Raw genomic sequence first — 230,686 nt, 5'->3', positions numbered from 1 at the left:
GGGATAGCCTCCAGGGGCGGCGTGGAGAATACGTGCAGTATATGGAAAAAAGTGGAGTTATAATTTACTCCTCTATTCCCGCATGCCTCCAAAAAGCCTTTTTACATACTCTCGTTCCCTGCTTATGTCATTGTTCTGATATGTGGCCTTGAATTCCTGCGAATAAGCGAGCATTTAAGAGTAAATTGAATTAAACTGAGGGAGTTTAAGTAGATAAAAAGGATAAAGGGGATAACATAATGCTAACAGAAAAAGTTCATATTGCCGTGCCAACAGCTTTTTTTGAAGATCAATCTTTAAATATTCAAGGGACAATAAGCCATATAAGAGACCTGTATAAACAAGGAGTAAAATCTGTTCTTGTCTCTGGAACTACTGGAGAACAGCATAGTCTAAACCTCCAAGAGAAAATTGAAATAATAAACGGTTTAGAACTGGAAGAAGAACTCATTAGTAATATGGAAATTATATTTGGTGTGGCTTCAATTAGACAGAAAGAGGCAGAGGAATTAGCTGAAAAGATTCGTCACACAAAAATATCAGGTATCATGCTTGGGTATCCACCGTATGTTATACCGACACAAGAAGAAGCATTCGTTTATACAAAGAGGATTATGCACCTTAGTAATAAACCTACAATTTTATATAACAATCCAAAAAGAACTGGATTTGACTTATCAGAGAAGAGTATTATTCAATTAAGTAAGCTAGACTTAGTGGTTGGAATAAAAGATGCTGGCAATAAAGAAAAAGTTGAACGAATAAAAAACGGTATGCATAGAAATGATTTATATTTTTATGCTGGTGGAGAAGTGGATTTAGAAGAAAAAGTATTACATGGATATGATCGCCTTTCTTCCATTGCTGGGAATGTTTCCCCGCCAGAAATTAGTCAATGGTTTCAAAAAATGCTTATGAAGCAAAAAGTAAGTAAACAAGAAAGCGAAAAAATAGAAAATATTATGGAACAAGTTTATCAAGGAAATGCTATTGTGAATCTGAAAAAAATCATTAATCATAAGGGTATTCCAATGGGGATTTGCAGGAGTCCAATAGGAAATATTTAACGATTAAAGATCGAAAAGGACTTCATCAACTTTTTGATGTAATCAGGAAAGGCGATACAGTTGTAGTGGAGAGCATCTCTCGTTTAGGCGTAAAACATTGGATATCCTCAATATTATTCAACAGTTAGAAGAGATGGGGGTGCAATTCATTTCTTTAAAAGAAAATATGGATACAAGAACCTCTACGGGCAAAGCCATGTTCCAAATGATGTGCGTCATTGCTGAATTAGAAAGAAACCTTATTGCTGAAAGAGTAAAGGAAGGACTCGAAGCAAGTAAAAGGCGTGGAAAAACATTAGGTAGACCCAAGTTGGATAAAGAAAAGCTTACTGTTGCGCTACGGATGTATGATAGTAAAGAATATTCTATAAAGGAGATAGTTTCGGCAACTGGAATATCTCAAGGCTCCTTATATAGAGCAGTCAATAGAAGGAAGCTTGAAGAAATTAAAAAATAGGGCGCATTTTATTATTTCTCCAAGCTTACTTTGCGGTCTACAGCAGGAACCCTGTCACTAAGCCTATAAGTTGACATAGCATGCTCTTGGATATGCTTATGAATGGCATCAGGTACTTCTTGAAGTGAATTTAGTGTCAAAAAAGCACTAGTATGCTCAACATTAACTTCAACAACGTTATATTGCCATTCTGTTTCAGCTGGAATATATATTGCTTGGATATTCTTTTCAAGTGCTGGGACAATATCAGTTCTTAATGAATTTCCAACCATCCATGTTACTTTTGGATCAGCTTTAATTGTTTTTAAAATATCCGATAGAGCTGTTGTATCTTTATGTTCCGAAATAAAAATACGATGTTCAAAATATGTAGCGAGTTCTAACTGGGCAATTTTCTTACTTTGATTAGCCTGATCCCCACCTGTGTGTAAATATAATTCATGTCCCTCTTCTTTTAAACGTTGTAGTGTTTCATTCATATGTGGAATTGGTTCAACGGGAATTTCAAATACCTTAAACCCCAACTCTCTTAAATATTGGATTTCGTCTTTTTTCTTTTCCTTACCTGTTAAGTCACAAAAATATTTATAAGTACCAACAAATGACTCGGGAAACCGTTCTGACTTTAAACCGTGCTGACTAATCGCCTTTACATCAATTTGAAGTTGTTTCTGTTTAATTTCTTCCTTGGTTATAGAGTCAAACCATGTGATCATTTGATCAGCGAACTCACCTATTACTCGGTTAAAATATCTATTACAGTATGATAATGTATCGTCAAGGTTAAATAAAATGTTTTGTTTTTGCATTTTTTACTCCTTTCCAAGTATTTTATACTCTAACTATTGTCCCTCAATGTCTAAGTTAATATTACTTGAAGAGGATCAGATATAAATTGATATAACAAACGACATAATAAATAGCTACAATGTCGTTTATTACTTATTCCTTTCTTTTTTTAATCCGACCTATCCCAAGTTGTTTTGCTTCCTCACGTAAAGCTTTCAATAGGCTGAAGGTCATTAAAGCGATAATGATTGAAAATGGTAATGCAGCTATAATCATCATATTTTGTAATGCTTGAAGACCGCCCGAGTATAGAAGCACGATTGCGATTGTAGAGAGCAACTCCAAATAAAGATTCCTCTGCAGATAGACTTGATCTTTGAGCAACACCATTATGTTCAAGTGCAATAGCTGAACCTCCGAAAGCTCTATTCTGAAACCTAGTTTTTCGAAAAACTAGAGGTGTCACAGTTGGTTGAGAACCTAATAATCGTCTCAGGGACAACTCAAAGCAAGTCGATTTGAGAAAATTCAAAATTTTGTATTGAAAATTCAACCAAAATATTATATTATAACCATAACGTTTTATAATATGAATTAGTGTTTTATATTATAAAACAAATTGTTGGTTAAATTTACGAAATCAAAAATGTAAGCGATATAATGCTTGGTTTTTAAACAAATACACATTTTATCAATTGGTGTTCCTTAAAAGGTGCGATCACAAAATCTAGAATAACAATATTAGTAGTAATTCTAGTAATATAAATATGATATATAATTGTGTTAAATCGTTTATTTACCAAAAAAGGAATGAGAAATGTGCCAATTATCCAATCAGTGGAACGAGCTTTACGAATTCTAGAACTTTTTGATGACCGCGAATACGAATTAAGCATTACAGAGATTAGTAAACGAATGAATCTCCATAAAAGTACAATTCATTCATTACTAAAAACATTACAGGCCCATTGTTACATTAAGCAAAATAAAGAGAATGGAAAATATTCCTTAGGCCTTAAATTGTTTGAACGAGGGTATTATGTTATTGAAAATATGGACCTTCGTACAAATGCAAGAAAATTTTTAGAATTATTATCATTTCAAACAAAGAACACTGTTCATTTAGTTTTATTAGATGGCCAGGAAGGCGTATATATTGATAAAGTAGAAGGCCATGGTGTTACTGTTTTTTATTCGAAAATTGGGCGTCGTGTTCCATTACACACAAGTGCAGTTGGAAAAGCTTTAGTTGCTTTTAAAGATGATAGTGAAATTGAGAATATCTTGACTAATTATCAATTTACGAAAAGAACAGACAAAACGATAATGAATAAAGAAGAGTTTTTGAGTGAGCTACAGAGTGTACGTAATAAAGGATTTGCTGTTGACAATGAAGAAAATGAAACTGGGATCTTTTGTTTGGCAGTTCCAATAATGGATCATACAGATAAGGTCATTGCTGCAATTAGTATGTCTCTGTCTTCTGCTAAGGTTAAAGATGAAATAATAGATGAGTATAAAACTTTATTAAAAGAAACAGGTGAGCAAATATCTGTTTCACTAGGCTATGGATATAAAAGGATATGATTAAATGGGCTTTAGCCTATTTTTATCTATATAACAAAACTGAGTTTTATAATATAAAACAGGAGGGTTTTTAATGAGAATAATACGTTATAAGAAGAAAGAAGCCAAACATCAATTAGCACTAGTTAATAAAGAGAGTTTTGTTTTTGACTTACCATACCCTGATTTTATGTCTTTTGTTAACGAAGCAGAGAAACAAGGAAAGACAGTATTAGCATTAGCTAAAGAGTTTACTGCTAATGAGCCAGTTGAAAAATATGAAAATATGATTCTTACAACACCACTTGATGCACCAGAAGTATGGGCATCTGGGGTTACATACGAAAAAAGTCGTGATGCTAGAAATTATGAAGCAACAGAAGGAAAACTGGATGCTACTACATTTTATGATAAAGTGTATGATGCTGAGCGTCCGGAAATTTTCTTTAAATCAACAGCTGCACGTACAGTTGGTCCGGGACAAGAAGTTTATCTTCGTTCAGATTCAAATTGGCAAATTCCCGAGCCAGAATTAGGATTAGTTATTAATAAAGACGGAAAAATTTTAGGCTATACAGCTGGGAACGATATGAGTTGCCGTGATATTGAAGGTGAAAATCCTCTTTACCTTCCACAAGCAAAAGTTTGGAAAAATTCATGTTCAATTGGACCAGCAATTTTACTAGCGGATGCTGTAGAGGATCCATATGAATTAACCATTACTTGCCGTATTTTCCGTAATAATGAAAAAGTGTTTGATGGAATGGCGAGTGTAAATCAATTAAAAAGAAAGCTAGATGAATTAGTTTCATACCTAGTTCTTGATAACGAGATCTTTGATGGCACAGTACTGTTAACTGGAACTTGTGTAGTTCCTCCAAATGAATTCACATTAAATGACGGGGATACAATTGAAATTGAAATTTCAGGAGTTGGTATTCTTATAAATCCGGTTAAACAACAAGCCAAAAAAGAAACAGTTTTATACTAAGTTGAATTTATACGTCACCTTGAGTTTCAATAAATTAATTTTAAAAATAGGGAGTGGATTTTAGTGAGTCATACGAAAACAGTAGCACAAACATTTTCAAATTTTATTAATAATGAATGGAAACAATCTTCTGATCATGATGTGATTGCGAGCTATAATCCCGCAAATAAAGAAGAGATTGTAGGTAATGTACAAAAATCATCAAAGGCTGATTTAGACGAAGCTGTAAATGCAGCACACAATGCCAAAAAAGGGTGGCGTAAGTTGGGTCAAGTTGCTCGTGGGCAATTGTTATATAAAGTAGCAGATCTTCTAGAGGAAAGCCTTGAGGATATCGCAGAAACCATGACGCGTGAAATGGGTAAAACATTACCAGAAGCAAAAGGTGAAACAGCAAGAGGAGTTGCTATTCTCCGTTATTATGCAGGGGAAGGAATGCGCTCAGATGGGGATACAATTCCGTCAACAGAACCTGATGCACTAATGTTTACGAGAAGAACTCCTCTAGGTGTTGTTGGTGTTATTACACCATGGAACTTCCCAGTAGCTATTCCTATTTGGAAAATTGCACCAGCATTAGTGTATGGAAATACCGTTGTGTTTAAACCAGCTACAGAGGCTGCAGTAACTGCTGCTAAGGTTGTTGAATGCTTTGCAAAAGCCGGTTTTCCAAAGGGGGTTCTTAATTTCATTACAGGTTCTGGGGCAGTTATTGGTCAAGGACTTATCGATCATCCATTACTTAACGGCATTACGTTTACTGGTTCTGAAGGTGTTGGTAAAAATGTTGCAAGGTCAGCAACAGAAAGAGGTATTAAATACCAACTTGAAATGGGTGGTAAAAACCCAGTAATCGTAGCAAGAGATGCCGATTTAAATTTAGCTGTTGATGCCGTATTAAGCGGAGGTTTAAAGTCTACTGGACAAAAATGTACGGCAACAAGTCGTGTTATTGTTGAGGCAGATATTTATGATCAATTTAAAGAGCTACTGCTTAAGAAAATTGATGAAATTACAATTGGTGATGGGTTGAAAGATGGTATTTGGATGGGACCTTGTGCAAGTGAGGGACAATTCAACACTGTATGCAGCTATATTGAAAAAGGTAAGCAAGAAGGCGCATCTCTTATTTATGGCGGTGAAGTGTTAACTGATGACGAATATAAAAATGGTTTCTTTGTTCGTCCAGCAGTCTTTGAAAATGTAAACTCTGACATGATTATTGCGCAAGAAGAAATTTTTGGACCTGTATTAGCTTTACTTAAAGTAGATTCGTTAGAAAACGCAATTGATGTTGCAAATGATTCAAAATACGGATTAAGTGCTTCAATCTTCACAAGAAATATTAGTTCCTTCTTAAGTTTTATTGATGATATGGAGGCAGGTCTTGTTCGTGTAAATGCTGAAAGTGCTGGTGTTGAGCTACAAGCTCCTTTTGGAGGAATGAAGGCTTCAAGTACAGGATCTCGTGAACAAGGTGAAGCAGCAAAAGAATTCTACACTTCAATTAAGACAGTTTTTGTAAAGGGTTCTTAAAGCTTATATTGTAATCTATCAAATGCCTTCTTAAGCCTCGGGTTGATTCATGGTCTGAGGCTACTTTTTTAAAATTTGGATATGTTAAAAGGGTTCATGTTTTTGAACTCCTTAAACGATCTGCTGTTTCTTGTAATATATTAAAATAGGGTATAAATTAGCAATATTCGTAATTTCAATTTCAATTGATGATCTATATAATTTTGTTAAAGCGTTTTCATATAAAAGTTTGTTTTGAAATAAGGAATAAACTTAATTGAATTTCTCTCTAAAAGGGTGGGGCGCATGAAAGTCATAAGTTGTGAAGAACCAAAGCGATTTACAGAAAAAGAAGAAGAGATACCGAAGATTAAGCAAGGAGAAGTGCTTATTAAGGTTAAAAGGATAGGAATATGTGGAACAGATATTCATGCCTATTATGGTAATCAACCATTCTTTACATATCCAAGAGTGTTAGGACACGAATTATCTGGTGAAATTGTAGAAGTTGGTATGAATGATATGGAATTAAAAGCCGGTGATTCAGTTGCGGTAATTCCTTTTTTAGAATGTGGAAAATGTATTGCTTGTCGTCAAGGAAAAACGAATTGTTGTACAAATATGAAAGTATTCGGAGTCCATATTGACGGTGGTATGAAAGAGTATATCAAATTACCTATTGATCATGTGTTAAAAGTAAATGGTATTAGTTTTGATCAAGCTGCTATGATTGAACCTTTAAGTATTGGAGCACATGCTGTAAGGCGTGCAAAACTTGAGGACAATCAATTTGCTCTGATTATTGGTGGTGGCCCAATTGGATTAGGTGTAATGAAATTTGCAAAGCTTGCTGGTGCAAAAGTGATTGCAATGGATATTCATGAAGAGCGATTGCAATTTTGTAAAGAATGGGCACATGCTGATTTTACGGTTAATGCACTTAAAGATCCAATTGAAGAAATATCAAAGATTACAAATGGAGATTTTCCAGAAGTTGTTTTTGATGCTACAGGTAATAAGTCATCAATGATGAATGCCTTTGATTATGTTAGTCATGGAGGACAACTAGTTTATGTTGGTCTCGTAAAGGATGATATCACATTTAATGATCCTGAATTTCATAAAAGAGAAATGAGTTTACTTGGAAGTCGAAATGCAACACGAGAAGACTTCAAGTACGTTATTTCATGCGTCAAAAATGGAGATATCGATGTAAATCCGATCATTACAAAACGTTTTAAGTTAGATGATATCGGAACTGATTTTGAGGAAGTTACAAATCCAGCAAACAATATTATAAAAGCTATTATTGAAGTGTAACCAAATGGAGAATTAAATACTTGGAAAAAAGTACTTGATGTTAATGTTACAGGTGTATTCCTTGTAGTTTAAAAAAAAGAAAAAATCCCGAAAGTGTCGATTGACTTTCGGGGAAACTCTTTCATTCTAAATAGATGACTAGTTCATACTTCTTGTTATTATCTTTAAATCAAATTCAAAAAATGGATTAGTGCAATATATTTAATCTGCTTTTCGATAGAATTGTTTTGCTCTTGTAAAATTAAGATTAATAGCTTCTTTTATCTTCTCATCATCATGATCTTTAATCGCTAATACAAGTTTTATTCTCCATTCAATACTATTTTCCCAGGCACCAGGGATATTAAGTATCTTTAACATTGATTCATGGCGAAGATGTACAATTGTTTGCATTAATTTGTTATATATTTTATTTTTGCTACAAAATCCCATGTGTAAATCGAATTCATCAAGTAATTGTTGGAAATCTACAATGTTCTTCTCTTTAACGGACAAACTTTTCAATTCAATTAACGTTTTTTCTAGGACAATTATATCATCATCAGTCATGTGTTTAGATGCTTCAAGAAAAACCTCGGATTCAATTAATTTTCGAGCAGCATATATTTCATCTAGATTGTCTATTTCATTATAATACATCCAGCCAATGGTCTCAGCAGGAATAGGAGATTCACTCTTATTTACATAGCTGCCTTCACCGGGTTTAATTGTTATTAATCCAATTAGGGCAAGGGCGCGTAAAGATTCTCGAATTCTCCCTCGATTCACTCCAAATTCTTGAGCTAATAAACGTTCATTAGGCAGTTTATCACCAGGATTTAACTCATTTGATGTGATCCAGGAAGCAATCTGTTCCATGACTTGTTCAGTAACAGTGATTTTTTTTATTGGATTTATCTTAACCATTATAGAGCCACCTTTTCAATAGACTGGTATTACCAATATACCATTTGATTTATTTTAATAAAAACTTAATACAAAAGAAAGGGATAATTTTAAATATTTTATTAAATTTTAAAAAGTTTGAAAATTCCGTTGAAAAGCCACAATTATGATGATATCATTATTTTTAAGCGTGGTACTACCAGACAGATAAAAAATGAAAGCGTTATATTTTTTTAAGGATCAACCCTTTTAGAGAGGAACAACCTGTTATAATATTATCGCTGATTTGGTACTACCACACCACCTATCCTATATCAAACGGTTTTAAATCAGTAATCTTACAAATATAAAGATATTAAAATGTTCAAAAATCAAATAATATCGATTGAATAAAGGGGAAATGATTATTTTGAAGGAAGAAAACTATCGGACAATTGTTATGAGGCCTGAAGACAGTGTAGCTGTTGCATTAGAAGAGATACCAGCTGAAACCAAATTAACAGTTACGTTACCAGATAAGAAAACTAAGGAAATCATAGTAAAGGAAACTATACTATTTGGGCATAAATTTGCCATTATACCCATAACAGGTGGATCTTATATTATGAAATATGGGGAAGTTATTGGGAAAGCATTAAGAGATATAGAGGAAGGCGAACATGTTCATGTTCACAACTTAGAAGGTGTGAGAGGAAGAGGTGACAAAATTGTTGGAAACTAACAATGAAGGTAAATTTTTAGGATATAGACGACACGATGGAAAAGTAGGGGTAAGAAATCATGTGCTAATATTACCAACAATAACTTGCGCTACACAGGCGGCAAAACAAATTACTGAACTTGTACATGGAACAGTATCTTTTATCCATCAACATGGTTGTGCTCAAGTCGGAGTAGATTATGAACAAACTTTCCGTACATATGTAGGATTAGGAACTAACCCAAATGTTTATGGTGTCATAGTTTTAGGATTAGGCTGTGAAACACACCAAGCTAGGAGTGTCGCAAGTGAAATTGCTAAAACAGGTAAACGTGTTGAAACAGTATCAATTCAAGATTATGGTGGTACTTTATCGGCTATTGCTGAAGGTGCAAAAGCAGCTACTAAACTAGTACAGGAAGCTTCCGCTCAAATGAGAGAATGGTGTGATTTTAGTGAATTAATTATTGGAACAGAATGTGGCGGCTCTGATGCATGCTCAGGATTATCAGCAAATCCTGCAGTTGGTGTAGTGAGCGATATGATTGTAGAAAAGGGAGGAACTGCAATCTTAGCTGAAACGACTGAATTAATAGGAGCAGAACATTTACTTGCTAAACGTGCAAAGAATGAAAGAGTTGCTAAACGTGCATATGAAATTATTAAAGCGATGGAAAACCGATCAATTCTAATGGGTGTTGATATAAGAACAGGAAATCCAAGTCCTGGAAACATAAAAGGTGGATTGAGCTCATTAGAAGAGAAATCTTTAGGGGCTGCAAACAAGGCTGGAAAAAGTCAATTAAATGAGATCATAGATTACGCTGAAGCTCCAACGGAAAAAGGGTTGGTTTGGATGGATACGCCTGGTCATGATATCGAACAATTAACGGGTATGGTTGCTGGTGGTGCTCAAGTTGTTTTGTTTACAAGTGGAAGAGGAACACCTACTGGTTCACCGATTGCTCCAGTTATTAAAATATCTACGAATACACCAATGTTTGAAAGAATGTCAGAAAATATGGATCTTGATGCTGGTTCTATCATTGATGGCAAAGAAACAGTAGAAGATGTTGGAAAGAGAATTTTTGACGAAATCGGAATGGTTTGCTCAGGCAAGCTTACAAAAGCCGAAATACTTAAACAACATGATTTTGGAATCTGGAGAATTGGCCCAACATTTTAATAGTAGATTTACTGGGGACGAAGGTGTATAAGTAAATGAAAACGCTTAATCCGTCTCCTTTAATAAAAAAAGTCTAAAGAAAAGGGGTATGGAAATGAAAAAATCATTATTAGCAGTTTTAATGGTATTTTTATTGATGATTGCAAATGCATGTTCTTCAGGTACAACTTCAGGAAAATCGAGTTCTTCCTCATCAAGTGATGGAGATACTAAAAAAGAAAAAATTGAAATTAATGTTGCATATGGTAACCAACCAGGTGAGCCAATTGATCAACAAGCAAATAAGTGGAAGGAATTAGCTGCTGAAGCAAGTGATGGGCAAATCGTATTAAATCTTTATCCAAGTTCGCAACTAGGTGCTGAAAAGGATGTTGTAGAACAGGCAAAAATGGGTAATAACGTCATTGTTATGGCTGGTTATGACTTTTTAATGGATTATGTTCCAGATGCAGGTATTCTTACAGCTCCATACTTAACTGAAAATTTAGATGACTTAGTATACTTAACAACTACTGATTGGTTTGCAGGTTTAACAGATAAATTAAGAGAACAAGATATTGAAATTGTAAACGGTAACACAGCATATGGTGTTCGTCATTTAATGACAAATGAAAAAGTAACAACCCCAGAGGAGTTAGCTGGATTAAAGATTCGTGTACCTAATAACCAAATGTCCATTAAAACATTTGAGGCTTTAGGCGCAACGGCAACACCAACTCCACTTGGTGATTTATATACTTCATTACAACAAGGTTTAATTGATGGTGCTGAAAACCCACTTCCTGTTTTACAAGGTGTAAAAGCACAAGAAATCTCTAAACATTTATCTTTAACTGGTCACCAAAAATTCATTACATCTTGGATTGCAGGAACAGGCTTTATCGAATCATTACCAGCTGATGTAGTAGAAATCTTAAAAGAAACTGGAAATGAAGCTGCAGAATATGGACGTACTGTATTAGAAGAACAAACAGATAATGTGTTAGAAGAATTTAAAAACGAGGGTGTAGAAGTTCATGAAATAGATATTGCACCTTTTAAAGCAAAAGTAGGTAGCGTGTATGAAGCGTTTCCAGATTGGACTCCAGGTTTATATGAGGAAATCCAAAAGTTACTTGAAAATAAACAATAATCATATTGAGTGGGATTTTCTTAAATAGGAAATCCTACTTTCTTAAATCAAATTAATAGTTTATGAGAAAGCTAAAATTGTTCAGTAAAAGGGGAAAATTATGATTAAAAAGATATTTGATCCCATTGATGATATTATTGCAACACTCGCACTCGCTGTTATTATCTCTCTTACTGTTATAAATGTTTTTTTACGGTTTGTCTTAAATAGTCCTGTTGCATGGGCTGAAGAAATTTCAGTAGGACTATTTATTTGGCTTGTTTTTGTTGGGATGAGTTCGGCCATGAAACGTGATAACCATATTGGAGTCGATTATTTTGTAAATAAAATGCCACGTCCTCTAAAAATTTCCGCCATCATTATTAGGGCCCTCGCCATTTATGCAGCCCTTATCTATGTATTAATCTATCTTGGAAGCAGTTTAACAGCACAAGCTCACAGTAAGGTCACACCAATATTAGCAATTAGCTACCAATATATTGATATTGCTGTACCAATTGGGGGGGTTCTAACAGCTATTCATTTTACCCGATTACTCATTCAAAGTCTAAAAGCTGAGCTAAAAAAAGAAGGGGGAGAATAAAGTGGCTTTAATTGTCGTACTATCTGTTCTTCTAATTTTGTTCTTACTAAACGTACCAATAGCTTTTGCACTAATAGTGAGTACCGCGGTATATTTCTTTTTTATTGATAATTTTTCAAGTTCTATTTTGATACAACGCATGGTCGGGGGAATTGAATCTGTTCCTCTTTTAGCGATTATTTTCTTTATTACTGCGGGTATTTTAATGAATTACACCGGAATTACAACTAGAATGTTAAGATTTGCTCAAATTTTAACGAGTCGATTACCAGGTTCATTAGCACAGGTAAATGTAGTTTTAAGTACGCTTATGGGTGGATTATCCGGCTCAAATATAGCAGATGCTGCCATGCAATCAAAGATCTTAGTTCCTGAAATGGTAAAAAAGGGATATAGTCGTTCATTTGCAACTGTTTTAACAGCTGCAACCTCATTAATAACACCGATTATCCCACCAGGAATTGCCTTAATTATGTATGGGTATGTTGGTAATATTTCAATTGGTTCATTATTTATGGCAGGAGTTTTACCAGGAATTGTTTTATGTATCATTTTCATGATCTATGTTCATTTTTATTCAAAAAAACATAAACTTGAAACGGACAATAAAGAACATTTTACAGCGAAAGACCTATTACTATCTTTTAAAGATGCTTTTTTTGCCCTATTGTTACCAGTTATTATTATCGGAGGAATTCGATTAGGGATATTTAGTGCAACAGAGGCAGGAGCGATTGCTGTATTTTATGCGTTATTCCTAGGTTTAGTCATCTATCGTGAAATGAAACTAAAACAACTGGTACGTGCACTTGTCGATACGGTTTATACTTCAGCTTCCATTATCATTATTATAGCTGCGGGCTCTGCTTTTGCTTGGGTCTTAACGTTAGAGCAAGTACCACAAAAAATGACAGCGTTAATGGTGACAAATGTATCATCACCAATTCTGTTTTTCCTAGTTGTTATTGTTTTTCTATTAGTAGTGGGGATGTTTATTGAAGGAAATGTATCGATTATTATCCTAACCCCGTTATTCATGCCGATGCTTGCGCAATACGGAATTGATCCAGTACATTTTGGTATTTTCTTTATCATTTGTATTAGTATAGGAACAATGACACCACCACTTGGTACGATCATGTTCACTACGTGTTCGATTACTGGAACTAAAATTGAAGATTTTATTAAAAGCAGTATACCTTTCTTAATTATTTTAATCATCGCAGCATTGTTAATTGCGTTTGTTCCTAGTATTTCTCTTTGGCTACCAACTACTTTTAAATAATAAGATAAAAGAGGTGTTACTGTGGATTCATTTAAAGGTCAAGTTATATGGATTACTGGAAGCAGCACAGGTATCGGAAGAGCTGCAGCTTTAGAATTTTCTGAAAACGGAGCAGATGTTATTGTTCATGCAAACCATAACATTGATAAGGCACAATATCTGTATATCTCGTAACGAAAGCAGTGCTTCCTCTTATGAAAAAGCATGGAAAAGGTAGAATTATTAATATTACTTCTATCGCGGCAAAAAATGGAGGGGGAGTAGGTAGTATTGCATATGCAGCATCAAAAGGTGGAGTAAGCACATTAACAAAAGGTTTAGCTAAAGATTTAATTGAATATAATATTTTGGTTAATGCAATTGCTCCGGGAGTAATTTCAACCCCATTCCATGACAAGTATTCTACATTAGAACAAAGGGCAAAAATGGTGGAACAGATTCCAATGGGAAGAGAAGGAACCCCTGAAGAGACTGTAGGTTCTATTTTATTTTTAGCATCAAAACATGCTAATTATATAACTGGAGAAATAATAGAGGTTAATGGCGGACAGTTAATGAGCTAGTTTGACGATTAAAGGGCGCTTTAACAAAATTTTGTACATAATGGCAGTTCCTACCTTACGATAAATAAAGAGGACGCTTGGATAAATCCTTGCGTTCTCTTTATTTATGAAAATATTATTCATTAAAGTACACTCCCCAATCCCCTTTATTTAAAAAACTCTTAATCTGTATATCTAAAATTTAAATAAATAGGCTTTTTTACCAGTAACAATACCCACCAAATTTACATAATTTGTTGAAGAAGTATTTATCTACGATAAACTCAGTTTGAATTTACATGTTCGTTTCCTGTCACTGGTTTCCAGGTAAGTATATTTAGGAGGTTTTAATGAATGAATGACTTTCAACATGATCTCCAGAAGTTAAATCTCGGAGATTATCAAGCTACTCAGGCCGTACCTTATGACCCAAACCAATACTATAATGATGATGAAAGGCTTTACTTTGGTATCGGAAGTATTCTTCGCTGTTTTAGCTGCTTTAGTTGTTACAGCTGTTACAGCTGTTACAGTTGTTTTAGCTGTTTCAACTGCCATAATTGCAGCGGTCGCTGTGGTGGTGGAGGTCGTTGTGGCGGTGGCCGTTGCGGTGGTGGAGGCCGTTGTAGTGACGGTAATCGTTGTGGCGGCGGAGGTCGCTGCGGAGGCAGATAGAATAAGTTTCGTAAAGAATTACGGCAAGCCTCTACATTTAGGTGTAGAGGCTATTCTCATTAAAAATAAACATAAGGGACAATTTACAGTACATAAGATGTTAGTAATGTATATTGAAACACATTGGTAGCTACGGCTAAGGAGGATCGATATGACGAATTTGTACCCTTCTATGCGTCTGAAGGTGAAAAGGGACACGTTTTTTCTCCCTGAAGCCAACAGCGGTGTATATTTTCGGAATAATGTAAGTTCGTTTCGTATGGAAGGCAGTATGATAGATAAGTGGGTTGAAAAATTGATACCGATGTTCAATGGAGAACACACCTTGGAGAGTTTGACAAACGGATTACCGGGCCAATATCGTGATCGAGTGTACGAAATTGCGGAAACATTGTATCAAAATGGATTTGTGAAAGATGTAAGTCGAGACCAGCCATATCAATTGACTGAACAGGTTCTAAAAAAGTATGCTTCACAAATTGAATTTGTTGATAGTTTTGTAGAGTCCGCCGCCTTTCGATTTCAGACTTATCGTCAGGCAAAAGCAATGGCAATTGGTTCAGGAGCTATGTTTGTTTCATTGGTCTCAGCATTACTTGATTCCGGGTTACCAAAGTTTCAAATATTAATCACAGATAGGAATCAGACGAATATACAGCGGCTGCAGGATCTCGTAGCACATGCCCGAACAACAGATCCGGAGGTGGAGGTAGAGGAGATCTCACTAACTTCTTGGAAGGAGATTGTGGAGCCGTTTGATTATATTTTGTATGTGTCACAAGAGGGAAATGTAGAGGAGCTAAAACTTCTACATAGGATTTGTAGAGAAAAAAAGAAGGTGTTTATCCCCGCTTTGTGTTTACAACAGATTGGAATGGCGGGTCCTTTCGTTTTACCAAGCTCAGAGAATTGTTGGGAATCTGCATGGCGCCGACTGCATCGATCGGAACTTTATAAAAAAAATCAAATTTCTAAATTTTCTACCACAGCCGGTGCTATGCTGGCCAATCTAATTGTATTTGAATTGTTTAAAAACATTACCGGAGTGACGGAAAGGGAACAGAATAATCAATACTTTTTACTGGATTTAGAAACGTTGGAAGGAAACTGGAATAATTTCATTCCACATCCATTTGTGACTGGACATCCATTAGTTAGACTGGTAGACGATTATGATGCACGAATAAAACGAGAATCGGAAAGACAAGAAACGGGCAAATTACTTCTTTTTTTCAACAAGTTAACATCAGAGGCAACAGGGATTTTTCATACTTGGGATGAGGGAGATTTGCTTCAACTTCCGTTAGCTCAGTGCCGAGTCCAACCGATCGACCCATTGTCTGATGGACCTGCTGAGTTGTTGAAATGTATGATCTGTTCAGGACTGACGCACGAGGAGGCTAGAAGGGAAGCTGGTTTATCTGGAATTGAAGCATATGGAAATCGAATAACTACCTTACTCGATCTGCCATCACAAGTTCAAGTTGGAGCAGGTGAAACATTTACCGAAAGTGTATGCCGAGGACTACAGAAGTATTTAGTACAGGTGATGAAAATAAAACAGCCAAACAAAACGGTTACTCTATCTCGAGTCCAGTTGAGTACGGTAGAAGATGAAAGATGCAGATATTATTTAAAGGCATTATCTACGATCCAGAGTGACCCAATTATTGGATTAGGAGAGGAAGTATCTGGCTTTCCTGTCGTATGGATTGGTACGAAAAATGGATGGTATGGAAGTGTAGATATTAATATAACATTTGCGTTAAGAAAAGCATTGCAACTGGCTCTTTTTAACCTGCAAAACCATGAAGATCCCTTAACGTCCCAAGGCTTAGTTGTATCATCAGTGCTACTTGAGGAAAAAGCACCACAACTAATAAATATTCCTGATTGTGATGATCAGAAACATTCTGTGCTTTTGCAATCTGCTAAGGAAGTATTGGATCGGAACGGAAAGCAACTAGTCATTTTTGAACTTGAACCAGAACCAATTTTAAAAGAAGGTTTAGCAGGGATATTTGGAGTTGTGGTTCGAGAGGAGGAATGAAGGTGAGTGCTGTTTTGTTGGTTGTTGGTGAGGGCTTGTTAGCAGACCTTTTTTGTACAGAACTGTCCTCAGAATATCTGATTGTTCGCCAGACTCATTTTGATTCAGTCGAATCAGAAACCATTGATTTGGCATTGGTCCTGCAAGATGAATGGAATCCTTCTATTCATCAAATCGCAGAAGACGTGTTTCGAGCAAGCAACACCCCTTGGCTGCGAAGCTTTGTTTCATTTGGAGAAGGTATTATTGGGCCTTTGGTTCAACCTGGAATTCCAGGTTGCTCTCAATGTGCTGATCTACGACGCGTCCTAACAGGAAGTCATCGTAAAGAGATGTGGCAGATGCAGAAAAATTTAGAGGCCTCTGGAAAAACACAACAGGAAGCATGGACATCACGTACAGGGTTTTCACAGATGGTTCAACTCCTTAAAGCAGAGGTTCAGATGCTAATACAAGGGAAACAAACTCTATCAGAGAAAAGACTCGGTTTCATCAACCTAAAAACATTGAAGATTTCATGGCATTCCTTCCTGCCTGTCCCTCTATGTACTGTATGTAGTTCTATACCTGACGATTCACCGGATTTAGCCCGAATTTCCCTTCAAAAAAGTCCGAAAGTCAGCATGGAAAGTTACCGAACTCGTTCATTAGATGATCTGAAAAACGTGTTAGGTAAAGACTATCTTGATTCTCGATCTGGCCTGCTTAATGATAAGATGTATAACCTCGTGCCTCCATTTGCTGATGTAAGTGTAAATTTACCTTTGTTTGAGGGGGATGAAGGAACTGCCGGCCGTACAAATTCCTACGCGGTAAGTGAATTAACGGCCATTTTAGAAGGATTAGAACGATACTGCGGTCTAAAGCCCCGCGGCAAACGATCAGTGGTATATGATTGTTACCATAATATAAAAGATCAAGCCTTAAATCCTCAATTGGTTGGTGTACATGAAGAAGAACAATATCAACACCCGGGCTTTCCCTTTGATAAATTTGATCCTGATCGTCCCATGAAATGGGTATGGGGCTATTCTTTTTTACAGGAGCGACCAATTCTCGTTCCAGAGTTACTTGCCTATTATAGTTTGGGTTGCGGGTCAAGGGGCTTTGTCTATGAAACTTCAAACGGATGCGCACTAGGAGGAAGTTTAGAAGAGGCCATTTTTTACGGCATTATGGAAGTGGTCGAGCGTGATTCGTTTCTTATGACCTGGTATGCAAAATTGTCTTTACCACGTCTTGACCCATACTCTGCTGAAGATGAAGAACTATTGTTGATGATTGACCGGATGAGAGTAGTTGGAGGATATGACCTTTATTTATATAACTCTACAATGGAACATGGAATCCCAAGCATTGTAGCATTGGCAAAAAACAGAAAGCAAAAAGGGTTGAATCTAATCTGTGCAGCAGGGGCTCATTTGGATCCGGTGCGGGCTGTGAAAACCGCTGTTCATGAGCTGGCTGGCATGATGTTAACACTTGATGAGAAATATGAAGCAAACAAAGAGGAATATGTGCGAATGTTACATGATTCCACCTTCGTACAACAGATGGATGACCATGGCATGTTGTATGGCTTACCACAAGCAGAAGAGCGCCTAAATTTTTTACTTAACAATAACTCTCCGATTAAATCGTTTAACGAGGAATTCAAGTGGAGATCGAACCATGTTGACCTTACCGATGATCTTCAAGACATACTACAAGCGTTACGGAACGTAAACTTGGATGTCATTGTCATTGATCAAACGACACCGGAAATCAAACGAAACGGATTACATTGTGTAAAAGTGCTGATTCCTGGGATGGTGCCAATGACCTTTGGACATCATCTAAAGCGCGTATCAGGTTTAGAAAGGATATTACGTGTCCCTCTGGAACTGGGTTATACGACAGAATCACTGATACGTGAAAAACTTAATCCACTTCCACACCCGTTTCCATAAAAAGGGAGGCTGGAAGGATGATTCTTGATGAGTTTCTGCACAATTTACATTTTGATATTGATCAGGCAAGCATTCCAAACTGGGAAGTGGACTGGGGAGATGGCCCTCTTGCATACAAGCTTTACTATGACTTACCCGAAATACCACTTTCTTTGGATATACCACTAACTCTGGAAGGTCAGGAAGTTCCTGATAAGCCAAATCTTCGCAAAATCGGTTACTTTCTTTGGCTTGTGTATGGAATAACCCAATTTAGTCAATATGTTATCCCGATGGATTCTTCCGAGAATCAACTTCAAATCATGCATTCCTTAAGAAGGTTTGCCCCTTCGGGAGGAGCGTTGTATCCAAACGAATTATACGTATATTTAAAAATTGACGATTTACCTGAAGGGATTTATCATTTCGATGCCTCACACCACCGCTTAGTCTTATTGCGTGAAGGTCATTTTGATGATTATCTTACCGATGCGCTTGGATACCGTTGTGATCTTACATCTTGCTTTGGGACCGTTTTTGTATCAACGATGTTTTGGAAAAACTTTTTCAAGTACAATAACTTTTCTTACCGGCTACAAGGGTTAGATGCAGGTGTCCTGATTGGGCAGTTATTAGAAGTAGCAAAACGTTTTGGCTTTGCATCAGGGGTGTACTATCAATTCCTTGATCGTGCGATTAACCATCTTCTTGGGCTTACGGAACAAGAAGAAAGCGTATATTCAGTTATCCCGCTATCTGTAGAACCAACCATGTGGTCAGGGAACCGTCATGGTGTGAATAGCTTAGCTACTGACTTGTTACAAGAAATACCTCCTATTCAGCCTAAACATTACGTTCGATCAAAGAAAATGAAAGAGTTTCCGATGTTACTAAAAATGAATGAAGCTTCCATGCTCGACTCTTCACCTTTTCGATGGATCGAGGAGAAGGAGATGAGAACTGTAGAGGGTATGGTTGTGCCTTTGCCCCCGGTTAAAAGAGTTTCATATGATTTCATGTCTACTTGTCGAAAGCGATTTTCACCTGACATGGATTTTATTTTGGGAAAAGTAAGTCTACAACAACTTGCTTACCTTCTTTATGAGGCAACAGAATCTTTCCGTTACAGAAATGACATAGAGGAAACACTTATATATGAGCCACGTGTTTCAATATTTGTTTGTTTGTATAATATTGAAGGAATCCCTAATGGTGCTTATTATTATGACAATAGGGAGCATGCATTGCGCCAGCTGAATCCAGGAGACCACCGGCTCCAACTGCAATCTGGAATGTCTTCAGGTAATGTAAATTTACAGCAAGTACCTATCACTCTGCATGTTGTCGGTGACAAGGATTACGATAAAGATTCACTTGGCTACAGAGGATATCGAATTCAACAAATGGAAGCGGGAATGCTAGTCCAAAGATTATTATTAGCAGCATCAGCCCTTGATATGGGTGGTCACCCACTCCTCGGTTTCGATGTAAACCAAAGTGATCAAATTTACAACTTGGATTCACTAGGAAAAACAAGCTTAATTCAAATCCCAATGGGCCCTTATCGACAACGACCTTGGCTGATAGGAAGACTTTATACTTAATAGAATCAAGACCTCAGTCGAAGAAAAATGACAGGAAAAGCGAAATTTGCAACGTTTCTTACAAAATTGTAAGGAACGTTTTTTATTTAGGCTGTTTTCGCAAACTTTGTTGCTTTTAAAATAGTATGGGGTTGGTTGATTGGCGCTCCAGGATGCTCGCTTTCCGTGGGGCGGGCGATGAGCCTCCTCAGCGCGAAGCACCTGCGGGGTCTCATCTGTCCCGCTACTCCCACAGGAGTCTCGCATATCCGTTCCAATCACCCTAATCAGTTTTGTTCAAAAACAACAATCTTTTAGAAAAGAGCCTTTATTTAAAATATAATCGTACAAAATCTTTTTTAGAGATCTTTACCTGGAATCTACACAAACGGAAGATAAGAATGGCACTGGTGACTCACCGAATGACAATGTTCGTAATTAACAATAGTTTAAACTACGGCCAAGGATCCTTGTCTGTTTTTTGTTTCGATATGTTGCTAATGGTTAAGGAATCAATCAACTTCTCATTTTGAATAGAATAATATGATCTCTTCAACTAAGATATAGAAAGGATACGATTATCTGTATTTAAAATCAAAGCAATTATCCTTCCTAAAAGGTATTTGTATTCTGAAGAAATATTCTTCTGTTCAAAAGACTTGTCAGTAAACATTTAAAGAACGGAATTTACGATGTTTTCTTATTTTATATAAGTTAACATTCATGTTAAAATAAGAAAATTGATTATAATAATGAAACAATACAATAATTCGATTGGTGTGGTTAAACATGCGGAGAAGGAAACTAACGATCATTCTTGCTAGTTTGCTAGTAGTGTGCTTTAGCCTATATTTCTTTCATTCTTATTCTTATCAAACAAAACAGCTAAATGAAGAAATATCTGCTATGAATGGAGCGGCAGATTCTGATGAAATGACAGATCAATCTAAAACTGAAGATGAGAAAATTCCTGAAAAAAAGGTAAAGGTTGAAGATGTTTCTATTGATATAGCAGAAAAAGAAGAGAAAGAAGTCGTAAATGGCGAGAATGATAAACGTAACACAATATCTGAAGGTATAAAGGAAAAGGTTAGGGGAGTCGTAGAAGGGGTTATCAAATTATTCGAGAAGGATCTTAATATCGTGGCAATCGGTGATTCTCTCACTCAAGGTGTAGGAGACGAAACAGAAAATGGCGGTTATGTCGGGATTTTAAATAACACGTTTCAAGATAATAACATCAATGTTACCATCGAAAACTATGGTAAAAGAGGAAACCGGACAGACCAATTATTAAAACGTCTAGAAAAGAAAGAGATTGAAACATCCATTCAAGAGGCTGATATTGTTTTCATCACAATTGGCGCCAACGACATTATGAAAATTGTTCGAAACAATTTTACGAACCTTAATATAGAGCTTTTTAATCAAGAAAAACCAGAATATCTTGAGAGATTAAGAGTAATTTTTACTAAGATCAATGAATTAAATCCAGACACAAAAATTTATTTGATTGGTTTTTATAATCCATTCGATCGTTATTTTGCTGATGTTGAAGAATTTCAAACGATTGTTGACGATTGGAATGAATCGAGTAAATTCGTTACTGAAGAATTTGAAAATGTAAATTATATTCCCACTTCTGATTTATTTATTGATTCCGACATAGAGTTATTAGCTAATGATTATTTCCACCCAAACGCTACAGGATATAAACTTATGGCAAAGCGGATCTTAGAGAACATGGAAGAAGTGAGTGTCGAGCAAGAGGTCATGAACGAGGATGGAGAATAAAGACTTTTTTACTATTTTTTATAATGAAATTAAAACAGAACACCTGTGAAAGTGAAGAGTTACTAAAAGATGGCTTTAAAGGTTTGAATGAAGCTATAGAAAAAGCTGAAAATATAGCAAAAAAGCAGTTAGTAGTTATCTAACTGCTTTTTTTGCTATATTTATTTTCTACTGCTTTGAAAGAAGGAAAAAAATTTATAACCTTAATATATGGTGAAGAGGTGACCAACGTCACTCCCCACAAACCGCTTTTAATTCTATATGCTCTTGGACAAAATTTAAGTTGTTTGTATTGGTAGCTACAGCCTATAATTATTGTAGATGCTAGTCTTAAAAAGGGGAGTTTTATGAGTGGAAAAAACGGTACATGGAAGAATGTAAAACTGAGTTTTAATAATTGGCTCGATCGTAGAATCATTAAACCCGCAATAGAAGACTTCGGAACACAAGTGTATACAGCAAGGAATCGAATAAAATTTGTAGTGAAATTACTGTTTATTACACTTGCAGTTTTAGTTATTTTTTCGATGTTTATCTCCATAGGGATATATATGTGGAATAACTGGAGTGAATGGCAATCACAAGACTCTACTACATCAAAGGAAACACAAAGTGTTTCAACAAAGGAACTTGAAAATACTAAAGCGGAAGAAAAAATGAAAAAAAATGAAATTACTACGACCACCACTGATACAAAAACAATTATTACTGAAACGAATGGTACTACAAAAGAAGAGAATATTACTAAAAACGAAACGATTACAAAGCCAGTTACCGAAACAGAGCCTAAAATAGAGGCCCCATCACCTACAACTATTACGGATTTGGTTATAAAGACCTTTGAGAAAAATTCACTATTTAAAATAATATTTTCACACTTGTTAATTCTTTTTATTATTTTTATAGTTTTTCAAATTCTCCTTGCCATGATGGGTGAATTAAGGAGATTCAAAGTAGGTAACATAGAAGTTGAGTCGAAAGCATCAGGGACAGCCGTCTTACAAACAATCAATCAAATGACAACAAAATTTGACATTCTCATTTTTTGGTTGAACAGTTCTAGTTTGGAAGAGTTTAATTCATACTTGGTCGATAAATCCACGCAAAAAGAATACATAGAAGTCATTTTAGGACTTATGAAATCTGATTACTTCAAAGAATGGGGGATCACTTTCGATTATGATGTATTTCCGAGAAAACAATTAAAGAGAAGGAAATATCCAATGCATATAAGAAGATCAGTGGATATTTTGGACAGGGATCCAATGGGAATCGCTATTAATAAAGATGACACCGCTAGATTATTTGAAATGAATTACTTAGTGTATAAGGTAAAAGTAGCTGAGGTTAATAGTGTAGGAGAATCGATTCCAGAAGAATATGTGATAGTATTGAATAGTCATAAGCACCAGTTTGACGAAAATGATGTTCAACTTTTAGATGGAATGTGCAGTTTGATACAGATTGTGTATGCACGAAACTATATCGCAGGAGAATTAATTTTATCTCAAGAAACGGCGATTACATTACAAGAACAATTTGATTCTGTGAATGATATGCAGACAAAGGTACAAAAATATGAGACATATCGTGGAGAAATGTATTAAAATGATAGTAGGGAAAGGAGGATTTCGAAATGCCGATAGAAATGGAAGATAGTAAACCAATGGGTATCGTAAGGAATTCTAGTCAATTAACAGCCGAACAAAGAAAAAAAAGATTAGCTAGCTCAGTTAAGAGAGCGGAATCATTGTTAAATAGACAACCAATTTCCCAAGAACTACCTAAGTCTAGAAAAGGCGTTGTCGTAACAAGTAAAAGTCCTCTGGTACGGAAATTTTTCGGTGGATAAATTTTAAAATAGCCCTGTTCAAACTTCCAAGGGCTATTTTTTTATGCCCAAATGTCTAGAAAGAATATCTTGCACTAAAGGTTGGTTGGCTACTATTTCAGAAGCACGACAGACTCTTCGTTTATATCCAGGATAGTGAATCCCTTTTGGTTCTTGTTGCATTTCATTCATGATTTTCTTTGCCATTTTAAGACCGGCTCCCCGTTTTATTCGGTTTATTTGCATGTACTATACTACCTCTTTTCATTATACGTTAGTACAAGTCTATGCCATCTTAATTATAAAAATACCTGCAAACAGAAAAATTTGGAAATGAGTATGACTTGATCGAATTACCAAATATTCAATACTTTTAGCAATGTATAAAGGGAAATAAAAGTGAAACAGTTATTTTATACCATTTGAATTTTATGACTTAAAAGACGGTGTATTTGTAGAACTTGATAAACCCTCAGGAACCTTAATTCAGTTATTTGATAGCTTCGGCTCAATGTTGAGTGATGCACTTGAAACAACCCTTTTGTAATGAAAAAGTATTTGAAGGCATTAAAGGAAGATACCGGACATTACATTAAGTTTATACACTGACTAACGGTATCTTTAGAACAAAACGAGTTCATTTTAAAAATTTTAAAACACTCACGAATGTTGTTAAATCAACGTTTGTGAGTGTTGTTTTTGTTTGGGATATTATCCATTTCTTTTCAATACCTTATTCTTGTTATTAATAGTCTTCAAACTCTTCAAACTCTTCAAGTTCTTCAAGTTCTTCAAGTTCCTCATCAACCAACACATAAGGAGAAAAATTCTCTTGAATAAATCGTGCACAAGCTAAACCAATCATTTGAGAAGGTATTGAAGTGTTGCCGTCTGGTAATATTGGAGAGATTGATAGATCTGCGACTTTCAGGTTTTTAGTACCAAAAACATTTAGATACCCATCAACAACGCCATCTTGAATCCTCTTTGCCATCCTACATTGTCCGCCGAAGTGTTGGATATTTCGATACGTAGCTTTAACATATTTAGCAATCTCAGCTCTTTTTTCTGCATTATTTTTTATCATAAAGATTTTTTCATCAGGATAAACTAACTTATAAATACCTTCAGGATCAAGTTCTTGAGCCTTTTTCATAATTTTGTAAATTTCAATATACTGATCGATCATGAATTCTAAGTCATTCGAATCTTGCAATGGATTGAGGTTAACGGATGGATAAACTTCTGGATCGCTGTGAGCGGCCAAAATCGTTCCTCTGCTTCTTGGATTATTGTCAAAAGGACCAATACTCATCACATTCGTCTTTTTATTTGGATCAAATGCCCAGTTGTTAACAAAGATAACTGGTGGTGGAAGAAAAGAAGGTGTTATGCTGCTATATAGTTGAAGACGTCGTCCTCCTGTTTCACCTTCTCCTTTATGGGCACCTAGTGGGAATGGGAGATCAGGGTCAGCATCTCTCAAATCTAGAAGTCGACTAGTTTCTACTTCAACTCCCACTCCGGCAGTAAATTGAGCTTGAAAGTTGTGTCCAACATTAGGATTCTCTATTAAAGTAGATACACCAATTCTGGCTAAATCCATCGAATTTCCGATTCCCGAACGTTGTAGAATAACCGACGAAAAATTACCCGCAGAAACAATGATTCCTTTTCTTGCAAAAGCTTTTTCTGATACCCCGTTCCTAACAAACTTAACACCTACAGCAATGTTAACGCCTCTTTTTCGTTTAAATAGAATTTTATTGACTGTTGTTTTTGCTAAAATGACAAGCTTTCTCCTTCCAACTCCAAACTCATCTGGGTGGAATTCATTTCCTTGTATAACAATATTTTCATTTAGATAGCCTGTTGCTGTTGATGATCGGACAAATTTTCCGCCCACCTTTTTGTTCATAGCCTGTGATTTATAAAATGTGCAATTTCTTATGCCTGTATTATAATCTTCGACAATCGGTATACCTAAAACAGTTGATGTTGCTTTAGCTAAAGTAATTGTAAGTCCATTTTTAGGAATGATTTGTTGTCTAACAAAAATCGGACCATTTGTTCCTCGTTGTTCCGGTTCTTGTGTCTTTCCTGTATAAGTTTCATTTTTTTTGAATAAAGAACTAATGTTATCATATTCCCATTGAGGGCCAACGAGTTCTCCCCACTGATCATAAAGTTCACGACTTCCCCTTACTGCATACATGGCATTATGTTCAGAGCTTCCACCAATTGCTCGACCACTCGAGATCCTTAGTTGGCTATTAATATTAGGTTCTATTGTTGACATTATATTAAAGGAGTGTCTGTTATCGGTAGCTAACAGACCTGAGTTTGGGTTAGAAGCACTGCTTAGCTCGTTCCTCATATTTGTTCCTGCTTCAAGTACAAGCAGGGAAGTTTTTTTGTCATCTGTTAATTCTTTGGCAATTACCCCGCCAGCTGTTCCAGCACCAATGACGATATAATCAAAGTATTTTTTATCTTCTTTTTTTGGCATGCTTTCATTCCTTTCATTATCAGATTCAGAATGAGTAAATCCCATATTTTAACCATAAATCCTTTCTCACTTTATGCATACAACAGCCTATTTAGAATAATGATGTTCAAAATTCACTTAATCCAGGGCTTGGTTATATTTGATATGGTATTCGATTCACTAGTATAGATATTATAGTCGCACTAGAGAGAGGAAGTTTAGTCTTGGATCCTTTATTCGCGCAATATAATTCGAAGAAAAATGCTGGTTTTTTTAACTGGTGCTTCATTAATTAAGTAAAGAAATGATCTTTCCCGACAGGCCTTTTAATGGAAGCAAAATTATAGGAGTAATTAAAACGGGCTATCGGCTGGTTCTTTAAAAAGAGCATTGATGAAAAACTAACTAAGTAATCGTCTTTCTTAATTGACTAAACACTGTGCAGCAGAGATTATTGTTTTTTGGAGGAATATGTAAAAGGATGTACTTAAAGAAGCAGGTTAGCTGTACAAGTTATAAATTTAATGGTTTAAAGTTAAAAAGCATTTCTTTGAATAAGGAATGCTTTTTATTCTTGGTAAAAAAACTAACAATAATAAAGTTATCTAAATTAATAAAAATTTATTGCAAAACAATAAAATATATATTAAAATCAAAATCAGAATAAATAAGTGAGGTGCTTATTATGGTCAGCCTGGAGATATTTTATAATACAAAAGTGACGAAGACAGTTAAACATTGTGGAGGAAACTTAATATAACAATTATTAGGGGAGGTAAAACCATGGACATTAACAATTTGATTATTGAAAATATTGCTAAACCTCATGAGCTGGAGAGAATGTATAGAAAAGACCCCAAAGCTTTTAAAAAGTCATTCTCACACGCATGGGAACAAAATCCTGATTCTCAGGTACTTGGCGTTTGGTATGAAAGATTGCATTTCAAGGAGAGGGCAAATACAGAAAAATCTTCCTTGCTTCAAAAAGATTTTTTATTCATGGGCACTTTAGCCATTCTGGCCGGGATAATCACCAGGATCATTTTCCATTTTGTCGAACAGGAAGCAATTGCTCCAATTAACCTGGCTTTTGGTATAATTCCCTTTATTGCTGCCTATTTTGTTTACAATAATACTCCGAAAAAAAGAGTTATTTATTCTCTTGTAGCGTTGTTCCTAATTTCCGGGTTTTATCTTAATATGCTGCCATTAAATGATGAAGACAGTATTATCCTTGCTTATTTACACCTTCCTATATTCTTATGGGTATTGGTAGGGCTTGCATTTACAGGAAATGAATATTCAAAAAGCAGTACAAGATTAGCCTATATTAAATTTAATTTGGAATATTGTATTCTCTACGCCAGCATGGCAGTTAGCGGAATGGTGCTAGCAGCATTAACCATGCAGTTATTTAACTTTGTTGGTTTGGATATAGAAGACTTCTATTTTAGTAATGTCGTTTTATTTGGTGCTGCTGCTCTCGCTATTGTAGCTGCATACCTGGTATCAATGAATCTTAAACTTGCTAAGAATATTACACCATATATAGCTAAAATTTTTAGTCCTCTTGTCCTGGTCACATTGTTGGTCTATCTAATAACGGTTATATGGGTAGGAAAAAATCCATTCTTGGACCGCAATTTCCTGATAGCCTTCAACGGAATACTCCTTGGTGTATTGGCCGTTACCATATTTTCCATTTCGGAAAGCGACTCAGACGAGAAAAAGAACATTTCAGATTATATAAATTTTGCCTTAATTGTTCTTGCGCTTATCATTGACAGTGTGGCTTTGTCAGCCATCGTGTTCAGACTTTCTTCTTATGGGATTACGCCTAATAGACTTGCTGTTTTAGGAATAAACATACTTATCTGGGCAAATCTAATTTGGATTATGCTCTCCTATATGCGTTTTCTACAAAACAAATCCGGACCTTCAACTATCCAAGATGCAGTAACTAAGTATTTGCCGGTCTACGGACTTTGGGCAGCTTTCGTTACATTTACTTTTCCTATAATTTTTAATTAGAAAGGCTCTGTTAATGTAACGAACACCTAATCTTCTAAACTTTTGCACTTCGAATTATTCCCGATGAATGGCATACGCGATTAGGTCATGATTTCGGGTATAAAATGACGGAATCGGACGAGGCAATACACAATCCGTTTCTTTTGTTCTATGAGCATAGATGTCAGCCGTTATTCTTATAGTGGAATGCCCTAACCTGACACTTACGGTTTTAAGGTCTATTCCCTGTGACAATAGGAAAGTGGCTGACGTGTGACGAAGGTCATGTGGTCGAATATATCTGAGTTTATTTCTTTATAAAAATCGCATCCATTTTGTCCTTGGATAAGATTTAAAGTATGGAAGTCCAAATTCGTTAGCAAAGACAAAGAAGTAGTTACTACCTTGCCTTTCGTCTTGTAGCAATTCTTTCTCTCTAAATCGCGTACTTGGTATCTTTTAAAGAGTGGAATCAAATTTGGAGGTAATGCAATTTCACGAATAGACCCCATTGTCTTCGGATCTTTTAGTAAGAATCCCCCATCTTTTAAGTGTAGCAAGGAGTGAGTTACATAAATGATTTCCTTTTCTAAGTCTATATCTTCCCATTGTAATCCTTGAAGCTCTCCTCGTCTTAAACCGCAAGGAATCGCAACACTAAAGTATAACCCGAATTTGGAGTAGAAAACTTTTTGGTTCTGCTTCTTAACCACTTCACTCATCGTTCGAATCCCCATTTGGATTTCCTCATCAGTTTAAGTGCACTTCATGCGAAAAATGGTGCTTTGCTTGGTCAGATTCCCCGGTCCTAATTGGGTACTTATAGAACAGTTCTAATCATATTCTTATAAAAGAAATCTATATGAAGGAGTAAAAGAAGGAGGTTGCGCTAGTTGAAAAAAGTTACAGTTAGATTACGGCCCATTGTACATAAGTAATACAGAGTAACAAACATTTAGTGATTTGTTTTAATCTTCTGTTATTAGTCAAAATTGTGGAAGTTTCTTGATATTTGAGAGCCGTAAAATTATCCATTACCTTGAAGCTTTAAATGAGATAAAGTCGAACCTCGTCTTTTAATGTAAAAAATTAGGGGTTATAATATAATTTACGCAATAGTAATATAACGAGTAAATAAAATATAGGTCGATTAATTCAAAGGTGGTAAAAATGAAACAAAAATTAGTTCAATTAAAAGATAGGTTAAATGACCTGAGTAAACGAAACAGATCAATTCGAATGCTAAAGTTATACGATAAATGGGCGTTTGATTTAAGTTCAATTGATAAGCTAGATCAGAAAACAAATGCGAATACTGTAGTTGAAAGAGTGATAGACCAAAAAGGAAATGTTGTTCTGGTAAAACAAGATGTAAATAATAATGAATCATTAGTGCAATCTGGTAAGTTAACTTCTCTATACCGTAATATTAAGGGAATTGAAGAAGAGACAGGGTTGTATGATTTATATGTTGGTTACCCCTTTGTATCTGGCTGCATGTTAGATGGAACATATATTCGATCTCCTTTATTTTTATATCCAGTAAAACTTGAACGAGAACGAGTGAATGGTACTCAGTGGAAATTGTATGTAGAAGAAGGGGAGCCTCAGTTAAATCGAACACTTATTTTAGCCTTTAAAAAATTTAGTGGATTAGATATTGACGATAAAATATTTGATGAAGCTGAAGAGCAAGCAAAATCGATAAACTTCTTAAAATTGATCACTTGGTTAAAGGAATATTCGTTTAATATTCTCTGGAATAACCAACCAGAACTTGAAAAGTTTATTGATTACAAGCAGGATACGATACCAGAATTCCAAAAGGGTCAATTTCAACTAGATAATATGGCCATCTTGGGAAATTATCCGCAAGGAAACTCTGCTTTATTAAAGGATTATGAGGATTTAATTACGGAAACGGAAAATGGCAATGGTGATTTAGGCATTATTGCTGAACTATTACAAGCTGGAGAAAGCTTTAATCCATCAGAATCTGAGCAAGATAACTCGAGTCATGAGGATATAAAGCCAGAGAAAGAGAAGTTCTTTGTTCTTGATACAGATGCATCACAGGAGGAAATTATTAATGAGGTAGATAGAAATCGTGGTTTAGTTGTTCACGGGCCACCAGGTACAGGTAAATCACAGGTCATAGTAAATTTAATCGCGAATTCTATCGCTCAAGATAAAAAAGTGCTATTAGTATGTCAAAAAAGAGCTGCACTTGATGTTGTTTATCAACGATTAGAATCATTAGGATTATCTTCACACGTTGCCTTGTTGCATGATGAAAAAAATGACCGAAAACCATTATATAAAAAGCTGCATACCTTACTGGAAGATGATAGATCAATTCAGGACTATGAAAACGATCTCATTCAACTTTCTAATAAAATTGAAGAGTATGAATCTAAGCTAAACGCAATTGCTAAGGGACTATATGAAGTACAATCGCATGGATATAAGGCCTACGACTTATATGGTTTAGGAAAGCCGATCTCTGAAATTGATGTCATTTTGGAATTAAAGGAAGTACTCCATTCACTTACCAAAGATAATCTTGATGAAGTACTAATGAAAATATTTTCTTATGGTAACTATTACAGACGATTTGGTGGAGAAAACTATCCATTAAAGGACAGGCAGTCATTCGCAAAACTAGAGCTGAAAGACCGACTGACAATCGTAGAAATAGTAAAAAACGTGATTGAAAAAGCAGAGACGAGCATTGAATATTTAAATAAATTTGATCAAGAAGACATCACCCCAGAATACACATGGCTTATCAATGATAAATTAGAGAAAATCTACGAAGATTTGAATCCCGATGAAAAACGATCATTGCAAAAACTCCGATTATGGTGGTGGACATCTTTTACTGGCAAGACAATCGTCGAGGAACTTTTAAACGGGGAGAAATTTAAAGGCGTTTCTTCAAAAGAATGGCCACGAGTAAGGGAAAGCTTAAAACTTTTATTTGATTTATCCCAAGTATCAGAGAAAATGTCAAATGAAATGAAATCTTTACAGCCTTATTTTTCAGATGAATTAGTGAAAAAATATTATGAGAGAATCTCTAAAGGGGATATTCCTTTAAAGGAATTTGAACAAAAGCACGAATACATTATCCAGGACTTTGAAGATTTACGTAATATGGATCGTGAATACGATGCCAATTTACCAAATATAAAAAAGATGATCGATATGCTGAAAGATAAAACTGGTGATCATATTCATAAACAATTATCAGACGAGTGGGTAGATATCGTTAAGCAATCCACTTTTATCCATTGGATTGATGATATTGAATCAAAGCATCCAATGCTAACAAAGATTGGTACGGAAGAAATCGAAAAAGTACGGGAACATTTTAAGGGATTATTATTACAGAAGAGAGATCTTGCAGTCAAAGTGCTTATCAACCGTTTACTAAAGAAATTAAATCAAGTGAAACAGACAAACAGTAAAGCAATGAAGGAATTAAAGCATCAGGTTGGTAAAAAGAGAATGATTTGGCCAGTAAGAAAACTAGTTAGAGAGTTTTCACTAAATGGACTTCTTGACGTAATGCCAATCTGGTTGACTTCTCCAGAAACTGTCTCAGCTATATATCCTTTAGAAAAAGAACTCTTTGATATCGTGATATTTGATGAAGCATCACAATGTACAGTTGAAAATGGGCTTCCAGCTGTTTATCGTGGAGCGAAAATTGTCGTTGCCGGAGATGAAAAGCAATTACCACCTTCAAGCCTTTTTAAAGGTGCAATACAAGAGGATGAAGATGATGTTGAAGTTGATGATTTCAATGAATCAGAAAGTCTTTTGAACTTAGGAAAGCGAACATTACCTGAAAAAATGCTGCAATGGCATTACAGATCTAAATCAGAGGAGTTAATAAATTTCTCAAATCATGCCTATTACAATGGAAATATACAAATCGCACCTAATGTCGAACCCTTACGGAAGCCAGCTGCGATTCAATGGCATAAAGTTGATGGACTTTGGGTTAATCAGAGTAATGAGGTTGAAGCGAAAGCAGTAGTTGATTTACTCAAAAATACCATAATCAAAAATCCATCAAAAACAGTTGGTATCATCACCTTTAATGCAAAGCAACAAGATAAAATTCAAGACATAATTGATGCTCAAGTAGAAGCTGATCAAGAGTTTGGTGTATTGTATCAACAGATTATGAGTAGGGACTTGGATGAAAGAGTATTTGTTAAAAATATTGAAAATGTCCAAGGGGACGAAAGAGATATCATTATTTTTTCAATTGCATATGCAAAAAATAATGAAGGAAGAGTCTATAATCGATTTGGTACGCTAGGCCAACAAGGTGGAGAAAATCGTTTAAATGTTGCTGTTACTAGATCAAAAGAGGAAATTCATGTAGTAACAAGTATCGAACCCAATGAACTTAGCGTAGGTTCAACAAAAAATGATGGACCGAAATTTTTAAAGAGTTATATGGAATATGCAAAAGCTGTTTCACAAGTTAAAAAAGAAGAAATCGAAGCTGTTCTATCTAACCTGAACGAAAAACAAAATACAAAAAAACAAACTGGTCCATTACTATTTGATTCGCCATTCGAAGAACAGGTATACAATGCGTTAACAAACTTAGGGTATAAGGTTGATACACAAGTTGGAATGTCTGGATATCGAATCGATCAAGCAATCGTACACCCTAATCATCCTGAGAAGTATATTCTTGGAATTGAATGTGATGGCGCTATGTACCATAGTTCACCTTCAGCTAAAGAAAGGGACGTATATCGACAAAGATTTTTGGAAACCAAAGGGTGGAAGATCACTCGAATTTGGAGTCGGAATTGGTGGAAGAACTCAAGTGCGGAAATTGAAAAGATTGATCAATTAGTAAAAAAATTAGTTAGAGAAGAGAGTATTAAGAAGGAAGTTATGGCTTAGTTTAAAAATAATTTTAGGTATACCGATATTGGTATACCTATTTTTGTATGAATGGAAACATAATCCTTGCGTTGACATGAACAAATTAATCCAAATAACAAGATGATACCGTAGCAGCCTAAACACACTAAAAAAACAGTAAACCAATAACGCGGTTCTTGTCCTTGGAAGAACTTTAAGCGCAAGAACCGTCCTCATTCTTCACCCAAGCTTTTAAAGTTATAAAAAGGGAGTTAGTTAATATTATGCATCTAACTCTCTACTATATGGAAATGATGGCTGAGCCCCACTTTTGGTAACTGAATAAGCTGCTACTGTTTGGGCGAAGTGAATTGATTCAGTAATGGTTTTCCCCTCTGCAATAGAAACCCCAAAAGCGGCGTTAAAAGCATCTCCTGCTCCTGTGGTATCTACAGCATTTACTTTAAGCGCATCAAGTTGGATAATTTCCTCAGCATGGTTGTTGAATACAACTCCATTTTCTCCTAATGTTACAATGATATGTTTAACACCTATTCCTTTTAACGTATTAATTATTTCCTCATTTGTTCCAAAATCTCTACCTAATATTTGTTTGCTTTCTGTCTCATTAGGTGTTAGGTAGTCTATATGTTCTAATAATGTAGCATTAAGTTCAATTGCTGGAGCTGGGTTTAGTATAATAGGTATCTTATATTTCTTTGCTATTTTAACAGATTCAATAACAGACTCAACTGGAACTTCTAATTGAAGGAGTAATACGTGAGCCTTTTTAATTACTTGTTCTGCTTTACGTATTAGTTTAGGAGAAAGGTTACTATTAGAACCTTGAGATAAGATTATCGAATTCTCTCCCTGTTGGTTAACAGTTATGAATGCAACTCCAGTATTTTTATTTGGTACGGCATGTATATAATCAGTTCCAATACCTTCATTTTCAAAAATACTCTGAAGTTCTTTACCATATAGATCATCACCTACACAGCCAATGATATCAACATTCGCACCAAGTCTTTTTGCTGCAACTGCCTGGTTAGCACCTTTACCTCCAGGAATTCTTCGAAAATCATTACCTATGATTGTCTCACCATTCTTAGGAAACCTTTTAGTGAAAATGACGAGATCCATGTTGATGCTACCAACAACAACAACGTTTATGTCACTCATTTTCTCACCTTTTCCCTCAGACTGGTTTGTCTTATTATTAATTCAGGCTTCATCAATTCTTTAACAAAATCAACTGTTTCAGAGCTATTATTTATCGTTTTTAATAGAATTTGTGCGGCCTTTATTCCTATGTCATATATAGGTTGTTTCACAGTAGTAAGTTTTGGATTCAAATACTTTATAAATGGAATGTCATCGTAGCCAACAATACCTATTTGTGATTTGTTTTTTGATAACACCTCTAATACACCTAGGGCCATTAGGTCATTCGCGACGAAGACAGCATCTGGTGGATTAGAATGAGCTAGTAAACGTAACATTGCATTATAACCACTTTCTTCGTGAAAATCACCTATCTGTACTAAGGTGGGATCGTATAGTATCCCAAATTCCTTTAGAGAATCTAAATACCCTTTATATCTGTCCTCAGCAGTAGAACTATCTAAAGGTCCTCGAATATGTGCAATCCTTGAGAAACCTTGCTCAATTAAATGGTTAGTAGCAATATTTCCTCCAAAACGATTATCGGTTCTCACCGAGTTTACGGGTAAGGAATCAGTATTTACATCAATCATCACGAGGGGAAGATTTTGTTCAGTAAATTCTTGGATATGGTTCCTCTTTATTTCACCTGCAATGATAATACCATCGACAGATTTTTGCTTTAAGGTCTTAAAATGTTTACTTAGTTTTAAAATATCGTTATCAGAATTACAAACTATTATAGAATATTTTTCCTCTTGTAATGTATCTTCGACAGCTCGAGCTATAGCAGGGAAGAAAGGGTTAGATATATCAGGTATTATAAGTCCAATGGTTTTGGTGTCACCATTCACAAGACTCCTTGCAGCCTGATTAGGAGAAAAATTAAGCTTCTCTATGGCTGCTTTTACTTTTTCCTCCGTTTCCTTATTAACATAACCACTATTATTAATCACTCTAGATACTGTAGAAATTGAAATGCCGCATAGTTTTGCTACATCTTTCATAGTAGCCATCGTTATACCCTCCTTTTAAGAAAAATATGGAAGCCTTTTCATATACTTCAGAAATATGTTTTTAATTTCAATTAAATTCGTATTAATAATTAAAAAATATTGTTGCATAAACTATGGTTACGCTTACATATATTCTTGGTAGGTATTAATATCTAGCGAAAAGAGGGGGGCGGAATTCTTTTAGTGCAAAGCTTTTCAATCAAATTTTCTTAATTGTACAAACATATATCAGTAAGTAAGCTCTTGAAAGGAGGCGTGAAGATGATTGTTGCTTTAGGATGCGACCATGCAGGTTTTCCGCTAAAAGCTGAAGTTATTGATCATTTGAAATCACTTGGAATAACCGTTATAGACTATGGGTGTCATTCAATAGAAGAAGTGGATTTTCCTGATATTACAAGATCTGTCTGTCAATCAATTAAAAGTGGTGAGGCAGAGAGAGGGATAATGGTTTGTGGCACAGGGGTAGGCGCTAGCATTGCAGCAAACAAGTTTGTAGGAATAAGGGCTGCAGTATGCCATGATATTCATTCTGCCCATCAAAGTGTAGAACATGATGATGTAAATGTCATGTGTATTGGAGCTAAAATTGTAGGTCCTTGGTTAGCAAAGGATTTAATTAATGCTTTTTTTAAGGCAGAATTCAGTACAGAGGATCATTTTAGAAGGAGAGTTGGTAAGTTGCATCAATTAGAATTAGAGATTGCTAGAGAATTACAAAATAAACTTAGTCCTAGCTAGAAATTTCTTCTTTAATAGCTTGATACTAAACCAAAACATCCGGGGGGATTGTAATGAAGAAGAGGTCTAGTCGTCTATTCCTAATGATGGTAGTTTCAGTACTTTTCTTATTTAGTGTTATTGCGTGTTCGAACAAACAATCAAATGGAGATAAAGACAGTACAGACAATGGCAATTCAAATAGTAAAGAAAAAGTTGAAATAACTTTTTGGCACAACTGGGAAACTGGACCATCTGGAGAATCAATTGAAAAATCTGTACAAAAATTTAACGAAACTCATCCGGATATTGTTGTTAAACCAGTCTATGTAGCTCCAGATGGAGGGGATTCTGTTAGTTCAAAACTAGTTACTGCAGTTGCAGGTGGGAACCCACCAGATGTAATGCTTGCAAGTAGATATGGAATAGCTGAATATAAAGAAGCTCTTGAGCCAATTGGAGAGTTAGCAGCGAAAGATGGTATAACAGAAGATAATTTTTATAAATGGGCCTGGGGGGAAGCATCTTATGAAGGTGAGTTATTAGCACTTCCATATGATGGAACGGCAAGAGCTTTATTTTATAATAAGGAACATTTTAGGGAGGCTGGATTAGATCCTGAGAATCCACCAACTACTATTGAAGAATTAGAGATTGCAGCTGAAAAGTTAACGAAGAAAGAAAATGGAAAATATACTAGATTTGGTTTTATCCCTTGGTTTGGTGAAGGATGGCTATATTCATGGGGTTGGGCATTTGGTGGTGAGTTTGTTGATAACGATAATATCGTTACGGCAAACGATCCTAAAATTGTCGATGCTCTTAAATGGGAAACAGACTTTGCTGAAAAGTTTGGAATTAAAGACGTAACGAGCTTTGTTAGCTCTGCGGGTACTAACGCTACGAATCCTTTCTTTACAGGTCAATTATCCATGATGGTCACTGGAAACTGGATGCTCAGCCAAATTGAAGAATATGCTCCAGATTTAGATTATGGCGTTACTTATATCCCTACACCTTCTGGAGAGGACTTCAATACGTTTGTAGGAGGTAGGGTGCTCCTAATTCCTAAAGGCGTGAAAAATCTAGATGCTTCTTGGGAATTTGTTAAATGGATGTGTGCTACCGAAGAAGGTCAAAGTTTTAAAAAGATTACTGGTGAATTTGCAGCAATGCCAGAGGTAAATGAAAAGTTATATGCTGATGATCCAAGTCAAGATATCTTCCTTGAGGTATTACCGAATGGTAAATATAGACCAGTAGTGTTAGCAGGAAATATGATGTGGGATGAGTTGGCAAAGGCACCTGATTTAGTAATGAATAAGCAAGGTACTCCTCAAGAGATATTAGATGGAATAACAGAAAAAATTAATAAAGAAATAGAAAATAAGAAAGCACAATTAGAATAACTGAATAAAGGAGAAGGATATACTATTCTTCTCCTATTAAATAGGAAGGGAGGGGTTGTTATTGTCTAATCTTACAGAGGTTACTAATGTTAAAGCGAAAGCCAGTAAAAAAACGACTAGTATGGAAACTAGAATACGGCGAGCAGGCATTTTATTTGCTCTTCCATGGATTATTGGTTTATTAGCATTCTATGCATACCCTCTATTTAGCTCTATGTATTATAGTCTTACAAATTACAATGTCATTAGTCCATCTCAGTGGATTGGATTCGAAAATTACATCACACTTTTTAACGACGATCTATTTTGGAAAGGGCTCAAGAATACACTAGCTTATGCATTGATGCAAGTTCCGTTAGCCATTATGTTTGGGGTAACACTTGCAATGCTACTTAATTTGCCGGTATTCGGTCAGGGCTTTCTAAGGACAGTATTCTTTCTCCCGTCCTTATTACCTGTAATAGCTACTACAATATTATGGCAATGGTTATTAAATCCTCAATTCGGATTGGTTAATGCATTTCTTGAAAAAATTGGTATAACAGGGCCTGGGTGGTTAGGGGATACAACTTGGTCTAAACCGTCATTGGTCATTATGACGCTATGGGTATTAGGAAACTCTATCTTAATCTATTTAGCCGGACTTCAGGATATTTCCAAAGATTATTATGAGGCAGCAGACATTGATGGAGCTAATTGGTTGCAAAAAACATTCCATATTACGATTCCGTTATTAACACCAGTTATATTCTTTAATATGATCATGGGAGTTATTCATGCTCTGCAAGAATTCACATTACCTTATGCGCTTACCTATGGGACGGGGAACCCGGCAGAATCCCTTCTATTTTATTCGATGTACCTTTATAATAACGCCTTTTTGTATATGAAGATGGGCTATGCGTCTGCAATGGCTTGGATTTTGTTTGTAGTTGTAATGCTTATTACGGTGGTCCTACTAAAATCATCTGGTAAATGGGTATTTTACCAAGGTGACGATTGAGGTGATGAAGTGAAGACCAACTTGGTAAAAAGAATAGCTATCCCCATTCTTTTATTATTGGCGGCAGTAGGTTTTGCTCTCCCATTTATCTGGATGGTATCCACATCATTAAAAGCAGCAGACCAACTCTTCGTTCACCCTCCAGTTTGGATACCTAACCCAGTTAATTGGGAGAACTATGTGCATGCTGTGACTGAGATTGCATTTTTTACACAATTTAAGAATTCTCTGATCATCGCTACGATTTCTACTGTTGGCGTCATCATATCTTGTCCATTAGTTGGATATACATTTGCAAGATTAAAGTGGAAGGGGAGAGACACTTTATTTCTTATCACACTAGCAGTTATGATGATTCCTTTCCCTGTAACGATGGTTCCCTTATTTATTGTATGGTCAAAGCTTGGACTTGTTGGAACATTTATGCCTCTGATAATTCCAGCATTCTTCGGTGTTCCTTTCTATATTTTTCTTATGAGGCAGTTTTTTAAACAATTACCTAGGGATTTAGAAGATGCAGCAAGAATAGATGGCTGTTCAGAATTTGGTATATATTTACGTATCATGTTGCCGCTATGCCAACCGGCGGTTTTAACTATTGCTTTATTTCAATTCATGGCATCATGGAATGACTTTTTAGGTCCACTTATTTACTTGAACGATGAAACAAAATATACATTACAACTAGGTTTACAACAATTTAGAACAGCTCAAGATACGGCATGGGGCCCATTGATGGCAGCCTCAGTATTAGTTGCTTTACCAATCATATTTCTTTATTTTATCGTTCAAAAAAGGTTCATACAGGGCATCACCTTTGGCGGTGTCAAAGGTTAATAACATAATAGATTAGGATAATAAGAAGGGTGGATATTAAATGACTTCAAATGTAACGTTAAGAGACAAATTTCTAGGATGTATTGCAGGTGCACATATTGGTTCAGCAATGGGAGCTGCTGTTGAAGGCTGGTCATATCAAAAAATAGAGGAAACCTACGGAACTGTCGACCGACCATTATCATACGAACATTATAACAATGGGTGGAAGAGAGAGCCGGGTACGACTGAGGATGGCATTGAAAGACAAAAATTAATGATCACAGCTATCATTGAAAAACAAGACCGAGTAAATGCGGAAGATGTTAAAAACATGTGGATTAGAGATATAAAACCAATCTCAATCGGAATGGTCTCAGAACCTTTCGAAGCAACATTGTTAGCTATGGCGAAGAGTGGAATTCCTGCAAGAGATTTAGGGAAATATTGTGATTATGCAGGTTTAAACAGCTTTGCTCGTTCATGTCATCCAATAGGCTTAATAAATGCTGGAGATGTAAAAGGAGCTAAAGAGGATGTATTAGAGGTTGGTCAACTCTACCAGACTTCAAATAGCAGAGGCCTCAAATGGGCGACGGTAACAGCTTTATCAATTGCGGCAGCAACAACACCAAATGCTACTGTTGATAGTGTCATTGGAGCAATATATGATAACTGTGATCAAGACCTTGTTGTAAAAGAAATCGACAAAGGACTTAAACATACAGCAAATTGTACAGATTTTAGAGAATTACGCGTAGCTTTTGATGATATTTATAGCGGAAAAGGAACACCATATGCATTTGCTTCAGCAAATGAAGTTGTAACAAAAGGTATTAGTATCTTTAGAATGGTAAAAGGGAATTTAAAAGAAGCTATGATATCTGGTGTTAATTTGGGTAGAGATATTGATTGTATTACTGCAGTAGCTTCAGGGATTTCAGGCTCTCTGACTGGAGTTTCTTCTTTGCCAGAAGAATGGATTAAGCAAACGGACTATGCGACTAGTGTAAATATCTACACGAACTCGCAAAGAACAATTAAAGAAACGGCAGATGGATTATTTGATGCGTATCAGGCGAGACTTGCAAGAATGCAAAATTTTATTAAAGAAATGGCGAGTGTCTAACTAAGAGAATTTCAATAAAATTCAAGTGCAGTCAGTGTTCTTAGTAATTTGCACGTTTTCACTAACATGTCAGAATACTTAGGATACGATTGGCTAATCCGGTATTAACAATAAACCTAATTTATTAAGATCTCTTCGAGTATGTAGAGATCTTTTTATTTAATTTTTCACAACAAAGTAATAATCATAAAAATAGTAGGGAGAAAAGCGATACTTATGAGTGATAAAAAGTTTCATAGTACTACTCTCACTGTTTCCAAAGGAATGCATACTTTTTCATCATTATTTTTTAATTCCAAATGATTAATGAACAAGTCTAAACATGTTCCTTCGAGGAGTGTCGGTACGACCTTGACCACCGGTTTCTGAGTAAGAATAAAAAATTATTTTATCAACGTTTCTTACACACATAGTAAGGAACGTTTTTTAGTGTGCCAGGTATATTCTAGGGATTGAATGTGATGGTGTTATGTACCATAGTTCACGTTCAGCAAAAGAAAGGGACGTATACAGACAAAAATTTGTAGAAACAAAAGTATGGAAGAGCAATTTTTGTATGATAGGAAACTTCTTTCTAAGGTAAATATTCCTTTTTCCATTAATGAAATCGTTTAATTTATGTACTAAATATGGGCCACTGCAATATTTTGATCAAGTGCTTGATGTAGTGGTTAATTATTGGGGGTTAAAAGACTTACGACCTATTGCACCTCGAACTGAAAAAAGAATTGAAATTTTAGAGTATCACACAAGATTGAAAAAACACGAGATCGATTTAGTCGTTTTCAAGGGAAAACTGATCTACATTAATTAGTAGAGGTTTCAGAATATACGCGGGGAAATTAACCTTCCACTTATCGGCAATCCGACACGATTCCTATTGTTTTTGCTTTTTTTGATTTTTAAAGAAAAAGTAGTTGACGATGGAAATAAAATTATGATATTATTAAAAATTTGATAAAAAATGACATATATGATAAACTTAAGAAGGTTACCATATATGGAGGTGGATTATTTGTTTCAAATTGGCGATAACATTGTTTATCCAATGCACGGAGCAGGTATAATTAAAGCCATAGAAGAAAAGGAAATCTCAGGAGAAAAACAACAGTATTATGTCATAAAAATGTTAATCAGTAATATGCAAGTCATGATTCCTACGGTTAAAATATTGAGTTCAAGTATACGCCCAGTCACTGACATAATTGTATTAAAACACATCATACACACTTTTCAGCATGGAGAAACAGATAGATTACTGCCGTGGAAACAAAGGTATAAAGTGAATTCGGACAAAATAAAATCGGGGAAAATAAAAGAAGGTGCTGAAGTTGTACGTGATTTAATGCGTATGAAGAAAGAAAAAGCACTTAATACAAGCGAAAAAAAAATGTTGGATAACGCACATGAATTTTTGATTAGTGAACTGGGATTAATTAAAGGGATCACTGAAAATCAAATAAAAAGTTTCTGTTAAGGTTAATTGTAGATAATGTATGACATCTCCCGAAAATATCCTGAATTTTTTGGGAATATGATTATTATTAAAAGTAAATCTTTTCAAAGACATTCAACTTCTTCAACTCACCCATAGAGAGCATTAACCTCTTTTGTTATTTCTACAATCTAATCCATTTTTATTATTTAAATTTTTTTTACGAACATTTGAAGTTTCATCAAATAACTCGATAAAATAGTCACTTGATTTTTGCAATCCTGATTCACACTGGCACGGACAAGGAGCCGTAAGGATGAAAGAGAGGTAGGGCTTTCATTGTTTTAGGTATACAATATATTATCTAAGTCATTATTTCTAGAAGAAAAAACAATCAATCTCACACCATCTTTAAGAAATTTTTACATCTACTGTGACAGTGAATAGTAATTGTTTATCTTCTTACGTAAAAGGATAAACGAATTGGTAACATCATATGGTCAACTACAAAAATGGTTTCCAGACCTGGAAACCATTTTTAATTTTATTTACATAACAATAGTAAAACTACTGGTGATGGTTTAAATCCTTGGATGAAGGGCAACACGTACAATTTGATGTTGTAAAAGGAGACAACGTGGCTCTCAAGCAGAAAACGTATCTAAAAATTAAATTGATCTCCTACCTCTTTGTCACTTTCTTTTACTTCAATGGTTTCCCCGAATAATTTAAATTTCACTTCAGCGATAAATTTTTATTAGCCGAAAGTAATTCCCCACTTCGATAAGTGGGGAATATTTTAATCCGAGTTAATTCTATTCGTTTATTGAAAAATACATTTTGGCTGGTTAAATTCATCTTTTTACAATAAATGGTGGTACAGTTAACCTGTCCCCTTGTCCCCCTATAATTATGTTGCCGTGTTGGGGCTTCTTAATAAAAGATCTGATATAAAGTATGATCGTGCTTATGGCAGAACATTGCCTGCCGCACGATAGATTCCATACCATTCTTCGCGCGAAAGATGAACTTCGCTTGCCCTACAGCAGTCTTTTAATCTGCTCTCGTTCATCGTACCGATAACTGGTTGCATATTCGCGGGATGGCGCAATAGCCACGCGATCGCAATCGTAGTGTTGCTAACTTCATATTTGTCAGCGACTTCATTAATCTTTTGATTCAATTCCGGAAACTTGTCATTTCCAAGGAATACTCCTTCAAAGAATCCATATTGAAAAGGAGACCAGGGCTGAATCGTGATATCGTTTAGTCTGCAGTAATCTAGTATGCTACCATCTCTATTAATAGCAGAATCATTCTCCATGTTCACATTAAAACCATTTGAAATCATGTTTGCATTCGTAATACTTAATTGGAGCTGGTTTGCCACAATTGTTTGTTTGACTGATTTTTTAAGGAGTTCAATTTGTGTTGGATTTTGGTTGGAAACACCGAAATGCCGCACTTTACCTGAACTCTCAAGAGTATCAAAAGCCTCTGCTACTTCTTCAGGCTCTACTAATGTATCTGGACGGTGTAGAAGAAGAACATCTAGGTAATCTGTATTCAATCGTTTAAGAATTCCGTCTACAGATTCTAAAATATGTTCTTTTGAAAAATCGAACATTCCTTGTCGTATACCACACTTTGATTGCAGGAAGATTTTTTCACGGATATTATCGTTCATGTGGATCGCATCAGTGAAAATCTCTTCACACTCTCCGGCACCGTATATATCAGCATGGTCGAAGAAATTTGCACCTAAATCCAGCGCTGTTTGGACAAAGTGCTCAGCCTTGTTTTTTTCTAGTGAATTAATACGCATGCAGCCGACTGAAATGACCGGCACTTCTAATGTGCTGTTTCCAAGTTTTATTGTTCTCATGATTATATTCTCCTTATTTTTGTAATAGAGTACTTTGATTAGCGTCGGATACATACCGAGATAGGGGAGTCCTTACCTTTCATACTCTTTACATCATGATTCGTTGAGTCGTTCAGCAGTTCCTGGTGTTTAAGTAAACGTTGGAGCTACAGCGTTTACATTGATACTTTGAGAAGACCCTTCTAACGCTAGCACACGTGTTAACTGGTTTACTCCGCCTTTTGTAGCGCAATAAACAGCATGATCTTTAATTCCAACATACTAGCTTGCAAGCTTATATTGATCATTCTTCCGTATCCTTGCTTAAGTTAATTTAATAAAAGTTCATGCGTGGTGATAGATAGTATGAATTGTTCTAAATTTATTATAGTAAAATCGGTAAAATATTTAAAGTACTGAAGTTTTTTAAAGATACTTACAATAACTTTACTTACTATACAAAATGATAGATTTACAAATGAATAATTATTAATAATAATAATGCTCATCAATCAACTTAGTTATTGGACATCGTCCAAATCTGTTCCTAGAGTTTTCAACTTTAATAACAAATAAGTTAAAAAAACAACAGCTTGGTGTTGTAAATGTCAGAGCTTTTATAGGGAATTTATATAGTTACCTAAAGTAAAGTAGGTTACTTTTCTTATATGTAGTTAAAAACATTTTACTACTTTAAATGTTTAATTGTTCTATGTAAAATAAAAGAAAATATTCTATAAATATTTTTATAAAAAGTTTTTTCCTTAATCTTTAGTTGATAGGATCACTAATAATCCTACTATCTAAAGATTTGGTTTTTCAGTATGAAAAGTTTAACCGGTTTAGCTTTAAAATCATAACCGTGGTACTTTGAAACCTAGAAAATCTCAGGTCGATGGTTAAGAGAGTCAGCGACTTAAGATTACGCTTGGAAAAGAAAGAAAGCGCTTAAAAAACTAAATCTCTGAGGAATTTATAATGAGTATCCAACAGACACAGATCTCACAGTGTTAAATAATGGAGTGCATATGCCAAAGCTTGGTCTTGGTGTTTGGCAAGTAGAATCAGTTAACACAAAATAAAGTAAGGAGGATAATGAAATGAAAAAAATTGGCTTTATCGGATTAGGTACAATGGGCCTTCCAATGGCAGGACATTTATTAAACAACGATTATGAAGTTATTGCGTATAATCGCACGAGAAATAAAGCCGACTCCCTTGAAAAACAAGGAGCAATTATTGCATCTTCACCTGAAGAAGTTGCTAAAAAAAGCGAAATTGTTTTCACTATGCTAACTGCGGATCAGGCAGTTGAAGAAGTTATTTTAGGTGAAAAAGGCATTATTAAAGGAGCACATGCCGACTTAATTGTTGTCGATAGCAGTACAATATCGCCAAATACAAGTAAAAAAGTAGCAGAGAACCTTTTAAACGAGGGCATTGAAATGTTAGATGCACCTGTTACTGGTAGTGAACCTCAAGCAATTGAAGGTATTTTAACTTTTATGGTTGGTGGAAAGAAAGAAATTTATGAAAAATGTGAGCCTCTATTTTATGTGATGGGGAAACAAGCTTACTATATGGGGGAAAATGGATTAGGTTCATATACGAAACTAGCTAATAATACGATGGGTGCTATTAATCTATTATCCTTTTCAGAAGCCATAACAATGGCAGCAAAATCTGGGGTTGATCCTGAGCTATTTATAAAAGTCGTCAGCGGCGGTGGTGCTAGAAGCGGGATGATGGATAATAAAGGCCCGAAAGTATTAAATAGAGATTTCTCACCTCATTTTATGACTGATCTTATTTATAAAGATCTAGGATTAGCAGCTGATGTTGCTAAAGAACTTGAACTACCTACCCCTGTTTTATCCTTAGTAAAAGAAATGTTTCAAATGGCAAGAGCTAAAGGATATGGGGGCGAAGATATGAGTGCAGTAATAAAATTGTATGAAGAATTAGCAGGAATCGAAGTAAAAAAGAATTAAAGCCTTGTAAAAGGAATGATCTCTACTAATCGTTAAAAACTCTACAACCGGTAATTATCTGTTGTTCTCAGTCTTATCTCAAGAAATATAATCATTTTTTAGTAATTCATTTTTTTCTCTAGGATCAATATTTGCAAAATAAACAAAATTCATGACAGGAGTGTTTCAAAATGAAATATCGTCGTTTAGGTAATAGTGGGTTAAAAGTTAGTGAAATTGGACTTGGTAGCTGGCTAACATATGGAGAAACGATAGGGAACCAAAACGCTATTGATTGTATTCATCAGGCTTATGAGCTTGGTATTAATTTTTTTGATACCGCAAACGCATACAATCGAGGCGAAGCTGAAAAAGTGGTTGGTGAAGCCCTTAAATCTTATTCTAGAGAAAGTTATGTGCTTGCAACAAAAGTGTTTTTTCCTATGGGAGATGGTCCGAATGATCGAGGCCTTTCACGAAAGCACATCATGGAGCAATGCAATGCAAGCTTAAAACGATTAGGTGTTGATTATCTTGATCTTTATCAATGTCATCGATTTGATGAAGAAACACCAACAGAAGAAACATTACGTGCATTGGATGATTTAGTTCAGCAAGGAAAAATCTTATATTACGGTGTTAGTGAATGGACAGCAGCACAGATTACGGATGCTGTACATATAACAAAAGAAAAAAATCTACGACCACTCGTTTCAAATCAACCAATCTATAACATGCTTGTACGCTATATCGAAAAAGAAGTTTTACCGGTTTCTGAAAAAGAAGGGATTGGACAAGTTGTCTTTTCACCTTTAGCCCAAGGAATTCTTACAGGTAAATATAAACCAAGTCAAGTGATCCCTTCCAACACTCGTGCAGCCAATGACAACATCAATCGTTGGATTAAAAGCTACTTAAATGATGATGTTTTAGAACGAGTTGCCCGCTTGGAAGGAATTGCAAATGATTTAGGAATTAAATTATCCCAATTAGCCGTTGCCTGGATCTTAAGACAGCCTGGTGTTAGCTCGGCAATTGTCGGAGCAAGCCGCCCGGAACAGGTAACTGAAAATGTGAAAGCCTCTGAAGTTGAGCTTTCTAATGATGTATTAACTGAAATTGAATCTATTTTAAAAGAAATTGATGGATTTGTACCTATTTGGTAAAAGGGTGAACGAACTGGCATTCATTCCAGTTTGTGCCATCTTTTTGAAATAAAATTAGGTTTTACATTAACTATTATAATAGGAGTGATGAATCAATGGAATATCGTTATCTAGGGAAAACGGGTTTACAAGTAAGTGAGCTTTGTCTTGGAACGATGACATTAGGTCGTGAAACGAGTGAAAAAGATAGTTTCAGCATTTTAGACCGTTATGTTGAAGAAGGCGGAAACTTTATTGATACTGCCGATGTCTATACTCGTGGTGTTTCTGAAGAAATCGTCGGTAAGTGGTTAAAGGACCAAAATCGTGATGACTATGTTGTTGCAACAAAGGTTCGTTTCCCTATGGGTGAAGGACCGAATGATGTTGGTCTGAGCAGAAAACATATTATCTCCGGTGTTAAAGAAAGCCTACGACGCCTTGGAACCGATTATATCGATCTTTATCAGGTTCACGCATGGGATCCTCGAACCCCTTTAGAAGAAACGTTAAGCACGTTAAATGATCTTGTTCGTGAAGGCCTTGTACGTTACATTGGAGCAAGTAACTTTAAAGGCTGGCAACTTCAAAAAGCAATAGATTTAAGTAAACAAAAAGGTTGGGAACAGTTTGTTTGCCTACAACCTCAATACAATTTGCTATGTCGGGCTACCGAATACGAATTAATTGATGTTTGTGAAAATGAAGGATTGGGGGTCATCCCATGGAGTCCGCTTCGCGGAGGTTGGTTAAGCGGGAAGTTTACACGTGACATGGTTAAGCCTCCAGAAAATTCTCGTATATCTGTTGCTGAAGAAAAAGGTTATAGTGAGACATGGGATAAGTATAATAACGATTTTACATGGAATTTGTTAGATACGTTATATAGTGTTGCAGAAGAAGCGGGTAAGACTCCGGCTCAGGCAGCAATCAACTGGCTTCTAAACAGTCGAGGGGTTACGGCCCCAATTATCGGTGCACGTACAATGGAACAGCTTGAAGCTAACTTAGGTTCTGCTGGATGGTCTTTAACAAATGATCAACTAGAACGTTTAAATAAAGCGAGTGAATTGTTTGTTAGCTATCCTTATGATATCGATGCAATAAATCAGCGCACTAAAGGCAGAGAGTAAAGGGACGAGGGATAGGTTTGATCTGCCCCAAAAAAATTAGACATTTATATTAAGGCTAATACTGGGCATGAGTTCGATATTCAACTGGACTCATGCCATTTAATTGTGTAATTCCTTCTTCTTTTTGTAGTGTACTTTGATATTATGTCATTTTGTAATGCCAACCCTGATCTGAATGAAGAATAGGGTTGTCTTCTTCTTTTAGGTGTTTAATTGCCATATCTAACATTCTGTGATTACAGGTATGGCAGTTATGGCGTTAAGAATTTATATCGTGTACGATTTGATGGAGAAGAGCTGTTTAAGCAGCTCTTTTTCTTAGTACATTAAATACTTCAGAAACAACCCCTGTCATTTTTTTGGATAAGAGTATGTTTCTGTTCGATTGTTTTTATCTCTTACTTTTATTGTGATAAATGGCATAACTGGCTTCTACTTAATAGATGGAACGCTGAATGACGGGAAACTGTCATGTTCCTGTGGAGTGATTGGCTTTTTTCCTTTCAAGGTTTAATGATTTTAATAGTGTTGCAAATTTAGTATTGTCCATAATGTCTTTTAAAGACAAAAAGTATCCCACCCTTTAGCGTTGGAGAGAAATAGGGTCAGTGTATGCGATTTGCTACTGAGTCAAGCATAAATAAGTGGTATCATAATAATATGAGGAGGGCTATGCGAATGGATACGATAATTTTTGACGTCGATGATACACTATATGATCAAGCACAATCTTTTCATAAAACGGTAAGGAAGCTGTTTCAAGAGCCATTTTCAAACGAAGAAATTGATCAATTATATAAAGCTAGTCGAAAGTATAGTGAGATTTTATTTGATCAAAGTGAAGCGGGGGAATTATCAAAATTTGAATGGCAGACAGGACGAATTATAGCTGCATGTAAGGACTTTAATATTCCTATGGATACTGAAAAAGCAGCTATTTTTCATGAAATGTATGTTGCCGAACAAAAAAACATTAGATTGTTTCCGGAAGTTGAAGAACTACTAAATGCACTTTACAAAGAAGGAAAACAGCTTGGGATTCTTACCAATGGTGAGGAAAAACATCAAGCAATGAAAATAAAGCAGCTCGGCCTTACTCACTGGATTCCTGTAGAAAGGACCTTTATTTCTGGAACGATTGGTCATGCAAAACCGAAAAGAGAAGTGTTTGATTTTATTGAAGAGAAAATGGATCTTGACCAAACCAAAACGGTTTATATTGGGGACAATTTTGAAAAAGATATTATCGGGGCAAAACAAGCAGGCTGGCAGGCGGTCTGGATGAATCATCGAAAGAAAAATTTACCACCCAATGCTACCTATAAACCAGATAAAGAAGTACATAGTGCCAAAGAATTATTGGATTTATTTGTAAAATAGACACTAAAAAGTCAGGTGCTTTACCTGACTTTTAATTTCCCATATTTTACTAGGTAATAAATCCATTATTTCAACCTCAGATTTTTGTAAGACTTCAAGCAATAACTCAAACAGCTTAACCCCATCGATTAATTTAAGATCAAGTCCCTAAGCAAATTGTTTCGTAACACAATCTACATAAACGAAAACACCAAGATCGCTAATAGAGGCAATAAGATAATGAAATAACCAATAGGATTACCAAAGTTAAGGGACCAACCAACACCAAACCGTTTTTCAACAAAGATGGATGGATCTTGTCTATTAAAATAAATGAGACCACCTTTCCAATCGGAATCATCGTCGAAATCAGCAATATTTTCTTCAGTGTCAACAACATTATGTTTATCTGAACGACCTACTTTTATGGCAAAAGTTATTGTACCGACTAAGACCACAATAAGGAAAATGATCGGTGTTGCCAACATCGTGGCTCCTGCAAATAATTCAGGGTGGATCGTTTGTAATTGAAAGAAGCTAAACATTACGGTGAGTAAGAAACTGACTAATAACATCAACCAGCTTGAATACTTACGTAATGTTAACTGCCTCATACGAGAGGCACTTGTACTAGTTGCACTTAATTTAATCCCAGATTTTTTCGTCCCAACATGGATACCTAAGAACATCAATTGCATCATTAAAAGTGTCAAGGGCATTAAAATTGCTGAAACTGGCGTTTTTTCAGTAAAAGCATCAGCTTCACCATCGATACCCCAGTGAGTTGGAATTTGTTGTGGTAGAAGGTCGTATTGTAGTACGGTATATCCAATCACCCCAAACGTAATGATGATTGGTAATAAATAGATAGACCAAGGAAGCATTTCATCCTGAGAACGTACTGATAAATCTGTGATTTTAACTTGTTTTAGATTTTCTGCCCAATTACTTTTCGTCTTTACTTGAAGGGTTTTCGCATGAAAGTAAAAATAGAGAGAAAGGCTTAACAGAATGATTCCAAACTGAATAAGCGTACCAACAAGCACAGTTTGTTCTTCGGTAGGGGAATTAAATAATGCCCAAAGAAGATAACCAGCTAAGGCAACAAAGGAAAAGAGGGAAACTAGCAATGTATATTTCTTTTTAAAGGATTTTAACGTTTCGTTATTTACATACATTTCAGGGACCGTGATTCCAAAGATTACTGTTCGTTTCACTAAGTAGGGTACTGCAGTTTGGATCCCCGCCAAAATAATCGCGATCATAAGAAAAATGGCTAACGTCATCTTGATTCCTCTTTTTTTGCTATTCTTTAAAGCTCTTGATAATTGAACTGACAAGGTCTTGGATTTGCTCCTCCGTCATACCGACAACAAGCGACTCAGCGATTAGTGGTTTAAAGATATTTCTTAGATTTTTAAGAGTGGTTTCACTAAAATCTAGGGGAGAAGAGATTATAGCTCCGGATTTTGGAGCGATTTTAATCATGCCTTTTTGTTCTAGTTGGTGATAGCTTTTATTCACTGTGTGCATATTGACACCAAGGTCTGCAGCAAAAGCTCTTACAGAAGGCAGAGCTTCGCCAGGAAGAAGAGAACCCCTAGCGATGGCTTCCACAATTTGATTAGTAATTTGCAAGTAAATTGGAATATCGGAGTCGGGTTCGATAATAATATACAAATTTTTACCCTCCAATCTGTTATATATATATTATAACACATCTGTTCTACCTTATCTATAACAAAGTATGGAAGGGAGAGGGCATACTTTTATTACAGTAGTAAGTTGCAATTGCAATTGATTATGAATACGATTTGTATGTGTTTTCAGTAACAAGAACTTTTAGATTTCCTGCAACATATTTGAGTAAAAATAAATAGTAAAATATTAAAAAGCTAGAACTTTGGTAGGGATTGTTGTATATAAGGGGGAAGTTTATAAAGTTCTTAAAAGTATTTGTAGAATAATTGGGTATTTAAAGTTTATTCTTTTTTGCAGGGATCTGGATTTGTACTCTTGAAGGTAATAATGATGACAATAATGTAAACAAGTATTTACTTAGAAATTAGTAGAGAGCACATATATGTATGAACCGATTTTACACAAGATATTTTTTGTGCCTAGTGGACTTATGTAAGGATCCTTACTTAACTTAAAGAGTTTTATTTTTACGTATTTGTATTATTTACTATTGATATTTAAAAAACAAATGAAATGGGCTGATTGAATAGTAACTCTTTATTACGTAGTGGACACATACTGCGCAATAAATATGATGATTATTAGGTGACTTTGTGAAACAATGTACTTAAGCTAAACCAGCTAATAGTTTGTCAATATTTTTCATTAAAAACTTAAAATATCTCATGTTATACTAAAAATATGCATGCCAAATAACCCTCCATTAGTCTAATTTTGGAAGGTTTTGTGTTATTTAGTTAGATTTAAGTTCTAAGCTATATCTTGGAAAGTAGTTTTGTTCTTTAAAAGGGCAAATATCCAATGTAAAAGCTTATTTACGCATGCTATTACGGCTACTTTAAAAGGCTTTCCTTCATCACGTTTCTTGTCGTAAAACTCTCGCATTCTCTTGTTTCGTGGGATGATTTCATCAGTTGTTTTCTTTTTACGACAGTCACGAATGGCACAACGAACTGCCATATATAAGGCGTGACGAAGCCTACTGGAACCTCTTTTGGTGATTCGGTTTTTGGTGGCTGTAAACTTACCAGATTCGAATACACTAGGATCAACTCCAGCGAAAGCTACGAGCTTTTTAGGATCAGTAAATCGATCTATCTCTCCAATTTCTGAAATGATTGTTGCCGCGATCTTTTCTCCTATACCAGGGATAGATTTGATAATATTATATTCTTCAACACCTTTAGCGAGGGCATCTATCTCGGACTCTAACTTGGATAGGTGCTCTTTGTATTGAAGAATGATATTGATATACATACCTAGACTTAAAATATGGCTTTGATAAACGGTCTTTTCAAACGGATTTCGATTTGCTGCAGCCTTGAGCTGAGTAGCTTTTTCTTTAGCCCATCGATGGGAACGACTTTTACATAACTCAGCGATTTTGTCGGCAATTGTTTCTTCACTTGCCTCTAAAATATCTTCAGATGAGGGAAACTCTGAAAGAGTTAATAGTGATACTACCGAATATAAGTCACCAAAAACACCTCTGTACTCAGGGAAGACCTGGTCCAGAATCGCTTGAAATTGTAGCTTTGTTTGAATCAATACACCAGTAATATTTTCGTGCTGTCTTGTAAGATTCCGAAGGTTTAATAGCTGCACACCACGCTTCTTATACGGCTCTAAATCCTCCTTATAAAACAGCTCGCAGAGATGGTAAGCATCTATCGCATCTGTCTTTACTTTCCGAAGACTTGAACTTTTAGCCTTATAAGAAATCAATGGATTAATGATTATCATTAAATACCCACGGTCCTCTAAGTATTGAACAACAGAGGAATGATAATGTCCTGTCGCTTCTAGAACAATAGGTGGTCTCTTACCAGTTTCTCTCTTAACCACCTCCAGAAACTCTACAAGTAAATCAAGACCTTCTATAGTATGAGAAACTTTAAAATTCTTACTGTATGGTTTGCCTTTATCTAAAAATGCCTGAACTTGACTTTCCCCTTTTGAAACATCCAGACCAATGACTGGATTCATTCTAAAATCTCCTCCTAAACTAGTAATTTGCCAGTAACCCCTAATCCTCCATGCAGTATCACAGCTTCGCTTGTTATACGAGATCTAAGTCCCAACCAGCCTCAATCATGTTTCTACAAGTAGGGGGCGAACTGTTTAGCTGACGGGGTCAAAGCCCCACGGGCAGTTACGTTCTACCCTGGCTACTGATATAATAAGACCAAAATAAATAAGGTCAACCAGAAATATTTAGCATTCTGGTTAACCTTATAATACGAACGGGCAGTTTACTTTTAGAAGGAGTACTTTAACCAACCCTAGAATAAATAACAAATTGAATTTTTAATGTAGTCTAACGGGTGCTTGGGAATAAGATGATTGTCACTGCGGCGGTTTTTTTCTTATCCACTAAAGTGCAGTTTAACGCAGCCTCAGGATTAAACTTATGTTCATTTTGGATTTTAGTCTAATCTCAGTATAAAGAACGCTAACCGAAATGATTAACGTTCTATACATGATGGATGAGAACATGCAGGTGGCGGAGATCTGGTGATCACAGTATTCGATTCAAAAAAACGATCTCTGATTATGCGAAAGCACAGACGCTTTTAAAGTAAGACTGAACGATACGATTACCAGGGTCAGTCACAGTGTTTTAATATAGAGTTGGAGTCGGAGGAGAACAATGGAAGTTAACAATATCTCTTAAAGCAACCGAATAATTATTCCATCTTCCGCCGAAAAACCTATATCCATAAACTCTTGATTCCCCGACAGTCGTCAAATAAAACCAGAAATTGTCTCCGTTTCTAAGCCACAAGTACGTAAAACGATACAAACAATTTTGAAGACCCAAGGGACTCAGGGCAGATGGCATTTGTCGTGTATATACCATAATTCGAGGTTCACTCCTTATTGAAATTAGACTTATATCCAAGTTTATGTTCAGGGTCAAAGATTGGATTGGATGTATGCCTAGTAGCCCACCTAAATTCAAATATGATTGAAGTAGCTTATATGAAATTGTTTAAGGATAGGCAACTATTTTTATTGAGAACGGTATCTCTAATCCAAAGGAAATTATGAACAGTTTAAATAAGCCCTGGAGTTGTTCAACTAACAGGTGCAATACTTCAATAATGAATGCTTTTATTCATCAAGCTACATAGCAGGATTGTTGAACAAGAAAATCAAATAAGGTAATTGTAATGTTTGATGAACAATGTAAAAAACGGGGGATTCTATTGAGAAAAACCAAAATACTTGCTTGGACTGAAGACTGGGGAAAATCATACAGTCAAGAAGAGAAAATATTGAAAGAAGTATTTATAGATGAAATAGTTGATATTTTTCATATTGGAAGTACCTCTATACCAACAATAGGTTACGCGAAGCCGATAATAGATATTTTAATTGTTGTAAAGGATATTGAAAACGTTGATTTATACAACAATGAAATGCTGGAATTGGGATATGAACCGAAAGGTGAGAATGGAATTGTTGGAAGAAGATATTTTCCAAAAGGAAAAGATAATAGAACACATCATCTACATATCTTTCAAGTCGGAAGTGAACACATAAAAACCCATATAGATTTTAAAGAATACTTGCTAAAGAACCCTGTGGAAGCTAAAAAGTATGGAGAATTGAAAATCAACTTAGCAAAACAGTTTCCTAACGAGCATCATAATTATCAAGATGGAAAGCAGCAGTTAGTAAATGAAATAGCAGATAAAGCGAAAAAATGGGCATCACGGAGAAGATTTTCTTCTTAAAGTAACGGTTTCTTAAGTTGAATTGTAGGGTTGCTGCGGCAGCCTTTTTCTTATTCGACTAACTGGCAGTTTAGTGGAAGAAGGAAACTTATATAAAGGTATCGAATTTACAAGCGGACTGGAGATTATACAAAATTTATATAAGGGAGTAATTCCAATGAAGGAAAAAATATTGAAGTACATAGACAGTAATTTTCCTAACCTAACCAGTGAAGTGCATCTAAGGTTTGAACTAGGTGAGCCATATGAAAACGGAACTATTGAAAGAATAAATCAAGTTGTTACAAGAGTTACCACTTTATTTGAAGAAGTGTTCAAGCCTGATGATTTTATTTATGTTTATATTAAAGATTGGGAAGTAAAAGAGGATATTATGTTTGGAAATACCACTCCAGGATACGTGTATGATTTATTAAGTAACCTAAATACAGAAGAGGAAACTTTGTTCGATATTGATGAGGATTATGATGATATAACGGGTCAAACAATAGAAATAAAGAATGAATACAAAGTGAAAGTTGTATACTCACAATTAAAGTCTATTACCTACAAGGATATACTTGAAGGAATAGGAAATTATGAGTAGGGAAGAGAACCTTCTATTGGACAATCTGTTTACTTTATTAGCACCGAAAAAGACATAATATTTCATATGTACGATGATAGAGGTTGTTCAATACTTTCTAAAGAAGTTGAGCAATTGGTACATTTGTATCAAAAATATAATAATTGGTTGGTTGATTATTGGCGTGATTATATTGATAGCATTTTCAAGAAATCATAATCTTTTTTATTAAGCTACCATGAAAATTAACTTCTGTAATAAAGTGAAAAAGGCAATACTGAAGAAGACGCAGCTCATTCGTTTTTTTAAAAAATAGGAGAGCGCCAATTTCATTGATCTATGGTAATAAATTGGACTGGATTAAGAAGCTTTAGGTTCTTCGAGCGTAACGGTGTATCCTAAACTTTCGAGTCGTCTCAGCGAATGTCTAACAATTGATTGTTGTCTCTGCTTATCAAAGTAGTCTTCTCCTAAGTCTACATACATTTCTTTTCGGGTTAAGAGATAATAAGAGATACGTAACATTGCGTGAGCGACTACAATACCAGCACGTTTCTTGCCTTTTCGTGATGCTGTACGCCTATACAGTGCTCCAAGATAGTTTTTGGATCCTCTTACTGAATGAGCTGCTTCGGTTAACGCCGATCTTAAATACTTATTTCCTTTTTTAGTTTTGGCGGATTTTCTTTTTCCGGCACTTTCGTTTTGCCCAGGAACTAATCCTGCCCAAGAACACATATGGGCTGCAGTAGGGAATTGTTTTTTTACATCAGTCCCAATTTCAGACAGGATTTGCTCAGCCATTCTGGTCGCTATACCAGGAATAGAATCCAAGCGTGCCACATCTTCATGATTAGAACTGACTCTTTCTGCAACCTCCTTATCAAGCATTTCGATTTGCTCAGTCAGAAAATCAATATGACCTAAAATGGTTTTTAACATGAGACGTTGATGTGAATTGATATAGCCTCTTAGGGCGAGTTCCAGCTCTTCTTTCTTCTTTTTCATAGTGCGTCGTGCAAAGTTTGCTAGTTTTTCAGGATCCTCCTCACCATCAGCTATGGCATCGAGCATATCACGAGCCGAAACACCCAGAACGTCGGAAACAACAGATCCCAATTTAATGTTTGCACCTTCTAACACCTTCTGGATTCTGTTATGTTGTCTGGCTCGCTCTTCAATAATACTTCGGCGATAGCGAACTAGCTCACGCAGTTCACGTTGATTTCGATCTGGAATATAACTTGCTTTGAGTAGTCCGTGGCGAAGAAGCTTGGCAATCCATTCTGCATCTTTCACATCTGTTTTGCGTCCTGGAACTGCCTTCATATGTTGGACATTCACCACTAGAAACTCAATATCCTCAGCCTCTAGTAAATTCACAATAGGTTTCCAATAAACACTTGTGCTTTCCATGGCGACATGGGTACAGTTATGTTGTTTAATCCAGTCAACCAACTGTAATAGAAATACAGTTTTAGTAGAAAACGTTTGAATCTCCTTTCCTTCAGGTGTCATAATACAGGCAGTAATATTGTCCTTATGGACATCCATACCGCATGCTCTTTCAATGACTACATCCATTGAAAACATCCTTTCTACGGCGATCACTATAATTAGAGGCTGGTGCAACAACCAGAATAGGATTAATCTACCATGTGTGCTTCCCGTAAGGGAGCGACAGTCAGTGGTGCACCGTGGTCGGTGGAGTCAGACTAACGGATGGGCTCTAACGCACCAGGTTCAGCGACCTTCCTCTCCCAGCCGTAGAATCAGTATTGACGGTTAGGGACCATTTTCATTCTCTGTGGTGAAGCGCTGATTTTTGCGCTTCATGGATGGCTAACGGGGCAGATTAGTTGAATAAGAATAGAGATAACGAGATGAAATTTTATCACAAATTGTTGTCAATATTTAACGAATACTTTTTTGTTTAAAAGTCTTGCTGACAGGGTAATTAAAATTGAATTTCGCATCAAGGCGAAGGTGATAATAAATGGAATTTTTACAAATGGCGAGAAGAAGAAAGCGGTACAATGTAATAATCAAGGGGAATTATCAGGAAGAACAGGCTGTCATAATAACATATTCTACTAAGGAAATGAAAAGCTTAGTACGGAAACTATATAAGCACATAATTATTGATGAAAAGGGGTTACCTTCAAGAGAAATTTTTATCGAGACAACAGAACTAATATAAAATAGACTGTGTCTTTTTTTTGCCCTATTAATAAACTTATGAAAAATGAAAATAACCAATCTCTTGTTTCAGAGGTATTTAACCAATAGAAAAGCCGTGGCTTCAATCCTCCAACCATTTTTATTATAACACTAAAAAGTTTATTGTTTATGGGGATAAGTACAAAGTGGAAGGTATTTATTCAACTAACGAGGCAGTATAAAATTGGAAGGATTTACCTAAGGTATACAGAATATATATTTAACGGCTTTAAGATGAGAGGATGCTAAAAAAGTTTATGAGGAATATAGAAGATACGCTAATATTTAACCTTGTTGTAATTTGCCTATTCTTATTTGTGTTGATATGGTTGTTTGTTATTCATTCCCCTATAGAAATTGCTTCTATAATTAAAGGGTTTAATTCCAGCCTTCAATGGTCAAAGAAGTTGGTTGGACTGTATGCAATATATCTTATTGAATTTTATATCATTATCCTATTTTGGAGCTTAGTACTCTCAAGCATCAATAAAGTTGTAAAAACTATTTATACAGAGTTAACAGTACGGTTTATTAGAAAAAAAAGGATACTTATAAAGTTAATACGATTTTATTATGGTTTTAATAAGATTTATCATTACCTTGAAAAGGGAACATTTCGAACTAGATATAGATATTATAGGGCTGACTACAATCTTATTCACTATCTTACGGCTCCCACATTAACTGAGAGGATAAAATCTTTTTCCCTTTTTCCTTTCTTGTTTTTTAAATCTATTGGTTCGATATTAGCAGTTGCATTGACAATTTTTACATTGTATTATTCTTACATACTTGATGGTATAGAAACAATAAATCACCAATGGTACAATTTATTTTTTTCACTTTGGAATAACGTTTTTCCGAAATTATCCGCATTTGTTGTATTTATTTTAATAATTTTTTTATGGTACTTTGTGAGTAGTTATGGTGTTACAAAAAGGGCAATCGCTCAGGCAAATAAAAAGCAATTAGAAGAAGTTGTTAAATTATTTAGAGAACTTGAAAAACCAGTTATTGATATCGTTATTGAAGGGTCAAAGAATTTAGAATATGCTTTGAATTGTTATGATTCAATTTATGAGTTTTGGACATTAAAAAAATTTAACACACTTCCTACAGAATACCAAAAATTGTTTACAAGTTTAGGAATAGGCGACTATGATGATGATTATTTATTTAGTGATATTACAGCATTAAATGATTTGATTAAAATTCTGAAAGTAATGAATAATTCGGAGAATAGGATGTTTGCTTTATGGTTTGCAAATTATCGATTTGAGTTAATAGAATTTAGAAGTATAACCAGTAGATCAGTTAATGAATTAGAATATTATGAGAGATTGCTGTTTACAAAAAAAGGGTTTGATAAAATGCCTGATGTAAAATACTATCAACACTTTATGAAAATAGACGAGGAAAGTATAAGAAAAGAGCTTGCTAATAATCAGGAAAGGTTGAATATGTATATTATTAAAGGGTTAGAACTTATATACGCCTTTAATAGATATATTGAAGCAATTCATAAAATACTTCATATGGATTCAGACAAAATAGGAAGGGTAATTAGACAATTAACTGGTAAGGAATAAATAAAAAACTATTTATAACAATGTAATTTATTTTGTTTTACAAGGGGAAAATGTGAACTATTGTACTTAAAGTAACGGGTGCTTTACTTCAATAAGGGGTAGAGCATTTTTTCTTCTTCCACTAACGACGCAGGTTAGTGTAAGAAGTGATGTGAAAATAGATATGTTGAAAATTGAAGGAGATAAACAAAAAGGGTCTTAGCTAGTAATTAGCTAAGACCCCTTTTCATTTGACGTATTGTATAGGTTGTTCATTCATACATTTTCCTATTCCAGGGAATATTATTCTTTGACGTAGTAAATTAGGAGGTTGTTTTGTGGAATATGCCGATAAAGAATTAAATCCAATGAATGTGATGAAACCACTAAAATTAAATCCAAAAATATCAGATGAGACCCAACCTTTAACGACTTTTGAAATGGGGAAACTTTGGGCTACCTATATGGGAAACAGTATGTCAATTCAAATCTTAAGTTATTTTCTTCAACATTGTGATGATGAAGATATTAGGTTGCTATTGGAAAATGGTTTAGCCTTATCAAAGGATTTCATAAAGAGGATAGAAGGATTTTTTAAAAAAGAGAATTTCCCTATGCCTATGGGATTTACTAAAGATGATGTAAATCTGGGTGCTCCCCGTTTATACGCAGATGAATTTTACGTTCATTATTTAAAATATGCTGCTAAGGCAGGTATGAGCCTTTACGCAGTAGCAGTTCCATTGGTAATGAGGGAGGATATAAGGGAGTTTTTTATTTATTGTAATCAATGTGCTACCGTCCTTTTAGGGCAAATTAATAATGTTTTAATGGGAAAAAAATTCATTGCAACACCTCCTATCATTCCAATACCAGAAGGAATTGATAAAATTGATAAACAAACTTACTTAAATGGATTTTTTGGAAATGTTCGACCATTACAGGCGTTAGAAATCATTCATCTATATGATAACATTGAGAATAACACAACAAGTAAGGCATTATTATTGGGATTTTGTCAGATAGTTCAAGATGAAAAGATAAAGGTTTTGTTTAAAAGAGGTTTAGATATGACTGATAAAGCTGTAAAGCAGTATAAGGAAAAAATGCACATTGAACACATTCAATCACCATCGTACCTAGACCATTTGGTTACAACATCTACATATCCTCCTTTTTCCGATAAAATAATGCTGTTTCATAAAGTGGACATGTTCGCAATGAAGGTAAGGTCATTCGGAAACTCATTGGCAGTAACTGCAAGAAGAGATATAGATATGTTGTATGTAAGAACTCTTATTAACATAGGCCTATTTGTTGAAGATGGTATGAATATTTTAATTAATAAAGGTTGGTTGGAATCACCTCCAAAAGCGTATGACAGAGTTTAAGTATACAATTGGAACAGCTTGAACAACTTCCAATTGAAAGCTGGTCGAAAAAGAATTTTGAAAAGGAATAGAATAATGTGGTGAACGGTAAAGAAGCGTTGTTATGGAGTATTGCACTCCCAGGATTCGGTCAATTTCTAAATGGTAAACCAATAAAAGGTATCGTGTTTGTGTTTTTAGAATTTCTAATTAATGTTCAAGGTAATTTCAATAAAGTGATTATATTCAGTTTTCATGGAGAAATTGAAAAAGCGATTTTACATGCCGATTATCAATGGTTGATGTTTTACCCTTGTTTGTATTTCTATGCGATGTGGGATGCCTGGAAAGATGCAGGAGGAGGAAAAGAAAGGTATTCTTTTCTTCCCTTTGTGTTTGCTGCTTATTTCGTTACAGTTGGTTGTATTTATTCTTCAAACTTTACGATATTTGGAATATTATTTGGACCTGTTTGGCTTCCGATGCTGTGTGTGATTCCAGGAATGATTGTTGGTTTGTTTTTGAAATTTTTCATAAAAAGTCAGTATGACCAAAGAGTACAAAATTAAACCAAGGAGAGTTGTGAAAGTACACTTTCTTATTGTGCAACGGGTGCGTTACTTCAAGAAGGGAAATGAAGAGATCTTGAGAAATAAGTTCAAATTAAGGAGGAGAAAATATGTAAGTAGAAATACAATACAAAACAGTAAAAATAAATAACATTAATATCTATTTTCTAAAAAATAAACTTCGTTTAAAATCCTTATTTTATGAAAAAATAGTTCCTCTTTGGACTAAATAAATAACCATCTTAGTTACACTCAACATTCGGGCAAGATTGTCGAACAACAATAATCTTGATTTCTCGAAGGGCTGTACGAAAATACCCTTATGATTTATGAGATAATGATGGCAACATTTTTTCTATTTTGTCTTTAAAAGGTGTAGTATGTCCAAGGCTAATAATATGCTCGCAATTTTATGGTTGCTAAAAACGAATGACTGCCAAACAATTGGGAATGAACTTGAGATCCATATTCTCAAAGTGTCTACCGCTATATTGATGCGTTATGTGCCTGCAGCGATCCGGCTAAATCTTTCATTCGAAAAAATGCTCTAAAAAATGGAGAAGCCTACTAAATGAACTAACTAAAACTTTTTCATTTACAAAGATTCATTTTACATAAATATAACTGCATCTATAGAGATGGGGGAAGGGTTAAGAATGATTAGGAAATCAGTTTCCTAGTCATTTTTTTCGATGAATATTCTTAAAGGTATTTCCCATCTTAACATTGAAATTAATATACACGGTATTCCAAATTTGATAAGGAGGTGCTAAATAATATGGTAGTAATAACTGATTTTAAACAATTTCTAAAAATCAAAAGTTCGTGGATTCTCCTAGTAGGTATGTTTTTGTATGGCATTGGGACGGGAATATTGGCCCCGATGAACGCAGTCTACATGCGTAATGGAATAGGTTTATCAAAATTCGAGATCGCTTCAATTTTTTCCATTTCGTTATTGCTAAACATGATTACAACCATTGGGATAGGTATTATCAGTGACAAAATCAAGCGGAAGAAACCTCTACCAATTTTCGCCTGCATTCTTTGTATGACAGGACTACTTATTTATATAAATGCGTCAACCTATATGGTAACGCTTATTGGTATGGTTTTTGCTGTTGCACCTTCAGGACTCATAATGGGCCAGTTTTTTGCAATGGCTCGTAATCATTTTATGACCCTTGCTCCTTATATTTATGAAATGGCTCAAATCTGGCTTCGTGCTACGTTAAGTGTAGGTTTTTTTACTGGATTGCTAATAGGAGCGAATTTATTTATATTCGGTGATTTCAAAAGTGTTCTTTGGGGGAATTTTTTAGGATACGCTACATTATTTGTTGTTCTTTTATTTTACAAAGAGCATGAGGCACCAGCACCCTTATCTAGTGATAAAAGTGAATCATTCTCTCTTGTTATGCTATTTGCTCTACTTTTGCTTGCATGTGCCGACGCATTAAGGGGGCTTTATTTGCCTCTCGTTGTTGTACAATTGTTTGAAGAACCTCAGTTAATGTCCTACTTGTGGAGTGTTCAGGCCGTTTTTGAATTAATGTTTATGACGGCTGCAGGATATTGGGCAAACAAATTCGGGAGTAAAATTGTCATCATTATCAGCAGTTTATGTGCTCTAACGACTTATTTAGTGTACTCTATAAATCCGCCACTTTGGGTATTTTTTCTCGTACAGCCCCTATATTCCTTTTTCGTCTCTGTTTTGTATGGGGTTGCAATGGGGTATGTACAGCGTATGTTTAATACACGCATTGGATTTGGATCAAGTTTATACGTTTTCTTATCCCAGACAGCTGCTTTGATTGGCTATTTGCTACCATTTCTAATGTCCGGCTACCAACCTCGTATTTTCATCATTCCAAGTATACTGGTTAGTACCGCATTTCTTTTAATGGTCGTACATCTAATCATTAATCGGTCAAAGGAAAAAATAACCCTCATTCAGTCGGTGCACGAGGATAACAATTATTCATAATTGTATATATACTGATTTAAAGGATTGGAAAGAATAAGATATATAAGGATTTGGAGTAACGAATACTCATATGGGACTTTTTTGGATTTGTATATAGAAAAAGAAGATAAAAGCTATTTTATATAATCACAATACAATCTCCATTCCAAAGTTGAAGAAGAAAATTGATTTTAAGGTCCTTGCTCCTCAAGGAATACCGACCGATTGGACTCTGAACATCACAAAACATACCCTTGGAATGAGAAAGAATATATAACGGATTTCAGGCTCCATTATATGGAGAAAAATAATAAACGTTTAATGTTTGGAATTGGCGAAAAGAAAGCTTTTGGTCATTCGGAAAATATGGTGAATGATAAGGCAGTAAATATAAATGGCTATAAGGGGTATTTTTCAGCATTTAAAGCTTCAAAAAATAACGAAAATCCTGTTGGTGGAATTTTGCGTTGGGTTCAAAAAGATCCTTACTTAGAAATGGATAGTTTAACACTGACAGAAGAACAGATGATTAATATAGCTAAATGATCGAATAGGAATGAATTTAAGATATTGTTTAACTAACGGGTGCGTTTCTTTAAAAAGGAATGCTCTTTTCGTATCCAATTAAAAGGAAGTAAATGTTATTATTATATTAAAGATGGTTGCTCTTCTATTATAGATGGAGAAAGCTTTAATACGATATATACTACAATATTAACTTTGGAGACACACCACTGCAATAAGACTTATAACGAAATTAAGTTCTTGATATATCCCGTCAAGGACATATTATGAAACAGTGCTTTAATAAAGGAGTTGTCTAAAATGGATGAAAAAAAAGATATAGAAATAAAACGCTCTTCAAAAGTAGAAAACATTCTAGCTCAGATCAATAGTAAAACTAAGCTAGGCGACTTACGAAAAATCGCGAAGGACATTAAAAAAGATCACGAACTAGCTATGGAACTTTGGTCAACCGAAGAGTTTTTGCCCAGACTATTAGCAATCTTAATTATGGACAAAAAACTTCTTTCACAAGATGTGCTAAATAAGCTTGATAAGGATATGCAGACTCACACTTTTGATGAGCGAAATAACTTAATGGATTGGTTAATGGCTAATCAGCTCACCAAAGACAAGAAAAAAATTGCATTGATGGAGTCATGGGAAAATAGTCCTTCTGCTCTTCAAAGGCGAGCTTTCTGGTATTATCAAGGGCGATTGAGATGGACTGGACAAACACCGCCTGATAACACCGCATACTTGCTATCTGCATTAGAAGCTAATATTACGCAGGAAGAACCGGAAGTTCAATGGGCTATGAATTTCACCGCAGGCTGGATAGGCGTTTATGATGAAAAGAATCGTGTACGTTGTATTAAACTTGGTGAGAAAACGGGTCTTTACAAAGATGAAATAGTAGCAAAAGGATGTACTCCCAGCTATTTGCCGGAGTTCATTACAATTGAAGTTAACAAACGACATAATAAATAGATATCTCTGAAAAATTTATTAGGGTTTAATGCAAAAAATAAAGGAATTCAAAGCCTCAATATGAAAATTGTAATAGGCTTGGACCGAAAAATAAAGAAAACAACTCGTGCTGAATTGGTCGCGATTCAGGAGCTCTTAGGACATAGTTCACCAGTTACGACACTTAGATATGCAAAGATTACTCATGAGCGAAAGCGAGAGCAGCATAAAAAGTATTTGATTCAATAAGTTGTTGTTCATTTGACGATTATTGCGCAATAAACAACTTCTGTTTTAGAGGACTTAGTGAAGAATTTCACTAAAATTAACGGGTGTCAGTCCTCTTAATTAAGTCCATAAAAGTCTTCCCTAGAATAAATTCCTTATGTTCCCCTGGAATGTCTAAAGAATCAACCCAACTTCTTTTATCCGAGTAATCGTACTCATTAAACTTTTTCATTCCATATGGTCCATCGCAGCCATACAATACTTTGCGATACCCAAGTGCCTGAACTACATTTCTTACGATAGAGGAGGTAAGGTAATCACTTGATGTGTCCACGTAAACATTGGGTTTTTCCTTTGCATATTGCCACAGGCTTTTCCAAAAAGGAAGTCCTGCATGAGCATAAATAACTTTGAGATTGGGATATTTGTCAGGTAAGTATTTGTAGGAATTTGGTTCTGAAGATAGATGAATAATCATTGGGATGTCTCTGTTTTGGCATAAGGCTCCAACGGAATCGAGTTCTTTAATACTATACTTATGCATAAATGGATGGGCTTTTACTCCAATAAAACCAGTTAGGTTAAGGTATGTCTCTAACGTCTCTACAGATTCTGGAACAGTTGGGTTAACGGCAGCCCAGCCTAGAAAACGATCAGGATAGCGTTTTATCGCATTTGCTACAATGTCATTATTTGGCTCGGTAAGTATCTTAAAGCTTCCATTTACTTTAAAGTAACCATCTTTAACTAATCCGTCATAAATCTTAAAGCCTATTTTGGGGAAATTCATGATAAAAAAGCGGAATAAGCGGTGTAGGTTATCCTGGTATGTACTTTCTTTTTCATACATGGTTTCATTAAAAGGTGGAATTAATGCGGTTTTCTCAACATTGTTTTTATCCATCTCTTCAATCATTTTTTCTAGCGCTAACATCGTTTCATCAACATGGAAATGGCAATCAATAATCATTTGTAATCTCAGTCGTCCTTTCCTATTAAGATTAAAAATTCAAAAATTTAAATATTTAGAATTATATAAATCCTATCACATTCCTACTCAAGTTACCACAAACCGGATCAGGTCTAATAAGAAAATTTTCGTTTAATGCGTAGTACAAGAATACTTGTAACCAAGATAATAATGAACTAAGGCGATCATTATAAAAGTGGTCGCCTTTCGTATTTGACACATACTGCGAATTAAGCATACTTCTAATTTAGAGGACTTTGTGAAGATTTTCACTTAAAGTATAGGGTCGTTTAGTAGAAGAAGGGGTATCATTTAAAGGGTAATATCGTTTTTACATCAATTGCAAGATAAATTGTGAATAGTGTACTTAATGAAAGAAGAGCAGCTACTGATCTAAGCAGGATAAGTGGCTGTTTTATTGAAGTAACGAGCTGAGTTCGTTGAGATGAATAAGAAGGGGATAGAATTAATGGACATTAGTAAAGAACTAAAGAATCCCAAATTTGAAACAATTGAGATAAAATAGCCAAACCTATGTGGAAGAAATACTGGATGGTAAATACTCTCCTGATGGATACACACTTGGTTGGAATGCTGGAAAGGTCTCAAACCAAGAAATATTCCATTGTCATTTTCACGTTATACCAAGATACAATGATGAGCCATTAGCAGGTAAGGGTGTTTGTTATTGGTTAAAACAGCCTGATAATAAAAGGGGAAAGTTAAAGATACAAACATAATCTTCTTGTGCTAACGGGGGGATTATGTTTAACAAGAAAAATGAAAAACAACAGATCTATTTGTTGCGCAGTACAAATATACTGGTAACTATATAAAAGTTTTAAGGCGATCACTTTTTTAGTGATCGTTTTTCGTATTTGACGTATACTGCGCAATAAAGAACTCCTAATTTAGATGCTTTATGAAAGAAAATATTTTAGCCAATCGGGGTGGTATACAAAAAGGTACGCTTTAATGAGCGCACCTTTGTTTTTACGAATTGTATATTTCTCTGTTTATATTTACAATATCCTTATGTGATAATTCCCCTTGCTTTTTTTCTGCAAAGAGCTCTGCAAACCGTTCCATCACCTTGTCTCGTAGTAATGGTGCTTTTTCTTTATTTGCCTTTTTCAACGCTTCCTTAAGATCATTTTTTGTTAGCTCTGTGCAGTAAGCAGGAGTTCCTGGCTGTTGTCTCCAAGAGTCAGTTAAAGAACCATTATCTACTGCGTCGAAGCCTAGATCGGATACTATGTCCATGACTACTTGTTTTTGTGATTGGTTATTACCAGCAACTGCCATTGTGATTCGTCCACTAGAATCCTCGGATTTTCCTTCATGTTCTAAAGTGTAGGCTAATAAGTTGTTGAAAGCTTTTATGATAGGTCTGCCAAATTGATTTGAAACCCAAACACTTTCAACCATCCCGTTCTCTATTTCTTCAATTTTACCGTCTCTAAAAGGATAATAATTTGAAGTATCTACAATAATTACTTCCTCCCCGACTTGATCGATAATGTTCCGAATGCTTGGCAGTGCCTTTATAGGGAGAGATATTATAAGAACTTCAATATTTTTAATTGCATCCTCTACAAGTACAGCTGTTCCAGCAAACTCTTTTCCTTCTAAACGTTCAATTCCTCGTGCATCTGCAATTTTGACATCATGTCCATTCTTAACTAATTTTTTAGAAATGATTGACCCAATTGGTCCTGCACCGATAATTCCAAATCTCATGATTGTTCCTCCTAAAGAATTTGTATATAAAAGAATTACTCTTGCTAAAGTTACATAATCAAATGTTTATCAAACGGTAAATATATATTCAATCGATAGTAAAAACGTATTGAGTATTTCTGTTACATATACTAGAATAAAATCATTTCCCATCTTTTTAAAGTAGGCAATAAAAAATGACGTAGTACATTTTTTTGTACTTAACAGTAGAAAGCAGGTGAAGTAGGTGTCTAGGATATGTAAGGATGGATTTGATAAAGAGTGTATAAAGGAACAAAGAGAATTTTATGGCATTGCCTATACCCAAAATATCCTCTCCGGACGTTGGAAATATGTAATTCTATGGTATTTAAAGACCAAAGAGCGTCGCTATAGTGAAATTAAAGCCTTTTTATGGGATATTTCACAAGGTTCTCTTACAAAGCAACTTCGAGAACTGGAAACAGATGGTTTAATTAATCGCAAAGTTTTTCCAGAGGTTCCTCCTCGTGTTGAGTATTCACTAACCTCAAAAGGGGAAGAATTAATCCCTATTATTGATTTGATGGAAGAGTTCGGGAAGAAGTTTGGGGAGCACGCAGACTAACCAAAGCTCTCACATTCATCGGTTACCAGTTACCCCTAATTCAAAACTAAATGGTTTAAGGTCGAGGCTGTCATTGCGGCAGCTTTTTTTTATAACCAAGCTATTAGGTACAAAAAAATGTACTATGGCAACTTTTATTGCCCTCTTTTAAAAATTGAGAATTGGTTTTATTCTAGAGTCTGTAACAAAATTACTCCATACAACAAGTTGATAGGCCAAACGGTGTAATTTACAGTATCCGGACATTTCAGTGTTTAACAGATGATGTGGATGCATAGATCCATCCTTTTGTCGTAGGTTCTAGATAAATTCAGCCTGATAAAATGAGAGTAGGTTTCTTAAGTTAGATGGACAACTAAATTTTAACTGTGATAAAGTTAGCTTGCTAAGTAAAATTCAGTAGTGGAGGGCATATCTATGAACGATAAGGTTGGATGCGATATTCGTGAGTCATTAGATAAAGTATCATCCAAAATGCGCAGAGACTATAGCGAAAATCTAAGAGAACTTAATCTTCATGTAGGTCAGGATAGATTACTCGCTCGTTTGTGGTTAGGTGATGGAATAACACAAATGCAACTATGTGAACATTTAAAATGCGAACCGCCTACGGTAACAAATATGGTTAAATCGCTGGAGCTAAATGGATTCATATATCGAAAACGTGATGAACAAGATGCAAGGGTAATGCGAATTTATCTAACGGACAAAGGAAAAAAATTAGAGGAACCAGTTGATCTCAAATGGAAACAGCAGCAAGCAAAATTACTCCATTCAATCTCACCGGAAGAACTCTTAATCTTAAGAGAACTAATGAAGCGCATGGAGAGAAACTTGTTCTAAGTTTTCTCTATGTTGATAGTTAGCATGCTAACTATTTGTTTAACAACCTAAATATAAATAGTTTCTATATCGTAAAAAGGTTATAAAATCCACTAAATTAGTTAGCAAGCTAAATATTTTCTGACTTTCAAATCTACTGTAATATACTACGGCTCATTTGTTACTTGGAGCTATTTTAAAATAAAGGAGAAGAGATACATGGAAAAAAGAAAAGAGCTTCAACTAGCATTACAAATGGTTTCTGGATACGGAGCTGAATTCAGCGCTTGGAGAATGCCTGGTACCGACCCAGCAGCCTACACAAATACGGATAGTTATGTAGAGCGAGCTAAAATAGCTGAAAAAGGAAAATTTCAAATGATCTTTATCGCCGATACCCCAGCATTAACCGTCGACTTAGGTTCTCAGACTCCTATGTTCCCAATGGATCCTATGTTAGCACTAATGGCTGTAGCTAGAGAAACGAAACATATTGGTCTTGTTGCTACACTATCAACGACATTTAATTATCCATACAACATAGCACGTCAATTCAAAGCACTCGATGTTATAAGTAATGGACGTGTAGGCTGGAATGCGGTCACCACATCCGAGCCATTAGCGGCAGCAAATTTTGGCACTCAAGTTGCCAATCGCAAAGAAAGATATGACAAGGCTCATGAAAGTATACAAATTGTTCAAGCATTATGGGGGAGTTGGGAACAAGACGCGTGGACGTTAGATGCAGAAGGAGGAAAATTTGCCGACATGGACAAAATTCAGCCTATAAATCTTCAAGGGCAATATTATGCATCTCGTGGTCCTTTGCCTATACCGCCCTCTGAGCAAGGTCAGCCAGTTATTTTCCAGGCAGGAGGAGGGCAGGAAGGGTTGGAATTAGCGGGGAGGTACGCTTCTGGTGTCTATGCTAACCCTTATGACATTGAGTCTGCTCGTGAACATAGGCAAGCGCTCCAACAAAGTGCAGCTCATTTTGGCCGAAATCCCGATGATATCAAGATGTATGCAGGTTTTATGTTTTCCATAGGTTCAACTGAAGAAGAAGCTTTAGAACGGCGAAGACAGCTTATGAGTTTTAATCCTGAAGAGATTCCAAGTAGGGTAAGATACCTTGGTTCCATGGTTGGTTTACCACTATCGGTGCACTCGGTAGATATTGATCAACCTTTAGCAACTGACATGTTGAAAAAGGCATATGCCAACCCAATGGATCCACGCTCCCACAGAGCTTTAGAGCTGCTGAAAAAAAGGCTATCCATTCGAGACGTTCTTGCCCACGGAGTCATTAACTATCATCCAGTAGTTGCCGGCACCCCTATACAAGTTGCCGACTTCCTGGAAGAATGGTTTTTGGCTGGTGCATGTGATGGCTTCTCGGTTGTTCCGGATATAGCCTATGATGGAGTTGCTGATTTTGTGGAGCTGGTTGTCCCAATTTTGCAGGACCGCGGTTTGTTCCACAGGGAATATGAAGGAAAAACACTGCGCGAGAATATGGGAGTTCCTTACCAATACTGAAGGCTGAAAGATAACAATAATTAATAGAGGAGAGGATTCAAATGAATAATACCCTTGAATTGCTTCATAATCATACATCCATTCGTTCTTTTACAAATCAACCACTGACAGAGGAACAACGAGATGCAATCTTTAAGGCAGCTAATCAAACTTCATCATTTAGTCTACTACAAGTGGTTTCTATCATTAGAATTACAGATCCAGAACTACGAAAAAAAGTGATGCAACTCTCTGTAAATCAACCTTATATTGAAGAAGCAGCAGAGTTTTGGATTTTTTGTGCAGATTTTAACAGAAATAATGAAATTGCACCCAAGGTAAACCTTGACTATATTGAATACCTTTTAATAGGTACATTCGATGCTGGGCTAATGGCTCAAAATGCTTTAACTGCAGCAGAATCAATGGGACTCGGTGGTGTCTATATCGGTGGAGTAAGAGCTAATATTACAGAATTAACCGAGGTATTAAATTTACCAAAGTTTGTGATTCCTTTAGTAGGGCTATGCATAGGACATCCTGCTGGAGAGAAGCCTGGACTAAAACCACGTTTACCTCAATCGATGGTCATGTTTGATAATCAGTATCAACCACTAGATGAAGAAAAATTAGCAACTTATGACGAACAGATGCGTGAATATTACCAAAATCGTCCTGTTAAAGCGCCTTTCACAGTTAAGAAAGTAAAGGGATGGAAAGATCACATTGAGGATCATCTTGATAGAAGCAGACTACCCTTTATGCTTGAGTATTTAAACAAACAAGGATTTGCTAAAAAATAATCTGATATTACTTAAAATTGATTTACGAGGAGATATAAAATGAAGAATCAATACAATACGCGTGCCATTATGGCATCGCTGCTTATCTGCGGTTTCGTCGGCATGTTCAGCGAAACTGCCCTCAATATTGCAATGACTAATCTAATGGAAGTTTTCCAAATTTCGGCAGCAACCGCACAGTGGTTAACAACTGGGTTCTTGTTGACTCTAGGCATTTTAATGCCAATGAGCGGGTTGTTGCTGCAGATGTTTACGACAAGGCAGATGTTCACAGGTTCTCTCATCAGCCTAATCGTTGGTACGTTGATTGCTGCGCTTGCGTTCAATTTTGAAATGTTAATGTTCGCACGAGTTTTACAGGCTGTAGGCATGGGCTTGTTGCTCCCACTCTTGTTCAATACCATTCTTGTCATCTATCCACCTGAGAAGCGGGGGGCGGCAATGGGGTTTGTCGGACTTGTTATCATGTTTGCGCCAGCAACCGGTCCTACCATAGGTGGTCTATTAATAGAGTATTTTACATGGCATTATATCTTCTGGTTCTCGTTACCATTCCTGATTATTGGGTTGTTGATAGGACTGAAGTACTTGGAAAATGTCACCGATGTAACGAAGCCCCGGGTAGATCTGCTGTCTGTCGCACTGTCAACAATTGGCTTTGGAGGAGTTGTCTTCGGTTTCAGTAAAGCAGGCGAAGGATCTGAAGGATGGGGCAGTTTAGTTGTGCTCACTTCAATCATTGTTGGGCTTGTCGCGCTGATGCTATTCGTACTGCGCCAAATCTTAATGAATGATCCGATGATGAACCTTAGCGTTTTCAAGTATCCGATGTATGTCGTTGGGCTGCTTCTGGTACTGTCATGTATGATGATTATTATGTCGAGTATGATTATTCTGCCGATGTTTCTGCAAACGGGTGCAGGGTTGTCTGTGTTCACTGCGGGACTCATGCTTTTGCCGGGCAGCGCTTTGAACGGTATCCTCTCCCCGCGAATGGGGCATTTGTTCGATAAATATGGGCCAAAATGGCTCGTAATTCCCGGACTCGTGATCGTTTCAATCATGTTATGGTTCTTTACTACACTATCTCCTGCTTCTTCAGTGGCATTTATCGTGGTATTGCATATCGGTCTCATGGTTGGGATAGGCATGGTATGGATGCCAGCTCAAACGAACGGGCTAAATCAATTGCCGCCGGAGTTATACCCGCATGGCACGGCAGTCTTAAACACACTGCAGCAGGTGGCAGGCGCGATTGGAATTGCTGTAGCAGTTAGCACCCTTACGGGTGGTATGGAGAAATACTTGCACGGCTCCTCAGATCCGACTAGGCTGAACGAAATAGCAAAAGCGATGACAGCAGGATCACAAAACGTGTTTTGGTTTACGATGATCATAGCATTAATTGGCTTGATTATAGCATTCTTCATTCGCCGCGTAATCAATCACGAGGAGCGATATTCGGCACATTGATGTTTTCATGAATAACAACAGGGTTACTTAGTAAAATAATATATAAGTTGACCCTGTGTATTTAATTACGAAACCTTAGTGACATAGATGAAATTCTATGTCTTTTTCCATAATATAATCCTTTTATTTGACAAAGTGTTGTTAATGGAAAGCAGCGCTATTGCACAGTACAAGGATACTGGTTACGATATATACATTTTAACAGCGATCACTTTGTAGTGATCGTTTTTTGTATTTGACACATACTGTGCAACATAGACTTTATTATCAGGTGACTTTATAAAAAAATAGATAAAAAACTAACGGACAGGGCCCGCCGAAACTACATTGCAATTGCACTTGATTATAGACGTTTAACATTAAGTGAATTACCAATAATATTACTAAAAAATAATGTATATTTATGGTAAAACGTCTTTATATATTATAGCTAATAGAGTAGAGATTCTAATCTATTTAAAGCCTTAATAGGAAATACGTTGGAGTGAGTAGATGAATAAGTTTATAGATTATTATCGTGTAATAGGTGTATCTAAAAGTGTATCTTGATCGGAGAAGTATATAATCTATAAAAGTTAGTAGAGGAAAAGACAAATGTAAGCAATTACAATTAATTTATTTGAAATACTAGTGTTTTAAATTAAAAGATGATAAATGGATAATTATGGTGTAAAATGTATTTGTAATTTACTAATCCTTGGAGTGATTTCATGTTAAAAAATCTATTTAAGAAGAAAACAGATCTAGTCAAAATATCCTCACCTAATATTGATGAAGTCGGCGAAATTGAAATTGAAGAAGAACGAGTTGCTGATTTAAAAGATGAAGCAGAAAAACTGAATGCTGAAGATATAAATCAACACGAAGAGCATTTTTCAGAGGAAAAGTTTTGGACTAAGGTTCAAAAATTTTCTAAAAGAGCTGGAACTTCTGTAGTCTACGCGGTTCTATTACTTTATTACACACTTCAAAAGCCAGATGTACCATTAAAAGTTAAAGCAACCATTGTTGGGGCTTTAGGTTACTTTATTTTACCTCTAGATATTATACCCGACTTAGCAGTTGGTGTAGGATATGCTGATGACTTAAGTGTTTTAATATTCGCTTTAGTTCAAGTAGCTTTATATGTGGATGATGAAATTAAAATGCTAGCCAAAAATAAACTAAAAGATTTATTTGGCGAGAATGTAGATACAACTGAGATTGATAATAAACTAGGTAGATAATGATATTATGAGTCTGTTTCCAAGGTACTAGGAAACAGACTTTATTTTCTTGGATTTGTAGTAAGAACTTTAACGTTTTATTGGAGTTTAAATATACAGGATAATCTTGGAATAGAGAAAGCAAAAGGAGGTGCAAAGGACGTTTTGAAAGTATTGGATACAAAATCATTTATACATACAATGAAAGATCGATCACAAGGATATAAAAATCTAAGAGAGCAGCTTGAACAGGTAAAACGAAAATGCAATGACATCGTCAATCTAGATGACCAGTTCCAAGGCAAGGGAGCTGATGCCATCAAGAACTTTTACCAAGCCCAAATCGATGTTATAGAAGCCTGGCTCCGTCTTACAGATCGACACATCGTTTTTTTTAATGGAATTCAAGGAAGTACAGAAGATAAAGACCTATCGGGAAATACAGTAGTCCACCTTCCATTTCTTGAAGATGAACTGGCGCATCACATAAGAAACCAAAAGGATATGGTCGCAAGTCAGCAGGATGAGCTACAAAGGATATTTAATGGAATTGATGACCTCATACCCCTTAATCCCTATTCAACTAATAGCTTTGAGGACCATATTGAAAAAGCAGATAAAGACCGAAAAGACACCATTGATGCTGTCTATCAACTTGATCAAGATTTAACATCAGAATACAAGTTATCAGAAGGCGATGAGCAATACGTCATCACTCTTTTTCAGCAATTAATTGAAGCATCTCGTCAAGGTAACACGATCTCGCCGATTCATTTCAATTCAGCAGCCTATAAAGCAAGTGATGTGTATCAATTAAAAGCACAGGCTGAACAACAAACAATAAATTATCTAGCCTACAAAAAGAACCAAGAAGAGGTCCGAAAGAAACAAGCAGAAATAGAAGCTGAGATCGAAGCTAGAGAAAGGGAAAAAGCAGAATTTGCAAAATTAAACCCGATTGAAAAAACGGTACATAGCTTCAAAGAAATCGGGAACGACTTTTGGGATGGCCTAGAAGCACGGAACGCAAAGAAATTTGATTCAGTCTACGACTTTGGAAATTATCTAACTATAGGATCATTTGACACAGCTAAAACTATGTATCAAGGGATGGAAGACAGAGCCCATGTCGCAATGAATTCCCCCTATGACTTTGTCAATTACATAAGCATGGGAACTCTTGACCTAGGAAATGGAGCAATAAACCCAGAAGAAAGCTTTTCAAAAGAGCACTGGTTAAGTAGTATAGGGTTAGCTAGTATTCTAGCAGGTGGAGCGAAGCCGATTGTGCGTGCGCCAAAAACACCGAGTTTACAAGATAGGAATCTTGTTCTTGAGAAGACAATTGATAAAGCACATGAACTAACTACGAAGACAAAATCACAAGTGAATTATGTTGTTGGTGAGGTAAGAGGCGGGATTTATGTATTGTTGAATGAAATGAATGATCATAACAATTTGGCTTACAGTTTAATTGGTGAAGGCACAAAGATCCCGTTTAAAGTGATGGATACTGAAGCGGTTAAGAAGGTTTTTGATAGGGTTTTGTCAAAGTTTTCTTTTAGTGGTGTTGGTATTAGTGATGGTAAATATACAACAGGTACAATGAAACATATTTATCATGGAGAGATTAATAGACATGGAAAAGCTGTAGGTTATCATCATGAGAGTATGATGGGCGGTAAGATTATTCCTGGAAGTGAATCTATACCTGATAAAAACGGAGTTTATAAAGCGAAGGTTGAAATTAATGGAATTAGGAAGAAAGCAACTTCAAGTTTCTTTCCTAAAGAATGGGATCGTGTTCAAGTGCTAGTAGCAATTGAGGATGCCTTTAATAATAAAAAACAAATTGGTCCAAATAAATACTTGGGCATCTCTTCAACTGGAATTAAAATAGAAATGTATCTAAACAAGGATGGAACGATTGCAACAGCATATCCCTTATATAAAAAATAAACTTATAGGAGAAAAAGAGTTTATGAAATATTTTTTTCAATTTAAGAAGGATCCATTTGATGTATATAGAATAATATTACCGGAAGAAATTTGTCTTTTTTCAGATTTTATCGAAGATATTACTACTGAAACAGAGGCAGAAGAGTATATTGATGATATTGAAAATGTCTTAAATGGTTCTTATGAAGACTTTGAAATTCAACTAAATGCAACAAGCGTTCTTATAAAAAAAGATGAGACAGAGATTGAACACTTTTTTAGAAATGAAGAACCATATATTCAAAAAATAGAAACTAAAGAATTTAAAGAACTCTTATTAGTTTGGAAAAATAAAATTAAAGAAAGTGTTGAAAATTGAAGTTTTTATCCTTTTCATCATAGTTTCTTACACTTCAGATATTTATGGGAAATGATATTTGAAATGTAGGTAAGATTAAAGTCCATTTTTATAGTATATGTCCTCTGGGACTCTACTAAAACGTAACAAGGAACACAATTAGTTGCTATATACATGATGAACTGCAACTCAATAGTTTAAAGAAAGGCAGATGATTCATCTGTCTTTTTTGTGTCTTTGTATGTTTTAATTTATGACGAGTACTTGATTAATGAATTAACTGTAAATAACAAACATTTTCAGCCCAATTGAAATATCACTCCAAAGCTTACTGGTGGAGTTAGCGCCATAAATAGGAAATAATTAGGAGGGTTTATATGGCGGAAATTTTTGGTTCAAATCATAATCTTTCATTAGAACAAATAGTACAATTCGAAAGTGAAAATGATGTTAAATTAACAGAGCTTTATAAGAAGTTTTTACTAAAATGGAATGGAGGAAAAGTAAAACCTAATTTATTTAAAATATCGGATGAACAAGGTCCAAGTGTATTAAATGTGTTTTATGGAATCGGTGATATGTACGATAATTTAACAGACTTTATAGATATAATGAATGAAAGATTACCAAGTGAATTTATTCCAATTGCAGATGATCCAGCTGGTAATACTGTATGCTTAGGAACAAAAGATACTTATTACGATAATATTTATTTTTGGGATCATGAGCAAGAATCAGAAAACCCTGATGATATGAGTAATATGTATTTTCTAGCAAATGATATCAATGAATTTTTGGGTGATTTATTTTATGAGGATGAAGAATAAAACAATTGCGAGTTGAGGTGTATATGACATACTTGAATTATTAATTCTAAAAAGCAAATTAGCAAGCATAGATGAACTCTAAAAATAAAGATGTTAACCTTATGGGTGTTAGTTTAATAAACTATCACTCTTTTTTGTATATAGAAAGTGAGAGTAATACGGGATATGTCCAAAATCGGATGAAAATACAGGGGATCATCTCATGAAGATTTAACTACAATGCAGGAAGTTAATAAAGAAATCCGTAGGAGATTTCATTACAAGGGTGGAATAGGGTGATATTTTTGACTACTAAAGAAGCAATGGAAAAATATTTTCAGATCAGGAAAGACGTAGCTGATGAAGGTTTAGATTTTTTATTTAAAACACCAGTAACTAATGAAGATGATAATTCAATTATTTATGAAGGTGAAGTTGATGAGGACGAATATATCTCATGGATGCCTGTAGAAATGAATGTTTCTATAGATTTTAAAAAATTAGAAGAGGAATTTGAAATAACCTTGCATAGTTCAATAATAGATTATTTTAACTCGTATTGGTTTACTGACTTAGATGGATTTTTCAAAAAACATTATATTAAATTAGAACCTGTTCTACCGAATACTGAAATAAATTCCGTCAGAGAGTCAATAGAGGGATATAAATTAAATCATGGGGATAGGTTAAAGAATATACCTATTGGAATTGAGGGGAATGGGTTGTTGGTAGTTATTGAGAACAGTAGTGGAAGAGTTCACTTAGAAGATTTTGAAAAAGGTTCTTTCGATGTTGTTGCTGAAAATATACAGGAATTAATTGTAAACTTAAGATTAAAAATGTAATATTTTAATTAGGAAATACTTTCAAATTTCTTTTTTCTGTATACTACACATTTTCTGACATTCGAATCATCTACCAATGGAGGGGGGATTAGACTTAGTGAACAAAATAATAGTTTAGGAAAAATGTGTGATAGATTCATATATATGGGATATACCGGAAATGGATATCCAGTGTATATTAATGAATCAACTTCAGAGGTCGTATATATTGATTATGATAATGAAAACAATGTTGCACAAATAAATTCTACAATAGTAACGTTTGCGGAGTCCTTGCTTGTCTATGTAGAATTTATAAAAAAGATAAAAGCTAATAATGGGAGAAGAGCATATCTCGAAAAAAACGCATCTAAAGAATTGTTAGATTGGGTTTCCAAAAGCCTTCTCCAAATTGATGCTATATCTTTAACTCAAGGTGGGTTCTGGGAAGAGGAACTTAGTAGCTTTAGTGAATAAAATACACTAAGTGAAATAGTGCTACAACTAACCCACCCTTGAGCATAACCAGCGCGATAGGGTGAGTTATTGCCCCAACAACGCTGACCCTTTGAGGGGAACCTAGTTATTGCATGACTGTTTGGTGTTCGAGCACCGAACAGTCTTTTTTAGTTTATGCTTTTCCGATAATTAGTACAACCAAAGATTTCTTAGTTGAAAAGTCTGGTGAGTATCATAAGATCCTGATCCTAGCGATCTACTACCTTTACGCTAACTTCATCAGCTACTGGAGTTAATAACAGAATATAGAAACCAAATGTGTTTAAGTAGACGGTGCTTTCATGCGTCGTTCTATGATACGTGGGCAAAAAGAAAAAGAAAATAAAAAGAAAAACAACAACAAAAAGAAAAAGCTTTTAACCCTAATAGTGAGAATAATCCAGAAATAGATGATCAATCGTAAAACTAAAAATCAAAAAATGTTAAAGAGATAATAGCTTTCTTCTGGAGTGGCTGATCAAAATACAAACGTTTCTTACACATTGTAAGAGACGTTTTTTATTTTGAAATTGAGAACATCATCCAAATCATTTTTAACTAAACAAGAAATTAATTGTCACACAGAATGGTATTGTCACAAAAAATTCACATTTTTACACGCTACTTTTCCCCTCACTTTTCCCTATATAGAGTATGAAAAGAATATTCAGAAGAAAGGGTAGTGATTGTAAATGGCAAAATATCGTATGGTGCGTAATGACTTTTGGACAAACCCGATTGCTTTAGAAGAGATGACCCCGGAGGATAAGTATTTTTACCTTTATCTACTTACGAATCCAAATACGACTCAAATTGGAATTTATAAAATTACGAAGAAACAAATGGCGTTTGATTTGGGTTATTCAATTGAGAGTGTTCAATCATTAATGGAACGATTCATCCGGCATCACAAGTTGATCCGTTACAATCCTGAAACAAGAGAACTCGCCATTAAAAACTGGGGGAGATATAACTTGCACAAGGGCGGGAAACCTGTTATGGATTGCATTAATTCTGAATTAAAAGAAGTCGAGGATCTCTCGCTTATTTCATATGTTGGCGAAGCCATTAATAAAGAGGAAATCCGTAGTCTATATGAATCTTTTTCTAAACACGATATAGAGAAGGAAATTAGCCAACAAATTGAAGATGATACATATCCAGATACTGAATGTGATGAAGTTGATGATACATTCTTACCTTCTGATACAATACCTGACCAAAAAGAGAAAGCTTATAGCTCCGATATAGAGAATAATCCAGACATCGAGGAACAACCACAACATCAAAAAACAAAAGATGTGACAGAAATTGTTGAGTTTTGGGACAGCAATGGATTTGGTTTTTCCAACATGAATGCGAAGGAGCAGCTGTTATCTTGGTTAGATGAATCTAGCTTTTTACAGCCAAAAGATGTGGTGTTAAAAGCCTTGGCTATAGCCTGTGCGAATAACAAGCGAAAGCTAAACTATGTCATTGGGATTCTGAAAAACTGGGAAAATGAATCTTTACTGACCACCCAAGAAATTGACTCTTATCAGGAGAACGAAAACCATGTGCATAAGCATAAGCAATCAACTGAATCATTACCTAGTGGGCGAGCGATTCCAAGTGGATTTGAACTTGATTTAACAGCAGGTGAAGACTGATGTGTATTGCTGAAAAAGCATTCTTAGGAAGCCTGATGAAGGCCGAGTATCTACTCAAGGATACCGTCATCCAACCTGAACAGCTGGAACGTATACAGCATCGAGAATTAATGCGAAGAATGCTGGAGCTAAAAGAAGCAGGTAAGAATGTTGATTTAATCACAATGACAACCTTACCTGATCTCAAATCATTTGGCGGAATGTCTTACCTTTCGGAGCTGTTAGCATTTGCAGATGTTGAGAAATTTGAAGGAATCGAGAAGATCATTCTTGATCTCTGGAAGGAACGGGAAAAGAGAAACATTTTAACCATTGCAGCCAACAATGATTGGGAGATTGCTAAGGTTGTTGCCGAATTGGATAAAATTAACCAAACCAAGATGGATGATCATACCTCCTTACAACAAGCGTTGACAGATATCTATGAGGCACCATGGGAGGATCAAATCATGGTAACTAGTGCAACAACCGGTATTAAGCAGCTCGACGAGGTGACAGGAGGCTTTCAGGATGGGGAAGTGACGATTGTGGCGGCAAGACCATCAATGGGGAAAACCGATGTCATGCTTCATTTTGCAAAAATGTCGGGTTGGACGGGCTTTCTGCCACTCGTCTTTTCCTTGGAAATGCCTGAAAAGTCGCTAACCACTCGATTAATTGCTTCGACAGGGGGCTTTAACCGTACAAAAATGCGGGATCCGAAAAGAATGCTAAATGAACGCCAAAAGAATAAATGGTCGGACGTGATTGGTGAACTCAATGAAACTCATATGCAAATTTTCGATGGTGCCGGACAAACGATTGCTGAGATGAGAGCGAAAACGAGAAAATTGATGAATCAATTTCCAAACAAAAAACCTATCATTCTTATCGATTACTTAACACTCATCCATTCAAGTGAATCTTACGGAGGCAATGCCCATTTACAAGTAACTGAAATATCCAAATCGATCAAAACGATGGCGAAAGATTTTAATTGTCCAGTCATTTGTCTAGCACAGCTAAATCGATCGGTGGAATCAAGAGCCAACAAACGGCCGATGATGTCTGATATTCGAGAATCAGGAAGTGTTGAACAAGACGCCGATGTCATTTTGTTCTTGTACCGTGAAGCTTATTATGACAAGGAAACCCAGAATCATTCCCTTGAAATCATTGTTTCGAAAAACAGAAATGGCCCAGTTGGAACCATCGCCGTAGACTACAACGAGTATACAGGAAAGATTGAGGAGCAAAAGGAACAGAGGCTTATCCAACAATAACTTTAAGAACGAAGACGTAAGGCGATAAAGCGAGACTTCTATCAGTGGGGTTTTTTTCATCACTCCCCACTGAATGGTAACGAAACTTATCGGACCTTTACGCGCAGTTATCCCTTAAACTTCTTCTTTGCTTCTCTTGAGTCCAGAGGTGGGGGGCTAGCTGCCCGTTAAGAATCTTATAAAAATTCTCAGATCGAGGTGATAGTACGTGATTGTAAAAGATCTTTACTTGGAATCTATACGCTTAGAAGAATCCCCATTGGCCCATTACATCAACCATTTACTAACAGAACAGAAAATATCATTGGATGACAACATATCCAAAATAGACCTTGATCAAGCAGATCATCAGGAAGTAGCGGAAATGATTGAAAACAATGTCTTAAGCTTTCAAAAGATTGGCATCTACTCACTGAAGATGAACCAGAATAAATTTGTGTTTATCTTTGCTCAAAGCCAGCAACAGGCAAGCCAATATTATACCGAAACATTTCGGCAAACCCCATTGTCCTGTCACGAATATTTCCTCGATTTCGAGCTTTCAAGAGGAAATGAAGTGATTTCATTTCGGGACATGAGGAAGGAATTAGAGATCTTTCCAGCGATAGCGGGGTATTTTATGGGACGGTGAGAAAATGAGAGAAGGGGACTCTGTATAAAATCGTGGAAAAACAATCATCATAAACTCTATTGCCCTGTTTCATAACCAATAGATATTACTTTTCGTTACACAACTTTTCATTTTATTTATTCATGGTTATTTATGATTACTTATTATATAAATGTGAGGTTTCTAAATCATGTACAACATTCAAGAAAACAAAGCCATAAAAGTTGATGCAGTCACTTTTTCAGAACTACAAATGCTGGAAAACGATATTGAAGAATTATTAAGATGCAATATCGACATGGTATGTGATGAAGAAGAATCAATGTTAATTGTAGGTCGACAGGTTAGAAATGCCCACCATGGAAGAAGTGATCTCACTGCAGTCGATAACAACGGGAATATCGTTCTAATTGAAATCAAAAGAGACCGTAAAGATATCGAATCACGTAAAGAAGCATTTGAATTTCAAGCGATACGATATGCAGCCAGTTATGCAACTATTGAAGATCCTGAATCTTGTAAACAAAATCTATGCACCTTATATAGAAAAATACCGTACTGAATTCGAAAATGAATCTTTGACAAGTAAAATTAGGAAATCGAAAGCTAACAGAGTTTTTACATGTAAATGGAGCCGAAGCTAATTTTAATAAGAACCAAAAGGTTATCTTAGTTGCCTCTGAATTCGATGAACAAACCCTTTCCGCAGTCGCATGGTTAAATAGTAATGGCGTTAATATAAGTTGTTATAAACAATATTGTCACTCCTTAATACGTAGTAGACTCATACTGTGCAGTAAAGTTCTTCATTTTTAATGGACTTTTTGAAAGAATGTACTTAAGCTAACTGAACAGGTGAGTTCAATAAAAAATGATTTCCTGTAAACAAAATAGGTTGAATTATAGATCTATTGACGTTTTTCACTCTGTTTTTAATCCCTTTTTCTTGTGTCCAAATCAGCATGAGTATTCATCGAACACAAATACATGAAAACACCAGAAATTGCCTAAACTAGCCAAGAATAATACTTGATTGTTTTCATATGGGGAGGTAATGGTTCCTTGCGGAATTTCATAAAACAAAAAAACAATTCAATACATGATTTGTTTAAAGAGGTTTCTAAATCTGATGATTTTTACCAATTTTCCACTAAAAGCGTCAATGAGTCACCCATATATTTTTCCTATTATAAGAGCCTTATTGATGAAAAAAAAATTCATCATCATCTCCTTCCATATATTCAATCTGCAGAGAAAGTATTTACAGAACTTACGGATGTAATGAATGCCATACCTATAGAAGATCGAGAAATCACTTCCGATGCTAAAGTATTCATAAACAAACTGACAAAAGGCTACATTTTTATTTATTTAACGAAAACTCCTGAGAATGGTATTTTGGTTAATCTTTCGAATGGAACGAAGGGTTATAGAGATTTTAATGATGCTGAAAATGAATATAGTGTAATCGGACCAAATGTGGGCTTTGTCGAAGATCTTGATACAAACCTCAGCCTATTGAGAAGGCAAATTACATCCGACGATCTTGTTTTTAAAGAATTTACTAAAGGATCTCTTTCAAATACTCGGGTTATGATTGGATATATTGATGGAATTGCAAATCCACAGCACATTCAAACAATGAAACAACGTATTGAGGATTTAGATATGGATGTTATATTCGATAGTTCAGTTCTAGATCAGATTATTTCTGATAACTCAAATACACCTTTTCCGCTATTTATGTCTACAGAACGTTTGGATCGTACAAAGTTTATGCTTTTAAGTGGACAAGTAATCGTTATTAGTGACGGTTCACCTTATGTTATCGCAGGACCTACCAGTATATTTAACTTTTTTATATCACCAGAGGATTATTACTCACCGTGGCCAGTAGGGTCTTTCTTTCGATTAATACGATTTATAGGTGTCCTTTTTTCAATTTTTGCAACACCATTATATGTCGCAGTATTAACACACCATTATGCAATCATTCCGGAAGATCTGTTAACTCCGTTAATCATGTCAAGGGCAAATGTCCCGTTTCCTCCTTTACTGGAAGCTTTATTTTTAGAAATTACAATAGAACTCTTGAGAGAAGCAGGAGCCAGACTTCCGACAAAAGTAGGCCAAACTCTGGGAATTGTTGGAGGTATTGTAATTGGGCAAGCTGCTGTTGAAGCTGCACTTACAAGTAACATTTTATTAATCATCGTAGCTCTTTCAGCACTTGCTTCTTTTACTACTCCTACTTTCAAGATGTCTAATACGATTCGGATATTAAGATTCCCACTTATTCTCTTAGCTGCAATTTGGGGAGGTTTTGGGGTAACCCTGGGTCTTACTTTTATCCTGTGCCATCTAATAAGGTTAAAATCTCTTGGCACACCCTATTTGGCACCTCTATACCCATTCAGGTACAGAGATCTAAACGATAGTTTTATTCGGTCTTCTTTAAGTGTCACGACTAAACGGTATACCTTCTTTAGACCTCTAAAGTTGCATAGGTACAATGTCAAAAAGCATAAAGACATCGAGGATGACTATAATAACGAATAACTTATTTCTTTTTCAAGAGGTTGTGGGCCATGATGAAAATTTTAAAAATCCTATGTGTCCTGTTGTTAATAGTAGGATGCTCTAGGAATAAAATAGTCGAGGATTTAAAAATAATTGAATCATTAGGCTATGATCTTGAAGATGATAAAATAAAAGGGAGCGCCTCTTTCCATGTTCATTATGAAAAACCAGCAGAGGCACCAGTAAAGCTTCTTACAGCAAAATCCGAAACTGTAAATGGAATATTTACGACGTTTACGCAACAAGTACCACACCCTGTTGCAATTGGAAAAACAAGAACAATATTAATGGGAGAACCTTTTGCAAAAGAAGGCATTAAAGATTTAATTGGTACGCTTGTCAGAGATCCAATCATAGAAAGCAATGCAAAAATGGCAATATCAAAGCAGGAGGCTGCTGAAGTCCTTAATCTTTCTATGAGATTTCCACCCTTTTATCTCTCTGATGTAATTGAACAAAATATAACATACGGGAATACGCCACAAACGAACATTCATACAGTATTAAAACAATACTATGGTGCTGGGCAAGATGTTTACTTGCCGGTCTTAACCATTTATGAATCTGAGAAGATAATGGTTGATGGTTTAGGAATTTTTAAGGGTGACAAATTGATGATGCTCCTTCAGGATAGGGAAGCGTTCCTCTTTAAGATCATTAAAGACAAAAATATTAGTGGTACTTATGAATTCATCAGCGAACAGAAAGAGAAAATCTTTCTAAAAATTATGTATGGAAAACGAAAAGTCTCCATTAAAAATACTCATCAAAAGCCACAGGTGAAAATTAAACTTGATTTGTTTGCTCATATTAAAGATTACCCAAGGTCTCTTGATCTTTCTAAAAAGAAAGATGTAGATAAATTATCTAAAAAGATCGAAAAAGAATTAAGCACAAAAATTGAAAAATTATTGGAAGAGTTTAAAGAGGAACAAGTAGATCCTGTGGGATTTGGAGATTTAGTTAGAAGTGAAAAACGGGATTGGACTCAAGATAGCTTTAATGATCAATACCCAAATTTAGAATTTGAAATTGAAACGAAGATAAACTTTCTCCAGACGGGAGTGAATGGATAGTGGAGCAAAATAATAAAGAAAACTATTTAGTTTCTACTTTTTTTGTTTTCTTTTTGATACACTCCTCTCAAACAGGAATTGGTCTTCTGAGCTTTCAGAATACGATTATTGAAAATGCTGGACATGATTCATGGATCTCAGTTATTATCACTGGTCTAAGCCTTCATATTATATTATGGATGATACTAAAAATGGTTAGTAACCCTACCAAAGACTTGTTAAAAATACATCAAATTTCGTTTGGTGAAAAAACCGGGAATTTTTTATCGATTATTGTAATTGGATACTTTTTACTTTTGGCTCTTACCGTTTTTCGTACTTATATCGAAGTTATACAGGTATGGGTATTCCCAATGATCAAAACTTGGGAGCTTAGCCTAGGGTTAGCATGTCTAATCATTTATATCATTACCGGAGGATTCCGAACATTGACGGGATTAAGCTTCCTAGGAGTGGTTCTACCTTCTATTCTTCTGTTAACGTTATATTTTCCTTTACAATATGCTAATTTTAGAAACCTAATGCCGGTTTTTAACCATTCAATTCTGGAAATAGCTCAATCCTCTAAAGCATCTTCCCTTATATTTATTGGGTTTGAGTCCTTGTTGATTTACTTCCCATTTATTAAGCACCCTTCTAAATCTGCAAAATGGGCACATGGAGCATTAGCATTTACAACTTTCATATATCTATTAGCTACATTAATAACCTTCGTTTATTTTAGCCAAGGTCAACTTAAGCATACATTATGGCCGACATTAGCCATGATTAAGATTGTTGAAATTCCTTTTATCATGCGAATTGAATTTATTTTTATCTTTACTTGGCTTTTGGTTATACTTCCAACCGTCTGTATTCCAATCTGGTGTTGTACGAGGATCTTAAAGAAAATAACGAAAATTAAACCAAGGAAATCATTATATCCGATTGTGCTATTCATATTACTTTGTAGCATCTTTATTGATGACCGTCTGAAAGTAGATGCACTAAGGAAATTCACCTCAGAGGTAGGTTTCTATTTTATATATAGCTACATTCCAATCTTATTTATCATTTATTCCCTACGTAAAAGCAAATTTAAAAGCTCTGAGTATTAAGTTCAATGAAAACTTAGAAAATAGCTACTTTGAAGAATCTGGTGTTTAAGTAATTTAAAAGTTTTTTCTATGTTTACTTTTCGACTTTAGTTATCTTACTGCTATTTATGCAGTTAGTACTAATTGGAGCAATGTTTCTATTAAGCGGAATTCAATATGATCCAGTACCAAACATGGTAAGTTCTCCATTAAAATAATATTGAAAGAAAGAATATTCATGCCATACGTAAATATTAAAATGACAAAAGAAGATGCTACTCCCCCAAAAAACGTGAGCTTATAAAAGGCAACACAAGTCTTTATACATAGATGAGTTTTTATTTATATAAATAGGCAATGTTTTTTTGAACTAAATAACAGTTAAATATGTATGGAATAACAGTTATATTGAGAGGGAAAATTAATAATAAATAGCGAAGAAAATTAATAACCATTTTCTTCTGAGCTTTCCTCCAGTATTTAAGATGTCAAATAAACATAATGGTGGAAAACTTAAATAACATATTGCAAAAAATATCATACAAATTTAATTATGTTGAAAATCTACAACTTGTAGGGGGTTATTAATAATGAATACTACTGAAAAGGCTACATTTGCTGGTGGATGTTTTTGGTGCATGGTTTCACCTTTCGAAGAGTTACCGGGTATAATAGACGTTATATCGGGATATACGGGAGGTCATAAAGAAAATCCAACATATGAAGAAGTATGTTCAAATCAAACTGGACATTATGAGGCAGTACAGATAACATACGATCCAGAAAAATTTCCATATCAAAAATTATTGCAATTGTACTGGCAACAAATAGATCCAACTGATCCGGATGGACAATTTAACGACAGAGGGAGCTCTTATAAAACAGCCATATTTTATCACACTGAAAGTCAAAAAGCACTGGCGGAAATGTCCAAAAAGGAATTAGAAAACAGTAATAAATTTATGAAACCAATCGTTACTGAAATAAAACCTGCTACAGTATTTTATCCAGCTGAAGAGAAACATCAAAAATATCACAAGAAAAACCCTTTTCATTACAACCTTTACAAAGAGGGGTCTGGCAGAAATTCATTTATTAGAGACAATTGGAGGGGCGGATATGGAGAAGTGATCAATAAACTAACCCCTCTTCAATATAACGTTACTCAAAAAAATGCCACAGAGCCCGCTTTTAATAATGAATTTTGGGATAATAAAGAGGATGGAATTTATGTAGATATAATTTCTGGTGAACCATTGTATAGTTCTTTAGATAAGTATGACTCAGGTTGTGGTTGGCCAAGTTTTACCAGACCTATTAAGATAAGTGAAATTAAAGAAGAAGTTGACACATCTTACGGAATGAGACGTACAGAGGTTAGAAGTACTAAATCTGACTCTCATTTAGGACACGTTTTCGAAGATGGACCCGAAGAACATGGTGGATTAAGGTATTGTATAAATTCCGCTGCATTAAAGTTTATTCCAAAAAATAAATTAGAGGAAGAGGGCTATGGGGAATATTCACATTTATTCACTTGAAAATTCTATAAGGATATCTTGGCCAAGCTAACATTACATAGGAAAATATAGTTGATTGTAAAACATTCTAAACACCCTCTTATTTGGTATACCCATAGAAGGGTGTTTAATATTATGGGGAAATTTAAGCTTCAAAGTATTTGGCCATTATCAATTGTAAAAACTTGGCCTGTGACAGATTTTTGAGTCAATTGAATAATAAAGGGATAACTTGTCAGCGTTGGCTATCATGTCTGTAAATGTATTTAAAGCATTTATTTTTTGTTGTTCTATTTCATTCAATTCTGAAAAAGAAATACCGTCTTTACTTATTTTTCCCCAACCGTTAAGGACATCGTAATCTATTATTGGAAAGTCTTCTTCATATAGATTTATTTCTCTAATCTCGTCATTTGTATGAGAATGGCAGTAAGCTTGCAGAAAAGCTTGCCCTACTCTATGACTAACTGAATTTTCAACTGATTATGGATTAGCAGTAATGTATAGAACTTTCGCCATGTTAAACCAAATTCTCCCCTTTTGTTAAATTAAAGGAAATGTCAAATTAATGATTAATTTAACATTTCCTTTCCTTGGTTAAGTGTTCTTTATTTAGTAGGTAATCTTGAAGCTTCTTTAAATGCTTTTTGTAATACTTCATTTGGTTCTAGTAAAGCTGTCCCTTTTTTTTGCAGAGAACATAATTCGGTAATACTCGAAAGGGTCTTTATTTTTCATTAGATGAAGCAAATAACTAATCTGTTACTCCATTTCGAAAGGCGCTTTGATGAATAATGATCACAGAAATAATCAATCTTTTTTCAAAACACGCTTTTTCTATTTGCTCTTTTATCGAGGTGTATAGAGTTACTTTAATCAAACTTTATTTCAAAGCAACATACTGATTCATGAATAATCAAGAATTTTTTTGACAAACTAAAAAAAGAAATTGGATCTTTAGGGAGGATAAAATGAACGTAAATGAATTAGGTTTCCTTTGGTACTTACAATCAAGTTCAAACATGATCAATTTATTATTAAAATATCTTAGTGAAACTTCTGAGGATACTGACTTAAGGAATATTTTAAATGAAATATATAAAATCTCTACATATCAAGAACAAGAGGCTACTCAATTATTGTCTGACGAAGGTTATAAAAATACACCGTTCTTCAGGGAAAATGATATATATAGTTCAACAACAAAGCTATTTTCAGACCAATTAATTATAGAAATCTTAAAGCATATAACGAGTAATGGATTGCGAGAACTTGCTTCTCAATATGTTGAATTAACAGATTATAAAGTAAAAAATTTTTATAAAAACCTACTCAATGATGTAATTCAATTAGATTTTTCTTTATTAAAATTGCTTAATGATAAAGATTTATTACAAAATAATTCCTTCTCTTACAAAAAAGCAGATGAAAGGGATGGGAAACTATTCAAAGTTGCATCAACTCAACAACGGCCACTTAATGCGGTAGAATTGGCAAATATGTTCAGTTCCCTTCAATGTAACAATGTTGGAGTTGCTCTTTGTATCGGTTTTTCTGAAGTCGTAGAGGATATGGACACAAAGAAATTTATACTAGATGGGAAAAAGTTAGCATTTTATCAATCAGCCACATTATCAGATATCTATAGAGAAAATGGAATTCCAACTACAACTGGACTAGAGGCTCACGTTAATAAAGTAAAGGAATCACCTTTTTCAGATAAATTAATGGCAAACTTAATAATGTTCCTAAATTCAGTAAGTATAAGCAATTTACAAAATGCAGTGGTATCCAGTTATAAAAAGGATCATATAGATTCTTTAAAGGAACTAATCAAAATGGTTGAAGACTACTCAGAGAAAGGGCTGAAGTTATTAATAAGGAAAAATTGGTTTAATGAACCACCTGTGTCTAATTGGTCACATAAATAGAAACGGTGGCAGGTGCAAATTAAGTAATGGTAACTTCTCGGCACATACTGGTTAGGGATTGTAACAATCAGAAAAATGGTATTATAAGTATGTATAAGATATACAACAAATGATTAAAGGCAGCTCCTATTAGTGAACGAGAGAATTCTAAGATGGTAAGAAACGTCTTGATATCACAGAAAAAATTTTTTCCGCGAAATGATATTACTTGTTAAAACTTCTTTTCTGCGACCTAAATCTATTTGCCTTTTCATACTAAATAACATTCGTGAAATTTTTTTCACTACCATAATGAAAAAATCTCCAACATAATGCTGGGGATTTTTAAGGTTATTTTTTAAACTTATCAGGATACTGATTCTCCACTCCTATAGAGATAGTATCTGCCATGACAATTATATGTGAAACCCCTTCATCAATTGAAACGATTCTTGTGTTCCAATCTTTTGCTAAGCTTCCAGATAAATCATTTGTCACTAATTTCAGATGCATATACATCAATTTTTTCAGATCTTCATTTTTCAGAAAGGGGTTGGCATTGCTAAGGAAAGTTGCTATTTCATCAGCATTTCTATACCATTCTTTGTTTAGCTGCGTCTACAATCTTCCCCACAATAACAATATACTCCTTATGTAAATCTGTCAGTTTGTTCCCAGCTTTTTCTCCGTATAATGGCTTAATAGCATTACCAATATCCTTCTGATTTTTCAAAAGCCTATTTAGTACCTGTTTCTGATCCTACGCGCCTGCTGTTGTTGCACTTGTTATATAGTTACTTGTCCACAATACATGATCAATCCATAGTCTAATGAATTTATTTTCGAACAGTACCTTGGATTGGTTAATAGATTGTACCTGCGGTTTAGTGAAGGTGCTGGTTGTTCCAGGCAACATGTGCAAAGGACAATTTGAAAGTATTGGATACAAAATCATTTATACATACAATAAAAGATCGATCACAAGAATATAAAAATCTAAGTGAGCAGCTTGAACAGGTAAAACGAAAATGCAATGACATCGTTAATCTAGATGATCAGTTCAAAGGCAAGGGAGCTGATGCCATCAAGAACTTTTACCAAGCCCAAATCGATGTTATAGAAGCCTGGCTCCGCCTTACAGATCGACACATCGCATTTTTAAATGGAATTCAAGGAAGTACAGAAGAGAAGAATCTATCGGGCAATACAGTAGTCCACCTTCCATTTCTTGAAGATGAACTCGTGCATCACATAAGAAACCAAAAAGAAATGGTCACTATCCAACAGGATGAACTGCAAAGGATATTTAACAGGATTGATGACCTCATTTCCCTTAACGCCTTTTCAACAAATAGCTTCGATGACTATATTGAAAAACAGATAAAGACCGAAAAGACACCATTGAAGCTGTCAATCAGCTTGACCATGATTTAACATCAGAATACAAGTTATCAGAAGGTGATGAGCAATACGTCATCACTCTTTTTCAGAAATTAATTGAGGCATCTCGTCAAGGTAACACAATCTCACCGATTCATTTCAATTCAGCAGCCTATAAAGCAAGTGATGTATATCAATTAAAAGCACAGGCTGAACAAGAAACAATCAATTATTTAGCATACAAAAAGAACCAAGAAGAGGTCCGAAAACAACAAGCAGAAATAGAAGCTGAGATCGAAGCTAGAGAAAGGGAACAAGCAGAATTTGCAAAATTAAACCCAATTGAAAAATCGATACATAGCTTCATAGAAATGGGAAACGACTTTTGGGATGGCTTAGAAGCTCGGAACGAAAAGAAATTTGATTCCATATACGACTTCGGAAATTACCTAACTATAGGATCATTTGATACAGCTAAATCAATGTATCAAGGGATGGAAGACAGAGCCCATGTCGCGATGAATTCCCCGTATGATTTTGTGAATTACATAAGCATGGGAACACTTGACCTAGGAAATGGAGCGATAAATCCAGAAGAAAGCTTTTCAAAGGAGCATTGGTTGAGTAGTATAGGGTTAGCTAGTATTCTAGCAGGTGGAGCGAAGCCGATAGTTCGTGGACCGAAAACACCGAGTTTACAAGATAGGAATCTTGTTCTTGATAAGACAATTGATAAAGCTCATGAACTTACTATGAAGACAAAATCACATGTTAATTACGTCATTGGTGAAGTAAGAGGCGGCATTCACGTATTGTTGAATGAAATGAATGATCATAACAATTTGGCTTATAGTTTAAATGGTGAGTGTATAAAGATCCCGTTTAATGTGTTGGATACTGAAGCGGTTAAGAAGGTTTTGGATGGGGTTTTGTCGAGGTTTTCTTTGAGTGGTGGTAAGGGTACTGTTGAAGATGTTAAGGGAGTTAGTGGGGCTGTAGATGATATTATTAAAGACGGAAGTCACATAATTAAGGGTGGAAAATTAAAACCCAATATTAAATATCAAGCAGGCGAATATGATTATTTATATAAAACAGATGAATCAGGAAGACTAACCGAATTTAATGCAGATGACTTAAAATTAACAGAACGTGATAATAGATTACCGCATAAGTCCAATACACCAGGAAAAGAACCAGGAGACCATGCGGGGCACTTAGCTGCAGATAGATTTGGAGGCTCTCCAGATTTAGATAATCTTGTTTCTCAATCAAGTAGCGTTAATTTGAGTAAATATAAAAAGTTAGAAAATCATTGGGCTAAAGCAATAGAAGAAGGAAAAGATGTTTCAGTTAATGTTCAAGTTAAATACGAAGAAAATAGTTTAAGACCGAGCAGTTTTGATATAGAATATGAAATAGATGGTCGTATGAGGTTCACAAGTATAGAGAACTAGGGGTGATTATATGAGGGTATTTGAGGATTATTTTTCAGAATTACAAACAGACATGGTGGCTATTTGTTTAGAGTATGTCGAAAATAAAGCAGATGAAATTTTTATTTATTGTTCATATGAACCCGAAATGTATGTTTTTGATTTTTTCTATAGAATTAACGGAAAGATTGTCCACAAACATCAATTAAATGATGCTACAAAAGAATTAGATAGTCAACAAAATCAAGTTTACGATGTTTCAAGAGAAAGACTGAAGGCTGCACTAAGAATTGGTAATCAAAATTTAAAGCTTATCCATAAAAAATGTGAAGAGTTCAATAAAGAAATGCCTACAGAAATGAAATTGTATTATAATGTAAAACAAAATAATTTAAAAGGAAAATATAAATATGATTTAGTTTATACGAATGATAACGAACTATTACCTGATGATATTTTTGATTCATGGTTCGAAGAAGTAAAATAACTAAATTGTAAAATCAGACCTTTATTGGCAATATGCCTTTCAAGGTTTTTTGATATCTAAAGTTAATAGAATTAGCAAATTATATTAATCAAGAACTCATAATGGTAAGTTGCATCGGCATAATAAATAATAAAATCACACATACTACTCGCTATCGTTTAGAGACAAAAAATAACCCACCCTTTAGCATACAAGCGCGATAGGGTGAGTTATTTGCCAACATCGCCGATCCCCTTTGAAGGGAACCTAGCTATTGTGTGACTGTTTGGTGTTCTGGCACCGAACAGTCTTTTTTGTTTATGCTTTTATACTATTATAATAACCAAAGATTCAATGATTGAAAAGCAAAAAAAAGAAACTCCAGCTAAATATTAAATTGAATTTATTGATTCCCTTTTTAAAGGAGTATAAAGATAGATAACCGAAGAGAAAATGAATGAAAGGGGAAAAAGAGACCATTGGTACTAAAGCAATCAAGCTATTGTTTAAAATTCGTGGAAAAACAATCATCATAACTCTATTGCCCTGTTTCGTACCCAATAGATATTACTTTTCATTACACAACTTTTCATTTTATTTATTCATGGTTATTTAAGATTTCTTATTATATAAATGTGAGGTTTCTATATCATGTACAACATTCAAGAAAACAAAGCCATAAAAGTTGATGCAGTCACTTTTTCAGAACTAAAAATGCTGGAAAACGATATTGAAGAATTATTAAGATGCAATATCGACATGGTATGTGATGAAGAAGAATCAATGTTAATTGTAGGTCGACAGGTTAGAAATACCCACTATGGAAGAAGTGATCTCACTGCAGTCGATAACAACGGGAATATCGTTCTAATTGAAATCAAAAGAGACCGTAAAGATATCGAATCACGTAAAGAAGCATTTGAATTTCAAGCGATACGATATGCAGCCAGTTATGCAACTATTGAAGATCCTGAAGATCTTGTAAACAAAATTTATGCACCTTATATAGAAAAATACCGTACTGAATTCGAAAATGAATCTTTGACAAGTACGGAATTAGGAAATCGAAAGCTAACAGAGTTTTTACATGTAAATGGAGCCGAAGCTAATTTTAATAAGAACCAAAAGGTTATCTTAGTGGCCTCTGAATTCGATGAACAAACCCTTTCCGCAGTTGCATGGTTAAATAGTAATGGTGTTAATATAAGTTGCTATAAACTAATTCCTTATAAAATAAATGGTAATGTTTATATAAACGTCGAAAAGGTATTACCGTTAAATGACTACAATGATTATTATGTTGATTTCTTAGAGAAAACTACTGCATTAAAGAAAACAGGAAAAAAACTATCACGCAGAAACCTACCAAAGATTGATACGATGATTGAGTGGGGTGTGGTCAAAGCTGGAGACACCATCCTTGCAAAAGACCGTAGTGAAGAGGCAACGCTATTAAAAAATGGTAATGTACTTGCTAACGATGTTGAATTATCCATGCAAAAATGGTTAAAAGAACTGTACGGTTGGTCCAGCATTCAAACGTATGTTTTTGCAATACATAAAGATAGTGGGAAGTCATTATCTAAAATTCGTGAAGATTATATGAATGCAATAATGGAAAATAGTGAGTAATTATATACATTTTTACTTTATGAGGTTCGACCCCGACCAGCGGTAACTTTAGATGAAAACGATTTAATTATAAAAAGATAAAATACTCACAAATGTTGGTATATCAATGTTGGTGAGTGTTTTTTTGTTTGGGAGAAAAAAGCTGAAAAAGTTAGGGTTTTAATTCATTTTATACAATTTTCACACAAGAAAATACCTTAAACACAACAGAATTTCATGAAATTTCTCAGAACCAAAAAACTAAGGAGTTCGTAGAAAAGTATAAAAAAAGAGCTTATATTGAAGGGGAAAATGCAGAGCTCAAAAGGTTATGGTCTATCTCGAGTTAGGGAGTATGACCTATTAGGTGTGTCTAAGCAATCAAAATTAGCTGTAATAGCAGTCAATATTAAAAGAATTGCAGCTTTAGTATCGTAATAAATAGGAGAAAACTGCAAAGGTTTTCCCCCTTTAGTGATAGAATTCATTAGATTTAAGTTTTGAACCTAAATTGCCCTTAACTAAAATTGACTAATTATAAACGGTACTTTTTCACCAGTTTCGAACTTTCCCACACTTCTCAAATACTTTAACGCTTCACACTTTAACAGAGTGGGGGTCAGAACCCACCACCTGCGGCTTTGTTGTTAACCCTTTATAAGCAACCGCTCCCCCAATCGCACCGATAATCGGTCCAATCACATAAACGGGAAACTGTGCCCAGCTAATATTACCACCTGCTAAACTATTAATCACATAGGGACCAAATGTTCGAGCGGGGTTAAACGAAGCTCCAGTTGCCCCAGCTGTTAACATGATAAGTCCTCCTACCGTCAATCCAATCACAAGCCCTGCCCAGTTTACCGGGGCGTCCGAATCAACAGCAATCCCCATAATCACAAACATAAGTACAAATGCTGCGATCGCTTCCACAACCATCCCCTGTACATAGCCTGTACTTGAACCAAGTGATGTTGCACCTAACCCTCCAAGGTGAAGACCATCCATTCCAAGAACAGCAACAATCGCCATTGCACCGATGATACCGCCAACACACTGAGCGATGAGGTACGCGGGAACCTCTTTCCAAGCAAAGTGACCGGTGACTGCTAAACCAATTGTAACGGCAGGATTTATATGACAACCAGAGATTCTTCCAATTGTAAAAATCATCGCCATGACCACAATCGCAAAGGCAACACTTATCACACCGATATCCGCAAGCGTCGTCGCCGCATTATTACTTGCTGTAATGACGCCATTAAACGCCGCTGTTCCAGCACCAATGAGTACGAGTAAGGCAGTTCCAATACTTTCAGCCACACATCGTTTGAACAGAACTGGGGGTTCCATGACAGACCTCCTCTATTTTACAAGTCCATGAGGGTCAATTACATACTTTCTCGCTGCACCTTGATCAAACTCTTGGTACCCTCTTGGCGCATCTTCTAAAGAAATAACGGTTGCATTTACGGCTTTCGCAATTTGTGCTCTTCCACTTAAAATCGCTGCCATTAAGTCACGGTGGTATTTCATCACAGGAGTTTGCCCGGTTACAAAGGTATGTGCTTTTGCCCAACCAAGGCCAAGACGCACCTTTAATGTCCCGATTCGTGCATCTTCATCAATTCCACCAGGATCCCCTGTTACATAAAGCCCTGGAATACCAAGTCTCCCGCCAGCACGTGTTACGGTCATAATTGAATTAAGTACGGTTGCCGGCGCTTCCCCTGCATTTGCTCCATGTCCTGACGCTTCAAATCCCACGCAGTCAACGGCGCAGTCAACTTCAGGAACCCCTAAAATTTGTTCAATTTGCTCACCAAGATCCGGATATTCACGAAGGTTTACGGTTTCACATCCAAAGCTTTTTGCTTGTTGAAGCCGCTCCCCATTCAGGTCACCGACAATGACAACAGCTGCACCGAGTAATTGGGCTGAGTGCGCTGCTGCTAACCCAACTGGACCTGCTCCAGCAATATAAACCGTCGAACCTGGTTTGACCCCAGCACTGACTGCACCGTGATAACCTGTTGGGAAAATATCTGAGAGCATTGTCAAATCTTTTATTTTTTCCATTGCCTGATCCTTATCTGGGAATTTTAATAATTGGAAATCAGCATACGGAACCATAACATATTCAGACTGACCTCCGACCCATCCGCCCATATCAACATAGCCATACGCTGAACCCGGACGATCAGGATTTACATTTTCACAAATATGAGTGTCACGCTCTTTACAACTACGACAGCGTCCACAAGCAATATTAAATGGCACAGATACAAGATCGCCTTTTTTAATGAACTCAACATCACTTCCAACTTCAATGACTTCACCTGTAATTTCATGTCCAAGAACAAGTCCAGTTGGAGCGGTCGTTCTTCCGCGCACCATATGTTGATCGCTTCCACAAATGTTCGTTGTGACAACTTTTAAAATCACACCATGATTACATTTACGACCAACATTCAGTGGATTAACACCTGGGCCATCTCTTAATACTAAATCGGGATAACCTATGTCCTGGATTTCCACCTTACCTGGTTTCATATACGCGACTGCTCTGTTTCCACTCATTTTGCAATTCCCCCTTAAGATAAATGTTAGGTTGTTCACCTTACATCTTGCAAGAAGTGTGCCAAGATTTAAACTTTTGTTTAAAGCCCTTATTATGATGAGTGGTTATTAAACCTGCTTATTTTCTGAACAACAACTGTCCTATTTTAGGACAGTTGTTCATTTAAACTTGGAAATATTTGTCCAAGTAGTATAATAGACTTAGAGTAAACGTTACTATTTAAAGGGGGACAAGCAAATGCCACTCGAGAACCTTGTCGAGCGGGTTGATATAATCGACCGTTCTTGGAAGCGCTGTCAACACTTTGGACTTTCACCCTCCGACCCTATGGATGACTCAATTTTAACTGGTAGTGCCTTACAGGAGGTATTAACTGAAAATCAGTCGATGATTCGGCACGCAACATTAATTTTAGAAAACCTTTATCCTGCCATACACTCCCAAGGACTCGTCACGGTGATTGTTGATCGGAATGGAACCATTATTCACAAAGTAGGCCATCTGGATAGTAATGAGGCAATCGATTATTTGCCAGTTGGTTCCAATTGGTCTGAAAAAAGAAAAGGCACCAATGCAATGGGACTCGCTATCTACGAAAAGAAACCAATCATTACGCACGCTGAGCACCATTTCTACGTGAAAAATCACTTTCTTACCTGTGCAGCAAGCCCCATTTATTCTCCAACTGGAGAGTTAATTGGTGCGATTAATATTAGTGCAAAAAAAGAGATGTATCACCCTTTTACGATTTCCTTAACAACGATGATGGCCGAAAATATACAGACCCGGCTACTTCTTGACAAGACTAAGCAAGAAAAGGTGTTAGCATTAAAAGAACTTGAGCTAACATCAAACTTATCAACCGTTCCGCTTCTTACCCTTGACCGTGAAAATACGATTATTCGTGCCAATCAATCAGCCCGTTTTATCTTAGGAGAAGATTGTATCGGGGATGAGTTTCATGTCGCAAAAGGTTATTCGGTTGAGGTCATCTCTGATCAATCACAAAAAGTTTACAGCTCCGTTGTCTCTTTAAACAAAGCGAACAAGAAGGACGAGACGGCAAAAAAACTATACAGCACCTCAGATATCATTGGCTCTTGTCCAAAAATAGAAAAGGTTCGAAACATGATAAAAAAGGCGGCTGTTTTTGATTACCCTGTCATTATTTACGGGAAAAGTGGAACAGGAAAGGAACTTATTGCACAATCATTACATAGCCATGGCTCACGTTTCGGGAAACCATTTGTCGCTGTGAATTGTAGCGCGATCCCAGAAAATCTTATCGAAAGTGAGTTATTTGGCTACGAAAAGGGGGCATTTACAGGGGCGAATCACAAAGGATCTCCAGGCAAATTTGAAGCAGCAAACGGCGGAACTATCTTTCTCGACGAAATTGGCGATATGTCCTTAAAGGCCCAAGCGGCTTTACTCCGTGTCTTACAAGAAAGTATTGTTACACGAGTCGGCGGTGTCAAAGTCATCCCGATTAACACAAGGGTTATCGCGGCTACAAACAAAAACTTACGTGAAGAAATTAAAGCAGGACGCTTTCGAGAGGACTTGTACTACCGGCTTAAAGGGATTTTTATTACCCTCCCGCCGCTGAAAGACAGAACCGACATCCTTGAATTAACCGAGCATTTCATTAATACATTAGACCATTCATCAGTCTCGTTATCGGATGAAGCAAAGCAAAAAATCCTCGCCTATCATTGGCCAGGAAACATCAGAGAACTTAAAAGTGTCCTCATCCAAGCCTCCTTTTTGGCCGTAGGAAACGAGATTAAGGCGGATGATTTACACTTTGAAGATGTGTATGAACAGCAAACTCAGCAATTAGCAATTGTAGAAAAAAAGCCGTCTTCACTCGGACAGACGGAAAAAGAGGCCATCACCCAAGCACTAACATCTGCTGGATGGAATATAAGCAAAGCTGCGAGGATATTGAAGATTAGTCGCAATACGCTGTATCTTAAAATGAGGAAGTATGGGTTGTGAAGCGTCCCTTTACTTCCGGAAATTGAAAAAATTGGTTAGAGAAGAGAATATTAAGAAGGAAGTTAGCGTCTAATTCAAAAATATATTTATTCAAGGTATACCGATAATGGTGTACCTTTTTTAATATGATTTCAATAATTTACTTGAAAGGAATTAAACATGTAGTTTTTTAAATTTAATCTTTTTTTATATATAGAGGATGAATTTCTAAGTTACTTCACAAAATAGGAATTTTGTACGGTAGGAAATATCTTTCTTTGGTGAATATTCCTGATTTCATTAATGAAATCGTTTAATTTATGTACTAAATTTACAATCTATGATATTGGTAAATAGTAGAAAAAATGCATCCTAATATTTATTACATAAAAATGTATCAATACTTCATTGGTGCAACATAGGAAGTAGAAAACATGGAGGTGAAGAATACAATTGTGAAGGTACTAGCTTCTAAACCATTTATACATACAATGAAAATTAGACTACAAGAATACAATCATTTAAGACAGCAGCTTGAACAGGTAAAAAGGAAATGCAATGACATCGTAAATCTAGATGATCAGTTCAAAGGTAAGGGAGCTGATGCCATCAAGGGATTTTACCGTGCGCAAATCGATGTTGTAGAAGCATGGCTCCGTCTTATAGATCGACACATTGCTTTTTTAAACGGAATTGAGGGAAGTACTGACGAGAAGGATCTATCGGGAAATACAGTAGTCCACCTTCCATTTCTTGAAGATGAACTGGCGCATCACATAAGAAACCATAAGGAAATGGTCGCAAGTCAACAAGATGAGCTGCAAAAGATATTTAATCGGATTGATGACCTCATACCCCTTAACGCCTTTTCAACAAATAGCTTCGATGACAATATTGAAAAAGCTGATAAAGACCGAAAAGACACCATTGATGCTGTCAATCAACTTGATCAAGATTTAACATCAGAATATAAGTTATCAGAAGGTGAAGAGCAATACGTCATCACTCTTTTTCAGCAATTAATTGAGGCATCTCGTCAAGGTAACATGATCTCGCCGATTCATTTCAATTCAGCAGCCTATAAAGCAAGTGACGTGTATCAATTAAAAGCACAGGCTGAACAAGAAACAATCAATTATTTAGCATACAAAAAGAACCAAGAAGAGGTCCGAAAACAACAAGCAGAAATCGAAGCTGAGATCGAAACTAGAGAAAGGGAAAAAGCAGAATTTGCAAAATTAAACCCGATTGAAAAATCGATACATAGTTTCAAAGAAATCGGAAACGACTTTTGGGATGGCCTAGAAGCTCGGAACGAAAAGAAATTTGATTCCATATACGACTTTGGACATTACCTAACTATAGGATCTTTTGACACAGCTAAAACAATGTATCAAGGCATGGAAGACAGAGCACATGTCGCAATGAATTCCCCCTATGACTTTGTCAATTACATAAGCATGGGAACTCTTGATCTTGGAAATGGTGCGATAAACCCAGAAGAAAGCTTTTCAAAAGAGCATTGGTTAAGTAGTATAGGATTAGCTAGTATTCTAGTAGGTGGAGCGAAGCCGATTGTGCGTGCGTCTAAGACACCGAGTTTACAGGATCGGAACTTGGTTCTTGAGAAGACGATTGATAAAGCTCATAAACTAACTTCAAAGACAAAATCACATATGAATTATGTTGTTGGTGAGGTAAGAGGCGGCATTCACGTTTTGTTGAATGAAATGAATGATAATAACAATTTGGCTTACAGTTTAAATGGTGAAGGTACAAAGATCCCGTTTAAAGTGATGGATACTGAAGCGGTTAAGAAGGTTTTAGAACGGGTTTTATCGAAGTTTACTTGGAGTGGTGTAAATAAGGGTACGGGTAAATATCAAGTTGGAGCATATAAGGATATTAAAGGAGTAGAAGGACTTGATGCCCATCATGCAGGGCAGAAAGCAGCAATGAAGAAATTAGTAGATAATTATGATCCAAATACTGCTCCTGCTATAAATGTTCCAAAGGTCGGTCATACCATAAAAGGCCCTAATGGTATAGTTTCAAGAAGTACCAAAGGAATAGAGAATCCTAGACAGTTATTGGCAAGGGATATTATTGAACTTAGAAGAGTCTATGATGACATATCAAATTCTGCATTAAAAGGGGTCCTACCAACAAAACGCGGAAAACATACGCTAAGCAAATTTCGACATAAAAAAGGCCTATTTTTCCTACGCTAAGGAATCATCGGCTTTTTTATTTTAATGTATCTTCCCGTTGATTTCTTTAATTTGTCCTGCAACTCCTACATCTAGGGCGAACGAAATGTCAGGATTGATGGTATTCACCAATGTTTCAGCTCCTCTGAGAAATGAAATACAAAAATACACAAATATAAAAAGGTTATTGACACAAAAAAATAAAAGTATTAAAATTATCTCATATTCAAGATATTTAAATTTGAGACATTTTATTTTGAATTTACTTGTTGGGAGGTGGTTATATGGAAGGAAAATGTACAAACCAGCCCTATTTAATATTAATGCAAACAACCAAAGCAATCCAGGAGCGAATAAGAATGGAAATGATTAAAAACAATCTAAACCTTACAGAATTTTCCGTATTAGAGGTGCTTTATCTTAAGGGGAAACAAACCATTCAGCAGATTGGTAATAGCATCCTAATTTCTAGTGGTTCCATGACTTATGTTATAGATAAATTAGAACAGAAGGGTTTATTAAACCGAAATGCATGCCCTGATGACCGACGAGTAATACATGTGATGTTAACAGAAGATGGAATTTATTTAATGAAAAAAATCATGCCTAACCATCGAGATTTGGTTAATTACATATTTGGATCTCTAAATGATGATGAGTCACAAATAATGGTCAAACTTTTGGAAAAAGTAAGTAAAAAAGTGGAAACATAATTTTTTCGGAAAAATATCTCGAATTAAAGATAAATAAAATATTAGGAGGATTTAAAGATGATAAATATTGGTTTATTAATAATTAGGTTGGTAATTGGTGTATTATTTGTAGGTCACGGTGCACAGAAATTATTTGGTTGGTTCGGTGGTCATGGATTAAAAGGTACTGGAGGTTGGATGGAATCTCTTGGTATTAAACCAGGCGTGGCAATGGCTCTCCTTGCAGGATTAGCAGAATTAATTGGAGGGATGTTATTTGCTCTAGGGCTTCTAACACCCTTTGCTGGTATTATGATTGCAGCAACAATGGTAATGGCGATTGTAAAGGTGCATGGTCCTAATGGATTATGGTCAACACAAAATGGCTATGAGTATAACCTGACCTTGTTAGTGGTAGCCATCGGTATAGCTTTAATAGGTCCTGGTCAATACGCTTTAGATGCTTTTTTATTCTAAAATATCTCGAAATAGAGATTCTTTAATTAAAGGTTATGTTTAGGAATGGCTGATTTTATACAGTTGGTAAAAGATAGGAGGTCAGCAAGTAACTTTATTCCAGATCAATCTTTTAAAACAGAAGAACTAAATGAAATATATGAGTTGGTTAAACTTGAGACCATCAGCTTTTAATCTTCAACATACAAATTATTTTAAAGGTTATTGCCCCAACTATAAAAGAGAAATTAAGGAAGGCTATAAATGGGCAATATAAAGTATCCAATGCTTCAGCAGATATCCTAGTACTAGGTGATAAAAAGGCATTTCATTAGGCTTCAGAAATCTATGAAGGTTTGAAGATGTTATGGTTGTGAATAAACAGGAGTATGATCATGGGGTCAAGATACTGTTTCACTTAAATTTATTAAAAAGGAGTGAAAATTAAATGACTAAAAAAACAATAGGGATTCACCACATCACAGCAATTGTAGGTCATCCACAAGAGAATGTAGATTTTTATGCAGGTGTATTAGGATTGCGTTTAGTTAAACAAACTGTAAATTTTGATGACCCAGGTACTTATCACCTATATTTCGGAAATGAAGGAGGAAAACCAGGAACAATTATTACTTTTTTCCCTTGGAGTGATGCGTATCAAGGAAAAATCGGCGATGGTCAAGTAGGGGTCACTTCATATGTTGTTCCTATTGGAGCCATGGAGTTTTGGGAAAATAGATTAGAAAGGTTCAATATTCCTTTCACAAAAATAGAACGCTTTGGAGAGCAATATTTAGAATTTGATGATCCCCATGGACTTCATTTAGAGATTGTTGAAAGAGAAGAAGGGGAAGTGAATACTTGGCATTTTGGCGAAGTCACACCTGATGTAGCAATTAAAGGGTTTGGTGGAGCAACACTATTATCAAAACAGCCAGAAAAAACAGCTGAACTGTTAGAAAAAGTAATGGGGCTTGAGCAAGTCGGAAAAGAAGGAGATTTTGTTCGTTTTCGTTCTTCTAGTGATATAGGAAATGTAATTGACTTAAAATTAACACCCATTGGCAGTGGGCAAATGGGTGTAGGTACAGTACACCATATTGCGTGGCGGGCTAGTGATGACCAAGATCAACTTGATTGGAAAAAGTATGTTGAGGGTTTTGGATATGGTGTTACTCCTGTTCAGGACAGAAACTATTTTAATGCTATTTACTTTAGAGAGGATGGGGAAATACTATTTGAAATTGCAACGGATACTCCAGGATTCGCTCACGATGAATCCCAAGAGACGATGGGAGAAAAATTGATGTTACCTGAACAATATGAACCCCATAGAGATAAGATTGAACAAGTTGTACTTCCCTTTGAAGTTAGAGAGTTAGATTAACTTTACGAAAGGAATGATTTCTTTGCTTTCGATTGACCCAACCACAAATACCGAAAGAGAAAATTATAAATTTCTAATAGGTAGCATAATACCAAGACCTATTGCTTTTGTCACAACAGTTTCAAAGGATGGCGTTTTAAATGGTGCACCATTTAGCTACTTTAATATCGTATCATCAAATCCCCCGATGATTTCATTATCAATTCAACGGTCAGAGGGAAGACAAAAGGATACAACGAGAAACATCATCGATTCAAAGGAATTTGTTATTCATATAGTTGATGAACAAAATGTTGAAAAAATAAATAAAACAGCTGCTACCCTTCCTCCTAATCAAAGTGAAATAGAGTTAGGGAAATTAACTCCAGTTAAAAGTGAGAAAATTTCAGTACCGGGTGTAAAAGAAGCCAAAATTCGAATGGAATGTATCTTAGAACATTCTTTAGAATTGGGAGGTTTGGATTCACCTGGTTGTGATCTTATCATCGGAAAAGTTGTTCAATTTCATATTGAAAATGATCTTTATAAAAATGGAAGAATTGATCCAAAGGGCTTAGCTGCTGTGAGTAGATTAGCTGGTACAAATTATGCGAAAATAGGTGAGATTTTTTCCATAGAGCGACCAAATTAATTGCTTGAACAAAACGAATTAAAAGAATGGAGAAGATAAGAGTGCAAAAAACAACAGGTATCCATCATATAACAGCGATGGTTAACGATGCCCAAAGAAATATTGACTTTTATGCGGGCGTACTTGGGTTAAGACTTGTAAAAAAGACGATAAATTTTGATCGTCCAGAAGTGTATCATCTCTATTTTGGTAATGAAACTGGTCAATCAGGAACTGTTATTACTTTTTTTCCATGGGCTAAGCAGTTAAAAGGTCGAATTGGAACAGGTCAGGTCGGAGTCATTAGCTTTATTATTCCAGTAGGATCAATTAATTTCTGGGAACAACGTTTACAAAAATTCGGTATTGAATTTAGTTCATCCGAACGCTTTGGTGAAAAAAATATAAAATTTAACGATCCTGATGGGCTCCAGCTTGAAATTATAGAACGAAATGAAGGACCAATAAATAATTGGAACTTTGGGAGAATTCAAGCAGAGAATGCGATTAAAGGTTTTGGTGGAGCTACTTTAATTTCAGCACAACCTAATAAAACTGCGAATGTTCTAGAAAATATATTGGGACTCGAATGCATTAGTGATGAAGAAGGATTTCTTAGATTTAGATCTGAAGGGAATCTTGGAAATATCATTGATATTAAGCTAACTCCTTCGGTTCGTGGGCTTATGGGAGCTGGAACTGTTCACCATATAGCATGGAGGGCAAAGGATGAACAAGATCTTCTAAGATGGAGATCGCTTCTTCAAGACAAGGGATATTATCCGACTGAAATTCGTGACCGAAACTATTTCAAAGCAGTGTATTTCCATGAAGAAGGAGGTATACTTTTCGAAATAGCCACCGACCCACCAGGCTTTTCAGTTGATGAACCTGTCGCTAAACTTGGAAATAAACTCATGTTACCATCTTGGCTAGAGTCAAAGCGAGTAGAATTAGAAGAAACCTTACCTAGTGTGGAAGTTCGTGTTCTGGAGGGAGATAAATGATGAAACATATTTTTAATAAGGGAAAAGATCTAACTAAACCAACGTTACTATTACTTCATGGTACTGGCGGAAATGAATTAGACCTGTTACCTCTTGCTGGAAGAATTGATGTTGAGGCTTCAGTGTTAAGCGTCAGAGGGAATGTATTGGAAAATGGAATGCCTCGATTCTTTCGAAGATTAGCTGAAGGTGTGTTCGATGAAGAAGACCTTATTTTCCGTACTAAGGAATTAAATGAGTTTCTTGATGAAGCAGCAGAAAAGTATGGTTTTAACCGAGATAATATTATTGCCATTGGTTATTCAAATGGTGCTAATATAGCTTCAAGTTTATTATTTCACTACCAACATGCATTAAAGGGTGCGATTCTTCATCATCCAATGGTACCGAGAAAAGGAGTTGATCTTCCTGATTTGTCAGGGAAGTCTGTGTTTATTGCAGCTGGGACAAATGATCCAATCTGCTCACCAATGGAATCTTCTGAACTGCAATCGTTATTAGAAAAAGCAAATGCAGATGTAGAACTTCATTGGGAAAATAGAGGCCATCAATTGACAGTAGAAGAAGTTGAAGCTGCGGCACAGTGGTATCGTAATTTGTAATAAAATATTAAAATGAAAATTTTTTTGGAGGTTAAGTTATGTTTAAAAACGAATTAGGTGCACTTATTTTACGTGTAACATTAGGAACATTATTTTTTATCCATGGGTTAGTAAAATTCAAAGGTGGGATTGAAAATATTGTAGGGTGGTTTGATAGTATTGGTTTGCCAGGATTTATGGCATACGGAGTTGCTTTGTTTGAGATGATTGGTGGTATTGCATTAATCGTAGGATTGGCAACAAGACTTATCTCTGCTTTGTTTGGACTGTTAATGCTTGGAGCAACACTAAAAGTAAAACTTTCAGTTGGCTTATTAGGTAATGGTCAAATGGCAGGATATGAATTAGATTTAGCCTTATTGGCAATGGCAGTTTATCTTGTAATCAATGGAAGTAAGGCATTTTCAGTGGGTCATTTGATTTTTAGTAAGGACCAAAACGTTACAAAACCAATTTAAAAAATTAGAAGAAAAATTCGAATTAGATGAACATTAAAATATGAATTTATAAAAAGTTTATTATATATTTTATCTTGAACTAATAATATTTTGAATTAAGAATTATGATTTCGTATCAAACTCAGTTTTTATCATATTATAAAAATATGAAAAAATAACTATTTACTTAATTCCATAGTAACCCTTCTACTAAGAACATTAAGGCTCACTTATGTATTCTACTGTACATTTTTAGGGCATTATATTCGGGGATACTTTGGAAGGGGTGGTTTTTATAGACTGAGGATTAAACAATAAAGATTTAGGCGGTGTTAACAATGGGTATTTTAAGTAAATTATTTGGAAACTCAACAAAAAAGGAGACTGAAAAAATGACAAACGTAAAATTAGCAGTAATTTATTACAGCATGGGTGGAACTAACTATCAATTAGCAAAATGGGCTGAAGAAGGTGCGAAAGAAGTTGGGGCGGAGGTAAAAGTATTAAAAGTTCCTGAACTTGCTCCACAATCGGCTATCGAAGGGAATCCAGTTTGGAAAGCTCATGTAGAAGCAACAAAAGATGTGCCAGAGGTAAAATTAGATGACCTGGAATGGGCAGATGCAATTATTTTCAGTGTACCAACTCGATTTGGTAATATGCCATCACAAATGAAACAATTCCTAGATACAACTGGTGGTCTTTGGTTTAATGGAAAACTTGCTAATAAAGTGGTAAGTGCAATGACTTCTGCACAAAATGCTCATGGTGGTCAGGAAGCAACTATTCTATCACTTTATACAACAATGTACCATTGGGGTGCAATTGTAGCCACTCCTGGCTATACAGATCCTGTAATCTTTGGAGCAGGTGGAAACCCTTATGGAACAAGCGTTACCGTTAATCAGGATGGAAAAATGATTGAAGATGTGGAAGCTGCTGTTAAACATCAAGCAAAACGTACTGTTACAGTAGCTGAATGGGTGAAAAAAGGGAATCAGTAAAATATTATTATTTAGAGCTAATCAAGTTATGTTGGTTAGCTCTTTTTTAAGCTGTTAATAAAAAATTTGATTTGCGAGTTAATTCAATAATCGAGAATGATAGTAAGAATATATATTACTTCCTTTGAGGTGCCTTCAGATAAAACGGATATTTTATGCTTGCAGTATGATTAAGGTGGTAAATCAGTCATAGACAAAAGTGCAACCGTACATATATTCGATTGGAATATATGATGATCGAATCTTGAAAAGAGAAAAGGATAATACTTATTGGAATTGGGAATTTTAAAGGTATCAAATATTCCTTGAGAAGGATGGTACCTTTATGGAAAAAAAATTGTTAAACCTACTTAATGTATTGTGCATAGTTTCCTTACCATTTTTGTTTAGAGGCTCAAAGATGAGAGAAAATTTACTTATTTTTTTCTCAAAAGGAGTTCTTGCAACTCTTATTGATGCTTATGTTGTTGGAACCCAAAGAGTTGCCTATCCAGTTCGTCCTTTTCCAAAAATCTTTAAAACAAATATTATTTATGATGTTTTATTCTTTCCGATTTTAAGTGTCATCTGGGTCAAAATTACATATAACGATAATTTTGGCAAACTGCTCTTGAAAAGTTTAATCTTTAGTGTTCCAATGAGTTTGGGTCAATGGTATTTTGAAAAAAATTCTAGATTATTCAAATGGAAAAAATGGTCACCACTCCATACCTTTGGAAGTGTAAATCTCACCTTATTTACAATTAGAGGTTTTGTTGGATTATTAAAGAAATTAGATAAATTAAAGCAAAATCAAAATCAAAATATAACCAATAATTAAAGGTTGATATTATGATAAAAAAAACAGATAAGTTAGAAGCAATACTTTGGAGCATTGCTTTACCTGGTTTTGGACAACTTTTAAATGGGCACCTATTAAAGGGAATTATCTTTATTATTTTAGAATTCACTATTAATATAATGAGCTCATTTAATCAAGCCATTATGTATAGTTTCTTAGGGAAGATAACTGAGGCTTATGGAGTGGTTAATTACCAATGGCTTATGTTTTATCCTTGTGTATATATGTATGCTATGTATGATGCTTATAAATTTGCAGAAGGAGAAAATCCAAGGTTATCGTTTGTTCCATTTGCTTTTGGAGCTTATTTTGTCACAGTAGGTCTTATGTACTCACCAAATATATTTTTCGGTATATCATTCGGTCCCATTTGGCTACCAATGTTGTCTTTAATACCAGGATTGGCAATAGGGTTTTTTATACGTTATTTGCTGTTGAAATTCAAAGTCCAATAACCATGAAGGGTTGTTATCCTCGTGAATTAATGTTAGGTATCATTTTAGCTTTAAACCTCTTTTTTTCCATAAGTTTAGTTTGTACAGTACGTTCAAGAACAATAGTAAATGATTCACTATTTAATAGCATATTGTTTAAGTATTATTATTTGTGGAATGGGATAAAAAACTAATCCTAATTAAATTCAAGAGAGCAATCGATAATGTTCGATTGGCTCTTTTTTAGTAACAAATAAGAAATGTACAGTTAATCAGGGTATTAATTTTGAAACTTAAAAAGTGACATTTTATTGGTAGTTATTCCTATAATTCGTAACTCCTAACGATAAGCCAATAAGAATTTTTGTTATTTGGAATTCCCTCGTCCATTAAGAAAAGTCTTTGCAAAAATTTATAGTAAAGAGCTAGTAGTTATAATAGGATAAAGCTTCCCATCAACAGCAAAAGAAACCCTTCCTGTTTCTTCAGAAACAACCAGAACAAGAGCATCACTTTTTTCTGATAAACCCAATGCCGCACGGTGACGAGTCCCTAGTTTTTTTTCACTTACAACTCTATTAGACAAAGGTAAAACGTTTGCTGCAGACAATATTTGATTAGTACGAACTAAAACAGCACCATCGTGAAGGGGATTTCCAGGGTAAAAAATTGATTCCAATAATGAATGTGTCAATGTTGCACCAATAGGAGTACCAGGTCGGATTAAAGAATCCAGTTGATTATTACGCTCAATTACAATTAATGCACCATGTCTTTGATTGGAAAGATGTTGGATACAAGTAGATAAATCTAAATATTTGTCAGTAAATGGAGATAGATAACAATTTAAATAAAAAGACGCAGCTACAGTTTCTATTTGTTCAAATCTTTCCTTGATGTCCTCAAGATTTCCTAAAAGACAATAGTTTTCATTTTCTAATGATTCTATGCCATTGTTAATTTCAGCCGAAACATTTTGTAGACCTTCTATTAATTGGTGTTTAAGTGGTGAAAAGTCGCAATCTGTTTCATTCATGCAAATTAAACCCCATTTCAATTAAAAAATAAGGGTGAGATATGTTCTATCATCACCCAGATAGACTTTAAATTATTTCACCTTAAATTCTTCTAACAATAATTCTTCTGTTTGAGGCATGGTTAACCCTAAATGCCAGCACCCCATGCCTGCTAAGTTATATTCCTTAACAAGTCGAAATTTTTTCAAAAGACTACGGGGATCTTCAAACCAAACTTCATGTAACGTACCGTACTTATCGGTATAACGAAACCATGGTGCAGCAGCATTTTCATCGTAATGAATTTGGCTTTCATACCCTATATATAGGTCTATTGCATGTTGAGTTGAGTAGGCTTTTCCAGCCCTTTTATTTCCAGAAATAGTCCAATCATATGCGTATTGTGGGATACCAAGCATAAGTTTTGATCGTGGTACTACTGATGTTGCATAATTTAGGGTTTCCTTTACTTTATCTATAGGAGCAATCGGACCCGATGGCCCACCAGGCCAATGCCAATCATATGTCATTAAAAACATCTTATCTAGGTATTTGCCAAGTGTACTATAATCATATGCTGTTGAGTGGGATGGTAATTGATCTCCCTGTTTTGGAGGGACTGCCATCAATACTTCCATCCCTGAAGAATGTAGTTTTTTAGCTAATTCTTTTATAAATTTATTTAGGTTAGAACGATCTTTATGTCTTACCTGTTCAAAATCTATTACTACTCCTTTATAATCATTACTGTGTAAGAGTGAATGAATATTATTTATAAAATTTTTTCTTCGCCAAGAGTTACTTATTAAATGATGGGTTAAATCAGGGTCAAAACCTTTTTCGCTTAAATTTGAAAGTGTTGCGTAAGGGGGTAAATTTTGTTTCCAGGCGAGTTTATGTGCATCATTTTCTTCTAGCCCAATTATATTTCCTTCGTAATCTGGTTTATACTCAAAAACAAATATACTTGATAGAGTGTTGCTATAATTACTTAGAATCCAAGCATTTGTATTTTTATCCTTAGGAACAAAATAAGTTCCAGTCCAAATTTTCTTTTGCTTGGAGTGAGGAATGTTTAGCTTTTGTCCTGGTACAATTCCTTTGCTTTTTAGTTGATTATTGCTTATTATTTGTTCCTCACTGATGGAATGACGATAAGCAATTTCCCACAAGCTCTCGCCTGGTTGAACATAATAATTTGAACCTGGAATGACAAGAGCTTGTCCTAATACAAGTTGAGCATTTTTAGCTAAACCATTTAGCTTGGCTATTTCATCTCTATTTAGTTCGTATTGTTTAGATATCTTATCGAGACTATCACCAGATTTCACTTCAAATATTACTTGTGCTTGAGTTAAAGTAGGCGCAAATAGAACAATAGTAATGGTTATTAACATAAACAAAATTTTTTTATTCATATACATTCCTCCTGAAGAAGTTTCTTATGAAAAATAGTATATGTAGTTATATTAATGTTAGACAGTTATTTCATTACCGTATTTTACCATTGTAACTATTGTCTGATATTTTGTTTAAGCTCTGTTTAAAAGAAGCATTTATGAATTTATCAAACTATCACTTTGCATTTGTTGGTAGGACCCCTAGATGTAATGGTGTATTATATACGGTACAAAAGCTTAATTTTCTAAGCTTTTTCTCTTCTTAAAAAAGTTGATGATGTTCAACAAGAAAAATAATGTTGGAATGTAACAGTATAAAAAAATTAAGCCTGTAGTTGTTAGGCATGAATTAATGTTCTCAATACTAATTTCACTTTTTAAATTAATAACAATAACAAAAACTATGGCACTTGATATCCATAAAGATGTTTTAGGTTTAAGGTTTATTGTTGTCCTTAAAATTCTTGTTCCAGCCCACAAAAAGACACAACAAGGAGGTAAGATGACTAAAAGCCATGCAAATATATAAATGTATTCAAATCTTTCAATGAAAGGCAACCGGATTATTTTTGATAAAATCAGGGTTGGCCATACTGTATGTTCCAACTGTCGAATATTAAAATATACAAACGACACAATTGTAATAATAAAATATAGAACGGTTGTATAGGCGATTGAAATATGAGCCCATTTCTGGGAATCATGATTATTTTTAATAAAAGGAAAATAGATTAACAATAATTCGGGTCCCAAGTAATTGGTGATTGTTTGATTTGCTGAAACGATATAATCACCTAAGCTATGGTTCAAAAGGGGAAGTAAATTATTCCAGTTTGCATATTTTAATGGAAAATAAAGGGTCACAAGTAAAACACTAGGTAGCACTACTCCCCAAAAACACATGCCCGTAACCACTCTGAATCCACCTGAAACAATATATGTAGAAGCCAACACAATAATTAGTGATAACTCCCATAGATGGACATATGGAAAAACCCAAACTTGTAAAATTTCTACGTACGAACGTACTATTGTTGAAACCGTTAAAATTATATATCCATAAAAACAAAGATTGAAAATGTTGCCAATCCATTTTCCAAACAGCTGTTGATGTAAGGATAAAATATCTCCATTGTTTGATTTCTTTAACAGAAAATACATCAACCAAATAATGAGATGAAAACTGAAACCAACTAATAATACGGAAACCCATGCATCTTGATCTGCACCTATTACTATTTTACTTTGAAAACTCAGCATGCCTACACCAGTCTGTGCGCCGTGGATAAGAAAAAATAAAAAAAAGGGAGAAACAGTTAGACTTTCCTTTACTTGTTTACTCATAATAAACCACCAAAATGTCTACTCTCCAATCCCTGATTGATGTAGTTGAATGCTAAGATTAATATCGAATGTTACCTTTGGATATACGGTTTCATAAAATTCTTCTTCATTCCATTTTTTCCTGTGTGCCCTGACCAAATCCCCAACACCTAAAGGATCGACCTCATGATCTTGGAATTTTAACAAAAGTTTTGAAAGATCATTATTCATTTGCTTTTCTAACTGCCTAGTTAATAATTTATAGTTTTCCTTTCTTCTCAAATCTAACCAACCTGGATAATCTTTAACCATTCCATGTAATGTTATGTTATATGTTACCTTTGGCTCGGTTTCAAGTTTTGATACAGATTCAATCTTTTCTCCATAAATGCTTGTTAATACAGCTAGATCCTCTTGTTGTTCTTTACTTACCTTAAAATCCATATCCCCATTCATCGATCTTGCTTGTAATATTTTATAGAGAAGCATCTCTTTTTGATCTAAGACGAGTGACAAACGATCTTTTTTAAAAACAGCATATCCATCAACTTCAACTTTCCCATGTTCATTTAGATTTATAAAAGGAACAGATACATCTCTTCCTTCTCCATAATAATCAAACAAAAATATTTGCAGATTAGAAACTGGTACATTTCCTGATTTAAAGTTATGTTCGATCAAATTAGGAAGGTAGTCATTTCCCTCTTTTGTAAGATTGTTTAAAATTTTTTCAGTTGGCGCTTCTGAAACAGCAATGATCAAGTTGCTACCGATCAAAGGGTCTCTACAAATTGTTTTGACAAAATGCGAGATACTATCCTTCGCCAAATTTCTACTAAATATCAATAGTTGTAACTTACCGATCTCAATAGGCTTTGGAGATTGATTGTTAATATCTTTGAGAATCAATTTCGTATTTTTTTCATGTCCTTGCAATGAATAAATTTTCCCTTGTTTTTGTTCTGTATAGTCGGAATACAGAGCTGTTCCAATATAATCTTGATCTTCTTTGTCGAATCCTATAATTGAAAGCATGTGTATATCATCAACAATTTTCCCACGATTACAACCTGACAAAACAAATATGAGTAGAGAAAGGCTGCAGAATATACAACAAATGATTTTGCGCTTTTGGCTACTCATTATTAAGATCCTCCTTGTCTTGATTCGGTGTATATCGTCTTAGTGAAAGTGGTTTTAAAAATTTACTTCGAGTTGTTGTATATTGGTATGACGAACGAATAAAACTGTCTCGAAAATTCTTTATTCTAAAAGGGTAAAGAGGAACCAAATATGGAGTTCCTAAAGATTTTAACTTTAATAAATGACCTAAAAGAAGAATAAATCCAATAACGATTCCAAAGCCACCCCAAAAAGCTGAAACTACTATGAATGGAAAACGTAATAGACGGACGGTATTAGCCATTTTAAAGATAGGTGTTGTAAAAGAGGCGAGTGCCGATAACGCAACAATTATCAGCAGTATATTACTTGTTAACGCTGCTTCTACGGCTGCCTGTCCAATAACAATACCTCCCACAATACCTAACGTCTGTCCAATCTTGGTTGGTAAGCGTGCCCCAGCTTCACGCAGCAATTCAATCGTAATTTCTAAAAAAATGACCTCCAATACGGGTGGAAACGGAACATTTGCTCTGGAGCTGATAATAGGTCCAAGTAAATCTCCTGGTATAACTTCATAATGATATGTTAATACGGCAACATATAACGGAGTGGCAAAGATTGAGAAAATCACACCAATAATGCGTATAATTCGAAAGAAAGATCCCACTACCCAGGGTAGATAATAATCTTCTGGTGAAATAAAAAAATCCATTAACGTTGACGGTCCAGTAACGACATAAGGGGAACCATTCGTTAAAATAGCAACTTGTCCGTTTATAACCGCATAAGTAACACGGTCAATTCGCTCTGTAGATAAAAAAATGGGAAAAGGTGTATTTGAGTTATCTGAAATCATTTGATCAATTTGAGAGCTATCAAAAATCACATCGAAATCTATTTTCTTTAGCCGTTGGCGTACGGTTTGGATGTGTTGTGGATTGGTAATTCCATCTAAATAGGCGATAACCACCTTTGTTTTAGACATAGACCCCATTATAATTTCTTCAAAAACTAAATCAGGGATGGCAATTTGCTTTCTCAATAAATGTATGTTGATATCAATGTTTTCTACAAATCCGATTTTTGGCCCGACAACACTAAATTCATTTTCTGTGTCATTGTTCTGGCGGTAGCCAAGATTACCGTTTTCAACATTTACAGTAAGAAAGTTATTGTCTAATTCCTTTAACTGGATAATTACATATCCCTTCATAAGCCTTTTTTCAACATCTGAAGTATTACTTGTAACATTTATATCATCAAATGGTATTATATTTTTTATATCATTTAAATGTTTAATTATTTCAACGTTCTTTTGAATGGCCGGGAGGAGGAGTCGATTGATTTTCTCTGCATCTACCATGGATTTATAATAACTGATTAGAATTTTATCCTGATTTTCAATAGGAGAAAATTGATGAAAATCGCTAGACTTTCTAGCTTGTTGAAAGATAACACTAATTGATTTTGGTTCAGATGGGTTATTAGAATTCTTTTTTTTTAGAAGTCCTTTTAAAAATGGCACAGACATATCCTCACTTATTTATGAATCATGTTGATAAAGTTATTATGTACATATAAAAAGGTGGTATGCATTATAACCTTGCTAAAGGGGTTATTGACTATCTTGTCCCGTTCGTTCAATAAGATAGTTCCATAAACGACCGTTTTTGGTTATAAAAAGGGTACATCTCAAAAAGACTCAAAAACTACCTAAATATATAACCAAAAATATAACCAAAATCAAAACACCAATATATCTATCTCTTCCCCCTTTTTGGTATAGTTGAGGTAATAAAAAGGGGGGATTTTTGTTGAAATTTGGATATGCACGCGTGAGTACACAAGATCAATCATTATCATTACAACTCGATGCATTAGCTCACTACGGAGTGGATCAGATTTTTGAAGAAAAAGAATCAGGTAAAAAGAAAAATCGACCTCAATTAGATGAACTACTTAAAGGTTTACGTAAAGATGACACGGTCATTGTTTATAAATTAGATCGTATCAGTCGAAGTACCAAACATCTAATTGAGCTTATGGAATATTTCGAATCAAAGGAAATTCATTTTGTTTCCATACAAGACAAGATAGATACCACAACTGCTATGGGACGGTTCTTTTTCAGAATGTTAGCCAGCATAGCAGAATTAGAACGAGATATTATCAGTGAACGAACGAAAGATGGATTAACGGCTGCTAGAGCAAGGGGAAGAAACGGAGGCAGACCGAAGGTAGATTTAAAGAATATAGAACTTGCTATAAAAATGTATGAAAGCAAAGATTACTCTTTATCTCAAATTAAGACGGCCACAGGGATTGGAGCGACAACCTTATATCGTTATCTAGAAAAGAAAAAGATATCTAGCAAGGAGTTATAGCATGAGAGGGAAAGAATTACTAACAGAAGATCAAAGAACGGAATTTGTACGAATTCCAGCTGATATGAGCGAAAGTGAACTAGAAACTTATTATACTTTTCCCCAATATGACCTTGAAATTATTAAACGACACAGAAGAGATCATAATCGTTTAGGCTTTGCTGTTCAATTATGTGTTCTACGCTATCCTGGATGGTCCCTTTCAGATGTTGGACCTATTCCAGATTACATAATCGAATACATAGCTAGACAAATAAATGTTAATCCTAATTCATTTTCTTTATATGCCCAACGAGAGCCAACTAAACATGAACATATGGAAGAAATCCGTCAAGTTTATGGTTATCAAAATTTTTCCCTAGGGAACTATCGTAAGGTAGCTCAGTTTCTGTTGAGTCATGCCCTTCAAAATGGAAATTCAATGTATCTTCTTCGTACAGCACAAGAAGAACTACGGAATCAGAAAATTATTCTCCCTGGCATGACTACTATAGAAAGGCTTGTTTGGGAAACTCGTCAACGAGCAGAGGAAAGGATTTTTAAATCATTAACTTGTACTCTTTCTAAATGGCAAAAACAAAAGTTAGATAACCTTATAGATCCCTTTGTAGACAATAGAAAAACCCCCTTATCATGGCTTAGAGAACTTCCCGGCCAATCTTCACCTGAAGCCTTTTTAAAAGTAATAAAGCGCTTAGAATATATTCGAGATTTAAAATTAGAAATAAATTCAGAGCAAATCCATCCCAATCGTTTACTTCAATTATCTCGTATTGGAGCAAGGTATGAACCACACTCATTTCGAAGGTTTAAAGAAAAAAAGAAATATGCAATTCTTGTTGCCTATCTAGTAACACTAAGCCAAGATCTAATTGACCAAGCAATTGAAATTCATGATCGACAAATGATGATCTTGCAATCAAAAGGGCGTAAAACACAAGAGGAAATGCAAAAAGAAAATGGAAGAGCAGTGAATGAAAAAGTCATACATTTTGCAGATATTGGTGCAGCACTTATCCAAGCACGAAATGAAGGGCTTGATCCATTTAATGCTATTGAAATGATTATGCCGTGGGATAAAATTGTTTCTTCTGTCGAAGAAGCTCAAAAATTAGCCCGACCGATGGATTACGATTATCTAGATTTGTTAGAAAATCGGTTTTCTTATCTAAGAAAATATACTCCTACTTTTCTTAAATCTTTTGAATTTCGTTCTACACAAGGTACAGAGCCATTATTGCAAGCCTTAAAGACGCTAAATGAAATGAATGAATCTGGTAAAAGAAAAATTCCAAATGATGCCCCGGTAGATTTTATTCCTAAACGTTGGAAGAACCATGTTTATGGTGATGATGGAATAATTAACCGACACTATTATGAGATGGCTGCACTAACAGAGTTGAAAAATCATATTCGTTCAGGCGACATATCCGTAGTCGGTAGTAGACTCCATAAAGATTTTGAAGAGTATCTTGTTCCTAAAGAAGAGTGGACAACAACTCGTCTTACGGAAACTAAACTAGCCGTTCGTTCATCGGCAGATGAATATCTTGAGGAAAGAAGAACGTCACTAGCTCAACGCCTTACATGGGTTTCAAATAATCTTGATTCTCTAGAAGGAGTAAATATCGAAAAGGCTAAGATCCGAGTGGACCGTTTGGAGAAGAATACACCCGAAGAAGCGAGAGCTTTTAGCCTGTCTTTATATAATATGTTGCCGAGAATAAAGCTCACTGATCTTTTAATAGAGGTAGCACACTGGACAGGGTTTGACGAAATGTTGATACATGCCTCAACCAATCGCCCACCAAAGGGAGAGGAAAAAGCAGTTCTCATGGCTGCTCTTATGGCGATGGGAACTAACATAGGACTTACTAAAATGGCAGAAGCGACACCAGGAGTTACCTATCATCAAATGGCTAATGCAGCGCAATGGCGTTTATTCGATGATGCTATAAGTCGTGCACAAGCGACATTAGTAAATTTTCAACATAAGCTTAAACTAGCTTCCTATTGGGGAGATGGAAGTACCTCTTCCTCTGATGGAATGCGCGTACAGGTTGGTGTTTCATCGTTACATGCCGATGCCAATCCACACTATGGGTCTGGAAAAGGGGCAACCATTTATCGATTTACCAGTGATCAATTTTCAAGTTTTTATACGAAAGTCATTAATACCAATGCTCGTGATGCAGTACACGTTATCGATGGATTACTTCATCATGAGACTGATTTAAATATTGAAGAGCATTTTACAGATACAGCTGGCTACGCCGACTCAGTATTTGGATTGAGTCATTTACTAGGATTTCGTTTTGCACCAAGGCTACGTGATTTAGCTGACTCTAAGCTATTCACCATCCAAATGCCAAATGAGTTCCCAAAACTAGAAAATATACTCCGTGGTCGTATTAATACTAAAATTATTCAAGAGAATTTTGATGACGTATTGCGTGTAGCTCATTCTATTCGAGAAGGAAAAGTGTCTGGTTCACTTATTATGGGGAAATTAGGGTCATATGCGAGACAAAATAAACTTGCAATTACTTTGCGAGAAATGGGGAGAATCGAAAAGACCATTTTTATTTTGGATTACATATCTAACGAAACACTACGCCGTCGAATTCAACGAGGACTAAATAAGGGGGAAGCCATGAATGGGTTAGCAAGAGCCTTATTCTTTGGAAAACGAGGTGAGTTAAGAGAACGAGGAATACAAGACCAACTACAACGTGCAAGTGCTTTAAATATTCTAATAAACGCTATTAGCGTATGGAATACCGTTTATCTTACAGAAGCAACAAAATTATTGAAGGAAAAAGGGGAATTTGAGAGAAGATTTACTTAAACATATTTCTCCGTTAGGATGGGAACACATTAATTTTCTTGGTGAATACAACTTTGATGCAAGTAAAGTAACAAGTTTACATTCACTACGCCCTCTTGTTCAATAATACTAAAAGCCGATGATTCCTTAGCGTAGGAAATACCGGCTTTCTTCATGTCGAAATTTGCTTAGCGTATGTTTTCCGCGTTTTGTTGGTAGGACCCCTAAAAGACCTTATTGAATTAAACAAAAAAATGTATCCAGAAATGAGGAAATAAAATGAATGAAATTTTTGTTAAATCACTTTATGAGTCCATAGTTAAAGAGAACCTTCAACTATACAAAAACTTGTATGAAACAACGAATGTTACTCCTAAAACAGATGATTATTGGAAAAAAGCTATTGGTTTTTACGATAGTTTAACTGACGAAAATAAAGATACATTTATGAGGATAATTGAACAAACCATGATTGATACTATTTCAAACATGCTAGGAGTAATTGATGGAAGTTCAACTTTAAAAGATTGTTCGCTAGAACCTAAATTACTGCTTGATTCTATTGATACAGAAGGAGAACTGCAAGATACGTTTTTAGAATTCATAGAAGAAAGAGATAGCAACAGCTAATTTGAATTTTTATTACAGAGGTTTTTATAAAGAGCACAAAAATATTTAAATAGTTTAAATGAATTCTATTACCTTGAATGGCTAAATGCCTTTCAAGGTTTTTTACTTGAATTTATATTAAATCTGCTGATATTTTAGTGAGACAATAAGAAAATGATTTAGACTCTGATTCTGTATATGTATAACTTGATAAACCCTCATGAACCTTAATTCAGTAATTTGATAGCATCGACTCTATGTTGAGTGATTCACTTGAAACAACCCTGATGTAATGCCAGAGTTTTTGAAGGCATGAAAGGAAGATACCGGACAATATATAATATTAAACATAAGTTTCGACACTGACCAACGGTACCATTACATAATGTTAGGTTAAGTTTAATAAAGATTAATCACTCACAAGTGTTGATACATCAACGTTTGTGAGTTTTTTGTTTTTGTGGTAATAAAGTTGAAAACGGTAAGATTTGAATCTGTTTCACACAAATTTCACACAAGAATTTGGCTAAGGTTTGATCTTTATGGCTTGAGATATGATTGCTTTTCTAAACCCTGAACAATTAAAGATACAAAACATTACTTTGTATTATTATAAGAAAACACGCCAGATTGTGGAGAAACAATGGAGAGAAATGGAGTCTTCCAGCAGGAGCAAATTGAAGTTGGGGAAGTACCTACAGAAGCAGTTGTTCGTGAAGTTTGGGAAGAGACAGGACTTATTGTTATTCCTAATAGTTATTAGGGGTACATAGCGGTAAAGATTTTCGTTATGAATATCCTAATGATCATAAAGTTGAATATAATGCCTATGTTTTTGATTGTGAAATCAAAAGTGGTGACCTAAACCCAATTGATAGTGAATAAGATCGGTTCAGCTTTTAGGGAGTCACTAATAGACTTTGGGTGGGCTAGTGAGGTCTTTGACACAACCTAACGTCAAATCAGCATTTTTTTTGGAAGTGATTAAAAGAACTACTTAGGATGGATCTTTGGTAGTGAAAGAAACAAAGATTACACAAAGTATTTTGAATAGAAAAGAGAAATTCAATAATCCTATTTACCAAAATTACGGACATATTAAAGTATTCTCCTTGTCGGTTCAAAGTGAAGAAGCAGGCCAGAAACGCTTTAGACATTGATAACCTATTTAAATTATATATGTCTTTTTAAATGAGGCTTAACTCACAGGAGTTAGATGCTTTTTCCAAATGAATGAGAATAGGTTTTCTCACATCATTCCTTATTAAACTCAAAAAAATTATCAGAAAATTTTAAATAAACCGTTGACCTATGACATCATATGATGTACTATAACCTTAGAGATGATGTTATATGACATCATAAAAACTTAGGGAGTTAGATGATAACTAAAAAATTCACTACCAAACTAAGTTAAAATTTGAAGGGAGAGTTAAATTTATGAAACAAGAACATGTGGAACAAATTCAAAACGTTATCGAGGCTGTGAAAGGAAAGGATATTAACAACATTTTCTTTGTTGCATGTGGCGGTTCTATGGCAGCGCTTTCATTAGGGGATTATTTTGTTACAAAAGATACTGACATGCCAAGCTTTGTCTATACTTCAAATGAATTTATTCATCGTGCACCAAAAGCATTGGGTGAAAACAGCCTAGTGATACTGAGATCTCATTCTGGTACAACACCAGAAACAGTTGGAGCTGCTACATATGCTAGAGAACAAGGTGCCTTAACTGTTGCCATTTCAATGGATGTTGAATCTCCTCTTTGTCAAGAATCAGAATATACTGTACATTACAATTACAAAGATGGATCTGATGCAATTGATGGGGAAATAGGGGTATACTACACCTTACTCTTTCAGTTACTTAATCAACTTACTGGGGAAGAGAAATATCTCCGTGGTGTGGAACAATTATCTAAGCTAGGTCAGTTAATTGAAAGCAACCAAGCAAAGCATAAGGATGTAGCTGACGAATTTGGAAAGAAGTATAAGCGTGATAAGGTTATTTACACAATGGCAAGTGGAGCATATATCCATCATGCTTATTCATTCACAAGTTGTTTGTTGATGGAAATGCTTTGGATCAACTCAAACGCTATTCATTCAGGAGAATATTTCCATGGACCATTTGAAGTAACTGATTTTGATGTCCCATTTTTAATAGTAGTTGGAGAGGGATCAAGTACACCACTTGATCAACGTGCTCTTAATTTTGTAACAAAATATAGCGAAAAAGTTGAGGTTGTTAACGTTAAAGAGTTTGATTATAGTGGAGTAGACGAAGACCTTAAAGAGTATTTTGGTACAGCACTGGCGGGACCTGTATTACGCTTATACGCTGATGGTTTAGCTGAACATACTGGACATCCATTATCAGTAAGAAGATATATGTGGAAAATGGAGTATTAATATTCTAAAAGTTGGTTACGAGGGGGAAATAATTAAATGAAAAAGTTATTATGCTTTTTAGTTATTATTTTAGTTAGCTCTATGTTTTTAGCAGCATGTTCTTCCTCCAATGAAAGCAATGGCAAAGCATCTGATGGTGATCAAGTAGTGATTGATTTCTTTCATAGATGGCCGAATGAACCTAGAAAATCATTTTATGATGAAAAAATTGCAGAATTTGAAAAGCTGCATCCTAATGTAAAAATTAATGTTGATGCTGTTTTAAATGATTCTTATAAAGAAAAGATTAGAGTACTGGTTTCAAATGATGATCTTCCTGATGTTTTCACCTCATGGTCAGACACTTTTGCCGAAAATCTAGTAAGTTCCGGACGTATTATGGAGCTAAATGATATCATGGCGGAGGATACAGAATGGTCAGGTAATATTATCGAGTCACAATATGCTGGATTTACGTTTGATGATGTTACGTATGGAATACCGTTTACTGTTGACGGTAAAGCTTTCTTTTATAACAAACAAATATTTGAAGAAAATAATATAGCGGTACCAGGGTCATATGGTGAACTTATCAATGCGTTAGATCAACTGAAGGAAGCAGGCTATGAAACACCATTAGTAGAAGGTTTAACAAATGGTTGGGCAATCTCTCATTACATGGGAACTATTTTTGATAGAGTCATAAACTATGATGTACTTCTTAAAGACTATAACATTGAGACTGGTGAATTTACAGATCCAGGATATATTCGTGGTCTAGAAACTTTTAAAGAGTTAACCACTTACATGGGTGATGTTTCGACGGCTATTGATCATGAAACAGCTCGAAACATGTTTGCTGCTGGTGAAGTTCCAGTATTATATATGCAATTTGCAGAGGTTAAATATGTACAAGATGCTGGCAATGTGGAGTTTGGGTTCTTTAATTTCCCGGCAGTTGAAGATGGAGAAGGAAGACCTAAATCACTTACCGGTGCACCAGAAGGATGGATGTTAAGTAACAATGCTCCACCTGAAGCCGTAGAGTTTTTAAAATTCCTGACTTCAGAGGAAACTGCTAAAGCATTTACGAAAGCAGATGGTCAGTTGAACGCTATCAAGGGCGGTGTATCGGAAGAAACCTCCAATCCAGAAAGTCTAGAAGCCTATCAAATTATTCTAGATGCATCAGATGCGACCCCTTGGTTTGATAATGCGGTTGATGTATCAATTGCTGATATTTTTATGCGAGGTGGTCAAGAATTAGCAACCGGTCAAACGACACCAGAAGAGATTATGGCAAAAGTACAGGAAGCAGCTGCTAAATTACGTAACCAATAAAAAGATAGAAATTGCCCTAACTAAGATATTAAAAGGTTAGGGCAATTCTTCAAAAGAAGGGTGGGGGATTTGTAATGAAGTTAAAAAAGGGGAATATAACACCAATCTTATTCATGTTACCAACCATTTTATTTTTAGGACTATTTATTTACATACCACTTATTCAAAACTTCTATAATAGTTTTTTTGAATTTAGTGTATTTTCTCAATCGAAAGAGTTTGTTGGTTTGAGTAAAATTAAAGAATTATTTGTTGATGAGGTAGCCATCATTGCATTAAACAACAATGTCAAATATGCCATCATTTCCGTTTTACTGCAAGTGTTCTTTGCTTTAGTGCTAGCTGCTATTTTAGAGGATAAATTCTTTAGACGCTTCGCTCCAGCTTTACGAGTTATTTATTTTATGCCAGTCATGATTTCAATCTCTGTTATTGCCTTATTATTTGGATTTGTCTATAATCCCCAAATTGGGTTATTAAATAGTTTCCTAGAGCTCCTTGGAATAGAACAGTTGGCCAAGCCTTGGTTAGGTAATTCAACAACTGCAATATATAGTGTTATCGCAATGTCACAATGGCAAAGTATTGGGCTAATTACGATGTTATTTATCGTTTCGATTCAGAAAATTCCGAAAGAGTTATATGAAGCTGCAGAGATAGATGGTGCTGGAAAAATACGAAGATTCTTTAGTGTAACGGTGCCACAAGTAAAAGAAGCTACGTTTGTTAACTTATTAGTTACTGTGACTGGATCTATTCTAGTATTTAATGAACCTTACATTCTTACAAATGGTGGTCCAGGAAATAGTTCCATGACATTAGCGGTTCACATGTATCAAACAGGTTTCATTAAAGATGACATGGGTTATGCATCAACATTAGCATCTCTTATCTTCTTACTATCTGCTGTATTTGCGCTTATACAAATCAAAGTATCGAAAACAGGGAAGGAGGATTGAAATACATGATAAAAACTAATTTGAAGAAGTCAACTTTCCCTAGTACCATTCCTACAAATAAAATGAAACTCCCAGTTCAGACACGAATCACCAAAAATATCGTATTGCTCGGTTTGCTTAGCTTTGCCGTTATCATACTATATCCACTATTTTGGATGTTTATTTCATCATTTAAAAGTTATCAGGAAATCTACAGTAATGTTTGGGCTTTACCAACGGAATGGAAGTTTGAAAACTATTCCCTAGCATGGTCGAAAGGGATTTCGAGCTATTTTTTCAACAGTGTGTATGTAACCGCTTCAACGATTGTCTTAACCGTCATAATAGGATCGATGGCTGCGTTCGTATTATCTAGGTATAAAAATCGATGGATTGACGCTGCACTCTTATTTACTATTGGTGGGTTAATGATGAATCCACAAGTTGCTTTAATCCCTTTATTTGAAATTTTAACAATAACAAACTTATTAGATACACATTGGGCACTCATTTTGACCTATGTAGCCTATCGATTACCTTTAACGATTATATTGATTCGGGCTTTCTTTTTAACAGTACCTAAAGAGTTATCTGAATCAGCATTGATGGATGGTTGTACTGAATTTGGTATTTATTGGCGTATTTATTTACCAATATCATTACCTATTGTCATTACATCTGTTATTTTAACCGCATATTTCGCATGGAATGAATTCTTATTCGCGACCGTTTTCATTAATTCTAGTGAATTAAAAACGATCCCATCAGGATTAATGGTCTTTCGAGATGCTCTTCGTACAGACTGGGGAGTATTGCTATCAGGAATGGTTATTGCAACAGTACCAATGATTGTTCTACTTATATTCTTACAAAAATATTTGGTTAGAGGTCTTGCAGAAGGATCTGTGAAAGGATGATTACTTATGAAACTAATAACAATTGGTGATAACGTAGTTGACTGCTATTTGGATCAAGATAAATATTATCCTGGAGGTAATTGTGTCAATGTAGCAGTAAATGCCAAACGTAATGGGGCTAGTGAAGTTTCGTATATTGGGATATTTGGGAACGATGAGCCTGCTGATCATATCAAGTATGTACTTAGTCAAGAAGGGATCGATTATCGCTTTTCACGCGACGTATCTGGTATTACTGGACAGCCGCAAGTTACATTAACAGAAGATAATGACCGTGTATTTGTAGGAGGGCCTAAAAATACCGTACAGCATAAATTTAAAATTCAGCTCGTTCAAGAAGAGCTGGATTATATAAAAATCTTTGATTTAAGCCATGTGAGCTGTTTTTCCTCCATGGAAAGTGAACTAGCAAAATTGTCACAAGTGTCAAAAGTTTCGTATGACTTTTCAAATAGGAAGGACCTTCCTTATATTGAATCGATTGCTCCGTATATTTCTTATGCTTTTTTCTCAGCTGCTGAGCTTTCAGATGAAGATTTTGAACGTTTCATTAGAGATATAAGTTCTTTTCAGTTTGAAATCATTGGGTTGACTAGAGGAGGAAGACCAGCGATCTTTATCAAAAATGGAGAGATTTATGAGCAGAAGTTAAAGAAAATTGATGTGGTTGACACAATGGGTGCAGGTGACAGCTTAATCGCAGGCTTTTTAACTTCTTATATGAGTGGTGATGACATAGAAGTTGCGATTGCGAAAGGAACAAGGTCCGCTGAAAAGACTTGCCAAGAATACGGTGGATTCGGTTACCCAAAAGAAATGCAAAAAGTTTAACTAGCTTAAAGGTTCATGTATAATTAATGGTAACGTTAAAAATATAGGAGCGTACTTAATGAGTAACCGCGATCAAATTCAAAATTATTTATATGAAGAAATCATGACCGGAATTAAACAATATATTGAATCGAACCAGCTAAATCAAGGTGATCAAATTCCTACTGAAGCTGAATTATGTGAAATTTTTCAAGCTAGTAGAATATCCATACGTCGTGCAATAAAAGAATTAGTAGACGAAGGTGTTCTTCAAATTATTCGGGGAAAAGGTACATTTGTGAATATATTTCGTAAAGAAATTCACCTTTTACATATTCAGGGATACACCGAAGGCTTGACGACAAAGAGTGAATTTATTACAAAAGATATTATTTCAATGGAGAAAATAAAAGGGACACCCCATATTAATAATAAATTTAATAATAAATTTGATGAGTACATTGAACTAGTAAGAAAAGTCTATCGAAATAAACAAATTTTAAGTTTGGATTATGCATACTTTCCAACAGTACTTTATCCCTCAATAGAAAACAAAATTACATCAGACAGTTCAACCTTTAAGATTATTAACGACGAGTATGGAATAAATTTCAAAAAAGTTTGTAAGGATCTTGAATTTGTACATCCAACAGAAGAGGTACAAAAGCATTTAGAGGTTAATAGAATGACACCAATTATATTAGTAGATAAAATTATTTATAATGAAGAATTAACCCCTGTCCATTATTCAAACTACCATTTAATTGCAGATCGGGTGAAGTTACGACTAGAAACGGATTACTAAATGGAGGGTTAAAATTTACGTAGAGGAATTGAATTCATGTATAAAGCGGTTGTTTTTGACTTTGATGGTTTGATTTTTGATACCGAATCAGTTCATACAACGATTTATCAAGAAATGTTTGATTTATATAATTTAGAATTTCCATTTAAGGAATGGATACAAAATATTGGAACAAAATCCAATTTTACGATATACGATCTTTTGGAAAAGGAAATAGAACAAATTGATCGAGCGCAGCTCAAAAAAATAAATAAAGAAAAGTTGGAAACAAGGTTGAATACATTAAAGGTACGACCAGGTGTGGAAAATTACCTCAAGGAAGCACAAGCCATGAACTTAAAAATTGGTCTTGCTTCAAGCTCTGATTATAAATGGGTTTCAAACCATTTAAATCGGTTAGGTTTAATACATTATTTTGAGTGTATCATGACTTCTAACGATGTTGTTGAAGTGAAACCCAACCCAGAGCTTTACCTGTTAGCAGCTAACGAGCTAGGTGTTGAACCTGAATCCTGTATTGCTTTCGAAGATTCCGCTAATGGTTCACTCGCCGCAAAGCGAGCAGGTTTAACCTGTGTGATTGTTCCGAATGACACCACTAAGCATTTAACATTTCCTGAAGTTGATTATCGACTATCTTCTATGACAGATTGTGCCTTGTCAGATCTTCTTGGAAAATTAACTTACCAAAAGTCTTAGTTAATAGAGTTAACATTCTATCGTTTGATTTGAAACTATTGATATTTATTAAGTTATTGTTTAGTAGTTGACTACATCTGTATATGCTTTATAAGAAAGAGGCGTGTGAACTTTATTCCATGCTTCTTTTTTAATGGAGGATTTTAACGCCTTTTAAAATAGGTTAGTTTTTCCAAGTTATTGCATTGAATAGATAGTAAAGTAAAAGTCCCTACAAGTTCCAAGGAATAGCATTCAAATTTTTAAAGAAATGTTCTATAACTATAGAATAAATCGTTATTTGAATATTAAATAATAAGTGGAATTTCCAATCTGAAGAAAGTCCCCGATAAGAACCAGGTACTAAAAAAAGAAAGAACTTTACTACTAAAAACCTCAATAAAATTTGGAACCTCATTTAGATACATCACTCTGAACCGTATCATGCGGAAAATACACCAGTACCTCTCATTTATAAATTATTTTACACAAATTTTTCACAAGCGTATTGGTAGACCTTATAGATTCAGTGTTTATGAAGCTATTTCGACCCCGACCACCGGTATCGTATAGGGAGTAACATTAGCAGAGTGTCCAATTTTTAGCAGGAACTCTGCTAAGCACTTAATCTTACATCAGACTGAATATGGAACCTTTGGATTGTACACTACAACTCAACCACACTTCCTACAATTTATCCTTTAATTAATTTCCAGATATTTTCCAATAATTGAACAGTAACTAATGTATAAAAATATGTTTTTCTACTTTAGAGCGAATTTCATAATTTTTAAATTGACCTCAATAATTAAAACTTATATTTTAAAATTTATATTTGTAATTTAATTGATTTATATTTAAATCAATAAAAAGGGATAATTACATAATATTTACTTTTCTTTAATATAGATTTAATTCGCATGTGGTCTAATAGTCATAGTGATAATTGCTCATAAAAATTAGTTACACTTTTTAGGAGGGAAAATTAAAATGACTATTGGTAAACGATTAAATGAGGTTAGAGTAAGTAAAGGTCTAACAATAAAACAAGTTGAAATTGAATTAAATCTAAGTAGTCTTCATTGGCTGGAACAAGGAAAGTATAAATCCTTTAAATGTGAACATTTAATCACTTTATCAAATTATTATCAAGTTTCTCCTCTCTATCTATTAGATTTAGATGAAAGTATTTATAACATAGAACCCAAATGGATTGTGTTAATTCAAAAATTAAAAGAAAATAAATTAACTCCTAGAGATGTAATGATTAGTGTTGAACGGTATAAAAAAGTATCAATAAGTAATTAAAAATTTATAAGATTTGTTTTGTTTAAAAGAATGGACATATTATTCACATGAAAATAAACCATTTTTCACAATATTAATTCACCCAAATATTTGATAAAGTAAAAGAAAACATTTATTAACGAGGTAAACAAAATGTCATGCATTTTTTGTTATATGAACGAAATCATCTTTGAAAACAACTTAGCACAAGCCTTTTTTGACAAATATCCTGTGACAAAAGGGCACCTGCTAATCATCCCTAAACGTCATGTTGAAAACTATTTTGATTTAACATCAGAAGAAAAACAAGCAATTGATGACTTGCTTTTTAAAGGGAAGAAATTATTAGACCAACAATTAAAGCCTGATGGCTACAATATTGGCATAAATAATGGGGAAGCAGCAGGTCAAACGATCTTCCATGTCCATGTACATTTAATCCCACGATATAGAGGGGATATGAAGGAACCACGTGGTGGTGTAAGAGGAGTAATACCAGAAAAAAGAATGTATTAAAGGAGATGCAAAATGCCAGTTTACAATAAGCTTGTTCGAGACAAAATACCAGAAATCATTGAGAAAACAGGAAAGAAGTATATGACAAAAATCTTATCTAATGAAGAATACATAAAAGAATTACAAACCAAAGGCTTTGAAGAACTAACGGAATATGTTGAAGCAAAGGATAAAGAAAGCTCACTTGAAGAGCTAGCGGATGTTCTTGAGATTATCCACGCGTTAGCAGAGTATCACGGCTCTTCAATCAATCAAATCGAAGAAATTAGGAAAAAGAAAGCTGTTGAGCGTGGAGGTTTTAAAGAAAAAATTTATCTTGTCGAGGTTGATGATGAGTAAGGTTGAATTAATAACGAGCCAGCTAGTTAGTCATATGGTAGAAAAAATAGAAAAGGCTTCAACCATTTGTATTTTAACCTCATTTGTTATGAAATCAGGGGTTGAATTGTTACGCGAGCCATTAAAGTGTGCAGCTGAACGAGGTGCTGATATAAAGTTTTGTACAGGTGACTATCTATATATTACCCAGCCGGAAGCGTTAGAAGTATTGAATACCATTCATGAGAAAATTGAAATTCGCCTATGGAACAACAACGGAATCTCCTTCCATCCAAAGGCGTATTTATTCCATCTTGAAAAGGAAGGGCACCTTGTAATAGGATCTTCGAATCTTTCACGATCAGCGTTAACAAGTGGTGTTGAATGGAATGTTGCCATTCAGAACAGCCCTGATGTGTTTAAAGATGCCCTAGATCAGTTTACAAAGCTTATGTATCATGAGCAAACGATTTCAATTAATGAAGAAAGCATTAAAGGCTACTTTGAAAAACATGAGAAATATCATCAAAAGCATCCAAATCTCGAGAAAAACTGGACAAAGCTAGAAGAGATTGAATTAATGCTCCCTAGTACCGAACCTGAACAGAACGTGTCTGTTATTCTAGAAAATCGAGAGAGCTATGGAGAGATCAAGCCTCGTTTCGCGCAAATTGATGCATTGGAAGAACTAGAGAATACAATAGAGGAAGGATATAAGTCTGCTCTTGTTGTGATGGCAACGGGGTTGGGTAAAACATTTTTAGCAGGATTTTTTGCAGAGCGGTTCAAGTGTATTTTATTTATAGCCCATCGCGAGGAAATTCTATTCCAAGCCAAAAAGTCTTTTTCATCGATAATGAAAAATCGATCGTTTGGGATTTATAACGGGAAGCAGAAAGAGGCAGATGTCGACTGTGTCTTTGCTTCCATTTATACATTAAGTCTTGAACAGCATTTAAACATCTTTCAACCTTCTGATTTTGATTTGATCATAATTGATGAATTCCATCATGCGGCAGCAAAGTCTTATCAACGAGTACTGCACTTTTTCAAACCTGAATTTTTATTAGGGATCACAGCAACACCTGAAAGAAATGACAATAAAGATGTTTATTCAATTTGTGATGGAAATGTTGCCTATCGAATTGATTTTTTAGATGCGATTAAGCAAGAGTGGTTAGCACCATTTCATTATTATGGTGTATACGATGAAACAGACTACAGTCAAATCTCATGGTTAGGTACTCATTATGATGAGGAAGAATTATTACAAGTACAAGTAAAGGATGAAATGGCTCATAACATTTTAACAGCCTGGGAGAAGCATAAAAAAAAAGAACGATTGTATTCTGCTCGTCCATTAGACAGGCTATCTTCTTATCAAACTATTTTAATCAAAATGGTTACCAAACCATCAGCCTGACTTCAAAACAAACAGAGTATCGAAGAGAAGACGTGATCACATTACTCGATCAAGGTAAAATAGATGCGATTTTCACTGTTGATTTGTTCAATGAAGGGGTCGATATCCCAGCCGTTGATACACTCCTTTTTGTAAGACCAACTGAATCATTAACAGTTTTCACTCAACAAATTGGTCGTGGTCTTCGCTTACATCAAGGAAAAGAACACTGTGTCATCATTGATTTAATCGGAAACTACAGAAATGCGGATATTAAATTGAATTTATTTGATACGGAGAAAAAGGAAGGAAAAACAAATAAAACAATTGTACCAACTGTACCAAATAGCTGTGTCATTAATCTAGAACTTAATGTCATTAACCTTCTAAAGGAAATGACAAAAAAGCGCCAGCCAAGGAAAGAGAAACTACTCCAATCATATTTTGATTTAAAGCAAGAGATTGGCCGAATACCAACCTACCTTGAACTCCATTTAAATGGACAAGCGGATTCGATTCAATATCGCCAGGAGTTTAAATCATACATAGGCTTTCTTGATTGGACTGAAGAACTATCAGAAATTGAAAAAACAATATTTTCAAAACATAAAGAATGGGTCAATGAAGTCGAGAAAACGGGAATGGCAAAAAGCTATAAAATGGTCGTGCTATTAGCCATGCTGCAACGAGGGCAATCGGAATGGTATAAACCGATCACCCCACAGGAGGTTGCACCGTTTTTCCATTCCTACTTAACAGAAAAAGAATATCGTAAACGGATCGATTTTTCTGATAAAGAAACGAAAAAACTATGGGATTACAATGTAGAAAAGGTCAGTAGCCTTATCATTAAAATGCCTATGACAAAGTGGAGTGGAAGCCCTAAGGGCCTGATTACCTTTGAAAATAATCAATTTACTCCAAACTTACAAATTGAAGAAGATGATGAAGACATCTTGTTTAACTGGATGAAGGAGATATGTGAGTATAGGCTGCATTATCATTTTGAGAGGAAGGGGAATAAATAGTAAAAATAAAAAAATGAAAAATAATCTTTTTGTAGCCTTGTGCACTTTTATAACGATAAAATAGCATAATACGTTCGTATAATATATATTGCAATTAAATATTTGGACAGTCTCTAAAATACGTTAAAGTGTTGAGAGACTATCCAATGGAGCGGAGTTCAAAAGAGATGTCAATGAAAAGAAAGAAAAAGAACGGGAGAAAACAAAATAAAGTTGAACACTTTGGCACATCCTCATTTCATTGTAAGTTATGTGCTATCAACTTCGAAGTATCATGGCTAGATATTTTTTCTATACAAGATGTAACACATGGATTTGTTGGATTCCAGTTACAAGATGAATATATTTCCTGTCCTAAATGTGGAGGGAATGCTAACGAAGACAGTGCGGATGAACAACAATTATATATAAATAACCAAGATTTTATAAGTGATGACAACCTTCCATTTTAAGGGACTTTGCAGAGTGGAAAATGGAAATTGTTATTTTCCCGAAATAATAGTTACAATCTGTATTAAGTGATGAGTTTTCTGCTAATTAAAAAATAGAATAAAAACGGCCATTTTTCTATTATTCTTAATCATATCCTTTGTTGGAAGATAACTAGAAACTACCTTATGAATTACGAAAGTTCTGGTCAGTAAACTAACTTTTTGTTCTTATTTACTTTGTTAATGGTATATTTTCACTAAATTGCAGCTCAACCTTACTTCAGGTTTTGATTAAAAATAATTGAGGGGAGAAACGGAATATATGAAACTTATCCTATTAATAGATAGAGACTCCGTACTTGCAGGGGATGATTGTGAGTCTCATAAAAAATCAGTCACGATCAAAGAAGATACACCAGTAAACGTATTAATTGAGAAATTAATTAAAAACAAAGAGTATGTTCTAGCATCAATTTATGGTGGAAATGTCCTTTGGAACGTAGAAATGAAAGGATTATGTATTGCACAAGTCATTCAAACAGAAAACAATGACTTTCAAGTGTTTGGTGTGGAACACCTCATCTCGGAATATTGTAAAGAGGATAGTGTTGGAATCAAATTTCGTTATTTTAGGTATCAAGGGAAACATACATTTACTGAAATCGAGAAGCAAAGTTCTGTTCATTATCTTTGGTCACCAATCTATTATTATGCAGGGACTGATTACGCAAAAGAGAATCAAGTCTATTTTGGAAAATGGGGTATGGAGTAGAATGTTATTTGAAGCTTACTTTGCCTTTAGTCAAAAGATTGTACGAATAATCGTACTATTTTGGAGGAAATGATCAATATGTTAAAAATTCGTAACGTTAAAATGGAAGATTTACCTGAACTTGTTGTAATAGAAAATAGTTGCTTTACAATAGAAGAGGCTGCGACAAAAGAAGGATTCGAAAAGCGGATTCACCTTATTCCTGATAGTTTTTTTGTAGCTGAAGAGGATGGAGTGATCATTGGATTAGTCAATGGACCTGTCATAGAAACTGCCTATATTACAGATGATTTATTCAATTATATCAAGGCAAATCCAGCATCTGGCGGTCATCAAAGTATTCTTGGTTTAGCAGTTGCACCACAATTTCAGAAACAAGGTGTGGCATCAGCGTTGCTTGAACATCTTGAAAAAGAAGCCAATACAAACAAACGGGAAACAATAACACTAACTTGTAAAGAAAACTTAATTTCCTTTTATGAAAATCAAGGATACATCAATTGCGGTGTTTCAAATTCTAAACATGGTGGAGTCGTTTGGTACAATATGAGTAAAAAATTGAAGTAAATGTTTTAAAGGAAATATGATAGTAAAATTGATTAAAAGTAGTATAATTTCAAGTGAATTGCAAAAGTAAAATCGTAATACCCATCTATAGGATTCACTAAATTAAAAGATTAGCTTATTAACTAAGGAGTTAAATAGATGAAAGAAAAAAATAAAGATCTCGATTTTTTACATGAAGTAGCTAAAAAGATTTCAGAAAGATCAAAACAAGGTTCTCCGATTTTACCAGACGAAGTTTTTGATTTATTTGAAGTGACATTAGAAACTATTACTGATGTTCGAACGATTGAAATGCCTATTTTTATGCCATTCGTTATTGAAAAGGAAGATGATTTTTATACAGCTAGATGCCACGTCTATCGTGCATGTAGAGGAATAGGGTTTACAGAAGAAGAAGCAATTGAAAAATTAAAGGAAGATATAGATCTCTATAATAAATCATATATTAAAACAGAAAAAAAAATGCAAATGGAAGAAATAATGAATAAAATTTTTCCAAAAGATCGTTTCTAGATGTGGTGAAATAGAATAATCACATGTAATTAAAGTAATAAGCTACGACGTATCGTGGTTTATTTTTTTTGTCTTGCTGTAATTTCTTTATTAAAAGCATTTTAAGTTTTTTATGTAACGCATGTATTGAACAATTCTTCATATCCATGATTATTAAATAAGCTCGAATAATAATAAATAGAAAATAAAATATGAAATAAATAAACAACTAGAAAATAAAGTAGACATCCCTATAGGTCAGGAGGATTGTAAATGGAAGCTCGAATTTAAAAAAAAGACACATAACACATTAACAAAAAAATCAGAGAATCTCTAATAAGTTACTGAAGAATATGGAGAGAGGTGAAGAAAACATCACTTTACATAGGGTGGGGGAGGGAGAAGAAGTATCCATGTAATGACGGCATACTAGATGGAGTTTCAGATGTGTGTAGGTCCACTTTTCTGAAGGGGAAGTAGAATTTAGTATTCGATTGATTGGTAATTCGTGTTATATAGGGTTTTACAGTTTTTAAAATTGCACAGGTATTGAACTAAAAAATAATAACCGTAATGTATTTATTAAAGTGATCCATTGTTTAAGATTAAGTTAAAATTAACAAAAATTGTTTAATAAACTATTACACTAATGATATATTAATAAACGTTAAAATACTCTTTAAAGGAGAATTTTTGATGAACAATACGAGAATGAAAACAATTGAGTTAGAGCTTGTAGCGGAGGTGTGGACGTGACAGGTACGGTAGAGAGGCAGGTCTCAAGATTGTTGAAGTTGCGTAAAATCTGCGGTTATGGTGCAGCCATAGCAGTAACGCCTTATCTACTGATCAAAATCGTATGGACTTTCGGACTCTTCCTTCCAACCGAGCAAATGGGTGATGCCAGCTGGCGAATGATAAACGCAGTTACCGCGGTTCTCGCTGCGATTGGTATCCTTCTTGCAATGGCGTTCTGCAGACCGTGGGGAGAGCGATTACCCGCGTGGATGGTTGCTCTGCCGGTTTGGGTTGGTACCGGGTTACTCGTACCCATGCTCTTGATAGCACCGATTCTAGGACCTGCAGCTATGATCCGGGATCAAGAGGCAGGTGCCGCCGACTTCTGGGTATTCGAGCAAATTTTCGTCATGATCTCGCTTTTCGGGATCGGCATCTTCCTGCCGATTGCATTGGCGGGGTATGCAAAGGCACGTTGGCCAGAGGCGCTGAGTGGAACAACCGACTACAAGGAGTTGCCGGGCAACACTAGACAACTGCAGATCATCTTGGCTAGAATCGTCGCTGCCGGCTGCATCCTACTCGGTGTAATCAAGGTGTTTTGGGCGGTTGGCGGCACTTTCGGCATCGACACGGCAACAATGGATGAACGCGATCTGTGGTGGCACCTCCTATCATTGAGTACAGGTGTGTGGTCCCTTACTGGTGCGTGGGGAATACTGGTGATAGCATCCCGACGTGGGTCGAGGTGGTTTCTGCCCCCAATGGCAGCGGCATGGATTTCCTCGGGAATGCTGTTCTCCAACAACCTATATTCTGCCTTATCTTCAGTTCGACTCGATGCGCCACCCTCCCCAGAATACCCATTGGCATGGTTGTTAACCACAGAGGCCGGCATCGTCTTAGGTGTGATAATGGGGATGATTATCCTGCTGGTGCTGCACGAACGCCGTCGAGCCCTTCGAGATGAGTCCGAGCGAAGTTAATTACACAGTAAATTGTCTTTTAAGCTGTCTAAATGCTTAGTTATAAACGAATCAGTGGTACCATTACTTTGAAAAAAATTATCCGAGTTTCTTGCGTCCTTTTAGAGATATGTTTTTGCCCCTTTTGTTGACCAGACGAGTTTTCACGTAATGTATATCTCGCTAGTATCGTACCTTCTTTTGGCAACTCACGAATATCCACTACCGATACTGAAAATTCAGTCACAAAAAATAGCTTCGTTCCCAACTTGATAAAAACTCATGCTCTCTGCTCGTCTTTTTGCCTTTTAGTCTCGTTGGCCGAACTAATTAGGATAAGTCTTTAATCTTTAACCAAGTCTGATAGTATGTACCTATTCCTGTACCGCGGGATTCTATAAACCATTTTTCAATCTCAGATGTTCTTATTCTTTTAGACATAAAAACACCCCTTTGGCTAAAAATAACAAAGGGGTAAAACATCACAACTTTGTTCAAAACATCTCATCGCTATTATAAACATCGTGACTTTATTTCAATGACAGTTGGTCATTTTGATATTTATCGTTTCAAAATTGAACTTATACAACAATGGATCTTTTACGTTAAGAAATCCTATCCCAAAAAAGGCATACATTCCAAGAATAAAAGTGATCAGTTACTAATCACGCCCCGATTGAGTCATACTCTTTCCCATATACACTATCTTTACTTTCTCCCTGTCTTATACTAAACGACCACAATCTCACTTATAATCCAGCAACAACACCCAAACCTCGACAAAAATCCCTAGCCTCTTAAAAAAAATGACGACAAAAACTAATAGAAAAACAATGTATTGAATATTGACCAAATCCAGCAATTGATGTAACATCATAATAGGTTATATTACATTATATACAATTATACTAAAAGCTAAAAAGGAAAGATGGGGTGATTATATAATAGATCAGTTGAATACTAGAAATAGATCTTTCCTATTCAATTTTTAAGAATCTGAACAAGGGGGAGTCAGATGAAGATTGCCGCAGTTGGTTTTAATTGTGTTGATATTTATGAAAATTTACAAAGATTATACCCTACCGGTAATGGTATCGATTTTGTCATTCATATGAGTCGTTTTGGACTTCAAACCTCTGTCGTTAGCGTTGTCGGGGATGATGAGTACGGTCAATTAATGATCGATACATTAAAAAAAGAGGGAATTGAACTATCACATCTACGTGAAGAAGCAGGGAATACAGCTGTTATTAAGATGCAGCTAAACGGAAATGACCGTGTGCATGGCGAACTTCTTGAAGGAGTCATGAAAGATTTTTCCCTTACAAGTGATGATATCGAATTTCTCAAAGAGTTTGATTATGTTCATACAGATCTATTCGGAAAGGTCATCGATTTGCTTCCTACAATCAGAAGCAATGGCAGCAAAGTAATATTTGACTTCTCTACCTATCATCATAAACCAGAAATCAAAACGATTCTACCTCATGTAAACTATGCATTTTTCTCCTATGATCAGCATGATGAATACATCGAGGAATTTATGAAAAAAGCCAAAAGTCACGGTCCTAAAATTGTAACCGTTACCATCGGTGAAAATGGAAGTCTTTCCTATGATGGAACAACTTTTTATAAGGAAGCAGCAATCGAGGTGGATGTTGTCAACACGGTTGGCGCCGGGGATTCATTTATCGCAGGATTCATGTTTGGAGTGGTCAATGGTTTTAGTGTGCAAGACTGTTTGAAAAATGGTGCAAAAACAGCAGCTGGAGTTATCGCTAAGTTTGAGCCATATTAGGATAATCAAGTTGCAATGATTGTTGGAGTTAGCTTAATAGATTGAAAGGTGGAATTCATATGGTCATAGATGTACATACACATCCCATTTTTTTCGAGGGAATCTGTGATGACGAGGAAACTCTCGCATTTCGGAAGGAGCAGTTTGGGATTTTTAAGCAGTCTCCACAGTCAATCGAGCAAATTTTAGTGGGGATGGATTATGGAGGGATTGATAAATCCGTTTTGCTGCCTGAGGATATTTCAACAATTGCTGGTGGTCATGTTGTTTCAAATGAGGAGATAAAGAAGCTTGTGGACATGGTTCCTGATCGATTTATCGGGTTTGCTAGTGTTGATCCACATCGCCCAGATGCACTTGATGTCCTAGATTATGCATTTAAGGATCTTGGGTTAATGGGGTTAAAGCTGCACCCGTCTAAACAGGCGTTTTATCCGAATGATGAACGATTAAAACCAATTTATGAGAAATGTGTAGAGTACAATAAGCCGATTATGTTTCATGCTGGGATGAGCTGGGAGCCGAATGCGTTAGCAAAGTATTCACAGCCAATACATTTCGAGGAAGTTGCCTTGCATCATCCGGAATTAAGAATTTGCTTAGCCCATTTTGGTTGGCCTTGGATCAATGAAACGATCATGTTAATGCTGAAATATCCTAATGTATATACGGATACGTCCATGCTGTATATGGATACGGCGAAGGATTTTTATGAACAGATTTTCACGAAAAATATGGGACCTTTATGGATTGATCGAAATCTTAAGGATCAGGTCATGTTCGGTTCGAATACACCAAGATTCCGAGCGAATCGCTTAAAGCCAGCACTTGAGAGCTTACCTATGAGAAGGTCAACATTGGATAAAATCTTAGGCACTAACGCTGAAAAATTCTTAGGGCTGAAAGGATAGATGATCAGATGGTGAAATTGACAAATATCGTTTTACTTACTCAGTCAGAGTTTCAGTTAATTAAAATTACGGAAACGGTTCGAGAATTTGTTGCTGAATCTGGGATTCAAAACGGATTGGTCGCGGTGATCACAGCACATACGACAACAGGAATTATGGTGAACGAAGGTCTGGATTGCTTGGAAATTGATATTGAGGAAACACTTGAAAGGCTGATCCCAAAGCATGAACCATATGCGCATGCGCATTTTCTACCATCGTATGGAGCCACAGGAAGTAATGCACCAGGTCATTTGAAGTCGATGTTATCAGGAAATAGCTGTATGTTACCGATCCAGGATGGAAAAATGATTTCTGGCCATGCCCAAGATATTTATTTAGCAGAGTTTGATGGACCGCAAAGTCGAAAGGTCTATATCCAGGTTATTGGGGAGTAAGCATTCATTAGTTATTTGGTGAGGGGAAATTTATAGCACTATAATACGTTATATAATGTTCTAAACTATTCAATAACATAAAATTCATTTGAAAGGGGGGATTGTTTACTAGAGTACTTTTTTAGAATTTTTTGCTGAAGTGTTTAGTTAACTAAGATCTGAATAAGGATTTCAAGGGGGTAATGAAATGAAACGTTGTTGGGGGATCATGTTAAATGTTTTATTGATATTATCATTAATCGTAGGCTGTTCATCCAATTCTACTTCCTCAGATGATGGTTCGTCAGAGGATGGAAAGGTAACATTAACATTTTTACACAGATGGCCAAATGAACCATACAAAACGTTTTATAACGATGTGATTGCTCAGTTTGAAAAAGAAAATCCCAATATTAAAATCGAACAAGTGACAGCCTTAAATGATGATTACAGACAGAAAATCAACGTCATCTTAGGGAATGACAATCCACCAGACATTTTCTTTACCTGGGTAGGAGAATATGGAGATAAGTTCATTAGAGAAAATATTGCCTTAGACATTACAAAATATTATGAAGAAGATAAAGAATGGTCAGAACAGTTAATGGCAACAAAGCCATTTACTTATGAAGGTAAAAATTATGGTGTGCCTCTGTATACAGATTCAAAGGTCTTTTACTACAACAAAGAAATGTTTGCCAAACACAATTTAACACCACCAGAGACTTGGACTGAGTTTATGGATCTATTAAAAACGTTAAAAGAGAAAAAAGAAACACCGATTTTATTAGGAAATAAATTCCCGTGGGCAGGTGGACATTATATTACATCTCTGAATCAACGAATGGTGAAGCCTGAAACTTTAGCAAAAGATAATACGTTTGGAGAAAGTGAGTTCACCGATCCGATGTATATAGAGGCATTAAAGAAGTTAGACGAACTCCAACCATATTTTAATGAAAATACAAACTCTTTGGGGCATGAGGAAGCGAGAAACTTCTTCTTAAATGGAGAATCTGCGATGATTTTCCTAGAAACATTTGAGGCACCTTTTATTGAGGAAGCTGAGTTTGAGTGGGATACCTTTAAATTCCCGACTGTTGAAGGTGGGGAAGGAACACAATCAGGAATCATCGGTGCACCGGAAGGATTTATGGTTTCACAAGCATCTAAACATCCAGATGAAGCAATGAAATTCTTGAAATTCCTTACTTCAAAAGAAATTGGCGAAAAACTGATGACAGAAGCAGGTATGCCAAGTGCGGTAATAGGCGCTGTAAATGAAAATACAGCAACTGACATGGAGATTAAGCTAACGAATATGATTGCCGAAACAGATGATATTTTAAACTGGTTAGACAACTCTGTTGATTCTAGAGTCGCAAAGCCTTATATAGAAGGTGTTCAACAAATGCATGCGGGAACGGCAACTCCTGAACAGGTAATGGAGCAAGTACAAGCCGCAGCTAAATCCATAAAGAAATAAGAATCAAAAGCGCAAGCGCCCGCTTAGCGACGTATGGACTGGACTGAGCCGTAGGAGATAAAGGAAACACGAAGAGCACAAGCGATTCGATGTTGACTTATCATACAGAGGTGAGGGAAGTCCACTTCTGCTTTAGTGCTGGAGCTGGATGCAAAGCGCTCATACTAAGTACAAGAAATATACATTTTCCTAAGAAGGAAACAAAACCGTGTTGACTAGCTTAAACCCTAGTCAACACATACCTTAAATCTATTTGTAAAGGGATGTCATATATGATCCAAAAACGATTTTTTCAGTATTTGTATTTAGCCCCGGCGTTTCTTTTACTCCTTCTATTTGTCTATTACCCGATTGTAAAAAATTTTTGGTTAAGCTTTTTTGAGTGGAGTCCATTTTCACCAGAAAAAGAGTTTATCGATATCGCAAATTATACTCGTCTTTTTCAAGATCCTATTTTTTATACGGCATTAAAGAATAACTTAGTATTTGTTGGAACATCCGTTGTTTTCCAGGTTATTGGTGGGTTAATCTTAGCTGCAATCCTTGAGGACATCATTTTCAGGAGATTTTCGACCTTCCTAAGAACCGTCTACTTTCTTCCTGTGTTAATATCAATGGCTGTTATCGGGATTCTCTTTCAGTATATTTATAATCCTGAGATTGGTTTGCTCAATGCCTTTTTAACGCTAATCGGACTAGAGTCTCTCGCTACGGGCTGGTTAGGAAACCATGAAACCGCGATGTATGCTGTGATTGCTGTTTCACAATGGCAAAATATTGGCTGGGCAGCGATGCTTTATATTCTAGCTTTACAAAAGATTCCTCAAGAGCTATATGAAGCTGCAACGATTGATGGTGCGAACAGAGTCCAACGCTTTCTAAATGTAACAGTGCCACAGTCGAAGGAAATGATCTTCGTTATGTCTGTGTACACAATAACTGGATCATTCTTAGTGTTTAATGAAGTATTTGTTCTAACCGTCGGCGGTCCGGCAAATGCCACCCAAGTATTTAGTACGTATTTATATCAAAAGGCGTTTATTGATAGTGAGTTAGGCTACGCATCGGCTATTGCAAATGTCATGTTAATGATTACGTTAGTTTTTTACTTATTCCAAGCAAAACTATTTAAAACAGGGGAGGAGTGAGGAAATGAGTAACCTTCAAAACCAATCGACTGACCTACAATTGAATGCAACCATTCTTCCTGAAAAGAAAAGATCAAAACTTAATGGAACAACGATTGGAGCCTTCTTCGTCTCCATCCTTTTGTTCCTCTACTTTGTCGCAATTGCATACCCGTTATTTTGGATGATTATTAATTCATTCAAAGACACAAAGTCAATTTTTACTAGCAGTTGGGCAATGCCAGAAAAGTGGCTTATTTCAAATTATGTGGAAGCATGGAACATCGGAGTGTCCACATACTTCTTAAATAGTGTGATTGTGACCACATTAACATGTCTATTTACCGTATTATGTGGAGCGCTTTGTGCTTATGCGTTAGCTAGATTTCAATTAAAAGGGGAAAAGTTTTTTCTATTGTTTGTATCTGCAGGGTTAATGTTTGCTCCACAGGTTGCGCTTATTCCACTTTATGAATTAACGCAAAATCTAGGAATCTATGATACGTACTGGGCACTTGTATTACCTTTTGTCGCCTATCGGTTACCGTTATCCATTCTGATTATTCGCGCATTTTTTCTATCGATTCCAAAGGAGCTTGAAGAAGCTGCGCGGATCGATGGCTGTAATAGCTTTCAAATATTCTATAAAATTTTCTTACCAATTAGTAAGCCTGTTATCTTTACAACCATAATTTTAGCTGCTTACTTCGCATGGAATGAAATCTTGTTCTCCGTTCTCTTCATTCAAAGCGAATCTCTTAAACCGATCACAGCTGGTTTATTAGTATTCAGAGATGCATTAAGAACTGATTGGGGAGTGTTAATGGCAGGACTTGTGATGTCAGCCATTCCACTTATCATCCTGTTTATTTTCACACAAAAGTATTTTATCAGAGGATTAGCCGCAGGAAGTATAAAGGGTTAACGACAAAGAGAGCAGAATAACGCTCTCTTTGTCAAAAAAAATTCTGAAAGTGGTTGACTGAATTGTTGAAAAGGGATACATTATACATAACGTATTATAATGTATTATAACGAATTTTGTTTTTATCTCCTTACTTAGAAAGTGAGGAAAATGATAAATAAAAAATGGGAGTGAGAGAAATGTTGAATTTTAATCAAGAGAAATACTTACAGGTGACAAGAGGGGCAGTAGCACTTAGAAGTGAGATCGAAGAAATTGTTGAGAAAGTGAGTCAACAAGAGTACAAGAATATTTTTTTACTAGGATCTGGTGGAGCTGTTGCGACTTTTTATCCGTTTGAATATATGATCAAGTCAACATCATCAATCCCTGTTTATGCTGAAATTGCCGCTGAATTTGTTGTGATGAACAATCAACAATTTAACGAAAAGTCACTAGTCATCCTATCCTCACTTTCTGGTACGACAGAGGAAACAGTTGCTGCTGCAAAGTATTGTAAGGAAAAAGGCGCGACAACAATTGGAATCACAGGTGAATACCATAAGCCTTTAGCTGATACAGTTGATTATCCAATCGTGAATTATGCGGAAAATGACTTCGCGGGTGATTCAAATCAATTAATTCTCTCGTTCTTAATTTTTAATCTCATGCATAAAAAAGGTGACTTTCCAAAATATGAAGCATTCGCGGAACAACTAGAAGCACTTCCAGAACTATTACTGGGTGTAAAAGAGGAAGCTGATTCAAAAGCATGTGAGTTTGCTGAAACGTATAAAGATGAGCCATATCATATTTTAGTCGGAGCAGGAAATACGATGGGACGTGCCTATTCCTATGCCATGTGTGTACTTGAAGAAATGCAATGGATTAAAACAAAATCAATTCATGCCGCTGAATTTTTCCATGGAACATTAGAAATTGTGGAAGAAGACACAAGTATGATTTTACTTAAAGGCGAAGACGAAACACGCCCTCTAATGGAACGAGTTGAACGATTTGCTGAGAAGTATACGAAAAAACTAACAGTGTTTGATACTCAAGATTACGAGTTAAAGGGGATTGTTCCTGAGTTTCGAAAATACTTATCACCGATTGTGACCTCAACTGTTCTTCAACGTGTGAGCGTTCATTTAGAAGAGAAACGGAATCATTCGTTAGAAACGAGAAGATATTATCGTAAAGTAGCTTATTAATCGGTATTTATGAGGAGGTAAAGACTCTACTAACCGATTTGGTATAGTAGAGTCTTATCCAATGTTGAGTTTTTCTTAGAAAAATGTTTACTTTTTATCGCAAACTACACTATGATAAATTCAATTAATAGATAGAGATAAGTTGAAGGGTGGGGGCAGGATGAAGTTACTTGCTGTAGGTGACAATGTCGTTGATTATTATGAAGATCGTGAAGAAATGTTTCCAGGTGGTAATGCCTTAAATGTTGCGGTGTTTTGGAAACAAAACGGTGGTGAGGATGTATCTTATATAGGGATCGTCGGCAATGATGAAGAGGGTGATCACATTATTGATTCGTTAAAAAATGAAGATATTAATGTATCACGTGTAAGGAGAGCCATTGGTCCATCAGGAGTTGCTGTCGTCACATTAGACGAAAATGGGGACCGGAAGTTTGTTGGTTCAAATAAGGGTGGTGTTCAATCGCTTCTTAAACTTACATTTTCTGAATCTGAACTTGATTACATAAGTAGTCATTCACTGCTCCATACTAGCGTATTTAGCCGGTTGGAAAGTGAACTACCCTTGCTAAAAAAATATATTAATCTATCATTTGATTTTTCAACTACGTATGATGATGAATATTTAGCCCAAGTATGCCCTTATCTTACATTTGGTATTTTCTCTGGCGGTGATTTAACGAGAAAAGAATGTGAGGTACTAATAAATAGGGCTCACAATTTGGGTACACGTAATGTTCTTGTCACGAGAGGGGAAGAAGGGGCATTATTCTCTGATACACATAATTTATATGAACAAGGGATTGTCGAGACAGAGGTAGTTGATACATTAGGAGCAGGCGATACTTTTGTTGCAATCTTTTTGAAGGAATATTTAGTAAAGCCTTATGCAAAACAAGCGATGGCGATTGCTGCAGTTGTTGCGGCAGAAACATGTAAACGCTACGGTGCGTTTGGATACGGTAAAAAGAAGACGATCAGAGATGTTCCACTTTTTAAATAAGCAATTTAAAGATTACTTCTACTAGAATGAATATGAGATTGTGAGAGTAGAAGGGGCCTTAGAATAAGTAGTTCCGATGCTATTGAAAAAGTCAAAAATAACAGTGCAAATTAACTATGAAAACGCTTGGATTCCTGAACCCAAGCGTTTTCGTTTTGCCTACAGGGACATGAAAAGAGTGAACCAACAAGAGTTTATGCTCAATTAAGTGGGAAAGTAAGGCACTAATTCTATAGTCAATAATTTTAAAGATAGATATTATAAGGAAAGTTTTAAAAAGAGCGCAGTTTTCGAGCGCTCTTTTTGAAATGAGGCCATATTGTTGAGGTACCACTTTTAGGAAATTATGATAAAATTAGTGTGGGTATGTGATTAGAAGGTCAACTGATTTACTGGGAGGAATTCTTATGAATTTGTATAAAGACAAAGGAAATAGCTTATCCCAAAAAATAACTTTACTATTCCTTGAAACAATTATTTTAATGATAGCCGGGTGGTTTTTATTTTTTCAGGGTGGACAACAATTACATAAATGGATTGGGTGGAGGTTTTCAGAAGGTAATAATATACGAAATACTATCTTATTTATTTTGTTTTTAATTGTATATGGGCGTATGTATGTTACAATATTTTATCTATTAAAAAGAAAAATGCCATGGGGGGAAGCCTTTACTATCCCTTTAGCTTTTTCGTTATATTATATTGGTTTTTCACTTTTATCTCTAACAACTAATAAAGCTCTAACATTACTAGATATAATATATATTTTTCTATTTTTATTTGGTTCATTTCTTAACACCTATTCTGAACTGCAACGGAATAAATGGAAAAAGAACACTGATAATAAAGGGAAATTATACACCAATGGGTTATTTAAATACTCCATGCATATAAATTACTTTGGAGATCTAGTTTGGGTAACAGCTTTGGCCTTATTTACCAGAACACCTTGGGCGTTGAGCATACCGATAATTTTGTTCTGCTTGTTTGCTTTTTATAACATACCCATTTTAGATAAGTACTTATCAGAAAAATATGGAAGTCAATTTGACAAATATAGAAAGGTTACCAAAAAATTTATTCCATTTATTTACTGAATAATATTTCCCTAGAACTCTTACAGCAGAAGATGCACCCCTAAAAGGAGGTGGTTAAAATGATGGCTTTATTGATAGCTATCTGTGTTATTTCGTATGGTTATATCGTGTTTAAATTGATTGAAACTAAAATACTTAAATATTTATTGACGGCACAAGGCTGTGGAGTGTAAAACAGGTTTATCCGGGAAGTTAGCCTTACCTTAATAGTTATCTTATTTGTTTAATTTTTGATATTTATTAATAAGTATATCTAGTTCCTTACTACATTTTAAAGCCTCATTGGATATTATACCAAACTTATCAACGATCAAATGGAGTTCTTCACGTTTATATTCAATTACTAAAAGTAATTTATTTTTCTTATCCATAATTTCATCCTCAAAAGATTTATCCACGTTTTGATAAAACGATAGTCGAATATTATATCTATAGAACATTAACTCAAGAATATTCAACTCTTGAAAAGGTCTTACTTAGTATCATTAAGTAGTGGAAACCAAATAAGTATAGACATATTATTTAGAAAGCCTACAGTTATCATTGAAAACTCTTTTTAAATAATACTAATACTATATTTGGAAATTGTATAGTAAATTTAAGAAGTTATTTTCCATAAATGGAATTTAAAATAGTGCAAATGTAATTGTTTAATAACCTAAAGAGTTCTCTTTTTTGAAATATGGTATCTTTAATATATTAAAAAAAGGGTTGTTTTTTTATTAATAAATTTTCCGAGTTCAACAAGGAGATTGAAGAATGAATAAAGTTCCATTTTATATTTTAGAATCAAAGCAATATTGTAGCTCAAAAGGCATGAATACAAATGATATACCTTTTCCGAAATTATGTTTAATGAAAGATGTCCATATTCAAAGAGTTTCGGAATATCAAGAGTTTCTAACTGTATCAAGACATTTCATAAAAAAATTACTCTTTTTTATGAAGAACACGCCCACATTGGTAGTAATCTCAGATGATAAGGGATACGTCCTTGAAATGTATGGCGATCAAACCATCCAAAGCATGGTTCATTCCTTAGGTATCCAAGAAGGAGTTTTATTTGATGAATCAGGAGTAGGGACTAATTCCATTTCCTTAGCATTGAAGCATAAAGAGCCTATTCAACTAATTGGAACCGATCATTATCATGATTGTTTACATTCAACTACTTGTATGACAGTCCCTTTTTATTTTGAGGACCTAGAAAGAAGATCAGGTACTGTCTCAATTATGAGTACAATTGATTACGCAAGCTCTTTTCATTTAGGTTTGTTATCTTCTGCTGTGGACTCTATTGAGAGGGAGCTGAAAATTAGAAAACAAAATAGGCGTTTAAATATATTACATCAAGTAATGGTTGATTCTACACAAAATGGGATTGTTATCATAGATACAAAAGGAATCATAACTGAATTTAACCAGGCTGGTGAGTATATAACAGGTTTTGATAAAGACATGGTAATCGGCTCGCATATAGACATTTTGAAACCAATCAGTTCCTATGTAAATAAAATATTAAAAAATGGTAGCAAATATAAAAATTTAGAAGTAACATTTTACTCTTTAATTGAAGGCAAAGAGAAAACTAGCTTATTTGACGCTTTACCAATTTATGATGAAAATAACAGTTTACTAGGTGCTTTTGTCCAATTTAGGGATATTTCTGACCGAATTGAACTTGAAAAACAAGTAATAGCAACAGAGAAACTTTCGCTAATTGGTAAACTCGGAGCCGGTTTAGCGCACGAAATTCGAAATCCCCTTACTTCTGTTATAGGATTTATTCAATTATTAAAAAAAGAGGTTGGGAAAAAACACACAGAAAAACACTTTAAGATAATCTTAGATGAACTCGAAAGAATCAAACGCTTAGTGAATCAATTGATGATGATGGCAAAACCAAGTACTAATGAAAGAACAGAATGCAATATAGTGGAGCTTACAAAAGAAACCATTTATCTAATGAATAGTCAAGCCACTCAACATAACGTAACAGTCGATTTTCAAACAGGTTTAAAAGAAAATTTACATATATTGATTGATGAATCACAGATTAAACAAGTGCTCATTAATATCATAAAAAATGCAATCGAAGCCATTGATAATGGTGGCAACATAAACGTCTCTCTTGCTCAAGTTAGTCATTTAAATGATTATTACATTGAAATTGAAGTAAAAGATGATGGTAATGGGTTGACTGAAGAGCAATTGAAGAAACTTTTTACCCCATTTTATTCTTCGAAAGAAAAAGGGCTGGGTCTTGGATTATCTATTTGCAAACAAATTATTGAATCTCATAAAGGTAAAATGGAGGTATCCTCGTTTATAAATGAGGGCACCACTTTTAAGATTAAACTACCGAGATAACTTAACTTGTCCAGTCTTGAGGATTGAAGGAGATTATATAGTCCAGGAACGAATTCTTATTGTCCTAGACTATATATGTAAAAAAATTGTTATTGAGCTGCCTTTACAAAAGAGTACCCTATAGATAGACATTAGTCTTCAAATTTGATTAACGAAAGGGGTGCAATCCTTCGACAAGTAGTTGTTTTTATAGTAGTGATAGTTCCTTTATACCATGGGTTGAATTTATTCTATAAATGATAATAGAAAGTGATGAGTTTGCAGCGATTCCATCTATTTATTATTAAATAAGGATATTAATAGTAGAGTCTGTAATTGTTACAGAAAATATGAAATTATTGATATTAATAGTTTCATTAACAAAGTTAAGATCAGGAGTGAAATGAAAGTGGGTTGTTTTGGATCTATCTTTAGGTTTATGTTTTTTGTACTATGTACTCTTGTCATTGTTTGGTTCGGAGGTTTGTCAATTGTGACCTTCTTCTCTGCTTTGTTTGGAGAAAGCTGGATTATTTTCTGGAAGGTATTTGCAGTCTGGATTGCAGCAAATTACGGAATTGGCTGGCTGTTTGAAGTTCGCTGGAAAAATGATGATACGGCGGGGGAAGGCTGCTTTGCAACTTTTATTTATTTCACTAGTATACTTATTTTTAGGGGAATCAATAAAATTGGAATGATATTTAATAAAAGATAAACAGTCTTTCTAGTTCCCAAAACGACAATACCTATTTTATATGTAATAAAAGAAGGAGATAGCTCAAGTCAATAATCTATGGATTGGGTTGAGTGGATTAAGAATCAGTATAGAGAGTTAAACATCAATCTCTGCAGTGCAGCGACGAATTTTTTCTGCATGGATGGCTACCGGGTGCATGACTTCAAGAAGGGAAAATTCAACCAGTTGCCAATTTAGTGAACCTATTGAATTTAATGTTCTAGAATGGATATTTAAATACTTATGCTAATGAGTGCGTTGATCCAAGAAGGATTAACGCTTTTTTTGTTAAGTGCAAGAAGGATTATCTATATTTAATCCCCAACAAGGGTAAATTAACCTAAAGAATTGTAAGAGGTGCTTTATGAAACAATTTGTTTTTGTGATTTTATAGTCTCTTTATTAGTTTAGTCCTTTTTCTTCAAATTTAAATGCTATTACTATGCCTTGTAGCATGGTTTGAATTCAATTGATAAAGAACTAAAAAATGCAACAGGATTAGCTTTTGGAAAGAGTATATTTTCCATTACAATTATCTTGTTGTTTTTTGATTGATTAGGTATTATTACATAGGAAATATGTATCTGTTTCTAGTGTTTAAAAAGCATTCTCAAATAAATAAAAAGTAAAATTGTATTATTCTCTTTATGAGGTGTAAAAGTGGAAAATTTTATTGATTCTTTGTCAGAATTTGTATTTTGGTATCCGTTAATTATGTCCGTGCTTTGGATTGCTGGTTCAAGTCTTTTCTTTAAATTTCGTGAAAAGGAAGAATTTATAGACTTTGAAAATATTGACTGGCCATTGATTAGCATTTTGGTACCATGCTATAACGAGGAAGAAACGATTGAAGAAACGATCCAGCATTTGTCTGGAATATCCTATCCAAAAAAAGAAATTATCGCAGTAAATGATGGAAGTACAGATGATACCTTTAAAATCCTTCGACGACTGGCTAAGCAGCATCAAGATCTCAAAATCATTGATTGCCAGGAGAATAGAGGCAAGGCAAATGCTTTAATAATTGCTTGTCATGCATCAAAAGCAGAGTACCTTATCTGCGTAGATTCTGATGCATTATTAGATCAATATGCAGCACATTACCTTATATATCATTTCCTACATAAGGGAGAAAGGTTAGGAGCGGTAACAGGTAATCCAAGAATCCGTAATCGTGATACATTGCTTAGTCGATTACAGATTGTTGAATACGCGTCAATTATAGGAGCGATTAAAAGAACACAAAGAATACTAGGTAAAATCATGACCGTTTCAGGAGTAGTTGTAGCATTTCGAAAAAAGGCTCTAATTGATGTTGGATTATGGGACAGAGATATGATCACAGAAGATATATCTGTCTCTTGGAAATTACAACAGCGTTTCTGGGATATTCGCTATGAGCCACGTGCATTGTGTTGGATGCTTGTTCCTGAAACGATAAGAGGTATTTGGAAACAAAGAATTAGATGGGCTCAAGGTGGACAAGAGGTTATGATGAGAAATTGGCGGATTTTGTTAGACAGCCGCCAAAGAAGAATTTGGCCTGTATACCTAGAACAATGGGTTAGTCTGATTTGGTCCTTTTCATGGGTATTTGTTACATTATTCTATTTGTTTTCTGCAACTACGATTCAGCAGTTTTTTATATGGATAACATTTTCGTCCTTTTCCCTTGTTTTTATGAGTCTTATCCAACTTTGGTCATCGATAAGAGTCGACTCAAAGTATGACAATATTACAAAGTATTACCTATGGGCTGCGTGGTACCCTGCTATTTACTGGATATTAAACGCTTTTATAGTCATGTTTGCTCTTCCAAAAGCGATTAAATCTAGATTGAAAGGGGGGTATGCAACATGGTCAAGTCCAGACAGAGGCAACAGAAAAGTGAGTTAATTATCCATACAAAAATTAATTGGTTAAGGGAATTGGTGATATCAATATTTTCAATTGTTGTCTGGTTTTATTGTTTAGGTGTTATTATCTTTTTTATTAGTGCTTTAATTGATTACAATGATCGCTATATCAGTCTTATAAAAACGTCTTTTAAAATGACTAACAGTGATATTCGTTCTTTTCTTTTTATTGTCTTCATTATATGGATTGTTTTTTATCTAGGGCTTTGGAGTTGGAAGCTGTACAATAAAAAAAGGTTTGGATCTTTAAATAGAAGAGTCTACCCTGAACATTCTACAAAAGAAGATCTTTTAAGCCTTAAGTTAATAAGCGAAAAAGATTTTGACTCTTTACACGAATCAAATGTCATTATATTTGAGAAAAATCCTATAAAAGATCTATATATAAGGTGAATTTTATGAAAAAATATATTTCTGGTTTTTGTATAGTATTAATCATTATTTTAGCTAGTTATTTATTATTTAGTAATATTAAATTTTCTAAACCAGCTATGAGTTTCCCCGAAGAACTTGATACAAACGGATGTTTGGGCTTAAATTACCATCGTATACGTGAAGACACGCTACTGAACAAATCCATTGAATTCTTAACAGGATCTGATGAATTAACAATGTATAACGTGTATGAAGATGACTTCAACAAACAAATGAAGCATTTGAAAGAACAAGGGGCTAAATTTCTCAACCCTGATGAGATCCGAGAAGCTCAAGAGGATGGGAAATTCCCTGAAAAGTGTGTTTGGATTTCTTTTGATGATATTGACATTTCTGTTTATCGCAATGCATTCCCCATTTTGAAGGAATATGAAATTCCCTTTACATTATTCGTTATCGCAGGACAAGTTGGAAATGAATTTGGCAACTTAAACCTCTCTTCATGGAAGCAACTGAAGGAAATGGTTGATAGTGATTTAGCAACTGTTGGTTCTATACGTATGATATGCATAAATTAGTAGATGAGGAGCCAATCTTTTTTAAGGAAGAAATGCAAAAAAAATTCGAAAAGGATCTTCACTTAAGTAAAAAAACAATCGAAAAGAAATTAAACGTAAAAGTGAAGGATTTCGCTTATCCATACGGAAATGGTAGAGACGATTTAGCAGACTTGATTCACCGAAATGGATTTGAAAGTGCCTATATTCTTGCGCCTAGATCGATAACGGCTGATAACGATAAATACTGGATTAACCGTATACTTGTGAATGATGAAGTTTTTGAAAACATTGTGGATAAATGGATTGATTAATTATTGAAATAAACTAAGCAAGGATATTAATACTTAATAAAAAGAGGAAAAATTCTAATTGAACTAAATGGTACGATTATTCAATTAGGATAGTCGGTTCTTGTGAAGGACGCAGATTGGTAGAAGAATCATTGTGAGAGTACAAGGTATAATTTACGATTTTAGGAGAAGACAGCATGGAAAATGAAATATTAAAAATTTTTGATGATGATAGAAATCAAATAGGCATTGCTACTCGTGAAGATGTACATAGATTTGGATATTGGCATGAAGCGTTTCACTGTTGGTTTATTAGTAAAGAACGAGATACATATTATCTGTATTTGCAACTTCGTAGTGCTACAAAAAAAGACTATCCAAATCTTTTGGATATTACAGCTGCTGGGCATTTACTTGCTAATGAAACAGTTCAAGATGGTGTAAGAGAGGTTAAGGAAGAAGTTGGGATTTATATTTCCTTTCATGAATTAATACCTTTGGGAATAATTGATTACTGTGTAACAAAAGAAGATTTTATTGATAAGGAATTAGCAAACGTATTTTTATATAAAAGTGAAAAATCCTTTGATGACTTTACTCTTCAAGAAGAAGAAGTTGCAGGGATTGTTAAAGTTGAATTTAATCATTTTGTAGAACTATGGTCTGGTGAAAGAGAAACAATTAAAATAAGGGGATTTAAAATAAACAAAGATGGAAATAAAATTTTAATTGATGAGAATGTAGGAAGAAAAAAATTTGTACCTCATCAAACGGAATTTTATAAGACTGTTATTCAAAAAATGAAAGAAAAGCTTTGATAGACCTATTCTACTTAACAATACCAAAGAAGATCCATCTCAATCGTTATAAAAGATGGAGATAGCTCAAATCAATAATCTATGTATTGGTTTGTCTGGATGAAGAATCAGTATAGAGAGTTCAATATATTTTCATTCTCTGTAGTGCAGTGACGAATTTTTGCTGCATGGATGGCCACCTGGTGCATTACTTCAACAAGAGGTAATGCACTTTTTTATTGAACTACAGAATGAGTTTAGTTGAACGAACAGGATTTGTTTAATGATTTATAGAAAGTCATATTAAGAATCAGTAAAGACAGTTCAACTTGTTTTCATACTCTGTGGTACAGCAACGAATTTTTATTGCATGGACGGCTAAGGAGCAGTACATCCAGAAGGGGTTATGCCAATTTAACAGGTAGTGGAACAAAGTAAAAGCTTACAAGGGGGAAAATGATGAATTTAAAGCAATTCGAACATTATATCAAAAGACTCTTTTATGAAGAGTTATTGGAAGTACTTAATGAAGATTACGGTTTTACTAATAAGTCTAATGACTCGATTTCTACTATTGGGTATGCTACTAATTTATCTATCGAAACAATTGAGAAAGCTGCTGAGAACAATATTGATTTAATGATTACTCATCACGATGCCTGGGATTTTATTTATGGATTAAAAGAGGAATGCCTAAAGAAATTAAAAGAATACAATATCAGTCACTTCTGGATACACGGTCCATTAGACTTTATCGAATTTGGCACTTGTACTTCTCTTATGAATGTTATTGGTATTGATAACATTATTAAATACTCGGTCTATGATCATGGCGATGTGCCTGGAGTAGGAGTATTTAGTGAACCTATTGAATTTAATGTTCTTGTCCAAAAAATGAGAGATAAGTTAGAGGAGCCGGTTAGATTCTGGAGAAATAACGATAAGATGGTAAAGAAAGTAGGAGTATTAACTGGTGCAGGACATTCTACAAACCATATAAAAATAGCTCTTGAAGAGGGATGTGATACTTATATAACTGGAGAAGTAACTTTATATACTATTCAATATGCTAAATTTGTAGGGATTAACCTTTTAGTTGGCAGTCATACTTTCACAGAAATTTTTGGTGTAGAAAGTTTAGCAAATAAAATCCAAGAATTAAACAAGGATATTAAAATTATAAAGTTAAAGGAAGATCATTTCGAACTGAACCAGCAATAAAATGGAGAATAGATATTTAATTTCTAAAGTGTTAAGAAAAATTACCGTTCTTATGTAAAATATAGGTAATACCTTTTTCGCTTAATTAGGAGGAAACAATGGATATAAGACTTTTGAAACCTTTAGATGCCGAGAATTATCGGAATATTAGATTAGAAGCTTTACAAAACAATCCTGAGTCATTCGGTTCAAGTTACGAGGAGGAAAAAGAAATTCCCTTAGAGACATATAAGAGTCGATTTCAATCGGATGAATCTTTTACTTTTGGGGCATTTGAAAATGAAAAACTTGTTGGTGTAGTTACTTTGGTTAAAGAAAATAAGCTCAAACTAAAACATAAAGCCAATATCTTCGCCATGTACGTTTCACCTAAAAAACGTGGTATTGGAATCGGAAAGTGTTTAATGGTAGAAGTAATTAATAAGGCAAAAGATTTGAAAGGAATTGAGCAGATTTATTTATCTGTGGTGACAACAAATGAGTCAGCAAAAAAACTCTATTCTTTTTTGGGTTTTGAGGTTTTTGGTAGTGAAAAAAGAGCATTGAAATTTGAGAATACATATTTAGATGAAGAGCATATGGTTTTGTTTCTTTAAAAGCAATTGTTATTTAGGGGGCGGGTGCATTTTGAATTAAGAATTACACTTTTTCTTTATATTAGGACCATTTAATGAAACAACACACTTTAAAAAGAAACTGGGATTTGTGTAAAAGTATAGATGATATTCTGAAGGATTGTACTTAAACGAACTGAGCAGATGAGTGCAACAAAATAAATTTGTACTCTTCCTAATATAATTATAGCATTTAAAAAATGGTTAATATAGACTTTTTATTCTCATTTTCTACTGCTAAAATCAATAGGACATTAATGGTTAGGAGAGATGTAAATGAGTTCTTTGGTTCTCGGTTTTCAGGAAATGGAAAAATCTCAGCTATTGCTCGTTGGCGGAAAAGGGTTAAATATAGGGGAATTATCAAAAATCCAAGGATTACAAGTACCAGAAGGATTTTGTATTACAACTGTAGGGTATCAAAAAGCCATCGAACAAAATGAAACGTTTCAAGCTTTGTTGGAACAACTAACAATGCTAAAAGTAGAGGATCGAGATCAAATTAGTGACATCAGCAGGAAGATTAGACAAATCATTATGGAAGTAGAAATTCCTTCCGATGTTGCAGGCGCAGTTGCTCATTATCTCTCCCTGTTTGGCGATGAACATGCATATGCAGTGCGTTCTAGTGCGACTGCTGAAGATTTACCACATGCCTCTTTTGCTGGTCAACAAGACACCTATTTAAATATCATCGGAAAAGATGCAATCTTGCAGCATATCAGCAAATGTTGGGCTTCCCTATTTACGGATCGTGCGGTAATTTACCGTATGCAAAACGGATTTGACCAAAGCCAAGTGTACATATCCGTTATCATTCAACGGATGGTTTTCCCACAGGCATCAGGGATTTTATTTACCGCTGATCCAATTACTTCTAACCGAAAGCTACTATCAATCGATGCCAGTTTTGGACTTGGAGAAGCACTGGTCTCAGGCTTAGTCTCTCCCGATTGTTATAAAGTAAGGGAAGAGGAGATCACAGATAAGATAATTGCAACCAAGAAATTGGCTATCTATGGACGAAAAGAAGGCGGAACAGAGACAAAGCAGATCGATCCTGATCAGCAAAAGACACAAACACTTACTGACCAACAGATTTTAAAACTAGCACACATCGGAAGAAATATCGAAGCTTATTTCGGCCAGCCACAAGATATCGAATGGTGTTTAGTAGATGATACATTTTATATCGTCCAGAGTCGTCCAATCACCACTTTATACCCCATCCCTGAAGCGGAGACCCAAGAAAATCACGTCTATGTATCTGTAGGTCATCAACAAATGATGACTGACTCCATGAAACCATTGGGATTGTCTTTTTTCCTGTTAACGACTCCTGCACCGATGCGTAAAGCTGGTGGAAGGTTGTTTGTTGATGTCACACAGCAACTGGCTTCACCTGTCAGTAGAAACATTTTATTAAATGCTATGGGACAACACGATCCGCTCATGAAAGACGCACTTATGAACATCATTGAGCGTGGAGATTTTATAAAATCGTTACCAAATGATATTAAAGCACCGAGTACCAGCAGAGGCAATACCGATATGTTGGAACAAATTGAAAACAAACCATCAAGCGTTTCTGATTTGATTAATCGTAGCCAAACATCCATTGAAGAGTTAAAACAAAACATTCAAACGAAAAGACGATCAGATTTATTTGATTTTATTCTAGAAGATATACAGGAATTAAAGAAGATTTTATTTGACCCACAAAGTACAGCTGTATTTACGGCTGCTATAAATGCTTCATCATGGATCAATGAAAAAATGAACGAGTGGTTAGGTGAAAAAAACGCGGCGGACACGCTTTCTCAATCTGTACCAAATAATATTACGTCGGAAATGGGTCTAGCACTATTGGATGTCGCAGATGTGATTCGTCCTTATCCAGAAGTAATTGATTATTTACAACATGTAAAAGATGATAACTTTTTGGATGAACTAGTTAATTTTGATGGTGGACAGGAAGCTAGAAACGCTTTCAATGCTTTTCTCAACAAATACGGAATGCGATGTGCCGGAGAAATCGATATCACGAAAACTCGTTGGAGTGAAAAGCCTATTACTCTTGTTCCCATGGTTCTCGGTAACATTAAAAACTTTGAGCCAAATGCTGGAAAGAGGAAATTTGAACAAGGGCTGCGTGTTGCTTTGAATAAAGAACAAGAGTTATTAGATCGATTGAAGCAATTACCGGATGGTGATCAAAAAGCTAAAGAAACAAAACGAATGATCGACCTAATCCGGAATTTTATCGGCTATCGTGAATATCCAAAATATGGCATGATTAATCGCTATTACGTTTATAAGCAGGCTTTACTGAAAGAAGCCGAACAACTCGTACAAACGGGCGTTTTCCATGAAAAAGAAGATATATACTATCTTACTTTTGAAGAACTTCACGGAGTCGTACGCACCAATAAACTGGATTACCAGATCATCAGCAAACGAAAAGACGAGTACAAATTTTATGAAAAACTAACTCCTCCACGTGTTATCACGTCTGATGGTGAAATCATTGTAGGTGAATACAAACGAGAAAATCTCCCAGCCGAAGCGATTATAGGTCTACCTGTTTCTTCCGGAGTTATCGAGGGACGCGCTCGTGTGATCTTAAACATGGAAGATGCTGATCTAGAAGATGGAGATATATTAGTCACCTTATTCACTGACCCTAGCTGGACACCATTGTTTGTATCCATTAAAGGCTTAGTCACTGAAGTTGGTGGACTGATGACCCATGGAGCAGTGATCGCACGTGAATATGGCTTACCAGCAGTTGTTGGAGTGGAAAATGCTACCAAACTGATAATAGATGGGCAACGAATTCGCGTACATGGAACAGAGGGGTATATCGAAATATTGTAATTGCCGAATACGTCCAATAATTAATAGCAACGCTCCCATATTGTCAGAGCGTGTCTCACTGTCCCTATCTTATAGAAATTATACTATGGTTTGCACCAGATTCCGACAAAACTTACGCTAATACAATTAATTCAAATGTTATATAAAGCGACGCAAAACATACCTTTGCGTCGCTTTATTTGAACCATTGATAAAGGATTACTACTTTGATGGGGGATAAGTAAAATGTACATAAAAACCAAAAGGTTATTGATTCGTAAATTTGAGTTTAAAGATTGGCAAGGTGTATATGAATATACATCAGATCATAATGTGATGAGATATATACCAGAAGGAGTTTTTACTGAAGAAGATGCAAAAGAGTTTGTAAATAAAAATATGGGTGATACTGCTGAAAAATTTCCTGTCGTATTAATCGATGGAAATATTCTTATCGGGCATATTGTTTTTTACAAATATTTTGGTGAACATACTTATGAGATTGGATGGGTATTTAATCCCAAATATTATAATAAAGGATATGCTTCTGAAGCAGCCAAAGCTATTTTAGAATTTGGTTTTGAAAAAATAAAATTACATAGGATTATCGCTACATGTCAACCACAAAATATTCCATCATATCGAGTAATGGAGAAGATTGGAATGAGAAGAGAAGGATATTTTAAAAAATGTATTCCGAAGGGTAATGAATGGTGGGATGAGTATTATTACGCTATTTTGGAAGAAGAGTGGAAATGAACCAAAATGACAAGCTTCCCGAATGTACTTGATGAGCAGGACTAGAGGTTTTTAAGTTTCCTAGGCTTTTGAAAAAAGCAAATCCAAACTAGGTTTCTAGCGAAATAATGATAGTATTTATTAAGAAATGGAGGTTTGTTAAATGAATGTTTCAATTGAAGAATTAACAGGAGAGTATGTACGAATTGTACCAATGGAAAGGAGTCATATACAAGGTTTATATGAAATCGGGAACGATAAAACCATTTGGACTCATCTACCAAAAACCATACAAACATTAAATGATATGGAGTCATTTGTAGAAGAAGCATTAGACAAAAAAGAAGTTGGAATAGAGTTTCCATTTGTAATTTTACTTCGTGAAAACAACAAAATAATTGGGACTACAAGATTTCTTGAAATCTCTAATATAAACAAAAGTTTAGAAATTGGATGGACTTGGTTAACTCCATCTGTATGGGGGACAACTATTAACACGGAATGCAAATACTTATTACTAAACTATTGTTTTGAAACCTTGAAGACTATTCGTGTTCAATTCAAAACCGATGAACAAAACATTAGGTCACAAAGAGCAATAGAACGAATAGGAGGGGTAAAAGAAGGGGTTTTGAGAAATCATATGATTAAAAAAGATGGAACTTTCCGTAATTCAGTATTTTATAGCGTTATCGAAAGTGAATGGACATCAATAAAACATAAATTAGATATTACTTTACATAGTAGTAAAAAATCAATTACTTAATTATTGACCTAACGTTTGCTTTACTTCAAAAAGAGGTAGAGCATTTTTTTATTTTTAATGGTTTGGTTTCTCTTGACCATCATCACGCAACCCTACAGTTACATGTGCTTGACAAGCAACCGTAGGGTTGCTTATACTCAATATATGAATAGGGACAAAGACGTTATATTCAAAGCACTTGGCGACTCGACTCGGAGGCTTATATTAGACGAACTATCCGAACGCAACGAGCTGACGTTGTATGAACTTACGGTACGTCTCATTATGAAGCACGATCTTTCTATTTCGCGACAAGCTATAGCTAAACATCTTTCTGTATTGGAAGATGCAGGACTCGTAATATCAAAACGAAGGGGAAAATATCGAGTAATTATATTCAACAACGAACCACTTAAAAATTTGCTGAAAGGATGGATAGAGTAAATTTGACTAATGTGTTCGTTATATTGCTTGTAGAGAAATTGTTAGCACAGCACCATGCATCACAACTATCGAAGGAGGAAAAAACAGTATGAAAATCATTGTTACCAGTATATTCGTAGAAGACCAAGATAAGGCACTAGAATTTTATTCAGAAACGCTGGGATTTGTAAAAAAGCATGACGTTCCCACAGGAGAATTTAGGTGGATAACGCTAGTTTCTCCCGAGGAACAAAAAGGTACCGAGCTATTACTTGAACCGAATAACCACCCAGCCGCTAAAGAGTATCAAGAGAAGTTATTTGCTGAAGGCATCCCAGTAACAATGTTTGGGGTTGCAGATATTCACGCAGAGTATAAACGATTAATAGATAAAGGCGTGAAGTTTACTATGGAACCGACAAAAATGGGCGATCTCACAATAGCTGTCTTCGACGATACATGCGGCAACCTTATTCAAATCATGCAGGAGTAACTTCATGACGAAGTATCCTAGTTCTAACGACTCTATTGCTATGTATTAAATTCGGTGAAGTGTTTTTTATCAAAAGTTAAACCACTTTATGTTAACCCTGTCCTAATTTTAGGACGGGGTTATGCATTTTTAAGGTCTAAAAATAACTGAGATTTTTATCATTCGACAAGAAATGTAACATTGTGAATAAGTTCACTTAAACAACCAAGACTTCAGTTGAACAACAAAATTAAAAATTAATCCTAACTAAGGCTGGATCAAATATAGATCCAGTCTTTTTGTTTCAATAGTTCTTTATTCTCTTTCATAGAAGAAAGGCAATTCTGCTTTTTTACATAGATATAAAAGAAGTAAATAAAAATAAAAATGGGTTTGACACAACATCTACTTTGTAATACTATATAGTAGTACTATGTATTACTAAGTAGAATATTAGGAGGAAATATGAAGGATTTAACTGAAATGCTTAAAGGTGTTCTTGAAGGGGTGGTGCTTCAAAAGATCCGTGCTGGAGAAACATACGGCTATGAAATAACTAAGTACCTAAACGATTTAGGCTTTGACGATATTGTAGAAGGAACAGTCTATACCATTCTTGTTCGAATTGAAAAAAAAGGACTAGTCGAGATTGAGAAGAAAAAGTCAGAGCTCGGGCCTGCGAGAAAATTCTATACTTTAAATACAAAAGGCGAACAAGAATTAGAAAATTTTTGGAAGAGATGGACATTTTTAGAAAATAAAATGAATGAGATAAAGGAGCAAAGTAATGATTAAAAAGATGATTCAAGAAAAACGGGAATATCGTGACTATAAAAAAAGGGTGGATAATTTACCAGAAGAATACAGAAAGGCAATGAAAGCAATTGAAAACTACATGTGGAACTATGCTAAAGGATCAGGAATGCTGGAGCTATTAAAAAATATTTTAGATATGTTTGAGAATAGTGCAAGTGATGGTCTAAGTGTACGAGATGTAGTCGGAGATGATATTGCCGAATTTGCCGACTCATTACTAGCAGAATTTCCAGAAGAAACATGGATGGATAAAATGAGAAAAAAATTAAGGGATTCTATTGAGTAAAGGGGAGAGAACCATGAATTCAACAGTCCTTAACATCAAAAATGTGAAAAAGAGTTTTAAAGAGAATGAGGTTCTAAAAAATGTAAATATCACTGTTAAAACAGGTTCCATATACGCTTTATTAGGAGCGAATGGAGCGGGGAAAAGTACTTTATTAAGAATTGTAACCGGGTTATTAAATAGTGATGGTGGGAAAGTGACAATCCAAGACATAGATGTTGCTAACAATCCGGTAGTGGCACAAAAGTTATTTAGCTTTAGTTCCCAGAATACTACGGTTGACGGAGTACTCACTGGATACGAAAACCTTCATCTAATTGCTAAATTACGTCATGAACGCTATCCAAGAAAAATTGCTGAAACTCTGTTAGATAAATTTGATCTGACAGAAGCGAAAAATAAAGCTGCCTCCACTTATTCAGGAGGAATGCGTCGCCGTCTTGACTTAGCCATGAGTTTAGTTGGGGATCCAGAAATTATATTTTTGGATGAACCCACTACTGGATTAGACCCGAAAAGCAGGCAGGAGCTTTGGAATACGATTAAAGAAATGAAGTCTCAAGGGAAAACCATCTTTTTAACGACTCAATATTTAGAGGAAGCAGATTATTTAGCTGACCAGATCGGTTTTTTACGTGAAGGTGAAATTGTTGCCAATGGTACTCCAGATGAAATGAAACGTTTGGCAGGAGCAGATAAATTACTTCTAGTATTTAATAATCATCAAGATACTGAAAGGGCTTTAAATCTTTTGGAATCTTATTCCCCAATCAATAGAGCAGATTGTGAGATTTCCATAGATTTAGATGAAGAAATAAAAACGACCTTGGACGTATTGAATGCACTAACAACTGAAAAAATTGAACTCAAGACATTCAAAATGATTACTCCAACCCTAGATGATGTATTCATGACACTTACGAAAGGATGAAAATTATGAACGTTTTACAAAATTTAAGTGACACATTAACGCTTGCAAATCGGATCATTAAACATAACATACGTAGTATCGACACTCTTATTACCGTTGTTGCGATGCCTGTTATGATGTTATTGGGGATGGTTTTTATATTTGGTGGAGCCATCCAAATTCCAGGCGTTACTGAGGAAGAGTATATTAACTATATCCTTCCTGGAATCCTTTTAATGACGATTGCCACTGGCTCTGCGTACACTTCGTTACGAATTAATTTGGATAAAACTTCAGGGATGTTCAATCGGTTTAAGTCAATGCCTATCGCAAAGTCATCCGTATTGGGTGGTCAGGTTGTTGCGTCAGTTATCTTTATGTTAGTTTCAATTCTTGTTGTTTTGATAGTAGGATTTATAGCTGGATTTAGAAGTGATGCAACATTTTTGGAATGGCTACTTGTAGCGTTATTGATACTACTTTTTTCTCTTGCATTAACATGGATTTCAGTTCCTTTTGGTTTAGCTGCAGGAAGTATAGAAGGAGCTAGTTCTTTTTCTTATATCTTATTGATGCTACTGTTTGTCAGTTCTGCTTTTGTTCCTGTCGAAGGAATGCCAAAAGTAGTTCGAATATTTGCGGAAAATCAACCAATGACACCGATTATTCAAACCATTAGAAATCTATTAGACTCTCAGGCTATTGGGAATGATCTTTGGTTGTCAATCGGTTGGATGGTGTTAATAATATTGATTTCATATATTTTTGGATTGAAGGTTTATAGAAGAGTCTAAAGAGTCATTGCTACTAGAATAGTCGTTACTTTTATTAACGTTGATAAATAAACGATGTGAAAAAAACAGACAGAGCCAAATCCTTGATACATAAGGATTTGGCTCTTTGGCTTACTTCTGATAGTTGCGATTATGTTAACTGGGTTTGTGTGGAGTAATTATTTCTACATCCTCAAAAGGTTATAGCATTTTGACCGTTCTTCTCTTTTAGAGATAAGTTGCAGGTATTTTGTAGCTTTTGCATCAGAACAAAACCAGAACGAAAGCATCTGTTAAATATTCCCTTATTTATATATAGTAAAAAGGGAACGTTCAATTCAAAACGGAGAGAAGGAATGAGCATGAAAAAGTTGAAAATGAGTTTCGTGGCATTGGTAACTGCGTTGTTGGTCCCATCTTCTACATTTGCAAACGGATGGGATGGGATTACTTAGGAGAAGAATCACTTTATTCTTAAGGTGCTGAAAGTTATGTGTATGAGGCAGTAAGGTAAAGCATCGTTTTATAAGTACTTAGGAGGAATTTTAATGAGAAAACTATTTAATATTGGGATGATTATTACTTTTGTCTTTGGTCTGATATTTGCGGTTTCACCAGCTGAAAAAGCATCTGCCCTATCTTATGATGGTACAAATCCTATTACTACAGGCTGTTCAAGTGATGGCGTCACCAAAGCTTCAAAACATATTATTGACCCCAACGGTTATTATCTTGGAACTGTATACCTAAAATGGAGTTATAAGTGTCAAACATCTTGGGCTTATATGAAGCTAACTAATGCTGCTCCGATAGATGCCTTTGGAAATGCAACGGTGTATAGTTATACTAGTAGCGGTTCTAAAAGAACGTCTTATTCTTGTGCTAGTAGTGGTGGTAACGGAAGGATAAATCGTGGTCAAACCTCTTGTCATACTGCACAAGTATATAATGGTGTTGGGTATAAGGCTTACGCCATTGGAGCTGCTGGAGGTGGCACAGCTAAAACTACTTGGTATTAATCTACGAAGAAATTTTGCATCCTTCAGGAAAATGAGATTTAGTAATTATAACTCTGATAATCCATATATTTAATCTTGTTGTATAATCAGGCGCTTTTATTTAACAAACAACTAAAAAAATCTTCATTTAGGGGCTATTGACAAATGCCCCTTCAAACCAAAAAGAAGATGAATTTCTACAAAATGTAGTGTTCATCTTCTTTTTCTTCCAATTTCGCTCTTTAATATTCTCCTTTAATTACAAAAAACGAGCCCCGTATTGTTCCAGCTAGTTTAGACTTCTGCCTAGCAAACTTAAACTTTCCTTCTAATTCCTTTGGAACCTCCATCTCCTCAGAAAGCTTAAAACCAACGGCACGCTTCTTAGGATCATCAACCGTATACATGACGTTTACACTAAGGCCATCCTCATAAAAGACGTAGGCAAATTTGATATTTCCCACTTGAAAACGCGACGTTTCTAAAGGTTTGGCCGTAAACTCAATATCACGTTCTTCTTTCAAAATTTGGTTCACATAATCAAGTGTCTCCTTGCTTTCGCTAGCTGGCACAACTGTAAATTCATGCTTGTATTTGTTCATAAAGTAACGGGATTCATTTGCACGTAAACCAGCAAGCGCTTCTACTACAGGGGAAGATTCTAAACCAACCTTAGACACATTTTTAAAATCTATGATATAGGACATTTCCATCCCTCCATAAAATCTTTATTTCCTAACAACAGGAATCCACATTTCACCAAAAATTAACCCATTTCGCTGCCCCATCTCAACCGTTGCATTTGGCCCACCAACATAGGCAAAATTCTTAGCATCTGGCAAGACTTGACCAAAGGCAATGCCAGCAAGTGTAATATTCAATTCATCAGCTGTCTTCGCTTCGCCTTTAACAACTAGGTAATCACCCTTAGGAAATTGGATAACTCTGGCTTCTTCTGGTGCTGGTGCTTCTGTCATGACTCCAGCATAATGCATCATCTTGTTATTCACAGCTTCGTTCACAGCAAAAACGTAGTCATTTATAGCTAAGGCTTTTAATGCGTCTAGTCTACCGTCTTGGCTGAAGGCATTCCAAAAATCAGACTTTTCTTTGTTTATGCCAGCAAAGTCTGTGTAATGACTCTTAAGCTCAGTTCCAAAACCCAAAACAGTAAAGCTGTCTTTTTCTTCTAAGATATAATTTGTCATATTCAAAACCTTCCTCTTTTTTAAATTTATCAAATTACTTGTAGACTTCACTTGATAGATATATCATAGTCTTAAATCATGTCAAAAAATGATACTGTTTAGGAGTCCAGATGAAAAAAGTTGAACGGATTAATATCATTATGCGGTATATCAACAACCGCTCCCACTTTACAATTTCTGAAATCATGCAAGAATTTAACATCTCTCGTTCGACAGCTATTAGAGATATCAGAGAAATAGAGTCAATGGGGATGCCACTTGTTGCTGAAGTTGGAAGGGATGGCGGTTATTTTGTCATGCACAATTCTGTCCTGGCCGATGTTCGCTTTACCGATAATGAGGTCAAAGCTCTTTTTATTGCCTTTATGGCCACAAGAAACCAACAACTTCCCTATCTAAAGAGTCGTCAGTCTTTAGCTGAAAAGTTACTAGGCCTCATCTCAGAAAACCAACAAGATGATCTTGTTCTTTTAAATCAAATTTTGCTATTTGAAGGGACCAACCCGAATAATCCTGACCTACTTGATCTGTCGGACCTCCCACATCCCATGTTAGAAAAACTCATCCAAATTCTTCTTTTGGATAGATATTTAATGATTACAATTAAAGAAGAAAATGTAATAAAGTCTTATCCAATTTTTCTATTAAACCTTTATCGTGAAAAAAGCCTGTGGCTGATTGAAGGCTTTGACTTAAAGGAAGAAAAGAAGCAGATTTTTCATGTCGACAATCTCACCAATGTAAAACCCTACCCAATGAAAAAAAGATTAAGTAAAAAAAAGATTTTAGAAAAGCTAAGTAAGCAGGAAGAAGTAATCAACCTTGTCCTTGAACTTGGTCCAAAGGCGATTGCTCAGTTCAAAAAATATCACCCTTTAAAAGTTTCAATTTCCTATACGAATCCTTACCAAGCTACAGCCATTCTAAAGACCTTTGTCAATGTTAATAATTCTGAAGAATTGAATAAAATAACAAATTGGCTACTTTTTCTAGGAGGGGATATCAAGGTCAAGGAAATGCCAGAAGAAGTTTTAGAGTGTTTACAAAACAGATTATACTTATTTTGCCCATAAGCAGTTCCAGTAAACCGAGGTTAGTTGAAGATTATGGTACTATTAATTTATTAATTTACATTAGGTGATGGGAGGAAACAAGGTGTGAGTGATAAAGAGAAAATCTTTTATGACCGTGGTACTGAGGAACTAAAATTTAAAAATATACGTGCCCATAAACTCGTTCAAAAATTTAACAATAGTGATATAGAAGATTTTACAAAGAAAGAGGAAATTATCGAGGAGTTATTTGGGAGTGTAGGAGTAAACCCTAGTATTGAACACAATTTCCATTGTGACTTAGGTTACAATATACATGTTGGTGATCACTTTTATGCTGGGTATAATTGTACTATTTTAGATATGGCGGAAGTTAGGGTCGGTCACAACTGTATGATAGGTCCCAATGTGGGAATATATACTGCTGGTCATTCAATCGAACCTAAAGATAGGAATAAGAGTGGATATGGGATACCAATTAAAATTGGTAACGATGTATGGATAGGTGGAAGTTGTGTAATCTTAGCAGGAGTTACTATTGGCAATAATTCAATCGTTGCTGCTGGCTCTGTTGTTACAAAAGATGTTCCTTCTAATACAATAGTAGCTGGAAACCCAGCGAAAATACTAAAAAGTATATAATTTCCTTCAAAGAAATAGGAGAGTTGAATTTGGAAATTAACGTTTTTGAACAGATGGCAAAAAGATATGATACAGAAGAAAGAATTGAAATAGCTAAAGTTATAGTTAAGGAAGTAAGACCAGAATTACGAAATAGTAAATCAAAATCTTTAATAGACTATGGAAGTGGTACTGGCCTAATTAGTTTAGAATTATCAGATTTAGTAGATTCTATTTTGTTAGTGGATTCATCTAAGCAAATGTTGGATGTTGCGAATGCTAAAATTTCTCACAAAGGAATTACCAACTCAAAAGTACTTTATTCAGATTTCACTCAAGAAACAACTGAACTTAAGGCAGACATAGTTTTAATGTCACTAGTCCTACTTCATATACCGGATACTAAAAATATTTTACAAAGTTTGTTCAACATTTTAAATAATGGTGGCAAGCTAATTATTATTGATTTTGACAAAAACGATAAAATAAATCATCCGAAAGTTCATAACGGTTTTTCACATGAAGAACTGAAAAAAAGATTATCTGAAGTTGGATTTAAATCAATTGAAATTAATACTTTCTATCATGGAAATCGTATTTTTATGAATCAAGATGCCTCAATGTTTATATCCAGTAGTATAAAGTGATTCCTTGTTTATTTGTTTCTTAGTTCACACAATCTCTAAAAAAGAACCATTCATATCAAGGATTTTGGCTTGTGCGAAAGCTTTACTTCAATAAGGAGTAGAGCTTTTTGTTGTTCCTCACAAGGGAGTTGAGGAAGGAATTTGCTGATATGATGTCTAAATATCTAATTAGAATAGGAGGATTTTATTTTTGTTGAATTTAACGAGATTTAATGAAGGAATCTCTAAACCAAAATTGTATAGGAGTGCTATTTTTAATGATTATACCTATCTTTCGAATTTTTGATATTGAAAAAACTCATTCGTTTTACATTAAATACTTAGGCTTTAAAATGGATTGGAAACATCAATATGAAGAAAATATGCCTTTTTATTTTCAAGTTTCTTTAAATGATGCTGTGTTACATCTTTCCGAACATCATGGTGATTCATCTCCAGGTAGTGCAATTCGAATTAAAATAAATGAGTTGAAAAGTTATCATTCTTTATTATCAGAAAAAGAATATTCGTACGCTAAACCAGCTGTAGAGAAAACACCTTGGGGTACTATAGAATTAACAGTTATTGACCCTTTCTCAAATAAAATTACATTCTATGAAGAAATTGAGTAAAAGAATCATTTCATAGAACGGATCTATTAAAAGAGATTGTTATTGAATTAGTATCAATGAGGTGAGTAATGGATAAAAGTTGGAAAAGTGCATTAGCTAAAGTGTGTGAAATTTATTTTCAATCGGATACAAAAATTGAGTGGATATTAGTCGGTTCAGTAGGTTCTGTGCTACAAGGTTGTGAGATGGAACCAGGTGATGTCGATATTTATGTTAAACATAAAGAAGGAGTATCACAATTTGCTGAATTACTTAATGACTTTGCTCTTTCTTCCAAATGTGAAAATCGAAGCAGTAATGATTGGTTATCATCTAAAGAAGAGCCTGTATTTAATCAAACATTCACTTCGGGTTTCACTTGGACTAAAGCTAGATGGGAAATTAGTGGTTTTAATGTAGAAGTTGTTCATATTTCTAATCCAGCTGGAATCCCTGACTCTTTGACAGGCGAAGGAATGTGGGAGGGTGGACAATATATTTGGAGCCATTCTAAAAACGTAAGTATCGGTGAATACACAATTCCTACTGTTCCATTAGAGATACAATTGGAATCAAATTTAAAACGAAAACGGCAAGAGAGAGTTGAATCAATCTTAACCACATTAAAGAATTATGGATATAATAAAGAATTGATAAATAAGGCTCTTTCTTCACAAAATTTATCTTACTTTTATTCTGAAGTGAGTTTGCCGAGGTGAATTTTAAGCGTAACATATTAAGCAAACTGTTGCTTTACTTTAATAGGAGTAAAGCTTTTTTCTTATTCAAATGGCAGGTTTCCACAATAAGATTTTTGGGAAATTTATCAAGTTAAATTGGTGGCAAGATGATATGATAAAAGGTATATAGAACTTATGAAAGTTCAAGTATTAGATTTCCCAACTTCCCACTGTAAGCCCCACATTTATGGACAGCCCACCAAAAGTACACAAAAGGTAAAGTTCCAAGATCTGATTATATAGTGAAAGAAATAACAAGGGTTACTATAAAAATTCCTAATACATTAAAAACCTCAATATAATTATTTTTTTATTGCAAATGCAACAAAGTTAGATTAAATTTAATACATACCATTTTTATTGTATTTACAACAAAAACATGTACTAAGGAGTTTATTATGAAGGAAATTCTTCGTGAAATTGGAATGATAGCAAGGGCATTAGATTCTATAAGTAATATCGAATTTAAAGAATATGACCTTACGAAAGGGCAGTATTTGTACCTTGTACGAATATGTGAAAACCCAGGAATTATTCAAGAAAAGTTAGCAGAGATGATAAAAGTAGATCGAACAACAGCAGCTCGTGCTATAAAAAAACTTGAAATTAATGGCTTTATTGAAAAAAAAGAAGATAAACATAACAAAAAAATTAAAAAACTGTTTCCAACAGAAAAAGGGAAAAATGTTCATCCTTTTATTAAAAGAGAAAATGATTATTCTAATAGCGTTGCATTAGAGGGACTTTCCGAAAAAGAAGAAGTAGCCATTTTCAATCTTCTTCAAAGAGTTAGAAAAAATATAGAAAAAGACTGGGAATTTGTAAAAAAGGGAAACAAGAGAAATTATTGACTATATAAAGGAGCGCTATAATTAAATGACTATAAATATAAAAAAGTGTACCCTTGAAGATTCACGGAAACTTCAAGAAATTAGTTATGAAACATTTAATGAGACATTTAAGCATCAGAATTCACCCGAAAGTATGAATGCCTATTTGGAAAAGGCATTTAATTTAAAACAATTAGAAATGGAATTATCCATTATTACTTCGCAATTCTTTTTTGTTTATTTTAACAATGAAGTCGCTGGATATTTAAAGATCAATACCAATGAGGCTCAGTCTGAAGAAATGGGTGATGAATCACTTGAAATCGAGAGGATTTATATAAAAAACAAATTTCAAAAACATGGGCTTGGTAAGTATCTGCTAAATAAAGCGATAGAAATTGCGATGAAATGTAATAAAAAGAAAATCTGGCTAGGCGTATGGGAAAATAATAAAAATGCTATTGCTTTTTATAAGAAAATGGGATTTGTACAAACTGGAACCCACTCTTTTTATATGGGTGACGAAGAACAAATAGACTTTATAATGACAAAAACGCTCATATAACTTTTTTGAAAGGTGGATTATTATGTATATACCTAAACAGTTTAAAATTGAGGATGAAGAAGTAATTTATGATTTTATCGAAAAATATGGCTTTGCAACCTTATTTTCTCAGCATAAAGGAGAACCCTACGCAACACATCTTCCACTGATGTTAAATAAATCTGAAAATGCTTTATATGGTCATTTTGCACGTCCGAACGAACAATGGAAGGATGCTGAAAACCAACAAGTACTTGTGATTTTCCAAGGTCCACACTGTTATATTTCACCTTCTTGGTACGAAACAACTAAAGCAGTGCCTACTTGGAATTATGTGTCCATCCATTTATATGGGAAGATTGAGATTATCGAAGATGAAAAAGTGATATTCGATTCTTTAAATGACTTAGTAAATAAATATGAAAGTACAGATAGTCCATACAATTTAAATGATGTAGAACCCGATTTTATCAAAGGTATGAGTAAAGGAATTGTAGCGTTCAGAATAAAAATCACAAAAATTGAAGCAAAGGCTAAATTAAGTCAAAATCATCCTGTGGAACGGCAAGAATTAATTATTAAGCATCTAGAAAACACTTCTCAACAAGATAATCTACAAGTAGCATCTCTTATGAAGAAAAATCTAAAAAAATGAAAATAAAAGTCATTCCTTCTTGAATTAACGGATGCTTGAATCTAACTAGTTACCCATTTTTTGGATAAGTGGGGTTTGGTAGATATCAGTCGTTTTTTACCTTATTTCCAAAATTACACTTGAATACATCATTATTCCAATCTTCAAATGAATATTAAAACAAACTACTACGTAATTTGAAGAAATAGGGAGATTTTCCTTTCTATATAGAGGGAGGTTAGTTAAAGATGCCCCTCTAATCAACTAACTTTGAGGGGCTCTTCATTCTCAGGAGGTTTGCTAGTATCTGAAAAAGACCGTTTCTTCAAGGCTAATAATAAAATCATACCCATGATGCAAGCTGTACCAACCCATTGGAAAAATCCAAAGGGTTCCTTTAACCAAAATACCGTTGTTAAAACAGCAGCTAGTGGCTCTACGCTACCTAGAAGACTGGATTCTTTTGGTAATAGACTTTGTAAACTTTCTATATAAAACCAAAATGCAATCATTGTACCAAATATGATAACAAAGATTAAGTATGAATAAGCTTCTAGTGTTAAGTAAGTAAAGCCCATTTGCCAAGGTGGATGGATAAAACTTAATGCAAAGCCACCGATAACCATCGCCCAGCCAACAATAACAAGGGAATCGTATTGCTTCAGTAAAGGAACTGCATACAATGTATAAAATGCTAAAGCTATTCCAGATAAAACACCCCAAACGATTGCAAGTGTTGGCACAGATAATTGAGAGATAGAGCCGTTTGTTAATAAGAAAAAGGACCCAACCAAAGCCAACGAAACAGTCAATAAATCTCTTCGCGTTAGAACAGTGTGTTTTCGGAAAATTAAGTAAACGATAATCATAATAGGTGCTAAATATTGTAATAGCGTTGCAACAGCAGCATTACCGTGTTGAATGGAAGCCATATATGTATATTGAACCGTGAGCATGCCGAATAACCCGAAGATAATCAATTGGATAGCTATCCTTCTATTTTTCCAAACACCAAGTACTTGGGAACGGTCTTTTCCGAAAAATTGAACGGTTAAGAGTAAAAAACCAGCTATGAGCAATCGGGTCGTTACAAGCCAATCTATATCGATTTCATACTGTTGAAAAAGCTTTTTTGCAACTGTGCCGCCAATCCCCCAAAATATTGCTCCCGTTATAACGAGAAATAATCCTTTTCTTCTATTCATGATTGGTTCTCCACCTTTAAATATAAAAATAGTGTTATATTATTGTATATGATAAGTGAAGAAGCTTTGAAATAATACCTAAATCGGATGAGAAAATATAAATATATTGAGGTGATAACATGCAAATAAAAGACTTTATGATTGACCAAAGTTTAAAAGAATTAACTGAACATCGTACAGTTGTGTTGCCGATTGCATGTTATGAAACAACGATTAACCAAAATATAAATGGATACATACCACATCACTGGCATGATGAATTCCAATTTGTTTTGATTGTAAAAGGAGAAGCAATTTTTCAAATAAATGAAGAAAAACTTGCGGTTCGAGAAGGTGAGGGTCTATTTATAAACAGTGGCAGCTTGCACATGGCGAAAGATAAAAATGATTCGGGCTGTGTCTATATTTGTTTAAATGTTTCTCCAAGTTTTGTTTTGTCACAAGAACTTTATACAAGTTATGTAAATCCCTATATTATAGCGACTAATATACCTTACTTATATTTGGATGCAAAGGAGCTTTGGGCGAAAAACATTTTAGCTGCTATTGTAAAAATCAATCAGTTGATTCAACAAAATCCGCCATACTATGAAATTGACATTACCATACAGCTAACGTTAATTTGGAAAAACTTACTTATAAATGGTTTTGAATTAGAGTACGAACATACGGAAATGTTAAAGAGTCACCGAATGAAGCAAATGCTAAATTGGATACACCTACATTATGCTGAGAAAATCCTTTTAGACGATATTGCACGAGCTGGTCAATTAAGCCGTTCCGAATGCTGTCGATATTTCAAGAGGATTTTAAAGACAACACCTTTAAATTACGTAACCGATTATCGAATTCAAAAAAGCCTAATTTTACTACAACAATCAGAATTCAATGTCACAGATGCTGCCTATCAAGTTGGATTTAATAGCACAAGCTATTTCATTGATAAATTCCGAAACTCGATGAACATGACACCACTAGCATATAAAAAATACAAAAATTACTGTTCGCTTGTGAAGTAGTGCACTTCAACTGGTCAATGATCTATTATCAAAAAAACATTTTCCGATTATTGGATAATATATTTATGTTCTTCAACTTCAACTAACCGGTAGCTTTACTTCAATAAGGAGTAGAGCTTTTTGTTGTTTCACTAAGGGAATTGAAGAAGGAATTTGCTAATATAATGTCTAAATACCTAATAAGAATAGGAGGATTTATTTTTGTTGAACTTTTTCGATATAATAAAGAGTTGATAAAAAAGGCTCTTTCTTCACAAAATTCATCTTATTTTTATTCTGAAGTAGGTTTGCCGAGGTGAATTTTAAGCGTTAAATATTAAGCTAACTAGTGTGATACTTAACAAAACTGTAGCAGTAAGGAGTGCTATAAATCCTAATAGTCCCCGAATATTGGAGAGAATTCAAATATTGTTTGTAATGCACTCCCTCCTGAAAAGCAGGCTGTATTGGGGCAGGGTAAAGGGGGGAAGAATGAGAGGAAATTAAAAATATCACCGAGCTTTTGGTGCATATGATATTTGGAAAAATAGAAAGCTTTATGAGAGTTTATTATCGAATAAGTTTGAGAAGAAATTGATTGTGAAGTATTACACTTAAACATAAGGGTGCTTGAGTTGAATACCAGGGGTGCTGTGGCAATCCTCTTCTTATTCGACTTACGGGCAGTTTAACGACTGAAATGGAGGGTCTAGCCATGGGCATTAGAAATTATCTGATTGAAGGCGTTTCCGGCACCGGCAAAACTTCGGTCTGGAAAGAATTGCAGCGGCGCGGCTACCATGCCATTAATGGGGACCGTGAATTGGCTTATCAAGGCGATCCGGAAACCGGTACACCGACGGATGGCGTCACGCACGAGCACCACATTTGGCATATAGATAAAGTAAAAGCTTTGGTCGCTAACCAGGATGAGACTGTAACATTTTTCTGCGGCGGTTCTAGGAACTTTTCGAAATTCATAGATCTATTTGACGGCGTGTTTGTCCTCGAGGTCGACCTTGACACATTGAATCGGCGGCTTGACGAGCGACCGGAAGATGAGTGGGGCGGAAAGAAAACGGAACGGGAACTCATTGCGCGATTGCACCAAACGAAAGAAGACATTCCGAAAAACGGTATTATAATTGACGCCACCGCACCGATCAAGTACGTCGTTGACGAGATCGTCCGTCTAAGCGAAGAAAATAAACGCCAACAGTAACTTACGGTCGCTCACGGCCAGTCCAATACAACAGTGCACCTGGATACGAATAGTCCCCAATCAACTGCGCTAACGGGTGCAAGAGTTAAAGATCCAGCTGCCATTGGCGGCTGGATCTTTGTTCAACTAAACCAGCTAATAGTTTGTCAATATTTTTCATTAAAAACTTAAAATATCTCATGTTATACTAAAAATATGCATGCCAAATAACCCTCCATTAGTCTAATTTTGGAAGGTTTTGTGTTATTTAGTTAGATTTAGGTTCTAAGCTATATCTTGGAAAGTAGTTTTGTTCTTTAAAAGGGCAAATATCCAATGTGAAAGCTTATTTACGCATGCTATTACGGCTACTTTAAAAGGCTTTCCTTCATCACGTTTCTTGTCGTAAAACTCTCGCATTCTCTTGTTTCGTGGGATAATTTCATCAGTTGTTTTCTTTTTACGACAGTCACGAATGGCACAACGAACTGCCATATATAAGGCGTGACGAAGCCTACTGGAACCTCTTTTGGTGATTCGGTTTTTGGTGGCTGTAAACTTACCAGATTCGAATACACTAGGATCAACTCCAGCGAAAGCTACGAGCTTTTTAGGATCAGTAAATCGATCTATCTCTCCAATTTCTGAAATGATTGTTGCCGCGATCTTTTCTCCTATACCAGGGATAGATTTGATAATATTATATTCTTCAACACCTTTAGCGAGGGCATCTATCTCGGACTCTAACTTGGATAGGTGCTCTTTGTATTGAAGAATGATATTGATATACATACCTAGACTTAAAATATGGCTTTGATAAACGGTCTTTTCAAACGGATTTCGATTTGCTGCAGCCTTGAGCTGAGTAGCTTTTTCTTTAGCCCATCGATGGGAACGACTTTTACATAACTCAGCGATTTTGTCGGCAATTGTTTCTTCACTTGCCTCTAAAATATCTTCAGATGAGGGAAACTCTGAAAGAGTTAATAGTGATACTACCGAATATAAGTCACCAAAAACACCTCTGTATTCAGGGAAGACCTGGTCCAGAATCGCTTGAAATTGTAGCTTTGTTTGAATCAATACACCAGTAATATTTTCGTGCTGTCTTGTAAGATTCCGAAGGTTTAATAGCTGCACACCACGCTTCTTATACGGCTCTAAATCCTCCTTATAAAACAGCTCGCAGAGATGGTAAGCATCTATCGCATCTGTCTTTACTTTCCGAAGACTTGAACTTTTAGCCTTATAAGAAATCAATGGATTAATGATTATCATTAAATACCCACGGTCCTCTAAGTATTGAACAACAGAGGAATGATAATGTCCTGTCGCTTCTAGAACAATAGGTGGTCTCTTACCAGTTTCTCTCTTAACCACCTCCAGAAACTCTACAAGTAAATCAAGACCTTCTATAGTATGAGAAACTTTAAAACTCTTACTGTATGGTTTGCCTTTATCTAAAAATGCCTGAACTTGACTTTCCCCTTTTGAAACATCCAGACCAATGACTGGATTCATTCTAAAATCTCCTCCTAAACTAGTAATTTGCCAGTAACCCCTAATCCTCCATGCAGTATCACAGCTTCGCTTGTTATACGAGATCTAAGTCCCAACCAGCCTCAATCATGTTTCTACAAGTAGGGGGCGAACTGTTTAGCTGACGGGGTCAAAGCCCCACGGGCAGTTACGTTCTACCCTGGCTACTGATATAATAAGACCAAAATAAATAAGGTCAACCAGAAATATTTAGCATTCTGGTTAACCTTATAATACGAACGTGGCAGGTTAGTACAATAAAAACTCATACCAATTAATTCTTTTTCGTTACATAAAAATACATTATGTTGTATATTTATTGTAAGGGGAGTGGGATTAAGAATGGAAATTAAACTTGCAAATGTATCCGATGCAGGAATAATACACGAATTAATGATAAAAGCATTTATGGAATATAAAGATGAAGTACCTCCATCAAGTGCTTTAGATGAAACGGTTGACTCAATCTCCACATCTTTAAAGAATAATGAGATGGCACTAATTACATACATTGATAAAAAGCCAGTGGGGATGGTTCGTTTTAAATTAAAAGAAGATGGGCTTTATTTTTTTAGATTGTCAGTAATTCCAGAAAAACAAGGTCAGGGTATTGCAAAGAAAATAGTAAAAAGCCTTGAAGAGTATGCCAAACATAAAGAAGTTCCTAAATTATTGTGTAAGGTTCGTATGACTGTTCCTAAAAATATTAACTTATACAGTTCAATAGGATTTAGCATTTATAATGAGGAGATAGTACATAAATCAGAGGGAATAAATATAAAAGTTGTTTCTATGCTAAAACATATTGGGGAAAAACCTTGTGAATCTAGTTTGTGAATCAGATAAAATAAATGATTATTTACTTGAATTAACCGAAGTTAATTATTCTAATCTAAATATTAAAAAGAAAGCAGTTGAGCTTTTTAATGAATCTCAAACGGAAATTGAAAAAGCAAAAATAGCTTTTGAATTTGTTCGTGATGAAATTGCTCATTCTTGGGATATTCAATCGAAGCGAATTACTTGTAATGCTTCGGAAGTATTAGACCTTAAAGAGGGAATTTGCTATGCAAAATCACATCTGTTAGCTTCTTTATTGCGTTCACAGGGAATACCAACAGGTTTTTGTTATCAAAGATTAATGTTATTTGATACTCCGGAAAAAGGGTATTGTATTCACGCTTTAAATGCCATATTTCTTAAATCTCTTAATAAATGGATTAGGGTTGACTCTCGTGGAAATAAAGAGGGAATTGATGCCCAATTTTCAATTGAAGAAGAAAAATTAGCCTTCCCTATTAATGAAGAACTTGATGAAAAGGATTATCCAGTTATCTATGCTAAGCCTCATCCCAAGATTGTGGCTGTTTTAAAAGAAAATACTAATGCATTAGAAATGTATAAACATCACTTACCAGTGAGTTTGTAGTTTTTTCACTTACGGGTGCTTTCTTTAAAGAAGGTACCCTTTTCATATTGAAATATTGAACTAAAGTTGCAGGTTAGTTCAAGAAGGAGAAAAAATTTATAGGAACTTTTTTCCACCTTGGTCGTAAATATAGTTACATATTCCAGGGGGCATTTTAATGAAAAAATTAATTGCAACAATCTTCATATTGCTTTTAACAGCTTGTAGTGGAAATAGTCCAGTTGAAGAATTAAAACAAGATTTTCCAAAAATTAAAGAAGTTGCAGAAAGCTTACCACAAAATGTTCGGGAAAAGCTGGCAGCACCTACAGAACTCCCATTTGAGCCGAAGTATGTTTCATTGAACTATGCTGGAAATCCACCTGAAGAACCTAAAGGAGACATAGTTCATACAGATTTCACTTACAGTGATGATAAAGGAGTTAATCTTCAGGTTATAACGTTTCATAAGAAAAAAACTTCATTTTCCGATAATAATAAACAATTTGATACCGTTGAATTAAAAAATGGAATTAAAGCATTAATTGAAATTGATAGTGAAGAGATAAAACAAATTCGATGGAAAAAAGATGGACTGTACAATTCTATTCTTCTTGCAAAATCACCTGAAAGTGAGGAGAAATATACAATTAAAGAACTTGTTAAGATAGCTAATTCAATGGAGTATGTTAATAAATAAATTTATTGACTAAATGCTTCTTTACTTCAATATGGAGTAGAGCATTTTTCTTTTGAACTAACGAAGCAGGTTTGTTCAATAAGAAATCACAAAAGGAAGAGCATTTACTATAAAATAAGATTTGACGTATTAATGTCTAAAAAAAAAGTAATGCAAAAAATTGAGGTGATGCACATTAGTATTATTACACGACATACATAAAAATATATGGAGGTATAGTTATGTGGGTAATATTAGGGGTTATTGCAATAGTAGTAACTTTTATAAATCTTTATATGTATAAAGCAGGAAAGGATTATAAGCTTGCTATGGCGATGGGATTATCATTTACAGCATTAACACTTTGTGCAGAATACAGTCTTGTATCGGTGTGGGTAGAAGTGGAAGATTGGGCAGCTTTAATGGATGTAGTACCTGGTATGGAAAGGGCATTATGGTTTTTGACAATTGTTTCTATCTTACTAAATATAGCACCTATACTTTTAGAACGAAAAGGTAAGAAATAATGACTTATTGTCACATCATTTATATAATATGCAATTATTGTGTAAGTCTTATGTATAACTAACAGGTGCTTTTGTTGAATAAGCTAATAGCTAATGAAAAAGCGATAACCATTTTGATCTGTACCCTTAAAAATAGACAGTTTATAAAAAGACCTTTATGCACTTAATAGGTGGCTTCGGTATTGTTCCGGGGCCATCTTTTTTAATCCCCATTGATATCGGTAAGTATTATAGTAGACCATATAATCTTCAATTACCCCTTCTAATTCTGTGAGTGTTTGACATGAAGAAGCATCAATCTCATCTTTTAAATGGCCAAAGAATGATTCTATTGGTGCGTTATCCCAACAGTTTCCTTTACGAGACATAGATTGAATAAACCCAAGTTTCTTAACTTTTTTTCGATATTCTGGATTTGTATAGTGAAATCCTTGATCAGAATGGAGTATGGCTTCTGGGTGGACGTTCCCGTCCAAGGCATTAATTAAGTTATCAAGTGTTCGATAAACAAGTCGCATTTCTAATGTTGTCGAGAGATAGTAGGCCAAAATTTCACGTGTTGAACCGTCTTTAACACATGACAAATATACAGGTGTGCCATTTTCTAAATAAAGATAGGTGATGTCAGTAAGTAACACTTTACCAGGCTCACTATGTACGAAATTTCGATTCAGGATATTTGGACAAGTCCGGTGTTCTTGTGTTGCCTGAGCCATTCGTTTGTAAGGGTTTGACCTTCTAATTTTTGACTTTAGGTTAAACTTATTCATAATACGATAGATTTTCTTGAGATTCATCACAGTGAAATAGTCATTTTCTAGAACCATTCTTATATCTCGTCCACCTGATTTACCATTCTTTTCATCGAAGACTTGTTTTATAAGTTTATAATCCTGTACATCCTTACGTTCTCTATCGATACGCTTGGGTTCAGCCTTAAGCCAGGCATAGTAACTTTTGCGTTTTACTGTAGCTAATTCACAAAGATAAGATACCATTCTAACTAGACCATATCTACGAATTGTGGCCTCAATTAGTTGGAACTTTTCTGATAATGTTAATTTTGTTTCTTCGCCTTCCTCTCTAGTTCTTCTAACTTTTTTAAGAAGTCGTTCTCCATCTCTAAGAAGGCAATACGTGCCTCTGCTTTTTTTAGTTTATCTTCTACTGTAAGATCCTTCGAAGATGGGCGTCCAGTGCTTCCTTTACCACGAAGCTCATTCTTAAAACCTTCCTCACCATACATTTCATAAGTTTTTCTCCAACGCTTTAAACATTGTTGAGGCTTTTTAGATCCAATTATGTCTAGATCAAATCCATATTCAATGAAAATATCCGTTGGCCCTTTGCCATTTTTGTATTCCTTAATGGCAGCAATTTTAAATTCAGGTTTGTAAGAGATCGACCGATCTGATACATGATTGACATTTGGATTGTTCTCCAGTTGTTGACGTTGAAATTCATTAAAAATAATTTTACTCATATTAGTTCCCCGTTCTCTCTATTTGTTTTGATTATAACGGTTCTTCTATGATAAAACATAAAAAATCCCGAAAAATGGACTTTTTTATAAGTGTCCATTTTTCGGGATACAGATCATTTGAGGTGTCGCTTATTTTTTTAGAACTATATAATTTTCATAAAGTGTTATAAACATATTTTAGCTTGTCTGGATGTATCGGTGGACGACCACCTTTTCTTCCTCTAGCCCTTGCAACGTCTAATCCAGACTTAGTACGTTCATAAATCAATTCAGCTTCCATTTCGGAAATGCAGCCATGATCGTAAAGAAGAAACACCTTGTTCCGTTGTTGCATCTATTCCATTAGATAAGGATTGGAATTGAATGTTTCTTTCCTTCAAATCGTCCACCAATTCTAGTAACTGCCGTGTAGTACGCCCTAAACGGTCCAGCTTGTAAACTATTAATATGTCACCTTCCCTCATGTAATTCATACTCTTTAAACTTTGGACGATCTGCCGTTCTTCCAGTGATTTTTTTCAACGAATATATTCTTATCGTCACAACCAGCTTTCCTTAAAGCGTCAATTTGTAGGTCTAGTGATTGATCTTTGGTAGATACCCTTGCATAACCGATTTTAGCCATTGTTTAAATTCCTCTTTCTATAAATCGTTTTAATCAAATGTTTTTATACTTTGAATTTAAACAGAATAGGATGTAATAATATGGATATTATAATAAAACTAAAATAAATAGTTAATAAGTAAGTAAGAGGTGTATTTATGAAGGTTCCCTTTTCACCCGAGCAAAGTAACCGACTAGTAGAATTGAAGGAAACACAAGAGAAACTTTCAACTCAATGGATTGATTATTGGTATGATTATTCATCATTTAACACATGGCAATTTTGGGTTAATGTAGTTTTTATAATTGTGCCGTTAATTTCCCTTTACTTTTTTGTAGATAGAAGAAAGATATTTCTATTGGGGTTTTTTGGGTTTAATATACACGTCTGGTTAGTCTATTGTGATGCTATTTTAACTAGATATAATTTTATTGAATATCCATATAAAGCAATTCCTTTTCTCCCAATTAATGTTGGAATAGACACTTCATTGGTTCCAATCTTATTTATATTATTATATCAATGGACGCTAAATAAAAATAAAAATTTTTACTTGTATTCTTTGATATTAATTACTTTTCTTTCTTTTATTTTCAAGCCATTATTAGCGACGTATCACCTTATACATCTAAAGCAAGGTATGAATCATATTTACTTATTTATTTCATACATAATTATTACTTTAGTCTCAATAGGGATAACGAATCTTTTTCAATATCTTCATATTAAATACAAGTCTTATGATCATATATAAAAAGGTCAACCTAAAATCTGGTTGACCTTTTTTATGATAGCTTTTCGTATTTGTTTATATTTTATTTAGCATTCAGATCTGATTGTTCTTTATTTAATATTACCTCTAATTTCCATCACTAATCACTTCATATGAAACAAGTATTAAACCATAATTATAAAATAAGTATTTAGTAAATAAAATTTATGTAGTAAAATTAATTTATAAAACATAGTATTCGGGGTGGAATTAATGGAATGTAAATTTGTATTATATAAGGGTGAGCAGTATCGCCTTATTCATCAATACGACTCAGGTTATTGTGAAATTAAGAAAAATGGGTCTTCGTTGTACAACACTGAATTAGTACATATGTCCGAGTTAACGGATGTAAAAGAAGAAAAATAAGCCTTGCGGGGCAGGTTTATAGTTTAGGATAGTTGATATTGTAAAATTAAATTTCTATTATGAAATCCATAAATTATTCGATAAACTACACAATAATTATCTAAACTTACTATCGCAAGAAAAAAATTTGCTGAGGAACACCTGTAATTTTCACAATATCATTAATTTTCAAGTTTGTTCTTATGGGTAGCAATGAAAGCAACTGTACAAAACGCTTCTTTATTGGAGCGTCTTTTTTAGTTTACTCAATCGAACAAATATTCGTATAATATATCTAGAGGTGAACGCTATGGATAATTACGGAATAATGATAACAATGCAAAAAACAGATATTCAAGGGAACGGTTATACCGAAGTACACGTTATGGATTTCAAAAGAGAACGCATATGGAAAATAAACTTCAACAATCTCGACAAAGAAACTATTCCGGATACATTACGTGAGTATGTTCGGGAGAATGGGGAAAAGATTAAGGCTGGACGCTGGCATTATAGTGGATCTAATAAAAAATAATTTGAAATTTAGCTAACAGTATAATAATTAACAAGAGGTTGTAATACAGCTCCTTTTTTATGGTACATAAAAAAGTAAGTATTGGAAATAATATGAAAGGATATTTATCAGTTGGATTTAAAATAGTTAAACTTATTTAAAGAGGGATGATGATGTACTGGAATGGTGTATTAGAACGATTAGACCTATTTGCTAAAGGTTCGTGGTTTATTTATCTAATAGGATCAATACTGCTATCTCTTTCTATTACTACAACTAAAAATATTTCACGGAGAGAGTGGCTTTTACTTTTTGGAATGATTGGTTTTTATGGTTGGATGGCTAACATTATCTTATTTTTTATATTTGATCAAATGGATTCAGGAGATCTCTCTATTGGTGGTATACCTGATATTTTTATGTTTGTAATTGGACCAGCTGCAACTGCGATCTTGTTTTTAAATCAATATAACACTCCTACAAAGTTAATCAGGGTAATTTTCTTTTCAATGTTATCTTTTCTAGTGGAATATATATTAGGGAAATTAGGTTTTTTAAAATTAAAAGGTTGGAAACCTGTTTACTCAATCCCTTTTTATTTGTTGCTATTTGGGATTGTTCTACCTTGGACATTAAAAATTATAAGAAAATAATAAAGAGTAAATTGAATTTTCTAACTTCACGGAAAGAGGGCAAGAGTTGAAACTAGGGGATCGCTGCGGCGATTCTTTTTTTATATGAAATCAAAGATTGTGAAATAATGTACTTAAACTCCCTCAGTTTAATTCAATTTACTCTTAAATGCTCGCTTATTCGCAGGAATTCAAGGCCACATATCAGAACAATGACATAAGCAGGGAACGAGAGTATGTAAAAAGGCTTTTTGGAGGCATGCGGGAATAGAGGAGTAAATTATAACTCCACTTTTTTCCATATACTGCACGTATTCTCCACGCCGCCCCTGGAGGCTATCCCTCCCATGTCTCAACGGGTCAATGCCCTCTCATTCCTTCGTCATGCCTATCCAAGGGGTGGAGGCCGGTTATGCTAACGGAATGGGTCTGTGCCCTTTTGTTTAAGTATCCCAGTACTCCGTGCTTTCTTTGAGGTCCTACGAATAAGCCAGCATTCAACAATACATGAAATTACTTTCAAGAATGTATTTAGAAGTTTTTATGCCACTAATGAAGGTAGTGACTGGACTTTCTGTGGACAATAAGCTTCATTACGTCGGGCGATTCCTACTATAATTCTCGCAAGCTTTCCAATTAGTTTCATGATGGATTTCATCTTTTTCATTTTTTTCACATGAACATTGTAATGATGCAGTTCTTTAAACTCAGGATTATTGGCTACAAGGCTCATAGTTGCTAAAAATAAAAATCTCCTCAACCTAGATCGCCCTCGTTTTGAGAGGACAATTTGGCCTTTCCATTTTCCGGAACTAGCTTCAACTAGATGTAAACCTGCATGCCTGAGTAGGGAATTACCATGTGCAAAGTTACTTAAGTCGCCAGTTTCACCTAAAATGCCCCCTAATGTAATTTCAGTTAATCCCTTGATTTCTAATAGATGATCTGTATATGAAATCTTATTAAGTGCAGCCTTCATATCCTTTTCTACTCTTTCGAGTTGAGCTAATGCTAAGTCCAATTCATCTAGTAATACTTCTAGATGAAGTCTATAAGCATCAATAGCTAGGGTGGTACCCACAGAATTCTTAGCTAATTGGATTAATAGTTTGGCTTTTTTCAACCCAGGTTGTCTCTGCATCAACGATTTCCAACTATCTATTACAAATTGAACTTCCAGGGAACGTAGTTCCAATGGTGTGGGAAATAACCGAAGAGTGGCAATTGCTCCTTTACATGTTACATTTTTAAAGACTTGTCTTAGTTCCGGAAAGACAATATCTACCCAGCGATGAATTTGGTTGGTAGCGCTGACAACACGTTTCACAATAACATCACGATTAGCATTTAATACCCTTAACTCTTCGAAAGCCTCAGTTGTAGGGCGAATAAATGAGTAATAGCCATTCTTCACCATATCAGCAATTACGAGAGCGTCTTTCTTATCACTTTTTGATTGTGTATTATCTCGGTTTTCCTTATTTCTTTTTACAAGGTATGGATTAACAGTTACTACATCAATATTTTGATCGCATAGCCATTTCGATAAACTCAGCCAGTAATGCCCTGTAGGCTCCATACCAACGATTTCTGTTATTAATCTCTTGGTAGACTTTAATTCATTCATCCAATTTAGCTCGAGCAACGTGAAATTGTTGCGCTATATCTATCCCGACAATAAGGTGTTGGTCAGAAATTCTTTCAATTAGTTGATTTTGTTTCTCTTGCATTTTAAACTTCATAGTAGAGCTTCCTCCTGTGATTTGAGATTTAGAGTGGTATCTATTCTCATCTTACTGGGGAGCTCTCTTTTTATCAAAGTTGAAAATTAGTGATCTACAGGAATGCTAACGGGTGCAAGAGTTGAAGATTGAAGCTGTCATTCTGGCAGCTTTTTCTTATTATGCTAACGGGTTTGTTGAAGAAATAAAAGTATTGGAGGGATTATGTGAAAACTAACATTCTAAATCGTATTGCCGAAATTCAAGATCAGAATAAATTCTCTGGAAGCGTTCTTGTTAAAGAAGACAATGAAGTTTTGGCAGAGGTAAGCTACGGTTATGCTAATCGTTCTGAACAAATTGAAAATAGCACCTTTACAAGATATGGAATAGCATCGGGTTGCAAGCTGTTTACATCGATAGCAATTTGTCAGCTTGTAGAGGATGAAAAACTTTCTTTTGAAACAAAGTTAGAAGATTGCCTTAATGTTTCTTTCCCAAATTTTGATAAAGATATAACCATTCATCATCTTTTAACACATACGTCTGGAATACCTGATTATTTTGATGAGGAAGTTATGGATGATTTTGAGGAATTGTGGATTAAAAACCCGATGTATCACATAAGAACCTTAGAAGACTTCTTACCACTATTTCAGAATCAACCAATGAAATTAAAAGTAGGCGAAAGATTTCATTATAACAATGCTGGATATATTTTACTTGGGTTAATTGTAGAGCAAGCAAGTCAGCTTCAATTTACCGATTATATTGAAGGAAATATCTTTAAAAAAGCAGGGATGGTAAACTCGGGTTATTTTGAATTTGATTCACTTCCCAAAAGTACAGCACTTGGTTATATTGACCTTCCAAATGGTACTTGGAAGACGAATATTTACTCATTGCCTGTTAAAGGTGGTTCAGATGGCGGGGCGTTTGTAACCGTGAACGATATGGCAAACTTGTGGGATTCGCTCGTAAATAATCAATTACTTAGTGAAGAATACACTCATATGTTACTTACTCCATATATTCGAACGAATGATAAAAATAGCTTTTATGGTTATGGAGTGTGGATTGAAAAGAATGATGATGAAATTATTAAATATCATATAATGGGTTATGACCCTGGAGTTAGTTTTCATTCTGCTTTTTATCCCAAGACCTCAATTAAAACTGTTATATGTTCTAACAAATCAAAGGGAGCATATGGAATTATGAAAGAAATTGAGGAAGAAATATAAAAACAATCATTTTGAGTTTGTGAACTAATGTACTTAAAGTAACGGGTGCATTACTTCAAGAAGTGGGAATGCACTTTCTTATTGAATTATAGAAGCAGGTTAGTGGGACAAGAGAGATTATATTCCTCTCTTTTTTTGTCGTATTATAAGATTATAGCGACACAAAGAAAGTGTAAAAAAGAAAAAAAGAGTTTAAATGGAAAAAGACGACTTATAAACATCGTCTTAGTTGATCAAGTAGTTAAAAAGTACAAGTCCTAACGAAAAGAGCCATTGTTAAAGTCTCAAAACTATTTACTAAGTGCTTGCATTGAGGAAGATATTTTTTTTGCTACTTCATCTAAATCTGTACGTGATGGATTAACAGACCAATCTGCATCGATTTTAAATGCATCTCCCTTAAATCGCGGGAATACGTGTAAATGTGAATGGAAGACTTCTTGAAAAGCTGCTTCACCATCTGAAAGGAAAAAGTTAATGCCTTCACATTTTACACCAGAGTTTCGAATTGCAATTGCTAACTTTTGACCAACAGTAAACATTCTGGCTGCTATCTCTTCAGGAACATCTGACAAATACTCATAGTGATTATTAGGGATGACCAGCAAATGTCCTTTATTAACTGGAGAAATGTCCATAAAGGCAATTACTAAATCGTCCTTATAAACTTCACTTGAAGGAATATCTCCGGAAATTATTGAACAAAATATGCATTCATTATTGAGATTTAAAGTCATATTTTCACTCTCCTTAAAAAATTCATATATTTTTATAATTATGAATTTCTCTGGTTATGTGGAAATTCCTTCACAAATATAAGAAATTGTAGAACTGTTCATTAAGCTATTTGTTTTATGTCGCTTAAAAACAGAAGGAGTGAATGTAGTGGAATTTATGACAAGAGCTTTATTATCTATTTTCACACAAATGCAGTAAATGAAGAAATTATGGATTTTCCAAAGTTCAGTAAGTTGATGAAGCTCGATGTATATAACGTTGTGCAAATCTTATCTTATATAAAGTGTTAATCCAATATCCACGTAAATTTCGATATAAAAAAAGACCTTATTCAGGTCGAGTTGATTTATTCAAAAACTCTCTAATTTCATCTGGAGATAAACCTAACTCTAATGCATACAAGATCAGTTCTGCCCATTCTTTGTCTAAGCGATTTTCGTCGACTAAGGAACTTAACATATGTAACATCCAAAAAGTTTTGGCAGCACAGCCGATTTAGCATAAAACCTTATACCTGTATCTTTGCGTTCCAATCTTTCAAAAGGTTTGCCTTTATCTAATCAAATGGTAAATATATAGTTAAATAGTACTATATATTTTTCAGGTAACAAACAAATATAATTTGACAAATTTTCTCACATATCAACATTTTTTGTCGAAAGTTAGATGTTTGATAGTGAAATCTTCACGTATACAGCGAACTCAACCAGTCTTCTTTAACTAACTAGGCAGGTTAGTTAAAGAAGAATAATTCATCGAATATATAATGATAATATATTTGATATTGTTGCTTTAAAAAAAACGAGGTGTTCCTCTTGGTGAAGCTATTTATAGTGACAGTTATATTAGTTCTTTTAGTTGCCCTAAAAATGCCCAGAAAAAGGACTAGGCACGAGTTACTAGCTACAATACAGTTTGCATTGTTAATGAATTTTGTAACTGATTTGTATCTTGATTTAAAGTACAAACTTTACTGGTATTTTGATAAAGAACAAATAGAGTGGTCGTACCTAGCTGTAGCCCTAGGTGAGGTTGCTGTATTAGTTATTTTTTTTAATTATTTTCCCCTGAAATCAAATGCCATAAAGAAATTTATATATATCTTGGGATGGACATGCATTCTTGTACTACTTGAGTTGTATGCAGTTTATATTAGAGTTTTACATTATGGTGAATGGAATATAATCTATTCGGCGGTGGTTTACTTTATTTCAATGTACATCCTTTATTTCGTATTAGACTACACGGCGGATAGAAGAGAAACTCAGTAATAAAGTCGCAATTTTTTCTTGAACTAAACCAGCTAATAGTTTGTCAACATTTTTCAATAAAACCGATTAATAACATCATGATATACTAAAATTGCTTACGCCAAATAACCTTCCTCTATACTGAAATTGGAAGGTTTTGTTGTATTTGGTTAGACATAGTTATTAAGCTGTATCTTGGAAAGTAGTTCTGCTTTTTAGTAATGCGTAAATCCAATGTAAGAGCTTATTAACACATGCAATAACTGCTACTCTGAAGGGTTTTCCTTCTGCACGTTTCTTATCGTAAAACTCTCTTAATCTTTTATTACGTGCAATTATCTCATCAGTCGTTTTCTTTTTACGAGAATCACGAATACCACTCTGAACAGCCATATAAAGTGAATGGCGGAGCCTACAAGAACCTCGTTTGGTAATTTGATTAATTGATGCGGTAAACTTTCCAGAAGAGTAAACGCTAGGATCAACTCCAGCGAATGCAACTAGCTTTTTGGCATCATTAAACCGTTCTATCTCACCAATTTCGGAAATAATCGTGGTTAGATCAGGTATTTCCTGAGTATAGAGGGGTATTTGGGAGTTTGTATTCGAAAGTATCATTGCTTACCCTACTAGCATTCCCAACTTCTGAGGCAGTTTTTTATTATTAAACTATAGGGGCAGGTTAGTTAAAGAAGGAAATTTTAAGTAACTGAAGGAAAGAGATGATTTATGCTCGAACTATTATATTAGGAATTACAGACGACAGTAATTTGATATAAAACAAATAAACTGGGGGAACAACAATGAAAATTGATCCAAACAAGTTTGAGTTTGGCGTCGAAAAAGAATATGCAATAGTTTATAAAGAAGGTGACTTCATTAGTTATTTATTAGCATCACAACAGATTGTAAATAAAATAAAGTATATGTCGGATATTAATGAAAATTTGGAGAAAAAAGTGGATAATTTGTTTAGCAAAGGCTGGGAGATACATCCTGAATATTCCAATGCCTTAATAGAAATCGCATCTCCTCCTTACACCTTAGACAGTTTTGAGGAAATAATAGAAGGTTTTCAAGTTTTTGAGGAAATTGTACGTTATTTATTAATTGACTTCAAAGATAAAAACCCAATTCTAAAAGGAGAGATTTTATTAACAGATAAGTTTAGTTCTTCGACAGATACTTTCATTAACTTTAAAAAAGAAAAAGTCACTGATATTAAACAAATAATACTTACGAATGAAGTTGTTACTTTTCTAGGAAGTAAAAATCTAATTCCCAGCTCCTTTAAAAAAACTAATGATCTAAATTTACTTTATGCGGGGTTTATTTCTACTCATATTACGCTACATCCTAAATATTGTTCGAGATGGGACATTAAACAAGAGGCAGAATACTTTTGGAGCTTATTAAATCTTCTGTTTTTATCTGATTATGATATAGATGACTGTACCTTTTATCATAAAGGTAAAGATGAAATCCAATGTACAACAACACCTCGTAGCGAACTAATATTATGGGCGGATAGAACAAGTATTTTTTATGAAAAAAGAATTAAAGAAATAATGGAAGGTGATGTTCAAGAAAAAGTTGACAAGTATAATCATTTTTTAAATGAACAACACAAAGGAAACCGAACTTATTTAGCAAAAATAAAACATATTGAAGAATGGGTATTATTTGAAATCAGAAGATTTCATAGTGGAATATCAATGAACCATATTAAAGAATTTTTATTAAATGCGAGTAAGATTGCAATGTACCCATAAAACCAGACACCAAGAACCCATATTGGAAAAGCTTGTGGGGGCCAACTGGTATCTGCATATGTTTTAGTTTATGAAGTTTTCATTTTAACACCAGATAACAGAATATTTGAAGTTGAGATTCTTGCAAAATCAGGAAGAATTATAAAGAAATGATTTTGATTAATACTACCAATACTTAGAGTATTGGGCGATGTTAAACAAGTCATCACCTTTTTTTGGTTGATTAACAAAGAAGATTGTGAAGTATTACACTTAAACTAAAGAGTGCTTGAGTTGAATACCAGAAGTTGTAGCGGCATTCCTTTTCTTATTCGACTAACGGAGCAGGTTTATCCAAGAAGGGTTAACGCACTTTTGTTGGAAGTTTTATATTGAGGGATTGGAGGAATTTAAATGAATAAGGAAGGATTTAAATTAGAGATAAAAGCAGCAGAAGAGTCACAGTTAGATCTACTTGTGTCCCAGTTTTCTCCCGATAATCCAATGTGGCAATACAACCGATATGATGTTCAAAAGAGGGGGGAGGGACTATATCTAATCGCTTGGAATGATAAAATTCCTATTGGTCATTTCTTACTACGTTGGAGTGGTCCTCAAGATACTTTTGTTACGGAAAAAATTGATATTACATATAGAGCTTTTTTAGAAGCAGGGCTAACAAAAGATAAATATCGAAGAATGGGAGTAGCAACAGCTATAGTTCAAGAAGCAGAAAGACTCTCAAAAGAAAAAAGATGCACTCACATAGGTTTAGAAGTAGGTATAGAGAATTCTGAAGCTAAAAGACTTTATGAAAAATTAGGGTATAAAGATTTGGGGTTTGGAGAATTTCCAATTAGCTGGGAATATATTGATAGCAATGGAAATAAAGGGACTGAAACGGAAATAGTAATTTTTATGCAAAAAATCCTTAAGACAGTTATTTAATAAGATATTGTCTAAAGCAGTATCACAAAAGCGTTTTCATAAGATGTTGATAAAGATAATTCGAACGTTGTATTGATAAACTCTATCTGTTCTTAAATAATACTTCATTTTAATTTAATTTTCCTTAAATAAGTGCGATTCTTCAAGGTGAAGGTCGCATTTATTTTTTATAAACGAGTTTGTGAAAAATTACACTTAAACTAAACCAGCTAATAGTTGTCAATTAGATTATGTACCTTTTCAATTGGTGGATTTGGTCTTTTATAAAAATCTACGATGTATTGGTACATTAGTTCAGTCAATTGGTTTTTATCTTTAGGTTCAACGGTACGAACTATTAGTGACATAGCTTTTCTCCTCTTTTAATTAAATATTTCCCTATGTATAAATTTACAACAAAATGTAATTTTATACAATTTATTTTATACAACTTTTTATTCTCTTGTTTAGCTAAGAGGTGCAATTGTTGAAAATGATATTGGGTTGCTGCGGCAACCTTTTTAACGTTCTTCAACTAAAGTTGCAGGTTAGTTGAACAAGAAATGATATAATATGGTATTAATTTGTATAATGGGAGTAGCTGTTCAAGGAGGTACAAAATGAATCAAATACACAAAAAGTCTGGTACTGTAATCATTGTAATACACGAAATTTATGGAATTAACCAACGTATGAAGAGTTTTTGTGAATTATTATCAAAACAAAGTTTTGATGTCATTTGCCCAAATTTAATAGAACGAGAGACACCTTTCGATTATTTTCAAGAGGAAGTTGCTTATCGTAATTTTATGGAAAACGTTGGATTCGCTTACGCTATGCATAAAATAAAAGATATATTATCCGATGTTAAAGATGAATACGAAAAAATATTTATCATTGGATTTAGTGTAGGGGCAACTGTTGCTTGGTTGTGTAGTGACGAAGAATGTGTCGATGGAGTAGTTGGATACTATGGTTCACGTATTAGGAATTATTTGAAATTAACACCACAATGTCCTACAATGCTATTCTTTCCGCAAGAAGAAAAATCATTTAATGTGGACGAGTTAATTTCAACTTTAGAAAATATCGAAATACATAAATTTAACGGGAAACACGGATTCAGTGACCCTTACTCTCCACAATATAATGAAAAATCAGCACAAAAAGCATTTAGTGAAATGGTGAATTTTTTAATGAAACATTAATTAAACGTACAGAGTTGTTATTAAGCTAACGGGTGCTTTCCTTAAAGATTTGGCTGCTAATAATGCAGCCTTTTTCTTATTCGACTAACTAGCAGTTTAGTAGAAGAAATAAGCTTAAGAAATGCAATAACCTCCTACTTGTTAATTTGGTAGGAGGTTATTAAAGTTATTGATTCTAAATTAATTTCGGTAACATAGCCCCAGGTAATATAGAAAAACTTTACCATTAAATTAATTTTAGTGTATACATTTATTATTGCTCATTCGTTGTATAAGTATAGGGAGGATCAAAGATGAAAAAAGAAAATGTGCTCGCCTCCTATCTTATCAAATTAGGAGAGGAAGTGTTCGATTTATTACTGGCGAGAGGATCCAAAAAAGAGGAAGCAGAAGATATAATTCAAGACACCTTTTACAAAGTCTATACACTGTTGGATGACCTAACAGAGAGCAATATACGTCCTTGGTTTTTTAGAGTATCACTCAATCAATATATTGACTTAAAACGAAAAAAGGAGCAGCAAAACATTTACTTAACTGAGGAAATTTATTCAAAGCTCCAACACATAGATTGCGAATTTGACAAGATTTTAAATAAGGACGAGATTTTCTATTTATTAAAAGACATCAAAAAAGAATACAAAGAAATTTTCTTTTTAAAGTATTACTATGATTTTTCATACGAGGAAATTGCTCTTATTTTGGACATTCGAGTAGGCAGTGTCAAGCAAAAATTATATCGTTCACGTAAATTTATCCACTCAAAAGTAGGAGGAAAACAATAATGGACAATTCGTTAAATGGTGCGTTAAAAAAGGCTAAACGAAAACAACTACTAAAAATCATTATTACTTCAATTATTGTCGTATTAATTCTATTACCAATCCTTTATAAAACAGGCAATTACTTTGCAGCGAAAAGTTCAACAAGACTTCACGAAAAGCTTTTTTTACATAATGCCATTGCCGAACCTAATATTCAAATCGACTCTCAAGTTACAAGTAGTTCATCAATGTTTGGCGGCAATATTATCACGAATCGGTCCAAAAATATTAATGGCTATTTAGTTCAATGGAGCACGCTTACTAGTTCGTATGATTGGATTCGTAACAATATAGATCACAATGAATTAATACCGGGCATTCATTGGTCTGATACAGAACTTTATGAGTATGACAAACAAACAAAGAATAAAGTTGCAACATTTTATCATCCATCTATTCAAAAAAACTATGATGGTGTACAAAACGAACTAGGGGAAATTTCACAAATGGAGAATCACGTTGCGGAAGTTGCCATTTCTTTCGATCAACCTTATACCTTTCAAGAAATACAAGCAAAAATACCCGATAATTTAAACATCGTATGGTTGCATATGACATCACCAATTGTCGATGAAAGTAACGGACCTTCTGGTATGCCGGTTTATGGATTTGATCCATCTGATTCACCGAAAGAGGCGTATAATAGTTTTATTGATGCACTAGAACAATATGATGCTAATGGTGATAACGAAACAATCCAGGAATTTTTAACTTCAAATAAAAATAAACCATTTGATAAAGTGAAGATTATAGGAGTAATGCTCACTGGTCAAACAGAAAATTTCAAAGCCTTAGAAAATCAAGATATAATTCGTGGTGCTTCAGTCGGTGCCACTGCACAAATTGTCCCCTATATTAAACCTGAAAAATAATAAGCAAGAGACCCGATTACTAGCTGGTCTGTTTCTCTTATTGAACTATAGGGTGCATATATACAGTATGATTTTTGACCGTATTCATAGTTAATAAGTAAACAAAAATAGCCTATCTCCTATCTTTGTTTACTTATTATCTTCAGTAAGTAATTATAGTTTTTAACGTTAATAAAGATAGGGCTTTACTTGGAGGGGTGGGTATGATAGGCTCGCATGCCTGATGAAACAACGGCTTCAGCCTTTCAAGACCAATCATGCCCACAGAGGCTCCAAGTCAAGCCCTTAAACGCTTATCTACGGTTACATGTAAACAATGATAAAAGGTGTACCATATCAATGTTTTGAAACGAATACTGTATATATGGGGCAGTTTGTTGAAGAAGGATATTTTCTGTTTTAAGCGAATTAGAATTTCAAACAAACCTAACACGAATACAGGTATTGAAAATAACAGGAATATAGGAGGTATGAGATATGAAGATCAATAGAATAGATCATGTGAGTATAAACGTAAATGATCTTTCAGAGGCTAAAGCGTTTTTTCTTGATTTAGGACTTGAAGTGCAAGCGGAATGGGAATTGGAAGGAGAACAGTTGGAAAGAATAGTTGGGCTTAATGATGTTAAAACGGCATGTGTAGGAATGGGGATGCCAGATGGTCAGACATGGATAGAGCTAGTCAAATTTTATACGCCGTCAGATGAAAAAGATATTCAGCAACCTTTTGCAAATACGCTGGGTATCCGACATATTTGCTTTGCTGTTGAAGATATTGAAGCTATTGTTGCAAAATTGAAAAAGAAAGGCACGGAAATCTTTAGTGAGATACAGCAATATGAAGAAAGTTATAAGTTATGCTACATTCGTGGTCCAGAGGGAATTATTTTAGAGTTGGCGGAGAAAATCAGATAAATATTGAATGGGACTTTAAATGATTTAGACCTCCAACTTTAAAGATTTCTTCTTAAACTATCAGGTGCTTGAGCTGAAGAACCAGCTGCCATTCTTGGTAGCTTTTTTCTTATTAAATGAACGGGTGCTATAGTTGAATAAAGGGTTGTAGCTGCAACTCATTTTTTTTGAACTAACGGAGCAGGTACGTGGAAACAAGAGAGATTCTCTTTAATGCGTATTTAAAGAAAAATGTGACATAGGTATGTATTAAAAAAGAAAGAGCAGAACACTCTTTCAGTTGGTAGTTAATTGGGCTTATCAAGCTTATCAGATATATTTTTTAGTATACGATTCTTTTCCTGTTGTATTTTTAGAAATTTTAATAGAAACCATATTATGAATACAACGGGAGCTATGTAAAACAAAAAAGTTATAATCGGAAAAAGAGCAAAAATTGCATCACCAGTCATTTACAAACCTCCTCTCAGTTTGATTATTATAACATACGAAAAACATGTTTATTATTTTATAAAATCTAATATATAGGTAGTACGCAGTACACCGAAATTGTTGAACTAACAGCCTTGTTTAACGGGGTAGAAGAGTTGATTAAAAAGTGAAGCTTATAAGGATTGGTGGTAACAATTTAAGGAGTGACTTATTATGTACAAACTTTTGAAATTATTTGTAGGAATGCTTTTTATCTTTGCACTGACAGGGTGTTTTGGCGAGGATTACGATGTTGGTGTTCCAACTGCTCTTTTACAATTAGAAATTGGTTTGCAAGATCAACAAACGCAATTAACAGAAGCAAATATTAGTTGGAGTTCAACGAGTGGAGATGTAGAAAAAACAATAGATAATATCGAAGAATTTGGATTATCACAAGATAAAATTAAGGTTTCTCAAAACCAAGATGCTTCTTTGGAATTTAAAGAGAATGAAGAAAATGGTGGAGATATTTGGACAGACCCCACAGTAACAGCTACTTTATGGAAAAATGGAGAACAAATCGACATCGAATTGAATGATAATAGAGAATTTCAATTCCCAACAAACGAAGGGACTTATGTATTAGAAGTTAAATTTATTGATTCAGCTAACAGTGCTCAATATGTAGGGAATATTGTTATCGACAAATCAAGCGGGCAAACAAAAATAACTGATGGTAAGCTTCCAGAGTTCACACTTATGGAAATTCCTTCGATTAAAAAGGTTAATTCAGTTGGGGCAGATGGTGTGGTATTTGATAATAGTTATTCCGAAGTATGTTGGAATAATTGTAGTGACAATAGCGCATATAATTACCCAGACATTCACTCTGGGGATGTTGAGATAGGCGATGATATACTAATTGATTGGCATAAAATGAAACCACATCCTACTAAAATAAACCTACTTCAAATAAACACGGATAATTATGAAGTGATAAAAAAGGTAAATATAGACATTACTAATACTCCTTTAGAAATTGAAGTTGATGAAGAGAATATTGATGCACAGTATGCTTTAGAGTTTTTATGGAAAGAAGGAAATAAAATTAATGGAAGAACTATGTTGAATTTTAGATTAGAATAATTGTTTGAAAAGTTAATTTAGATGGACTTCTTGAACTAAAGTGCGCGACGTTTTAGGAAAGGCATTTTTTCTTATTTAACTAGTAGTACAATTTATAAATTAAATAGTTTTAAGTTTTATAAAGCATTTCTCTGTAATGAGGAATGCTTTTTTATCTTTTTTAATAATGAAAAACTTAGTTATGTAACAATAATAATACAACAAAAAACAATAATGTTTTATTGTATATCACTTTTACATAAAGTCATCGATATAAAATCAGAAAATGAATTAATAGTCTGAGGTGGATAACATGGCTATTATAATCAATATTGATGTGATGCTGGCTAAAAGAAAATGGGCGTAACAGTACTTTCATATATTAATAAGTCTAAAAAGCAAGGGAAGGTAGAATATGAAAAAGAGTAACGAAGTAATTTTACAAACAACATATCCATTAAGTGGGACATTAACAATCTCTAACGAATCCAATCCTACCTTTCCAGCAATTTTTCAACAGTTACGCTTGCTTTAATTAAATACTGATCTTCAAACAACAAGTAATCCAATTTAGTCATAATATTGGATTGTTCTAATAGTAGCTCCGGTCCAGCTTGATAAAATTATTTTAAAATTAGATTTAGCACGTAAGCATGAAATAACGAATAAGCGGGTATTGTAAGTTAAGGTAAAGCTGGTCGTGCTGATTTTACTTTTTATCTCGGAACTATTTTCGGACCACAAGATTTACCTCATAATAATGTTCAGTTAATGCTGGAACAAGGTGTTGTTATTACTACATAAAAGAGAGGAAGATTCTAATGAGTAATCGTTTTGAGGGAAAAGTCATTTTAATTACTGGTGCTGGGTCTGGTTTGGGACAAGCTTCTGCAATACAAGTTGCAAAAGAGGGGGCAAAACTTTCATTAGTTGATTTAAATAATCAAGCTTTAGAGGAGACAAAAAAGCTCATATTAGAAGTAGCAGCAGAAGCAGAGGTGCTTTTACTTACTGCAGATGTCTCTAATGAAGAAGAAGTAAAAACGTATGTAAGTAAAACAATAGAAAAGTACAGTAAGATAGATGGATTCTTTAATAATGCTGGAATCGAAGGAAAGCAGAACCTTACTGAAGATTATGGCATAGACGAATTTCGAAAAGTAGTAGGAGTCAATTTAAATGGAGTTTTCTTTGGGATGAAATATGTGCTTGAAGTAATGAAAAAACAAGGATCTGGAAAGATTGTGAATACTGCTTCAGTTGGAGGTATTAGGGGTGTAGGTAATCAGTCAGGCTATGCAGCAAGTAAGCATGGTGTAGTGGGATTAACAAGAAACTCTGGCATTGAATATGGTCAATTTGGTATAAGTATCAATGCCATTGCACCAGGGGCAATTATGACACCAATGGTCGAAGGTTCATTAAAACAAATCGACCCAGAAAATTGGGAAGAGGTAGGAAAACAATTTGTTCAGCCAAACCCAATGAAGCGGTTTGGAAAGCCAGAAGAAGTTGGTTATTTAGTGGCTTTCTTATTATCTAATGAAGCAAACTTTATAAATTCAGCCGTCATTCCAATTGATGGTGGTCAATCTTATAAATATTAGTTTAAAAAACATTTAATTTCATAGACATTACTTCATTAAAATTTGAAGGATTTACGAACAAACGATGCGTTTCTACAATAAGTAGAGACGCTTTTTTTATTTAGTAGATCATGTTTGGTTATTTTAGATTAAGTGTTAAGTGTCATATATATATTTTTCCATATTGGGGATATTATTCTTGATGCATTTAATTAGGAGGTTCTTTCAATGGAAGAAAAGACAAAAATTCGTTTAACAGCTGCGGAAATGTCTACTTTATGGTCTCAGTATATAAACGACACTTTAGCTGTTTGTGTCGGAAAACATTTTTTAGAAAAAGTAGAAGATGAGGAAGTACGGCCCAGCATTGAAAAAACTTTAAAGATCGCAAACACGAATCTTTCTACTATGCAGAACATCTTTAAAAAAGAGGGATTCCCTATACCTATTGGTTTTACGGACCAAGACGTAAATCTGCAAGCACCAAGACTTTTTTCAGATACATTTGTCTTAATGTATTTTCGTCAAATGTCTATTCTTGCAATGGCAGCTAATAGTGCCGCGTTGGGGATGGTAACACGTTTAGATGTGGTTACTTTTCATAAACGTGTATTAACTGATGCGGTTATGATGCAAGATTTAACTCGTGAATTGATGTTAAAACAAGGTACTTATATTAAACCTCCATATATATCCGTTCCAGATAAAGTAGATTTTGTAAAGAAACAACACTTTTTAGCAGGATTTACGGGAAGTAGAAGGGCACTTACTTCGGTTGAAATCAGTCATTTGTTCTTAAATATACAAACAAATGCGATTGGTAAAGCTCTTATCACAGCGTTTGCACAAACAGTTCAAGATGAGGAAGTGAAACAATATTTAGTAAGAGGAAAACAAATTGCACAAAAGCATATAGATATCTTTAGTAACTACATGAAAAAAGAGGACTTACCAGCACCAATGAGTTGGGATTCATCTATAACAGATTCAACTACCAGTGTTTTCTCTGACAAACTAATCATGTTTCACGTATCAGCAATGATTGCAGCTGGAATTGGGAATTACGGTGCAGCGATGGCTGCAAGTCCTAGAAGAGACATAGGATTGAAATATGCTTCATTAATTCCAGAAATTTCACTTTATGCTGAAGATGGAGCTAATATTATGATTAAACACGGTTGGCTGGAGGAACCTCCACAAGCAGACGACCGTGACCAATTAATAAAGAATTAAGTATTCTTATTTTATATTTTATTAACAATTTCATTAAGATAGGCTTTTTTTCATACTATATTTTGGAGGTGATAAAATGCCAAGAGTAAATTACAAAAGCTCAGACGTTGATTTAATGGCAAGGATGATGAGAGCAGAAGCCGAAGGCGAAGGAAAACAGGGGATGTTATATGTTGGAAATGTTATTGTTAATCGTCTTAAAGCAAATTGTTTAGACTTTAAAAATTTAAGAACAATTTCACATGTCATTTTTCAAGTACAAGGAGGAAATTTTTCTTTTGAAGCTGTTCAAAAAGGGAATGTATTTTATCAAAGAGCGAGATCAGTTGAAAAAAGATTAGCAAAAAAGAATTTGGATTATTGGAGACAACACCCAGGGAAATATGCTCTTTGGTATTTTAATCCATATGCGCCATGTCCTCCAACATGGTATGGTCAACCTTTTGCTGGCCAATATAAAAATCATTGTTATTATGAACCAAAAGGTGGAACATGTGATAGTGTTTATAGCGGTTAAGCTTACTCATTGAGTAAGCTTTTTACTTATAGAAAATGTAATGGACTTAAACTAAAGTGCAAGATCGTTGAAGGAGGAAAATGATTATTGAAGTTGAAAATATAAGATTAATCATAAACAGGAGGTCGTCACATGGAAACAATTCGTATTATGTTTGAACATTTAAACTGGGCTAATTGTCGAATTCTTAAAACCTTACAAACTACTGATGGCGAGAACCAAAAACAAGCTATTAGATTATTTTCACATATCCTTTTTGCAGAACATGTATGGTTTACTAGAATAAATAGAATAAATAGTACAAAATTACCAATTTGGGCGGATGTAGATTTAGAGGCTTGTGTAGATTTAGTTGAACAGAATAATAAAAACTTTAAAGAATTTCTTACGACAAAATCAGATATGAAACTAGATCAATTTGTTTTATACAAAAATAGTACAGGCAAAGAGTTCAGCAATTCTTTAAGAGACATACTAACTCATGTTGCACTACATGGTCAATATCATCGAGGACAAATTAATTTGTTACTTAGGGTAGATGGGATGGAACCAATTAATACAGACTTTATTACATTTAGGAGATAGAATATTTGTGATAATTCGGAAATGAGCTTGGGTTAAATTTTTCCCAAGCTCATTTATATAAGGTTTATTGGAGATTATTTAGAGCTAACATTCATCCACTATTTGAACGACTTGTATCATAATTTTGGTTACGTATTGTTCCTTATGTTTCTTTACAACTGTATCATAAACATACTCTTCAAAAACATACTCTCCTAAGGATAAATTTAAACGTTCCATCTCTGAGAAAAGTCGCTTATACGTGTTATGTATGGTTTTCTCATCCCCAATATGATATCCAATGAGAAAATCACCCGCAATCGATTGAAAATACGGATATCCTTCCTTAGGATTTGATTGCTCAATATAAAAATGGCTATAATTAGTGAATTCTCCCTTTAAAATTTGCTCTCGTTTCGTAATAACACCTATTGGAAAACCAGTATCAAGATGTGATACATACAATTCATCAATAAAATCTGAGAAGACCTCTACAAATTCTTCATCAGACATATTTTCAATATTTCTACTTAAATAAAGTGTTGCTTCCGGTAAATGTTCATACGTAATTTGATGAAAATCAAGATGTGACGCTTCTTCCATTAATTTTAGTTTTGTTTCGATCATTTTTTCCTTGGTTTCAATCTCCTGACGCATCTTCACAATCTCTTCTTTTTGTTGATACATTAGAGACAAAAAACGCTCAGGCGATTTATTTTGCATGTATTGTTTTATATCGGTAAGAGACATCCCCAAATCCTTTAATAAATCAATAACAATGAATAGATCAAACTGGCGAATTGTATAATATCGATATCCTTTTTCACTTTTAAGTACTGGAGACAATAGTCCAATTTGATCGTAATAAAAAAGTGTCTGTTTGTTTACTTTGCACAGTTTAGCAAATTCACCTGTCGTTAAATATTGACCTCTCTTATTATTCATTTTTTTACAACACCACCCTTGACTATATAGTTACTATATACACTAAGATGTAAATTGTAAACAAATGTTAACCATATAAGTGTTAGTCAGTTAAGGAGAATGAAAAACATGAAGAATCATAAAGTCACATTAGGATTATTATTAATGAATTTATTCATAGCATTTTTGGGAATTGGTCTTGTCATTCCAGTCTTACCAACTCTGATGAATGAATTAGGTATTACTGGAACAACTGTTGGTTATTTAACAGCTGCGTTTGCATTTGCCCAATTGATTGTTTCACCATTTGCAGGGAAAGCAGTAGATAAATTTGGTAGAAAAATTATGATTGTTATTGGTTTATTTATTTTCGGCATCTCAGAATTTTTATTCGGGATAAGCAAAGAAATCGAAATGTTATTTATTTCTCGTATTTTAGGAGGAATTAGTGCTGCGTTCATTATGCCTGCTGTTACGGCCTTTATTGCTGATATTACAAATCTTAATACTCGCCCTAAAGCACTCGGTTATATGTCAGCAGCAATCAGTACAGGATTTATTATTGGTCCAGGTATCGGTGGATTTTTAGCGGAATTTGGAACACGAATACCATTCCTCTTTGCAGGAGCACTCGGTACAATTGCGGCTATTCTTTCAATTATTTTATTATCTGAGCCAAATCGTACAGAAGGAACGATTGAACAAATCCCAGATGATAAAAATGGCTTCAAACGTATGATTGCACCAAAATATTTCCTTGCGTTTATTTTAATTTTTATTGCTTCATTTGGTTTAGCTGCTTTTGAATCGTTCTTTAGTCTATTTGCAGACCACAAATTTCAATTTAAACCTTCCGATATTGCCATTGTGATCACAGGGGGGGCAATTTTCGGTGCCTTTTCACAAGTCATATTATTTGAGAAGCTTACACGAATTTGGGGTGAAATTAAACTAATTCGATACAGCTTAGTATTATCAGCATTCCTTGTCTTTTTAATGACAGTTGTTCATTCATATTTCTCAATTTTACTTGTAACATTTCTTGTATTTGTAGGATTCGATTTATTCCGACCGGCAGTTACTTCTTACCTTTCAAATATCGCTGGGGAAGAACAAGGTTTCGTTGGTGGAATGAACTCAATGTTTACTAGTTTAGCGAACATTAGTGGACCGATTCTAGGGGGGATATTGTTTGATATAGATATTGACTACCCTTACTACCTTGCGACTGTGATACTAGCTTTTGGAATAGGGATAACATTGTTCTGGAAGAAACCAGTTAATCAATCTTCTAACGAAGTGAAGGCTAGTGTAGCTAATTAATCAAACTTAACTTAACTACGACTAATCCGTAAGGGAATTAATTCATTTATTTGAATATATTGTGATAAAAACCAGTATTTATAGTTGAATACTGGTTTTTGATGTTTAGCCCCATTTTTTTACGAATAATGTAAAATAAATCATATTAACATAATATTAAACGTCCTTTGCACTTGGCTGAATCTCATTTGTCATCAGTCGCTTTTTATTTGTGGTTGTTAATTTAGTAAAGATAATAAAAAATAAGGTTAATTCTCCTATTATAACAATATTTGGGACTACTACAATTAAGTTAATGATAAAAAAGACTACTAAAATTCCTAAGAATAACCCTAAATGATATATTTTCAATCGGTGGTGCTCGTGTCTATATTGATGAAAAACAAAGGTAGTTGAAAGGAAATAGAGCATTACAGAACCAAAAGCAAAATAAAGGATAAATGAGTAATGGACCTCATGTAAGTACAGTAGTCTGATGGATGCTGCAATCATGCTCAAAGACATTAAAATAAAAAGATGGCCGTAAATAATGGTTTGGCCAGCAGTTTGAACCGATTTGTCCACTTTCTTATCCACATTATCGAAATACTGCCACCACATCGATATAATGAGGATAAATGAAATGACCGAAAAACCTATTGAGTTCCAATTTCCTTGATTAGGTTGAATGACCGCAAGCGTGCTGATAAGTGCTTCTCCAAAGAGAATAATAGAAAATAGACCAAATCGCTCTAATAAATGCGCTGTATTTGTGGGTACCTTTACTAAATATTTTCGTCCTAATATTGGAATAATAATATCGATAATGATCCCAGCATATAACACAGCATATCGAATCCAAGAATCAAAAAAGACGGAGAATAATGAAATAATGATTCCTATCCAAAAATACCTTCCAAAAAAGAGTGCTGCTTTTTTTCGAGTTCCTTTTTCTATACGCTGGACAATAAGATATTGGATCGCAGTCACTGCTCTTAAGCCAATATAGCCAATTAAAAAAGAAAGATAATAAGGATCAAAATCAACCGATAAGCTTGATGTCATAATGAGCACAAAAAACATTTGCAGGATCAAAAATATTCGTTGATGAAATAAATCTTGTCCAAACCTGTTAACAAACATGGTTTGCCCTACCCAAGCCCACCAGATAGGAATAAAAATTAAGACAAACTTTATTAAATACTCTACATGGATATACCCATCTTCAACATGAAGTAAAACATGAGTTGCTGCCGCAACAGCCGCCACAAATAACAAATCATAAAAGAGCTCTAACCATGTAACTTTCTTTTCTTCCATTCCTGCACTCCCTCCAAATCCCTTATTGTCTATAGTATGCTAAAAATATCTAGAAATTGGAAGTGAAAATAAAAATGACATAAGCTATAAAAAAAATTGACTGGTTTCTAGACTGCAGTGTAATTAGGTATAACGTCACTTCTTAAAATTGGTATATTATGGTACCATCAAGTTGATTTCAAACGAGGAGGAGTTGTATGACCAAAACCATCGGTCTTATTTGTGGTAGTTTACGAAAAGATTCTTATAATCGAATCATTGCTAAATCGTTGACAGATTTGAATGATTCCCATCATTTTCACTTTATCGAAATTAATGATCTTCCTTTGTACAACGAAGACATAGAAATAAGTGGCATTCCAGAAACAGTGACATCCTTTAAATCAGCTGTTCAGGACGTAGACGGTATCATTATCGTAAGTCCAGAGTACAATTCCGGAATTCCAGGCGTATTAAAAAATGCATTGGACTGGGCATCAAGACCTCGGGATTCCTCTGTTCTTAGCAGAAAACCGGTGGGCCTTATTGGAGCAACTCCTGGGGGATTAGGTACTGCTTTTGCTCAAATGCAAATCAGACAAATACTAGAAGCCATGCAGGTTCATGTTCTTCCATTTCAAAAAGTGCTGATTTCCCAAGTAGATAAAAAGATAGATTCAGATCAGAAAGTGCTTACGGACGAACAAACAAAACGTTATCTTCAGCAATATTTACACCAATTTATTCATTGGATCGATCACACACCAACTCTAGATTAAGTTAAGTAGACCAAGTTTTATCAATTATTTAATATAAATATTATTGACACACAATTAATTTATAGAAAACGAATACCACCATTCAGTTCAGTTAAATTGGAAAAAAACGAAGGTATTTATACATTTTCCAATCTATTAATCTTCTTCGATTACTTTAATTATAGGAGGACAATAAAATGTCTGATTTTTATTCCCGTCTTAACAAAGATGATGCTGTCGTTCTTTTAGTTGATCATCAAACCGGCCTTATTTCCGGCCTTGTGCGTGACTATGGTGTAGATGAATTCAAAAACAATGTTTTGGCGCTTGCTAAAACCGCTAAGTTTTTTGATTTACCGGTTATTTTAACAACTAGCTTTGAAAACGGGCCTAACGGACCACTAATGCAAGAATTGGTTGAACTCTTTCCTGACGCGCCCAAAATAGATCGGCCAGGACAAATTAACGCATGGGATAATGAAGATTTTGTCAAAGTAATCGAAGAAACTGGAAAAAAACAACTTATCATTGCAGGAGTAGTTACGGATGTCTGTGTTGCTTTCCCGGCACTTTCCGCTGTGAACGCTGGTTATGAGGTATTTGTTGCCACTGATGCTTCTGGAACATTTAGCAAACAAGTAGCAGATGCGGCATTAACGCGTATGGCCCATAGTGGGGTGCAACTTATGAACTGGTTTAGCATTGCTTGCGAATTGCAACGTGATTGGCGCAACGATGTCGAAGGTTTTGGTGCTTTACTTTCTAGCCAACTTCCTGGTTATCAAAATCTTATCGGAAGTTATACTGGCGCTCAGAGAGACCTCAGCAAGCAGACTAACTAGATTAGAAGTTTAATTAACGATGAAAGAACTCACTTGTTTCTTTATTCAAGGAGCTTCTGTCATATTCAAGAAAAGGACGCGTTTAGTTAGGAACGCGTCTTTTTTTAGTAGATTGAACTATTTCCTTATTTCAATAAAAAATCCTCTAATTTATCGTGCTTTTATCATATTTCTCCTTTTCCAGGGAATTCTTTAATCGTAAAAACAGGTAATTATTTCATGTAAAAGGATAAAAAGTAGTTGATAAATCGGAATTGTTACGATAATATATAAAACGTAATTATTACGAGTTGGAGGTCATTTAAAAATGATTAATAGAATAATGAATAAAACAGATAGTAGGTGCCTTTCTCCATACATAAAGCAAAAGTTAACAAAGTTAGGGTTATTGTTTATCTGTGTGATGTTATTAAGTGGATGTATGAATAATTCATCCGTTACAGAAGAAGAGGATAAGCATATTCATTTTTTATATAATTTTTCTACTAATTCGCTTGATCCTCATGTGGATTCTAGCTATGTTCCTTTGAGAGCGGGGATAACAGAGACACTGATAAGACTAGATGAAGAAAAGTTAAGTATTGAGCCATGGCTAGCAGAAAGCTGGGAAGGTGACGATGGGCAAAATTGGATGATTAAGCTACGTGAAGATGTTAAATTTCAGAATGGTAAAGTAATGGATGCAGAAGCCGTCAAAATGTCTTTAGAACGAGCAGTTAAAGAGAATGTAGCCATTCAGAATGCATTGAAGATTGAACGTATCGATGCCGATGGTTTTACTTTACGAATCAAAACAACCGAACAATTCCCAGAATTTATTTCTGAGTTAGTAAATCCAAATGTAGCAATTATTGATGTAACAGAGTCTGATATTGTTAATAAACCGATTGGCACTGGTCCGTTTAAGCTTATGTCATTTGTCCCAGGTAGTAAACTTGAACTTGAACGCTTTGATGAGTATTGGGATGGGGCTTCAAAGCTTGATCAAGTCACATTCTCTTTCAATGAAGATGCTAATGCCCGTACTCTTGCATTAAAGTCTGGACAAGTAGATATTGTTTATCGACCTGAGGTTGAAAGTCTAGACATGTTACAAGAAGACGAAGCTATTGAAGTTGAGTCAACATCGACATTTCGCGTACATCAATTTACTATGAACCTTCAAAGAGAAAGCATTCAGAATGTTAATGTTCGCCGTGCTATAGATGCGTTAATTGACAGGCAGAAAATTGTGGAGAAAATTCTCCTCAATCATGCAGAGGTTGCAGTAGGACCTTTCCTTCCTTCATTACCATTTGCTCCAACCTATGATTCACAGCCTTCAGGAGAAGATGTGGCAATAGAATATTTGGAAAAAGCAGGGTATACAATGAAGGATGGAAAAATGCAAAAGAATGGAGAACCTCTTACATTTACACTCTTAACATATCCTGCAAGAGCAGACTTACCTTTAATTGCACAAGTATTTCAATCAGATGCGAAGCAAATTGGCATTGATGTTGAAATTAGACAAATTGAAACACCAGAAGAGTATATGGCTTCTAACCGTGATTGGGATTTAGCCACTTATAGTAATTTAACTGCACCACGTGGGGATGCAGGGTATTATTTAAATGCAACGTATCATCCAACCGGAGCATTGAACTTTAGTAAAGCAGATGAACCGGAGTTAACGGCAATTATTGATAAGCTTAATCAGACGGTTAATCAAGAAGACCGCGCTATACTAGCAGAGCAGGCAGCGGATTATGTATATGAAAATATGATAAACTCCTTTGTTTTACATCCTTCAACAATTGTCGCGTATAACAAAAATAAAGTAGTAAATTGGGTGACAACCAAAAGTGAGTACTATATGATAACAAACGAACTGGATGTGAAATAATGGTTCGAATTCTTGTTCGTAAATTTCTTGAAGTTCTATTCTTTCTATTATTTATTACTTTTGTTAGTTTTTTATTTATCAGACTCGCACCTGGAGATCCAGTGTTGACGATTTTAAATGTTGATGAGCTTTCAGTTAGTCAAGAGCAAGTAGAAAAGCTAAGAACAGAATTGGGGTTTAATAAGCCAGTGCTCGTCCAATATGGACTCTGGCTTTTAAACTTCATTCAACTTGACTTTGGAACATCCTTCGTTACTGGTCAACAGGTGATGAGCATGATTCTAACAGCTCTTCCTGCGACACTGGAATTAACTGTTGGTGCAATATGTGTAATGCTATTGGTATCTATTCCATTGGGCTCTTTATCAGCCCTTTATCGAGATAGTTGGATTGATAAAATAAGTAGAATACTAGCGATAATTGGAGCAGCTATACCAAGCTTTTGGTTAGGACTTATTTTTATAGATTTATTTGGGGTTAGATTAAGCTGGTTTCCGACAATGGGTAGGGATGGATTTATATCAATGTTTTTACCATCTATCACACTAGGATTAGCGATTTCTAGTGTTTACGTTCGTCTGCTACGATCTAGTTTGCTTGATTCCTTTAGCCAAGAATTCATAAGAGCAGCACGTGCACGTGGTCTATCTGAAGGAAGAATTTTTTTGTTTCACGCTTTTCGTCACAGTATTCCTCCTGTCATTACTGTTTTTGGTGTTAGCTTAGGAAGTTTGATAGGGGGAGTTGTTGTAATTGAAGTTCTTTTTGCTTATCCAGGAGTAGGAAAACTAATCGTAGATGCAATTCGACAAAGGGACTATCCTTTAATACAAGGATATATCCTTATTATGGGGATCATTGTATTTATTGTAAATGCATGTGTGGATCTCTCATACCGCTATTTAAACCCTGAGATGCAAATGAAAGAAAGGGAGAACAATTGATGAAGGACTCCTTTATGTATTTATCGATACCGAAAAAATATAGATGGCAAGCTGTACTACTCATAAGCTTTGCTATCATTGTCATAATTGCATGCTTATATACGTTTCTTTATTTAAGTCATGATCCGTCCTATACAAATTTAGACCGGAGACTTGAGGGAATGGGATTTGAGCATCCGCTAGGAACGGATCATCTAGGTCGAGATATCTTGACGAGGCTTTTGCTTGGTGGTCAACAGACAATCGGCTTCAGTTTAATGGCCTTAGGTGTTGCTCTTCTTGTAGGCATACCAATTGGGCTTATTTCAGGATATAAGCGTGGGGTTATTGATCGTTTATTTATGAGGATTGCCGATGGATTTTTAGCTTTCCCAGATACAATTGTTGCAATTGTGTTAAGTGGTTTGCTTGGTCCGGGTATAGGAAATCTTGTACTTGCGATTGTAATGGTTAAATGGGTAAATTACGCTCGACTTGTTCGAAGTACAGTATTATCTGAATCTCAAAAAGAGTATGTTTTAGTTGCGCGAACGAATGGTTTATCTTCTATAAAAATTATGTGGAAACATCTAGTTCCTCACATTTTAGGAAATGTCCTTGTGATGGCTAGTCTTGACTTAGGAAAGATTATTTTACTTATTTCTTCATTGTCGTATATTGGTTTAGGTGCACAGCCCCCAGTCCCGGAGTGGGGAGCGATGTTAAATGAATCACGTCCTCACTTTCAGTCTAGTCCTGAATTAATGATTTATCCTGGATTAGCGATCGTTGTTGTTGTACTAATCACAAATCTAATCGGAGATTATTTACGTGACCACTTTGATGTGAAAAAAGAGGTGCAGAGATGATATTGTCTATTGAACAATTATCTGTCAGTAGTGGAGAGAAAAAAATAATAGATTGTGTATCTTTATCCATACGTAAAGGTGAATGGTATGCATTGGTAGGGCAAAGCGGAAGTGGGAAAAGTATGCTCTCACAGGCGATTGGTCAAATGCTGCCTTCTAATTTACGAATGGAGGGGGTAATTAATTTCAACGAACATAATATGATGTCGTTGTCTCGTAAACAATTAGGTGATATTCGCGGTAAGAAATTGTCATATATTTTCCAGGATTATCAAGGTTCTTTTACTCCATTTCGAACGATTGGTCAGCACTTTCAAGAATATCAAAAGGTTCATGGAATTAATAATAAAGAAACACGTAGAATGAAAACACTGGAGGCATTAGAATCTGTTGGACTAGATGAAACGTTTTATAGCAGGTACGCATTTCAATTAAGTGGAGGACAGCTTCAGCGTGCTTCAATTGCATTAGCTCTAATGTTTTCACCAGACCTGGTCATTGCAGACGAAATAACGACGGCTCTTGATAGTGTCACTACCCATAGAATATTAGAGTTGCTTGCAAAGCGGCAAAAAGAGTCTGGATGTGCCATCCTTTTTATTACTCATGATTGGCGACATGTTAGACGTTATGCAACTCGCTTAGCGATTATGAAGAGTGGAGAAATTATTGAATCTGGTGGCAAGCATCGAATACTTGATCATCCTCAGCATGAATATACAAAACAGTTGATAAAAGCGGCACCGATATTAGAAAAAGGTCTTCCTTCAGGATTAGATAGAGAGGTTTCATATGAATCTACTTTCTGTTAAACAACTAACAAAATTATATAATGGGCAAGAAGTCGTTACTAATCTGTCATTTGATTTGCAAAAGGGAGAATGCTTAGGGCTTGTAGGTGAAAGTGGGTGTGGTAAAAGTACACTCGCTCGTTGTTTACTAAGATTAGAAAATATTGACAGTGGCTCAATCTTCTTTAAAGACGAGGCTATTGAAAATCTTCGTCATCGTCAGCTAATTCCTTTTCGTAAAGATATGCAAATCGTCTTTCAAAATCCTACTGCCGCATTAAATCCTAAGCTGAAAATAAAGGATTCTCTACTAGATCCATATATTCAATATCGAAGTGATCTAGCACTTAGGCATTTTTCTTTTACATCGAAGGAACAATTTGTCCTTCAGTTACTAGATGCTGTGGGATTACCAGCCAGTTTAGCGGGACGCTATCCGCATGAATTGAGTGGTGGACAAAGGCAGAGGGTTACAATCGCTCGCTCGATCAGCATCGAACCTGAGTTAATTATTTTAGATGAACCAACTGCAAGTCTGGATGTCATTTCCCAAGCAGAAATATTAACTTTGTTGACTGAGCTACGTCAGAATTTAAAACTTTCTTATTTGTTTATTTCACATGATCTTGCAGCAGTAAAGCAACTGAGTCAACGAATCATGGTAATGAAAAAGGGGATCATTGTCGATCAATTTCCGTGTGCTGAATTATTTGATGATCAGCGTCATAATTATACAAAAGAGCTAATTTCGATTTTTTAGAATGGGAAAGTTCTTTACGCAAAGGATTATTAATTATTAAAAACTCTATTATAAAAGATGAAGGGAACATCATTTTAAGATGCTCCCTAGTCGTTTATTACTTAATAAGCTTCCCTAAGCCTTCCCATATTTCTCAAAACAGTAGTTTTGTTACAGGGTTTGGATAACGCTTACACACTAAATATGTAACTTTGATGTACTCTACGAGAGATGAGTTTATAAAATCACTTGCAAATAGTAATCATTACGCTTTATAATAATGTTGTGTTATTAACACCGACAAATTTTTACGCGATGTTAATGAGAAATAATGTTGGATGTTTTTATAAAACACAAATCGTAATTATGACGTTTTATAATTGTGTTAAAAGATAAAAAGTTCTGATTGTCTGAACTTATTAGATTTTGCCTTCTTTTCAGATATAAGGACCAATAAAGAAACTATAGGAGGAAATATGATGAGAGTCAAAATTACATTAGCGTGTACAGAAACCGGAGATCGGAATTACATTACGCCGAAGAATAAACGAACAAATCCAGACCGTATCGAGCTTATGAAATATTGTCCACGTTTGAAAAAACGTACTTTACATCGAGAAACCAAATAAGATATGTAAGCTGATCATTTTCATAGGGGAGAATATGGTTTGTAATACGTAATGATTCTATTTTATTTGAAGATGAAAGAAAACTAAAGGAGAAAATAATTATGGCAAAAAAATCGAAAGTAGCAAAAGAACAGAAACGTCAGGCAATGGTGAAGAAGTATGCGGCTCTTCGTATGGAGTTAATCGAAAAAGAGGATTATGAAGCCCTTAGAAAACTCCCAAGAGATTCATCACCGACGCGATTAAAAAACAGATGTCTAGTAACAGGAAGACCAAGAGGATATTTAAGAAAGTTCAAAATGTCCCGTATAGCTTTTAGGGAATACGCTCATAAAGGACAAATTCCTGGTGTGAAAAAGTCAAGTTGGTAGAATATATACACGTTCAACCGCTAATAAAGGAATTTGAGGATTGAAACTGATTGGGAAATTAGGGTTACAACAATTGTGTGTGTTGAATAAAGTTGTATTAACGCTATAGATCGTTATGAAATAATTCAATTTAGGTTTTAAATCGTAATCATTTCGTTTTGATTTCAATGAAACAACGGAAACTCAAATAAAAAATATAAGTGTAAAGGATAGTTGTGATGAAACAGGAAATAGATTTTATAAAATTTAATCCAACACAAAATATGACGATCCTTGTTAAAACTAATTATCCAGTTGAGGAGTATAGTCACATTGCTTCGAAAATAATGTCATATGACAACGTATATGCTGAACAAGTAGGTTTTATAGAAAAACCGATAAATAATAAAGCTGCTGCATATCTACAGATGGCTGGAGGTGAGTTTTGTGGTAATGCTTGTATGGCATTGGCTGCTTATATTGCATCTGAAAACGGATTAAAGCTAAACGATTTGACGGAAATATTATTAGAAGTTTCAGGCACAGATAATTTAATAATGTGTCAAGTGAAACGAAATTTAGATGAATATTACTGTCAAGTTACTATGCCTTTTCCTAAGAGGATAGAAACTAGAACAATAAAGTATGATGGCAGCGATTTGAATATCGTTATCGTAAGATACCATGAGTTTATACATATTGTGATTGAAGTCGAGGAATTTAGTAAGACAGAGAGGGAAAAAGCGCAATCATTAGCAAAGTTGCTTGGAGTAACCTTAGGTTCTTATTTAATCGGCATTCTATTATATAAATCTAAATCTCATGAATTGGCTCCTCTTATATATGTCACACATCTAGATAGCATGATTTGGGAAAGGGGGTGTGGTTCAGGTACGGCCTCCTTAGGAGCTTATCTAGCTTGGAAAAATAAAGGAGAGATTGTTGCTAAGATCAGGCAACCAGGTGGCATTATTAATGTAGCTGCTACTTGTTATAAAGAAGAATTAACAAGTCTTAGGATTGAAGGATCTGTCGGAATAGTAGCACAAGGCAAAGCTTTTATAGATGTTTAGTTAAAATACTGTGTTGGGGTGAATTGAATGAATACTGTAATAACTTTTCAAGAACATTTAAGTGAGTTTTTAGAAAAATTTGATGATTTATCAAGAAGATACGATCATACAATCAATAATTGTTCAGAGTTAGGGAGTTTAATAGATGCTTATTCAAAATTCATTACAGACGACAGGAATAAAGAAGCTTGGGAACAACTAGAACGACAGGAATCTAGTGATTTGAATCAACTTGTAGTGGGTTTAAGAAAAAAATCTGCACTTTGTGTTGCTATTATGGAAAAATATCGTGCATTCAAGTTGCAGAATGGAAATGTCGAAATGACTGATTACTTCCAAAATATAGAATCGTGCATTGAAAAAGAATTCGGAAGTTTCCGAGTTACTTCCAAATCAAAAGTATTATTAGTAGGTTCTGGTTCATTTCCAATGACACCACTGTTAATTGCGAAGCGAACAGGAGCAGAGGTTGTAGGAATAGATATAGATGATGAAGCCATTAATCTAGGACGAAACGTTGTAGAAAGATTGGGAGCTGGATTAAATATCAGATTAGAAAAAGCATTAGTAGAAAATCTTAATTATACAAAAGATGTGACCCATATCATTTTTAGTTCAACTGTTGAAAGTAAATATGAGATATTGGATCAATTACACATATTGACGAATGAAAATGTAGTTGTTGCTATGAGATATGGTGATCAGTTGAAGTCCTTATTTAATTACCCATCGAGAGAGGTGGATGGGCAAAAGTGGAGACAAGTTGAAAAGATATTACGACCTGATCATGTATTTGATATAGCATTGTATAAAAAAGCATAACTTACTTAGTTTGAAAGAAAGTGAGGCCTTTATGAGTGAGTTTAAGAGAGTCTTATTGTTAGGAACTGGTCCTACATCAATCCAACTTGCTGTAAATTTTAAAAAGAAATTGAATTGTTATGTGGGAATTGCCGGAAGAGAATCTATTCGTTCAGAAAAAGTCTTTGCGGAGCTTAAGCGAAGTGACCAACTAATTCGTGTAAGCGTTCAAAATGAAAAGCATCGAAGTATGGAAGGTGAATGCTTCGTTGATCAAGTTTTTAATGGATATGGAACAATTAAGGGTGACTGGGATACTATTATTCTTTCTGTAACCACGGATGCCTACATCGAAGTATTAAAACAAATCAATGATAGGTTTTTAAAACAAGTAAGGTGTATTGTTTTAATTTCTCCGACTTTTGGATCGAATAGCTTAATAAGTAATTATATGAGCCATCTTAATTCAGATGCGGAAATTATTAGTTTTTCTACATATTTTGGTGATACACGATGGACGGACGACAGACCACTTAATCATGTATTAACAACAGCAGTAAAGAAAAAGATTTATATAGGCTCCACACACTATCCGTCTAAAAATGCCAACAGACTATGTAAGTTATATCAACAACTAGGTATTACTCTAGAAATTATGAAATCTCCAATTGAGGCTGAGACAAGAAATATTTCTTTATATGTACACCCACCGTTGTTTATGAATGATTTTTCATTAAGTACAATATTTGGAGAATTAGATACCAAGAAATATGTATATAAAATTTATCCTGAGGGACCCATTACCCAATATTTAATTCGTGATATGCTGGCCCAATGGAAAGAAATTATGAATGTTCTAGGGAAGATGAACTTACAAAGTATCAATTTACTTAAATTTATGACAGATGATAATTATCCGGTGAGATTGGAAAGTTTATCACGTAATGATATAGAAAATTTCGATCAGTTAGACATTATTCAGCAAGAATACTTATTGTATATACGCTATACCGCACTGTTAATCGATCCTTTTTCAGAACCAGATCAGGAAGGAAAATATTTTGATTTTTCTGCTGTTCCATTTAGGAAAATATTCGTCAATATGGAAGGGTATTTGGATATCCCTAGGATGCCTAAGGAAGATTATTATCGAATAAAAATCATACAAGGAATTGCAAGATATACAAAAACGCCTTGCCCAACCATAGACAAGTTTAATAAAACTTATGAGAATAAAATTAAAAAGGTTGCTCAATCTCATAAAGGTGAATTACTATCTAAAGCATTTACCGTTCAAAGCTTTGATGAAGACTTGAAAATGATATGCAACGGAATTGGAAAAAGTATAGGAACAAGATGATGAAACAGTACTAATCTTAAAAATAATAGAGTAGTATACTATATAAATAGGAATTATTACGATTTAATTCATCGTATCTAGCCGACAAAAGTGAGTTACATTCAATTTAGCAAGACGAAAGGGAGAAGAGTACATTGTTAATTAGACATAAGTTAGTGGCTCTCGTTTTTTTGGTTTTATCTATTCTAGTTGCCTGCTCTGTAAATACTGGGAAATCTAGTAATGTAAAGGAAGATACGGTCTCAACAAATAATGAAAAAGAATTAGTTTATGCATCAGCTAAAGATATTAATGATATGAACCCTCATTTGTACACAGGCTCAATGCCTGCTCAAGGGATGATATATGAATCATTAGTTGAAAATACGAAAGATGGAATTAAGCCTTTACTTGCTGAGTCCTGGGAAGTTTCAGAAGATGGAAAAGTATATACTTTTCATTTAAGAAAAGATGTGAAATTCCATGATGGGGAACCATTTAACGCAGAGGCCGTGAAGCAAAATATTGAGGCTGTTCAAAATAATGCAGAAAAACATTCTTGGATTAAGCTATCAACAAAAATCGAGAGTTGTAATGTAGTAGATGAGTATACAGTTGAATTAGTTCTGTCAGAAGCATATTATCCAACTTTAGTTGAATTGTCTATGACTAGACCTTATGTATTCCTATCACCCAAAAATTTTATTGACGGGGGAACAAAAGATGGTGTAAATGGTTACAACGGGACAGGACCGTATGTTCTTACAGAACATAAGACCGATCAGTATGCCACTTTTGAAGCAAATGAAAACTACTGGGGTGGCTCACCTAAGATTAAGAAAATTACTTCTAAAGTTCTTCCTGCAGGGGAAACGACATTTTTATCCTTACAAAAAGGAGAAGTAAACGTTGCTTTCACTGATGATCGAGGTGCAGACAGTCTTGATGTTGAAGCAATGAATCAATTAGTTGATTCTGGTGAATATCAACTCGTTAGAAGTGAACCAATGAATACGAAAATGATCGTAGCTAATAGTAGTAAATTGGATAATCCAGTAAACGAGACAGCTGTTCGTGAAGCGATTTGGTACGCTATCGATAGAGAAACAATTAGTAAGGATATTTTAAATGGGACAGAAACAATAGCCAATACAATGTTTTCATCTAACGTCAATTATGCAGATGTTGATTTGAAGAAACGAGACTACGATGTTGAAAAAGCGAAAGAAATCTTAAAAGAAGCCGGATGGCAATTAGGGAATGGTGCTGAAGTTAGAACGAAAAACGGCAACAAATTAGCAATAAAACTTTATTATGATAGCAATTCTTCTTCCCAAAAAACACAGGCTGAATTTATGCAACATTCATTAAAAGAGATAGGTATTCAACTGGAGAATATTGGTGAGGAATCAACTTCAATTGCTAATAGAAGATCAACTGGTGATTATGATTTATTATTCAATCAAACATGGGGACTAGCATATGATCCACAAAGTACAATCGCTGCTTTTACTTCTAAGGCTTCTTACTTACATACTACAAGTGGCATTGCGAAAGCAGATGAACTCTACAAGAAGATTGATGAAGTTATGGTGTCCACCGATGAGGAAACACGAAAATCATTATATGCTGATATTTTAACAATTGTCCACGATGAAGCAGTCTTTATCCCAATATCAAATGGAAGCGTCACTGTAGTGGCACCAAAAAATTTAAAAGGTATTTCATTTAAGCAAACCCAATTTGAACTGCCATTTGAACTAATGAATTTTGAATAACTGAATAAGAAAAGCGCAAGCGCCTTGATCATCGCCGTACAAACTGGAGGAGCATCGACTGAGATAAAGGAAACACGGTAAGCGTAGCGAGCCGATGTTGACTTATCGTAGGGAGATGATCTGAAGTTTGATAGGCGATAGGCGCTGGAGCTAGACACCAAAACTAAGTACAAAAACTATACTTTCTTACCTTAAATAAAAGGGGGAATTCCCCCTTTTTAACCCTTATCTCATATAGCAAAGTTCTGACAGTTTATTGGAAAGGATAATTTCTGCTGTTTTTTTCGAATGAAAGGAGATTTTCTTTGAGACGTTACATCATTAAAAGGCTGTTCATTTCTATCCCTTTACTCCTAGTCATATCATTTTTAACGTTTGTGTTAATTAATCTTTCTCCCTTAGATCCAGCTGAAGTGGTATTACAAGCACAAGGTGTTCCAACAATAACAGAGGAATTAATAGCTCAAACGAAAGAAGAGTTGGGGATGGATCAACCCTTTATCATACGATACTTGGATTGGGTCATTGCTTGTTTACAGTTGGATTTTGGGAATTCCTATGTGACAGAAAAACCAGTTTGGTCATTAATAGGTCCAGCTTTTGTAAATACGTTCAAGCTGACATTCGTTTCATCTGTTGTCATTATCCTAATGTCGATACTATTAGGTGTTATTTGTGCAATGAATGAAGGGAAATTAATTGATAAGTCGGTAAGAGGATTTTCATTTTTTTTAACGGCAATGCCATCTTATTGGCTTGCTGCTCTTATGATTTGGTATTTTTCCGTTAAATTGGATTTATTACCAACTAGTGGAATGGAGTCGTATAAAAATTACATTCTACCGGTTATTGTCATAGCTGTAAGTTATGCAGGTATCTATTTTAGGGTCGTTAGAAGTTCGATGTTAAGCAATTTAAATGAAGACTATGTTCTGTATGGAAGGGCATGTGGCTTAACAGAAAGGAAAATCACCCTGCATATATTAAGGAATTCATTGCAAGTAGCCATTTCAATATTTTGTATGGCTATACCCATTATATTGGGAAGTACAGTAGTAATAGAAAATGTTTTTGCTTGGCCAGGGTTAGGAAGTCTAAGTGTTAGATCCATATTAAGCAGAGATTTTCCCATTATCCAAGCTTATGTTCTTATAGTAGCAGTGGCCTTTGTATTGTTTAATACGATATCCGACATTATAAATGCTGTGATGAATCCTAAATTAAGGAATGATCTCTAAATGAGAGTATTGAAAAATTTAAGTAAAGATAAGTTAGCTGTTATTTCTATATTAGTCATTGTTGTCATTATTATTGTTGGAATATTTGCTCCTATATTTGCACCCCATGACCCAAATAAAGTAAATATGCCCCTTCGATATGCAGGCTTTTCGTGGGAATACCTATTAGGAAACGATCACTTAGGGAGATGTATCTTATCAAGATTAATTTATGGGATTCGTCCCAGCGTGTTATGGGTTTTAGTTGTATTATTAATATCTGTGTTGATTGGGGCTATCTTAGGTTTTCTAGCAGGATACTTTAGAGGAACAGTAGATGCTTTCATCATGAGAGCTTGTGACATCATGCTTTCTTTTCCTGGGTATGTCATGGCATTGGCGATTGTTGGTATTTTAGGCATGGGTCTTGAGAATATATTGATTGCGTTTATTCTGATTAAATGGGCATGGTTTGCTCGAATCATTAGAACGTCTGTGATGCAGTATGCTGAATTAGACTATGTGAAATTTTCCAAAGCTTCTGGAACAAATCATATAAAAATTATATACAAGCACATTGTTCCTGTTACATTTTCTGATATCGCGGTTATATCAAGCAGCGCTATTGGTTCCATGATTTTGCAAATATCCGGGTTTTCCTTCCTTGGTTTAGGCATTCAAGCTCCAAATGCTGAATGGGGGATGATGTTAAATGAGGCGAGGGAAGTAATGTTTACAAGACCTGAGTTAATGTTAGCACCTGGTTTAGCCATTTTTATTGTCGTATCTGCATTTAATTTTTTATCTGACGCACTTCAAGTTGCTTTAGATCCTAAATTAGCAAACTCTAAAAATATGCATCAAGAAAATCTACCGCTCTCTAAAATTAAGCTTCAAGAAAAAGAGGTGGCTAATTAAATGATGAATCTATTAGAAGTTAAAAATTTAAAGATATGGGATGTTAATACGGGTAATGTCATTATTCATAATAGTTCATTCCATTTAAAGAAAGGAAGCTGTCTGGCAATTGTAGGAGAAAGCGGAAGCGGTAAGTCATTGACATGTAGGGCAATTATGAGATTAAATAGGCCCTCACTTCACCAATCAGGGGACATTTTATTTAAAGGGGAAAACGTAAACAATCTTCCTGAAAAAGAGATGAGAAAGAAAAGGGGAAGAAGCCTTTGCATGATTCTACAAAATGGGATGAGTGCGTTTGATCCTTCTTGTGTGATTGGTGTTCATTTAAAGGAAACACTTGCTGAACATTTCGAGTGGAATAAAAACGAAATAGAAGAAAAAATGAAAAATGCCATGGAAAGTGTCATGCTTAAAAATCCGAAAGAGATTATGAACAAATATCCCCACCAGTTATCAGGTGGGATGTTGCAGCGAATTATGATCGCGATGACAATCGTCTTAGAGCCTGACATTATTATCGCTGATGAACCGACAACAGCGCTCGATACCATTTCGCAATTTGAGGTCATTGAACAACTTATTAAATTACGAGAAAGAATGGGTTGTTCGATGATTTTTATTTCACACGACTTAGGCGTTGTAAGAAAAATTGCTGATGACGTTTTAGTTATGAAGGATGGAAAAATTGTTGAAAGAGGGAGTACACAAGCCCTTTTTTCAGAACCGAAACATGAATATACAAAATATTTAGTGACTACTAGACTAGCCCTGAGTGAAAATTTTAAAAAAATTATGAGGGGAGGGGCTAAAGTTGCTGAAGGTTGATCGTGTTGAAAAATCCTATAAAAAAGGTGGATTGTTTTCTACAGAAAGACAGAACGTTTTAAAGAATGTAAGTTTTGAATGTAAGGACGGGGAATGTCTCGGTATTATCGGAGAGAGTGGAAGTGGAAAATCAACATTAGGGCGTTTAATAGTAGGAATTGAAAAGCCTGATCGTGGAACAGTTTTATTTGAAGGAAAGAGTGTAGAGGATAGAAGAGTAAGATTAGGCAATATTAGCGCTGTTTTTCAAGACTATAAATCTTCCATTAATCCCTTCTTTACAGTTGAAGAAGCAATAATGGAGCCATTAAACATTCAGAATAATGAAAAAAAGGAACATCAAAGCAAGATTGATCTTCTATTAAATCAAGTAGGATTAAGTTCTTCCTATAAAGAAAAATATCCTCATGAGTTATCAGGTGGAGAGGTTCAGAGAGTGTGTATTGCAAGAGCCATTTCAACAGAACCAAAATGTGTTTTATTAGATGAAGCAATCAGTTCATTAGATGTATCTGTTCAAACACAAGTCCTTGAGTTGTTAATAGAGTTAAAAAAAATCTACAACATGAGTTATATTTTTATTACTCATGATATACAGGCTGCTGCCTATATTTGCGACAGAGTCCTTATATTTAGAGATGGTCAAATCGAAGAAATGATTAAAATCGAACAATTAAAGGACGTTCAGTCAGAGTACGCAAGAAAATTATTGCAGGCGTTAATAACGTTTTAATTATTTACGATAAAGTAAGACAAGGCAGGGATATATTTGAGGGAAATGATTTTACATAGAAATACAGTCTTTATAGCAAAGTGAATATGAAAATAATCAGATTTTGTGTGAATAGTAGAATGACTTTCGAAAAGAGTAAATTAATACATAAAGTCATTGTTACGCGATTTTAGGAGGAGAAAGATTGTGAGTGGAGCTATGTCTTGGCCTTTTTTACGTTTGTATCTGCTGGTTCTTCTGTATTTTAGTGCTAATTCTATACTAAATGTGATTATTCCTTTACAAGGAGAATCATTAGGAGCCAGCAATACAACAATCGGCTTGATCATGGGTGCATATTTGTTTACAACCATGTTCTTTCGTCCATGGGCAGGCAATATTATTCAAAAGCACGGACCAATAAAAATTTTACGCATTATACTTATTATCAATGGGATAGCTTTAATACTATATACATTTACTGGATTAGGTGGTTATTTGATTGCCCGTATGTTACAAGGGGTATCGACAGCTTTTTTTTCAATGGCATTACAAATAGGAATTATTGATGCACTACCAGAGAAGGATCGTTCTCAGGGCATTTCACTTTATTCTTTATTTTCATATATACCGGGTATTATTGGCCCATTGCTGGCGTTAGGCATTTGGCAAGAGGGAATGGATTACTTTACAGTAATGATGATAGCAATTGCCCTTTTTACAGGAGTGTTTGGCTATAGTGCCAAAATGGAAAAGGATAAGGATCAACTTGCTGTAAAAAGTAATGAGCAGGGAGTAAGTACATTTAAGTCATTTAGTCAGTTAGTAAAAAATCCGTTATTGTTTAAATGCAGCGTATTGATGTTAGTTTCTTCTACTGTCTTCGGGGCTATTACAACCTTTATACCACTGTACGCGATGCAATTAAAAACCGGTAATGCTGGAATTTATCTCATGCTTCAAGCTGGTACTGTAGTTTATGCTCGTTTTGCGTTAAGAAAAAAAATTCCTTCAGATGGAAAATGGCATTCATCTTTTATCATGGGGACTATGTTTATTTTGGCATTGGCGGCCCAAAGTGTAAGCTTTTCTATTATGGGTGGAGCATTTTTTTTCTATGTTGGTGCCATTTTAATGGGGATAGCCCAGGCCCTCCTTTATCCAACATTAACAACGTATCTGACCTTTGTTTTGCCACAGATGAATCGCAATGTGTTACTTGGTTTATTTATTGCTATGGCTGATTTAGGTGTTTCGCTCGGGGGTGTCATAATGGGGCCGCTGGCTGATATTTTCTCATACTCATTTATATACATGATTTGTGCTATCCTAAGTGTAGCGATGATCTTTTTTGCCTATGATCGACGTAAAATAGTAGTTGGGTAAATTGAAAAGATCCTATATTGTGGTTAAATTTAATATTTTACTTTTATTAAGTATTTATATAGAAAAAAGCTCAGAGCTGTTGCACTGAGCATCTTTTTTGCAAACTATTATCTAACGATAAGGGGTCAACGATTAATATTCAACTTTCCACATATATCTTCTCTTCGAAAGAGGATGGTTGCGAGCATCTGCCAGTCTCTCGGCATATTTACGTAGCACGTAGTTAAGGACAAGAGGTGCAACATAGCCCTGTAACTCTGAATCTATTCCATCTAAATCAAGATCTTTTGCATCTAAAACAACGAGCTTTTCTCCATACTTTTTAGAGAAATCCAATGCTCTTTCATCTAATGGTCGTGTTTCATCTAAGCCGAGTAAAATAATGAAAGGTGTGTTTTTGTCGATAATTTCAAAGGGGCCATGGAAATACTCACCTGAGTGTATCGCATTAGAGTGAATCCACTGCATTTCCATTAAGATACAGATGGCAAAGGAGTAAGCGATTCCATAATTAGCACCACTTGCCATTGTATAAATGACTTTCTCATCTTTATAATCTTGGGCAAATTGTTGAGCACTTGCTTCATATTGTTTAGCAGCTATTTCAAACACTCGTTGTAGATTTGCTAAGCTAGATAGCATTTTTTCATATTTATTATTTCCTTCTAATACATTTAAAACACCCATTGTAAGCTGATATAACGTACCTAGATTTGTATCGATAGCATTTGCTTGGTCACCCCACTCATATTTCACAACAAATTCTGATTCTTGAGCTAAAGGTGAACCTTCTTCATTTGTAAAACCGACAGTTACTGCACCTTTACTTCTTGCAAAAGTTGCAGCTTTCACTGTTTCAGGAGTGGTACCTGACATTGAGCATAAAACCACCAGGGCGTTTTCTCCTAGTTTTTTCGGATTACGGTGAATAAATTCATTTGAACTATACACATCTGAAGAAACAAACTTTGCTTCACGATCCATTATGTATTTATTTGGATACATAACAGCAGAGGAACCACCACATGCAACAAAAAAGATGTGGGTAATGGAACGACCCTTTAGGTGGTCTAACACCTTGCCAACTTGTGAATTCATAGCCTTTTGAGAATGTACCATACTTTATTGCCTCCTTTAGTTTTAACTATTACACGTTATAACGAGGTAATACGTTATATAACATCATAATATTTTGTTTTCTTTATATTGTCAACGATTTTTTCATATTCATTTTTTGCTAGAATCAGCTAAATCTCGCAATATATAAGGAAATTGAGGTAGAAGAGCGAATGTAAATGGCAACAATTGACTTATAACATAATATAATGTTATATTATCATAAAGTGCTAATAATTTAGGTGTTTTTCATGTTTGTATGGGTCAATAAGGTACTATTTTTATAACTTAAGAGAGGAGTTATGAAATGGCAAAATTATCGAGAAGACAATTGACGGGAATGAATTTTCACTACAAGCATTATCCTTTTGAATACTTCTTAGATGCAATGGTACGCTACGAATTGAATAATATTGAGGTATGGGGTGCATCTCCACACTTTTATGTAGAAAATATGAGTGTTCAAGAGATAAGAAATGTTAAAAAGGAGATTGATCGACGAAATTTATCAGTCATTTGCTTTACACCTGAACAATGTGTATATCCAATTAATATTGCTGCTAAAGAAGTGGCTATTCGGGAAAAAAGTATCGACTATTTTAAAAAATCAGCTCTGGCGGCAAAAGAACTAGATTCACCTTTGCTTTTAGTAACACCTGGTTGGGGATATGAAAATGAAGATGCAAAGGAAGCATGGAAGCGATCAGAAGAATCGTTAGAAAAGCTTGCTCAAGTTGCTGGAGAATTAGATTTAACATTGGCACTTGAACCGCTGACAAGAATGGAAACGAATATCATTCATAATGCATCACAATTAAAATTGATGTTAGAGGGTGTAAATCATCCAAATCTTAAGGGAATGATTGATACCATTCCTATGGCGTTAGCTGGAGAGGATTTTACAGATTATTTTAATAGCATGAATGAGGAAATTGTTCATATTCATTTTATTGATGGCAAGCCAGAAGGGCATCTTGTATGGGGGGACGGAGTTTTACCGTTGGAAACGTATATTAAACAGTTAAATCAAGCTAACTATAAAGGCTTTCTTTCTCTTGAATATACATCCTATCAATATGTCCAAAATCCAGATGGCGCAATGGAGAGAACAATGAAAGCGTTGTCCAGTCTATTCGGCTAAACGAGTTTATTATTTAATAAGTCATAAGTACAAAAAAGCTTTCTAACACATGTTTTTTCGGAGCTTATCAGTACCTCTAAAGTTGAGACAACTTACATGAAAGCATTATAATATAACTATTATCAAATAGAATAGGTGAAATTATGTTAAGACAAGATGATAAAGTTCCATTATATGTCCAATTAAAGGAAACCATTCGAAGCTCAATTCTGAATGGAGAGTTAAAATACGGAGAAAAAATCCCTACTGAAATTGAACTAAGTGAGATTCATAAGATAAGTCGGATAACGGTCAGAAAAGCAATTCTCGAGCTTGTTGAGGAAGGATATCTCATTAAAAAGCAAGGGAAGGGCACATTCGTTAGTAAACCTAAGATAGAAAGAAAAATTGTTCACTTTCTTAGCTTTTCAGAGGCTTGTAAAGCAAATGGGTTAAAAGTGACTAGCAAAGTAATTAAAAAAGAAATAATTCAGCCAACTCCTAGAGATAGAGAAAAGCTTCAGCTCGATGTTGATGATGCCATGATCTATATCCAAAGAGTGAGGTATGGCGGGGAATCACCTGTTATGCTTGAGAATAATTACTTCTCATATAAAAACTATAATTTTCTCCTTGGTGAGGACTTAGAGAAGTCTTTATACAAAACTCTTGAAGACAAACATCAAATTATACCTTCACATTCAGGCGAACTTTCTTTGGAGATTGTTCGAGCGACAGAAGATCAAACAGAAATACTTAAAGTTGCTACAGGAGAGCCTCTCTTCTATATGGATACCGTCATATTTGATGAAAATGAACGACCAGTCCATATTGGGAAACAGTACATTATTGGAGAAGGATATAAATTTATTTTGAAGTAAAATGTACGTTGGTAGTAACTATGGAAAAAGGTGGATATAAATTATCTACCTTTATCTATTATTTGTTTCGGTGTGATCATATTCGCGTTGAGAGGTTTTACAATGAGGACACAAATATTGAATATAGCCATGCTTCTTGCTGGCTCTTTTATTTATGCATTGGGAATAAATTATTTTGCCATTCCCAATAAATTATCTGAAGGTGGAATAATAGGTGTTACGATTGTTTTGTATTACCTTTTTCAATGGTCACCAGGGGTGGTCAACTTAATCTTAAATGGTTTTTTGTTTGCGCTAGGCTACAAGCTACTTGATAAAAAGGTGATCTTATATACGCTGTTAGCAACAATTTTCTCATCATTTTTTCTGTTTGTCACAGAAGGTTGGGGAGATCCATTAATTGGAGATTCATTATTAGCTGCCTTATTTGCCGGTGTTTTTGTCGGGGGTGGACTTGGCTTAGTTTTCCGAGCAGGTGGATCGATGGGTGGAACGGCAATTCTCGCAAGACTTGGGCAATTATATTTTGGCTGGAGTCTTAGCAGAACAATTTTGATTATTGACCTTATTGTCATCGCGGGCTCTACCTATGTGATCGGTCAGGAAAAAGCAATGTACACCCTTGTTGCAGTATTTATTGGAGCAAAGGCGATTGATCTCGTTATTGAGGGTCTGGACACTCAAAAAGCAGTCACGATCATTTCAGGTTCAACAGAATCGATTTCAAAAGAGATTACATATTCTTTAGCACGTGGAGTAACTGTATTTAACGCTCGCGGTGCATATACTGGTTCAGAGAAAGAAGTTCTATATGTAGTCATTAATCGGCAAGAGCTATCAAAGTTAAAACAGCTTGTTCGCTCAATCGATTCAAAAGCATTTGTAGTCGTCCATGAAGTTCGTGATGTTGTTGGGGGAGGATTTTCTATCGAGAAAGCATAAATAAAGTATATTTCGTATCATTTATTATCTGAATATTTGGACTCGTTTAGCTATCAACATTCCTAAATTGTTATCTCGAATGCTATTTAGTCTTTTGGTTATGGCTTAGCTAAGAAAGGATGTTTCGCATGGAGGAAAACAGCAGTTTAGTGGATGAATTATCAGCTTGGGACAAAAAGCATTTTCTACACCCGACTTCTCCAATTCAACAACAACAAGACCAAGGGCCTGCTTTTATTTTCACAGAAGGTAAAGGAGTCTACCTTCATGATCTATTAGGAAAAAAAGTAATTGATGGTATGTCTTCACTCTGGAATGTAAACATAGGGCATGGAAGAGAGGAACTAGGTTTAATCGCGAGTGACCAAATGACTAAGCTCGCTTTCACTTCAAATTTTGCTACTTTCAGTAATGAACCAGCTATTCGTTTAGCTAAGAAGCTGTCTGACATTTCCCCTGGAAATCTACAAGCTACATTCTTTACGTCGGGTGGATCTGAGGCGAATGATACAGCTTATAAGCTTGCTAGACATTACTGGATGTTAAAAGGACAAAATAATCGTAAAAAAATCATTTCAAGAACAAAATCTTATCATGGAGTTGCAATTGGATCAACAAGTGCTACTGGATTAAAGCCTTTTAGGGATTTTACTAATTCACTTGCACCTGATTTTCTTCACGTCGATAATTTTTCTTCTCAAGCATTACGTGAATTAATTGAAAAAGAGGGACCAGAAACAATTGCTGCTTTTATAGCAGAACCAGTCCAAGGTGCTGGTGGTGTTCATATCGCACCTGAAAACTACTTTAAAGAAGTAAAAGAGATTTGTGAAGAGTATGGCGTGCTATTTATAACCGATGAAGTTATTACCGGGTTTGGGAGAACAGGAAAATACTTTGGAATTGAGCATTATGGTGTTACTCCTGATATGATGTGTTTTGCTAAAGGGGTAACAAGTGGCTACGCACAGTTAGGTGGAGTCATGCTATCAAGTGAAATCTACCAAGTATTCACCGAAATGTCCAAAGGAACACTGCTTCATGGGTATACATACAGTGGACACCCGGTAGCCTGTGCTGTTGCATTGAAGAATATTGAAATAATCGAATCAGAACATCTAATAGCCAATGCTAATCAGTTAGGAAATGAGTTATTAAAAGGACTGCAAAATGTTCAAAATAAATGTGGAATTGTCGGTGAAGTAAGAGGTCTAGGCTTAATGGGTGCAGTAGAAATTGTGAAAAATAAATCTTCACAAGAGAGATATACGAATCCAGTGGCTCCATTAATTGTTTCAGCAGCTGCAAAGAATGGACTAATCTGTAGATCAGTTGTTTTTGATGGTCAAGATACGCTAGTATTCGCTCCACCTTTGAGTATCACCAAGGAAGAGCTACAAACTTTGGTACAAATTTTAACTGAATCGATCCTATCTATTGAAGGCACTTATTGAGTTTAAAGTTATAAAGCATTTCTTCATAACGAGGAATGCTTTTTTATTTTCAAAAAAATTGAAGAGTATTAAAAAATCGATAATAATATATTAAGAAAAAGCAATAACTTATTGATATACGTAACGGCTGCTTGAGTTAAACAACAAATCTCAAAGGACTAGGATACTCTCCTAGTCCTATTTCGTTTTATTTAGAACCTGATAAGCGAGCGGAAGCTGAATAAATCTTACAATGCACACAAGCCACAGATTTTCATAGTCGCTTGTATTGGCGTTTAAAAAGGTCTCTTCTCCCAATTTGCTACATTAAGCAATTTAGCTTTTGAAAAATTTCTACTTAAACTATTTTAATAACTACATAATTAAAAACATAGGTACAGGTTAAACTAAAAAAAAAGTAAAGTAAGGGTTGGTAAGTATGCACGTTGCGATTACAGTTTTAACCATATTGGCTTCTTTGAAGTGGGGAAATTGGAAAAGATGGAAAGATTATCATCCGAGCATGCTTTTTATTGCTACAGGTGGTTTACTTTACGAATACATTGTAAAAGAAAATACTTTGTGGAAGTTTCATCCTGATTTATTTTATGGGCATGATATGACGGTAATTGTTTATGCTCTTATTACTATGCCAATTAGTATTTTTCTATTTCTATCTCATTTTCCCCAAAAATGGTTTAAGCGTTTGACTTACATAATAGTTTGGTCTGGAATTTATATTGCTGTTGAGTGGACACTATTGGTGTTTGGGAGAATTTCCTATCAGAATGGTTGGAGATTTTGGTATTCATTTCTTTTTGACCTTGCTATGTTCTCTGTTATTGCACTGCATCAACATAACCCTACAAGGGCATATATTATTTCAATATTTATTATCATTTTTTTGATTTATTACTTCCAAGTACCTTTTAAGTTTGCTAAATAATCAGCCTCATATAATTACCTCGCTTGTGATTAATAGGTACAAGTGGATATGTTTTCCAGCTACCAAAACAAGGTGGCTTTTTGTTATTGAACAAATGAAGCAGGAACTGGAAGGAGAAGTACTATCTAATCTTTGTTTAAAATGAGCTCGAGCAATTACGAGTTTGTTCTTGGAGATAAAACAGTTTTGTATAAAAGGACGTTGAAACCCAATTTATAGTGATAATATTTTATGAATTGGAAAATAATAATTCTTATGAAAGGATGGATTGCGAATGTCTGTGAAAAAGTGGTTAACAGGATTGGTCGTTTTGCTTGTGATGATTGTGGTTGGGACAACTCCAAGCTCACTCGGTGTATTTGCCGAATCCGGCATCGTATCACAACCTATTGAGACCGTGAAAGCGATTGAAGTCGAGTTGAACGATGATTACTTTAATCCGAAAGTCATCACTATTCCCAATGGAAGAACGACAACGTTGATATTGAAAAACAATGGTAAGAAAGAGCACACCTTCACAGTGGAAAAGCTCAGAATTGACGCTGAAGTCCAGCCGGGAAAAGAAAAAACCATTTCCGTGAAAACGAAAAATCCCGGTACATATGAACTTATATGTCGGTACCATTTCAATGAAGGAATGGTTGGGAAAGTAATAGTCAAATAACAAGCAGGGCCAAACGGTCTTGCTTGTAGAATTCTAACTGAGCCGACATCTTTGATAATGTTATTTTATTTCGGTCTCTTGCGACTAGGTGAAAAGCTAAAGTTGGTAAAAAATGAACTTGGTAATATATCACCAACCTGATACTGTCCATTTTGGTACTAAAGCCCTCGTTAATGTAATAAGCGGAAATGAATAAAGAGTTACTTTTTCTTATCAATGTGTGAATGCCTTTTATCAGCCGCATTTAATATAAATATGATAGCAATACCACTAACAATACCTCCTACAATCATCGTAGTCCACGTACCAATAGGGAACAAAAGTGATAACAAAAATAACAATAATCCACTACCTAATATTAAAGAAAAGCCTATTGCAAATGACACCTTTTCAGGTAACGCTTTAATTTTATCTAACATTTTTTCTCCCTCTCTAAGTTATTTAAATGACCAAGCAATTTTTATCTACCCATTATTTTCATTCTAGAACTATAATGGTAAATTCTCAGGTTGACTGTAAATAGCGTTATATCAGTATTTATTCAACGATTTTTTTTTGCCCAAGCCCTATTATAACTAGACGGGCTCAAAATTCCAATAAACGTATATACTGTATTGTCTAAAAGATTCAAAAACGAAGGGAAGAGATATATATGTACGGTTACGAAAACTCTCCACATGTTGCTGGCGCGAATGTTGCGAATGCTCCTCACCAACCAATGATGCCTTACAGTTGTGCGGCTCCTGCTTATGGATATTGTGCTCCTTATCACGGAGGAGGTAATACTTTCGCACTTGTCGTCGTGCTGTTTATCTTATTAATTATTATCGGCGCAACAGTCTACGGTTATAAATGTTAACCACTTACCAGGTGAAAAAGACACTTAAATGTGTCTTTTTTCTTTATGGTGCAGTTTTTTATTAATATGATATTCGTTTATGAAGAGCTTGTAAAATCAAATTAATTTTTAAATACATGTTGTCCAATAACAACCGTTGTCTCTCTTGAATCTAACCATCGGTTTGTAGCAATGTTTGGATTGTAAAAGAATAAGGAATCTTTTGCGATATTTCTCAGTCCAGATAGTACGGCTTGTACAGCTTTGATGGACTCCTTGTCAGCGGGTTGATTTATTTCACCATTTGACACCGGTTGAAATTGTCCTGACTGATAAATGACTTTTTTTATGGAATTAGGAAATTGAGGACTTTCAACTCTATTTAAGACAACAGATGCTACCGCGGCTTTTCCTTCGAAAGATTCTGTTTGTGCTTCTGCTCTTACAAGTCTTGCTAATAAATCTATTTCATCATCCGAGATACTTAATTTATTAGAACGTGTTTTTTTGCTTGTTGCTTCGCGAGAGGGTAAGGGAGAGTTGTTGACTTTATTTGTATAGATGTGCTGACCGACATAAATCAGATCTAAATTATTAATTTGCGGGTTAGCCTTTGCTAATTCTTGTAAAGTAAGATCATTTTCCCGTGCGATGTTCGACATTGTATCTCCTTTTTCAACAGTATAGGCAAAAGCAGGTGCAGCAAAAATAAGAGATGCTAGCAATGCAAGTGCAAAAATTAATTTTTTCAAAATAGATTCCTCCTAGTTGGAATGTTGTTGTGAAACTCTTATCTACGTCTATACCTATGAAAAAATAAAATTGAATAGTATTACAGTTTGTTTACATAGAGATTACGAGGGAATGAAGAACGGCCATTTTAGGAAAAAATTGGTTTTAGAAATGGTTGATGTTGATTTCTATTGTATAGATTAAAGTCCATAGGGTGGGAAGTTGATAGATTCACTTATTGTTATCTTGAAATATCTAGCTCTTTAGTCTTTGTTGGTTGAAAAGAAATCATTTAATGGATCTATTTGTCTAATAAAATAAGAAAGAAATGGTTACTCATTCACTGGAAATAGGAAGGAGTACTTGGGAGAAAAATAGAATAAAAGTATAGATGGAATCAGCAGCATTTATTTATATATTTGAAGGAAAAAGATTAACACTTATATAGAATTAGACAGGAAGGAGTTTAAAAAGATGGATGCTACAAAAAACAATCCAAGCAAATCCAAGCGTGGCCACAGAAAAGAAACTCCCTTACCACTCATGCTACGTGCTTTATTTTTTATAACGATCGGTATACTTATTGTGTATATATACTATCTATCTACTGAAGATCAATTACTTAAACAACTAATTAAAATGTCATCTGTAATTGTAACTATTTTCAAATCCGTTCCAATGCCTATTTTTATCATTATTGGTTATACACTTTTGATTTTTTATGCTGGTTATCAAGTAGGTAGGAAGAAGAATTAGGTATTTAAAAATTATCATCTTCATTGTTTACGGTAATTTTATATGATATATTTACCACATCACTTATTAAAGATGTTTAATAAGTTTTGGATACTTATTAAAATACTTTAATAAG

At 34.8% G+C, this 230,686-nt stretch carries 221 protein-coding genes, 13 pseudogenes and 1 riboswitch; of the genes and pseudogenes, 189 read left to right on the top strand and 45 right to left on the bottom strand.

The features are described from left to right. The first annotated feature begins 239 nt into the window (after positions 1-239). Together HUW50_RS22800 and HUW50_RS22795 are read left to right on the top strand one after the other, a co-directional pair. The gene (locus HUW50_RS22800; RefSeq protein WP_185653360.1) at positions 240-1,067 is read left to right on the top strand and encodes a dihydrodipicolinate synthase family protein; all 828 of its coding nucleotides are present in this window, start codon (positions 240-242) and stop codon (positions 1,065-1,067) included. Beyond that, positions 1,067-1,524, top strand: a pseudogene (locus tag HUW50_RS22795) (recombinase family protein); the annotation flags it as partial. The gene HUW50_RS22800 and the pseudogene HUW50_RS22795, both read left to right, overlap by 1 nt. A gap of 11 nt (positions 1,525-1,535) precedes the next feature. Here the strand turns inward: HUW50_RS22795 and HUW50_RS22790 are convergent. Beyond that, entirely contained in the window at positions 1,536-2,333 is a 798-nt protein-coding gene (locus tag HUW50_RS22790) for an HAD family hydrolase (protein ID WP_066332967.1), read from the bottom strand. Positions 2,334-2,466: 133 nt separating this feature from the next. Further along, a pseudogene (locus HUW50_RS27230) lies at positions 2,467-2,652 on the bottom strand (BCCT family transporter); the annotation flags it as partial. Between the two features lie 480 nt (positions 2,653-3,132). Here HUW50_RS27230 and HUW50_RS22780 point away from each other — a divergent pair. The 4 genes from HUW50_RS22780 (at position 3,133) to HUW50_RS22765 (ending at position 7,705) form a co-directional block, all read left to right on the top strand. Continuing rightward, positions 3,133-3,900, top strand: coding sequence for an IclR family transcriptional regulator (locus tag HUW50_RS22780; RefSeq protein ID WP_066332959.1), 768 nt, complete (start codon positions 3,133-3,135; stop codon positions 3,898-3,900). A 73-nt stretch (positions 3,901-3,973) separates the two neighbouring features. After that, the gene (locus HUW50_RS22775; protein WP_066332955.1) at positions 3,974-4,870 is read left to right on the top strand and encodes a fumarylacetoacetate hydrolase family protein; all 897 of its coding nucleotides are present in this window, start codon (positions 3,974-3,976) and stop codon (positions 4,868-4,870) included. Positions 4,871-4,933: 63 nt separating this feature from the next. Further along, positions 4,934-6,406, top strand: coding sequence for an alpha-ketoglutaric semialdehyde dehydrogenase GucD (gene gucD, locus HUW50_RS22770; RefSeq protein ID WP_066332952.1), 1,473 nt, complete (start codon positions 4,934-4,936; stop codon positions 6,404-6,406). A gap of 285 nt (positions 6,407-6,691) precedes the next feature. Then, positions 6,692-7,705, top strand: a complete 1,014-nt coding sequence (locus HUW50_RS22765) for a zinc-binding alcohol dehydrogenase family protein (RefSeq protein ID WP_066332950.1) — start codon at positions 6,692-6,694, stop codon at positions 7,703-7,705. Between the two features lie 201 nt (positions 7,706-7,906). On the opposite strand, the gene HUW50_RS22760 is transcribed toward HUW50_RS22765, so the two are convergent. Beyond that, on the bottom strand, positions 7,907-8,611 hold the full coding sequence (locus HUW50_RS22760) for a FadR/GntR family transcriptional regulator (RefSeq protein WP_066332947.1): 705 nt from the start codon (positions 8,609-8,611) through the stop codon (positions 7,907-7,909). 388 nt (positions 8,612-8,999) lie between these two features. On the opposite strand from HUW50_RS22760, the gene HUW50_RS22755 reads away from it, so the two are divergent. The 14 genes from HUW50_RS22755 (at position 9,000) to HUW50_RS22695 (ending at position 23,900) form a co-directional block, all read left to right on the top strand. Next, the gene (locus HUW50_RS22755) at positions 9,000-9,311 is read left to right on the top strand and encodes a UxaA family hydrolase (protein ID WP_311774001.1); all 312 of its coding nucleotides are present in this window, start codon (positions 9,000-9,002) and stop codon (positions 9,309-9,311) included. Further along, positions 9,301-10,476, top strand: a complete 1,176-nt coding sequence (locus tag HUW50_RS22750; protein ID WP_066332985.1) for a UxaA family hydrolase — start codon at positions 9,301-9,303, stop codon at positions 10,474-10,476. Before HUW50_RS22755 ends, HUW50_RS22750 begins: the two co-directional genes overlap by 11 nt. Before the next feature lie 94 nt (positions 10,477-10,570). Next, on the top strand, positions 10,571-11,608 hold the full coding sequence (locus HUW50_RS22745) for a C4-dicarboxylate TRAP transporter substrate-binding protein (RefSeq protein WP_232329033.1): 1,038 nt from the start codon (positions 10,571-10,573) through the stop codon (positions 11,606-11,608). Positions 11,609-11,708: 100 nt separating this feature from the next. Beyond that, positions 11,709-12,191, top strand: coding sequence for a TRAP transporter small permease (locus HUW50_RS22740; protein ID WP_066332932.1), 483 nt, complete (start codon positions 11,709-11,711; stop codon positions 12,189-12,191). A gap of 1 nt (position 12,192) precedes the next feature. Next, positions 12,193-13,476 (top strand): TRAP transporter large permease, encoded by a 1,284-nt coding sequence (locus HUW50_RS22735; RefSeq protein ID WP_066332930.1) that lies wholly within the window; start codon positions 12,193-12,195, stop codon positions 13,474-13,476. Between the two features lie 21 nt (positions 13,477-13,497). Continuing rightward, positions 13,498-13,650, top strand: coding sequence for an SDR family NAD(P)-dependent oxidoreductase (locus tag HUW50_RS27225; RefSeq protein ID WP_232329032.1), 153 nt, complete (start codon positions 13,498-13,500; stop codon positions 13,648-13,650). A 20-nt stretch (positions 13,651-13,670) separates the two neighbouring features. Then, complete coding sequence (locus tag HUW50_RS22730; protein WP_066332922.1) at positions 13,671-14,039, top strand: SDR family NAD(P)-dependent oxidoreductase; 369 nt, start codon at positions 13,671-13,673, stop codon at positions 14,037-14,039. Between the two features lie 333 nt (positions 14,040-14,372). Continuing rightward, positions 14,373-14,693, top strand: coding sequence for a heterocycloanthracin/sonorensin family bacteriocin (locus HUW50_RS22725; RefSeq protein WP_083964630.1), 321 nt, complete (start codon positions 14,373-14,375; stop codon positions 14,691-14,693). Positions 14,694-14,844: 151 nt separating this feature from the next. Then, positions 14,845-16,743: a putative thiazole-containing bacteriocin maturation protein gene (locus tag HUW50_RS22720; protein ID WP_066332918.1), complete on the top strand. Its 1,899-nt coding sequence runs from the start codon at positions 14,845-14,847 to the stop codon at positions 16,741-16,743. After that, positions 16,740-18,692 (top strand): TOMM precursor leader peptide-binding protein, encoded by a 1,953-nt coding sequence (locus HUW50_RS22715; protein ID WP_396652556.1) that lies wholly within the window; start codon positions 16,740-16,742, stop codon positions 18,690-18,692. The genes HUW50_RS22720 and HUW50_RS22715 overlap by 4 nt, the downstream gene beginning before the upstream one ends. 17 nt (positions 18,693-18,709) lie before the next feature. After that, on the top strand, positions 18,710-20,275 hold the full coding sequence (locus tag HUW50_RS22710; protein WP_185653358.1) for a SagB/ThcOx family dehydrogenase: 1,566 nt from the start codon (positions 18,710-18,712) through the stop codon (positions 20,273-20,275). A gap of 768 nt (positions 20,276-21,043) precedes the next feature. After that, a complete protein-coding gene (locus HUW50_RS22705; RefSeq protein WP_185653357.1) occupies positions 21,044-22,048 on the top strand; it encodes an SGNH/GDSL hydrolase family protein in 1,005 nt (334 codons plus the stop codon). A gap of 347 nt (positions 22,049-22,395) precedes the next feature. Further along, the gene (locus tag HUW50_RS22700) at positions 22,396-23,655 is read left to right on the top strand and encodes a hypothetical protein (RefSeq protein ID WP_066332904.1); all 1,260 of its coding nucleotides are present in this window, start codon (positions 22,396-22,398) and stop codon (positions 23,653-23,655) included. Positions 23,656-23,684: 29 nt separating this feature from the next. Continuing rightward, positions 23,685-23,900 (top strand): hypothetical protein, encoded by a 216-nt coding sequence (locus HUW50_RS22695; protein ID WP_066332901.1) that lies wholly within the window; start codon positions 23,685-23,687, stop codon positions 23,898-23,900. 33 nt (positions 23,901-23,933) lie between these two features. Here the strand turns inward: HUW50_RS22695 and HUW50_RS22690 are convergent, their stop codons facing one another. Both HUW50_RS22690 and HUW50_RS22685 read right to left on the bottom strand, forming a co-directional pair. Further along, positions 23,934-24,125: a hypothetical protein gene (locus HUW50_RS22690; RefSeq protein WP_066332896.1), complete on the bottom strand. Its 192-nt coding sequence runs from the start codon at positions 24,123-24,125 to the stop codon at positions 23,934-23,936. A gap of 499 nt (positions 24,126-24,624) precedes the next feature. Beyond that, positions 24,625-26,388, bottom strand: coding sequence for a GMC family oxidoreductase (locus tag HUW50_RS22685; RefSeq protein WP_185653356.1), 1,764 nt, complete (start codon positions 26,386-26,388; stop codon positions 24,625-24,627). Positions 26,389-27,150: 762 nt separating this feature from the next. Here HUW50_RS22685 and HUW50_RS22680 point away from each other — a divergent pair. Beyond that, a complete protein-coding gene (locus HUW50_RS22680; RefSeq protein ID WP_185653355.1) occupies positions 27,151-28,398 on the top strand; it encodes a DUF4153 domain-containing protein in 1,248 nt (415 codons plus the stop codon). Between the two features lie 54 nt (positions 28,399-28,452). On the opposite strand, the gene HUW50_RS22675 is transcribed toward HUW50_RS22680, so the two are convergent. Both HUW50_RS22675 and HUW50_RS22670 read right to left on the bottom strand, forming a co-directional pair. Beyond that, entirely contained in the window at positions 28,453-28,632 is a 180-nt protein-coding gene (locus HUW50_RS22675) for a hypothetical protein (protein ID WP_260445583.1), read from the bottom strand. Continuing rightward, positions 28,617-29,114, bottom strand: a complete 498-nt coding sequence (locus tag HUW50_RS22670) for a site-specific integrase (protein ID WP_185653354.1) — start codon at positions 29,112-29,114, stop codon at positions 28,617-28,619. Before HUW50_RS22670 ends, HUW50_RS22675 begins: the two co-directional genes overlap by 16 nt. A 433-nt stretch (positions 29,115-29,547) precedes the next feature. Here HUW50_RS22670 and HUW50_RS22665 point away from each other — a divergent pair, with 433 nt between their 5' ends. Further along, positions 29,548-33,312: an AAA domain-containing protein gene (locus HUW50_RS22665; protein WP_185653353.1), complete on the top strand. Its 3,765-nt coding sequence runs from the start codon at positions 29,548-29,550 to the stop codon at positions 33,310-33,312. Between the two features lie 243 nt (positions 33,313-33,555). On the opposite strand, the gene rbsK is transcribed toward HUW50_RS22665, so the two are convergent. Together rbsK and HUW50_RS22655 are read right to left on the bottom strand one after the other, a co-directional pair. After that, positions 33,556-34,458 carry a ribokinase gene (rbsK, locus tag HUW50_RS22660; RefSeq protein WP_066332887.1) on the bottom strand — a complete coding sequence of 301 codons (903 nt, stop codon included), beginning with the start codon at positions 34,456-34,458 and terminating at the stop codon, positions 33,556-33,558. Then, entirely contained in the window at positions 34,455-35,456 is a 1,002-nt protein-coding gene (locus tag HUW50_RS22655; protein WP_185653352.1) for a LacI family DNA-binding transcriptional regulator, read from the bottom strand. Before HUW50_RS22655 ends, rbsK begins: the two co-directional genes overlap by 4 nt. A 261-nt stretch (positions 35,457-35,717) precedes the next feature. On the opposite strand from HUW50_RS22655, the gene rpiB reads away from it, so the two are divergent. From rpiB to HUW50_RS22615, 8 genes and pseudogenes are all read left to right on the top strand, one after another. Further along, on the top strand, positions 35,718-36,197 hold the full coding sequence (gene rpiB, locus HUW50_RS22650; RefSeq protein ID WP_185653351.1) for a ribose 5-phosphate isomerase B: 480 nt from the start codon (positions 35,718-35,720) through the stop codon (positions 36,195-36,197). Positions 36,198-36,250: 53 nt separating this feature from the next. Further along, positions 36,251-37,585 (top strand): ABC transporter substrate-binding protein, encoded by a 1,335-nt coding sequence (locus tag HUW50_RS22645; RefSeq protein WP_185653350.1) that lies wholly within the window; start codon positions 36,251-36,253, stop codon positions 37,583-37,585. Positions 37,586-37,646: 61 nt separating this feature from the next. Further along, positions 37,647-38,588, top strand: a complete 942-nt coding sequence (locus HUW50_RS22640) for a carbohydrate ABC transporter permease (protein ID WP_260445582.1) — start codon at positions 37,647-37,649, stop codon at positions 38,586-38,588. 9 nt (positions 38,589-38,597) lie between these two features. Continuing rightward, positions 38,598-39,425, top strand: coding sequence for a carbohydrate ABC transporter permease (locus tag HUW50_RS22635; protein WP_066332879.1), 828 nt, complete (start codon positions 38,598-38,600; stop codon positions 39,423-39,425). Between the two features lie 40 nt (positions 39,426-39,465). Then, positions 39,466-40,533, top strand: coding sequence for an ADP-ribosylglycohydrolase family protein (locus HUW50_RS22630; RefSeq protein ID WP_185653349.1), 1,068 nt, complete (start codon positions 39,466-39,468; stop codon positions 40,531-40,533). Between the two features lie 442 nt (positions 40,534-40,975). After that, complete coding sequence (locus HUW50_RS27640) at positions 40,976-41,116, top strand: hypothetical protein (protein WP_396652653.1); 141 nt, start codon at positions 40,976-40,978, stop codon at positions 41,114-41,116. 45 nt (positions 41,117-41,161) lie between these two features. Beyond that, positions 41,162-41,343: pseudogene (locus HUW50_RS22620) on the top strand (acyl-ACP desaturase); the annotation flags it as partial. Between the two features lie 190 nt (positions 41,344-41,533). After that, entirely contained in the window at positions 41,534-42,010 is a 477-nt protein-coding gene (locus HUW50_RS22615) for a CarD family transcriptional regulator (RefSeq protein WP_185653347.1), read from the top strand. Between the two features lie 925 nt (positions 42,011-42,935). On the opposite strand, the gene HUW50_RS22610 is transcribed toward HUW50_RS22615, so the two are convergent. Together HUW50_RS22610 and HUW50_RS22605 are read right to left on the bottom strand one after the other, a co-directional pair. Further along, positions 42,936-43,853: an aldo/keto reductase gene (locus HUW50_RS22610; protein WP_066332871.1), complete on the bottom strand. Its 918-nt coding sequence runs from the start codon at positions 43,851-43,853 to the stop codon at positions 42,936-42,938. 129 nt (positions 43,854-43,982) lie between these two features. Continuing rightward, complete coding sequence (locus HUW50_RS22605; protein ID WP_260445720.1) at positions 43,983-44,105, bottom strand: SDR family NAD(P)-dependent oxidoreductase; 123 nt, start codon at positions 44,103-44,105, stop codon at positions 43,983-43,985. Positions 44,106-44,932: 827 nt separating this feature from the next. On the opposite strand from HUW50_RS22605, the gene HUW50_RS22600 reads away from it, so the two are divergent. The 4 genes from HUW50_RS22600 (at position 44,933) to HUW50_RS22585 (ending at position 49,460) form a co-directional block, all read left to right on the top strand. After that, a complete protein-coding gene (locus HUW50_RS22600; RefSeq protein WP_066332869.1) occupies positions 44,933-45,823 on the top strand; it encodes an NAD(P)-dependent oxidoreductase in 891 nt (296 codons plus the stop codon). Between the two features lie 170 nt (positions 45,824-45,993). Further along, entirely contained in the window at positions 45,994-46,968 is a 975-nt protein-coding gene (locus HUW50_RS22595) for an aldo/keto reductase family protein (protein ID WP_185653346.1), read from the top strand. Positions 46,969-47,063: 95 nt separating this feature from the next. Next, positions 47,064-48,080, top strand: coding sequence for an aldo/keto reductase (locus HUW50_RS22590; RefSeq protein WP_185653345.1), 1,017 nt, complete (start codon positions 47,064-47,066; stop codon positions 48,078-48,080). 678 nt (positions 48,081-48,758) lie between these two features. Next, positions 48,759-49,460, top strand: a complete 702-nt coding sequence (locus HUW50_RS22585) for an HAD family hydrolase (protein WP_185653344.1) — start codon at positions 48,759-48,761, stop codon at positions 49,458-49,460. A 173-nt stretch (positions 49,461-49,633) separates the two neighbouring features. Here HUW50_RS22585 and HUW50_RS22580 read toward each other — a convergent pair whose 3' ends face one another. From HUW50_RS22580 to HUW50_RS22570, 3 genes are all read right to left on the bottom strand, one after another. Next, entirely contained in the window at positions 49,634-50,725 is a 1,092-nt protein-coding gene (locus HUW50_RS22580) for a DUF1648 domain-containing protein (protein WP_185653343.1), read from the bottom strand. Between the two features lie 19 nt (positions 50,726-50,744). After that, positions 50,745-51,119, bottom strand: a complete 375-nt coding sequence (locus HUW50_RS22575; RefSeq protein WP_185653342.1) for a GntR family transcriptional regulator — start codon at positions 51,117-51,119, stop codon at positions 50,745-50,747. A 771-nt stretch (positions 51,120-51,890) separates the two neighbouring features. Further along, positions 51,891-53,126 (bottom strand): IS110 family RNA-guided transposase, encoded by a 1,236-nt coding sequence (locus HUW50_RS22570; RefSeq protein ID WP_185653341.1) that lies wholly within the window; start codon positions 53,124-53,126, stop codon positions 51,891-51,893. A 1,223-nt stretch (positions 53,127-54,349) separates the two neighbouring features. On the opposite strand from HUW50_RS22570, the gene HUW50_RS22565 reads away from it, so the two are divergent. Both HUW50_RS22565 and HUW50_RS22560 read left to right on the top strand, forming a co-directional pair. Next, complete coding sequence (locus tag HUW50_RS22565) at positions 54,350-54,880, top strand: GrpB family protein (RefSeq protein ID WP_185653340.1); 531 nt, start codon at positions 54,350-54,352, stop codon at positions 54,878-54,880. A gap of 157 nt (positions 54,881-55,037) precedes the next feature. Continuing rightward, a pseudogene (locus HUW50_RS22560) lies at positions 55,038-55,664 on the top strand (DUF3885 domain-containing protein). 141 nt (positions 55,665-55,805) lie between these two features. Here the strand turns inward: HUW50_RS22560 and HUW50_RS22555 are convergent. Further along, positions 55,806-57,029: an IS110 family RNA-guided transposase gene (locus HUW50_RS22555; protein WP_185653339.1), complete on the bottom strand. Its 1,224-nt coding sequence runs from the start codon at positions 57,027-57,029 to the stop codon at positions 55,806-55,808. A gap of 412 nt (positions 57,030-57,441) precedes the next feature. Here HUW50_RS22555 and HUW50_RS22550 point away from each other — a divergent pair, with 412 nt between their 5' ends. From HUW50_RS22550 to HUW50_RS22515, 8 genes are all read left to right on the top strand, one after another. Further along, entirely contained in the window at positions 57,442-57,645 is a 204-nt protein-coding gene (locus HUW50_RS22550) for a hypothetical protein (protein ID WP_185653338.1), read from the top strand. 277 nt (positions 57,646-57,922) lie between these two features. Continuing rightward, entirely contained in the window at positions 57,923-59,254 is a 1,332-nt protein-coding gene (locus tag HUW50_RS22545) for a hypothetical protein (protein ID WP_185653337.1), read from the top strand. A gap of 347 nt (positions 59,255-59,601) precedes the next feature. Further along, a complete protein-coding gene (locus HUW50_RS22540; RefSeq protein WP_185654104.1) occupies positions 59,602-60,624 on the top strand; it encodes a DUF3231 family protein in 1,023 nt (340 codons plus the stop codon). An 80-nt stretch (positions 60,625-60,704) separates the two neighbouring features. Then, positions 60,705-61,172, top strand: coding sequence for a hypothetical protein (locus HUW50_RS22535; RefSeq protein WP_185654103.1), 468 nt, complete (start codon positions 60,705-60,707; stop codon positions 61,170-61,172). 778 nt (positions 61,173-61,950) lie between these two features. Beyond that, positions 61,951-63,162 carry an MFS transporter gene (locus HUW50_RS22530; RefSeq protein WP_185653336.1) on the top strand — a complete coding sequence of 404 codons (1,212 nt, stop codon included), beginning with the start codon at positions 61,951-61,953 and terminating at the stop codon, positions 63,160-63,162. A 204-nt stretch (positions 63,163-63,366) separates the two neighbouring features. Then, positions 63,367-63,687 (top strand): DUF4367 domain-containing protein, encoded by a 321-nt coding sequence (locus tag HUW50_RS22525; RefSeq protein WP_185653335.1) that lies wholly within the window; start codon positions 63,367-63,369, stop codon positions 63,685-63,687. A 279-nt stretch (positions 63,688-63,966) separates the two neighbouring features. Beyond that, positions 63,967-64,635 carry a DNA alkylation repair protein gene (locus tag HUW50_RS22520; RefSeq protein WP_066332837.1) on the top strand — a complete coding sequence of 223 codons (669 nt, stop codon included), beginning with the start codon at positions 63,967-63,969 and terminating at the stop codon, positions 64,633-64,635. A 60-nt stretch (positions 64,636-64,695) separates the two neighbouring features. Continuing rightward, positions 64,696-64,863 (top strand): hypothetical protein, encoded by a 168-nt coding sequence (locus HUW50_RS22515; protein WP_157094395.1) that lies wholly within the window; start codon positions 64,696-64,698, stop codon positions 64,861-64,863. A gap of 76 nt (positions 64,864-64,939) precedes the next feature. On the opposite strand, the gene HUW50_RS22510 is transcribed toward HUW50_RS22515, so the two are convergent. Further along, positions 64,940-65,812: an amidohydrolase family protein gene (locus HUW50_RS22510; RefSeq protein WP_066332833.1), complete on the bottom strand. Its 873-nt coding sequence runs from the start codon at positions 65,810-65,812 to the stop codon at positions 64,940-64,942. Between the two features lie 539 nt (positions 65,813-66,351). On the opposite strand from HUW50_RS22510, the pseudogene HUW50_RS22505 reads away from it, so the two are divergent. Beyond that, a pseudogene (locus HUW50_RS22505) lies at positions 66,352-66,552 on the top strand (HIT family protein); the annotation flags it as partial. A 253-nt stretch (positions 66,553-66,805) separates the two neighbouring features. Here HUW50_RS22505 and HUW50_RS22500 read toward each other — a convergent pair. Further along, entirely contained in the window at positions 66,806-67,552 is a 747-nt protein-coding gene (locus tag HUW50_RS22500) for an NADPH-dependent F420 reductase (protein WP_185653334.1), read from the bottom strand. Between the two features lie 226 nt (positions 67,553-67,778). Here HUW50_RS22500 and HUW50_RS22495 point away from each other — a divergent pair, with 226 nt between their 5' ends. The 20 genes from HUW50_RS22495 to HUW50_RS22395 all read left to right on the top strand — a co-directional run bounded on the left by HUW50_RS22495 (position 67,779) and on the right by HUW50_RS22395 (position 90,087). Next, on the top strand, positions 67,779-68,138 hold the full coding sequence (locus HUW50_RS22495; RefSeq protein ID WP_185653333.1) for a winged helix-turn-helix transcriptional regulator: 360 nt from the start codon (positions 67,779-67,781) through the stop codon (positions 68,136-68,138). A gap of 417 nt (positions 68,139-68,555) precedes the next feature. Then, on the top strand, positions 68,556-68,981 hold the full coding sequence (locus HUW50_RS22490) for a MarR family winged helix-turn-helix transcriptional regulator (protein WP_185653332.1): 426 nt from the start codon (positions 68,556-68,558) through the stop codon (positions 68,979-68,981). A gap of 198 nt (positions 68,982-69,179) precedes the next feature. Continuing rightward, positions 69,180-70,499 carry an NtaA/DmoA family FMN-dependent monooxygenase gene (locus HUW50_RS22485; RefSeq protein ID WP_185653331.1) on the top strand — a complete coding sequence of 440 codons (1,320 nt, stop codon included), beginning with the start codon at positions 69,180-69,182 and terminating at the stop codon, positions 70,497-70,499. A gap of 41 nt (positions 70,500-70,540) precedes the next feature. Next, a complete protein-coding gene (gene nfsA, locus HUW50_RS22480; RefSeq protein ID WP_185653330.1) occupies positions 70,541-71,281 on the top strand; it encodes an oxygen-insensitive NADPH nitroreductase in 741 nt (246 codons plus the stop codon). 39 nt (positions 71,282-71,320) lie between these two features. Next, a complete protein-coding gene (locus HUW50_RS22475) occupies positions 71,321-72,754 on the top strand; it encodes a DHA2 family efflux MFS transporter permease subunit (protein WP_185653329.1) in 1,434 nt (477 codons plus the stop codon). Positions 72,755-73,464: 710 nt separating this feature from the next. Next, positions 73,465-73,980 carry a YkvA family protein gene (locus tag HUW50_RS22470; RefSeq protein ID WP_185653328.1) on the top strand — a complete coding sequence of 172 codons (516 nt, stop codon included), beginning with the start codon at positions 73,465-73,467 and terminating at the stop codon, positions 73,978-73,980. 144 nt (positions 73,981-74,124) lie between these two features. Then, positions 74,125-75,918 (top strand): T7SS effector LXG polymorphic toxin, encoded by a 1,794-nt coding sequence (locus HUW50_RS22465; RefSeq protein ID WP_185653327.1) that lies wholly within the window; start codon positions 74,125-74,127, stop codon positions 75,916-75,918. 22 nt (positions 75,919-75,940) lie between these two features. Further along, positions 75,941-76,276, top strand: a complete 336-nt coding sequence (locus tag HUW50_RS22460; RefSeq protein WP_185654102.1) for a tRNA-Val4 — start codon at positions 75,941-75,943, stop codon at positions 76,274-76,276. A gap of 356 nt (positions 76,277-76,632) precedes the next feature. Beyond that, positions 76,633-77,082: an SMI1/KNR4 family protein gene (locus tag HUW50_RS22455; protein WP_185653326.1), complete on the top strand. Its 450-nt coding sequence runs from the start codon at positions 76,633-76,635 to the stop codon at positions 77,080-77,082. Between the two features lie 302 nt (positions 77,083-77,384). After that, on the top strand, positions 77,385-77,906 hold the full coding sequence (locus tag HUW50_RS22450; RefSeq protein WP_185654101.1) for a SecY-interacting protein Syd: 522 nt from the start codon (positions 77,385-77,387) through the stop codon (positions 77,904-77,906). Positions 77,907-77,921: 15 nt separating this feature from the next. Then, positions 77,922-78,362, top strand: coding sequence for an SUKH-4 family immunity protein (locus HUW50_RS22445; RefSeq protein ID WP_311774057.1), 441 nt, complete (start codon positions 77,922-77,924; stop codon positions 78,360-78,362). Between the two features lie 713 nt (positions 78,363-79,075). Beyond that, complete coding sequence (locus HUW50_RS22440; RefSeq protein WP_260445579.1) at positions 79,076-80,032, top strand: DnaD domain-containing protein; 957 nt, start codon at positions 79,076-79,078, stop codon at positions 80,030-80,032. Then, positions 80,032-81,294: a replicative DNA helicase gene (locus HUW50_RS22435; RefSeq protein WP_185653324.1), complete on the top strand. Its 1,263-nt coding sequence runs from the start codon at positions 80,032-80,034 to the stop codon at positions 81,292-81,294. Before HUW50_RS22440 ends, HUW50_RS22435 begins: the two co-directional genes overlap by 1 nt. A 208-nt stretch (positions 81,295-81,502) precedes the next feature. Next, positions 81,503-81,925 (top strand): hypothetical protein, encoded by a 423-nt coding sequence (locus HUW50_RS22430; RefSeq protein ID WP_185653323.1) that lies wholly within the window; start codon positions 81,503-81,505, stop codon positions 81,923-81,925. A 169-nt stretch (positions 81,926-82,094) separates the two neighbouring features. Next, a complete protein-coding gene (locus HUW50_RS22425; RefSeq protein WP_260445578.1) occupies positions 82,095-82,466 on the top strand; it encodes a PDDEXK family nuclease in 372 nt (123 codons plus the stop codon). Positions 82,467-82,966: 500 nt separating this feature from the next. Then, a complete protein-coding gene (locus HUW50_RS22420; RefSeq protein ID WP_260445577.1) occupies positions 82,967-84,463 on the top strand; it encodes a spore germination protein in 1,497 nt (498 codons plus the stop codon). Between the two features lie 29 nt (positions 84,464-84,492). Beyond that, positions 84,493-85,560 (top strand): Ger(x)C family spore germination protein, encoded by a 1,068-nt coding sequence (locus tag HUW50_RS22415; protein WP_185653322.1) that lies wholly within the window; start codon positions 84,493-84,495, stop codon positions 85,558-85,560. Continuing rightward, the gene (locus tag HUW50_RS22410) at positions 85,560-86,657 is read left to right on the top strand and encodes a GerAB/ArcD/ProY family transporter (RefSeq protein ID WP_185653321.1); all 1,098 of its coding nucleotides are present in this window, start codon (positions 85,560-85,562) and stop codon (positions 86,655-86,657) included. Before HUW50_RS22415 ends, HUW50_RS22410 begins: the two co-directional genes overlap by 1 nt. A 569-nt stretch (positions 86,658-87,226) precedes the next feature. After that, positions 87,227-88,177: a peptide-methionine (S)-S-oxide reductase MsrA gene (gene msrA, locus HUW50_RS22405; RefSeq protein WP_185653320.1), complete on the top strand. Its 951-nt coding sequence runs from the start codon at positions 87,227-87,229 to the stop codon at positions 88,175-88,177. 932 nt (positions 88,178-89,109) lie between these two features. Further along, positions 89,110-90,087, top strand: a complete 978-nt coding sequence (locus HUW50_RS22395; protein ID WP_260445718.1) for a DUF3231 family protein — start codon at positions 89,110-89,112, stop codon at positions 90,085-90,087. Between the two features lie 330 nt (positions 90,088-90,417). Here HUW50_RS22395 and HUW50_RS27215 read toward each other — a convergent pair whose 3' ends face one another. Further along, entirely contained in the window at positions 90,418-90,588 is a 171-nt protein-coding gene (locus HUW50_RS27215) for a hypothetical protein (protein ID WP_260445576.1), read from the bottom strand. A gap of 70 nt (positions 90,589-90,658) precedes the next feature. Next, a complete protein-coding gene (locus tag HUW50_RS27210) occupies positions 90,659-90,799 on the bottom strand; it encodes a hypothetical protein (RefSeq protein ID WP_260445575.1) in 141 nt (46 codons plus the stop codon). A gap of 167 nt (positions 90,800-90,966) precedes the next feature. On the opposite strand from HUW50_RS27210, the gene HUW50_RS22385 reads away from it, so the two are divergent. From HUW50_RS22385 to HUW50_RS22365, 5 genes and pseudogenes are all read left to right on the top strand, one after another. Beyond that, a complete protein-coding gene (locus HUW50_RS22385) occupies positions 90,967-91,500 on the top strand; it encodes an LXG domain-containing protein (protein WP_260445574.1) in 534 nt (177 codons plus the stop codon). Between the two features lie 317 nt (positions 91,501-91,817). Continuing rightward, positions 91,818-92,903 carry a DNA/RNA non-specific endonuclease gene (locus HUW50_RS27205; protein WP_260445573.1) on the top strand — a complete coding sequence of 362 codons (1,086 nt, stop codon included), beginning with the start codon at positions 91,818-91,820 and terminating at the stop codon, positions 92,901-92,903. Positions 92,904-92,913: 10 nt separating this feature from the next. Continuing rightward, entirely contained in the window at positions 92,914-93,369 is a 456-nt protein-coding gene (locus HUW50_RS22375; protein WP_185653317.1) for a DUF600 domain-containing protein, read from the top strand. 630 nt (positions 93,370-93,999) lie between these two features. Beyond that, positions 94,000-94,980 carry a hypothetical protein gene (locus tag HUW50_RS22370; RefSeq protein WP_185653316.1) on the top strand — a complete coding sequence of 327 codons (981 nt, stop codon included), beginning with the start codon at positions 94,000-94,002 and terminating at the stop codon, positions 94,978-94,980. Between the two features lie 197 nt (positions 94,981-95,177). Further along, positions 95,178-95,394 (top strand): annotated as a pseudogene (locus HUW50_RS22365) (transposase); the annotation flags it as partial. 162 nt (positions 95,395-95,556) lie between these two features. Here the strand turns inward: HUW50_RS22365 and HUW50_RS22360 are convergent. Both HUW50_RS22360 and fdhA read right to left on the bottom strand, forming a co-directional pair. Then, entirely contained in the window at positions 95,557-96,312 is a 756-nt protein-coding gene (locus tag HUW50_RS22360) for an MIP/aquaporin family protein (RefSeq protein ID WP_185653315.1), read from the bottom strand. Between the two features lie 12 nt (positions 96,313-96,324). Beyond that, entirely contained in the window at positions 96,325-97,539 is a 1,215-nt protein-coding gene (gene fdhA, locus HUW50_RS22355) for a formaldehyde dehydrogenase, glutathione-independent (protein WP_185653314.1), read from the bottom strand. Between the two features lie 238 nt (positions 97,540-97,777). On the opposite strand from fdhA, the gene HUW50_RS22350 reads away from it, so the two are divergent. The 13 genes and pseudogenes from HUW50_RS22350 (at position 97,778) to HUW50_RS22295 (ending at position 109,221) form a co-directional block, all read left to right on the top strand. Further along, positions 97,778-99,541, top strand: a complete 1,764-nt coding sequence (locus tag HUW50_RS22350) for a sigma-54-dependent Fis family transcriptional regulator (protein ID WP_185653313.1) — start codon at positions 97,778-97,780, stop codon at positions 99,539-99,541. A 413-nt stretch (positions 99,542-99,954) separates the two neighbouring features. Continuing rightward, positions 99,955-101,751 carry a ribonuclease YeeF family protein gene (locus tag HUW50_RS22345; RefSeq protein WP_185653312.1) on the top strand — a complete coding sequence of 599 codons (1,797 nt, stop codon included), beginning with the start codon at positions 99,955-99,957 and terminating at the stop codon, positions 101,749-101,751. Positions 101,752-102,014: 263 nt separating this feature from the next. After that, positions 102,015-102,443, top strand: coding sequence for a MarR family winged helix-turn-helix transcriptional regulator (locus tag HUW50_RS22340; RefSeq protein ID WP_185653311.1), 429 nt, complete (start codon positions 102,015-102,017; stop codon positions 102,441-102,443). Positions 102,444-102,500: 57 nt separating this feature from the next. Next, on the top strand, positions 102,501-102,899 hold the full coding sequence (locus HUW50_RS22335) for a DoxX family protein (protein ID WP_185653310.1): 399 nt from the start codon (positions 102,501-102,503) through the stop codon (positions 102,897-102,899). Between the two features lie 45 nt (positions 102,900-102,944). After that, positions 102,945-103,281: pseudogene (locus HUW50_RS27430) on the top strand (nitroreductase family protein); the annotation flags it as partial. Positions 103,282-103,326: 45 nt separating this feature from the next. Continuing rightward, a complete protein-coding gene (locus HUW50_RS22330) occupies positions 103,327-104,265 on the top strand; it encodes a ring-cleaving dioxygenase (RefSeq protein ID WP_185653309.1) in 939 nt (312 codons plus the stop codon). A gap of 22 nt (positions 104,266-104,287) precedes the next feature. Beyond that, positions 104,288-104,896 (top strand): flavin reductase family protein, encoded by a 609-nt coding sequence (locus tag HUW50_RS22325; RefSeq protein ID WP_185653308.1) that lies wholly within the window; start codon positions 104,288-104,290, stop codon positions 104,894-104,896. A gap of 41 nt (positions 104,897-104,937) precedes the next feature. Further along, positions 104,938-105,882: a ring-cleaving dioxygenase gene (locus tag HUW50_RS22320; RefSeq protein WP_185653307.1), complete on the top strand. Its 945-nt coding sequence runs from the start codon at positions 104,938-104,940 to the stop codon at positions 105,880-105,882. Next, positions 105,879-106,484 carry an alpha/beta hydrolase gene (locus HUW50_RS22315; RefSeq protein WP_185653306.1) on the top strand — a complete coding sequence of 202 codons (606 nt, stop codon included), beginning with the start codon at positions 105,879-105,881 and terminating at the stop codon, positions 106,482-106,484. Before HUW50_RS22320 ends, HUW50_RS22315 begins: the two co-directional genes overlap by 4 nt. A 38-nt stretch (positions 106,485-106,522) precedes the next feature. Further along, entirely contained in the window at positions 106,523-106,942 is a 420-nt protein-coding gene (locus HUW50_RS22310; protein ID WP_185653305.1) for a DoxX family protein, read from the top strand. Positions 106,943-107,259: 317 nt separating this feature from the next. After that, positions 107,260-107,925 (top strand): NAD(P)H:quinone oxidoreductase, encoded by a 666-nt coding sequence (gene wrbA, locus HUW50_RS22305; RefSeq protein WP_185653304.1) that lies wholly within the window; start codon positions 107,260-107,262, stop codon positions 107,923-107,925. A 325-nt stretch (positions 107,926-108,250) separates the two neighbouring features. Further along, positions 108,251-108,745: a CBO0543 family protein gene (locus HUW50_RS22300; protein ID WP_185653303.1), complete on the top strand. Its 495-nt coding sequence runs from the start codon at positions 108,251-108,253 to the stop codon at positions 108,743-108,745. A gap of 14 nt (positions 108,746-108,759) precedes the next feature. Next, on the top strand, positions 108,760-109,221 hold the full coding sequence (locus HUW50_RS22295) for a hypothetical protein (protein ID WP_185654097.1): 462 nt from the start codon (positions 108,760-108,762) through the stop codon (positions 109,219-109,221). A 391-nt stretch (positions 109,222-109,612) separates the two neighbouring features. Here the strand turns inward: HUW50_RS22295 and cdaS are convergent, their stop codons facing one another. From cdaS to HUW50_RS22270, 5 genes are all read right to left on the bottom strand, one after another. After that, positions 109,613-110,236: a sporulation-specific diadenylate cyclase CdaS gene (cdaS, locus tag HUW50_RS22290; protein ID WP_185653302.1), complete on the bottom strand. Its 624-nt coding sequence runs from the start codon at positions 110,234-110,236 to the stop codon at positions 109,613-109,615. A 72-nt stretch (positions 110,237-110,308) separates the two neighbouring features. Next, complete coding sequence (locus HUW50_RS22285) at positions 110,309-111,634, bottom strand: glycoside hydrolase family 18 protein (RefSeq protein ID WP_185653301.1); 1,326 nt, start codon at positions 111,632-111,634, stop codon at positions 110,309-110,311. Positions 111,635-111,853: 219 nt separating this feature from the next. Then, the gene (locus HUW50_RS22280; protein ID WP_185653300.1) at positions 111,854-112,960 is read right to left on the bottom strand and encodes a GerAB/ArcD/ProY family transporter; all 1,107 of its coding nucleotides are present in this window, start codon (positions 112,958-112,960) and stop codon (positions 111,854-111,856) included. 18 nt (positions 112,961-112,978) lie between these two features. Then, positions 112,979-114,082, bottom strand: coding sequence for a Ger(x)C family spore germination protein (locus HUW50_RS22275; RefSeq protein WP_185653299.1), 1,104 nt, complete (start codon positions 114,080-114,082; stop codon positions 112,979-112,981). Further along, complete coding sequence (locus HUW50_RS22270) at positions 114,075-115,589, bottom strand: spore germination protein (protein ID WP_260445572.1); 1,515 nt, start codon at positions 115,587-115,589, stop codon at positions 114,075-114,077. The genes HUW50_RS22275 and HUW50_RS22270 overlap by 8 nt, the downstream gene beginning before the upstream one ends. Positions 115,590-115,878: 289 nt before the next feature. Here HUW50_RS22270 and HUW50_RS22265 point away from each other — a divergent pair, with 289 nt between their 5' ends. The 29 genes and pseudogenes from HUW50_RS22265 to HUW50_RS22120 all read left to right on the top strand — a co-directional run bounded on the left by HUW50_RS22265 (position 115,879) and on the right by HUW50_RS22120 (position 146,239). After that, the gene (locus HUW50_RS22265) at positions 115,879-116,448 is read left to right on the top strand and encodes a recombinase family protein (RefSeq protein WP_185653297.1); all 570 of its coding nucleotides are present in this window, start codon (positions 115,879-115,881) and stop codon (positions 116,446-116,448) included. Position 116,449: 1 nt separating this feature from the next. Further along, positions 116,450-119,402: pseudogene (locus HUW50_RS22260) on the top strand (Tn3 family transposase). A 152-nt stretch (positions 119,403-119,554) separates the two neighbouring features. Then, positions 119,555-119,905, top strand: a complete 351-nt coding sequence (locus HUW50_RS22255) for a transposase (protein ID WP_185653296.1) — start codon at positions 119,555-119,557, stop codon at positions 119,903-119,905. A 585-nt stretch (positions 119,906-120,490) separates the two neighbouring features. After that, positions 120,491-120,766, top strand: a pseudogene (locus HUW50_RS22250) (NUDIX domain-containing protein); the annotation flags it as partial. A 558-nt stretch (positions 120,767-121,324) separates the two neighbouring features. Then, positions 121,325-122,299, top strand: coding sequence for an SIS domain-containing protein (locus HUW50_RS22245; protein WP_185653295.1), 975 nt, complete (start codon positions 121,325-121,327; stop codon positions 122,297-122,299). A gap of 36 nt (positions 122,300-122,335) precedes the next feature. Beyond that, the gene (locus HUW50_RS22240) at positions 122,336-123,619 is read left to right on the top strand and encodes an ABC transporter substrate-binding protein (RefSeq protein WP_185653294.1); all 1,284 of its coding nucleotides are present in this window, start codon (positions 122,336-122,338) and stop codon (positions 123,617-123,619) included. A gap of 74 nt (positions 123,620-123,693) precedes the next feature. Continuing rightward, on the top strand, positions 123,694-124,578 hold the full coding sequence (locus tag HUW50_RS22235; RefSeq protein WP_185653293.1) for a carbohydrate ABC transporter permease: 885 nt from the start codon (positions 123,694-123,696) through the stop codon (positions 124,576-124,578). A gap of 5 nt (positions 124,579-124,583) precedes the next feature. After that, a complete protein-coding gene (locus HUW50_RS22230) occupies positions 124,584-125,474 on the top strand; it encodes a carbohydrate ABC transporter permease (protein WP_185653292.1) in 891 nt (296 codons plus the stop codon). A 6-nt stretch (positions 125,475-125,480) separates the two neighbouring features. Beyond that, a complete protein-coding gene (locus tag HUW50_RS22225; RefSeq protein ID WP_185653291.1) occupies positions 125,481-126,305 on the top strand; it encodes a PfkB family carbohydrate kinase in 825 nt (274 codons plus the stop codon). A 58-nt stretch (positions 126,306-126,363) separates the two neighbouring features. Beyond that, complete coding sequence (locus HUW50_RS22220) at positions 126,364-127,089, top strand: GntR family transcriptional regulator (protein WP_185653290.1); 726 nt, start codon at positions 126,364-126,366, stop codon at positions 127,087-127,089. A gap of 36 nt (positions 127,090-127,125) precedes the next feature. Beyond that, positions 127,126-127,788 carry an HAD family hydrolase gene (locus HUW50_RS22215; protein ID WP_185653289.1) on the top strand — a complete coding sequence of 221 codons (663 nt, stop codon included), beginning with the start codon at positions 127,126-127,128 and terminating at the stop codon, positions 127,786-127,788. Positions 127,789-128,757: 969 nt separating this feature from the next. Further along, positions 128,758-129,075: a helix-turn-helix domain-containing protein gene (locus HUW50_RS22210; RefSeq protein WP_185653288.1), complete on the top strand. Its 318-nt coding sequence runs from the start codon at positions 128,758-128,760 to the stop codon at positions 129,073-129,075. Positions 129,076-129,207: 132 nt separating this feature from the next. Next, entirely contained in the window at positions 129,208-129,570 is a 363-nt protein-coding gene (locus HUW50_RS22205; RefSeq protein WP_185653287.1) for an HIT family protein, read from the top strand. Positions 129,571-129,582: 12 nt separating this feature from the next. Next, positions 129,583-129,909, top strand: a complete 327-nt coding sequence (locus tag HUW50_RS22200) for a nucleoside triphosphate pyrophosphohydrolase (RefSeq protein ID WP_185653286.1) — start codon at positions 129,583-129,585, stop codon at positions 129,907-129,909. After that, a pseudogene (locus HUW50_RS22195) lies at positions 129,902-132,318 on the top strand (DEAD/DEAH box helicase family protein). Before HUW50_RS22200 ends, HUW50_RS22195 begins: the two are co-directional and overlap by 8 nt. Before the next feature lie 146 nt (positions 132,319-132,464). Next, positions 132,465-132,770, top strand: a complete 306-nt coding sequence (locus HUW50_RS22190) for a hypothetical protein (RefSeq protein ID WP_185653285.1) — start codon at positions 132,465-132,467, stop codon at positions 132,768-132,770. A gap of 301 nt (positions 132,771-133,071) precedes the next feature. Then, positions 133,072-133,521 carry a hypothetical protein gene (locus HUW50_RS22185; RefSeq protein WP_185653284.1) on the top strand — a complete coding sequence of 150 codons (450 nt, stop codon included), beginning with the start codon at positions 133,072-133,074 and terminating at the stop codon, positions 133,519-133,521. A 78-nt stretch (positions 133,522-133,599) separates the two neighbouring features. Continuing rightward, complete coding sequence (locus HUW50_RS22180) at positions 133,600-134,088, top strand: GNAT family N-acetyltransferase (protein ID WP_185653283.1); 489 nt, start codon at positions 133,600-133,602, stop codon at positions 134,086-134,088. 138 nt (positions 134,089-134,226) lie between these two features. Then, positions 134,227-134,601, top strand: a complete 375-nt coding sequence (locus HUW50_RS22175; RefSeq protein WP_066333843.1) for a hypothetical protein — start codon at positions 134,227-134,229, stop codon at positions 134,599-134,601. A gap of 731 nt (positions 134,602-135,332) precedes the next feature. Further along, positions 135,333-136,304 (top strand): hypothetical protein, encoded by a 972-nt coding sequence (locus HUW50_RS22170; protein WP_185653282.1) that lies wholly within the window; start codon positions 135,333-135,335, stop codon positions 136,302-136,304. A gap of 994 nt (positions 136,305-137,298) precedes the next feature. Then, positions 137,299-138,081 carry a fructoselysine 6-kinase gene (frlD, locus tag HUW50_RS22160; protein ID WP_066333853.1) on the top strand — a complete coding sequence of 261 codons (783 nt, stop codon included), beginning with the start codon at positions 137,299-137,301 and terminating at the stop codon, positions 138,079-138,081. A 59-nt stretch (positions 138,082-138,140) separates the two neighbouring features. Next, complete coding sequence (locus HUW50_RS22155) at positions 138,141-138,992, top strand: amidohydrolase family protein (protein WP_185653281.1); 852 nt, start codon at positions 138,141-138,143, stop codon at positions 138,990-138,992. A gap of 8 nt (positions 138,993-139,000) precedes the next feature. Then, on the top strand, positions 139,001-139,429 hold the full coding sequence (locus tag HUW50_RS22150; protein ID WP_066333868.1) for a secondary thiamine-phosphate synthase enzyme YjbQ: 429 nt from the start codon (positions 139,001-139,003) through the stop codon (positions 139,427-139,429). Between the two features lie 187 nt (positions 139,430-139,616). Then, positions 139,617-140,894: an ABC transporter substrate-binding protein gene (locus HUW50_RS22145; RefSeq protein WP_185653280.1), complete on the top strand. Its 1,278-nt coding sequence runs from the start codon at positions 139,617-139,619 to the stop codon at positions 140,892-140,894. Between the two features lie 272 nt (positions 140,895-141,166). Beyond that, complete coding sequence (locus HUW50_RS22140) at positions 141,167-142,042, top strand: carbohydrate ABC transporter permease (protein ID WP_185653279.1); 876 nt, start codon at positions 141,167-141,169, stop codon at positions 142,040-142,042. A gap of 4 nt (positions 142,043-142,046) precedes the next feature. Further along, positions 142,047-142,946 carry a carbohydrate ABC transporter permease gene (locus HUW50_RS22135; protein ID WP_185653278.1) on the top strand — a complete coding sequence of 300 codons (900 nt, stop codon included), beginning with the start codon at positions 142,047-142,049 and terminating at the stop codon, positions 142,944-142,946. Positions 142,947-143,125: 179 nt separating this feature from the next. After that, complete coding sequence (locus tag HUW50_RS22130) at positions 143,126-144,139, top strand: SIS domain-containing protein (protein ID WP_066333883.1); 1,014 nt, start codon at positions 143,126-143,128, stop codon at positions 144,137-144,139. Positions 144,140-144,299: 160 nt separating this feature from the next. Beyond that, positions 144,300-145,142, top strand: a complete 843-nt coding sequence (locus HUW50_RS22125) for a PfkB family carbohydrate kinase (protein WP_066333884.1) — start codon at positions 144,300-144,302, stop codon at positions 145,140-145,142. A 407-nt stretch (positions 145,143-145,549) separates the two neighbouring features. After that, a complete protein-coding gene (locus HUW50_RS22120) occupies positions 145,550-146,239 on the top strand; it encodes a methyltransferase family protein (RefSeq protein ID WP_083964649.1) in 690 nt (229 codons plus the stop codon). A 215-nt stretch (positions 146,240-146,454) separates the two neighbouring features. Here HUW50_RS22120 and HUW50_RS22115 read toward each other — a convergent pair whose 3' ends face one another. Beyond that, on the bottom strand, positions 146,455-146,610 hold the full coding sequence (locus HUW50_RS22115) for an aspartyl-phosphate phosphatase Spo0E family protein (protein ID WP_157094412.1): 156 nt from the start codon (positions 146,608-146,610) through the stop codon (positions 146,455-146,457). 388 nt (positions 146,611-146,998) lie between these two features. On the opposite strand from HUW50_RS22115, the gene HUW50_RS22110 reads away from it, so the two are divergent. From HUW50_RS22110 to HUW50_RS22020, 19 genes are all read left to right on the top strand, one after another. After that, entirely contained in the window at positions 146,999-148,609 is a 1,611-nt protein-coding gene (locus HUW50_RS22110; protein ID WP_185653277.1) for an ATP-binding protein, read from the top strand. A gap of 382 nt (positions 148,610-148,991) precedes the next feature. Beyond that, entirely contained in the window at positions 148,992-149,303 is a 312-nt protein-coding gene (locus HUW50_RS27200) for a hypothetical protein (protein ID WP_260445571.1), read from the top strand. Between the two features lie 681 nt (positions 149,304-149,984). After that, the gene (pgaC, locus tag HUW50_RS22100; protein ID WP_185653276.1) at positions 149,985-151,220 is read left to right on the top strand and encodes a poly-beta-1,6-N-acetyl-D-glucosamine synthase; all 1,236 of its coding nucleotides are present in this window, start codon (positions 149,985-149,987) and stop codon (positions 151,218-151,220) included. Further along, positions 151,181-151,633 carry a poly-beta-1,6-N-acetyl-D-glucosamine biosynthesis protein PgaD gene (locus tag HUW50_RS22095; RefSeq protein WP_185653275.1) on the top strand — a complete coding sequence of 151 codons (453 nt, stop codon included), beginning with the start codon at positions 151,181-151,183 and terminating at the stop codon, positions 151,631-151,633. The genes pgaC and HUW50_RS22095 overlap by 40 nt, the downstream gene beginning before the upstream one ends. Before the next feature lie 5 nt (positions 151,634-151,638). Next, the gene (locus HUW50_RS22090; RefSeq protein WP_185653274.1) at positions 151,639-152,193 is read left to right on the top strand and encodes a polysaccharide deacetylase family protein; all 555 of its coding nucleotides are present in this window, start codon (positions 151,639-151,641) and stop codon (positions 152,191-152,193) included. Positions 152,194-152,225: 32 nt separating this feature from the next. Further along, a complete protein-coding gene (locus HUW50_RS22085) occupies positions 152,226-152,486 on the top strand; it encodes a polysaccharide deacetylase family protein (RefSeq protein WP_185653273.1) in 261 nt (86 codons plus the stop codon). 176 nt (positions 152,487-152,662) lie between these two features. Beyond that, positions 152,663-153,283 carry an NUDIX hydrolase gene (locus HUW50_RS22080; RefSeq protein ID WP_185653272.1) on the top strand — a complete coding sequence of 207 codons (621 nt, stop codon included), beginning with the start codon at positions 152,663-152,665 and terminating at the stop codon, positions 153,281-153,283. Between the two features lie 438 nt (positions 153,284-153,721). Next, on the top strand, positions 153,722-154,483 hold the full coding sequence (locus HUW50_RS22075) for a Nif3-like dinuclear metal center hexameric protein (protein WP_185654095.1): 762 nt from the start codon (positions 153,722-153,724) through the stop codon (positions 154,481-154,483). A 98-nt stretch (positions 154,484-154,581) separates the two neighbouring features. After that, positions 154,582-155,079, top strand: coding sequence for a GNAT family N-acetyltransferase (locus tag HUW50_RS22070; RefSeq protein ID WP_185653271.1), 498 nt, complete (start codon positions 154,582-154,584; stop codon positions 155,077-155,079). Positions 155,080-155,373: 294 nt separating this feature from the next. Continuing rightward, positions 155,374-157,974 carry a phosphoenolpyruvate synthase gene (ppsA, locus tag HUW50_RS22065; protein ID WP_185653270.1) on the top strand — a complete coding sequence of 867 codons (2,601 nt, stop codon included), beginning with the start codon at positions 155,374-155,376 and terminating at the stop codon, positions 157,972-157,974. Between the two features lie 225 nt (positions 157,975-158,199). Further along, a complete protein-coding gene (locus HUW50_RS22060; RefSeq protein ID WP_066333910.1) occupies positions 158,200-158,712 on the top strand; it encodes a GNAT family N-acetyltransferase in 513 nt (170 codons plus the stop codon). Positions 158,713-158,854: 142 nt separating this feature from the next. Further along, positions 158,855-159,457, top strand: a complete 603-nt coding sequence (locus HUW50_RS22055; protein ID WP_066333914.1) for a GNAT family N-acetyltransferase — start codon at positions 158,855-158,857, stop codon at positions 159,455-159,457. Positions 159,458-159,601: 144 nt separating this feature from the next. Then, positions 159,602-159,880 (top strand): ArsR/SmtB family transcription factor, encoded by a 279-nt coding sequence (locus HUW50_RS22050; protein ID WP_066333995.1) that lies wholly within the window; start codon positions 159,602-159,604, stop codon positions 159,878-159,880. Positions 159,881-159,968: 88 nt separating this feature from the next. Beyond that, positions 159,969-160,352, top strand: coding sequence for a VOC family protein (locus tag HUW50_RS22045; RefSeq protein WP_066333917.1), 384 nt, complete (start codon positions 159,969-159,971; stop codon positions 160,350-160,352). A 444-nt stretch (positions 160,353-160,796) separates the two neighbouring features. Then, positions 160,797-161,126 (top strand): PadR family transcriptional regulator, encoded by a 330-nt coding sequence (locus HUW50_RS22040; protein ID WP_066333920.1) that lies wholly within the window; start codon positions 160,797-160,799, stop codon positions 161,124-161,126. After that, entirely contained in the window at positions 161,119-161,433 is a 315-nt protein-coding gene (locus HUW50_RS22035) for a DUF1048 domain-containing protein (RefSeq protein WP_066333923.1), read from the top strand. Before HUW50_RS22040 ends, HUW50_RS22035 begins: the two co-directional genes overlap by 8 nt. Before the next feature lie 13 nt (positions 161,434-161,446). Then, on the top strand, positions 161,447-162,364 hold the full coding sequence (locus HUW50_RS22030; RefSeq protein ID WP_185653269.1) for an ABC transporter ATP-binding protein: 918 nt from the start codon (positions 161,447-161,449) through the stop codon (positions 162,362-162,364). A gap of 5 nt (positions 162,365-162,369) precedes the next feature. Next, positions 162,370-163,137, top strand: coding sequence for an ABC transporter permease (locus tag HUW50_RS22025; RefSeq protein WP_185653268.1), 768 nt, complete (start codon positions 162,370-162,372; stop codon positions 163,135-163,137). A 527-nt stretch (positions 163,138-163,664) separates the two neighbouring features. Further along, positions 163,665-164,135, top strand: coding sequence for a DUF2690 domain-containing protein (locus tag HUW50_RS22020; protein ID WP_185653267.1), 471 nt, complete (start codon positions 163,665-163,667; stop codon positions 164,133-164,135). Positions 164,136-164,356: 221 nt separating this feature from the next. On the opposite strand, the gene HUW50_RS22015 is transcribed toward HUW50_RS22020, so the two are convergent. Both HUW50_RS22015 and HUW50_RS22010 read right to left on the bottom strand, forming a co-directional pair. Next, positions 164,357-164,821, bottom strand: coding sequence for a phage tail protein (locus HUW50_RS22015; protein WP_185653266.1), 465 nt, complete (start codon positions 164,819-164,821; stop codon positions 164,357-164,359). A gap of 21 nt (positions 164,822-164,842) precedes the next feature. Further along, positions 164,843-165,322: a GyrI-like domain-containing protein gene (locus HUW50_RS22010; RefSeq protein ID WP_185653265.1), complete on the bottom strand. Its 480-nt coding sequence runs from the start codon at positions 165,320-165,322 to the stop codon at positions 164,843-164,845. A 110-nt stretch (positions 165,323-165,432) separates the two neighbouring features. Here HUW50_RS22010 and HUW50_RS22005 point away from each other — a divergent pair, with 110 nt between their 5' ends. The 8 genes from HUW50_RS22005 to HUW50_RS21970 all read left to right on the top strand — a co-directional run bounded on the left by HUW50_RS22005 (position 165,433) and on the right by HUW50_RS21970 (position 171,001). Beyond that, positions 165,433-166,395: a helix-turn-helix transcriptional regulator gene (locus HUW50_RS22005; protein WP_185653264.1), complete on the top strand. Its 963-nt coding sequence runs from the start codon at positions 165,433-165,435 to the stop codon at positions 166,393-166,395. Between the two features lie 84 nt (positions 166,396-166,479). Continuing rightward, the gene (locus HUW50_RS22000) at positions 166,480-167,016 is read left to right on the top strand and encodes a sugar O-acetyltransferase (protein WP_185653263.1); all 537 of its coding nucleotides are present in this window, start codon (positions 166,480-166,482) and stop codon (positions 167,014-167,016) included. Positions 167,017-167,045: 29 nt separating this feature from the next. Next, entirely contained in the window at positions 167,046-167,642 is a 597-nt protein-coding gene (locus tag HUW50_RS21995) for a class I SAM-dependent methyltransferase (RefSeq protein WP_185653262.1), read from the top strand. A 212-nt stretch (positions 167,643-167,854) separates the two neighbouring features. Next, positions 167,855-168,253, top strand: coding sequence for a glyoxalase superfamily protein (locus HUW50_RS21990; RefSeq protein ID WP_221629140.1), 399 nt, complete (start codon positions 167,855-167,857; stop codon positions 168,251-168,253). Positions 168,254-168,321: 68 nt separating this feature from the next. Further along, the gene (locus HUW50_RS21985; RefSeq protein WP_185653260.1) at positions 168,322-168,951 is read left to right on the top strand and encodes a nucleotidyltransferase family protein; all 630 of its coding nucleotides are present in this window, start codon (positions 168,322-168,324) and stop codon (positions 168,949-168,951) included. 419 nt (positions 168,952-169,370) lie between these two features. Then, on the top strand, positions 169,371-169,823 hold the full coding sequence (locus tag HUW50_RS21980) for a MarR family winged helix-turn-helix transcriptional regulator (protein WP_185653259.1): 453 nt from the start codon (positions 169,371-169,373) through the stop codon (positions 169,821-169,823). A 25-nt stretch (positions 169,824-169,848) separates the two neighbouring features. Continuing rightward, positions 169,849-170,367, top strand: coding sequence for a spermidine/spermine N(1)-acetyltransferase (locus HUW50_RS21975; protein ID WP_185653258.1), 519 nt, complete (start codon positions 169,849-169,851; stop codon positions 170,365-170,367). 22 nt (positions 170,368-170,389) lie between these two features. After that, the gene (locus tag HUW50_RS21970) at positions 170,390-171,001 is read left to right on the top strand and encodes an FMN-binding negative transcriptional regulator (protein WP_185653257.1); all 612 of its coding nucleotides are present in this window, start codon (positions 170,390-170,392) and stop codon (positions 170,999-171,001) included. A gap of 239 nt (positions 171,002-171,240) precedes the next feature. Here the strand turns inward: HUW50_RS21970 and HUW50_RS21965 are convergent, their stop codons facing one another. Further along, complete coding sequence (locus tag HUW50_RS21965) at positions 171,241-172,185, bottom strand: DMT family transporter (RefSeq protein WP_185653256.1); 945 nt, start codon at positions 172,183-172,185, stop codon at positions 171,241-171,243. Between the two features lie 119 nt (positions 172,186-172,304). Between HUW50_RS21965 and HUW50_RS21960 the strand changes: the two genes are divergently transcribed. Next, complete coding sequence (locus tag HUW50_RS21960; RefSeq protein WP_185653255.1) at positions 172,305-173,204, top strand: AraC family transcriptional regulator; 900 nt, start codon at positions 172,305-172,307, stop codon at positions 173,202-173,204. Between the two features lie 694 nt (positions 173,205-173,898). Beyond that, a complete protein-coding gene (locus HUW50_RS21955; protein WP_066333966.1) occupies positions 173,899-174,405 on the top strand; it encodes an AAA family ATPase in 507 nt (168 codons plus the stop codon). Between the two features lie 264 nt (positions 174,406-174,669). Here HUW50_RS21955 and HUW50_RS21950 read toward each other — a convergent pair whose 3' ends face one another. Beyond that, positions 174,670-175,905 (bottom strand): IS110 family RNA-guided transposase, encoded by a 1,236-nt coding sequence (locus HUW50_RS21950; RefSeq protein ID WP_185653254.1) that lies wholly within the window; start codon positions 175,903-175,905, stop codon positions 174,670-174,672. Positions 175,906-176,265: 360 nt separating this feature from the next. Between HUW50_RS21950 and HUW50_RS21945 the strand changes: the two genes are divergently transcribed. The 4 genes from HUW50_RS21945 to HUW50_RS21930 all read left to right on the top strand — a co-directional run bounded on the left by HUW50_RS21945 (position 176,266) and on the right by HUW50_RS21930 (position 178,537). Further along, a complete protein-coding gene (locus HUW50_RS21945) occupies positions 176,266-176,760 on the top strand; it encodes a GNAT family N-acetyltransferase (RefSeq protein WP_066333971.1) in 495 nt (164 codons plus the stop codon). Beyond that, positions 176,744-177,352: a transglutaminase-like domain-containing protein gene (locus tag HUW50_RS21940; RefSeq protein WP_066333974.1), complete on the top strand. Its 609-nt coding sequence runs from the start codon at positions 176,744-176,746 to the stop codon at positions 177,350-177,352. The genes HUW50_RS21945 and HUW50_RS21940 overlap by 17 nt, the downstream gene beginning before the upstream one ends. 157 nt (positions 177,353-177,509) lie before the next feature. Continuing rightward, entirely contained in the window at positions 177,510-178,031 is a 522-nt protein-coding gene (locus HUW50_RS21935) for a hypothetical protein (RefSeq protein ID WP_185654130.1), read from the top strand. A 221-nt stretch (positions 178,032-178,252) separates the two neighbouring features. Further along, on the top strand, positions 178,253-178,537 hold the full coding sequence (locus HUW50_RS21930) for a hypothetical protein (protein ID WP_066333977.1): 285 nt from the start codon (positions 178,253-178,255) through the stop codon (positions 178,535-178,537). A 155-nt stretch (positions 178,538-178,692) separates the two neighbouring features. Here the strand turns inward: HUW50_RS21930 and HUW50_RS21925 are convergent. The 3 genes from HUW50_RS21925 to HUW50_RS27630 form a co-directional block, all read right to left on the bottom strand. Next, a protein-coding gene (locus HUW50_RS21925; protein ID WP_185653253.1) for an IS3 family transposase occupies positions 178,693-180,020 on the bottom strand; the annotation gives its coding sequence in 2 pieces (ribosomal slippage) (positions 178,693-179,651 and positions 179,651-180,020; 1,329 coding nt in all). A gap of 269 nt (positions 180,021-180,289) precedes the next feature. Continuing rightward, on the bottom strand, positions 180,290-180,484 hold the full coding sequence (locus HUW50_RS27635; RefSeq protein ID WP_396652554.1) for a recombinase family protein: 195 nt from the start codon (positions 180,482-180,484) through the stop codon (positions 180,290-180,292). Between the two features lie 14 nt (positions 180,485-180,498). After that, a complete protein-coding gene (locus HUW50_RS27630) occupies positions 180,499-180,645 on the bottom strand; it encodes a recombinase family protein (RefSeq protein WP_396652553.1) in 147 nt (48 codons plus the stop codon). Positions 180,646-180,782: 137 nt separating this feature from the next. Here HUW50_RS27630 and HUW50_RS21915 point away from each other — a divergent pair, with 137 nt between their 5' ends. The 4 genes from HUW50_RS21915 to HUW50_RS21900 all read left to right on the top strand — a co-directional run bounded on the left by HUW50_RS21915 (position 180,783) and on the right by HUW50_RS21900 (position 182,912). After that, a complete protein-coding gene (locus tag HUW50_RS21915; RefSeq protein WP_066336217.1) occupies positions 180,783-181,379 on the top strand; it encodes a CBO0543 family protein in 597 nt (198 codons plus the stop codon). A 231-nt stretch (positions 181,380-181,610) separates the two neighbouring features. After that, positions 181,611-181,766, top strand: a complete 156-nt coding sequence (locus HUW50_RS21910; RefSeq protein ID WP_185653252.1) for a hypothetical protein — start codon at positions 181,611-181,613, stop codon at positions 181,764-181,766. A 289-nt stretch (positions 181,767-182,055) separates the two neighbouring features. Further along, positions 182,056-182,280, top strand: a complete 225-nt coding sequence (locus HUW50_RS21905) for a hypothetical protein (protein ID WP_066336220.1) — start codon at positions 182,056-182,058, stop codon at positions 182,278-182,280. Between the two features lie 146 nt (positions 182,281-182,426). After that, positions 182,427-182,912 (top strand): hypothetical protein, encoded by a 486-nt coding sequence (locus HUW50_RS21900; protein WP_185653251.1) that lies wholly within the window; start codon positions 182,427-182,429, stop codon positions 182,910-182,912. A 520-nt stretch (positions 182,913-183,432) separates the two neighbouring features. Here the strand turns inward: HUW50_RS21900 and HUW50_RS21895 are convergent. Next, positions 183,433-184,633, bottom strand: a pseudogene (locus tag HUW50_RS21895) (IS110 family transposase). Between the two features lie 206 nt (positions 184,634-184,839). On the opposite strand from HUW50_RS21895, the gene HUW50_RS21890 reads away from it, so the two are divergent. Continuing rightward, positions 184,840-185,856: a serine hydrolase domain-containing protein gene (locus HUW50_RS21890; RefSeq protein ID WP_066336200.1), complete on the top strand. Its 1,017-nt coding sequence runs from the start codon at positions 184,840-184,842 to the stop codon at positions 185,854-185,856. A 290-nt stretch (positions 185,857-186,146) separates the two neighbouring features. Here HUW50_RS21890 and HUW50_RS21885 read toward each other — a convergent pair whose 3' ends face one another. Both HUW50_RS21885 and HUW50_RS21880 read right to left on the bottom strand, forming a co-directional pair. Continuing rightward, positions 186,147-186,593, bottom strand: a complete 447-nt coding sequence (locus HUW50_RS21885; protein WP_066336198.1) for an HIT family protein — start codon at positions 186,591-186,593, stop codon at positions 186,147-186,149. A gap of 328 nt (positions 186,594-186,921) precedes the next feature. Next, positions 186,922-187,053, bottom strand: a complete 132-nt coding sequence (locus HUW50_RS21880) for an anti-repressor SinI family protein (protein ID WP_157094454.1) — start codon at positions 187,051-187,053, stop codon at positions 186,922-186,924. An 18-nt stretch (positions 187,054-187,071) separates the two neighbouring features. Continuing rightward, positions 187,072-187,155: riboswitch (cyclic di-GMP riboswitch) on the bottom strand. A 257-nt stretch (positions 187,156-187,412) separates the two neighbouring features. Here HUW50_RS21880 and HUW50_RS21875 point away from each other — a divergent pair. After that, positions 187,413-187,865, top strand: a complete 453-nt coding sequence (locus HUW50_RS21875; protein ID WP_066336197.1) for a CBO0543 family protein — start codon at positions 187,413-187,415, stop codon at positions 187,863-187,865. A 162-nt stretch (positions 187,866-188,027) separates the two neighbouring features. On the opposite strand, the pseudogene HUW50_RS21870 reads toward HUW50_RS21875, so the two are convergent. After that, positions 188,028-188,402, bottom strand: a pseudogene (locus HUW50_RS21870) (transposase); the annotation flags it as partial. Between the two features lie 245 nt (positions 188,403-188,647). On the opposite strand from HUW50_RS21870, the gene HUW50_RS21865 reads away from it, so the two are divergent. Together HUW50_RS21865 and HUW50_RS21860 are read left to right on the top strand one after the other, a co-directional pair. After that, positions 188,648-189,616, top strand: a complete 969-nt coding sequence (locus HUW50_RS21865; RefSeq protein ID WP_185653250.1) for a hypothetical protein — start codon at positions 188,648-188,650, stop codon at positions 189,614-189,616. A 393-nt stretch (positions 189,617-190,009) separates the two neighbouring features. Next, a complete protein-coding gene (locus tag HUW50_RS21860; protein ID WP_066336193.1) occupies positions 190,010-190,543 on the top strand; it encodes a GNAT family N-acetyltransferase in 534 nt (177 codons plus the stop codon). A gap of 218 nt (positions 190,544-190,761) precedes the next feature. Here the strand turns inward: HUW50_RS21860 and HUW50_RS21855 are convergent. Continuing rightward, a pseudogene (locus HUW50_RS21855) lies at positions 190,762-190,890 on the bottom strand (GNAT family N-acetyltransferase); the annotation flags it as partial. A gap of 252 nt (positions 190,891-191,142) precedes the next feature. On the opposite strand from HUW50_RS21855, the gene HUW50_RS21850 reads away from it, so the two are divergent. The 4 genes from HUW50_RS21850 (at position 191,143) to HUW50_RS21835 (ending at position 194,341) form a co-directional block, all read left to right on the top strand. Continuing rightward, positions 191,143-191,730: a dienelactone hydrolase family protein gene (locus HUW50_RS21850; RefSeq protein ID WP_066336189.1), complete on the top strand. Its 588-nt coding sequence runs from the start codon at positions 191,143-191,145 to the stop codon at positions 191,728-191,730. Between the two features lie 293 nt (positions 191,731-192,023). Then, a complete protein-coding gene (locus tag HUW50_RS21845) occupies positions 192,024-192,515 on the top strand; it encodes an RNA polymerase sigma factor (protein WP_185653249.1) in 492 nt (163 codons plus the stop codon). Continuing rightward, positions 192,515-193,426 (top strand): sigma factor regulator N-terminal domain-containing protein, encoded by a 912-nt coding sequence (locus tag HUW50_RS21840; protein WP_066336178.1) that lies wholly within the window; start codon positions 192,515-192,517, stop codon positions 193,424-193,426. The genes HUW50_RS21845 and HUW50_RS21840 overlap by 1 nt, the downstream gene beginning before the upstream one ends. 477 nt (positions 193,427-193,903) lie before the next feature. Next, the gene (locus HUW50_RS21835) at positions 193,904-194,341 is read left to right on the top strand and encodes a VOC family protein (RefSeq protein ID WP_066341145.1); all 438 of its coding nucleotides are present in this window, start codon (positions 193,904-193,906) and stop codon (positions 194,339-194,341) included. Between the two features lie 287 nt (positions 194,342-194,628). Here HUW50_RS21835 and HUW50_RS21830 read toward each other — a convergent pair whose 3' ends face one another. Next, positions 194,629-194,793, bottom strand: a complete 165-nt coding sequence (locus HUW50_RS21830; RefSeq protein ID WP_185653248.1) for a hypothetical protein — start codon at positions 194,791-194,793, stop codon at positions 194,629-194,631. Positions 194,794-194,986: 193 nt separating this feature from the next. On the opposite strand from HUW50_RS21830, the gene HUW50_RS21825 reads away from it, so the two are divergent. From HUW50_RS21825 to HUW50_RS21805, 5 genes are all read left to right on the top strand, one after another. Further along, positions 194,987-195,901 carry a hypothetical protein gene (locus HUW50_RS21825; RefSeq protein WP_066341139.1) on the top strand — a complete coding sequence of 305 codons (915 nt, stop codon included), beginning with the start codon at positions 194,987-194,989 and terminating at the stop codon, positions 195,899-195,901. A gap of 800 nt (positions 195,902-196,701) precedes the next feature. Beyond that, the gene (locus tag HUW50_RS21820) at positions 196,702-197,487 is read left to right on the top strand and encodes an SDR family oxidoreductase (RefSeq protein ID WP_066341134.1); all 786 of its coding nucleotides are present in this window, start codon (positions 196,702-196,704) and stop codon (positions 197,485-197,487) included. A gap of 207 nt (positions 197,488-197,694) precedes the next feature. Further along, a complete protein-coding gene (locus HUW50_RS21815) occupies positions 197,695-198,699 on the top strand; it encodes a DUF3231 family protein (protein ID WP_066341126.1) in 1,005 nt (334 codons plus the stop codon). 76 nt (positions 198,700-198,775) lie between these two features. Then, a complete protein-coding gene (locus HUW50_RS21810) occupies positions 198,776-199,216 on the top strand; it encodes a cell wall hydrolase (RefSeq protein ID WP_066341124.1) in 441 nt (146 codons plus the stop codon). A gap of 132 nt (positions 199,217-199,348) precedes the next feature. Continuing rightward, positions 199,349-199,801, top strand: coding sequence for a DinB family protein (locus HUW50_RS21805; RefSeq protein ID WP_066341118.1), 453 nt, complete (start codon positions 199,349-199,351; stop codon positions 199,799-199,801). Between the two features lie 84 nt (positions 199,802-199,885). Here HUW50_RS21805 and HUW50_RS21800 read toward each other — a convergent pair whose 3' ends face one another. Continuing rightward, the gene (locus tag HUW50_RS21800; RefSeq protein ID WP_185653247.1) at positions 199,886-200,725 is read right to left on the bottom strand and encodes a MerR family transcriptional regulator; all 840 of its coding nucleotides are present in this window, start codon (positions 200,723-200,725) and stop codon (positions 199,886-199,888) included. 108 nt (positions 200,726-200,833) lie between these two features. Between HUW50_RS21800 and norA the strand changes: the two genes are divergently transcribed. Then, positions 200,834-202,027 (top strand): multidrug efflux MFS transporter NorA, encoded by a 1,194-nt coding sequence (gene norA, locus HUW50_RS21795; protein WP_066341104.1) that lies wholly within the window; start codon positions 200,834-200,836, stop codon positions 202,025-202,027. Between the two features lie 156 nt (positions 202,028-202,183). Here the strand turns inward: norA and HUW50_RS21790 are convergent, their stop codons facing one another. Further along, a complete protein-coding gene (locus HUW50_RS21790) occupies positions 202,184-203,326 on the bottom strand; it encodes a low temperature requirement protein A (RefSeq protein ID WP_185653246.1) in 1,143 nt (380 codons plus the stop codon). Positions 203,327-203,523: 197 nt separating this feature from the next. On the opposite strand from HUW50_RS21790, the gene HUW50_RS21785 reads away from it, so the two are divergent. The 18 genes from HUW50_RS21785 to cntE all read left to right on the top strand — a co-directional run bounded on the left by HUW50_RS21785 (position 203,524) and on the right by cntE (position 221,143). Continuing rightward, entirely contained in the window at positions 203,524-204,084 is a 561-nt protein-coding gene (locus HUW50_RS21785) for an NADPH-dependent FMN reductase (RefSeq protein WP_066341097.1), read from the top strand. A 176-nt stretch (positions 204,085-204,260) separates the two neighbouring features. Continuing rightward, positions 204,261-204,905, top strand: a complete 645-nt coding sequence (gene ycaC, locus HUW50_RS21780) for an isochorismate family cysteine hydrolase YcaC (protein ID WP_066341094.1) — start codon at positions 204,261-204,263, stop codon at positions 204,903-204,905. 403 nt (positions 204,906-205,308) lie between these two features. Continuing rightward, complete coding sequence (nikA, locus tag HUW50_RS21775) at positions 205,309-206,790, top strand: nickel ABC transporter substrate-binding protein (RefSeq protein ID WP_232329119.1); 1,482 nt, start codon at positions 205,309-205,311, stop codon at positions 206,788-206,790. After that, entirely contained in the window at positions 206,790-207,734 is a 945-nt protein-coding gene (gene nikB / locus HUW50_RS21770) for a nickel ABC transporter permease (RefSeq protein ID WP_066341093.1), read from the top strand. The genes nikA and nikB overlap by 1 nt, the downstream gene beginning before the upstream one ends. After that, complete coding sequence (gene nikC, locus HUW50_RS21765; RefSeq protein ID WP_185653245.1) at positions 207,734-208,582, top strand: nickel transporter permease; 849 nt, start codon at positions 207,734-207,736, stop codon at positions 208,580-208,582. The genes nikB and nikC overlap by 1 nt, the downstream gene beginning before the upstream one ends. After that, positions 208,579-209,394 (top strand): ABC transporter ATP-binding protein, encoded by an 816-nt coding sequence (locus HUW50_RS21760; protein WP_066341090.1) that lies wholly within the window; start codon positions 208,579-208,581, stop codon positions 209,392-209,394. Before nikC ends, HUW50_RS21760 begins: the two co-directional genes overlap by 4 nt. Then, entirely contained in the window at positions 209,375-210,133 is a 759-nt protein-coding gene (locus HUW50_RS21755; RefSeq protein ID WP_185653244.1) for an ABC transporter ATP-binding protein, read from the top strand. Before HUW50_RS21760 ends, HUW50_RS21755 begins: the two co-directional genes overlap by 20 nt. A gap of 458 nt (positions 210,134-210,591) precedes the next feature. Continuing rightward, on the top strand, positions 210,592-210,741 hold the full coding sequence (gene rpmG, locus HUW50_RS21750) for a 50S ribosomal protein L33 (RefSeq protein WP_066341074.1): 150 nt from the start codon (positions 210,592-210,594) through the stop codon (positions 210,739-210,741). A 101-nt stretch (positions 210,742-210,842) separates the two neighbouring features. Next, positions 210,843-211,112: a 30S ribosomal protein S14 gene (gene rpsN, locus HUW50_RS21745; RefSeq protein ID WP_066341062.1), complete on the top strand. Its 270-nt coding sequence runs from the start codon at positions 210,843-210,845 to the stop codon at positions 211,110-211,112. Between the two features lie 218 nt (positions 211,113-211,330). After that, on the top strand, positions 211,331-212,164 hold the full coding sequence (locus HUW50_RS21740; RefSeq protein WP_066341051.1) for a histidine racemase CntK family protein: 834 nt from the start codon (positions 211,331-211,333) through the stop codon (positions 212,162-212,164). A 27-nt stretch (positions 212,165-212,191) separates the two neighbouring features. Next, positions 212,192-212,986, top strand: coding sequence for a methyltransferase domain-containing protein (locus tag HUW50_RS21735; protein ID WP_185653243.1), 795 nt, complete (start codon positions 212,192-212,194; stop codon positions 212,984-212,986). Between the two features lie 31 nt (positions 212,987-213,017). Next, positions 213,018-214,325 (top strand): opine metallophore biosynthesis dehydrogenase, encoded by a 1,308-nt coding sequence (locus HUW50_RS21730; RefSeq protein ID WP_185653242.1) that lies wholly within the window; start codon positions 213,018-213,020, stop codon positions 214,323-214,325. Between the two features lie 140 nt (positions 214,326-214,465). Continuing rightward, complete coding sequence (cntA, locus tag HUW50_RS21725; protein WP_396652652.1) at positions 214,466-216,082, top strand: staphylopine-dependent metal ABC transporter substrate-binding lipoprotein; 1,617 nt, start codon at positions 214,466-214,468, stop codon at positions 216,080-216,082. 305 nt (positions 216,083-216,387) lie between these two features. Further along, positions 216,388-217,320: a nickel/cobalt ABC transporter permease gene (gene opp1B, locus HUW50_RS21720; RefSeq protein ID WP_066341037.1), complete on the top strand. Its 933-nt coding sequence runs from the start codon at positions 216,388-216,390 to the stop codon at positions 217,318-217,320. Then, entirely contained in the window at positions 217,321-218,217 is an 897-nt protein-coding gene (gene cntC / locus HUW50_RS21715) for a staphylopine uptake ABC transporter permease subunit CntC (RefSeq protein ID WP_066341035.1), read from the top strand. Between the two features lie 3 nt (positions 218,218-218,220). Continuing rightward, positions 218,221-219,045: a staphylopine uptake ABC transporter ATP-binding protein CntD gene (gene cntD, locus HUW50_RS21710; protein WP_066341206.1), complete on the top strand. Its 825-nt coding sequence runs from the start codon at positions 218,221-218,223 to the stop codon at positions 219,043-219,045. Continuing rightward, on the top strand, positions 219,032-219,778 hold the full coding sequence (locus HUW50_RS21705) for an ABC transporter ATP-binding protein (RefSeq protein WP_066341033.1): 747 nt from the start codon (positions 219,032-219,034) through the stop codon (positions 219,776-219,778). The genes cntD and HUW50_RS21705 overlap by 14 nt, the downstream gene beginning before the upstream one ends. A gap of 186 nt (positions 219,779-219,964) precedes the next feature. After that, entirely contained in the window at positions 219,965-221,143 is a 1,179-nt protein-coding gene (gene cntE / locus HUW50_RS21700) for a staphylopine family metallophore export MFS transporter CntE (RefSeq protein WP_066341031.1), read from the top strand. 132 nt (positions 221,144-221,275) lie between these two features. Here the strand turns inward: cntE and HUW50_RS21695 are convergent, their stop codons facing one another. Beyond that, on the bottom strand, positions 221,276-222,262 hold the full coding sequence (locus HUW50_RS21695; protein ID WP_066341020.1) for an SIS domain-containing protein: 987 nt from the start codon (positions 222,260-222,262) through the stop codon (positions 221,276-221,278). 304 nt (positions 222,263-222,566) lie between these two features. Here HUW50_RS21695 and HUW50_RS21690 point away from each other — a divergent pair, with 304 nt between their 5' ends. The 6 genes from HUW50_RS21690 (at position 222,567) to HUW50_RS21665 (ending at position 228,245) form a co-directional block, all read left to right on the top strand. Next, complete coding sequence (locus HUW50_RS21690; RefSeq protein WP_185653240.1) at positions 222,567-223,400, top strand: sugar phosphate isomerase/epimerase family protein; 834 nt, start codon at positions 222,567-222,569, stop codon at positions 223,398-223,400. Between the two features lie 143 nt (positions 223,401-223,543). Next, a complete protein-coding gene (locus HUW50_RS21685; RefSeq protein WP_185653239.1) occupies positions 223,544-224,260 on the top strand; it encodes a GntR family transcriptional regulator in 717 nt (238 codons plus the stop codon). 102 nt (positions 224,261-224,362) lie between these two features. Next, positions 224,363-225,202, top strand: a complete 840-nt coding sequence (locus HUW50_RS21680; RefSeq protein ID WP_066341015.1) for a YitT family protein — start codon at positions 224,363-224,365, stop codon at positions 225,200-225,202. Positions 225,203-225,330: 128 nt separating this feature from the next. After that, the gene (locus HUW50_RS21675) at positions 225,331-226,656 is read left to right on the top strand and encodes an aminotransferase family protein (protein ID WP_066341010.1); all 1,326 of its coding nucleotides are present in this window, start codon (positions 225,331-225,333) and stop codon (positions 226,654-226,656) included. Positions 226,657-227,074: 418 nt separating this feature from the next. After that, positions 227,075-227,581 (top strand): CBO0543 family protein, encoded by a 507-nt coding sequence (locus HUW50_RS21670; protein WP_066341008.1) that lies wholly within the window; start codon positions 227,075-227,077, stop codon positions 227,579-227,581. Between the two features lie 274 nt (positions 227,582-227,855). After that, positions 227,856-228,245, top strand: a complete 390-nt coding sequence (locus HUW50_RS21665; RefSeq protein WP_185653238.1) for a cupredoxin domain-containing protein — start codon at positions 227,856-227,858, stop codon at positions 228,243-228,245. Between the two features lie 200 nt (positions 228,246-228,445). On the opposite strand, the gene HUW50_RS21660 is transcribed toward HUW50_RS21665, so the two are convergent. Then, the gene (locus HUW50_RS21660) at positions 228,446-228,664 is read right to left on the bottom strand and encodes a hypothetical protein (protein WP_066341001.1); all 219 of its coding nucleotides are present in this window, start codon (positions 228,662-228,664) and stop codon (positions 228,446-228,448) included. Positions 228,665-228,963: 299 nt separating this feature from the next. On the opposite strand from HUW50_RS21660, the gene HUW50_RS21655 reads away from it, so the two are divergent. Further along, positions 228,964-229,104 carry a YjcZ family sporulation protein gene (locus HUW50_RS21655; RefSeq protein ID WP_157094553.1) on the top strand — a complete coding sequence of 47 codons (141 nt, stop codon included), beginning with the start codon at positions 228,964-228,966 and terminating at the stop codon, positions 229,102-229,104. A gap of 101 nt (positions 229,105-229,205) precedes the next feature. Here HUW50_RS21655 and HUW50_RS21650 read toward each other — a convergent pair whose 3' ends face one another. Continuing rightward, positions 229,206-229,835: a cell wall hydrolase gene (locus HUW50_RS21650; protein ID WP_066340997.1), complete on the bottom strand. Its 630-nt coding sequence runs from the start codon at positions 229,833-229,835 to the stop codon at positions 229,206-229,208. Positions 229,836-230,289: 454 nt separating this feature from the next. Between HUW50_RS21650 and HUW50_RS21645 the strand changes: the two genes are divergently transcribed. Then, a complete protein-coding gene (locus tag HUW50_RS21645; RefSeq protein WP_066340994.1) occupies positions 230,290-230,571 on the top strand; it encodes a hypothetical protein in 282 nt (93 codons plus the stop codon). Positions 230,572-230,686: the final 115 nt, after the last annotated feature.

The organism is Metabacillus sp. KUDC1714, from assembly GCF_014217835.1.
GTDB classification, from domain to species: domain Bacteria; phylum Bacillota; class Bacilli; order Bacillales; family Bacillaceae; genus Metabacillus; species Metabacillus rhizosphaerae.
This window is presented reverse-complemented; position numbering and strand designations above follow the sequence as displayed.

Excerpts from the sequence above, each read along its gene's own strand:
- HUW50_RS22630 (WP_185653349.1), top strand. The coding sequence starts at position 39,466 with ATGACTTCAAATGTAACGTTAAGAGACAAATTTCTAGGATGTATTGCA.
- HUW50_RS22185 (WP_185653284.1), top strand. The coding sequence starts at position 133,072 with ATGAAACTTATCCTATTAATAGATAGAGACTCCGTACTTGCAGGGGAT.
- HUW50_RS22370 (WP_185653316.1), top strand. The coding sequence starts at position 94,000 with ATGTACAACATTCAAGAAAACAAAGCCATAAAAGTTGATGCAGTCACT.
- HUW50_RS22685 (WP_185653356.1), bottom strand. The coding sequence starts at position 26,388 with ATGCCAAAAAAAGAAGATAAAAAATACTTTGATTATATCGTCATTGGT.
- HUW50_RS22530 (WP_185653336.1), top strand. The coding sequence starts at position 61,951 with ATGGTAGTAATAACTGATTTTAAACAATTTCTAAAAATCAAAAGTTCG.
- HUW50_RS22110 (WP_185653277.1), top strand. The coding sequence starts at position 146,999 with ATGAATAAAGTTCCATTTTATATTTTAGAATCAAAGCAATATTGTAGC.
- HUW50_RS22335 (WP_185653310.1), top strand. The coding sequence starts at position 102,501 with ATGATAAATATTGGTTTATTAATAATTAGGTTGGTAATTGGTGTATTA.
- HUW50_RS22485 (WP_185653331.1), top strand. The coding sequence starts at position 69,180 with ATGGAAAAAAGAAAAGAGCTTCAACTAGCATTACAAATGGTTTCTGGA.
- HUW50_RS21660 (WP_066341001.1), bottom strand. The coding sequence starts at position 228,664 with ATGTTAGATAAAATTAAAGCGTTACCTGAAAAGGTGTCATTTGCAATA.
- nikC (WP_185653245.1), top strand. The coding sequence starts at position 207,734 with ATGAAGGACTCCTTTATGTATTTATCGATACCGAAAAAATATAGATGG.
- HUW50_RS21685 (WP_185653239.1), top strand. The coding sequence starts at position 223,544 with ATGTTAAGACAAGATGATAAAGTTCCATTATATGTCCAATTAAAGGAA.
- nikB (WP_066341093.1), top strand. The coding sequence starts at position 206,790 with ATGGTTCGAATTCTTGTTCGTAAATTTCTTGAAGTTCTATTCTTTCTA.
- rbsK (WP_066332887.1), bottom strand. The coding sequence starts at position 34,458 with ATGAGTGACATAAACGTTGTTGTTGTTGGTAGCATCAACATGGATCTC.
- HUW50_RS22175 (WP_066333843.1), top strand. The coding sequence starts at position 134,227 with ATGAAAGAAAAAAATAAAGATCTCGATTTTTTACATGAAGTAGCTAAA.
- HUW50_RS22435 (WP_185653324.1), top strand. The coding sequence starts at position 80,032 with ATGTGTATTGCTGAAAAAGCATTCTTAGGAAGCCTGATGAAGGCCGAG.
- HUW50_RS22030 (WP_185653269.1), top strand. The coding sequence starts at position 161,447 with ATGAATTCAACAGTCCTTAACATCAAAAATGTGAAAAAGAGTTTTAAA.
- HUW50_RS21860 (WP_066336193.1), top strand. The coding sequence starts at position 190,010 with ATGAATAAGGAAGGATTTAAATTAGAGATAAAAGCAGCAGAAGAGTCA.
- HUW50_RS21820 (WP_066341134.1), top strand. The coding sequence starts at position 196,702 with ATGAGTAATCGTTTTGAGGGAAAAGTCATTTTAATTACTGGTGCTGGG.
- HUW50_RS21880 (WP_157094454.1), bottom strand. The coding sequence starts at position 187,053 with ATGTTAAGTTCCTTAGTCGACGAAAATCGCTTAGACAAAGAATGGGCA.
- HUW50_RS22720 (WP_066332918.1), top strand. The coding sequence starts at position 14,845 with ATGACGAATTTGTACCCTTCTATGCGTCTGAAGGTGAAAAGGGACACG.
- nikA (WP_232329119.1), top strand. The coding sequence starts at position 205,309 with ATGTTATTAAGTGGATGTATGAATAATTCATCCGTTACAGAAGAAGAG.
- HUW50_RS22220 (WP_185653290.1), top strand. The coding sequence starts at position 126,364 with ATGAGTAACCGCGATCAAATTCAAAATTATTTATATGAAGAAATCATG.
- HUW50_RS22285 (WP_185653301.1), bottom strand. The coding sequence starts at position 111,634 with ATGAATAAAAAAATTTTGTTTATGTTAATAACCATTACTATTGTTCTA.
- HUW50_RS22225 (WP_185653291.1), top strand. The coding sequence starts at position 125,481 with ATGAAACTAATAACAATTGGTGATAACGTAGTTGACTGCTATTTGGAT.
- HUW50_RS22330 (WP_185653309.1), top strand. The coding sequence starts at position 103,327 with ATGACTAAAAAAACAATAGGGATTCACCACATCACAGCAATTGTAGGT.
- HUW50_RS21910 (WP_185653252.1), top strand. The coding sequence starts at position 181,611 with ATGGAATGTAAATTTGTATTATATAAGGGTGAGCAGTATCGCCTTATT.
- HUW50_RS22375 (WP_185653317.1), top strand. The coding sequence starts at position 92,914 with ATGAGGGTATTTGAGGATTATTTTTCAGAATTACAAACAGACATGGTG.
- HUW50_RS22550 (WP_185653338.1), top strand. The coding sequence starts at position 57,442 with ATGGAATTTTTACAAATGGCGAGAAGAAGAAAGCGGTACAATGTAATA.
- HUW50_RS22025 (WP_185653268.1), top strand. The coding sequence starts at position 162,370 with ATGAACGTTTTACAAAATTTAAGTGACACATTAACGCTTGCAAATCGG.
- HUW50_RS21810 (WP_066341124.1), top strand. The coding sequence starts at position 198,776 with ATGCCAAGAGTAAATTACAAAAGCTCAGACGTTGATTTAATGGCAAGG.
- HUW50_RS21865 (WP_185653250.1), top strand. The coding sequence starts at position 188,648 with ATGAAAATTGATCCAAACAAGTTTGAGTTTGGCGTCGAAAAAGAATAT.
- HUW50_RS22205 (WP_185653287.1), top strand. The coding sequence starts at position 129,208 with ATGTCATGCATTTTTTGTTATATGAACGAAATCATCTTTGAAAACAAC.
- HUW50_RS21790 (WP_185653246.1), bottom strand. The coding sequence starts at position 203,326 with ATGGAAGAAAAGAAAGTTACATGGTTAGAGCTCTTTTATGATTTGTTA.
- HUW50_RS22710 (WP_185653358.1), top strand. The coding sequence starts at position 18,710 with ATGATTCTTGATGAGTTTCTGCACAATTTACATTTTGATATTGATCAG.
- HUW50_RS22015 (WP_185653266.1), bottom strand. The coding sequence starts at position 164,821 with ATGTCCTATATCATAGATTTTAAAAATGTGTCTAAGGTTGGTTTAGAA.
- HUW50_RS22145 (WP_185653280.1), top strand. The coding sequence starts at position 139,617 with ATGAAACGTTGTTGGGGGATCATGTTAAATGTTTTATTGATATTATCA.
- HUW50_RS22240 (WP_185653294.1), top strand. The coding sequence starts at position 122,336 with ATGAAAAAGTTATTATGCTTTTTAGTTATTATTTTAGTTAGCTCTATG.
- HUW50_RS22280 (WP_185653300.1), bottom strand. The coding sequence starts at position 112,960 with ATGAGTAAACAAGTAAAGGAAAGTCTAACTGTTTCTCCCTTTTTTTTA.
- HUW50_RS22440 (WP_260445579.1), top strand. The coding sequence starts at position 79,076 with ATGGCAAAATATCGTATGGTGCGTAATGACTTTTGGACAAACCCGATT.
- HUW50_RS22005 (WP_185653264.1), top strand. The coding sequence starts at position 165,433 with ATGAAAAAAGTTGAACGGATTAATATCATTATGCGGTATATCAACAAC.
- HUW50_RS22705 (WP_185653357.1), top strand. The coding sequence starts at position 21,044 with ATGCGGAGAAGGAAACTAACGATCATTCTTGCTAGTTTGCTAGTAGTG.
- HUW50_RS21965 (WP_185653256.1), bottom strand. The coding sequence starts at position 172,185 with ATGAATAGAAGAAAAGGATTATTTCTCGTTATAACGGGAGCAATATTT.
- ppsA (WP_185653270.1), top strand. The coding sequence starts at position 155,374 with ATGAGTTCTTTGGTTCTCGGTTTTCAGGAAATGGAAAAATCTCAGCTA.
- HUW50_RS22490 (WP_185653332.1), top strand. The coding sequence starts at position 68,556 with ATGAACGATAAGGTTGGATGCGATATTCGTGAGTCATTAGATAAAGTA.
- HUW50_RS22075 (WP_185654095.1), top strand. The coding sequence starts at position 153,722 with ATGAATTTAAAGCAATTCGAACATTATATCAAAAGACTCTTTTATGAA.
- HUW50_RS21655 (WP_157094553.1), top strand. The coding sequence starts at position 228,964 with ATGATGCCTTACAGTTGTGCGGCTCCTGCTTATGGATATTGTGCTCCT.
- HUW50_RS21980 (WP_185653259.1), top strand. The coding sequence starts at position 169,371 with ATGAAGGAAATTCTTCGTGAAATTGGAATGATAGCAAGGGCATTAGAT.
- HUW50_RS21905 (WP_066336220.1), top strand. The coding sequence starts at position 182,056 with ATGGATAATTACGGAATAATGATAACAATGCAAAAAACAGATATTCAA.
- HUW50_RS22600 (WP_066332869.1), top strand. The coding sequence starts at position 44,933 with ATGAAAAAAATTGGCTTTATCGGATTAGGTACAATGGGCCTTCCAATG.
- HUW50_RS22040 (WP_066333920.1), top strand. The coding sequence starts at position 160,797 with ATGAAGGATTTAACTGAAATGCTTAAAGGTGTTCTTGAAGGGGTGGTG.
- HUW50_RS22510 (WP_066332833.1), bottom strand. The coding sequence starts at position 65,812 with ATGATTATTGATTGCCATTTCCATGTTGATGAAACGATGTTAGCGCTA.
- HUW50_RS21665 (WP_185653238.1), top strand. The coding sequence starts at position 227,856 with ATGTCTGTGAAAAAGTGGTTAACAGGATTGGTCGTTTTGCTTGTGATG.
- HUW50_RS22190 (WP_185653285.1), top strand. The coding sequence starts at position 132,465 with ATGGAGCGGAGTTCAAAAGAGATGTCAATGAAAAGAAAGAAAAAGAAC.
- HUW50_RS21735 (WP_185653243.1), top strand. The coding sequence starts at position 212,192 with ATGAATACTGTAATAACTTTTCAAGAACATTTAAGTGAGTTTTTAGAA.
- HUW50_RS21680 (WP_066341015.1), top strand. The coding sequence starts at position 224,363 with ATGAGGACACAAATATTGAATATAGCCATGCTTCTTGCTGGCTCTTTT.
- HUW50_RS22150 (WP_066333868.1), top strand. The coding sequence starts at position 139,001 with ATGGTGAAATTGACAAATATCGTTTTACTTACTCAGTCAGAGTTTCAG.
- HUW50_RS21835 (WP_066341145.1), top strand. The coding sequence starts at position 193,904 with ATGAAGATCAATAGAATAGATCATGTGAGTATAAACGTAAATGATCTT.
- HUW50_RS21695 (WP_066341020.1), bottom strand. The coding sequence starts at position 222,262 with ATGGTACATTCTCAAAAGGCTATGAATTCACAAGTTGGCAAGGTGTTA.
- HUW50_RS22135 (WP_185653278.1), top strand. The coding sequence starts at position 142,047 with ATGAGTAACCTTCAAAACCAATCGACTGACCTACAATTGAATGCAACC.
- HUW50_RS21730 (WP_185653242.1), top strand. The coding sequence starts at position 213,018 with ATGAGTGAGTTTAAGAGAGTCTTATTGTTAGGAACTGGTCCTACATCA.
- HUW50_RS22645 (WP_185653350.1), top strand. The coding sequence starts at position 36,251 with ATGAAGAAGAGGTCTAGTCGTCTATTCCTAATGATGGTAGTTTCAGTA.
- frlD (WP_066333853.1), top strand. The coding sequence starts at position 137,299 with ATGAAGATTGCCGCAGTTGGTTTTAATTGTGTTGATATTTATGAAAAT.
- HUW50_RS22035 (WP_066333923.1), top strand. The coding sequence starts at position 161,119 with ATGATTAAAAAGATGATTCAAGAAAAACGGGAATATCGTGACTATAAA.
- HUW50_RS22050 (WP_066333995.1), top strand. The coding sequence starts at position 159,602 with ATGAATAGGGACAAAGACGTTATATTCAAAGCACTTGGCGACTCGACT.
- HUW50_RS22130 (WP_066333883.1), top strand. The coding sequence starts at position 143,126 with ATGTTGAATTTTAATCAAGAGAAATACTTACAGGTGACAAGAGGGGCA.
- HUW50_RS21670 (WP_066341008.1), top strand. The coding sequence starts at position 227,075 with ATGCACGTTGCGATTACAGTTTTAACCATATTGGCTTCTTTGAAGTGG.
- HUW50_RS22450 (WP_185654101.1), top strand. The coding sequence starts at position 77,385 with ATGGAAAAATATTTTCAGATCAGGAAAGACGTAGCTGATGAAGGTTTA.
- HUW50_RS22520 (WP_066332837.1), top strand. The coding sequence starts at position 63,967 with ATGGATGAAAAAAAAGATATAGAAATAAAACGCTCTTCAAAAGTAGAA.
- HUW50_RS21930 (WP_066333977.1), top strand. The coding sequence starts at position 178,253 with ATGTGGGTAATATTAGGGGTTATTGCAATAGTAGTAACTTTTATAAAT.
- HUW50_RS22725 (WP_083964630.1), top strand. The coding sequence starts at position 14,373 with ATGAATGACTTTCAACATGATCTCCAGAAGTTAAATCTCGGAGATTAT.
- HUW50_RS22455 (WP_185653326.1), top strand. The coding sequence starts at position 76,633 with ATGGCGGAAATTTTTGGTTCAAATCATAATCTTTCATTAGAACAAATA.
- HUW50_RS21760 (WP_066341090.1), top strand. The coding sequence starts at position 208,579 with ATGATATTGTCTATTGAACAATTATCTGTCAGTAGTGGAGAGAAAAAA.
- HUW50_RS22615 (WP_185653347.1), top strand. The coding sequence starts at position 41,534 with ATGGAGGTGGATTATTTGTTTCAAATTGGCGATAACATTGTTTATCCA.
- HUW50_RS22085 (WP_185653273.1), top strand. The coding sequence starts at position 152,226 with ATGCAAAAAAAATTCGAAAAGGATCTTCACTTAAGTAAAAAAACAATC.
- HUW50_RS22230 (WP_185653292.1), top strand. The coding sequence starts at position 124,584 with ATGATAAAAACTAATTTGAAGAAGTCAACTTTCCCTAGTACCATTCCT.
- HUW50_RS21970 (WP_185653257.1), top strand. The coding sequence starts at position 170,390 with ATGTATATACCTAAACAGTTTAAAATTGAGGATGAAGAAGTAATTTAT.
- HUW50_RS21785 (WP_066341097.1), top strand. The coding sequence starts at position 203,524 with ATGACCAAAACCATCGGTCTTATTTGTGGTAGTTTACGAAAAGATTCT.
- HUW50_RS22090 (WP_185653274.1), top strand. The coding sequence starts at position 151,639 with ATGAAAAAATATATTTCTGGTTTTTGTATAGTATTAATCATTATTTTA.
- HUW50_RS22800 (WP_185653360.1), top strand. The coding sequence starts at position 240 with ATGCTAACAGAAAAAGTTCATATTGCCGTGCCAACAGCTTTTTTTGAA.
- HUW50_RS21830 (WP_185653248.1), bottom strand. The coding sequence starts at position 194,793 with ATGACTGGTGATGCAATTTTTGCTCTTTTTCCGATTATAACTTTTTTG.
- HUW50_RS22300 (WP_185653303.1), top strand. The coding sequence starts at position 108,251 with ATGGAAAAAAAATTGTTAAACCTACTTAATGTATTGTGCATAGTTTCC.
- HUW50_RS22070 (WP_185653271.1), top strand. The coding sequence starts at position 154,582 with ATGGATATAAGACTTTTGAAACCTTTAGATGCCGAGAATTATCGGAAT.
- HUW50_RS21800 (WP_185653247.1), bottom strand. The coding sequence starts at position 200,725 with ATGAATAATAAGAGAGGTCAATATTTAACGACAGGTGAATTTGCTAAA.
- HUW50_RS21840 (WP_066336178.1), top strand. The coding sequence starts at position 192,515 with ATGGACAATTCGTTAAATGGTGCGTTAAAAAAGGCTAAACGAAAACAA.
- HUW50_RS21845 (WP_185653249.1), top strand. The coding sequence starts at position 192,024 with ATGAAAAAAGAAAATGTGCTCGCCTCCTATCTTATCAAATTAGGAGAG.
- HUW50_RS22340 (WP_185653311.1), top strand. The coding sequence starts at position 102,015 with ATGGAAGGAAAATGTACAAACCAGCCCTATTTAATATTAATGCAAACA.
- HUW50_RS22670 (WP_185653354.1), bottom strand. The coding sequence starts at position 29,114 with ATGGGGATTCGAACGATGAGTGAAGTGGTTAAGAAGCAGAACCAAAAA.
- HUW50_RS22425 (WP_260445578.1), top strand. The coding sequence starts at position 82,095 with ATGTACAACATTCAAGAAAACAAAGCCATAAAAGTTGATGCAGTCACT.
- HUW50_RS22140 (WP_185653279.1), top strand. The coding sequence starts at position 141,167 with ATGATCCAAAAACGATTTTTTCAGTATTTGTATTTAGCCCCGGCGTTT.
- HUW50_RS22350 (WP_185653313.1), top strand. The coding sequence starts at position 97,778 with ATGCCACTCGAGAACCTTGTCGAGCGGGTTGATATAATCGACCGTTCT.
- HUW50_RS22245 (WP_185653295.1), top strand. The coding sequence starts at position 121,325 with ATGAAACAAGAACATGTGGAACAAATTCAAAACGTTATCGAGGCTGTG.
- HUW50_RS22790 (WP_066332967.1), bottom strand. The coding sequence starts at position 2,333 with ATGCAAAAACAAAACATTTTATTTAACCTTGACGATACATTATCATAC.
- HUW50_RS21690 (WP_185653240.1), top strand. The coding sequence starts at position 222,567 with ATGGCAAAATTATCGAGAAGACAATTGACGGGAATGAATTTTCACTAC.
- HUW50_RS21960 (WP_185653255.1), top strand. The coding sequence starts at position 172,305 with ATGCAAATAAAAGACTTTATGATTGACCAAAGTTTAAAAGAATTAACT.
- HUW50_RS22210 (WP_185653288.1), top strand. The coding sequence starts at position 128,758 with ATGACTATTGGTAAACGATTAAATGAGGTTAGAGTAAGTAAAGGTCTA.
- HUW50_RS22680 (WP_185653355.1), top strand. The coding sequence starts at position 27,151 with ATGGACATTAACAATTTGATTATTGAAAATATTGCTAAACCTCATGAG.
- HUW50_RS22665 (WP_185653353.1), top strand. The coding sequence starts at position 29,548 with ATGAAACAAAAATTAGTTCAATTAAAAGATAGGTTAAATGACCTGAGT.
- HUW50_RS22610 (WP_066332871.1), bottom strand. The coding sequence starts at position 43,853 with ATGAGAACAATAAAACTTGGAAACAGCACATTAGAAGTGCCGGTCATT.
- HUW50_RS22590 (WP_185653345.1), top strand. The coding sequence starts at position 47,064 with ATGGAATATCGTTATCTAGGGAAAACGGGTTTACAAGTAAGTGAGCTT.
- cntD (WP_066341206.1), top strand. The coding sequence starts at position 218,221 with ATGAATCTATTAGAAGTTAAAAATTTAAAGATATGGGATGTTAATACG.
- HUW50_RS21915 (WP_066336217.1), top strand. The coding sequence starts at position 180,783 with ATGAAGGTTCCCTTTTCACCCGAGCAAAGTAACCGACTAGTAGAATTG.
- HUW50_RS22695 (WP_066332901.1), top strand. The coding sequence starts at position 23,685 with ATGCCGATAGAAATGGAAGATAGTAAACCAATGGGTATCGTAAGGAAT.
- HUW50_RS21975 (WP_185653258.1), top strand. The coding sequence starts at position 169,849 with ATGACTATAAATATAAAAAAGTGTACCCTTGAAGATTCACGGAAACTT.
- HUW50_RS22055 (WP_066333914.1), top strand. The coding sequence starts at position 158,855 with ATGAATGTTTCAATTGAAGAATTAACAGGAGAGTATGTACGAATTGTA.
- HUW50_RS21740 (WP_066341051.1), top strand. The coding sequence starts at position 211,331 with ATGAAACAGGAAATAGATTTTATAAAATTTAATCCAACACAAAATATG.
- HUW50_RS22180 (WP_185653283.1), top strand. The coding sequence starts at position 133,600 with ATGTTAAAAATTCGTAACGTTAAAATGGAAGATTTACCTGAACTTGTT.
- cdaS (WP_185653302.1), bottom strand. The coding sequence starts at position 110,236 with ATGAATGAAACAGATTGCGACTTTTCACCACTTAAACACCAATTAATA.
- HUW50_RS22460 (WP_185654102.1), top strand. The coding sequence starts at position 75,941 with ATGAAATATTTTTTTCAATTTAAGAAGGATCCATTTGATGTATATAGA.
- HUW50_RS22540 (WP_185654104.1), top strand. The coding sequence starts at position 59,602 with ATGAATGTGATGAAACCACTAAAATTAAATCCAAAAATATCAGATGAG.
- HUW50_RS22555 (WP_185653339.1), bottom strand. The coding sequence starts at position 57,029 with ATGGATGTAGTCATTGAAAGAGCATGCGGTATGGATGTCCATAAGGAC.
- HUW50_RS22730 (WP_066332922.1), top strand. The coding sequence starts at position 13,671 with ATGAAAAAGCATGGAAAAGGTAGAATTATTAATATTACTTCTATCGCG.
- fdhA (WP_185653314.1), bottom strand. The coding sequence starts at position 97,539 with ATGAGTGGAAACAGAGCAGTCGCGTATATGAAACCAGGTAAGGTGGAA.
- HUW50_RS21985 (WP_185653260.1), top strand. The coding sequence starts at position 168,322 with ATGGATAAAAGTTGGAAAAGTGCATTAGCTAAAGTGTGTGAAATTTAT.
- HUW50_RS22500 (WP_185653334.1), bottom strand. The coding sequence starts at position 67,552 with ATGAGATTTGGAATTATCGGTGCAGGACCAATTGGGTCAATCATTTCT.
- ycaC (WP_066341094.1), top strand. The coding sequence starts at position 204,261 with ATGTCTGATTTTTATTCCCGTCTTAACAAAGATGATGCTGTCGTTCTT.
- nfsA (WP_185653330.1), top strand. The coding sequence starts at position 70,541 with ATGAATAATACCCTTGAATTGCTTCATAATCATACATCCATTCGTTCT.
- HUW50_RS22215 (WP_185653289.1), top strand. The coding sequence starts at position 127,126 with ATGTATAAAGCGGTTGTTTTTGACTTTGATGGTTTGATTTTTGATACC.
- wrbA (WP_185653304.1), top strand. The coding sequence starts at position 107,260 with ATGGGTATTTTAAGTAAATTATTTGGAAACTCAACAAAAAAGGAGACT.
- HUW50_RS22655 (WP_185653352.1), bottom strand. The coding sequence starts at position 35,456 with ATGGCTACTATGAAAGATGTAGCAAAACTATGCGGCATTTCAATTTCT.
- HUW50_RS22200 (WP_185653286.1), top strand. The coding sequence starts at position 129,583 with ATGCCAGTTTACAATAAGCTTGTTCGAGACAAAATACCAGAAATCATT.
- HUW50_RS21645 (WP_066340994.1), top strand. The coding sequence starts at position 230,290 with ATGGATGCTACAAAAAACAATCCAAGCAAATCCAAGCGTGGCCACAGA.
- HUW50_RS21955 (WP_066333966.1), top strand. The coding sequence starts at position 173,899 with ATGGGCATTAGAAATTATCTGATTGAAGGCGTTTCCGGCACCGGCAAA.
- HUW50_RS22775 (WP_066332955.1), top strand. The coding sequence starts at position 3,974 with ATGAGAATAATACGTTATAAGAAGAAAGAAGCCAAACATCAATTAGCA.
- HUW50_RS22045 (WP_066333917.1), top strand. The coding sequence starts at position 159,969 with ATGAAAATCATTGTTACCAGTATATTCGTAGAAGACCAAGATAAGGCA.
- HUW50_RS21900 (WP_185653251.1), top strand. The coding sequence starts at position 182,427 with ATGATGATGTACTGGAATGGTGTATTAGAACGATTAGACCTATTTGCT.
- HUW50_RS21850 (WP_066336189.1), top strand. The coding sequence starts at position 191,143 with ATGAATCAAATACACAAAAAGTCTGGTACTGTAATCATTGTAATACAC.
- HUW50_RS22125 (WP_066333884.1), top strand. The coding sequence starts at position 144,300 with ATGAAGTTACTTGCTGTAGGTGACAATGTCGTTGATTATTATGAAGAT.
- HUW50_RS21825 (WP_066341139.1), top strand. The coding sequence starts at position 194,987 with ATGTACAAACTTTTGAAATTATTTGTAGGAATGCTTTTTATCTTTGCA.
- HUW50_RS22275 (WP_185653299.1), bottom strand. The coding sequence starts at position 114,082 with ATGAGTAGCCAAAAGCGCAAAATCATTTGTTGTATATTCTGCAGCCTT.
- HUW50_RS27635 (WP_396652554.1), bottom strand. The coding sequence starts at position 180,484 with ATGAGGGAAGGTGACATATTAATAGTTTACAAGCTGGACCGTTTAGGG.
- rpmG (WP_066341074.1), top strand. The coding sequence starts at position 210,592 with ATGAGAGTCAAAATTACATTAGCGTGTACAGAAACCGGAGATCGGAAT.
- HUW50_RS22155 (WP_185653281.1), top strand. The coding sequence starts at position 138,141 with ATGGTCATAGATGTACATACACATCCCATTTTTTTCGAGGGAATCTGT.
- HUW50_RS21885 (WP_066336198.1), bottom strand. The coding sequence starts at position 186,593 with ATGACTTTAAATCTCAATAATGAATGCATATTTTGTTCAATAATTTCC.
- HUW50_RS22095 (WP_185653275.1), top strand. The coding sequence starts at position 151,181 with ATGGTCAAGTCCAGACAGAGGCAACAGAAAAGTGAGTTAATTATCCAT.
- HUW50_RS22545 (WP_185653337.1), top strand. The coding sequence starts at position 57,923 with ATGAGGAATATAGAAGATACGCTAATATTTAACCTTGTTGTAATTTGC.
- HUW50_RS21815 (WP_066341126.1), top strand. The coding sequence starts at position 197,695 with ATGGAAGAAAAGACAAAAATTCGTTTAACAGCTGCGGAAATGTCTACT.
- HUW50_RS21950 (WP_185653254.1), bottom strand. The coding sequence starts at position 175,905 with ATGAATCCAGTCATTGGTCTGGATGTTTCAAAAGGGGAAAGTCAAGTT.
- HUW50_RS22020 (WP_185653267.1), top strand. The coding sequence starts at position 163,665 with ATGAGAAAACTATTTAATATTGGGATGATTATTACTTTTGTCTTTGGT.
- HUW50_RS22255 (WP_185653296.1), top strand. The coding sequence starts at position 119,555 with ATGAATGAAATTTTTGTTAAATCACTTTATGAGTCCATAGTTAAAGAG.
- HUW50_RS22120 (WP_083964649.1), top strand. The coding sequence starts at position 145,550 with ATGAATTTGTATAAAGACAAAGGAAATAGCTTATCCCAAAAAATAACT.
- rpsN (WP_066341062.1), top strand. The coding sequence starts at position 210,843 with ATGGCAAAAAAATCGAAAGTAGCAAAAGAACAGAAACGTCAGGCAATG.
- HUW50_RS22745 (WP_232329033.1), top strand. The coding sequence starts at position 10,571 with ATGAAAAAATCATTATTAGCAGTTTTAATGGTATTTTTATTGATGATT.
- HUW50_RS22765 (WP_066332950.1), top strand. The coding sequence starts at position 6,692 with ATGAAAGTCATAAGTTGTGAAGAACCAAAGCGATTTACAGAAAAAGAA.
- HUW50_RS22345 (WP_185653312.1), top strand. The coding sequence starts at position 99,955 with ATGGAGGTGAAGAATACAATTGTGAAGGTACTAGCTTCTAAACCATTT.
- HUW50_RS27630 (WP_396652553.1), bottom strand. The coding sequence starts at position 180,645 with ATGGCTAAAATCGGTTATGCAAGGGTATCTACCAAAGATCAATCACTA.
- HUW50_RS22080 (WP_185653272.1), top strand. The coding sequence starts at position 152,663 with ATGGAAAATGAAATATTAAAAATTTTTGATGATGATAGAAATCAAATA.
- rpiB (WP_185653351.1), top strand. The coding sequence starts at position 35,718 with ATGATTGTTGCTTTAGGATGCGACCATGCAGGTTTTCCGCTAAAAGCT.
- HUW50_RS21805 (WP_066341118.1), top strand. The coding sequence starts at position 199,349 with ATGGAAACAATTCGTATTATGTTTGAACATTTAAACTGGGCTAATTGT.
- HUW50_RS22315 (WP_185653306.1), top strand. The coding sequence starts at position 105,879 with ATGATGAAACATATTTTTAATAAGGGAAAAGATCTAACTAAACCAACG.
- cntC (WP_066341035.1), top strand. The coding sequence starts at position 217,321 with ATGAGAGTATTGAAAAATTTAAGTAAAGATAAGTTAGCTGTTATTTCT.
- HUW50_RS22475 (WP_185653329.1), top strand. The coding sequence starts at position 71,321 with ATGAAGAATCAATACAATACGCGTGCCATTATGGCATCGCTGCTTATC.
- HUW50_RS22690 (WP_066332896.1), bottom strand. The coding sequence starts at position 24,125 with ATGCAAATAAACCGAATAAAACGGGGAGCCGGTCTTAAAATGGCAAAG.
- HUW50_RS22595 (WP_185653346.1), top strand. The coding sequence starts at position 45,994 with ATGAAATATCGTCGTTTAGGTAATAGTGGGTTAAAAGTTAGTGAAATT.
- HUW50_RS21945 (WP_066333971.1), top strand. The coding sequence starts at position 176,266 with ATGGAAATTAAACTTGCAAATGTATCCGATGCAGGAATAATACACGAA.
- HUW50_RS21755 (WP_185653244.1), top strand. The coding sequence starts at position 209,375 with ATGAATCTACTTTCTGTTAAACAACTAACAAAATTATATAATGGGCAA.
- HUW50_RS27200 (WP_260445571.1), top strand. The coding sequence starts at position 148,992 with ATGAAAGTGGGTTGTTTTGGATCTATCTTTAGGTTTATGTTTTTTGTA.
- HUW50_RS22060 (WP_066333910.1), top strand. The coding sequence starts at position 158,200 with ATGTACATAAAAACCAAAAGGTTATTGATTCGTAAATTTGAGTTTAAA.
- HUW50_RS22515 (WP_157094395.1), top strand. The coding sequence starts at position 64,696 with ATGAAAATTGTAATAGGCTTGGACCGAAAAATAAAGAAAACAACTCGT.
- HUW50_RS21675 (WP_066341010.1), top strand. The coding sequence starts at position 225,331 with ATGGAGGAAAACAGCAGTTTAGTGGATGAATTATCAGCTTGGGACAAA.
- HUW50_RS22310 (WP_185653305.1), top strand. The coding sequence starts at position 106,523 with ATGTTTAAAAACGAATTAGGTGCACTTATTTTACGTGTAACATTAGGA.
- HUW50_RS22470 (WP_185653328.1), top strand. The coding sequence starts at position 73,465 with ATGTTAAAAAATCTATTTAAGAAGAAAACAGATCTAGTCAAAATATCC.
- HUW50_RS22115 (WP_157094412.1), bottom strand. The coding sequence starts at position 146,610 with ATGGATAAGAAAAATAAATTACTTTTAGTAATTGAATATAAACGTGAA.
- msrA (WP_185653320.1), top strand. The coding sequence starts at position 87,227 with ATGAATACTACTGAAAAGGCTACATTTGCTGGTGGATGTTTTTGGTGC.
- HUW50_RS22700 (WP_066332904.1), top strand. The coding sequence starts at position 22,396 with ATGAGTGGAAAAAACGGTACATGGAAGAATGTAAAACTGAGTTTTAAT.
- HUW50_RS21935 (WP_185654130.1), top strand. The coding sequence starts at position 177,510 with ATGAAAAAATTAATTGCAACAATCTTCATATTGCTTTTAACAGCTTGT.
- HUW50_RS22585 (WP_185653344.1), top strand. The coding sequence starts at position 48,759 with ATGGATACGATAATTTTTGACGTCGATGATACACTATATGATCAAGCA.
- HUW50_RS22570 (WP_185653341.1), bottom strand. The coding sequence starts at position 53,126 with ATGAATCCAGTCATTGGTCTGGATGTTTCAAAAGGGGAAAGTCAAGTT.
- HUW50_RS22760 (WP_066332947.1), bottom strand. The coding sequence starts at position 8,611 with ATGGTTAAGATAAATCCAATAAAAAAAATCACTGTTACTGAACAAGTC.
- HUW50_RS22580 (WP_185653343.1), bottom strand. The coding sequence starts at position 50,725 with ATGACGTTAGCCATTTTTCTTATGATCGCGATTATTTTGGCGGGGATC.
- HUW50_RS27205 (WP_260445573.1), top strand. The coding sequence starts at position 91,818 with ATGGGAAACGACTTTTGGGATGGCTTAGAAGCTCGGAACGAAAAGAAA.
- HUW50_RS22360 (WP_185653315.1), bottom strand. The coding sequence starts at position 96,312 with ATGGAACCCCCAGTTCTGTTCAAACGATGTGTGGCTGAAAGTATTGGA.
- HUW50_RS22740 (WP_066332932.1), top strand. The coding sequence starts at position 11,709 with ATGATTAAAAAGATATTTGATCCCATTGATGATATTATTGCAACACTC.
- HUW50_RS21990 (WP_221629140.1), top strand. The coding sequence starts at position 167,855 with ATGAAGGAATCTCTAAACCAAAATTGTATAGGAGTGCTATTTTTAATG.
- HUW50_RS22010 (WP_185653265.1), bottom strand. The coding sequence starts at position 165,322 with ATGACAAATTATATCTTAGAAGAAAAAGACAGCTTTACTGTTTTGGGT.
- norA (WP_066341104.1), top strand. The coding sequence starts at position 200,834 with ATGAAGAATCATAAAGTCACATTAGGATTATTATTAATGAATTTATTC.
- HUW50_RS22235 (WP_185653293.1), top strand. The coding sequence starts at position 123,694 with ATGAAGTTAAAAAAGGGGAATATAACACCAATCTTATTCATGTTACCA.
- HUW50_RS22415 (WP_185653322.1), top strand. The coding sequence starts at position 84,493 with ATGATGAAAATTTTAAAAATCCTATGTGTCCTGTTGTTAATAGTAGGA.
- HUW50_RS22715 (WP_396652556.1), top strand. The coding sequence starts at position 16,740 with ATGAAGGTGAGTGCTGTTTTGTTGGTTGTTGGTGAGGGCTTGTTAGCA.